Here is a 230686-nt window from a genome sequence, read left to right on the forward strand (position 1 = left end):
CGCCGCCCGCGGGTCTCGACCGCTCGACCGTAAGCCTCGCCGCCCGCGGGTCTCGACCGCTACCGACCGTAAGTTTCGCCACCGTCCTTAACATTCTCCACCTCGCTTTGCCCCGGCCGTCGGCAACATCTGTATTTTGTCGCATCAGGAACGGCTGATCGTCGGTTCTTCGCAAGCCCTGCCAAAGTTAAAGTTAACCTTGAAGAAAGCACTTACAGCGAGGCTTTCTCGGCACGCATCTCTCCTAAAGGTGGGCTCATACATGAAGATGAAAAAGAAATCCGCGACGCTCCTGACGACGGGCATGGCGCTGACGCTGGCTTTGGCCGGCTGCGGCAACGGCAACAACAACGGCGCAGCGTCATCTGCGCCCGCGAGCGGCAGCGCATCCGCGCCTGCATCCAGCCAGGCCGCAAGCGCCGGCAACGGAGGCAGCGCCGTCGAGATCACGTTCTGGAACATGTTCGGCGGCGGCGAGGGCGACTTTGTCGACCAGATCATCAAGGGCTTCAACGATTCGCAAAAGGAAGTCGTCGTCAAGCAGCTTCGCCTGGAATCCAACGAGTATTACGCCAAGCTCGGCACGGCCCTCTCCTCCGGCAAGGGACCGGACGTCGCGGTGGCGCACGTCGATCGCATCTCGCCGTTCGTGAAGGCCAAGCAGATTGTGCCGGTCGACGAGCTCGCCTCCAAGGTCGGCTTTGATCTGTCGCAGATTACCTCCTCCAACCTGCAGAGCGTCACCTACGAGGGCAAGCCCTACGCCGTACCGCTCGACACGCACTTCCATATGTTCTACTACAACAAGGACCTGTTGAAAAAGGCGGATCTGCTGAACGAAGACGGCACGCCGAAGCTGGGCGAGATGACGCCGGAAGGGTTCGAGAAGACGCTCGCGCAAATCCAGTCCAAGGTGCCGGACATTCAGGCGCTGGCGGTCAATACGCCTTATTTCCAGGAGCCGTTCCTGAACTTGTACTACGAGGCGGGCGGAGACATCCTGAACGCCGACATGACCAAGGCCGCGATCAACAACGACAAGGCGCTGTCGGTGCTGAAGTTCTACATGGACGTGTATAAAAACAAATATGCCGACCTTAACGACAAGAACCCTTGGGACAGCTTCAGCAACGGCAAGGCGGCCTTCTGGTTCGGCGGCGTCTGGGAAGCGGGCGTGCTGCTCGGCGATGCGTCCAAAAACATCGGCGCGATGCCGCTGCCGCCGATCTTCGGCAGCCAGACGCACTGGGCCAGCTCGCATCTTCTCATCGTACCTTCCTATGTGTCCGCGGAGAAGCAGGAAGCGTCCGCAAAGTTCATGAAGTACTTCTCTGAAGTCGGCGGCTCGACTTGGGGCAAAGCGGGCCACGTACCGGCCAACGCCAACGTCACCGCGAGCGACGAATACAAGAGCCTGCCGTATCGCGACCAGTTCATCGAAGCGCAGAAGACGGTCAAGTTCGCGCCGCAGACGGATAAATACACGACAATCGTCACGACAATCTCCGAGTCGCTCCAGAACATCATCTTCGGCAGCGAGTCGCCGGAGGACGGTTTGAAAGACCTGGAAAAGCAGATTAACGAAGTGCTGGACAACTAAAAAAGCGCACGGGGGAGGGAGCTGCAAGGCGCGAAGGCGCCGGCGGCCTCCTCTTCCGTTTCACAGACAGAAGTACCGCATAAGGAGAATGCGAATGGAGACGCAAATCACTGCGCGCAAAGCCGCGGCGGCGCCAAGACGCGAGCCGCTGCGCCTGCGAACCGAATTCAGGGCCATCATGTATTTGATGCCCTTCCTGATCCCGTTCGCCGTATTTTATCTGTGGCCCGTCTATCGCGGGATATGGATGAGCCTTCACGTCTGGGGCATTCGGGGAATGGAGAAATACGTCGGCGCCGCAAACTACGAGAAGATTTTCAACAATCCCGATTTTTACCTCTATCTGTGGCATTCCTTTTACTTCGTATTGTTGTGTACGCCTACCGTCATCGTGCTAGGTTTGATCCTCGCCTTGATCATCAATCAGCGTATTCTATTCAGGACGGCTATCCGTTCCGCCTTTTTCCTGCCGTACGTTCTCTCCGTATCGGTCATCAGCTTCATCTGGCTGCATCTTTTCGACGCGAAAAACGGCCCGGTGAACGCGCTGCTCGGCTTGCTGGGCGCCGGTCATCCCAACTGGCTCACCGACCGCGGGCTCGTCTGGTGGGCGATTACGATCGTGACGGACTGGTGGACCGTCGGATTTGTCATGGTCCTGTTCCTGGCCGGCCTCCAGGAGATTCCACCCGATCATTACGAGGCGGCCAAGATCGACGGAGCGGGCGCCTGGCAGCGGTTCCGCCATATCACGATGCCCGGTCTGTCGAGCGTCATGAAGATTCAGATCTTCTATCAGGTGATCGGCAGTCTCAAGCTGTTCGGCCAGGTACAGATCATGACGGGCGGCGGACCCGGCGATTCGACGAATACGATGATCCGCTACATCTATGTGACCGGCTTCAAGAAGGACATGTTCGGACTCGCGTCCGCGCAATCGATCGTCTTCTGCGTCATCATGCTGATGATCGCCGCGATCCAGTTTAAATTGACCGACCGGAAAGACGGATGAGGAGAGATTCGCATGAAGAGGTGGCTTTTAAATATCGCGGCCGCGCTGCTGGCGCTGCTGTTCGTTTTTCCGCTCGTATGGATGCTGCTCGTCTCTCTGAAGCCCGACGGCACGACCGTGTATTCGCTGTCCGATTGGGTAGACTGGTCGGGCCTGAACGCGGACAACTACGCGAAGGTCATTCGCGATTCGCAAATTTTGCGCTGGACCTGGAACAGTGTCGTCATCGGCGTCCTCACGACGGTCATCGCCGTCCTGTTCAGCTCGCTGGCGGCCTTCGCGTTTTCCAAGCTGCCCTTCAGGACGCGCGGCCTCTTCTTCGTCCTGATCGCATCCGGCTTGCTCATTCCGACGGAGGCCATCCTGATCCCGCTCTACGAGACGGCGCTTCATCTCAAGCTGATCGACAATATCTGGGCCATCATCCTGCCGGGACTGACCAATCCGATCGGCATCCTGCTGCTCAAGCAATTCATGGACGGCGTGCCCAGGGACTATCTGGAGGCCGCGCAGATCGACGGCAGCCGCAGCTTCGGTCTGTGGTGGCGCGTGTGCCTGCCTTTGACGCGGTCGGCGATGATATCCGTCGGCATTTTCTACTTCATCTTATCGTGGAACAACTTCCTGTGGCCGTACCTGTCGATCACTTCGGCGGAAAACATGATTCTCTCGGCAGGGCTTCCGACCTTCTTGTCGAATAATACGATGTCCCTGAACTTGATCATGGCGGCGAGCGCGATCGCGGCTATCCCGACCATCATCGTATTCGTGCTGCTTCAACGGCACATCGTGCAAGGAGTATCCATGTCCGGCGTGAAGGGATAATCGCAGAGAAGAGGCTGCACGCATGAACCATGAACCCGACGCGCCTCTGTGGAGACGCGTTTTGTCGCCGATATTCATATGGAAAAGCAGCATGCGCGCAAAGTGGATGCTGCTTTTATTTCTGTTTTCTTTGACGCCGCTCGTGGTCATGGGAATTATTTCGTTTTCGATCTCCAGGTCCACGATCAACGAGAAGGCGACCGAGTATTCGGAGCATCTGCTCGATCAGACGGCCGACAATCTGGACACGCGTCTTGGCATTTACAAGGAAATGATGATGCAGGTGCTCGGCAACGCGGAGATCGTCTCCATGCTGCGCAAGCTCGACGACGCCGATCCCGCGCAGTACGACCTCGACAGCCTGTCGCTGACTACGAAGCTCTCGACCATTGTGGCGATCAACCAGGACGTGCAATCCATATCGTTCGTATCCAGGCAGCACTATATCAAAGGCATCTACCGCTGGAGCGAGCGGACGGAGCAGGCGGCGCGGCCCTTTTTGCAGACGCTCGAGGATGGCAGCAGCTTCCGCTGGTTTCCGACGCGCTACGGCACCTACGTGGACAGTCTGAATTCGCAGAGCACGTACGTCTTTTCGCTGGCCAAACAGCTTTATAAAATATCGGACGACAGCCCGCTCGGCATCGCGGCCGTGCTCGACATTCGCGAAGACGTCATCAAGGAGCTCGTCTCGAAGGCCGCGAGCAATAACCGGGACCTGCAGAGCTTCATCATCGACGGGGGCGGCCGGCTGGTCTCCTATCCGGACAACGCGATGATCGGCCGGTCCGTGACCGAGGTGCTCGGCGAGCGCGGCTATGCGCAGATTGCAGAGGCCAGCGCCGAGGAACTGAAGTTTCCGCTGACGTATCGGGGCAGCAAGCTTATCGTCAACGTCAAGAAGCTCACGACGAACGACTGGATGGTCGTCAACGTCATATCCAAGTCGGCGCTGTACCAGGACTCCGACAGGCTGCTGCAGATTATTCTGCTTATCGCGCTGTTCTGCATAGCCTTCTCGATCATCGCGGCCATCGTGCTCGCGGGCTCGATTACGAAGCCCATCCTCAAGATGATCCGGCTTATGAAACGCGTGATGGACGGCGAATTGTCGACGCGTTATCAGACGAAACGCAGGTACGACGAGTTCGACGAGCTGGGCAGCAACTTCAACGCGATGGTCGCGCGCATCGACGAGCTGCTGCATGCGGTCTATGTCGAGCAGGACCAGAAGCGGGTGGCGGAGCTGAAGGCGCTGCAGGCGCAAATCAATCCGCATTTCCTGTATAATACGCTTGATATCATTAAGTGGACGGCCTTGATACAAAAGGCGAATCACGCGGCCGAGATGGTCAGTCTGCTCTCCCGCCTGCTCCGCATCAGTCTGGGCAAAGGAGAAGAGACGGTGACCGTCGAGGAAGAGATAGAGCATGTCCAATGCTACCTGGGCATCCAGCAGTTCCGCTTCAACTTCAACATCGAGACGTCGATCGAGATGGCCGAGGAGGTCAGGCTGCTCCGCACGCCCAAGCTCATTTTGCAGCCGCTCATCGAGAACGCGATCATGCACGCCTTCGAAGGCCGCGAGAGCGGCGGCCGGATCGAGATCGCATGCGCCCGCGAGCCTGGCGGCGGCATCCTGTTCGAGATCGCGGACAACGGCGTCGGCATGGACCCGAAGGCGGCGCAGAAAATGCTCGAGCAGCCGGGAGACGGCAAGGACAAGCCGGGCGGGATCGGGCTGGCCAACGTCGACGAGCGGATCAAGCTCATCTGCGGGCAGGGATACGGAATCCGGATACAGAGCGAGCTGGGCGCAGGCACGCGGATTCGGATCCGGCTGCCCTTGATGACCTAGGAAGGAGGAAGCGGCATGCATCGCGTTATGATCGTCGAGGATGAGCCGATCGTCAGATACGGCATCCGGTCCATGATCGATTGGGACAAGATCGGGCTGCGGCTCGCGGGAGAGGCGGCCAACGGCAGGGAAGCGCTGGCCCTGATCGGGAATGAGCCGCCCGATATTCTGATCACGGATATCAAGATGCCCGTCATGGGCGGAATCGAGCTGATCGCGGAGGTGCGCAAGACCGCGCCGGACATGAAGATCATCATTCTCAGCAATCTCGAGGATTTTCAATATGCGAAGGAAGCGATCAAGCACGGCGTTTCCGAGTACCTGATCAAGTCGGACATGATGCCGCGCGACTTCGAGCAGGCGCTGCTGAACGTCAAGGACAAGCTGCACGCCTCTGCGCGCGGCGCCGAAGCATCCGATCCGCAGGCGGAGCGGCTCCGCAAGGAGCGGCTGCTGGCGGAGCTGGCGGACGGCGCGGCCTACGATCCTGCCGAATGCGACGAGCGCGCCCGGCTTGCAGGGTTGGCTCCGCCTCGCTCGGCCTGCGTGCTGCTCATCAGTCTGAATTCGACCGGTCAGGGGCAGGGCTTCGAGGAGCGGCAAGCGGCGGTCAGAGAGGCGATCGGCCGGATCTGGATGCCGGACGACGGCGACCATGAAGTCTTTGTCGACAAGCAGGGAGACATTTGCATCTTGTGCGATAGGGAGACGGATGGGGTTGGGACGGGACATGAACGCGCCAAGCGGCGGGCGGAGACGCTTATCGCCTTGCTCTCCGACGAATGCGGCTTGAAGGCGGCGATCGGTATCGGGGGCCGCGTCGGCGCATGGTCGGAATTGAAGGCGTCTTACGACCAGGCGGCGGGAGCGGCCAAGCAGAAAATGTTCCTCGGAAGCGGCCGCGTCATCGTCCATGGCGACGGCGGCAAGCGCGCGCCGGCGGAGCATGCGGAGCCGCTCCGCATCGGCACCAGCCAGATTCAGTCGATGGTATACGCCTTCCAATCCGCCGAGCTCGCGGCGTACCTGGATGCGCTGTTCGACCGGCTGTCCGTTCGCCGAGACCCCGATCTGGCGCATATCATTACCTTCGAGCTGCTCATGATCCTGACGACGCTGTGGCCGGACGTGGCGAACGACGACCGGCAGGTGACGGAGCTGAAAAAGCAGTATTACGACCAGCTGTCCAGACTCGAGACGGTCGAGGAGAGCAGAGTTTGGTTCAAGCAGTCGTTCGAGGCGCTGGTGCGGCATATTGCCGGGATGTACAACAGCGACCGCAACAGCATCGTCAAAGCGACGAATTACATCCGGCAGTTTTACGACAGGGAGATCTCGCTCCAATTCATAAGCGGCTTCGTGCACCTGAGCAAAAATTACTTCGCGAATTTGTTTAAAAAGGAAGTCGGCGAGAGCTTCCTGGAATATCTGACGCGGATTCGCATCGACAATGCCAAAGAGCTGCTGAGGCAAGAAATGAAGACCGGGGATGTCGGGAGCCTGGTCGGCATTCCGGACCCCAAGTATTTTTCGAAGGTGTTCAAGAAAATTACGGGCCTGTCTCCTTCGGAATACCGCGCTTTGCACCGGGACGCTTCGAACGACATCGGGCCGTGAGAATATGTAACCGTTTGCCGAATGGGGAAAAACGAATGAAAGGGGCGTGAATCTGTGGTACGAACGCGCACGGCATTGCCGGCAATCTCGCTGTGCCTGCTGCTGTCGGGCTGCTTCGGACCGTCCGGCGGCGACGTTCTGCCCGGGGCGAGCGGAGATGGCCCGGCGCCTGTGGTGCTGTCCTTCTGGAATCCGTTCGGCGGAGGGGAGGGCGAATTCGTCGAGCGCATCATCGGGGACTTCAACGCCTCGCAGGACGCCGTGTTCGTGAAGCAGCTTCGGCTCGAGTCCAACGAGTATTACGCCAGACTCGGTACCGCGCTCTCTTTCGGCAGCGGTCCCGACGTGGCCGTCGTCCATGCGGACCGACTGGCGCCGCTCGTCAAGGCGGGGCGCATATCGGAGCTCGACGGGCTGGCGGAGCAGGCCGGCTTTCGTTTCGAGGAGATCGACGCGTCGAACGTGCAAAGCGTCGTCTTCGGCGGGAAGCATTATGCGATTCCGCTGGATACGCATTTTCATATGCTGTACTACAACAAAGACATTCTGGCCAAAGCCGGCGCGCTCGGCGGGGACGATACGCCCGATCTGGGGGAAGCCACGCCGGAAGGATTCGTGCGGTTTTTGCGGCAGATTCGCGAACGGGTGCCGGACGTGCAGCCCTTTGCCGTGAACACGCCGTATTTCCAGGAGCCGTTTCTGGACCTGTACTACGAGGCGGGCGGCGATCTGCTCAGTCCGGACGGCACGCGGGCGGCGATCGCCGGCGACGCGGCCGTCCGGGTGCTTGCTTTTTATCAGCGGCTGTTCGCCGAAGGCTTAAGCGATCTGAACGACAAGACGCCCTGGGACTCCTTCGATAAAGGACGGGCGGGGCTGTGGTTCGGCGGCGTATGGGAAGCGGGGCATTACCTGGCCAACCCCGCCCTGAACGTAGGCATTATGCCGCTGCCGCCGATCTTCGGGAGCGACGTCCATTGGGGCAGCTCGCATACGCTGGCCATTCCGGCTTACGCGACCGGCGCGAAGCGGGACGCCGCCATGGCTTTTATCAAGTACTTTTCGGAGGTCGGCAGCGTTTTGTGGGGGGAAGCGGGACATATTCCGGCCAATACGGCCGTCATGACGAGCGCGGAATATCAGGCGCTGCCTTATCGCAAGCTATTCGTCCGATCGCAGCGGACCGTGAAGCCGGCGCCGAAAACGGACAAGTACGCAGCGTTGTTGACCGCCTTGTCGGAGGAGCTGCAGAGCATCATTCAAAACCGCACGGAACCGGCAAGCGGACTGGCGGCGGCGGAGCGGCGTCTGAACGAGATTTTGTCGAACTAAAAAACGGCGCTCCCGAACCGCCAAGCGGTCAGGGGGCGCCGTCTTCGTCGCGCGCTGCGACGGGAGACGAACGAGAAGGTTGATGGGCCGGAGCCTGCTCGATGGCAGGACGGCTATGCGGGCTTGCTGTGTCTGGGGTTCGTCTACCCGCGGATCGTAATGCCGTGATCGAAGCGCAGTCGGCAGCGGCGCCCGGGTTCGACCCCGGGGAACGACGCGTCCAATGACTCATGGCTTAATCTGTAATTAAACGCGTGCGGGCGCCGTCAAACGACAAATTGCGATTTCGATCAAAAAAGGGACTTTTATCCACGACTCTCGACTCAGCGCGGCGTCTCGCTCATGGCGACCGAGATCAGACGATCTTCGGCGTCGCTGAACCGGACGGTCACGAATACGCCGAATTCCCGGTCGGCCTGGCGGAGCCAAAGCTTGAATTTCTCCTCGCTGAGGCCGCCTCCGAGCTGCGTTCTGCCGATGTGCGAATAATCGACGAGCGCCGCCTTCGGATATTTGTCTTTGGTCTCCTTGATCGCGATCAGGCTCCACTTATGGTAGGAGGTGTCCGCGGCATCGGCATGTCCGGCGCGCAACGCCAAACCTGTACAGGCGGCGACTGCCAGCGTAGCGAGCAGGAAGCTCAGGCGGATCGTGCCCGTTACCTTCTTGGAATAGCGCAGATTCATCGTAGCTGCGACCTCCTTGATCATCGGTTGCCGACCGTACCATTATGCCCCAATCGAAGCGGATAATGCCCAGCGAATGGCGTGAATCTTAATGGATTAAAGATTGACATGGTTTAGTTGGACAAGCATAATATTGGTAAATAAATGGCGCGGGGAAGCGCCCCGTCAGAGCCGCGCACGGGTCCGTGTCGCTTTGACGGGGCGCTTTTTTCCTTAAAGGGAGCAGTGTGATGACTGGGCTGAACAAGAAAGACAAGGATGACAAGGATGACAAGAAAGAAAAGAAAGACGAGGAAGACAAGAAAGACACTGAAGCCAAGGAAAACACGAAAGCCAAGGAAAACACGAAAGCCAAGGAGAACACGAAAGCCAAGGAGAACACGAAAGCCAAGGAAAACACGAAAGCCAAGGAAAACACGAAAGCCAAGGAAAACACGAAAGCCAAGGAGAACACGAAAGCCAAGGGTAGCGAGGTTCGCGAGCAGGTCGTGACCTACGAGATCTACGCGGACATGCCGGACGACGGCAATCGCTACGAGATCTTCGACGGCAAGCTCGAGTTGATGTCCGGACCGAATATTTATCATCAGGCCATCAGCGGCAAGCTGCATCTGCTCTTACAAAGCTGTACCTCGGACTATATTGTGCTTTATTCGCCGCTGGATGTCATCCTCAGCAATACCAATGTCATGCAGCCGGATCTCGTGCTCGTCAGCAAGGACCGCTGGGACATCGTCAGCAAGCGCGGCGTGGAAGGGGCGCCCGATCTGGCCGTCGAGATCCTGTCCCCGGGCTCGCGCAAGCGGGATCGGGTGCGCAAGCATGCGGTCTACGAGAAGCACGGCGTATCCGAATACTGGATCGTCGACCCGACCGCCCGGACGCTGGAGCAGTTTTTGCTCGTCGACGGTCGCTACCGCGTAGGCGAGCTTTTCGAGGAGCAGGACCGGGTCGTTTCGGAGCGGTTCCCGTGCCTCTCCTTCGCAGTAGACGAGCTGTTCAAGGGCGACGTGCTGGAGCGGCTGGCATCGTTGAACTGATCGAAGCTGGTCGAGGCTGATCAAAGTTGATCGAAGGCTGGCGTACCGCCATTTATTTCATGGACGCCGCTAGCCGGAGGCTTTTTTTGACAACTCGCCTACTTCGCAACCGCAAACCGCAGGACCGTCCGCAGCTTCTCCGGCGCCGTCCTGCGCGGATCGGACAGATAAATCTCGCGATGCAGCCTCGACGCGCGCCGATAGCCTGCCTCCGCGCAGAATGCCTCCATCCTCGCGAAGCTGGCAGGTTCCTCCTCGAAGCTGCCGGTATGCATCATTTGACAGCTCGGGCCGTCCGCCATCGTGATGAATTTCAGCCGATCGAGTGGCGCGTTTGGTTTATTTGCCGCCGTCTTTTCGACGAAATACCGGAATCCGTCCTCCGTCAAAAAGTCGGGCTGGCGAATCATAATCGTGTATTTCCAATTGTTTTTGTCCGTGGATGGCTTCGTCAAGTCGACGAGGCCCCATACGCCCTCGAGCGGATAGACCGTATAATCGTAGTACCCGGCAGGCGCATCGCTTCCTTTATACGACATTTTGACCGCGTAGCTCAGCGCGTACAGCGCCTCCGTCTCCAGTGCGAACGCGGGACGGTTCGGATCCCCCTCGCCTTCGATCGCGACGAAGGACATGGCGGGCACGTCGAGAATGACGGGCTCGCCCTTGGGCAGATAGAGCGCTTTGTCTTGCTTCTTATAGTCGATTTTGGCGGTCATGAGCGGGCCTCCCCGGTTTTAATAACCATATATTGCGGTATCTTCGGTGACAACAGGCTGTCAGTGGCAGTTTTGACATCGGCGGGACTGGACAATTCCGAGCTGCGATCGGTACACTTGGCTTAGAGCGGCTAAGCCGGGACCAGATTCGATAGAGCAGGGAGACCGCATCCAATGAGATTTTCGATACAATACCTGTCGTTCTTCGTCATTCAGTCGGAAAGCGACAAGGAGACGGACACGAACAAGCGATACAAGCATTATCAAACGCTGGATCACTACGACTATGAGGACAGCGAGGTCAAGTCGTTTCTCGACGAGGAGTTCGCGCGGATCGCCAAGCGCAAGGCCGACATCAACCCGGACACCGCCGCGGCGCCGACCAAGATCGGCCGCTTCATCATGGAGCCGGGGCAGGAGCCCGAGAGCAACCCGAATTACAACCTGTTCCAGCGGCTGCGCGTGGCCACGACCAAGGAACAATTCCACTATGCGTGCGACGACGTGCTGCGGAGCTACATGGACACGAGCGCGGTGCGCGGGGGCGCGTTTATCGTGGCGGCGGCCAAGGTGAACGAGCTGTTCGACGAGCCGTTCGTATTCGTGCTGAAGTGCGACTTCGAGTCCAAGATCGCCCGCATCTCCGACGAGCGCAGCCTGATCTCCAAGGTCGACATGGCCATCAGCGCGCGCAACATCAAGTCGATTCAGTATCCCCACATGCCGGAGGAGGGGATGCTCGAGCCGTACGAGCTGAAGATTCATCAGGCGTCGCATGCGCGTTATTTCGAGGATTTCTTGAAGTACGTTTCGTACGAAAAGTCGAAGCCTGAGATCGTGAACGATCAGGTCCTGGGACTTGTGCAGGAATATATGGAGCGCAAGTGGTCGGGAGACGGCACGGAAGGCGAGACGGGCTATGCGGCGGACGGGGAAGCGGGAGCGATGGGCGGCCCGGGCGCCTTGCAGGACGGCGGGATGGCCGGCGCTTACGGGACCGGCGCGGACGCTGCCAGCGGCTACGGCGAGTACGAGGCGATCCGCCAGCGAGATCCGGCCGCGGATATGGGCTATGGCGCGCCCGGCTATGGTGCGGGGGGGTACGATGAAGCCGGCCTGAGCGGCGGCGCATACGCCGGCCAAGGTGGCGACGGCTACGGCGGCGGCCAGGGCGGCGGCGGATATGGAGGCGGAGGCGGCGGCATATCACGGGCGGCCCGCGGCAGCGGCAGCTGGGCGCAGGAGGCGCGCGAGTTCGAGATGTGGGCGGCCGGCGACAAGCGGCAGCTGCAAGAAAAGTGGACGCACGAAGACGTCATGGGCGCGACCGCCCATATCGTGGAGTATCAGCCGGATCTGGAGCTGAAGTTCAAGGCCGACGATATTGCCGTCCGGGCCAAGATGAGCGACTACGGCGATTCGATCCATATCGCCCGCATGAACGGCAAGTACGTGCTGTTGATCGAAGCCGACGGCCTGCACTTCGAGAAAGGCATGTCCCCGATCGAGCTGCTGCATCCCGAGGACATCGAGCAAGTGCTGGCCCGCATGCGCGGTCGTCCGCGCCCGGGACATTAAGACGTTAACTTTAGGCAATGGTTTGGGCGTGCCGTCGGGGTTACGATGCAGGGCGAGCGTTGTGCTTGCGAGAGTGCGGGTGCGAGGCGGATAGCGGCAGTTTTTGCCACTATGGGGCCGCGAGAGTATGGGGCCGTGAGAGCGTGGGGTCGTGAGAGCGTGGGGTCGTAAGAGCGTGGGTGCGAAGTCGATAGCGGCAATTTTTGCCGCTATGGGTCGCGAGAGTATGGGTGTGAGTCGGATAGCGGCAATTTTTGCCGCTATGGGTCGCGAGAGTATGGGTGTGAGTCGGATAGCGGCAATTTTTGCCGCTATGAGGTCGCGAGAGCGTGGGTACGAGTCGGATAGCGGCAATTTTTGCCGCTATGGGGCCGTGAGAGTGTAGGTGCGAAGCGCATAGCGGCAATTTTTGCCGCTATGGGTCGCGAGAGTATGGGTGCGAGGCAGATAGCGGCAGTTTTTGCCGCTATGGGGCCGTGAGAGTATGGGTGCGAGCCGGATAGGCAATATACCAAAATCATTTAAGGCTAAGTCGAGGTATGTTTGTGAACATAGCGGATATCGCGCTGTTTAAAGGACTGTCCAACGTGGATCTGGCCAAGGTGCTCGGGCGGCTGGAACGGCGTACGCTGCGGGCGGACGAGACGCTGTTTAGTGCAGGCGACCCGGGGGACGGCATGTACGTCGTGCTGCGCGGGCAGATCGCGCTCTATATAGAGACGGATGAAGGCGCGCGGCGGGCGCTGACCGTATTGCAAGAGGGGGACATGCTCGGCGAGATGGCGCTCCTGACCGGCGAGCCGCGCAGCGCGACCGCCGTCGCCGCCGCCGAGACGGAGCTTTTCGAGATCGGCGAAGAGACGTTCCGGCAGCTGATCGAGGAGCATGCGGTGCTGTCGGCTTATTTTATACGTCTGCTGTCGGGCAGGCTGACGCAGACGAACGCGCGGCTGACGGAGACGCGCGAGGCGGAGACTGCACGCATCCGGCAGCAGGCGGCACGATGGCCGGCCGAGGTCGCGGACGCCATGCTCGCGGCGGCTGCGCTGCCGTTTGCGGACAAGCCGCTGTTGGAGCAATTGGCTGGGCTCCGTTCCTTCGACGCCGCGCTGGAAGCGGATGCGGACCTCCGCGCCATGATCCGTCAGGATCCGGACCGCGCCGCACGCGTCTCTGTCATGCCGGCAGTCCGAGCCGTGCTGACAGAGCTTTACGTCGAGCGACACGGGCACGGCGCTCGCACGCAATTAACGCATGAAGCCGCGCAGTATTATGCGTCGGCGGAGGATACGGTCGCAGCCGCCGCAGTACTGGCAGACGGCGGAGCTTGGGCGGAGCTGTTCGCGCTGCTGGACGCCGCTGCAGCCGGCACATCGCCAAGCGCAAAACAAGCGGCAGCGCCTTCAAGCGGCCGGGCCGCCGGCGTATCCGGCCATGGCGCGGTCGGCACATCGCCAATCGCAAAACAAGCGGCAGCGCCTTCAAGCGGCCGGGCCGCCGGCGTATCCGGCCATGGCGCGGCCGGCACATCGCCAAGTGCAAACGAAGCCGCAGCGTCGGCTCGCTCCCAGACCGCCGCAGCGCTGGAAGCTGCTGCCAAGCCGCCGTCAGACCGCGGCGATGCCGGCGGGGCCGCGCAACCTCCTTCCGCGTCGGCCGCCGCGCCCCGGCAGCGCTTTCCGCTCGCGGACCTGCTGGCACGCTGCCCCGACGAGCTGCTGTTCGGCCGTCCAGGCTTGTTTGCCGCCTATCTGGACGATTGTCTCGCGCGCGGACGCGAAGAGGGATATGTCCGGTTCGAGGCCGCGCTGGAGATGGCGTCCGCACGCTTTGAGCCTGCGCAGACCGCGGCCCTGTACGCTTGGGGAGCCGAGTGGTGCAGGCAGGCGGGCCGTCCGCACAAAGCGCTGGAATATATGCGGCTCGCCGAGTCCCTTCCGGGCACCGAGCCGGAGAGCGCGGAACAAGGCCTGCGCTTGGCCAGGGAGAAGCTGCGGGACGAGCAGAACAAAAGGCTCGTCGAGCAGGCGAGCGCGCTATTGGGCGGAGGCCGGCTCCCGTGGCTCGCCGGCATCCTGCTGGCGCTGAGCGGCTTGCTGTATTTCCACTTCGCCGATCCGTTTGCCGGACTGACCCGGCAGGGGATGGACTTTATCGGCATCGGCATCGCCGCAGTCGTCATGTGGATCGTGCGCGTCGTGCCGGACTACCTCGTCGCGCTATTCATGGCGATGCTGTGGGTGGCGGGCGGCGTCGCCGAGCCGTCGGTCGCGCTGTCCGGCTTTGCCTCGCCAAGCTGGCTCTACATGCTGTTCATTTTGGCGTTGGGCGCGGCGATTACGAAGTCCGGCCTGCTGTACCGCTTTTCCCTGCTTGCGCTGAAGCTGTTCCCCGCGAGCTACCGCGGGCAGTTCTGGGGGATTATCGCGAGCGGCGCGCTGCTGAATCCGCTGATTCCCTCCTCTTCGGCGAAGGTCGGACTCGGCGTGCCGATCGCCCGCACGCTGTCCGAAGCGATGGGTTTCGCTGACCGCTCGCGCGGAATGGCGGGCCTGTCGCTTACGGCGATGGTGTTCTACGGCTTCACGGCGCCGTTCGTGCTGACGGGCTCCTACACCAACGTGATGGCGCTGGGCATGGCCGGCGGAACGAACGGCGTAAGCTGGTTCCAATGGCTGATCTACGCCCTGCCGGCCTTTCTCGTCTTTGGCGGATCGATGGCGGGCTACATGGCCTGGACCTTTCGCCGGCGGGAGCCTGGACGCCCGATCCGCCGGGAGGTGCTCGACGATCAGCTGAAGCTGATCGGGCGGTGGACCCGGAGCGAGCGGGTAACGGCGGCGGCCGCGCTCGGGTCGATCGCGCTGCTCATTCTGCAGCCGCTGCACGGCTTGGACTATGCCTGGGTTATGCTGCTCGGCTTTGCGGCGCTGGTCGTATTCGGCGTACTCGACGGACAGACGCTGAAAACAGGCATCGACTGGCCGTTTCTGCTGTTTATCGGCGTCGCCTTCAGCTTCGCCGAGGTGGCCGAGCGCGTCGGCGTCGTGGAAGCGATGTCTGACGTGCTCGGCGCGCGGATGGCTGCTTTTTCCGGCTCGCCGACGCTGTTTCTCGTCTCGGTCGTGCTGCTGTCGTTTCTCGTGACGCTGATCGTCCGGGACGACGCGGCCGTCATTTTGCTCGTCGTGTCGACCGCGGGCCTGGCGGCGCAGGCAGGCATCCACCCTTGGGTGCTCGTGTTTGTGATTCTTCTGTCGACCGATCCGTTCTTTTTCGCCTATCAATCCCCGACCTATCTGACCGGCTACTATAGCGCGGAAGGCCGCTCGTTTACGCATCGCCAGGGCCAGCTGACCGCGCTCGGCTACGGCCTAGCGGTACTGCTGCTGACCGTCGCCTGCGTGCCCTATTGGAAATGGCTCGGGCTAATCGGTCACGGCGGGTGAGCGACGCCGTTCCTTCCCGGCTGTCGTTCCTGAACTTGGTCGTAGGACGGCGTCGCCTCCGGGCGTTATAATAGCTTTATAGAAATAGATGGACGATAAAAGGGGCTGACGGACATGGGCGACAAAGAGGCCGGTCCAGCGCCGGCGCGCCGCGCCTACAGCCTGCAGCCAGGCGAAGGACGGCTGGAACGCGCCTTCGCCGGAGACCAAGGGCCGTGGCGCGGCGCAATCGCGGGTCTATGGATCGCGGGGGGCGCCGCAGCGGGCGCGGGCATGCTGGGCGCGCCGACGGGCTTCGGAACGCCGGTCGATCTCCTGTCGGCGGTGTCCGCGCATACGGGGGCCTTTGCTTTATTTTCGCTTTTCGCCGCATGGGCCTTGACGTTCGTCCCCCGGCTGTCCGGTCCGTTCGCGACGGTTGGCGGTCTGCTTTATACGGGCGCGCTCGTCTTTTTTTTGCTGTTTTTCAGCGATATGGGCGTTATTCTATCGCTTCTATTGGCATGCGCATATACGCTCGCCGCCGCCGGAACGGGCTGGCTGCTTGCCGCAGCGTTCGCGCGGGAGACCGGCAAGCGCCGGCGATACGCCTCTATTTTGGCGCTGGTGCTATTGGCCGGCGCGGTTGCCTGGGCGGCGGATCCTTCCCTTCTGCGGCCGGATTGGCCGGTTCGCTTTTCGATGGACGATGCCGATTCCGCGGCCGACGCGGGCGAAGGGAGCGCAGGGGACGCCGATGGCGCCGAGAGCGTCTTTCTTCCACTAACGACGGGCGATCCGTCGCTGCCCGGCAGCTTCGCGTTCGACGCCTTCACATACGGAAGCGGAACCGACCGTCGCCCTGAGTTCGGCAAGGAAGCGCAGCTGATCTCGGAGCCGGTGGACGCGTCCGCCTATTTGAAGGACTGGCCGCTTCTTCGCAAATGGTACTGGGGGTTCGGTCCGAAGACGCTTCCGTTAAACGGGCGCGTGTGGATGCCGCGCGGAGAAGGCGCCTTTCCGCTCGTGTTGATCGTTCACGGCAATCATGCGATGGAGGATTATTCGGACGGGGGCTACGCCTATCTGGGCGAGCAGCTCGCCAGCCGCGGCTACATCGCCGTATCGGTCGACGAGAACTTCCTTAATTACTCCGTCTGGTCAGGCATCCCGGATGAGGATATGAAGCTGAGAGCCTGGATGCTGCTTCGGCATATCGGCCAACTGCGGGACTATAACGAAGATAGCGACACTCCGTTCTACGGCAAGGTGGATCTGCAAAAAATTTCTCTCGTCGGCCACTCGCGAGGCGGGCAAGCGGTCGCCATGGCGGCGGACCGGGACGAATGGTTCGATGGCGATGCTTCTTTGCTTTCGGCGTCGGACTATCGGATCGTATCGATCGCGGCGATCGCGCCGACCGATACCGTCGTGGACGGAAAGCAGCCGCGGCTGCGCAACATTTCTTATCTGACGCTGCAGGGTGCGTCCGATGCCGATATCAACGATTTTTTCGGCGATCGGCAATATTCGCGCACGACGTTTTCGGCGGGAGGGACAGGGCAAGCCGGTTCGGCGTTCAAAGCGTCCCTCTACATAGAGGGCGCGAACCACGGGCAATTTAACGAAAGCTGGGGCCAGCGCGACAGCTCGCTGCCGGCGGGGCTTTTTCTCCGCAAGCCCGCGCTTCCGGGAGAGGCGCAGCGGACGATCGCCAAGGGCTACCTGACCGCCTTTATGGAAGTGACGCTCGGCGGAGACGGCGCCTACATGCCGCTATTCGAAGATTATCGCTCGGCGAGCGCCTATCTTCCGGCTACGCGCTATGTCAGCCGTTACGAAAGCGATGCCTTTATGGCGTTGGCGCGGTTCGACGGCGAAGATGCCGTTCCCGCGCATCCCGGCGCAGGCATATCGGGAGCGTCCGAAGGCGTGACTGCAGAAGTCACCGAAGCGCTGGACAGGCAGCGGCACGGCAAGGGTACGCACGGGCTCGCGTTGCGGTGGGCAACCGACGGCTCATATACGATGACGTGGGGGAAAGTCTTTGCGACCGGCGCTTCCACAAACGGCAAAGCCGCGCTCGCCTTTGCGATGGCCGATCTGTCCCGCGACCTCAAGGGACAAAGCGGAACGATTCACGCAGCGGCGATACGGATCGGCCTGACGGACGCGAACGGAATCTATGTCGAGCTGCCGCTCTCGGATTTCGCCTCGCCGCAGCCGCTTTTTCGCGCCTCGATTACCCGTCTGGGTCCGCTGGAGTCTCTTGTTGACGACGGAAAGTACCGGGAGCCGTACGAGCCGGTATTCCAAACCTATCGATTGCCGCTTGGCGCCTGGACGGAGGCGAATCCGTCATTCGAGCCGGGTACCCTGAGCGGAATCTCGTTCGTGCTGAGCGGCGGTCCGGTAAAAGTCATGCTGGACGATATCGGTATCAGCCCCTTTTGACTCCCAATGCGAACTGTAATTCGCATGTTGACAGTTGGCGGGGGGCGGCCGTATACTGTGTTTGAAAGAGCACAGTTGAACGCTGTCCCGATACCGGTTAAGCCGGCTCGCGACGTTAACTGTGTCCAATACACACATAGATCATTAAGTGGAGGGAATATTTATGAGCGAAGCTACCGCAAGCGCAACCGAGTATGCAAGCGTCGTCCGCGAACGCCATTCCGTACGTCAATACGATCCGAACGCCACGATCTCCGAATCCGAGCTGAAGGAGATTCTGTCCGAGGCGTCCCTGGCGCCGTCGAGCAGCAATACGCAATCCTGGCGCTTCCTCGTTTTCCATGACAAGGAGCTGCAACAAAAGCTGCTGCCGATCGCGAACAACCAGCAGCAAATCGTTGATTCGTCCGCGGTCGTCGCAGTGCTTGCGGATCGCGAAGGCTTCAAGCGTCTCGGACAAATCAACGACATCGCGGTGGAGAAGGGCATCATGCCTCGCGAATTCGCCGACCAGTTCACAGAGCGCAGCATTGCGATGTACGGCAGCCTGAGCAAGGAAAAGCAAACGCAAATCGCGCTTGTCGACGGCGGCCTCGTCAGCATGCAAATCATGCTGTCGGCCAAGGCGCGCGGCTACGACACGGTACCGATGGGCGGCTTCGACGCCGCGCGTCTCGTGGAAGAGTTCGGGATCCCCGAGACCCTCGTACCGGTCATGCTTATCGCAGTGGGCAAGGGAGCGGCTCCAGGCAGAGCGACAGCGCGTCTGCCGCTCGAGGAGATCACGTTCTGGAACGGCCAGGGCCTGAAGTAAGACTCAAATTCACCTCAAAGGACGAAGCGGCGCGCATGCTGCTTCGTCTTTTGTGCGCTTGGCAGCGCAACCGACTAACGGGTGAAAGTCCCGCGTACGCCGCGAGGTGGCGGAAGTACATAGCAGAGGCGTAGTGCCGGGGCCCGCAAGGGACGGTGCGGAGGATGCCAAGGCAAAACCCGGAACAGGCGGCATACACCAAGTTGGCTGACGGAGCCGGATAACCCTGCAAAAGAAGGGTAGTCCTATACCATCCATAGGCTCCGTAAGTTAAGAGGACTGGATTCGGGGGAAAGCCGGTTGACGTGACCCAAGGAGAGCCCATCGTCTCCGCGCAGAAAGTTTTTTTTTTTGTAGCGGTATCAGAGTTCAAGATCGTGAGGATCAAGAAGGAAGGTACGGACGGTGGGCAGTCAGAAGAAGGGATAGTAGCGAGAAAGCCTGCCGGAAAGGCCGCAAAGGTAGGTGAATCGGCGTCAGGTCGCCGATGCGTGCCCCGACTCAAAAGGCGGGGACACGTGTGAAGCCCGGAACCGTGAAAGAAGCGTGAATGAGGGAAACCATGCGCCAGGCAGGAGCCGGGGAGCTAAGATGTGCGTAGATCCGGGGAATGAACAAAAGGAGAAGCCGTCTGGGGCGAGTACCGACCGGGACACGGAGATTGCCGCAAGGCTACGAGCCGAGGAACGGGAAGGGAAGGAGAACGAGCATGGAGGGACCAAGGCAAGACAAACACGCACACGTAGGAGCTGAAGTGCCAAGCAAACGCAAATGGTACAGCCTCATCGACAAGATTTGGGCGAAGCCAAACCTGGAGGAAGCGTTCCGGGAGGTCAAGCGAAACCGCGGAGCGGCAGGGATCGATCGCGTGACCGTAAAGGCATACGAATCGAAGCTGGAGCCTAATCTAGAGGGGCTTCAGCTGGCGCTGCGAAACAAGACTTACCGGTCTAAGCCGGTAAAACGCGTGTATATCCCGAAAGCTGACGGGACGCAAAGACCGCTGGGCATTCCTACCGTGGAAGACCGAGTCGTGCAAGCGGCGGCAAGGCGTATCATAGAACCCCTATTCGAAGCGCAGTTCAAGGACTGCAGCTATGGATTCCGGCCGGGAAGAAGCGCGCATATGGCGCTGGCCAACATCCGCAAGGATCTGGAAGCAGGCTACCGGTACGTGATCGACGCCGACCTGAAGTCATACTTTGACACCATCCCGCATGAGAAGCTCATTGAAAAGGTGAGAGAGACCATCGTGGACGGCAGTGTACTGCGGTTGCTGGAGAGCTTCCTGAAGGCCGGGATCATGGAAGGCGGCAGCTTCCACCTGAACGAGACGGGGACGCCGCAGGGCGGGGTGATTAGTCCGCTTTTAGCGAACATCTATCTGCATCCGCTGGACGAAGCGATGACGGCGCGCGGACACCGAATGACGCGATATGCAGACGACTTCGTCATCTGTTGCAAAACGGCAAAAGGCGCTGAGCGTGTACTGAATTCGGTCGTGGGACTGCTGGAACGCGAGATGGGACTTATCATACACCCGGAGAAAACGAAAATCGTAAACAGCTACAAGGAAACATTCGTATTCCTGGGTCATGCGTTCAAGCCGGGAAAACGGATGGTGCCGTCGGAAAAAGCGATGAAGCGATTCAAAGAACGGGTGAAGGAGATCACGCGAAGAAACCAGACGGTGAAGGTCGAGCAGATCGTGAAGAAGCGACTAAACCCATACTTGCGGGGATGGGGGAACTACTTTGGGACGGGAGATGTGTTGAGCCGATTCCGAGGACTGGATGCCTGGATTCGAAGACGAATACGGGCCGTGCAACTAAGGAGTTGGAAGAAAATTCGCAAACTCCACCGGGAAATGAGGAGACGGGGATGGGACAATAAAGATATGCCCGGACTCCGAATGACGGCCTGGCGGAGCTCGCATTCCACCTATGCCCAATACGCAATGCCAAACGAATGGTTTGCCGAAATCGGACTATGCAGTTTGCTTGAGCGAAGCCAAGAACTGCGTCCCCAACGGGGATAAGCACGGAGGAGCCGGATGCGTCGACCCGCATGTCCGGATCTGTGAGAGGCCCATGCAATTGCGCATGGGCCTACTCGATTTGAATTGTCGGTTCATCCGTCGGCAGGCGTTCGGCGCAAGACCGGTTTCGGATATCGTCAAACTTATACAACCGTCAGGGCGATCCGCGATCTTCTGCGACGGTTTTTGACATGCCGAAATAGCGGTTAAGCGGCTGTTAAGAGCTATGATGCATTATAGAGAAGGAAGATCACGTTGTCTTGGCGGGTAGCCGGCGCGCAGGGTAAGTATCGACAAAAGGCTACCTATAAAGGACAATCGGAATTACAATAGGGTATAAAAAGACAAAGTTGTTAAGTAACGTATTAAATTCGACGGCGGGCGCGGTGAAGAACTTGGGTATGCGGGGCATCAAGAACATAACTGGCAGACTCGACCGGTTTCTCATCGGCCTCGCGATCGCCGTCATTCTCCTTGGCGCCGCGATGTTCTGGATGAATCAGTCCGGTCGCGGAGGTCCTCAGGCGAAGCAGGGAACGCTCGATCTGTCCGGCTGGAATTTCCGGTCCGACGGAACGGTCAAGCTGAACGGGGAGTGGGCGTTTTATCCCGATCGGCTGCTGACGCCCGCCGACTTCGCGAACGGCAGGCAGCCTGCGGGCATGCGGTATATTCAAGTTCCCGGCGTATGGAACGGAGAGGACATGAAGGGCTACGGCTATGCGACCTATCGTTTGTCGATCCGCATTCAGCCGACCGATCTGACGCTGGCCATCCACAAGCACGTCATCCGGTTCGCGGACCGGATGTTCCTGGACGGCAAGGAGCTCGCGTCCTCCGGTTCGCCGGGCGCGTCCCGCGGAAGTTACGAACCGGGCAACTTTCCTTATACCGTCTCGTTCGTCGAGGAGGGCGACCGGATCGATCTGTTGATCCAGGTCGCGAACTTCGATTATCCGACCGGCGGGATCGCGCTGCCCCTGCGGCTCGGGCTGTCCGACGACATTCAGCTGTCCCGGGCGGCGCAGACGATGTTCGAATGGTCGGGCGCCATCATCCTGCTCCTTTTCGGCATCTTCTCGTTATTGCTGTATTTCTTTTTCCAGCGGCATCTTCCGTTCCTGTCGTTCGGTCTGTTCTTCCTGTGCTTCGCCGTGCTGATCGTGATGAACGGGCAGCGCATGCTGTTCCAGCTGCTGTCCGACATGCCCTTCGAGATTATGTGGAAAATCAAGGACTTGTCCATCTTGCTCGCGATTCCGTTTCTTAACGTTTATACCGCGTACGCATACGCCACCGGCTTGGCCCGGCGCATGCTGCTCTACCCTGCGGGCGCGATCGGACTGCTATGTCTCGTTATCGTAGGGATACCGTACCGCGTATATGCACCTGCGCTGGACTTTATCATGCTGATATTCATGCTGCTGCTGATGGCGCTGGTGCTGTTCGTGCTCGGATTGTATCTCAAGCCCGCTGCCACCAGCTCCTCCAAGCGCGAGATCAAGATGTACCTGCTGGCGCTGGTGTCGCTGCTGCTGCTGCTGATCAGTTCCGCCTTCTTGAATCAGGGCGACGGCACGTTTCTGCCGTCCATTCTGTCCGACGTGCTTGGCCTTTCCTTCGTTATCTTTGTCGTAGCGATGCTCGCGCAAAACTATTTCGCTACCTATCAGTCGATGGTCAAGCTTACGGCCGAGCTTCAGGCGGCCAATCAGTTGAAGGACGAGTTTCTGCTGCGGACGTCCTACGAGCTGAATACGCCGCTGCAAGGCATTATGAACCTGTCCCAGTCGCTTCTCGACAGCTCCGCGCATCTGCCGAAGGACAGGCGAGTCGGCAGCAGGGACAAGCTCCAGATTATCCGCAACACCGCCTATCGGATGTCCAACCTGGTCAACGACATTATCGATCTGACCCGGATCAAGGACGGTCATCTGGAGGTGTCGCTCAAGTCGGTGGATCTGGTCGCTTGCGTCGCGATCGCCTTCGAGGTGAACGGATTTCTCGCGCGGGAGAAGTCCGTGCGGCTCGAGCATCGCCTGGATCCCGAGAGCCGACATGCGACTGCGGACGAGAACCGGCTTATGCAGGTGCTGTCCAACCTGATCGACTATAGCATGAAGTTCGACGATCTGACGGCGATCCTGGTGAGCGGCCACAGACGAGACGACATGTCCGTGCTCCAGATCGAAGCGATCGTCTGGGGCGCGGGAATCACGGCCGACTCGAAGTCCCGTCAGCCGGGTTTCTACGGCGCCAATCTGGCGGCGGCGATCGAGCTCACGCGATTAATGGGAGGCGAGATGCGCATATTGCCGGGCGAACAGGCGCGCGGCAGCGTCATCTTCGAGCTTGTCCTGCCGATGGCCGAGGCGCCTAATCTTGACCGCGACGACATTATTTTGCGGGAAATCGGGGAGCGGACGCAGTCCGGGCCGACTTCGCAGGGGCCGACCGGCGGCGTCTATACGGTGCTTGTCGTCGAGGAGGAGCCGCTTCACCTGGAATTGATGGTCAACCTGCTCATCAGCGAGGGCTACCGCGTACTGACCGCCCGTTCGGGCGAGGAAGCGATCGAGCGGCTCGAAGGCGGCACGCGGCCCGATATTGTCCTGCTCGACGTGCTGCTGCACGGCGGCGGCAGCTATGAGATCAGTCGCAAGATCCGCCGGCAGTACACGCCGATCGAGCTCCCGCTGCTGTTTGTCGCGGCGCGGACGACGCCGGCGGACGTCGAGGCCGGACTGGCCGCCGGCGGCAACGATTTCATTTCCAAACCGCTCGACGCCTCGGAGGTCCGAGTACGCATCCGTACGCAACTGGCGATGAAGCGGCTCGCGAAGGAAGCGACCGCTAGCGAGATGGCGTTTCTCCAGTCGCAGATTAAGCCGCACTTCCTTTACAATGCGCTCGGCACGATCATGTCGCTCTGCTACACGGACGGCCCGCGCGCGGGCGAGCTGCTGGCAGTGCTCAGCAAATATCTGCGGATTATTTTTCACGAGGATCACAAGGAAGAGAGCGTTCTACTATATAAGGAAATCGAGCTGGTCCGCGCTTACGTGGACATCGAGAAGGAGCGGTTCGGCAACCGCCTTGCCGTGGAGATCGACGTGGACGAGCGTCTCATGTCCTTCAAGGTGATGCCGCTCACGATTCAGCCGCTCGTCGAAAACGCGATTCGCCATGGCGTCGCCAAGAAGCTGAACGGCGGGCGGGTGCTGCTGTCGGTGCAGCGGCGCGGCTCCGAGGTGGAGATCGTCGTCGAGGACAACGGGGTCGGCATGGCCGAGCGCCAGGTTCGCGACCTGATGGACACCGTTCACGACGCTTCGGACGGCGTAGGCTTTGCCAACATCGCCAAGCGCCTCGGACATCTCAACGGCAGCCGGCCGCACATCGAGAGCTCGCCGGGCGTCGGAACGCGAATTACGATCAGGCTGCCGATCAAGGACGACAGCGAGAGGAGGGAATAATCCATGATTACCGCATTGTTGGCGGACGATGAAGAGCATGCGCTTAGCCTGCTGGAGCTGCTGCTCCACCAGACGGGCGAGGTGAAGGTCATCGGGCGCTGCGGCAACGGCATCGACGCGATCGCGCAGATCGCGCATCTGAAGCCCGATGTCGCGTTCCTGGATATCGAGATGCCGGGGATGAACGGATTGGAGGTGGCGGAGCGGCTCGGCTCTGCGGCGTTGGACACGCAGGTCGTATTCGTGACCGCTTATGACCGGTATGCCGTGTCCGCATTCGAGAACGACGCGCTCGATTATCTGCTTAAGCCGCTCGAGGTGGACCGGTTGAACCGGACCGTGGGACGCGTGAAGCGAGCGGTCTCCCGCCGGAAGTCGGAATTACCGGAGCAAGCGGACGCAGGAAAGGCCGCGGAGGACAAGCCGCCTTGCGAGCTGCAGGTGCAGCTGCTCGGAGAGATTCAAGTGTCCGTAGAAGGCAGGGGAAGGCTCAAATGGCGGACCTCCAAGGAAAAGGAGCTGTTCGCCTACCTCGCCGTTCACTACGGCAGCCGGATTCACCGCGACGTGCTGCTTGACGAGCTCTGGCCCGACGAGCATTACCAGAAGGCCAAAGTTTACTTGCATACGTGCGTGAGTTATTTGCGCCGCGACTTCCGCCAGCTGGGCATGGAAGACGCCGTCATCTACGAGGACGAGAAGTACTCGCTGGCCCCGCAGCTCGAATGCTCGGACTACCGGGAATTCGTAGACGCGGCGGCAAGTCTTCTGCAGCCGGGAGGCGGCAGCGCGGAGCAGCTCGAACGCACGGTGAGCCTGTACAGCGGACGGCTGTTCCGCAGCGAGGATTACCAATGGGCCGACGACGAGGTCCGGCACACCGAAGCGGCGATCGAGGCGCAGCTGCTGAGGTTGACTCAGATCTACGAGACGCAGCGCGACTATGGACGGATGATCGCCGCGGGGCGCAGGCTGCTGCAGCATTCCCCTTATAATGAAGAAGCCTATCGCATTCTGATGAAGGCATACGCGGGCAGCGGCAAGCACGACGAGGTATACCGCGTATACGAGGAGATGGAGCGCAGGCTCGACGAGCTGCAAATCCAGGCGTCGGACATGACGTTGAGTCTGTACGAGGGATTGAGAGTACGTAAAAGGGGCTGATGAGGACGGCTGTCGATCGCGCCCGGTTCCTCGTAAGCTTGGGTTCGTGACAGCGGCGGATTTTAAGCGAAACTTCAGCTTGCGCTCATACGCATTTAAGCAGAGGGGGATAATATATAACTCAACCCCCCCTTTGATATAGCAAGAACCCTCGGACCCGCGGAGACGCGGGTCATTTTTTTGCCGAAACGTTTGCGGGTGGAGGATGGGGTCGGAAACGGGATCGGAGCTGCGGTTATTCTGCTGCGAGCGCGCAAATTCGGCTCCTTCACAATGCGCAGCTCCGATTCGGCCGGGAAGCCTAATCCAGGCTCCCGACTTCTTGCTCGTACAAACTCGCGCTCCAGCCCCCGCCGTCGAATCGTCCGCAATATTGGAGTCCTAAGCGCGTATAGTACGCGTTCAGCGAAGGATTTTGGGCCATGCAGTCCAGCCGCAGCCAGGATCTGCCTTTCTGCGCGATGATGCTTGCCGCGTGCGCCAGCAACAGCCGGCCGATTCCAAGCCCTTTGCAATTCCGGGCCACGGCAAGGCGGTGGACGTATCCCGCGTCCGCATGGAATAGCGATCCCCAGATCTCCTCTTCTTTCTCCCAATTGATCGAAAAAGCGCCGGCGAGGTTCCCGTGCAGATAGGCCACGTAGATGTCCTGCTCGCGGAACAGCTTTTCAATGTTCTCGGGCGAGAACATATCCGCATTCCACTGCCGGATTCCTTTGGCCTCCTGAATCCATTCGACGGCGCCAAGATACAACGCCCGCAGCGCTTCGGCGTCGCCCGGGGTCGCCGGTCGGATGTCCGGTTCGGGCGAGGCCGCGGCTCGGACATCCGTATCGGAATCCGCGTCGCGGATCGCCCCGGACGGCTGCGGCTGCCATGCGTATTCGAGCATCGAAGCCGATGCGAGCGCACGCTCCGTTCCGAACAGCCGCGAGACGATATGCAGCGCCGCGTCCATGCCCGTCGTGACGCCGCCGGACAGGACGAGCTTGCCGTTATCGACGTAGCGGACGTCCCGCACGATCGTCGCGCTCGCCGGCGCCGCCTCCTCCAATAGATCGAACGCTCTGCGGTTCGTCGTGATCCGCATGCCCTCCAGCAGGCCGGCCTTCGCGAGCAGCAGTGCGCCGGTACATACCGAGAGCACGATGTCGGCCGCCTGCGCAGCCTTCCCGATCCAGCTCATGAGTCTCTCGTTGTGCATTTCCTTTCGCGAGCCTATTCCCCCCGGAACGACCAGGATGTCCGGCGCCGGGCAATCGTCGAGTCCGAACCGCGGCTCGATGCGCACGCCGCTTACCGTTTTTACGGTGCCGGCACGCTCTGCGACCGTATAGACATGCAAATCCTTCCCCCAATCGCTGGAAACGGCAAAAACATCGAACGGCCCCGCCACATCCAGCGTATCGACGCCCTCGTAGATCAGTACCGCCACGTTCCTCGTCCGCTTCATCCTTCGCCCGCTCCCTTTTCGCACAATATAGGCCGACTCACCCTGCGATCAAGCTAATCTTCGTAAATAATCTCGCCCGTGCGCGACAGATCGTAGCCGGGAATCGCCGCCAGCTCCCGCCTGAACAGGTCGGAACGCAGCGCTGCGAGCAGCCCCTCGATCCAGGGAAGGTTGGCCGGCGTCTTCAGCGCGACCAGATCGTAGCTCTCCTGAATAAGGGGGATAAAGTCGATCCGTCCGACGATCGCAGCCGCCTTCTCGATACCGACGCCGAAGTCGGCTTCCCCGGCCGCGACCTTCGCGGCTACGGCCATGTGGCTCGTCAGTTCGTCGGCATATCCCGCGATGCCGCTCGCGCGTATGCCGCCTATGCGGAGCTGCTCCTCGAGCAGCACCCGCGCGCCTGCGCCCCGCTCGCGGTTGGCCAGCCGGAGACCGGGACGCGCTAGATCCGGCCAGTCCGCGAGCCCGAGCGGATTGCCCCGTTGAACGTACAAGCCTGCAGTGCGGCCGAGCAAACGCACGACCATATACGGCGCGCCGATCAAAATGCGGCGAATATAGGGAAGATTGTACTCGCCGGTATCACCGTCGTACAGATGGGTGCTGACAATGTCCGCCTCGCCGCGATACATCGCGATCAGACTGTCGAGGCTGCCCGCATAGGCGCGCAACGGTCGCACGCCGCCCGCGCCCGGATTCCCCTCGAGATGCTTGGCAAGCAGGTCGAGACTCATATCCTGGCCTGTAATGACCAGCGGGCGGACGGATGAAGCCGCCGGCTGCGGAAGAACCATGCCGCGCGCCGTCTCCGCTTCCGCAGGCGGGCGATGCTGCGCTTGCGAGGCCGGAGAACGCATGCGCAGCTTGTAGGCCTCCAGGTCGGCGGCGTCTACGCGCATCTGCTTGCCTACGCGATAGGAGGGCAGTTCGCCTTTTTTGATCAGATCATAGACGGTCAGCTTCGATATTTTGAGCATCTGGGCGATCTCTTCGGTCGTATACGAGATATTGACGGTCATATCGGGCAAGCTCCTTATGTGCATAAATCCAATATTTATCTATTGTAGCACAACGTTCAAACAGATCTCCGCAAGGCCGTTTACAGGCGGTGATCAGCTATATATAATGATATCTAATTATAAATAGATATAAATAATAGGAAAGTGTGGGGCCGATATGAACAAAATAATGAGATTTATTGCGATTTGGATCGTTTGCCTTGCTGTCCTATTGGGGTTGGCCGCATGCGGAGGATCGAACGATGCCAATGGCTCGCGGTCGTCTTCCGTATCGCCCTCGTCTTCGGCCTCCGAGCCTGCATCGCCTTCGGCTTCGGCGTCATCCGCGACGTCGGCAGCCCCGTCCGCGGAACAGACCGAGCTCACGGTGTCCGCTGCCGCCAGCCTGACGGACGCGCTGGGCGAGCTCAAGGCGCTGTACGAAAATGCTAATCCGGAGGTGACGCTGAGCTTCAACTTCGGCGCATCCGGCGCCCTGCAGCAGCAGATCGAGCAAGGTGCGCCGGCGGATCTCTTCCTTTCCGCAGCCTCCAAAAACATGCAGGCGCTCGTGGACAAAGGGTTTATCGAGGAGCGGCACGACCTGCTGAAAAACGAGCTCGTCGTCGTCGTGCCATCTACCGGGGGCGCTGCCGTAGCCAAGCTTGAAGATCTGTCCGACGCCGCGGTCAAGAAGGTCGCCGTCGGCATTCCCGAGAGCGTACCCGCGGGCGGCTACGCCAAGGACGCGCTGACGGCGGCGGGACTGTGGGACGGGCTGCAAGGCAAGCTCGTGCAGGGCAAGGACGTGCGTCAGGTGCTGCAGTTCGTGGAGACGGCCAACGCCGACGCCGGCTTCGTCTACAAGACGGACGCGCTGTCGTCCGACAAGGTCAAGATCGCATTCGCGGTCGACCCGTCGCAATACAAATCGATCGTATACCCGATCGGCGTCGTCAAGGCGACGAAGCACGCGGAGGCAGCCGAGCGCTTCTACGCCTATCTGCAAACGCCCGAGGCGATGTCCGTATTCGTCAAGTACGGCTTCTCGGCAGCGGCTGCCGAGTAAGCGCGGCCCAGGATGGAATGGCAGGCGTTCTGGCCGCCGATTCGCCTCTCGCTTCAGGTCGCGCTGATCGCGAGCGTCGTGGCGCTGGCGATCGGCACATTTGCCGCACGTCTCATGTCCAGGCGCCGGTTCAGCGGCCAAGCCCTGGCCGAGACCGCCTTCATGCTGCCGCTTGTGCTCCCGCCGACGGTCGTCGGCTTCGTCCTCCTCGTGCTGCTTGGAAGGCGCAGCGGGGCGGGCCGGTTCATCGAGTGGCTGACGGGCGCGCCGGTCATCTTCTCGTGGTGGGCGGCCGTGATCGCGTCCGTCGTCGTCGCTTTTCCGCTCGTCTATCAGACGATGAAAAACGGGTTTGCTTCCGTCGACCGGGAAGCGGAGGAGGCGGCGCGGGTCGCGGGAGCGAGCGAGCTCCAGGTGTTTTTGTATATTACGCTGCCGCTCGCGGGGCATGCGTTTCTGACGGCGTTCGTGCTGGCGTTCGCGCGCGGGCTCGGCGAGTTCGGGGCGACGCTGATGATCGCGGGCAACATTCCCGGTCGCACGCAGACCGTGCCGACCGCGATCTACGTGGCCGTGGATGCCGGTCATACGGGGATGGCGTGGGCCTGGACGGCGGCCGTCATCGGCATATCGTTTCTGCTGCTGCTGTTCACGGGACGCGCACGGAAGTGAGATATCGAAAGCAGCGCTGCGCGATTGATCGCGTAGCGCTGTTTTTTGCGCATAAACGTGTACAACCGCCGCATACCCGATCTCGCCTCGCGGTTCAGTGAAGCAGCCCGCTCTCCTTCGCCTTGCGCGTCGAACCGGCCAGGAGGCGGTTGATCGGGCGCTTGAGCGCGAGTCCGAGCACGAGCGCGGCCGCTGCATACGCGACCATGAATGCCAGGCTTCGACGCACGATGTCCCAGAGAATGCCGCCGACCGCCTCCCGCATCATGGAGATGGCGTAGGTGAACGGCAGGAACGGATGAATTTTCTGAAAAAAAGGCGGCGCCATCTGGATGGGAAACGTCCCGCCCGCTCCGCCCAGCTGAAGCACGAGCATGACGATAGCCAGCGCTTTGCCGACGTTGCCGAACACCGAGACGAGCGTGTAGACGATCAGCATGAACACTGCCGACAGCAGCATGCCGAACAGCACGAACCATCCGGGGCGCGCGACATATGTGCCGAGGATATAGACATCCCCCAAGGTGACGCAGAGCGACTGAAGCACGGCTAGCGTTCCCAGCGTCAGATACCTGCCGAAGTAAACGTGCCGGCTCCGGTAGGAGACGCCGGGCTCTTCGACGTCGACGGACATGACCGATACGAGCAGCACGGCGCCGACCCAGAGCGACAGCGTGGTGAAAAAAGGCGACATCGCGGACCCGTAGTTGGGAATCGGGTACAGCTTGTTCTCTTTTAAATCGACCGGTGCGGCGAAAAACGCGCTTTCCTTCTGCGCGTCGTGGCGCAGCAGCTTGATGATCTCCGCCAGGTCGTTTTCCTTCTCGAACGCGCGGATTTTGTCCGCGATCTCGACAATCTTGCGCTGCGCCGCCGGCAGCTCCGCCTTCGCCTTGGCGAGCTCGGCTCCGCCGACGGTCAGCGCCGACGCCGCGTCCGTCAGCACGCGCTTCGCGTCCGGCAGCGCGTCCGACGCATCCTTGAGCACGGCCTGCGCCGTGCTTGCCGCCTCGGCGGCCTTGCCGAGCGCCGCATCGATGCGCGGCGCGATCTCGCCGTCGTACGCGCCCAGCAGATCGTCCAGCCGCGTCTCTGCCTCGCCTGCCAGCGTATTCAGCCGGCCGACAAGTTCTTCCGCGGGCCGTTCTCCCCGCCCGGCCGCGTCCGCAACGCGCTCCAGCAGCTTCGCCTGCTCCAGCATGCCCGCTTGCGCCTGCTTCAGCGCCGCCGCCCGCGTGGACAAGTTGGACGCGCCCGACATGGCGTCCAGCTGCGATAGCAGGTCGGCGAGCCGGCCGGCGACGTCTGCGCCGGTCCGCAGCCGCTTAGCCACGCCGGTCGCCGCCGTCGCCGCCGCGTCCAGGTCCAGGTCCGGGTTCGCGGCCTGAAGCAGCGCCGTCACTGAGCGGGCCGCGCCCGCAAGCTGCTGCAGGCTCAGCAGATCCTGCTTGATCTGCGGCCCCATTTGGCCGAGTGCCGTGCGGCTTTGTTCCAGGAGGGCACCGGTTTTTGACGTCAACGCTTGACCTTCCTCCGCAAGCGCCGCTACGTCGGGCAGACGCTTCTGCGCCTTGGCCACGACGCCGCTCGCGAGCCCGACATCCCGCTGCGCTTTGTCCGCCGCGGCGTTGATTTCCGGGAACGCGGCTTCGAGCTTGAACAGTAGCGTCTTCACTTTTTCGATGGACGGCAGGCTCGCTTCCAGCTCGCTGCCGGCTTCGTTAAACAAGCCGAACAGAATGCCGCTCGCCGTTTCGACGAAGCGCTGGCTCACCTCCTGCACGATGCTGCTCGCGCCTTTGGAGGTGATTTTTGGCGCGATCGCGTTGATCTTCTCGTTGACGTAATAGTCCAGTGTCGCGGACGATGGCTCCGAGGCCAGAATAGTGGCCAGGCTCGCGGAGAAGTTGTCCGGAATGACGATCGCCGCGTAGTAGTCGCCGTGCTTCACGCCCCGCATCGCCTTGGCCCGGTCGACGAACGTCCACCCGACGCTAGGGTTGGCGGCGAGCTTGGCGGCGATCTCCTTGCCAACGTTGACGGGCGTGCCGCGGATCGTCGTGCCTTTGTCCTCGTTCGCGACCGCAATGGCGATCCCGCCGGTCTGCGCGTAAGGATCCCAGGACGCCTCGATGTTGAACCAGGCATAGAGGGAGGGCAGGCCGACGAGTCCGAGAATGATGACGGCGGCGGCCGGATTCGTGAACGCGCGGCGAAGATCGCGAAGATAGATGGAAAGAACGGTTTTCATGCGCACGGTCTCCTTTCCGGGAAACAGGTACTAATATTCCCTATCCGGGGCGCAAGTCATCCGGCAGCGAATCGATTGTGCCTCATGCCTGTGCAGAACGAAGCTTCGAGCGATCCATTTCCTAACTGGGCCAATTATGTTAGTATGGTTGCAAAGGAATGCCTTATATATGACAACATATGATATAATAATTAATTACATAGATACTTTTGGGCGAATTTAGGGAACCGGAGGAGCTTTCACATGAAATTAAACGTGTCCAATCAAAATCCGCTGTACTTGCAACTCAAGCAAATTATTAAGGAGGATATAGCGAGAGGCGTGTACAAGGCAGGACAGAAGCTGCCGCCCGAAGCGGAGATCGGGAAGACGTACGGCGTAAGCCGGATCACCGTGCGGCGGGCGATTACCGATCTGGTGGAGGAGGGCGTGCTGCACAGCCAGCAGGGCAAGGGCAGCTACGTGCGCGAGCTGAAGGAGAAGCGGGAGCTCATCTCGGTCGGCAGCTTTTCCGACATGACGACGGCTTCGGGCAAGACCCCGAGCAATCAGATCCTGTCCAACATGATCATCGGCGCGGACGAAAAGCTCGCAGAGACGTTCCGCATTGCGGTCGGAGATTCCGTGCTCAAGCTGAACCGACTGCTTTTCATCGACAATGAGCCGTTTATCATCGAGACTTCGTACTTCCCGCTCGCGCAAATGCCGGATTTGGAAAAGTATATAGCCGCTTCCTCGTCCACCTACCAGATTCTAAAAAGCAAGTACGGCATCGAGCCGGCGTATTCCGACAAGACGCTTGAGGTGGTGTTGGCTTCGGACTATGAGTCGGGGCTGTTCCAGTGCGATCGGGGGACCCCGCTTTATTTGATCGACAAGGTCACTTACGACAAGCATGATCGTCCGCTTCACTACTCGCAGTCCCAATACTTGACCAGTAAGGTGATCTTTACGATTCATACCGGCAAGCGCGGCCCGGAGTGACCGGCGGTTTCGAGCGCGCTTCGAATCCAGGCTTTCCGTCTCTTGTCCGGCAGTCGTCGGGCGGAGGAGGAAGGCTTTTTTTGTGCAAGGCGACAGCGGGGCTCGAGCGCGCGGATCGTCCGCGAGATACCGCTTGACGGATTGCGTTGTAATTGTATTTAATTATTATATTACAACTAATAACAAGTCGGGGGGTTTTTTCGATGAAACTGATCGCGATCGGCGATAACGTGGTGGACTACTATCAGGATCAGCGAATGATGTACCCTGGGGGCAACGCCCTGAACGTAGCCGTGGCGGCGAAGCGCAGCGGGGCGGAGAGCTGCGCATACCTCGGCATCACGGGCGACGACGCGGCTGCCTCCCATGTAATCGAGTGCATGCGCCTGGAAGGCATCGACGCTTCCCGCATTCGCCGGACCTACGGTCCCAACGGCGAAGCGGTCGTGACGCTTAACGAAGAGGGGGACCGCATATTCGTCGGTACGAATCGCGGCATCCGCATGCCGTCGCTGCTGCAGCTCAAATTGACGGAAGACGATCTTGCGTATGCCGAAGAATACGACCTTATTCATACGAGCGTCAACAGCGATATCGAGCATGAGCTGGCGCGGCTGTCCGCCCGGCGTCCGGTCGCGTTCGACTTCTCGACGCGCAAGAAATGGGACGAGGCGTACTTGCGGCAGGTATGTCCGCATTTGACCTATGCGTTCTTCTCGGGCAGCGACATGGGCGATTCAGAAATTGCAGAGCTGACCGCGTTTGTGCATGAACTGGGCGTAAAAGTAGTCGGCGTGACGCGCGGAGCCGATCCGGCCCGGTTCTCCGAGGCGGGAGTCTTGTACGCGCAAGAGCCGATGCCCGTGCGAATCGTCGATACGATGGGAGCCGGCGACTCGTTTATCGGCGGATTTCTCGCTTCGTATCATGGCAAGGGAGACATGCGCGAGGCGCTTGCCGCGGCCGCGCAGGCGGCGGCGACCACCTGCGGACATTTCGGCGCGTTCGGATATGGCACGAAAAAATAGACAAGATGGTGGCTTCACGGTTGGAGCGCGTGAGAATACCTCACGCGCTTTTCTTATTTTTTTCGTCTGGGAATTATGGAAGCGTTACATGTGACTTAAGCTTTCATTATGAAAACATTTTCATTCGGAAATACTGTTGACTGTCGTGTATAGAGATGCTATATATTATAATATAACAACATATACAAAGTTAAAGACGATTAGCGATCGCACAGCAGGCTTGGCAAAGGACCCGGGTAGGGTTCGCAGGTGGAGACGGGGAGGAACCTATGCGGATAGCGGGCGTTGGATTCAACTGTATCGACATTTACGATAATTTGAACAAGCATTACCCGACCGGCAACAGCGTCGACTTCATTGTCCATATGAGCCGGTTCGGCGCGGAGGCCGCCATGGTCAGCGTCGTGGGCAGCGATCCGTACGGCGAGATGATGCTCGATATGCTGCGGAAGGAGAACGTCGACGTCTCCCATATGCAGGTGCGCGAAGGACGGACGGCTGTGTTCAAGATGGACCTGAACGGCAACGACCGGGTCCATAAGGAGAAGATCGAGGGCGTGATGGCGGACTTCGCCCTGACCCCGCAGGACAGGGAGTTCATCGCGGGCTGCAGGGCGATGCATACGAATCTGTCGGGCAAGGTCGAGGGAGAGCTGGCCGGCTTCCGAAGCGGCGGCGTGGAGGTCGTGTTCGACTTCTCGACGCGGACGACCCGGGAGATCGCCGGGCCGGTGCTGCCCGACACGGACTATGCGTTCTTCTCCTATCCCCGGGAGGACGAATATATATTGGCGTTCATCCGGTGGGCGCAGGAGCGGGGGCCGAAGGTGGCGGTCGTCACCCTGGGCGAGCACGGCAGCCTCGCGTACGACGGCGATCGTCTGTACCGGGAAGGCATCGTACCCGCCGAGGTGGTCAATACGGTAGGAGCCGGCGACTCCTTCTGCGCGGGCTTCATGTATGCGGCGCTGTCGGGACGGACCGTGCAGGAATCGCTCCGGTCCGGCGCGGAGACGGCAGCGAAGGTCGTCGCCAAGTTCGAACCCTACTAATTTAGAAGCTTACTAATTTAATAGAAGCTTCACGATATCCGGACCGACCGGCGGAAAGGCGGAAATCAAGTGATCATCGATGTGCATACTCACCCGATTTTCTACAAGGCGATCAGCGAAGACAAGGATACGCTCGACTATCGCAAGCGGCAATTCGGCGTCTTCAAGCAGTCGCCGAGCCCGATCGAATCGACGCTGCAGGAGATGGATTACAACGGCGTGACGCGCTCCATCCTGCTGCCGATCGACCTGACGACGCAGAGCGGCGGCTGGATCGTCTCCAACGACGACGTCAAGACGATCGTCGATCTGGCGCCGGACCGGTTCATCGGCTTCGCCAGCGTCGATCCGTATCGCGAGGATGCGCTGGAGGAGCTGGATCGCGCGTTCGGCGAGCTCGGGCTGAAGGGCCTTAAGCTGCATCCGTCCAAGCAGAAGTTTTACCCGAACGACGAGCGGCTGAAGCCGATCTACGAGAAGTGTCTGGCATACGATAAGCCGATCATGTTCCACGCGGGCATGAGCTGGGAGCCGGACGCGCCCTCCAAGTACTCGCATCCGCTGCATTTTGAAGACGTGGCGGTAGACTATCCCGAGCTTCGCATGTGCCTCGCCCACTTCGGGTGGCCGTGGGTCAAGGAGACGGTTATGCTGCTGCTGAAGTACCCGAACGTGTTCACGGACACGTCGATCCTCTATATGGACAATGCGCTCGACTTCTACAAGCAGGTGTTCAAGGTAGACATGGGACCGCTGTGGATCGAGCGCAACCTGAACGACAAGGTGATGTTCGGCACGAACGGTCCGCGCTTCAAGGCGAAGCGGCTGCTGCCCGCTTTGCAGGCGATGGATTTCCGGCCCAAGACGCTGCAGAAAATACTCGGCGGCAACGCGGAAGTATTTCTGGGCGAAAGGAGGAACGAGCGGCCATGGTTAAACTAGAAACGATCGTCATCCGGTCGACCGCGGAATTCCAGATGATTAAAATTACCGAGCAGGTTCGGGACATCATCGCACGCAGCGGCGTGCAGAACGGGCTGGCCGCCGTCATCTCGGCCCATACGACGACCGGCATCATGATCAACGAAGGGCTCGAATGCGTGGAGACGGACATCGAGGAGCTGCTCGAACGTCTCGTACCCAAGGATATGCCCTATGCGCACGCCCACTTCCTGCCCTCCTACGGCGCGACGGGCAGCAATTCTCCTTCCCATCTCAAGTCCATGCTGGCCGGCAACAGCTGTATGTTCGTCATCCAGAACGGCGTCATGCTGTCCGGCGACGCGCAGGACGTCTACCTGACGGAGTTCGACGGACCGAAGGGCCGCAAGGTTTATATTCAAATCATCGGCGAGTAGCCGCCGGAGAGGAGTCCCGCATGACGCATCTGGCTATGTCGCAAATCGCGGGCATGAACGAGCATTACCGGCTGTATCCGCTCGATTTTTTCCTGGACGATATGGTGAGGCTGGAGCTAGAAGCGATCGAGCTGTGGGCTGGAGCGCCTCATCTGTATATCGAGGACGCGACCGCGGCCGACCTGCGCCGGATCCGTGCCGGCATCGAGAGCCGGGGACTCAAGCTGATCTGTTATACGCCCGAGCAATGCCAGTACCCGTTCAACATCGCGGCCAAGGAGCCGGAGCTTCGCGCCAGAAGTCTGGCCTACTTCTTCAGAAGCCTGCAGGCCGCATCGGAGCTGGGCGCCCCGATGTTCCAGACCGTGCCCGGCTGGGGCTACTTCGACGAACCGGCCGGCGAAGCCTGGGAGCGGACGCGCGACGCGCTGGCCGCCTTGGCCAAAGAGGCCGGCAAGCACGGCATCGTAATAACGCTGGAGCCGCTTGAGCGCAGAGGCACGAACATCGTTACCGACCTGCCTGCGCTGAAGCGGATGCTGGACGACATCCGCTCCCCCCACTTAAAGGTCATCATCGACACCTGTCCGATGGCGGCCGCGGGAGAGACATTCGACGATTACTTCAAAGCGTTCGGCGACGATGTCCGTCATATCCACTTCGTCGACAGTCTTCACAAAGCCTGGGGGGACGGCGACTTCCCGCTGGCGGACTGGCTCGAAGAGCTGAACAGGCATCGCTATCGGGGCTATCTGACGCTGGAGATTTGCGCCCGCGCCACGTTCATGGAGCCGACGGAGGCGGTGCTCCGCAGCCTGTCGCTGCTGCGGAGCGAGCTTGCCAAGCTAAAGGGGGTGACGGCGTGAAGGAGCGCGTGCTTGCGGTCGCGCCGAGCAATGTGCTTTACAAGTTTCACTCGCTGGGCAGCTTCCTGGCGGAGGCGGTCCGCTGCGGCTGCGAAACGATCGAGCTGTGGGGCGGCGCGCCCCACCTCGATATCGAAGCCGCGACGCCGGCGGATCTGAAGAAACTGCGGCGGCGGCTCGCCGAGCTGGAGCTTCGCGTATGCTGCCTGACGCCGGAGACCGGCCTGTACCCGGTCAATATCGCCTCCAACGATCCGGTGCTGCGGCAGCGGAGCGAAATATACGCGATGAAGTCGCTAGAGGCCGCTGCCGAGCTGCAGGTGCCGATCATGCAGGTGACGAGCGGCACGGGGTACTACGACCGGCCGGCAGAGGAGGCATGGCGGCGTTCGGCCGATTTCTTGAGCCGGCTCTCGCGTCGGGCCGCTGCGCTAGGAATCCGGCTGGCGCTCGAAGCGCTGCCCGTGCACGAATCGAATCTCGTTCGCGACGCCGCCTCGCTGCGCCGCATGCTGGATGAGGTCGGCCAGCCTGCGCTGGGCGCGCTGCTGGACACGTCGACCGCCGCCGCCTTGGGCGAATCGCCTGCCGATTATATCCGCCTGCTGGGCGCGGACCGGATCGCGCACATCCAGCTGGTCGACGGGCCGGGCGGCCATCTGGCCTGGGGCGACGGCACGCTGTCGCTCGCCGAATACCTCGCCTCGATCAGAGCCGCCGGGTATGCGGGATCGCTCGGACTCGAGCTGTTCGATCACAAGTATTATGTCGACCCGGCACCCGTTCTGCGGCGGGCGGCAGGCGCGCTCCGCGAAGCCCTGCAGCCTGCATAAACAAGCGAAAGCGTTACGATCACTCAACGGGAGGACCTGCCCTCATGCGCAACGTGTCGGTCATGAACTACAACTACCAACGCTACCCGCTGGAATACTTTCTCGAATCGATGAATCGCCTGGAGGTCGGCGCGATCGAGCTGTGGGCGGCCGAGCCGCACCTGTACGTCGAGGACCTGCCGGCAGCCCGGCTCTCCGCGCTGCGGCGCGAGATCGTCTCCAGAGAGCTGAGGGTCGCCTGCTTTACGCCAGAACAGTGCGTCTATCCGATCAATATCGCCGCCCGCGACGAACGGCTGCGTTCGCGAAGCGTCGATTACTTCAAGAAGAGCCTGGTCGTAGCCGCCGAGCTCGAGTCTCCGCTGCTGCTGGTCGTTCCGGGATCGGGCTTCTACAATGAGCCCAAGGAAGAGGGCTTCAAGCGCTCGGCCGAATCGCTGCGGACGCTCGGCGAGGAAGCGGCCAAGTACGGCATCCATATCGTGATGGAGACGCGGACGCCGTACGGCACGAATCTGGTCAACAACATCGGCGATCTCCGCCGGCTGATCGACGAGGTCGATTCCCCGTTCGTCGATCCGATGCTGGACACGGTGCCGATGAACGTCGCCGGAGAAGATGTGCGCGCCTGGCTGGACGCATTCGGAAGCCGCCTGCGCCACGTGCACTTCTGCGACGGCGACGGCAAGGGCGGGTCCAACATGGCGGTCGGGGACGGCGTGTTCCCGATGCGCGATTATTGGGAGCTGCTTAACAAGGAGTATGAAGGGTACCTGACGCTGGAGCTCGTCGTCAATCGCTACTATCTGGAGCCCGAGCGGGAAGTCCGCAAGTGTCTGGAACGGCTTCAAGCGATGTCGGAGCCCGAAGCGGGCAAGATGCGGCAAACCATCTAAGGAGGCGTGCAAGCATGGCCAAGATCGCCAATATGAACTTTCATTATCACCGTTATCCGTTCGAATACTTTCTCGATTCGACCGTCAGACTCGGTCTTCCGGCGGTCGAGCTGTGGGGCGGCGCGCCGCACCTGTACGTGGACGACGCGTCCCATGCCGACATCGTCTCCATGCGCCGCGAGATGGAGCGCCGCAATCTCGAGCTCGTCTGCTTTACGCCGGAGCAGTGCATCTACCCGATCAACCTGTCCTCGAAGGACGACACGCTGCGCAAGCGCAGCATCGAATACTTCAAGAAGTGCATCGGCGTCACGAATACGCTGGAGACGTCGCTGCTGCTCGTGACGGTAGGCTACGGCTTCTACAACGAGCCGTCCGAGGAAGCGTGGGCGAGAGGCAGAGAGTCGCTGCGCATCCTGGCGGAAGAGGCGGAGAAGCAAGGCGTCGTGCTCGCTCTCGAGCCGATGTCCAAGGCGGGCTCGAATCTCATCACCGATCTGGCGACGCTCAAGCGGATGTACGACGAGGTGAACTCGCCGGCGCTGAAGGCGCTGATGGACACGGTGCCGATGACGCTCGGCGGCGACAGCATCGAGGCCTACGGCGAAGCGTTCGGGCAGGATCTGGCCCATATCCACTTCCTGGACGGCGACGGCAAGACCTCCGCGCACCTTGGCTGGGGCATGGGCGTATTCCCGCTCGAGGCGTTCGCGGAGAGCTTGAAGAAGATCGACTACGAAGGATGGCTGACGCTCGAATTGATCGGTCCCCAATACAACTGGGAGCCCGAGGCGTTCACGCAGAGAAGTATCGACCGTTTGTCCGAAGTGTTAGGATCGATCGTCGCCCGCTAAGGCGGACCGGCGTTTGCTCATATTTCCTGACCCACATTAAAAAAAATTGGAAAGCGGGGAAAAGAAAATGAAAAAGGGAACGGGCAAGTTTACGATGGGCAGATGGGTGACGATTCTTTCGCTGGCGCTGATCGTGTTGATCGCGGGCTGCGGCAGCAACAACAACGGCAACAACGCGCAGGGCGCTTCCGGCAGCGCGTCGTCGAGTCCGGCCGCGAGCGGTTCGACCAGCGCCTCGCCGAGCGACGTGCCTGCGCTGCCGGCGGACGTAAAGAAGCGCGGCAAGCTCGTCGTCGGCGTCAAGGTCGACTATCCGCCGCTCGGCTACCTGGACGAGAAGGGCAAAAATGCCGGCTACGAGATCGGCGTCGTCAAGAAGATGGCGCAGTATGCCTTCGGCGACGAGAATGCCGTCGAGTTCGTGGCGGTTAACGCGACGAACCGCATTCCTTATCTGGAATCCAAAAAAATCGACTTCATCGCGGCCACGCTCGGCGTGACCGAGGAGCGCAAGAAGCAGCTCGACTTCTCCACCAACTTCTTCGACGGCGGCGCCGTCACGGTCGTCAAAAAGGGCAGCGACATCAAGCAAATCCCCGATCTGGCCGGCAAGAAGGTCATCGTCATCAAGGGTTCGACGGGCTCCACCTATCTCGAAGAGAATGTGCCTACCGCCGAGCAGATCAAGATCGAGAGCAATGCGGATGCGCTGCGCGCGCTGAAGGACGGACGCGCCGACGCCATGTTCCACGATGCCGTACTGATGTCCGAATTCGTCAAGACGTCGACCGATTATACGATCGTCGGCGAACAGGTCGCCTTCGCGCCGATGGCGATCGGCGTACGCAAGAACGAGCCGGAGATGCTCGCCTTCGTCAACGGCGCGCTGGAGCAAATGCGCAAGGAAGACTACTTTAAGACGCTGATCGAAGAGTACTTGCCGCAAGCGGGCGATCTCGATCCGATGAAGATGATTCCGCGCCCCTAACGGCATACCGATACGGGAGGTAACACCACGATGAGCGACAAACCGAAACTATCCATCCGCAACCTGCAAAAGCAGTATGGGGACAATGTCATCCTGCGCGGCGTCGACATCGACGTATTTGCCCGCGAGGTGATCGTCATCATCGGGCCGAGCGGCTCGGGCAAGAGCACGCTGCTGCGCTGCATCAACGGCCTGGAGAGCATCAACGGCGGCGAAGTCTATATCGACGACAGCCGGATTCAATATACGCCGGCGGCCCTGCAGCAGGTCCGCCAGCGGATCGGCATGGTATTCCAGAGCTACAATCTGTTCCCGCATCTGACCGTCATGGAAAACCTGCTGCTCGCGCCGACCAAGGTGCAGAAGCGGGACAAGAAAAGCGTCATCCCGCAGGCAAGGGAACTGCTCGACCAGGTCGGCCTGCTCGACAAGGCCGACAGCTACCCCTCCCAGCTGTCCGGCGGACAGCAGCAGCGCGTGGCCATCGCGCGTTCGCTCGTCATGAATCCCGAGGTGCTGCTATTCGACGAGGTGACCTCCGCGCTCGATCCGGAGCGCGTCCGCGATGTGCTCGACGTTATGAAGGATCTGGCCGCGCGCGGCACGACGATGCTGATCGTCACGCACGAGATGGGCTTCGGGCGCGATGTCGGCGACCGCATCGTCTTTATGGATCAAGGGGTCATCGTCGAGCAAGGGCCGCCCGAGCAGGTATTCGGCAATCCCCAGGAAGAGCGCACCCGGCAGTTCCTGCGGAACGCCATGTAGTTGACACCACGAGGAGGTGCTCGGGTTGAGCTTCGATTTTGCATACGTTATCCATACGCTGCCGCTGCTGCTCGCCGGTCTGAAGATGACCGTCATCATCAGCGCGATCAGCATCCTCATCTCGCTCGTCATCGGGATGGGCGGCGCCGTCGTGCGGACGCTGAAAATACCGGTATTGTCCCAGATCGTGGCGGTATACGTCGATCTGATCCGCAATACGCCGCTGCTGGTTCACGTCTTTTTCCTGTACTTCGGTCTGCCCGCCTTCGGCATCAAGCTGTCGGCGGTGGCCGTCGGGATCATCGCGCTCTCGCTGTGGGGCGGCGCGTTCGCCGCGGAGAACTTCCGCGGCGGTACCGACGCGGTGCCTCATGCGCTGATCGAATCCGGACAGTCGCTGGGCTTAAGCACGCCGCAGATCGTCCGCCACATCATCATCCCGCTCGGCTTTCGGATCAGCTTTCCCGCCTTTTCCAATACCGCGGTGTCCGTCATTAAAAATTCCGCCTATATGACCAGCATCGGCGTGGCGGAGATGACGTTCAACGCGATGGATCGCATCGCCTACGACTTCAAGACCTACGAGATGCTGCTGACGATCGCCTTCATTTATCTGCTCCTCGTCTGGGGCACCTCGTACGTGTTCGGCCGGATCCAGCGCAGGCTTGACTTCAACAACAAGACTCGGAAAGGCAGGGGCCTAAATGGAGGTATTATCAAGAAATTCAAGCTTTCTCCTCGACGGGCTGATTAATACGATCCTGCTAAGCCTCAGCTGCCTGGGCATCGCGCTCGTGCTCGGCGTCCTCGTCGGCGTGCTGCAGACGTCGCGGCATGCGATCGTCTCCATGCTGACGCGCGGCTATTCGGAGCTGTTCCGGGGCTTGCCGATCGTCATCACCCTGTTCCTCGTCTTCTTCCTGCTGCCTGAGGCGGGCATCAGCGTCAACAACTACGTGTCCGCGATGATCGCGCTCAGTCTGTGGAGCAGCGCCAATATCTCGGTGGCCGTGCGCGGGGCGATCGAATCGATCCCGCCCACCCAGACCGAGGCGAGCCTCGCGCTGGGCCTAAGCCCGATCCAGACGATGCGCTACGTCATCCTGCCGCAGGCGGTTCGGCGGATGCTGCCGTCGGTCATCGGCCTGATGTCGAACCTTATCCAATCCACCTCGCTGTCCGTGCTGGTCGGCAACCGCGACTTCCTGAAGTCGGCCCAGCTCGTGATCGAGCGGGTAGAGCTGATGCAGGGGCTGAGCATCGCGATGCAGATGTATACGCTCGTGCTCGCCGTCTACTTCATTCTCTGCTATCCGCTGTCCATATTGGCCAAAAGGATGGAGCGGTCGTACCGTTGACGCGCGCCGTCCGGTCTGAAGGAGATGCCGTCGTGAACAAGCTCGATCGCTCCCGAATCGCCGTCATGAACATTCATTACCAGTATCATCCGTTCGCGAAGTTTCTGGACGCTATGGAACGGCACGGCATTCGCCACGTCGACCTGTGGGCGGGCTACCCGCATTTCCTCGTCCCGGACGCCACTTACCGGGAAGCCGCCGAACTGCGCCGCGAGCTGGACCGCCGGTCCTTGAACCCGATCTGCTTCACGCCAAAACAGGGCGGCTATCCGCTCAACATCGCGGCGGAGGACCCGATCATTCGGCAGCGGTCGCTCGACTACCTATTGAAGTGCGTCGAGATCGCGGCCGAGCTCGGCACGCCGATGCTGCAGCTGCTGCCCGGATGGGGCTACTACGGCAAGTCGCCCGAGGAGGCGCGCGGGCGGGCCTGCGAAGGGCTGCGCCGCGTCGCCGAACGCGCTGGCTCGCTCGGCATTACCGCCATTCTGGAACATCTGCAGATCATCGAATCCAATCTGGCGCTGACCCGCAGCGATCTCGCGGCTATGCTGCGCGAGGCCGATACGCCGCATCTGAAGGCGGTGGTCGACACCTGTCATATGGCGGTCGCGGGCGAAACGCTGACCGAATACTTCGGAGAGCTCGGAGACAAGCTCGTCCACGTTCACCTCAACGACTCGGATCAGCTCCCGCTGGGCGAAGGCAAACTGCCCATCGGCGGCTATATACAGGAGCTCGAGCAGCTCGGCTACGACGGCTATGTGTCGCTGGAGATCTGCTCGCGCTTGCATTATATCGATCCGGACGCCGCGCTGGCCGTCAGTCTGGGCACCCTGGACCGCTTGCTATCATAGCCGACGCCGGACGGGTTACGGAGGCCCCTATGCCGAGTCCGATGCGCAAATACTCGATGCATGTGTACAACTATTTTTTTTACATCGCTTACGCCTCCTACCTGCCGTTCCTCAGCTACTGGTTTGCGCAAGAAGGGCTATCGACGCAGCAGATCGGCCTCATTTTCTCGATCGGACCGCTCGTCGGGTTTCTGATGCAGCCGGTATGGGGCATGCTGATCGACTATTACGGCATCGCCAAACCCGTGCTCGTATGCAGCATGGGCGTGACGCCCTGGGTGATGTTCCTCTATCGCTATGCCGGGCACAGCTTCGCGTTGTACGTGTTCATCTCGATCGTGCTGGCCGTCTTCGCTTCTGCGACGCTGCCCGTCGTCGACGCCGTCACCGTCCGCCATGCCAAGCGCAACGCGCTCAGCTACGGCGCCATACGCGTCGTCGGCTCGGTCAGCTTCGGCCTCTCGGTTACGCTGTTCGGCATGCTGTACGACCGGTACGGGCTGTCGCAATTGTTCATCGCTTATATCGTCGCCATGCTGGTCATGTGCCTGCTCAGCTTCACGCTCGATTCGGGCGGCCGCAAGCGGGGGGAAGATGGCGGGGAAAAGAAACACGGCGAGGCGAAGGAAAGCGCGCCGGCGCGGAGGCGAGGCATGATCGCCGAGATGCTCCCGCTGCTGAAGGAGCGCAAGCTGCTGTTTTTCCTCATTCCGGTCTTCATCTCCGCCATCGGTCCGCAGCTTAACAATGCTTTTTACTCGGTGTACATCAGCAGCTTCGGCGGCGAAGCCTCGAGCAAGATCGGATTGCTGTACACGGTGTCGTCAATCGCGGAGATTCCGGTCTTCTTGTTCTCCGGCTACATTATTCACAGGCTCGGTTATGTCCGGACGCTCACGCTCGTATCGCTGGCCGGCGCGCTCCGCTGGTTCGTGCTGTCGCTTGAGCCGCCGTTCGAAATATTGATGCTGAATCAAATTCTGTCCGGCGTCACCTATGCGCTGTTCCTGGCGACGGGCATCAACTACGCGTACGACAACAGTCCGCCGAATACGAAGACGACCGCGCACTCGCTGTTCATCGTCGTCTACACGAACATCGCGGGCATCGTGGCCAGCAATATCGGCGGCTGGGTCATCGCGGCCGGCGGCTATCCGCTGCTGTTCGGCGGCGCGGCGGCGCTCAGCGTGATCGGGGCTGCGGGGTTCGCGCTGCTCGGACGGGCGGGCGGCGACCGGCTTCGCAATTCTACGGTATGAAAAAGGTTAGTCTCTGGAAATGGGGAGAGGCGCTATGGGATTCGAAAGTGTAATGATTCGTCTTGAGCTGACGAACGGCAAGGTTTCGTTCGGAGACGTGGCCCAGGCGGTCGGCGGCTGCGGCGGCGATATCGTCGCGACCGACGTGATTCGCTCCGGCGCTTCCTCGTCGGTGCGGGACATCGCCGTACAGCTTGGCCGCGACGGCTACGAGGAGATGGTCGAGACGCTGCGGGCGCTGGAAGGCGTCGAGGTGGTCAACGTATCCGATCGCACGTTCCTCGCGCATCTGGGCGGCAAGATCTCGATCCGGCCGACGATGCAGATTCGCAACCGGGACGATCTGTCGCGGGTATACACGCCCGGCGTAGCCAGGGTATGCGCGGCGATCGCGAACGATCCGAAGAAGGCGTACAACCTGACGCTGAAGCGCAACACGGTCGCGGTCATCACCGACGGCACCGCCGTGCTGGGCCTCGGAGATATCGGACCGGCCGCCGCGGCGCCGGTGATGGAGGGCAAGGCGATGCTGTTCAAGCAGCTCGCGGACGTCGACGCTTTTCCCATCTGTCTCGATACGAAGGACACCGAGGAGATCATTCGCACGATCAAGGCGATCAGCCCGATCTTCGGCGGCATCAACCTGGAGGACATCAGCTCTCCGCGCTGCTTCGAGATCGAGCGGCGGCTGCAGGAGGAGCTGAGCATCCCGGTCTTCCACGACGATCAGCACGGTACGGCGGTCGTCGTCGTCGCCGGCCTGATCAACGCGCTTAAGGTGACGGGCAAGCGGATGGAGGACATCCGCGTCGTCGTGAACGGCATCGGCGCCGCCGGCGTCTCCATCTGCCGGATGCTGCTGGCCGCCGGCGTCGGCCGGCTGACTCCGGTCGACCGGGACGGCGCGATCGTGCGGGGCGGCGCCTATGACTATCCGATGTGGCAGTGGCTCGCCGAGCAGCCGCAGGTCGGCAATCGCGCCGGCGCTCTCTCCGAGGTCATCGAGGGAGCGGACGTGTTCATCGGCGTCTCCCGCGCTGGCGTCCTGTCTCCCGATGACGTCCGCCGGATGGCCGCCGATCCGATCGTGTTCGCGATGGCCAATCCCGAGCCCGAGATCGCGCCGGAGGCGGCGATTCCCCTCGTTCGCGTGTTCGCGACGGGGCGGAGCGATTATCCGAACCAGATCAACAATGTGCTGGTGTTCCCCGGCATCTTCAGGGGCGCGCTCGATTGCCGGGCCGGGGAGATCAACGAGGCGATGAAGCTGGCGGCGGCGGAGGCAATCGCAAACGTCGTGACCGCGCCCGAGCTGAACGAGCAGTATATCATCCCGAGCATATTCAACGAGCAGGTCGTCACCCGCGTACGGGAGGCGGTCGTCCGGGCGGCGATCGCGACCGGCGTCGCGAAGCGGATCCCGCCGGACTTCCGCGAGCCGGCGGGGGAGAAGGGGGGCGTGCTTCATGCCGCCGGCCTTGCATAGGATCGAATCGGACTTTCTCGGCGAAAAGTATGTGCCGCAGGATGTTTACTACGGCATTCAGACGCTGCGCGCGGTCGAGAACTTCCCGATCACCGGTTACCGGCTGCATGGCAGCCTGATCGAGGCGATGGCGATCGTCAAGATGGCGGCGGCGCGGGCCAATATGGCGACCGGCAGGCTGCAGCCGAAGATCGGCGCGGCGATCGAGCAGGCGGCCGGCGAGGTCGTCGCCGGAAGCTGGCACGACCAGTTCGTCGTCGATCCGATCCAGGGAGGCGCGGGCACGTCGATCAACATGAACGCGAACGAGGTGCTCGCGAACCGGGCGATCGAGCTGCTCGGCGGGGACAAGGGCGATTACTTTCAAGTCAGCCCGAACTCCCACGTCAACATGTCGCAGTCGACCAACGACTGCTTTCCGACGGCATCCCATATCGCCGCGCTGCGGCTGCTCGATGTTCTCCTTGAAGAGATGCGCCTGCTGCAAAATGCGTTCGTGCGCAAGGCTGCCGAGTTCGACGGCGTCATCAAGGTCGGACGCACCCATCTGCAGGACGCCGTTCCGATCCGTCTGGGCCAGGAATTCGAGGCGTATGCACGCGTGACAGCCCGCGATATCGGGAGGGTCTCGCGTACGCGGGAGCAGCTCTGCGAGATCAACATGGGCGCGACCGCAGTGGGCACGGGCCTTAACGCCGACCCCCGCTATATCGAGCGGGTCTCCATCGAGCTGGCGGACATCAGCGGACTGCCGCTGCGCCGGGCGGAACACCTGCCTGACGCGACCCAGAATACCGACGCGTTCACCGAGGTGTCGGCCGCGCTCAAGGTATGCATGATCAACATGTCCAAAATCGCCGGAGACATCCGGCTCATGGCATCCGGGCCGCGTGCCGGACTGGGCGAGCTGCGCCTGCCGCCGCGCCAGCCGGGCTCCTCGATCATGCCGGGCAAGGTGAATCCGGTCATGTGCGAGGTCGTCAACCAGGTCGCCTACCAGGTGATCGGCAACGATCATACGATCTGCCTGGCCTCGGAGGCGGGTCAGTTGGAGTTGAACGTGATGGAGCCCGTCCTCGTGTTCAATCTGCTCCAATCGCTCGACATGATGAAGCGGGTGTTCGGCGCGTTCCGCGCGTACTGCCTGGAGGGCATCGAAGCCGACGCGGAGCGGTGCCGTTCCTACGTCGACCGGAGCGTAGGCGTGATGACCGCGCTGAATCCGTATCTGGGCTACGAGGCGTCCGCCCGGATCGCGCACGAAGCCATCCGGACGGGGCGGCCCGTACGGGAGCTCGTGCTGCTGTACGATTTGCTGGACGAGGCGCAGCTCGACGAGATTCTCGAGCCTTACGGGATGACGAGTCCGGGAATCGCCGGACAGGGCGTGACTGGATAGGGCATAGCCGATTGCATGATTACAAGAAAATGGGTTGACATTTTAATCAAAAATGTATATGTTTAGATAAGACAACATATAACAACATAGAATAATGGAGGAGAAACCATGAGCGTAGCAAATGTGTTGACCACCGCGCAGGATCAAGTTAATCGCATCATCGAGGCATACAAGGAAAGAACGATTAACCGGGTATTCCTCGTCGCCTGCGGCGGCTCCGCAGCTCTGATGTATCCGAGCAAATACTTTATCGACCGCGAGTCCACCTCGATCACGGCCGAAGTTTACAACTCCAACGAATTTATTTACCGTAATCCGTCGACGCTGGGCGCCGAATCGCTCGTCATCCTGTGCTCGCACAAGGGCAAGACGCCGGAAACGACGAATGCCGCGAAGTTCGCCAAGGACAAGGGCGCGCTCGTCGTCTCGCTCATGTACGTCCCGACGGCGCCGCTCGCGGACGAGTCGGACTTCATCGTGAACTACAGCTGGGCGCCTCCGGGAGAGCTCGACTCGCATCCGGAGATCGCCAACTACGCGGTGCTGTACCGCCTGACGATGGGGCTGCTCGCGGTCAAGGAAGGCAACGACAAGTACGAGAAGCTGGTCCGCAGCCTGAACAGCATGACGACCGTTCTGCAAAAGGCGAAAGCGCAAGCGCTCGAAGGCGCGAAGGCTTACGCAAAGGCCAACAAGGACGAGAGCGTCATCTACACGATGGCCAGCGGCGTGAACTACGGCATCGCCTATTCGTTCGCCATCTGCATCCTGATGGAGATGCAGTGGAAGCACTCCCACGCGATCCACGCGGGCGAGTTTTTCCACGGTCCGTTCGAGATTCTCGACAAGGACGTGCCGTTTATCCTGCTATTGGGCCTCGACGAGACGCGTCCGATGGAAGAGCGCGCGCTGAAGTTCCTGAAGGAGCACGGCGAGAAGCTGCTCGTGCTGGACGCCAAGCAGTTCGATATGAGCGGCATCGACGAAGAGCTGAAGGGCTACCTCGCTCCGCTTCTGCTGAACTTCGTGCTCCGCGTCTACGCGGTCGAGCTCGCTGCCGCTACCGGCCATCCGCTGGAAACGCGCCGCTACATGTTCAAGGTTCCTTATTGATTTCCGTGTCTTCAACCTGTTAAACGGTCATCGTCGGATTGCCTGCCGCACCTTTGCGGCAGGCTTTTTGCATGCCTGGCGAACAAGCTGTGCTTGCGGGCGGTACTGCATGCGGTAAAATGGAGGCAAGAGACAGCGGAGGAGATGCACGTCATGACGGCAACGGCTCAGCAGGGGAAGGAAGCAAGGCGGCGCAACATCGGCATCTTTGCGCATGTCGACGCCGGCAAGACGACGACGACCGAGCAGATGCTGTTCGCGAGCGGCCGTATCCGCGCGGCAGGCAGCGTGGACGACGGGACTGCGCAGACGGATTCGCTCGAAGTCGAGCGGGCTCGCGGCATCTCGGTCCGCGCGGCGGTCACCCGCTTTGCGTGGCAGGGCATCGACGTCAACCTGGTGGACACGCCGGGCCACGTCGATTTTTTGGCGGAGGTCGAGCGCTCGCTGCGGGTCATGGACGGCGCGATCCTGATCGTATCCGCCGCCGAAGGCGTTCAGGCTCAGACGGAGGTCGTCTGGCAGGCGCTGCGCGAATTGCAGCTTCCGACGATTCTTTACGTCAACAAGATGGACCGCGTGGGCGCGGATCCGGAGGGCGTCCTCCGGCAGATCCGCAGGCTGCTCTCGCCGGCCGCCGTGCCGATTCAAGCGCCGGTCGGGAGCGAGGACGGCTTCCAAGGGACGATCGATCTTCTGGGGGGAGGAGACGGCGAAAAGTCCGAATGGGCGGCTGCGTTCGGTCAGATGCTGGCCGAGGCGGCGGCGGAGCGCGACGAGGCGCTGCTGATGCGTTACTTGGAGGAAGGGAGCTTACCCGCTGCGGACGTAAAGGCCTCGCTAAGCGATGGCGCGCGCCGGAGCGAGCTGTATCCGGTCCTGTTCGGCGCGTCGGCGCGGGGGCTAGGCGTGCGGGAGCTGATGGACGCGATGGTCGAGCTGCTGCCGCCGCCGGCCGGCGATCCTGCGGGCGACGTGTCGGGCGTCGTCTTCAAGCTTGAGCGAGATCCGACGATGGGGCGGATCGCTTACGTGCGGCTCTACGGCGGGACGATCGCGAACCGCGACGTGATAGCCGGCGGCGCGGAGGGGACGGGGGACAAGATCACGCAGATTCGCAAAGCGGACGGCAAACGGTGGGAAGACGTCGGCGTACTGGAGGCCGGGGACATTGCGGCCGTCTGCGGATGGAGCCGGGCGCGCATCGGGGATATCGTCGGCTCGCCGGGCGGCGTGCCCGGCGCCCGGCAGCTCGCGGTGCCGCTGCTGACGGTGCAGGCGTTCTGGCGGTCCGAGGCGGAGTACCCCGCCGTCGTGGCGGCCTGTCAGGAGCTGGCTGACGAGGATCCTGCGCTCGCGCTCCAGTGGATGCAGGACGAGCGCGAGCTGCATCTGAAGGTAATGGGGCCGATTCAGACGGAGGTGCTGGCCAGCGTGCTGCAAAGCCGGTTCGGCCTGGCGGTGACGTTCGGGCCGCCGTCCGTCATTTATAAGGAAACGCCCGCCGGCGCAGGCGAGGGCTATGTCGCGTATCTGGCGCCGAAGCCGTGCTGGGCGATCCTCCGCTTCCTCATCGAGCCGCTTCCTCGCGGCAGCGGGCTTGTCTATGTGTCCAAGGAGCGCGGCGAGCGTCTGCTCGACAGCTACCAGAACGAAGTGGCGCGGCGTGTGCCGGAGGCGCTGCGGCAAGGTTTGCTGGGTTGGGAGGTTACGGATCTCAAGGTCACGCTGATCGAAGGGGAGCATCATGTGTGGCATACGCACCCGCTCGACTTCGTCATCGCGACGCCGATGGGCATTATGGACGGATTGGCGCGTACGGGTACGCGGCTGCTCGAGCCCGTGCTCAAGTTCAAGCTGTCGGTCCCGGCGGAATTCGCGGGCAAGCTGATGAACGAGCTGCTGCTGATGCGTGCGGTTATCGGCGCGCCCGAGCCGTCGGGAGAGCGGATGGAGATCGAGGGCCGCTTGCCCGTGGCCGACTCGCTGGATTTCCCCGCGAGGCTGGGCTCGATGACCAAAGGGCGCGGCGTATTGTCCGCCTCGTTCGCGGGTTATCAGGAAGCGCCGGCGGACGTGGCGGTTCAGCGCAAGCGCTCGGGCGTGAATCCGCTGGACCAAGCCAAGTTCATCCTGGCGGCGCGCAGCGCGCTGACGGCGATGTAGCGCGCGTGCAGCTTTGGCCGGCAGGGTGGCTGCGGCAAGCGGGCTGCGCCGGCACGAATCGTAGGAGAAGAGGCAGGGTGAAAGCGACAGGCGCATGCCAGAATGCTAGAACCAGCCGCGTTTAGAGCGGTACGTACGCACGCGCGAGAGCGCCGGCTCGTCCTCGGCACGGGAGACATCGTTCGCAGGCGCCTTCGGAGCCGTAACGGCGCGGCCGGCATCGCCCGGCGGGCCACCGGCCGGAGGGGGCGCAGGGCGGGCGGTCTCCTCGCCAAGCTGCTGCTCCAGGCGGGCTACGCGGCTGCGCAGCTCGATCAGCTCCAGCTGCAAACTCGCGACGGTACGTTCCCAGTGATCCAGCACCATGCGCAGATCGTCGCCTCCGTCGGCTGCCGAAGAAGCCTCGGCGCGCAGAGCCGCCGGATCGCCGGCCGCCGGGGCCGAATCACGGCGCGAAGATTCAGGCTCGCTTGGCTTGGCGCCGGACGTGTCTGCACTAAGCGCGTGTACGTCGTTCGTATGCTTAAGACGCTGGCCGAGCAGACCGGCGAGCTCTTCCTTGGACAATGCTGACGGTTGATCAGGTAAGGTCATCGATCCTCCAGCCTCCCGACCCCGGGTTCCTAGATTTCCGAACGTTGTTAGGGTCAATTCCCATTTTACATGAAAAAAAGACTCGCTGCTCAGTACTCTTCCTAAACCGAGTGCGTATCGCCGATTCTCGCCGGATGAACCGGGCGTGCCGCGATTTGAAGCGGAGGCGCGCAACGGGTTATGATCAAAGGGGCATAAAAACAAGGATTCCATCCTATGGAACGCAAAGGAGCGCATCTGTTACATGGAGCTTTTAGAAGCGATTAAAGGGCGCCGCAGCATCGGCAAAGTTAAGGACGAGCCGGTCGCCCGCGAATTGATCGAGCAGGTCATCGAGGCGGCGACGTGGGCGCCAAGTCATCACAAGACCGAGCCTTGGCGGTTCGTCGTCCTGACCGGCGAAGGCAGAGGCCTACTGGGCCGTGCATACGCGGCAATGGCGGCGTCTGCGGTCGCCGGCATGAGCGAGCAGGACCGTGCGGACCGTCTCTCCCGCGAAGAAGCCAAGGCGCTGCGGTCGCCGGTCGTCATCGTTGCCGTAAGCTCGCCGGCGGTGGACCATCCGCGCGCAGTGCTGTGGGAAGAGCGCGCCGCCGCGCATGCCGCCGTGCAAAATCTGCTGCTGGCCGCGTATAACGCGGGCCTCGGCGCAGTCTGGCGTACCGGCGACGGCCTCGGGCATCCGGAGATGGTCAAGGCGTTTGAACTGACGGGGAACGAAGAGATCGTGGGCTTCATCTATATCGGTTATCCGGACATGAATGCGCCGGCCGCTGTCCGGGTCCCGGGCACGGACAAGACGCGCTGGATCGAGCAGTAATACGACATAAGGCTTCTGCGAGCGCGTGCGCATGCAGAAGCCTTATGTATGATTGCAGAGGCTGGTGCGTAACTTATAACTGCGGCTTTTCGCACGGACACAGTCTCGTCTCTCCCTGGTCAAAGGCTCACTGGGCGAGGCTCTCTTTATCTCATCCGCTCGACGCACAACCGGAAAGGAGGCAGGCGCCTGATGACTCAAGTCGTTCTGTGGTGCGTCGTGGCAGCTTGCGCTGTGCTTGCGCTCGCGCTCGCGCTTGTCTGCCTGTATCTGTACCGGGTGGCGATCGCGCGAAGCAGCAAAGGCTTTCTCGGCGCCGATCCCAGCCTGCCGGAAAACGAAGCGTCGAGCTGGCATTCCGCGGCAGCCTGGTACGCCGGCCAACCCTTCGAGCTGGTCGAGATCACTTCGTTCGACGGGCTCAAGCTGCGCGCGCATTATTTGCCGGCTGCCGACGCGTCGCACCGCGCCGTCGTGCTCGCGCACGGATATTCCGGGCAAGGCGAAGACATGGCCGCCTTCGCGCGCGAATATCATGCGGCGGGCTACCATGTCCTCATGCCGGACGCCCGCGGACACGGGCATAGCGAGGGACGGTACATCGGCTTTGGCTGGCACGAACGCAAAGACTATGCGCGCTGGATCGGCGAGCTGGTACGCAGGGTCGGCACGGAAGCCCAGATCGTGCTTCACGGCATTTCCATGGGCGGCGCGACCGTGCTCATGACGAGCGGCGAAACGCTGCCGCCTCAGGTCAAGTGCATCGTATCCGACTGCGCGTACAGCTCCGTCAAGGATATCCTCGCGTATCAGCTTAGGCGGATGTACAAGCTGCCGCCGTTTCCTCTTCTGCCGCTCACAAGCCTGGTATGCCGTCTCCGCGCCGGTTACTTCTTCGGCGAGGCGTCCGTCGTCCGACAGGTATCCAAGGCTCAGCGGCCGATCCTTTTTATTCACGGGGCCAGCGACACCTTCGTGCCGACGGAGATGGTCCACAAGCTGCACGATGCCGCGGCGCCCCCGGACAAGCCGCTGCTGATCGTGCCCGGCGCGCAGCATGGGTCCGCGTATACGACGGATCCGGAGGCATACAAGGAAGAGGTGCTGGCGTTCCTCTCCCGGCATCTGAGTCCCGAGACCGTGCGGATGACGTCCTCCGGGGAAGTCTAGACGTCGTACTCCAGCTGCTTGCGGGCCTGGGCGATGAACTCAAGCGGCGTGGCCGTCTCCTCCGGACTGAATTCGACGGCGCCGATCTTCAGGATCAGCTCTACTTTGAGACGGGTGCCGGCCGTCGTTTCGTTCATCTCCCGCGCGCGCTGCCGGAGTCTGTCGATCACGACGTTGGCGCCCTCGCGATCGGTGAACAGCAGCATGCCCCAGGTCGGATTGTCGGCGTTCAGCATATACAGCGAGTCGTTGGTCCGGATGCTGGTCTGGCTGAGCTGACTCACGTTGTAGATCGTCTGGGTCATCTGGTCTCGGCTGATCATGCGCTTGATCTCGTCCCAGTACTTCACGCTGACGATCAGCAGGGTAAGCGGCATCTTGTAGCGTTGGGATAGGGCCATGAACACCGTCGCGTCCTTCTGGAACGACAGGTTGTTTTTCAGATCGGTATGCTCGTCCATCGTCGCCAGCGATTGATTCAGCTTCTGGAGCCGCTCGTTGTCCTCCTGCAGGCGTCGGTTGGCCATCGTAATCATCCAGGTGATCAACGTCAGCAGCGGCGTCAGCACCAGCCAGACGTAGTTCTGGGCGCTAACCGTCGCCCCTTCGACGACCGTGCGGTACAACGTAAACGTGCCGTAGCCGAAGATGAACAGAATGTTCAGGATCAAGCCTGCGGTGACGTTCGTGAAATAGGTGATGATCGCGATCAGAAAAGCCGCGTTCAAGAAGATGATGTTGTACATATAACGGTCCGGATCGCCCGCCATATAGACGATGGCGACGAAGGAGAAGATAAAAAGAAGCAAATAGGCGCCATCCGACATGAGGCTGCTCTGGTCGCGTCTCATTTAAGATCTCTCCTTTTCCGGCGGTGCTTGCGAATCAGCAGAATCAGGGACAGCAGGACGAGCAGCAGGACGGAGACGGCCGCTGCGGTAAAGGCCAGCACGTCGCTGCGATCCAGAATTTCCGACACGGCGGACGGCTGATCCGGCGCGGCCACGACCTTGAAGCGGTAGGCGTGAACGACCCCATCTTTGTCCGTCACGGCGCCGTCGCCGTTGCCGTATAACTTCCACATCGTCTCCTCGCTCGACATGAGCTTGGACGCCAGAAACGCGTTTTGAGAGTCCGCTCCAGTGACCGCCAGCATGCTATGGCCTGCCTCGTAAGGGGACACGATCAGTTGCAGCGAGCCGATACGTTTTCCGTAGTCTTCCTCGATGCTAAGCTTTTCGTTCGACTCGAATCCGGTACCGGCGGCGTTGTACTTGAAGTACAGATGATCGTTGGCATCCCGGATCACCTTGTTGTCCGAATAAGAACCGATTGCAATCACGTTGAGTTCCTTCAGTTCGTCCACGGAAGCTCCTGCCCCGAAGAACCGGACTTCGCCGGTGTTGCTCTCTGCATATCGGCCGAGCAGGTTGAACAGATTGCCGATTGTGCGATACGTATTGGCGTCAGGTTTATCGGGTAGCACAACGCCAACCTGATTGTAAATGCCATCTCGCAAGAACGGATACGGATAATTACCGAACAGTAGCTCGGTACGATCCTTTGTATTCAGCTGCAGCACCGTGTCGGCGTCGATGAATGCCCACGGCATCTGATCCTGCGGCAGCGCACAGGAGGCACTGTTTTTCAATTCCAGATCGAACGCGGCCGTTATGGTGAAGTTGCCCGACAGATTCATGTTTTTCGGTATCGTCAGGTTCAGGCTGTCGCCGTCGGCGAGCGCCTCGGTCAACTTTTTGCTGCCGATCGGCTTGCCGTTGACGAGGACGGTGACCAGCGACCGGTCGAAGTCCAGGTTTTTGGCGTAGCGGAATTGCAGGCTCAGCTTGCTGGCCTCGGCGACCGACCGGTTGGCCGGCAGCGCTACAAAGTAATCTTTGGTCCGGTGGTTGACGCCCGTAATCTGGTCGCCGACGTCGGTCAGGCTTACGATCTTCGTAATGTTCGAGGCCGGCGAGGCGACCTCCGTGTTCTCGGTCACTTCCTTGACGGGACCGGAGAGCTGTTCAAGCAAGGAGGCGTTGCCGATGAGCCTGCCCGCCTTGACGAGCAGACCGGCATTGTCGGAGGTGACGACGAGCGTCGGCTGACCGCTCGCGTCTACCAGGCGAATGACGGCTTTGTCGCCGAGCGCGGCATTCGGGATCAGCGCCCGGAGAGCTGCCGGGAGCCGATCGCGCATGGCGACGGCCACGACCAGCTTTTTGCCCGCGATATCGTTGTCGTCGATACCATAGGCCAGCAGCGGAACGCCCTTCGTACCGGCGCCGCCGGACTTAGCCAGGCCCGATAGCGCATAGACGGCCGCTTCGAGCTCCGAGGCATTGGCATCCTTGGGGACGGCGATCGCGTTGTCCTGACGGGCAATCGTGTCTAGCCCCGTGAACCGGGCGGTGAAGTCCGCGATGGCGTTCGCGAGCGGCAGCGGCGTGTAGCCGACGATGATGCTGGAGCTTTTATAAATCTGGAACCATTTATCCGCATAATAGGTCGGCGTACAGATCTGCACCTGCTCCTCCCCGGACACGATATGGCCCTGGATCGTCAGCGTGTTGGTGCCCTCGATTAATGCCGAGGCGGGAACCTCGACGACCATTCGCTGTCTGGCGCTCTCGCTCGCGACCGGACGGAACGACGTGACGGCGGTCCCGTTGACGCTGATCGTGACGCTGGACAGCTTGTCCTGCGCCAGCGGCGAAGCCTTGTAGTCCAAGGCGACTTTGACCTGCCCGACCTTCCAATAGGCGGGTACCTGGAAAAATTGCTGTTTGTACGAAACGTTGCCGTCCAGCGTCGTGTCCGTATCGGAGATCGGCGTCGTGTAGGACGTGGCGCGCGGCGTGGCACCCGAGTTGACGCCCGGCTCCGCGGCAATGGCCGCATAGGGAGCCGTCGCGGCAGCGGCGAGGCACAGCAGCATGAACAATATGAGACCTTTTTTCACACAGCTTCCTCCTCGCTTAGAATCTTTCGGTTTTGTACCATTTAACCTCGCGCTTGAAAATCTGATCTTTAAAGTAGTTGTAAAGTCCGTACGCAGCGACGACCATCCACATCTGGCAATAGGTGACGTACATTAGCATGATCAGCCAGAGATTCGACAGCTTCATCTCGCCCTTTTCCGTAATCAGTGTAATGTAGGTGCCGACGACGAACAGCGTGATCGCCAGCATCCACAGAAACGAGCTGAACCCGGCAATGGTCGTCTTTACGTAGCCTAGTGTATGCAGGATAAGGAGCAGGTCGGATACGATCAGTGAACTGACCAGCAAGAAGTAGATGGCGACAAAGTAAAGGATATCGAAGCGAATGCGGGCCGCTTTTCGGTTGAAGAGCAGGGGGAAATTTTTGACGATAACATATACGTTGCCCTTCGCCCAGCGTGACCGCTGCTTGAACCATACTTTGACCGTCTGGGGCTCCTGCTCCCAGGTCACCGATTTAGGCTGGAACTTGATCCGGTAGCCCATCAAGTAGATCCGGAAGCTGATCTCCGTATCCTCGGCAATCGCCTTGACATCCCAACCCCCGATTTCCTCGACGATATGCCTGCGCATAATGAAGTTCGTACCCGGTATCGTGCAGAGCTTGAACAGCTTCCATCTCCCTGCCTGGGCCATCCATTGAAATGAGAGCGTCTCGATGTTGATGAAGCGCGTGAGCAGGCTCGCATTGCGGTTGCGGGTGCGAAACTTGCCGATGACCGCGCCAAGTTTGGCATCGGCCATAATCTCGGCGACGAGGTAGGTCAGCGCGGTTTTCTCCGGTGTATTATCCGCGTCGTAAATGGCGATGAGTTCGCCCTTGCTTTGCGCGAAACCGATGTTGAGCGCATTGGATTTCCCCTTGCCGCCGGTCACCTTGTCGGTGTTGATGACGATCAGATTTCTTTCCGTGTACCGGCGCTGAAGGCCGGAAAGCAGCTCGCTGCTGTTGTCCGATGAATTATCGTTGATGACGATGATCTCGTACCGGTCGTGCGGATAATTCAGGGCGAGCAGCGATTCTACCGTTTTTACGATGACCATGCCCTCATTGTGGGCGGGTACCATGATTGATACGAACGGCGGAATCTCGGGGAGCCCCGGCAAGGGCTCACGATCGGTCTGTAAATAAAAGAGATAGCCGGCTATGATTAAAACGACATTCACCAGGAGAAGCGACCAGATGCATATAACGGAGATAAGCATAAGAATGTCATAGGGAGTCATTTCGGCCTCCGGGATATAAAAATTTTCGTTTGTAGCGGCGGTAGCCGATAAAGAAAAACAGACCGAAAATTGCAAGAGATGTGCCGATGATGACCATCAGGATCTGGTTTTGAATGCTGAATAGTTTGGCAAAGCTGGTTTTCGCAGAAGCCGTATAGGCATAATCTTCTTCCACCTTCTGCACTCTCATGCTCAAATCGAGTGGCGTGCCGTTAACCAATAGGCTGCCGTTAGTTGATTGAATCGCCAGCCTGTCCGTGTGTACCGCGTGCGTCCCGCTTTTCAGATCCGCGAAGGGGATCCAGCTGCGGGAGATAGCGCCGACGATGTCCTCCATCGCTGCCGCGTCCTTCGACAGGTCGAAGGAAAGGGCCAGATTCACCGGCATCGGCATCTTCAGGACGGCTTCCGGATGCTCATAGGACGCGAACTGCGCGAACGGGATCGCGTACGTTGAGAACGCGAAGGCTTTCGACATGCCGGCAGGCGTGGTCTGCTGCCCCTCTTCGTTCGGCTCAAGGAAGACCGAATCGAAAAAGGACATGCCCTGCGAAGCATTCGCCTTATCGTACGTCCAGAACAGGCTGGCGCCCATGCCGAGCGGCGCGATGCCGTTCTCCGCGAGCAGCTCGATAAAGTTGTTCATTTTTTCGTGGAGGGGATCTCCGACATTCCTCGACGCGTTCGCGGCAGCGGGCGCGTCGATCACGATGCTGCCGTTTCGTGACTGAACGTACTGCAGCGCACGAAGGTAGCGCTGCATCGCCGGATAGTCCGTGTTGTAGAATACGGGACGCACGCTGGCTACGAAGGGAACGCCGGATTCATAAAGCTTGTCGGCGAGCGTCTTCAGCAGTTCCAGGTCGGAAAAGGGGTAGATCTCCTTGACAAACAGGTAAGTACCGTAGGGATCGGCGGCGTGCAGCCAGTCCTTTAGGACGTAGGCAAGCGCAATTTCCGTCAGGCTACCCCTCGCCAGATAGCTCGCGTAAGCGTACCCGTCCGCGTATGCGGCATACGGCGAGTGATTGCCGCCGCCGACGGAGGACAGACTGCCGTAGGTTTTGGCTTCGCTTGAGGTCCCAGCGATCCTGTCTAAATCCGGGACGACGGGCAACGTCTGTCCGTAATCTCCGACTTTGAGAGAGAACGCGTCGGGGGGCGCGACTTCGATCGAGATACCCAGCTTCGCACGCGCGCGGGCCGGGAGGTCGCTGCCGCCGATCTGCAGATAGTCTCCGCCGTAGGCCGACAGATCCCTTAAAAATATTTCGTTGGAGATCGCAAGATCTATCACGTTTCGCACGAACGCGACGCGGACGTAATTCTCCAGCATGCCGCTGGCATAGCTGTCGATGGACATCGCGACGACCGGTACGCCGTAGGCAGCGAACAGCCGCTCGAGCGTCTCGATATTGCCTTCGCGCGCGGTCGAGACGGCCAGGCTGTCGTAGAGGAGGAGCACGGGGCGTTCATCAGTTTCCATTGCCGCTACAGGCCGGACGCCGAGAGTCCAGCATGACGATGCGAATATCCAGAGAATCAGCGTCGCTGTGAAGGCCAAGACATTTTTTTTGCGCATGAATACTCGACCTCCTTGACTGATAGTTGGCTTAGGCAGCCGTTGTCGCGTGCTCGGCTTCGCCGCGAAACGGCACGTTGCGCCAGAGACTTCCGAGAATCGCGTCCGCGATTGTCATAAAAGTCACAAGGTCGAAGACGAAGGTGAACATGAATTCATGCTTGGCCAGATCGGCGTCCCCCGCGCCTAGGATCGAGACCGCCATGCCTGCAAGGCCCAGACAGATCATCATCAGCAGCAGAGGAAGCCTAAGCGACTGTCTTCGATTCTTGAACCGGACGGCAGAGACGAAGGACGGCATATATAAACCGACAATAACGATTGCCCACAAAAAGACGAAGCCGAATGTTTTTGGGGCTAGCGACTGCTTCAGCGTCGCGTACAGGGTAAAGAAGTGGGTTTGAGCGCCGAAAGCGCGGCCCTCCGACTTTTCGTAATTGCCCATCGCTTGGGGGCGCGCGTTAAACGCATTTTTGGCGGCGAGGTTCAGCATGCGGACGGCTTGGTCCGGGTGTGCGGCATAATAGGCAAGCACTTTACCGAAGCCGAATTTGCCGTAGAACTCCGTCAACATCATGTCAGAGTTGACGTCGATCGTCGTATAGGTTTCGTAATAGATAGTGCCGCTAAGCAGTGCGTATTGTTGGTCAATACCCATGCCCTTAAGCGACTGCTCCGGATCGCTTGAATCCGGCAGTACGCCTCTCGTCATGGCATGGTATTTGTTAATGTTGACGAACTCCTGCGGGATGAGTACGTAGGAGGCGATGCTGGCCGTAAGCAGCAGGATCAAGCCGGAAGCGGCGCCGATTCGGTAAGTGCGGCGTCTTCTTGCAAACAGTAAGAAAATGCCGAAAAGGGCGATCAGAACGCCAAACGGCGCGTTCTGCTGCTTGCTCGTCGTGAGCAGCAGAGCACTGACCACAAAGACGGCGAGCATCGCGTAATCGTTAAACCTTCTCCGGTAGATCAGGAGGCCTGAGGCGAGCACGTATAGTGCCGTAATCAACATCAACGATTCGCCGTAAAAAGAGTTGAAATAGGCCGTGTAAGCCGTATCTCCAAAGATGAAAACCGCGATGGCGGCGATGGCATATCCTCTCTTGCGAGGCGCTCCCCAGGTCAGGGCCTCGACAAGTAGATAGACGGCGGCGGCGTAAAGGAATAAATAAATGGCCGCTTGGATACGAATATCGAACGTCCTGTCATTCATGAACCAGACGTTCAGTTGGAGCGCCAAACGCACGAACAGCGATTGTGACGAGGACAACATGGTGCCGCTCTCGTTAAAATATTGAAAAATGCCGAAATTCTTGACGAAGTATCCGAAGTACTGGCTGTCGTAATCCGGCGCGTTGAAGTAAATGCCGTTGCTGTACAGAATGCGGAAGTAGTCTCCGTTATCGGCCATGCCGATATAAGGCTTGACGAACAAGGCGGCCGCCGTGATCGCGAGCACCGCGGCGGCCGCGAGCAAAGAGGGAGAAGCGTAGCGGGCCGCCGCTCTGAAAACGCGTTTCCAATAGGCGGCGATTGCCCGCGTGCCCGGCATTTCCGATCGGCGCATATTCTCCTCTCCTTCCCTGGCCAACAGGCTGTCTAATACGCGTAAGCCAGCAGAGCCGTCAGATTGTCGAACGAGTAGGCCTGGCCCGTCGCAGGGTCGCCGAAGCCGCCGTCTAGCGGCCCGCCGGTTCCCGTCGTTCGCAGCTCGTTCATTCGCGCCATCGCCTGTTCATACAGTTCCTTGTCGCCCGCGGCGGACCCGATCATGGCGGCAAGCGCATAGATCGCGGTCGAGCGGACGTCGTCCTTGGCCTCGCCGGACCGGTTGTATGTACCGAACAGCGTGCCCGCGCCGACTTGTTTCTTGATGTACGCGACGCTCTCGGGATGCGCGAGCCCGGCCTCGGACAAGTGCAGAATCGTCACCAGGGATTCGACGGTCCGGATGTCCTGGGGAGACGCGTATTCGCCCGTGCCGTAATCGTAGCGCGTCTCGTAAAAAGGAAAAGCGTCGCCGAGGTAGCCGTCTTCAGCCGTTTGGCGGGCGTTTTCGAGCAGCAGCTTCTTGTCGCCGTCCGGAATGTCCAGCATCCCGAGCGTCTTCAGATCGATATAACACAAGGTCACAAAATCGTTGGTCGTCTTGTACGTCTCGTCATAAAAGTCATAGAGCCGTCCGTCCTTGACGTTATAGGCGTAGAAGCGCTGCCCGTAACGGTCCGCTTCGGACTTATAGGCGTCGTCCTTAAACATGGCGCCCGCCTCGTAGAGCGCGCGAATGATGCGCAGGTCGTCGACAGCGGCATTGACGGGATAGCGCCGGTCCGCCAGCGGGCCATAGCGGTAACTGAACGACGCGTCCATGTCGAACAGGGCTTTGGCGCGGCTCCACGCCTCTGCAAACGACTGTCGTCGGCCATTCAGCGCGTCGTAGCGCATTAACAGTCCGGCCGACTCGCTCAAGATTTCGTGGCCGCTCGCCGCTTCGCCGTCCTGCGTGGTCTCGAGCAGATTCGTATAGATGCCGTCGGGACCCGTCAGACGGCTGTCGATGAACGCTTCGAGTGCGGCGCGTCCCTCGTCGTATGTCGCGGAGGCGCCGTACCTGTGAGGCGGCAACGGGCTCGCAGCTTCGTTGCCCGTCGGCGTCGCCCCCTTTTCGCATCCGGACAGTATCGCTACGCACAAGCCGAGTATGGCGAGGAGTCGAATAATCATTTTGTCGCAGCGCTCCTGTCCCGACACAATCGGTCGCATGGTTTTCTACAATAATTACCACAGGGAACTTGTCTTTACGACGGCATTCGGAATCATCTTTTCATGGTTTGACATATTTTAAGCCGAAAGGATTAAGGGATGATGAATAATGACGTTTGATAGACGAAAATGTCGAAATTTTAGTTACATAAGATTATATAACCAATATTTGGCTAGAAAAATAATCCAATATACCTATTTTAGGTCTATAGAAAGTATTTTAGATGATACCTTTGATTTCGTAACGATAAACAATTTGGTAATTCGGGTTTGAAGGCGGAGCGCGATAAAGGGAGATTGACGTTAAATGGAACGGATGATATAGTTCGATAGTCAAACAATTCAATTATCGAATTATTAGAGGGTGATACGATTGTTGACCGGACCGAAGCTTAACGGTCTCATCGAGCGCTACAAGGCTGCGATGTTTACCGTCAATCGGCGCATGACCGCGCTTCTGCGGGACGAGATGCCCGGCGATCTGACGCTGGATCAGTTCGCGATCATTCAGTACTTAGAGGCGCGCGACGACTGCACGTCGACCGAGCTGGCCGACGTATTCTGCGTGGGCAAGAGCTCGATTACGGCGATCGTGACGCGACTGGTGGACAAAGGCCTGATCGTGCGAAGCCCGGACGATAAGGACCGGCGGGTTTTGCACTTAAGGTTGACGGAGGCGGGCGGGCGGTTGGCCGCCGACCTGAACGAGCGGATCGGATCGCTGCTCGGCGCATACGTGTCGGTGTTCGACGAGGCCGAAGCCGATCAATTCATAGAGACCTACGAGAAGCTGGCGCGCGCCGTCATGGATAGCGGAAGCCAGGCTTCCGAGGAGAGGGGCGGTGGCCATTCATGAGAAGCATCGTGAAATTCAGATGGGCGGTGCTCGCGCTTTGGATCGTCGTCGTAGCCGGCCTGGTGCTGACGGCGCCGAATATGGCGGATCTGGTGCGGGAAAAGGGGCAAATCACCGTTCCGGACGGCTATACGTCGACGAATGCGAGCGAGCTGCTGCACGAGCGGGATGCGCAACGTGCGGGCGACGGCGAAGGCGGCAGCGGGAACTCGACCGTGCTCGTCTTTCACGGCGACGCCGCGCTGACCGATGCGCAGATGTCCGAGATCAAGGCGGGCATCGACAAGCTGGAGTTCGAGAAAGAGAAGCTTGGCATCGTCTCGGTTACGACGCACTTTGATACGGCCGAGCTCAAGGACCAGATGGTGTCCAAGGACGGCAAGACCGTGCTCGCCCTGCTCTCTGTCGATACGGGCGGACGCGAACTGTCGGACGTGCGGAAGGACCTATCGGATGCGCTAGCCGACGTTAAGGTCGACCACTACTATACCGGCAACTGGATCATCCAGGAGGACGTCGTCCAGAGCTCCCAGGAAGGGCTGCACAAGACGGAGTACATCACGGTCATCTTCATTCTGGCGATTTTGTTCCTCGTGTTCAGGTCCGCGATCGCGCCCTTCATTCCGCTGCTCACCGTCGGGATCAGCTACATCGCGGCGCAGTCGGTCGTTTCTTATTTGGTGAAATATCTCGATTTTCCGTTGTCGAACTTCACGCAGATCTTCATGGTCGCGGTCATGTTCGGCATCGGCACGGACTACTGCATTTTGCTCATCAGCAGGTTCAAGGAAGAGCTGGCGCACAACGGCGGCGACAAGATCGGGGCCATTCTGACGACGTACCGGACCGCGGGGAAAACCGTCATGTACGCCGGTCTGGCGGTGCTCGTCGGCTTCGCCTGCATCGGCTTCTCCACGTTCAGCCTGTACCAGTCGGCCGTCGCGGTTGCCGTCGGCGTCGCGGTGCTGCTGATCGCGCTTGTAACGCTCGTGCCGTTTTTTATGGCGGTGCTGGGCAAAGCCATCTTCTGGCCGACGCGGGGCTCGCTCGAGCACAAGCCGAGCGGCTTCTGGGGCGCCATGGGCAGCTTCTCGCTGAAGCGGCCGCTCTGGTCGCTGCTCGTGCTGGCCATCGTGCTGGCGCCGTTTCTTTCTATTTATAAAGGCTCGATTTCCTTTAACTCGCTTGACGAGATCGGCGACCGCTACGAATCGGTCAAGGGCTTTAATGTCATCGCGGACAGCTTCGGGCCCGGCGAGTCGTTGACGACGACGGTCGTGCTCAAGACCGACAAGGCGATAGACACGTCCGAAGGGCTCGCGATGATCGAACGCGTGAGCCGCGAGCTGGCGGGCGTCGACGGCGTCAAGGCGGTTCGGAGCGCGACGCGGCCTACGGGCGAGGCGCCCAAGGATTTTCAGGTGACGTCGCAGGTCGACACGCTCGGCAACGGGCTCGACCAAGGCGCCGAAGGCATCGGCCAGGTGTCCAAGGGACTCGCCGACGCGAGCAAGTCGCTGAGCGCGAATGCATCCAAGCTCAGCGGGGCGGCGGAGGGCGCCGACAAGCTCGTGGCGGGCACGCAGTCGCTGAAGAGCGGCATCGCTCAGCTGGAGAGCGGCCTGAAGACCGTACAGAAGGGGCTGAAGAGCGGCACGGCCGGTGCCGGCGAGCTCCGGCAAGGCGCCGCGCAGGCGAAGAAGAGCGCCGATCGGCTGCTGGCCGCGAGCCGCAAGCTGGAGGCGAGCTACGGGCAGCTGGCGAGCGGGCTCGCTCAGCTTGGCGCCGGCTACGGCGACATTGCCGCCAAGCAGAAGAAGTTGGCGGACGGTCTTGCCGATCTGGGCACGGGCATCGGCGGATTAGGCGATAAGTATCCGGAGCTGGCTTCGGATGCGGACTACCAGCGGGCGGTCGCTTCGCTCGGCCAGCTGCAATCCAGCGCCTCGCAGCTTGCGGGCGGGCTGTCGCAGCTGAACGCCAAGCTGGACGGCGCTGCGGCGGGGCTGAAGCAAGCGAACGCGGGCCTGTCGCAAGCGGCGGACGGCCAGGCGCAGCTGTCGGCAGGACTTGCGAAGCTGTCCACGGGCATCGCTTCCCTGCAGGGCGGGTTGCAGCAGGCTGCCGACGGGCAGGGCCAGATCGTCGGACAGCTGCCCGGCGTGACCGGCGGACTCGACAAGCTGGCGGACGGCCAGCAGCAGCTCGGCGCCGGCTTCGCGCAGCTGAACGATCAGCTGGGCGAGCTGACGAGCGGCCTGGATAAGAGCGTGAGCGGCCTCGACCAGGTGTCGGGCGGCCTGAAGTCGGCGCAGGACTACATCGGCGAGCTGTCCTCGGCATCGGACAGCGACCTGAGCGGCTGGTTCATCCCGGCGGATGCGATTCAGCGTACGGACTTCCAGCAGGCGCTGGACGTTTACGCCTCGAAGGATCGCAAGATCACGACGTTCGACGTCATTTTCTCGGGCAATCCGTACGAGCTCGAGACGATGAAGCTGATCGATCCGCTGCAGGAAGCGGTGGACCGCGGCTTGAAGGGCACGGCTTATGCCGCCGGCTCGAACCACGAGATCGGCGGCGTCACCAGCGCCAACAACGATCTGCACGAGATCTCCTCCGCCGACTACTCGCGGACGGTCGTACTCATGCTGATCGGTATTGGTCTGATCCTGATCTTCATGTTCAGGTCGATCGTCATTCCGATCTACCTGGTCATCTCGCTGCTCGGGACGTACTACACGTCGCTCGCGATTACGGAGCTCATCTTCGTGCGGATGCTCGGGCATTCGGGCACGAGCTGGACCGTTCCGTTCTTCGGCTTCGTGCTGCTGATCGCGCTTGGCGTCGACTACAGCATCTTCCTGATGGACCGGTTCCGCGAATACCGGGACCTGCCGCCGCAGGAAGCGATCCTGAAGGCGATGCGGAACATGGGCACCGTCATCCTGTCTGCCGCGCTCATCCTGGGCGGCACGTTCGCGGCGATGCTGCCGTCGGGCGTCATGTCGCTGCTGCAGATCGCGACGATGGTGCTGTGCGGGCTGTTCCTGTACGCGGTCATCGTGCTGCCGCTGTTCGTGCCGGTCATGGTGCGCACGTTCGGCGAGGCGAACTGGTGGCCGTTCATGGGCCGGAGGGCGCCGTCCGCTGGCGGCGACAGCGCAATCGGTCGGGTATCGCACGACGCTTGAGGTTTAGGACGATTAAATATAAGCTGCGCTAATGATCGAAGGAAGCTCCGGCGACGGGGCTTCTTTCTTTTTATACGGAGGGGAGTCTGCACTTGATCTGCCCATGCTGCTCACGAGTTTTTGGACAGGAAATCCGCTATTCTTGCCAAAGAAGGCGAATAGGCGTAGTTGCGGACCACAGTTCCGTTATCCCGCCTTGCTGCCTTATTAATCGCAGGTTTTGGAGTAAATAAGAGATCCTCGGTCCGCAAACCGCCTGCAGGCTGCCCAATAGGGAGAAATAACGGACGGTGTGTCCGCAACTGTCGGCGTATCGGCGATACGAGAGAGGGAGGCGATGGTGCACAGAAAATGTGCATGAAGGGCGAGCGGTGCTCCGGCTGCGTGCGGTCACGGTGCGATGGTGCACAGAAAATGTGCATGAAAGGCGAGCGGGGAGCGGCTGCGTGCGGTCACGATGCAATGGTGCACAGAAAATGTGCATGAAAGGCGAGCGGGGAGCGGCTGCGTGCGGTCACGATGCAATGGTGCACAGAAAATGTGCATGAAAGGCGAGCGGGGGGCGGTTGCGTGCGGTCACGGTGCAATGGTGCACAGAAAATGTGCATGACGGCGAGTGGGGAGCGGCCGTGTGCGGTCACGATGCGATGGTGCACAGAAAATGTGCATGAAGGGCGAGCGGGGAGCGGCCGTGTGCGGTCACGATGCGATGGTGCACAGAAAATGTGCATGAAGGGCGAGCGGGGAGCGGCCATGTGCGGTCACGATGCGATGGTGCACAGAAAATGTGCATGAAAGGCGAGCGGGGAGCGGCCGTGTGCGGTCACGGTGCGATGGTTCACAGAAAATGTGCATGAAAGGCGAGCGGGGAGCGGCCGTGTGCGGTCACGATGCGATGGTGCACAGAAAATGTACATGAAGGGCGAGCGGTGCTCCGGCTGCGTGCGGTCACGGTCCGATGGTGCAAAAACGCTCCCGGCGCGTCAAATGACAAGCCGAGAGCGGGGAGGCTATGCTATTCCTTCGGGTGAATCATGTCTTCCGGCTTCACGTATTCGGTGAACTGCTCGTCCGTCAGCAGGCCGGTCTTGAGGGCGGCTTCGCGGAGCGTGAGGCCTTCCTTGTGCGCCAGCTTGGCGATCTTGGCGGCGTTCTCGTAGCCGATATACGGGTTGAGTGCCGTGACGAGCATGAGCGATTGCTCCAGGTTGCGGCTCAGTACCTCGCGGTTTGGCTCGATGCCGACGGCGCAGTGCTCGTTGAAGGAGCGCATGCCGTCCGCGAGCAGGCGGACCGACTGGAGGAACGCGTTCAGGATGACCGGCTTGAACACGTTCAGCTCGAAGTTGCCTTGGGAAGCCGCGAAGCCGATCGTCGCGTCGTTGCCCATGACCTGGCAGGCGATCATCGTGATCGCTTCGGCCTGAGTCGGGTTGACCTTGCCCGGCATGATGGAGCTGCCCGGCTCGTTCTCAGGGATCGTAATCTCGCCGATGCCGCTGCGGGGACCGCTCGCGAGCCAGCGCACGTCGTTGGCGATCTTCATCAGATCGGCCGCGAGCGCCTTCAGCGCGCCGTGGGCGAACACGGATTGGTCGTGGCTCGTCAGCGCATGGAACTTGTTCGGCGCGCTGACGAAGCCTTTGCCGCCGGTCGCTTCGCTCAGCGCCTGGGCGACGCCGTCGCCGAACGCCGGGTGCGCGTTGATGCCGGTGCCGACCGCCGTGCCGCCGATCGCCAGCTCCTTCAGCGTCTGCGCGCTGCTGCGGATCATTTGCTCGGTCTTGTCCAGCATCGCGTGCCAGCCGCTGATCTCTTGGCCGAGCGTGATCGGCGTCGCGTCCTGCAGGTGGGTACGGCCGATTTTCACGATATCCATGAACGCTTCGGATTTCGCGCGCAGCGTTTCCTTCAGCTCGGCGAGCGCCGGGAGCAGCACTTCGTCGACCGCGACCACGCTCGCAACGTGCATGGCCGTAGGGAAAGTGTCGTTGGAGCTCTGCGACTTGTTCACGTCGTCGTTCGGGTGAACGCGCTTGTCCGAGCCCTTCGCTTCAAGCAGCTGATTGGCGCGCCGCGCGATGACTTCGTTGACGTTCATGTTGGACTGGGTGCCGCTGCCCGTCTGCCAGACGACGAGCGGGAACTCGGCATCCCATTCGCCGGTGACGATCTCGTCGGCGGCGGTTGCGATCGCGTCCTTCTTATCGGCGTCGAGCTTGCCCAGCTTATGGTTGACCTGCGCGGCCGCCTTCTTCAATTGGGCGAACGCCGTGATCAATTCCTTGGGCATCCGTTCCGTGCCGATCTTGAAGTGCTGGCGGCTGCGCTCGGTCTGCGCGCCCCACATGGCGGTCGAAGGCACCTGAATCTCGCCCATCGTATCGCGTTCAATCCGGAATTCCATTGCTGATTCTCCTCCTGCGCCCTTATGAGTTAGGGTCCGCCCTGGCGGGAATAACCTCCGCGTCTTGGGCTGAACCGTCTTCCGATAAAAGCGGCCGCGTTCGCCGGAGCGGACCGCGAGCCGTTTTTGACATCACGTCTTTCATTATAATAGTTCGTCCCCGCGGTTCCAAATGAAAAAACCGTTCGGGCGGAATGCCTAAACGGTTTTGGCTGTTTTATCGCCGCTCCGAATCAGAAACCTTGCACCGCATGCGGCGCATACGGCTCCTCAAGCGCGGCGATCTCTTCCGCCGTCAGTTGCAGCGACAGCGCTGCGACCGCATCGTCCAGGTGATGCGGCTTCGTGGCGCCGACGATCGGCGCGGTCACGACGGACTTTTGCGCGACCCAGGCCAGCGCGACTTGCGCGCGCGGCACGCCGCGGGTAGCCGCGATCTCCGCGACGCGCGCCACGACCGCCCGGTCCGCTTCGACCGCCGAGCGGTAGAGCGTCTTGCCGAAGGCGTCCGATTCGGACCGCTCGCTCGGCTCGTCCCAGTCGCGCGTCAGTCGTCCCCTGGCCAAGGGGCTCCACGGAATGACGCCTACGCCCAGCGCTTCGCACAACGGCAGCATCTCGCGCTCCTCCTCGCGGTATAACAGGTTCAGATGGTTTTGCATGCTGACGAACTTCGTCCAGCCCCCGCGCTCCGCCGCATGCTGCGCCTGCAGGAACTGCCATGCATACATGGACGAAGCGCCGATGTAGCGCGCTTTACCCGCCTTGACGACGTCGTGCAGCGCTTCCATCGTTTCCTCGATCGGCGTATGCGGGTCCCAGCGGTGGATCTGGTACAGGTCCACGTAGTCGGTGCCGAGCCTGCGCAGGCTGTTGTCGATTTCGCCCAGGATCGCCTTTCGCGACAGCCCCGCGCCGTTCGGTCCCGGCCGCATGCGCCCGTGCGCCTTGGTCGCGATCACGACCTCGTCGCGTCGCGCGAAGTCCTTGAGCGCCCTCCCCACGATCTCTTCGCTTGTGCCGTCGGAATACACGTTGGCGGTGTCGAAGAAGTTGATGCCCAGCTCCAGCGCCCTACTTATAAACGGGCGGCTGCGCGTCTCGTCCAGCGTCCACGGATGCGTCCCGCGATCCGAAACGCCGTAGCTCATGCATCCCAAGCATAGGCGCGATACTTGCAGGCCGGTGCGTCCGAGTCTCTTGTACTCCATCTTGCATTCCTCCTTCGGCTTGTCTTTCTCACCGCATCATAACGGATTCGCGCGGAAATTAAAACTCGAAATCATACTTAATAACTAGGAATATACAATCGCGAACGGCACTGCGAATTTTCTGTCGCTACTCTCTAAAAGCCCCATAACCCTCGTAAATATAAGCTTTTTTCTCATCTAAAAATGAATTGACAATCCCGAAGCGCGGTGATAAAGTACACTCAAGAATTTTAAGTTAAACCTACTGGATTACTTTGTTTAATGTCGAATTCGAAAAAAGCGACTCTTATAACAAGCATGCTGACCGTACAATCGGAGGCATCCCCAAGCATCGGGCGATCTTGCATCGTTCCTGTTCGGAGGTGTCTCTTTTTTCATCCATCGACGAATGACCGGGGCCGGTAGAAAGGAGTGGTTATCATCGGAGCTACGCTGCTTGCGATCAAAGATCTAAATAAGAGCTTCAGAACGGACAACAAATTCGTGCAGGCACTCCACCATATCGAGCTGGATGTCAGGGAGGGGGACTTCGTCACCGTTATCGGGCCGAGCGGCTGCGGCAAGAGCACGCTGTTGCGGATCGTTGCGGGGCTCGATACGGGATTTCAGGGCAGCGTCCTGCTGGAGGGGGAGCCGATCGCCGGTCCCGGCATCGACAAGGGCTTTATCTTTCAGGAGCCGCGTTTGTTCCCCTGGTTGACGGTGGAGAAGAACATCGCCGCGGACCTGTCGCTGCGGGATGCGGGCGTCCGGCGCAAGGTCGACGAGCTCATCGAGCTCGTGAGGCTTCAGGGGTTCGAAAAAGCGTATCCGAAGGAGCTGTCGGGCGGCATGGCTCAGCGTGTGTCGATCGCGAGAGCCCTGCTGCGCAATCCGAAAATTTTGCTGCTCGACGAACCCTTCGGCGCCCTGGACGCCTTCACGAGAGCGCATATGCAGGAGGTGCTGCTCGACATTTGGAAGCGCAACGGCACGACGATGATCTTCGTCACGCACGATATCGACGAGGCGGTATTCCTCGGCAGCCAGATCGTTATTTTGAAGCCGAGACCCGGCGAGATCCGCGGACGGATCAAGGTCGAACTGCCGTACCCGCGCAAAAAGTCCAGCACCGCCTTCCAGGAGCTGCGGTACAAGGTGCTGAGCGAGTTCGAGCGTATCGAGGAGCTGTCCTGGGGCGAGTCGGGGGCGGGCATATGAGGAAGGAGGCTGGCTATTCATGAGCGTCGATCAAGCCGATCTGCCCGCGGCAGCGTCCGCGAAGCGCAGACGATCGCCGGGAAAAACGGGAAGCTACCGGAAAAAATGGGCCGACTTCGCTTGGGGTGCGGCACTCCCCGTGGCCGTGCTCCTCGTCTGGCAGTGGCTGGGGGACAGGGAGCTGATTTCTCCGCTGCTTTTCCCGACGCCACGGGTCATTGCCGAATCGTTCGTATGGCTGTGGAACTCGGGCGTCCTGTTTGAAAATCTCGGCGTCAGCCTGTACCGGACATTCGCCGGCTTCGGCCTCGGCGCCGGGCTCGGGTTGCTGCTCGGCCTGTTCGTCGGACTGTCGCGGAGCGTCGAACGGCTGCTGGATTCGACGGTCCAGATGGTGCGGATGATCCCGCATATCTCGGTCACCTTCTTGTTCGTGCTCTGGTTCGGCATCGGCGACACGTCCAAGGTACTGCTGATCGCCAAAGGCTGCTTTTTCCCGTTGTACATCTATACGTTCCTCGGCATCCGCAATACGGACAACAAGCTGTTCGAAGTGGCGCGCGTGCTCGGCTACAGCCGCTTCAAGCAGATCGTCCGGCTGGTGCTGCCGGCGACCGTGCCGGGCATCATCCTCGGCATCCGGCTGTCGCTCGCGATCGCCTGGGTGAGCCTGGTCGTCGCGGAGATGATGGGCGCCAGCTCCGGACTCGGATTTCTGATGATGGACGCGAGGGCGATGAGCGATACGCCGACGGTCTTCGTGGGCATCGCGCTGTTCACTTTATTCGGCAAAATAACCGATTCCGTCGTGCTGTTCGCGGAGCGCCGACTGCTGGCCTGGCGCGAAGTTCATGACGGATGAAAGGAGGGGAAAGCAATTGAGCCAGCAAGCGCAAGCGGTGCGAGCCGGCGTGGCGGGTCCGAATAAGCGCGTCGCGAATGGCAGGAGCCGCGCGTGGATTCACTTTACGACGGCCGCGCTGCTGCCCGCCGTCATTCTGGTCGTGTGGCAATGGTTCGGAGCCGCAGGCCGCATCAACCCGCTGCTGCTGCCTTCGCCTGCAGCCATCGCGGAAGCGTTCGGCAGGCTGACCGTCTCCGGAGAACTGCCCAAGCAGCTGGGCTACAGCATCCTTCGCGCCTCGATCGGCGTGCTTTACGGCGCCGGCGCGGCGCTGCTGCTCGGCGCGCTGGTCGGCTTTTCCCGGACGGTACGCAAGATTCTCGATCCGTCGATGCAACTGCTGCGTCTCACGCCGAGCCTGGCGACGGCGCCGCTCATTATTCTGTGGTTCGGCTTCGGCGAGACGTCCAAGATCGTCATCATCGCCTTCGGCGCCTTTTTTCCGCTCTACATGAGCACGGTGGAAAGCATACGCAGCGTGGACAACAAGCTGGTCGAGGTCGCGCGCGTACTGTCCTTCGGGAGAGGCAAGCGGCTCACCCGACTGGTCCTGCCCGCCTCCGTGCCGGGCATCCTGTCCGGACTGCGGCTGTCGATCGCCTACGGCTGGCTGGCCCTGGTCGTCGCGGAGCTGCTTGGCTCGCAGACCGGCATCGGCTTCCTGATGAGCCACGCGCAGACGAACTCGCAGCCCGAGGTCATCTTCGTAGGCGTCATCGTCTTCGCCGTCATCGGCAAGCTGATCGACGCGCTCGTCGTGACGATCGAGCGCAGGCTGCTCCGCTGGCGGGACAGCTTCGGCGGCAATTGACCGCACCTGGCCGAATTTGGCCGCAAGTGGCCGCATCTGGCCGAACCTGGCCGCACTTAGCCATCGAACGATAGCGCTAAGTCATTATTCGCAAGACCACCATTCCGGCTTCAACCATTTGAGAGGGGTACTTCGCATGATTAACAATCGTCTTTCGTTCATCAAAAATCCGGCAGGCCGCCTGGGACTCGGCGCCCTGCTGCTGACGACGCTGCTGCTGCAGGCTTGCGGCGCCAAAAACGAAGGCAACGCCGCTTCCGACGCGGCTTCCAGCTCGGCAGCGCCTTCCGCAGCCGCTTCGGCTTCCGCAACGTCTTCCGCATCCGCCGCTCCGGCGACGGCCGACACGACCTCGCTGACCTATGGCTTCGTCGGCACGAAGGAGCCGGCCGGCGTCGAGGGCTGGGGCTTCCACACCGGCATCATCCAGGAGGAACTGAAGAAGTATGGAGTCACGGACGTCAAGCTCGTGCCGTTCCAGACCGGACCCGACTTGAACGAATCGGTCATCGGCGGCCGCGTCGACGTCGGCAACTCGGGCGATACGCCGGCGCTGCTCGCCCGTTCGTCCGGCGCGAAGACGCGTCTCGTCAACTTTACCAATACCGAAGTCAACACAATTCTGGTCGGCCGCAAGGACGGCGCACAAACCGTCGACGAGCTGAAGGGCAAGACCGTGGCGGTCGTCAAAGGCTCCCTGATGTATCGCTTCCTCGTCGGCTACCTGGCGGAAAAGAAGCTCGATAAAGACGTCAAGGTCATCAACATCAACAGCATCCCGGATACCGAGGCGGCGCTGCTCCGCGGCGAGATCGACGCCTATGCGATCACGAGCACCTACTACTCCGCCTACAAGCTGCTGAAGCAGGGCAACCCGCTGCTCGCGCAGTCGAAGGAAATCCCGAGTCTGCTCAGCGTCAGCGTCGTCTATGCGACCGAGGATTATCTCGGCAAATTCCCGGGCTTCCAGACGGTCTGGACGGCAGCGCTCAAGAAGTCCTATGACGACCTCAAGGCCAAGCCGGACGAATATTACCAATGGCTGTCCGATCAGACCGGCACCCCGGTCGACGTGCTGAAGGAGATCCAGCCGATCGAGTCGCTGCCCGCCGAGGCGCTGTCCGAAGACGGAATCGGCCGCATCAAGGCGTCCAAGGACTTCCTCGTCGCGGAAAAGCTGGCCAAGAAAGACTTTAACATCGACGAGTGGATCGTGCGTTAACCGAAGACGGCGCTTTTTTCGCGATACTTAAGCCACTTAAGGGTGCCATTAAATGTTCAGGCAATTAACGATTCATTCGAGGAGGAATACAGCCATGGCTAACGGCGGCAAAAGACAAATCCGGTTCGGCATTTTCCTGCAGGGCGGCGGCGGACACTGGCGGGAGCCGGACGTGCGCGCGGACGGCGCGGTCAGCATCGAGGCTTACCAGGAGTACGCGCGTATCGGCGAGGCCGGCAAGTTCGACTTCGGCTTTATAGCGGACTCCGCTTATATTACCAAGGACTCCACCATCCCGTTCCTCAGCCGGCTCGAGCCGATGACTGCGCTGGCCGCCGTATCGGCGGTCACCAAGCGTCTCGGACTCGTGGGCACCTTTACCACCTCATACAGCGAGCCGTTCACGACGGCCCGTCAGCTCGCCTCGCTCGATATCATCAGCGACGGCCGGGCGGGCTGGAACGCCGTCACCTCCGCGCTCGAGGGCGTCGCCCGGAATCACGGCCACGACAAGCTGCACGATCACGCGCTCCGGTACCGCATCGCGGCCGAGTATATCGAAGTGGTCAAAGGGCTGTGGAATTCCTGGGAGGACGACGCGTTCCCGCGCGACAAGGAGACGGGCGAATACGTCGACCTCGACAAGCTGCACACGCTGAATCACGTCGGCGAGTTCTTTAAGGTGCAGGGCCCGCTGAATCTGGAGCGTTCGAAGCAAGGGCATCCGGTCATCTTCCAGGCCGGCGCTTCCGAGACGGGCAGGGACCTGGCGGCGCGCTACGCCGACGCGGTGTTCTCGAGCTTCGAGGAGTCCGGCAATCTGGCCAAGGCGCAGGCGCAGTACAAGGATATCAAGGACCGGGCGGTCGCGTACGGCCGCAATCCCGACGAGCTCCTGCTGTTCCCGTCGATCCAGCCGATCGTCGCCGCGACGCACGAAGAAGCGAACCGCCTCTACGAGGAGGGCAACCGCTTCATCGATCCGGCATACGCCGTCAAGTATTTGAGCCGCTACTTCAGCTTCTTCGACTTCTCCCAGTTCCCGCTCGACGAACCGCTGCCCGAGCTCGGCGACATCGGCAAGGACAGCTTCCGCTCAACGGCGGAATATTATCTGCGCATCGCCAAGGAGGAGAATCTGACCCTCCGGCAACTCGCGCTGCGGGCGACCAACCCGCGCGGCGACTTCGTCGGCACGCCGGAATTCGTCGCCGACAAGATCGCCCGCTTCTTTGAGGAGCGCGCGGTCGACGGCTTTATCCTGGGGGGCTCGCACGCGAACCTGCGAAACTTCGTCGATCAGGTCGTGCCGCTGCTGCAGGCCCGCGGACTGTTCCGCACCGAATATGAGTCCGACACGCTCCGTGGCAACCTGGGCATCTCGTTCCCGGAGAACCGGTACGCGCTCGAGAGGCGTCAGGCGGTCGTTCAATAATCGATAAGACTTCATCGTAAGCAGAAAAGATAAAGGAAAAGGAGGAACCGCCATGGCAATCGATACGTTCATCGATCCGTTAACGATTAATCAGCAGCCGCAGTTCGCGAATCCCGAAGACGAAAGGCAGCATCGCAAGGAGCGGCTGGCCGCCGCCTTCCGCGTATTCGCCAAGCTGGGATTCGAAGAGGGCGTCATGGGCCATATCTCCGCCCGCGATCCCATCAAGACCGACCATTACTGGACCAATCCGTTCGGGCTCAGCTTCGGCCTCATCAAGGCGAGCGATCTCGTGCTCATGAACTTCGAGGGGAAAATCGTCGAGGGACGCGGCCTGGTCCATCCGGGCGGTATCCAGCTTCATCTGCCGATTTTGCGCGACAACCCGCATCTCGTATCGGCCGCGCATACGCATTCGATCTACGGGCGCACCTGGTCCACCTTCGGCCGACTGCTCGATCCGCTGACGGCTGAGGCCGCGGTCTTCTACAATAGCCATTCGATCTACGACAGCTTCGAGCGCGGCGAAGGGGACAACCTGGCGCAGGCGGTCGGCAACAACAAGGCGGTGCTGCTCAAAAATCACGGCATTCTGTCGCTGGGCAAGACGGTCGACGAAGCCGCATACTGGTTCGTATCCTTTGAAAAGGCGAGCCAGGCTCAACTGCTGGCCCAAGCCGCCGGCGAGCCGACGTTGATCGGCGACAAGCATGCCCAGGCGATCGCGGACCGCACGGGCGAGCAGTTCGGCTGGCTCAACTTCCAGCCTTATTACCAGGCGATCGTGAGAGAGCAGCCGGACCTGCTGGATTAAGTCATGCGAGCGCTGCTCCCGTATTTACGGCCGTATCGGCGGCCGATGAGCCTGGCCTTCGTCCTCATGCTGATCGAGGCGGCCGTCGAGCTGTGGCAGCCGCTGCTGCTTGCAAAGCTGATTCAAGAAGGGATCGGCGGGAAAGACGTCGGGGCCGTCTACGTTTGGGGAGGCTGGCTGATCGCTTCCGCGCTCGGGGGCTTCGTCTGCGGCATCGTCAATACGTTCTGGGCGTCCCACGTCAGCCAGTCCCTCGCGCACGATTTGCGTTCGGACCTGCTGCGCGGCGTGCAATCCGCGGGGCTGTCCGACCTGCGCGGGTTCAAGCCCGCCGCGCTGCTCGGGCGGATGACCGGCGACGTGACGCAGGTGCAGGCGGCGGTTTATTTTTGCCTCCGGCTGTTTTTCCGTTCGCCGCTGCTGATCGCGGGCTCGGTCGTGCTGGCGATGCTCGTCGACTGGCGGCTGGGCCTGCCGCTGGCCGTGACGGTGCCGATCTTGCTGGCCGTCGTCTATGTCGCGATCCGCAAGGGATTTCACGCGTTCGGAGAGGCGCAGGAGAACATGGATCGGACCAGCGGCATTTTGCGCGAAAACCTGGCGGGCATGCGCCTCATCCGGGCGATGGTGCGCAGGGCGGGCGAATACGAACGGTTCGGCGCCGCCAACGCGGCATGGCGGGACCGGACGACGTCGGCGCTGCGCTTGTCGGAGATGACGATTCCCGGCGCTTTGCTCGCGATGAACCTGATCGTCCTCGCGATTCTGACAGCGGGCAGCGGTCTGCTGGCCGACGGCGGCGCGGAAGCGGGCGAGCTGGTTGCGGTCGTCAATTATGCGCTGCGCGTGATCGGCGCGCTGTCGTTCGTCACGATGATTATCACCAGCTTGTCGCGTGCGGCGGCATCGTGGCGGCGCATTGCGGAGGTGCTGCGCCTGCCGGAAGAGAAGGATTGCGCAGCCGCAGCGTCGGCCGGGCATTCCGAGGGCCGAGGCGCGGGGGATGCGGATACGTATGCAGATGCGATACGTCCGCCCGCGGGCGATATCGTCTTCGCCGGCGTCGGCTTCCGATACCCCGACGCGCCTGACGTCGCCGTGCTGCGCGATCTTAGCTTCAGGGTGAGGCGGGGCGGCACCGCCGTCGTCATGGGCATGACTGGGGCCGGCAAGACGTCCCTGCTGCAGCTGCTGCCCCGGCTGTACGAATCGGCCGCGGGCCGAATCGAGATCGGCGGCGTCGACATTCGCGCGCTGTCCAAGGAGACGCTGCGCGCGGCGATCGGCTACGTGCCGCAGCAGTCCGTCCTCTTCGAGGGGACGGTGCGGGACAACCTGCGGATGGGCGCTTTGGAGGCGACGGACGCGGAGCTCGAAGCGGCGGCGCTCGCCGCCCAGATCCACGGAGAGATCGCCGCGCTGCCCGGCGGATACGATACGCGATTGTCCGCCGGCGGCAGTCTGTCCGGCGGGCAGCGCCAGCGGCTGGCGGTCGCGCGGGCGTTGGTGAGGCGGCCCGAGCTGCTGCTGCTGGACGACTGCACCAGCGCGCTCGACGCCGTTACGGAGGGGCGGCTGCTTCGCAGCCTGCGGGAGATCGGATGCACGGTGCTGATGTCCACGCAGAAGGTGGCGGCGGCCCGGCACGCCGACCTGATCCTCCTGCTGTCGGACGGCTCGCTCGCCGCGCAGGGCAAGCATGACGAGCTACTGGCGAGCAGCCCGCTGTACAGGGAGATCGTCCGGTCCCAGTCGAAGGAGGCGCAAGAGATTCATGCCTAGACGAGAAGCGCTGTCCGCGCGTTACGGCAGCATGCCGCTGCGCAAGCCGCCGCCTGCGGGCGCGGCGCAGAACCGGGGCCCGCGGGAGCTTCGCCGCACTATGATCCGGATCGGCGGATATATGCGTCCTTACAGGCGGCGCCTGACGCTCGCGCTGCTCCTGGTCGTCGCCGGCGCCGGCTGCGGATTGGCGGGGCCGTATCTGCTGGGCGAGGCCGTCGACGCCGCGCTCGGCGGCGGTGGACCGTCGTCGCTCGCGCCCTATCTGCTCGGACTCGGCGCCCTGTACCTGCTGCAGGCGGCGGCCTCGATGCTGCAGCAGTATCTCGTCATCGGGGCCGCGCAGCGTACGGTGGCGGATATGAGAAGCGACCTGTTCGGCCGTCTCCACCGCGTGCCGATGCCTTATTTGTCGAGCCGCCCGCACGGGGACCTGATCAGCCGCATGATCAACGATATCGACAACCTCAGCCAGTCGCTGGGCGGCGCCTTCGTACAGGTGCTTTCCAGCGCGGTCGTTTTTGGTGGCATGCTGGGGCTGATGCTCTGGCTGAGCTGGCCGCTCACTTTGGTCAGCCTCTCCGTAATTCCGTTCATGCTCCTTGGCACGCATTGGATCTCCGCGAGGACAGGCGCGCTGTTCAAGGCGCAGCAGCGGGAGCTCGGCGCGTTCAGCGCCTACGCGGAGGAAGCGGCGGCCGGCCAGCCGGTTATCCGCGCGCTGTCCCGGGAGCGCCGGACGCAGGAGACGTTCGACGCGCGGAGCCGCGAGCTGATGCGCGTTTCTTATTGGGCGCAAACCTTCTCCGGCTTCGTCCCGAAGCTCATGTTCCTGCTGAACAATCTCAGCTTCGCCGTTATCGCGGCGGCGGGCAGTTTGTTCGCGCTGCACGGCCTCGTTACCGTCGGGATCATCGTGACGTTCGCGGAGTACGCGAGGCAGTTCTCGCGTCCGCTGAACGAGCTGGCTTCGCAGGTCAACGCCATGCTGTCGGCTGTCGCCGGCGCGGAGCGGGCCTTCGAGGTGCTCGATCAGGAGGAGGAGACCGACGGGGAGGATGCGGAGGAGCTGTCCGGGGTACGGGGCGCGATCGCGTTCGAGGACGTCACGTTTTCCTACGGAAGCGGCGCGCCGGCCCTCGTCGATCTGTCTTTCTCCGCGGCGCCCGGCCAGTCGGTCGCGCTCGTCGGCCCGACGGGCGCGGGCAAATCGACGGTCGTACAGCTGATCACCCGATTCTACGAACCGCAGCGGGGAACGATCGCGATCGACGGCCGCGATATCAAACGTTTGACGAGGGACAGCCTGCGGCGCCATATGGGCTTCGTGCTGCAGGACTCCGTCCTTTTCCACGACTCGGTTCGCGTTAATATCCGTTACGGCAGACCGGAAGCGTCGGACGCGGAGGTCGAGGAAGCGGCCAAGCTGGCCAATGCGCACGATTTTATCATGAAACTGCCCGAAGGCTACGACACCGTGCTCCGCCAGGAAGGGGACGAGATTAGCCACGGTCAGAAGCAGCTGCTCGCGATCGCGCGCGCCATGCTGTCGGATCCGTCGATCCTCATCCTGGACGAGGCGACCAGCAGCATCGACACCGTCACCGAGCTTCATATCCAGGAGGCGCTCCGTCGGCTCATGCGGGGAAGGACCAGCATCGTCATCGCGCATCGACTGGCAACGATACGGGGCGCAGACCGGATCGTCGTCCTTGAGCGCGGGCGGACGGCCGAGCAGGGCACGCACGATGAATTGATGGCGATGAACGGGCTGTACAGTCGACTATACGATACGCCGCAAGTTCAATAGACCGGTCCGGACAAGCCGGACGGAATTCAGGAGGCACACCCATGGCATCGAAAAGAGTGAACAGCATCACGGACCTGATCGGCGAAACGCCGGCGGTTCGGTTGAACCGGCTCGTCAGCGAAGGCGACGCGGAAGTGTATATGAAGCTCGAATACTTCAATCCGAGCGGCAGCCTGAAGGACCGGGCGGCGTTCAACCTGATCGCGGACGCGGAAAAGTCGGGACGTCTCAAGCCGGGCGCCACGATCATCGAGCCGACCAGCGGCAACACCGGCATCGGGCTGGCCATGAACGCCGCGGCCAAGGGGTACAGGCTCGTCATCACGATGCCGAACAACGCGACCAAGGAACGCATCAACATCCTGAAGGCTTACGGCGCCGAAGTCGTGCTAACGCCCGCGAACGAACGAATGTCGGGCTCGATCCGCAAGGCGCTCGAGCTGCAGCGGCAGATCCCGGGCAGCTTCGTGCCGCAGCAGTTCGAGAATCCGGCCAATCCGGCGATTCACCGGACGACGACGGCCCTCGAGATCCTGGAGCAGATGGACGGGCAGCTCGATTCGTTCGTGGCGGCCGCCGGCACCGGCGGGACGATCACGGGAACCGGGGAAGTGCTGCGGGAGCGGCTGCCGGACATCCGCATCGTGGTCATCGAGCCGCAAGGCTCGCCCGTGCTGTCCGGCGGCAAGCCGGGGCCGCACAAGCTGATCGGCGCGGGTCCGGGCTTCGTTCCCGGCGTGATCAACCAGCAGATCTACGACGAGATCGTGCAGGTGTCGGACGCGGACGCGATCCGCACGGCGCGGCAGATCGCCACGTTCGAAGGCATCCTCGTCGGCCCTTCGTCCGGCGCCGCCGTCTGGACGGCGCTTAGGGAGGCGCGCCGGCTGGGCAAGGGCAAGCGCGTGCTGTGCATCGCGCCGGACAACGGCGAGCGGTATTTGAGCTCCGACCTGTTCGTGGATTAAGGAGGCGGGCGTTAACATGAATTTCGATCCGCTATATCATCCGCATCTTGCTTACCGCGTCCCAACCTATGCGCATCGCGGCATGGTAGCGACTTCGCAGCCGCTCGCCGCGCAGGCGGGACTGGACATATTGAAGCGCGGCGGCAACGCGATCGACGCCGCCATCGCGGCCGCGGCGGCGTTGACCGTCGTCGAGCCGTGCTCGAACGGCATCGGCGGGGACGCTTTCGCGTTAGTGTGGACGGGCGGCAAGCTGCACGCTCTGAACGCCAGCGGTCCGGCGCCGCGCTCGATCTCGATCGAGGCGGTAAAGGCGGCCGGGCATTCGGAGATGCCCGCCTACGGGCCGCTGCCGGTCACCGTGCCCGGCGCGCCGGCGGCATGGGCCGAGCTGTCGCGGCGCTTCGGCCGGCTGCCGCTCGGCGAAGCTTTGGAGCCCGCCATTCGTTATGCCGAGGAAGGATACCCGGTATCGCCGACGGCCGCGTTCAACTGGGACAAAGCGCATGCATCGTACCGGGTGGCGTTTAAGGGAGCGGCGTTCGAGCCGTGGTTCGAGACGTTCGCGCCGGGCGGAAGTCCGCCTGCGCCCGGCGAGCTCTGGCGGTCGCCGGACCACGGTCGCACGCTCCGGCGGATCGCCGAGAGCGGGGCGGAGGACTTTTACCGGGGAGAGCTGGCGGCTCGTATCGTCGCGTTCGTACAGGAGGCGGGCGGGTTTCTGAGCGGGGAGGACCTGGATGCCTTCCGCCCCGAATGGGTGGATCCGATCCGCGCGTCCTACCGGGGCTACGACGTCTGGGAGATTCCTCCTAACGGCCAGGGGCTCGTGGCGCTGCTTGCGCTTCGGCTGCTCGAAGGCTTCGACGGTTTGCAGGCAGGGGCCGTGGACACGTATCATAAGCAGATCGAGGCGATCAAGCTGGCGTTCGCGGACGGACAGCGACACATTACCGACCCCCGTCATATGAAGGCGAGCGTGGAGGCGCTGCTGTCGGATGCCTATACGGCGGAGCGGCGGGCGCTGATCGGGCAGCGGGCGGGATTGCCGGAGGCGGGCGACCCGAAGGGCGGCGGGACGGTCTATTTGGCCGCGGCCGACGGCGAGGGCAATATGGTCTCCTTTATCCAGAGCAACTATATGCAGTTCGGCTCCGGACTCGTCGTGCCGGGCGTCGGCATCGCGCTGCAGAACCGGGGGCGCGACTTCTCGCTGGACGAAGCGGCGGCCAACCGGCTGGAGCCGGGCAAGCGCACGTACCATACGATCATCCCCGGCTTCTTGACCCGCGGCGGCGAAGCGGTCGGACCGTTCGGCGTGATGGGCGGCCTGATGCAGCCGCAAGGCCATGTCCAGACGTTGATGAACGCGATCGATTTCGGCCTTCATCCGCAGGCCGCGCTGGATGCGCCGCGCTGGCAGTGGACGGGCGGGCGCACGGTGCTGGTCGAGCCGGGCTTCCCGGCGGCTGCCGCGCAGGCGTTGGCCAGGTTGGGCCACGACATCCGCTTCGCGCTGGACGGCGGCTCCTTCGGACGCGGCCAGATGATCTGGCGCGATCCGGCGACCGGCGTGCTCTGCGGCGGCACCGACTCACGGACGGACGGCACGGTCGCTGCGTGGTAGGATGGGGATATTGGATCTAGATATCGGATAAAGATAGGGATAGCTGCTGGTGCTCGTCCGGGAATCCGGGCGGGCGCTTTTTCGTTTGCGTTTGCCGAGACGATTCTTGCGCTTGCTTCTGTTCCCCGTCGCGAGGTGTATGATATGCTAGGAGAAATGTACGTACAAGTCACGCGACATGCCTGGGAGGATACGATGACAGCGAATACGCAAGCTTACGAGGGTCAATATGAGGGTTTGAAGGCAGTGTGGCTGAAAGCGGGTGCGTATGAGGCAGCAGTGCTGCCTGATATCGGCGCGAACCTGATCGCGTTCCGGGACACGGAGCGAGGATACGCATTCCTGCGGGAGCCGGCAGTGGACGAGCTGCAAGCGTTCATGGAGCGTCCGATGGTGCACGGCATTCCGGTGCTTTTCCCGCCGAATCGCTTCGAGGACGGCAAGTTCCCGTGGGAAGGCCGCGTGCTCGAGCTGCCCGTCAATGAGACGGACCGCAACAACCATTTGCACGGCTTCCTTTATAACATACCTTGGCAGGTCGACGGCTTCAGTGCCGACGCGCTGAGCGCCCGTGCGGTATTCAGCGTGAAGGTGGCAAAAGGGGATGCGGTGTACGCGCGGTTTCCGTTCGCGTTCACCGTCCGCCTGGAATATACGCTGAGCGGCGAAGGTCTGCATCAGCGCGTCAGCGTGCGCAACGACGGCGAAGGCACGATGCCTTGCCTGCTTGCCTTCCATACGGCGGTCAATGCGCCGTTCGTGCCGGGCAGCGCGCCAGCCGATTATACGTTCAAGCTGACGGTCGGCGAACGCTGGGAGATGGGCGCCGACGGCCGGATGCTGCCGACCAAGCGCAGGCTGCCGCTGACGGAAGCCGAGGCCCGCATGCGCGATGGCACGCAGTCCCCGTTTTTCGAGTCGCTCGACAACCACTACACTGCGGTGCCGCAAAACGGCCGCAACCGCATGGAGCTGACGGACACGCGCACCGGCGTCAAGCTCGTTTACGACGTCGGCACGGGCTACAAGCAGTGGATGATCTGGAACGACGGCGCCAAGGGCGGCTACTTCTGCCCGGAACCGCAGGTCAACCTCGTCAATGCGCCGAACATCGAGCTGTCGCCGGAGGAGAAGGAGCAGGTGGGACTCTTCGCGCTGTCGCCCGGCGAGATCTGGGAAGAAACGAGCCGGCTGTACACGATCGGCTGAACGAAAGCGGGACAGGCCGATGTGCGTTGATGCGGGGAGCTTTTTGCCCGGGGAGCGTGTCTGGCCGGAATAAGGATGTGCCGCATTGTTATTCGGTGCCGTGGAGCGGGCGGCGCCGCTACGTATCGAGCAGCTTTCGCAGCTTTTCCTCGGTGCGCGAGTCGGCGGCGGGCGTGTAGACGCTCAAGCGAAGATCGGCGCTGCCGTGCGCCTGAAGCGAGGTGAGATGGAACAGCATCTTGCCCGCTTTGGCATGCCTGAATTCGAGGGCGACCTCGGGCGCGCTGCTGACCCGGCTGTCGTTCCAGAGGCGCTCGAAGTCCGGGTGGGCGTCTTTCATTTCCGTCAAAAAGGCCTCGTACCACTCATCCTCCACATACTGCCCGTAATATGCACGGAAAATCGCGAGGAAGCCACTGGCGAACGACTCCCAGTTAACGGCCAGCCTGCGAAACTCCTTTCGCGTGAACACGAGTCTGATCATATTGCGGTCCTCGGGCGCGATCCGGCTGAAATCCGCGAAAACGCGGGCAGCCGCCTCGTTCCATCCGACAATCTGGCAGCGCCTGTCCGACACGATCGTCGGGCATTGCCGCAGCTCGTCCACGACTCGCGACAGCGAGGGCGTCATGACCGGCGGGGCTTCCCGCTCGTAGTCGACTGCGACGGACGAGCCTCCGCTCTCTGCCAGCGAATAAAAATACCTGCGCTCGTCGGGCGTCAGCCGCAGCGCTTCCGCTACGCACTCCAGTACGGCATGTGAAGCCTGGATGTCCCGGCCCTGCTCCAGCCAGGTATACCACGTGCTGCTCACGCCCGCCAGCTGCGCCACCTCCTCGCGCCGCAGTCCCGGCGTCCGCCGCCTTCCGATATCCGGCAGGCCGACTTCCCCTGGAGACAGCTTCGCCCGCCGCGCCTTCAAGAAGGCCGACAACGCCTGCAAACGCGCCTGATTATTCATTATGACCATCCTCCCTCGCGAACGTTCTAGTCGCCCGGCTCTTTTTTTGCGCCACCGCAGCCTCGTACACAGATCCGTTTTGCCGTCACCGATCGCAGCATCCGCGATACAACTTTATTCAGGTGCTCCTTATACCAGTATAACCTATAACTTGTACTAGGATATTGGCATGTGAAATGATAGGACTATCGCAACGCACTTAGGATGGAGGAGATCGGCATGGCAAGAGCAGTCATCACGGGAATGGGCGTCGTGTCGCCGCTGGGCGCGGACGTGGCTTCTTTTTGGGAAGGACTCGTCGAGGGGCGCTCGGGCGTCCGGACGATCGAACATATGGATGTTTCGGGGTATAAGACGCGGATCGCGGGAATCGTGCAGGGCTTCGATGCGGAGGCGATGTTCGGTCGCAAAGAGGCGAGGCGGATGGACCGCTTCACCCAGTTCGCGCTTGCGGCGGCAGATCAGGCGATCGCCCAGTCGGGACTGGATATGGAAAAAACGGACCGCGAACGGGTCGCGGTCTACGTAGGATCGGGCACGGGGGGACTTCGGACGCTGAGCGACAACGAGTCGCTGCTGCGCGAGCGCGGACCTGACAGGGTCAGTCCGCTGCTCGTGCCGATGATGATCGCCAACATGGCCGCCGCGCAGATCAGCATCCGGTACGGTACGTACGGGCCGACGATGTCCCCCGTGACGGCCTGCTCGATCGGCAACACGGCGATCGGCGAGGCGTTCCGCCTCATTCGCGACGGCGAGGCGGACGTCGTCATCGCCGGGGGCGCCGAAGCGGCCGTGACGGAGCTGTCGCTCGCAAGCTTCGGCAATGCGACGGCGCTGTCCCGCCGCAACGACGAGCCCGGACGGGCGAGCCGCCCGTTCGATGCGGACCGCGACGGGTTTGTGCTCGCCGAGGGCGCCGGCATCGTCGTGCTCGAGTCGTTCGAGCATGCGCTGGCGCGCGGCGCGCGTCCGCTCGCCGAGGTGATCGGCTACGGCGCAAGCTCCGATGCTTATCACCAGGTAGCCACCCACCCCGAAGGCAGGGGCGCGGTCCAGGCGATGCGCGCCGCGCTGCGCAGCGCGGGCATCACGCCGGAGGACGTGGACGTCGTGAGCGCGCATGCGACGAGCACCGAACTTGGCGACGCGACGGAGACGCTGGCGATCAAGCAGGTGTTCGGCGAACGTGCGGGCGACGTGCCCGTCACGGCCAACAAGTCGATGACCGGTCACATGCTGGGCGCCTCGGGCGGCGCACAGGCGATCGCGCTCGTACAGACGCTGCGCGAAGGCGTCATCCCGCCGACGATCAACCTCGAGCGCGCGGACCCGGCCTGCGATCTGGACTACGTGCCCAACGAGGCGCGCCGCGGGCAGCATCTGCGGGTCGGCTTGTCCAACTCCTTTGGCTTCGGCGGACACAACGCGGTCATCGTGCTGCGCAGATATGACGAGGTTTGATGCGCCAACGCGCCGCATTCGGTCTGTGCGCGACTAACGATCGCAGCGGTCCGCGCGCGAGCTTAAGCAGCTGACCTGCGCGTTCATCCTATCCTTCATTTTGTTGTATAATGGGCACATCTGAGGGTGCGAGGAGCTGGATGAAGAACATGTTCCATACGAAAAAGCTGCTGCTGCTCGGTTCGGGCGAACTGGGCAAAGAGGTCATTCTGGAGGCGCAGCGCCTCGGCGTCGAGACGATCGCCGTCGACCGGTACGAGGGCGCGCCGGCCATGCATGTGGCTGACCGCAGCTATGTCATCGACATGCTGGACAAGCAGGCGCTCCGGGAGTTGATTGTTCGCGAGAAGCCTGACCTGATCGTGCCGGAGATCGAAGCGATCGCCACGGCCGAGCTCGTGAAGCTGGAGGCGGAAGGCTTCACGGTCATCCCGACGGCGCGCGCAGCGCAGCTGACGATGGACCGCGAGGGCATCCGCCGGCTGGCCGCGGAGACGCTGGGCCTGCCGACGGCGAAGTACCGCTTCGCCGACACTTTCGACGAATTCGCCGAGGCTGCGCGTGCCATGGGCTTCCCTTGCGTGGTCAAGCCGTTGATGAGCTCCTCGGGCAAAGGCCAGAGCGTCTGCCGCTCAGAGGCGGAACTGGGGGAGAGCTGGCGGATCGCTATGGAGGGCGGCCGGGTTCAGCAGGCACGGGTTATCGTGGAAGCGTTCATCCGATTCGAGTCGGAGATCACGCTGCTGACCGTACGTACAGCTCAAGGGACGCAGTTCTGCCCGCCGATCGGCCACGTGCAGCAAGGCGGCGACTACATCGAGTCGTGGCAGCCGCATGAGATGACCGCCTCGCAGCTGGAGGAGTCGCGGCGCATCGCGCTCGCGATCACGGACGCGCTCGGGGGCGTCGGCCTGTTCGGCGTCGAGCTGTTCCTGGCTGAGGACAAGGTCTATTTCAGCGAAGTGTCTCCGCGCCCGCACGATACGGGCCTCGTCACGCTCGTCAGCCAGAACCTGTCCGAGTTCGCGCTGCACGTGCGGGCGCTCCTCGGCCTGCCGATCCCGGAGATCAAGCTGGCTTCGCCGGGCGCGAGCCGGCCGCTCAAGGCGCTGGAGGCCTGGGAGGGCTACCGTCTTACGGGCGCTGCGGAGGCGCTCGCCGTGCCGGACACGCAGCTTCGCGTCTTCGGCAAGCCGGTGACCAAGCCCGGACGCCGCATAGCCGTCGCGCTGGCCGCCGCGGATACCGTGCTCGAAGCGCGTTCGAGGGCTGCGGAGGCGCTCGGCAAGCTTGGTCTCGAGCGCGAATAATCGGCCTTTTCCTTCAAAAAGCCTCTGTTGTGCCGCAAGCTCGCGGCCCGGCAGGGGCTTTTCATCCGCCAGCTTCATCATTCGGCTGCCCTGCCTGCGTCTACTCTCTCTGCGCTTTGCTCACTTTGCGTCTCCTCACCCTGCTGCTGTTCACCCTGCTGCTGTTCACCCTGCTGCTGTTCACCCTGCTGCTGTTCGCCCTGCTGCTGTTCGCCCTGCTGCTGTTCGCCCTGCTGCTGTTCGCCCTGCTGCTGTTCGCCCTGCTGCTGTTCGCCCTGTAGCTGTTCGCCCTGCTGCTGTTCACCCTGCTGCTGTTCACCCTGCTGCTGTTCGCCCTGCTGCTGTTCGCCCTGCTGCTGTTCGCCCTGCTGCTGTTCGCCCTGTAGCTGTTCACCCTGTTGCTGTTCGCCCTGTAGCTGTTCGCCCTGTAGCTGTTCGCCCTGTAGCTGTTTGCCCTGCTGCTGTTCGCCTTGCTGCTGTTCGCCCTGCTGCTGCTCTCCCTTTTGCCGTTCGCCCTGTAGCCTCCCGCTCTCCTGCTGTTCGCTTAGAGCCCGCTCGCCCTGTTCCTGCGCGCCCTGGCTTTGCTCGTTCTCGTTCTGACTGTGCTCGCCTTGATCCTGCTCCCCACGACGCTGCCCGTCCTTTCTCCGGCTGCCGTCCCCCTTGGACTTCGCTTGTCCCGGGCCGGTCATCCCCCTAAGCTTGGCCACCGTCCAATAAATGACGGGCGTTAAAAATACGAGCCAGGTAAAGATCTCGAATGAAGGCTTCGTCGTCAACGCCTGGAACTCCGCCGGGAAGCAGGAGAACTGGTACGCGCAGGCGAAAACGAATGACGTCAAGGCGAACGTGAGCGGCCGATGGGACCGGATGCCGGCATAACGCATGACGATGCGGCTTGCCATAAACAGCAGGACGGCCGTCTTGATGAGAAGGGTGCCGGACCAGATGCCGATCAGGAGCGGATCGAGGTTTTCCAGGACCTCCCCGAAGGAAATGAAGCGGACGGCCTCCAGCAGCGGGTAATACATATTCCCCGCAAGCTTCGGGCCGAACAGCAGCAGGCACGATAGCCAATAGGCAACCAGGACGATCACAATAAGCGTCTGCATGGAGGCGAGCTTGCGAACCGGCTTCGGCGAGGCTTCGAAATATGGCGCCAGCAGGAAAATCAGCGACAGATCGTTCAGCCAGCCGACAGCAAAAAACGTAGACCCGGCCAGTTTGGACATGGACCAGTGTGTAAATAGCGCGATCGTCATGCCGTATCTCATTTTAAAGAGAAGAACGAACAGGACCGGAACCATCGTCGCGAATACGGAAAGGAAAAAGCCGTCGCTGAGCAGCGCGATCGACCGAATGCCGGATCGGGCCGCAAGCGCGGCGCACAGCAGGAAGCATCCCAGCATGACCGGCGTCGGCGTTCCTTCCAGGTAGACAGAGATGAACAGATCCGAATAAGCAGATGCGCACATTGAAGCAACCATCAGGCAATATAGGAGCACGATCGCGGTAAAAAAAAGGTGAGGCCAGCGGCCGACGATGCCGCCGCCGTACTCGGCCCACTCCCGTCCCTTGAAGGCGTAAGCGACGCGGAAGGAGAAGAAGGCGAATATCATGCTGAAGATGCCGGCGCAGGGGATGGCGATCCAGCCCAGGTACCCGCCCAGCTCATACAAGGGGCTCAGCATGAACACGATGGGCGCCGCGATCAGGTGCAGCGCGTATATTCGCCACAGATGAACGAATTTAAGGGGTTTCATGCTTCGTTCAACTCCCGACTCCTTGGCTTGGCTTCACTTCAACATTTTTTCGGCCCACCCGAACAGACCCTGAATAATCCAGATCGGCAGCGGGAGCCAGTCGGCAAACACCGCGGTTCCTGTATAGCCGATGCTCAGCAACCATGCGGCTATCGTCATATAGCGGACCCTTTTGTCGCCCGACGGAAGCCGGTACAGTTCGATCGCTGCGATTCCGGCCATGATTATCCACGCCGCCTTCATTCCGATTTCGCCTCCCGAATCGTCCACAGCGGTTCGTGTTCCCCATTCAGATGGGTGACGCGAATGTCGACCTCGGTTTTAAAGCGAACCTCCTCGGCATACACTTGCATCCATCTCTTTTTCAGACGCGACCACAAGCGAGGATAGCGCCACTCCAGCCTACGGCCCAGCTCCAAAATATCCGCGCCTGCGGATTGAGAGTTTTCCAGCGCGCGCTGCATATCGGAGTCGATCGCAGCATTCATTTGATTTTCCAGCTTGTGAAGCTCAGCCGGGGGGGTGACGTCTCTGGCGCTGACCGCCGACTCGAGCGTGGCCTCGGCGCTGAGCTGAACCCGGCATACAATGTCGCCTGCGGATGAGACTACGGGCGTTATTTTGGCTTTCAGCCGGCTCAGCTTATAGTCGAACTTCCCATCGCCCGACAGTACGTCGTACAACGGCTCGGAAAGATTGCCCTCCGCCCAGCTGACTACCTTGGCCTCGCTAATGTTCAGCCTGCCTTTCAAGCGCATGTCCTGGATCATCGCGCCGCCGGCGATGCCGGTCCATGGGCTGACCTTGTTGTTTTCGCTGATCAGCGGCTTTCGGCCGGTTCGCAGCAGCGGGACGGCCGTGCCGACGCCGGAGGCGGTGGCGACGGCCAGATCCTTGACCGTCGCCTGTCCGACGAATCTGCGATTGCCGTACTTACGCAGCACTTCTGCGGGCGCTCTCTCGTAGACGGGCGTCAGATTCATGACCTCGCGTGCGTTCCCCTCTGATACGAATACGTACGTTCGCAGCGGAAAGGAAGGGTTGCGGGCCGCCCATTCGAGCAGCTCCTGCAAGCCTATTTGGGTGGCATAGTCTGCGCTGAAGACGACGGCGCGGGTCTGTCCCCAAGTGAGCTTGCGGGTCAGATCATTCTGAATTTTGTCGAGCGCCTCCGGGATCGTGGGCGCTGAAGCAGATACGGAAGTGTAGGACTTGCCCTGCTGGGCGGCGGATTCGCCGTTGCCGATCGATCCGAGCCGGTTGGGCAGCGGCGATCCGACCGTCAGCATGATCTCGCCCGGACGTTCGCCCAGATCGATATATGCGCTGGTGATAAAGCTGCGATCGTTGAGCTCGATCTTGGACCAGCAGCCGGTGAGCGTCAGGGTCAGCAGGACGACGACAAGCGTCGTTCGGGCGACGCTATTCATGGCCAGGCTGCCTTTCCGCGGCGTCCGCCTTGCGATAAACTTCGGGCCGCGGGTTCATCCGCGTCCAATTGATACGGATGAACGTGTCCTTCCAGTCCCGCAGAGACAACGGCGAGACGGGGTGCATATAAGGCACGCCGAACGAGGACAGGGACACCAGATGCCAGAAGAGGATGAACAGCCCTGTCACGAGCCCGGCCATGCCGAGCAATCCGCCGAGCAGCAGCAGCGGGAACCGAAGCAGGCGGAACGCGAGGCCCAGCTCGAAGTGCGGGATGACGAAGGAAGCGATGCCCGTAATGGAGACAACGATGACAGTCGGCGCGGATACGATGCCCGCCTGCACGGTCGCCTGCCCGATGACGATGGCGCCGATGATCGATACGGTCTGCCCGAGCGGCCTCGGGATCCGGATGCCGGCCTCCCGCAATCCTTCGAAGATCAGCTCCATGATAAGCACTTCGGCCAGCGCGGGAAATGGAATATTTTCTCTGGCAGCCGTGATCGTCTGGAGCAGGTTGGCGGGAACGATCTCCGGGTGGAACGTCGTGACCGCGACGTACACCGACGGTACGAGAAAGGACATCGCTACGAAAAACAGACGGATCCACCGGATCCATGTCGATGCCATGAAATTCTGGTAATAGTCCTCTGCCGACTGCATGAGCGAAAAAAAGGTGACGGGGACGATCAGAGATTGCGGCGTGCCGTCGATCATCATGCCGATCCTTCCTTCCATCAGCGCGGCGGCAAGCGTGTCGGGGCGTTCGGAATACTGGACCGTTGGAAAGGGAGACAGTCGCATATCCTGCATACGCTCTGCAATGTAACTTGCGCCGAGCACGCTGCTCACGTCCGTGGCGGCGAGCTTCTTTTTTACCTCGTTCAGCACGTCCACATTGCAGAGTCCTTCAATATAGACAAGATAGGTTTCCGTCTTGGTAAAGCGTCCGAACGTGTACTTCTCGACCTTGAAGTCGGGATGCTTCAGCTTGTGCCGGACGAGCGCCAGATTGGTGCGGACATTTTCCACGAACGCTTCCTGGGGCCCGACGATGACCGTCTCGTGCTGGGATTCCGTAACGGCGCGGTCGTTGTATTGCGTAACGGGAAAAAGGCAGACGCCGTCCCGGCCGGCATTGATCAGCAGTGCGGCTTGCCCCTCCAGCATCGCCGAGACCGCTTGGTCGACGTCCTTGCAGCGGGTAGCCTGGATGGACGCTATGGCGCCGTTGAGCAGGCCGTCCAGCAGATCATTCGCCTGAAGCGACGTCTGCTCACGCAGCGGCCGGATCAGATGCGCGAACAGCGTGGTCTTGTCCACGATCGTCTCGAAGTACACGAGCGTGCAGGCGATTCCGCCCGCCGAGACCGGCTGGCAAACGAGGTCCTCAGAATGCTTGAAGGCCTGTAGGATAGCGGCGAGTTGGTCTCCCGAGGCGGGCCGGGCACCGCGTTGCGACATGGTCCGCGCGCCGAAGCTGCCGGCCGGGCGCTTCTGCACCGAATGCCGGAGCCAAGCCCGAATCAGACGTTTGAGCATGACGGTGTCGCCGCCTCCTTTTCTGTGAATGGTTGTCAATAGTATGCAACGAAGCCAATCTTCGCATCCGCCGGCTTTTTCAGAATTTGTTCAGTAACAAGTGATATAAAAGGAGTATATAAACCGGCCGAGCACCGAAAATAGGAGGCACCATCATGCTGCAAACCATTAAATTCGAAGCGAACGAAACGGCAACCAACCCCGTCGGCACGGCGATGAGCGTTATCGGAGGGAAGTGGAAGGGCGTCATTCTTTATCAGCTCATCCAGCAGGAGGCACGGTTCAATCAGCTTCGCAGGATGATCCCCGGCATTACGCAGCGAATGTTGGTGCTGCAGCTGCGCGATCTCGAGCGCGAAGGCCTCGTGCAGCGCATCGTCTACCAGGAGACGCCGCCGAAGATCGGCTACCGGCTTACCGACTACGGCCGCACGCTGGTACCCGTCATCCTGATGCTGAAGGAATGGGGCGAGAGCCACCAGACATCCATGCATTGACAGAAAAACGTGCATCTCCCGTCCCGTTGACGGGGCTGCCGTTCGCACGATTACTCGCACGATGATCCGAGAGCACCGCGAATGCGCCGACGCATCGCGGTTTTTTGTGTTTTGCGGCCAAACTTTTTGACCATACTAGGTTTGCTGCGTTCATAAACGTACCGTCGTTTTAATGCTCCGTTAATTCAGGCTTTACAACGTCCGGCTACAATAGAGCTGCGGCCCGAAAATATTTACGCAAAGCCTGACAATCGCCGATCGCAAAAGGAGAGCCCGCTATGGGAATTCATGCCTACTTCAGATCGCTGGACGTGCTCGACCGGATCATTCGCTGCCCCGGCAAATTCAAGTTCGAGGAACATAGCGTCGCCGCGCACTCTTGGAAGGTCGTTCAATATGCCAAGACCTTCGCGGATATCGAGGAGCAGCAGGGCGCGGTCATCGATTGGAAAAAGCTGTACCGGATTACGAGCAGCCACGATTACGGGGAGATTTTCATCGGAGACATCAAGACGCCCGTCAAGCATTCCTCCATGCAGCTGCGCACGCTGCTGCAGCGCGTCGAGGAGGGTATGATTCACAATTTTATCGAGGAGCATATTCCGCGCGAGTTCAAGGCGATCTTCCAGGAGCAGCTGCGGGAAGGCAAGGACCAGTCGATCGAGGGACTGATTCTCGAGGCGGCCGACAAGCTCGACCAAGTGTACGAGGCGTTCTCCGAGCTTCAGCGGGGGAATACGGAAAAGGAATTCGTCTCGATGTATCGCCATGCGCTCCTTAAAATTCGCAGCATACCGCTTAAGTGCGTGGATTATTTCTTCGACAGCATCCTGCCCGATCTCGTTAGCGAGGAGTCGATGTCTCCCGTCGACATCCGCAAGATCACCGAAGAGGCGTTGGCGTCTGCGCCTTCGCCGTCGCCGCAGCCTTATACGGCCTGATGGCGCCGAGAATCGCGTTTTCCGCACATTTGTCCAGTCATTTTCATGCGCATAAAAAGGCTGTTCACCGTCATCTAAAATGACCGGTGAACAGCCTTTCACTATTTTTATTGCTTTATTCCGTCGTTCCAACCCGAATGCTGCCGCTGTCTGTGCGCACCTTGACTGTGTCGGCCGTCTGACCGGGCGATTCCGGCGCATGGATCGAACCGGAGTCCGAGCGCAGGTCATAGTGACCGGCAAAAGCCGCGGGCAGTTCGACGCGAACGCTGCCGGAGTCCGTGGAGACATCTGCGGAGGCGGTGTCGGTCTTGGACAGCCGGACGCTGCCGGAATCGGTCTTGATGGCAGCCGGACCGGTCAAGGCGACGATCCGTACGGAGCCGGAGTCCGAAGAGACTGCCGCGTCCGCCTTCACGCTGTCGGCTTGTATGCTGCCCGAGTCCGTTTTCACCTTCAACTGTTCCGCCTGAACGGCACTGAGCTTCACGGAGCCGGAATCGGACTTGAGGTCGACCAAGCTCGCGGCGATATTGGAGATTCGAAGCGAGCCGGAGTCCGAACGAATGACAACCTGCTGCGCTTGAGGGCCGTCGACAACGACGGAACCGGCGTCCGACTTGATCGTGACGTCGTCCAATCGGCCGGTCCCGCTCAACGCGACGACGATCGTCTGCTTGTGGCTGCCGAAGTCGAAGTCCAGGTTAAACCATCTGTTCTTGGCATTCAAATCGAGCTTAAGCTTGCCGTCCTGCACGGTCACATCCGACAGCCGTTCGATGACTTCCTGCTCCTCGTCGCCTTGAAGCGTGACGGTATTTTTGCCGTCCGTGCTTGCGACGAAGCGTACATCCAGGCTCTTCGCTTCCCCGTCGATCTCGAGTGCCCGAAGCGCTCCCTCGTCGAACGTCCACGACTGCGAATGCGCCGTCAGCGGTTCCGCAAAGTGGAATTTGTAATAGGCTGCGCCCCCCAAACCGATGAGGATGAGGCCGATCGCTATCGTTACCCAGGATACTTTTTTCATTATAATGCCCTTCCTTTCCGAATGCGGGCCGACAAGGCGAGTCCGCCGGCCGTACAACGAATGCCGGCTTTGAATGCTGCGATCGTGCCGAGCGCGGCGAGCATGCCGAAGCCGGTCCCCGCCAAGCTGGCGAACAGGGCTGCCGGGTAGCGTTCTCCGCTCAGCGTCCAATCCAGCAGAACCGCGGCCGGAGCGGCGATCAGTACGATATTGGCTGCCGCCAGGGCGGATAATGCGGCCCACAGCGCGAGCCCCAGCGGGATGGCGAAGATTCCGAGCAGCCAGAGCAGCGCGACGGCCGCCGGACTGGCCGATCTGTTGTCGTTCACGTTTGTTCCCCATTTCTGTTCGTTAAGCGGCCCGCATAATTCCAAGCCTGCCGCTTCATTATAGAATGAACGCAAGCTTCCGGGGAACAGACGCCGGTTGGACTGCCGCTCCGCCTCAGGTCCAGGGAAGCGGCAGGCAACTGCGGGTTATGAAGGGGCATTTCGTTTGGAAGCCTTTTCGACCGGGTACAAAGGAAGACGAGCGCGATGCAGCTTGAAAGTTAAATCATGAACAACGGCCTGCGCAGGAGAATTTAAAATTAGGCGGTTTTAGACTATATTTTGTCACAATTCTGTGATAGAATGTTCACAGATAGCGTTTCCAGTGAAGGGAGCTGTTCGCAATGAGAAAAGACATGACGATTGCGTTGAAATGGACGGCGGCCGTTATTATTGCATTTGGCGTCATTTGCAGCGCTTTGAATATGAACGAATTTAACGACGGCAACCTCGGACTGATGATCGGCATCGGGTTCCTCGTAGGCGGCCTGCAGATTCTTCTGTTTGGCGTAGCCGCACCGCTGATGATGAAGAAGTCGGATCTTGAGCCCGAAGGACTGGACAAGGTCGAAGACCTCGCTTAATTTCGCAACGACTGCAGCAACGATTTCAACCAAAGACTGCCTGCGCAGAGAGACTTCTCCGCGCGAGGCAGTTTTTTTGTTGCATTTGTTTGAACAAAGGTCGAATTGGTGAACAATTTATTGCTAAATATCAAACAAACATTGACGCATTTGTTAACAGCAGCGCCGTGGCCTCCGGATTTTGATATGTTAATGACATAGCGCGGAGCTCTGACGAGAGCAGCCGCAGGCCCGGCGCCAAGCCGCAATCAAGGAGTGTGAGCAAATGAAGTACAAAGGGTGGTTTCTGCGGGCGGCGGCGTTCCTGCCGCTGGCGCTGATGACGTTCCTGCTGTCGGGATGTGCGGACGTAGTCGTCCTTAATCCCAAAGGGGAGATCGCCAAGCATCAGCTTGATCTCATCTATATCACGACGGGGCTATGTCTCATCATTATCGTTCCCGTCCTCATATTGACGTTCTGGATCGCCTGGAAATACCGGGTGAAAAGTAAAAAGAAAGAAGCATACCAGCCGGAGTGGGATCACAGCACGAAGCTGGAAGCCGTATGGTGGGGTGTTCCGATCCTGATCATTCTGCTGATCGCGATTGTCACCGTGCAGTACAGCTATAAGCTGGAGCCTTCCAAGGCGCTCGCTTCCGACAATAAGCCGATCACGATCCAGGTCGTCGCGCTGGACTGGAAGTGGCTGTTCCTCTATCCGGAGCAAGGCATCGCTACGGTTAACTACGTGCAGTTCCCGGAAAAGGTTCCGGTTCAGTTCCAGCTGACCGCGGACGCGCCGATGAACTCGTTCTGGATCCCGCAGCTCGGCGGCCAGATCTATACGATGTCCGGCATGGCGATGAAGCTGCATCTGATCGCGGATGAGCCGGGCGATTACTTCGGCACGGGCGCGAACTTCAGCGGCGAATACTTCGGCAAGATGACCTTCAACGCCAAGGCGACGTCGCAGGCCGACTTCGACAAGTGGGTGCAGGACGTCAAGCAGTCGTATCCGGCGATGAGCCAGGAAGGCTACAACGAGCTCGCGCAGCCGGCGACCTCGCTGGTGCGTTCGTTCTCCGCGTTCCCGAACGGCATGTTCGACAATATCGTCAACAAGTATGTCGTGGCCGGCGAAGGCCATCATCATGGCGGTGAAGCGGCTTCGTCCCAGAACGATGCGGCCGCCAAGGACGACCAAGATACGAGCAAGACGGACATGAGCGGAATCGATATGTCCGACGCGGGCCATAGCGACGCCGCGCATCAACATTAAGGAGGGGACCCGATTGAAGATTACCAAGCTATCCGATTTCTTCGTGACGGGGGACCCGCTCATCTACGGCGCCGACGTCGCGATCGGACTGACGATGGTCGCCATCGTCGTCGCGCTCACCGCGTTCAAGCGCTGGGGATGGCTGTGGCGCGAATGGCTGACGACCGTCGATCACAAGCGGATCGGCATCATGTACGTCATCGCTTCGCTGCTCATGCTCTTCCGCGGGGGCGTCGACGCTCTGCTCATGCGGACGCAGCTGGCGCTGCCAGACAGCATGGAGTTCCTGAAGCCCGATCACTATAACGATATTTTCACGACACACGGCGTCATTATGATCTTGTTTATGGCGATGCCACTGATGTTCGGTCTTTTTAACCTGACCGTGCCGCTGCAGATCGGCGCACGCGACGTCGCGTTTCCGCTGCTGAACTCCCTGAGCTTCTGGCTGTTCTTCATGGGCGCGATGCTGTTCAACGTTTCGTTCGTCATCGGCGGTTCGCCGGAGGCCGGATGGCTGGCCTATCCGCCGCTGTCCGAGAAAATGTTCAGTCCGGGCGTGGGGCAGGACTTCTATATCTGGGGCATTCAAATCTCGGGTATCGGCTCCTTGATGACCGGTATCAACTTTATCGTCACGATTCTGAAGATGCGCGCGCCGGGCATGAAGCTCATGAAGATGCCGATGTTCACCTGGTCGGTGCTCTCGAGCTGCTTGACGATCATCCTGGCGTTCCCGATTCTGACGGTAACATTGGCGCTGCTCTTCATCGACCGTTACTTCGGCGCCCACTTCTTCACGCTCGACATGGGCGGCAATCCAATGATGTACATCAACCTCATCTGGATGTGGGGTCACCCCGAAGTGTATATCGTCGTACTGCCGGCGTTCGGCATATTCTCGGAGATCGTGGCCACCTTCTCCAAGAAGCGGCTGTTCGGCTACGGCTCCATGGTGTTCGCGCTGATGAGCATTAGCATCTTCTCGTTCTTCACATGGGCCCACCACTTCTTCACGATGGGTTCGGGCGCGAACGTCAACGCGTTTTTCGCCGTCACGACGATGATCATTGCGATCCCGACAGGGGTCAAAATATTCAACTGGCTGTTTACGATGTACAAGGGGAAAATTACGTTCGAGCTGCCGATGCTCTGGACGATGGCATTTATTCCTTGTTTCATCGTCGGCGGCATGACCGGCGTCATGCTGTCCGTCGCGCCGGCCGACTTCCAGTTCCACAACAGCTACTTCCTGATCGCTCACTTCCACCAAGTGCTCATCGGGGGCGTCGTGTTCGGTTACTTCGCAGGTCTGTACTATTGGTGGCCGAAGGTGTTCGGCTTCAAGCTGAACGACAAGCTGGGGAAATGGGCGTTCTGGCTGTGGAACATCGGTTTCTATGTCTGCTTCATGCCGCAATACGTGCTCGGCCTCATGGGCATGACGCGCCGCGTCAGCTCGTACAGCTGGGACACGGGCTGGTGGAGCTGGAACTTCGTCTCCACGATCGGCGGCTTCCTGATGGGTATCGGCTTCCTGTTCCAGGTGTGGCAGATTCTGCACAGCATCAAGTTCATGGAACGCGTCAAGGGCGATCCGTGGGGCGGCCGCACGCTCGAGTGGTCGATTCCTTCGCCGGCGCCGTTCTACAACTTCGCGATCACGCCGAAGGTCGAAGGCAGAGACGACTGGTGGCGCCGCAAGGAGCTGGCCGCCAAGGGCGTTCAGGATCCGCCGCCGAAGTACGAGCCGATCCACATGCCGAAAAACTCGGGGACGCCGATCGTCATGTCGCTCTTCTGGTTCATCCTCGGCTTCGGCTTCGTCTTCGACTGGCTGTGGCTGATCGTACCGGGTGCAATTGGAATCGCGGCTACGATGCTGTATCACTCGTTTAACTACGACACGGATTATTACGTAACGGTCGACGAGATTAAAAAGACCGAAGCGAAAGCGGGGAGGGTTGTCTAATGGCGAATGTCGCGGCTAATCATTCATCGCACGACCACGATCACGGCCATGACGGCCATCACGACCTCGAAGCGCTTCGGACGATGGGCTTCTGGATTTTTATCATTACCGACTGTATTATCTTCGGCACGCTGTTCGCGACGTATGCCGTACTCATGAACAGCACGGCGGGCGGCCCGACCGGCGCCGAGCTGTTCGAGATGCCGGGCGTCATCGCCGAGACGTTTATCCTGCTGACCAGCAGCTTCACCAGCGGCCTGGCCGTGTTGTCCATGAACCGCGGCGACAAGAAGGGCCTGATCGGCTGGCTGATCGTCACCGCGCTGCTGGGCGCATCCTTTATTACGCTCGAAGTGACCGAGTTCCTCAAGATGATCGACGAGGGCGCCAAGATCTCGACCAGCGCCTTCCTGTCCGCCTTTTACACGCTCGTCGGCACGCACGGTATCCACGTCTCCATCGGCCTGATCTGGATGATCGCGCTGATGCTGCAGGTGGCGAAGCGCGGCATCACGCCGGTGACCAAGCGCAAGATCGGCAACATCAGCTTGTACTGGCACTTTCTCGACGTCGTCTGGATCTTCGTCTTCACGATCGTGTACATGATGGGGGTGAGGTAAGATGGCGCAGCATCATGACACGCACGCCTCGCACGGCGCCGACGCGCACGAGTCGCACGGCTCGCTCAAGTCGTACGTGCTCGGATTCGTTCTGTCGCTCATTCTGACGGCGATCCCACTGATTCTCGTGCTGAACGACATCGTCACCGGCAGCGCCGCCGACGTCGTCCTGCTCGTGACGGCCGTCCTGCAATTCGTCGTGCAGCTGTTCTTCTTCATGCACCTGAAGGAAGAGAAGAAGCCGCGCTACAACCTGATGACGTTGCTGCTCGGTCTCGTCATTGTTGTGACGATCGTGGCAGGCTCCATCTGGATCATGAAGTACAACATGGTGGCGCATTGATCAACTTTGCGGGAAATGAGACACACGTATAGCTAGTGAGAGAGCAGCCCGACGGGCTGCTCTTTTTTTGCATTTCGATCCGGGACCGGACATTCGATCCGGGCTGGACATTCGATTCGGGGCCGGACATTCGATCCCGGCCGGCGGCGATTTGCGGGAAGGAACCGATTGTTCGCAGGGCCGGAGCCTCTCGGAAGCTGTGTTGGTCGAAAAACCTGCATATTTGCATGTATTTTCTGCCGACCAGCGACACTCGGATGAAAAGCCTGCAAATATGCAGGTATATTCGAGTTATAAGCCGGAAATGGAGCCGAAGAAGGAAAATAAATGCGTTTACGCAGCTATTTTGTATATAAGGGCCGACATCAGCAGAAATAGATGTATATTTGCAGGCGTTACGGCGAAAGCGTTACGGCAAAAACGTTACGCGGGGGCGATAGGCGGGTCCATCGGAACGGCTGGCGAAAAAGCCGTCGGCAGGCAGTCTGCGCTAACTGAGAATCTAAGATCCGCCGATTTGAAGAGGACCGTCAGAGCGATCTGCGATCGCAAGGACGGTCTTCCTTAGGCGGGGAGTTGAGGGGGGGCGGCGGGAAAATGTGGCTGCTGGAGCAAGCCGGCGCTGCAAGCGATAAAAGCAACGTAGCTGAAGCGACGAGGGCGCCGGAGCGTGCTGCAAGCGAGCACGAGCGGTTGGCGGGAGCGAGCCGGTGCTGCAAGCGATAAAGCAACGTTACTGAAGCGACGAGGGTGCCGGAGCGTGCTGCAAGCGAGCACGAGCGGTTGGCGGGAGAAGCCGGCGCTGCAAGCGATAAGCAACGTTACTGAAGCGACGAGGGTGCCGGAGCGTGCTGCAAGCGATAGAAGCGGGGCTGCAGGTACCTGCGGGACGTGACGTTCATGATCTTGCGAGATCCGTCTCCGGCCCGCTCGGCAGCTCCACAATGACGGCCGACTTGTCGTCGGATTTCTTGTGGCGCGGATGGCGTTCGCAGTCGGGATCGAGCGCCTCCTCGCGTTCAAGTTCGTCCATGTAAGACTCGATGCCGCGTTCGTCGAGCGCGTCGGCGAGCTTTTCCCATTTGCGCGGATCGTCGTCGTTCTCGACGAAGTGGAACATGCCGTCGGTTACCGCGTAAATCCGGACGATGTTGGCGCAGGAGATGCGACCGTATTCCATCGTATATGCGAGCGCGGGGTCTCCGTTCATGACAGCGTAGCCGTCCGGCGCGTTGGCCTTGTCGCGATTGCACTTGAACACGGGCTTCAGCCGCTGCGATACCTTCTCCGCCGGCGTGCCGTTCTTGAGCAACTGCTGCTTGGCTTGCAGCGCCTTCAGGTCGAACGCCGCCACTTGATTGCGGGTCAGCGTCCGGACGCTCCCGTCGCGGTAACGCACGAGCAGCATGCAGTCTCCGGCCTGCACGTATTCGAGGTGCGTGTGCCGCCATCGGACAATCGCGAACACCGCGCCCCAGCGCTTCCACTTGGCGGCGACGTCGACGCCCGCGGCAAGCATGCGCTGCATCAGCGCCGCATTGGCGCGCAGGACGGCTTCGGCCAGATCGAAATCTACCCCGACAGCACCAGCGCTAGCACCGGCGCCAGCACCAGCACCAGCGCCAACGCCAGCACCAGCACCAGCACCAGAACCAGCGCCAGCACCAGAACCAGAACAAGAACCAGAACCAGCGTCAGCGCCGGTACCAGCGCCTAGCGCTTCGACGAGCAGCGAGGCTGCGATGCGGCCGCCCGTAAAGCCCGCCTCGTCCTTGTAGGGAAGCATTGCGGACACGCCGTCCACGACGCCGTACACATGGGCCTCCGGGTAGACGACCAGCGCGTCCTCGTTCGCGGCGGCGGCGCTGCCCGGTCGGGTGGCGGACGCCACTTTCACGCCGTAAGGCAAGCCCAGCTCCCGGTACACCTGCTTCCACCGGATCAGAAGCCTTTCGTCGGGGACGTCGGGGCGGAAGTCCAGCTTCAGGTACGTACGAACCGCCGGCAGGCGGAAGTCGTCCGTCTCAAGCACGGCACACGCCTTGCCGTCCTCCTTCATCCGGTGCAGCGCCGCCAGGCTGATTGCGTACCCGAGCCCCTGCCCGGCGAACGCGGGATCGACGCCGACCATGTGCAAGTATCCCCAGTCCTCGCCCCACTCCGGTTCCTGCCAGGCGCAGGCGGTGGCGATGGGGGTCCCTTCGCGGCACAGGAACAGCACCCTGTCCGGCCGATAATAAAAGTGCGATTGAATATATTCTCGGAAGCTCCGCTCCCAGCCGAATGCCAGCTTGACGATCCGCTCCCAGTGCGACTCGTCGCCAGGCTGGAAGCTGCGGCAGGCAAACCCTTCGTGCAGCCGCAAGGAGGGCAGATCGGCCAAGCCCGATCTGCGCATTACGAGCTGCGGCAGTTGTCTCTGTTGCGTCATCGTTACGGTCTCCTCGTCGGCTTCTTGTGCTTGCGAAACTTGCGAAAATCGGGCATCGCCACCGGCTCGCCGCCTCTGGCGCGGGACTGCACGGACAGCGGGAAGATGGCGCTCCATTCGACCGCGTCATACACGTCGATGAGGGGCGGCCTGCGGTCCCGGACGGCCAGCGCGAATTCTTCCAGCGCGAGATGGTTGGAGCCGCCGTGGCCAGCGCGGCCGCTCTCGGCGGCTTCGCGGTCGAGACGGACCCAGGCGGGCGGATCGAACTCGGCCGCATAGCTGCCAAGCGGCTCCCATACGCCCTCCGGCGCGCCGCCCCACGGGGGCGTCCGCATCGGGGAGCGTCCGTCGAGCCAGACGAGGTCCTCCTCGTCGTCATGGCGGCGGGACGCGTATGCGCCTCTCGTGCCTTGCAGGGAGTAGCTATGCATATTATGCGGCCGAGGCGACGTCCAGTCGACCCGCAGGGCGATGATCACGCCGGCCTCCGTCGTCAGGTGGGCGACGGCAGAATCGCCTTGTTTCCAGTAGCCGTCCTGCGCGGCCGGGTGACCGGCGCCGAACTTGTCGCGAAAATAGTGCTGCAGCGCGCGCGAATTAGAAGTGAAGGCGGACAAGCTCGCGAGCCTGTCCCCGCCTTCGCGTCCGAGCCACAGCCATTTGGCGAGCGGGCCGATCGAATGCGTCGGGTAATTCAGCCCGTCGTAATCGCGATGAAGCTCGCCCCGCCAGGTCAGCGATCCATCCTCGGTATGGACGGTATGGCGCAGGTCGTGAATGTATCCGCCCTCCAGATACGTGATTTCGCCGAAGGCGCCGGCCTCCGCCATTCGCTGCACCGTCATGCTCGCGCGCTCGAAACAATAATTTTCGGACATCATGTACGTCAATCCGGTCGACTCCACCGTCTCGACCAGCTCCCAGGCGTCTTCTATCGTATGGGCGGCGGTCACTTCGCTCAGCACGTGCTTGCCGGCCTGCAGGGCCCGGACCGCCTGGCGAGCGTGCAGCAGCATCGGGCTTGCGAGCAATACCGCGTCGACATCGGGATCCTCCAGCAGCCGGTCGTAATCCGTATACCCCGTCAGTCCGGGATATTCGGCCTGCCACAGGCGCACCGTGTCTTCCCGCAGATCGCAGATGGCGGACAGCCGGACGAGGTGCGACAGCGCCTCGATCGTCGTCTTGAATCTTCCGCCCCGGTTGCCGCCTACGATGCCCAGGCGCAATGGCTTCGCATCCATCGATACAGCCTCCATTCCTTATTTGACGGACCCGATGACGAGTCCTTTTTTGATATAGCTCTGCAGCGCGATATAGATGGCGATCGGCGGGATCGAGGTCATGAACAGCCCGGCGAGCAGCAGCGGATAGTCCGTGTCGAACCGCTTCAGAATCGTCGCCACCGCGACCGTCATCGTTTTCAGATCGTCGGATTGCAGGAAAATAAGCGGCGTGAACAGATCGTTCCACCAGCCCGTCGTATTGAAGATGGCGAGCGTGACGATTCCGGGAACCGACAGCGGCATTACGATCCGCGCGAGCGTTTGGACATAGGAGATGCCGTCGATTTTGCCCGCCTCCAGCACTTCGTTCGGAATGCCGCGCATGAGCGCGACAAGAAGGAAGATGTTCGAGGGTACGGCGGTCACGGCCCAGATGATGATGACCGATCCCGGATGGTCGACGAGGCCGAGCCGGGACATGAGCAGGAAGTTCGGGATGACGAACGTGATGCCGGGTATCGCCATCGTCGCGATGACGATCATGTACAGGCCGGACCTGCCGGGGAACCGCAGCTTCGCGAAGGCGAAGGAGGCGGGGACGGACAGCACGATCGTCACGGCGAACGCGAGTAGGGCATCCAGCAGCGTATTGCCGAACAGGCGAAGGACGTCGAACCGGTAGTACAGCGCTTTGAAGTTGTCGAGGTGCCACGCGTCGGGCAGACCGCCGGGATTTTGGAAAAAGTCGACCGAGGTCCGCGAGCTGTTCACGGCCATGTAGACGATTGGGTAAAAGTCGACGATCGCGATCGCGACAAGAATGGCGTATACGATCAAACGAACGGATAAAGCTCTTCGGCTGGCCATCGCTAACCGCTCCTATCTGGCTAGTCTTGAAAACGGTTCGACAACCGGATCTGCATCCACGACGCCAGCAGCGCGATGGCGAACAGCACGATGGACAGTGCGCTGGCATAGCCCAGTTGGTCGGGCGTCTGGAACGCCTTGATATAGATCATGTAATCGATCGGCGTCGTCTCGCGTCCGGGCCCCCCTTGGGTGACGGCATACACGAGCGAGAAGAGGCCGATGAAGCAGTAGATCGCGTTGGTCACGGTAAAATAAACGATGGTCGGCACGAGCGACGGGATCGTGATGTGGAACAGACGCTGCCACCAGCCGGCTCCGTCGAGATCGGCGGATTCGAAGATCTCGTGCGAGATGGAAGACAGGCCGGATAAAAAAATGAGCGCGCCTTGCCCGAGAGTCTGCCAATAGAAGCAGAAGATGAGCACCATGAAGGCGGTCGGCACCTGGGTCAGCCATTCCGTCTTGCCGTCGGTGAGCCCGAGCGCATGCAGGAGCTGATTGACGACGCCGGATTGGGCGAACATCATTTTCATCAGCATGCCGACGACGACGGACGACAGAATCGTCGGAATATAATAGAGCGAGCGGAAAAAGCGCCAGCCTCGGACTTCCTCGAACAGCAAGACGGAGACGACGAGCGACAAGAGCAGAATGCCGGGAATCGACAGCAGGAAAATGGCGTTGTTCCGCAGCAGCGTCCACAGCTCGCCGTTTGTGAAAATAAGCGTGTAATTGCGCAAGCCGATCCCGTGAGACTCGGCTCCGTTCCACTTCGTGAAGCTGTGGTAGAACGTATTGACCATCGGATAAAACACGATCGCGGCCAGCGCCGCAAAAGCCGGCAGCAGCGACAGGTAGCCGGTCATGGACTCTTTGGTGCGGAAGTGCATCGGCGGCAAGCCTCGCTTTATAAAAAAATGAGGCCTTCACGGAAAGGAATGAAGGCCTGGGCTGAGAAGGTGGCAAGCCTATCTTTGTTTGTTGATCTCGTCCCGCTTCTGGTCAAGCTTGGCCAGAAAATCGCGAACGTCCAGCTGCTGCTTGACGACAAGCTCGTTCATCGAGCTGATGTAATCGGACAGCTCCGACGGGTAGATGTTGTCCGGCCAGAAGATCGTCGCCGGTTCGCCGGCCCACTCCTGCTGCTTGACGACGTACGGGTCGTTCGTGAATTCGCCCGGGTCGACGTTCTTCAGGTTCAGCAGCTTGCCGTAGCCGTCTTTGAACCGTGCGATCTGCTCGTCCTTGCTCACGAGGAAAAGGATGAACTTCACCGCTTCCTCCGGATGCCTGGACGACTTCGAGACGACGAAGTCGGCGCCGGTGCCTCCGATGCCGCCGTTCTTCACGAGGGCATCGCTGCTGAAGTTCGGGATTTTCATCATGCCCAGATCGTCGCCGAGCGCGGCGCGGGCATCGTTGAGATAACCATAGCCGCCGAAAATCAGCGCCACTTTGCGGTTATAGAATTGCGTCTGCGGCTGGTCGTTGGTGACGAAGCCTTTCTTGTACAGCTGGACATAGCCTTGCATGACCTGGAGCAGCTTCGGGTTGTTGAAGTTCGTCTTGCCGTTGACGATATCGTTGATGCCGGACGTGCCGACCGTCTGGGCGAGCCAGTAGTCGAGGAAGTAGACGAAGTCGCCGTCCTGCTCGGAGCCGATCGGCGTGACGCCGCTGTCCTTCAGCTTCTGCAGCATCGCCACGAAGTCGTCGTAGGTGGCCGGAGGGTTCTGCTCCGGATCGAGGCCCGCGGCCGCGAACAGCTTCTTGTTGTACAAAATGCCGATCGTGCCGTCGCTGCCGTCGGGAACGCCGTAGATCGTGCCCGTATCCGCGAAGTTCTCGGTAACGGCGTTCCAGCCCGTCATCGCGTCGATATCGGACGGCTTCAGGTAGTCGTTCAGCGGCTGGATGAACGACTTCAAGTCCATCGTATAGTTGCCTGACCAAAGATTGGTCACGTCGGGACCGTTGTTCGCGATGCCCGCCGTCTGGAATTTCGTCATCGCGTTCGTGCCGTCGGGAATGTCCTGGATGACGATCTCGACGTTCGGATTGGCGGCCTCATAGCGCGCGATCGCTTTGTAAATGTAGAAGTCTTCCTTTTTCTTTGTCTTGTCGTTCTCGTCGATCGTCGGGTAGGAAGTGTTCCAGAAAACGAGCTTGGTCTTCTCTCCGGCGCTCGCGCCGGTCGAAGCGGACGGAGCCGAAGTGGTACCGCCGCTCGCGTTTGCGCCGCCAGTGCCGGCCGAGCTGTTCGAGCCGCTCGCGTCGTTGCTGCCGCAAGCGGCCAGCAGCGCGAGGCTTGCGGCCAGCAGCAGCGCCAGCGTCTTGCGTTGATTGCTGTGCATGGTTCTGTTTTCGCCCCTTATTTACTTATTGTTGTTGCTCCAGCATGCCGTAGTAGCGTCCCATCCAGTATGGGAGCAGGAACCACGTGCCGCTCAGCATCGAGCCGGAGGTATAGCTGACCGGATTGTATTGCGCTTTGGTATAGTCGACGTAATCGGTATTTAGGACGGTCGCGTTGGTGTAGTTGGAGAAAGCTGCGAACGGACTCGTATTGAACTTGTGGACATGCCGCTCGTCCGGCGGCAGCGGACGGTTCGTCGAGACGACGCCTTTGCGGTCTCCGCTGATCTTCGTATAGTCGCGATAGTTGAAGTACTGGACGAGAAGCGCATCGGCGCGCATGCTGTTGTTGACCGGGAAATTGACTTGCTGCTGCGGCATGCGGGAGAGGGCCCATGCGGCCGTATCCAGCTCCGCGTCCGTCCGCTCCGGATACGTCTTCTGGTACAGATAGATGTAGAAGGGATTGTCCTCGTCCTTCATGTTCGCCCACCATTGATCGAACACGCCGCGCAGCGTCGCCACCCGCTCGGAGTTCGGATCCTCGTTCATCTCGATGTCGATGAGCGGCAGGTACGCGATCGCGAACAGATTCTCGTCGGAGAAGTTGACGGCCAGTCTCCAGTTCCCGCTCGCATGGATGGCGCTGTTAATGTCCGGATAATCGTCGAAGTCGCTCGACAGCACGTTTTTCTTGCGTTCGATGTATTGCTTCATGATGTCCACGTAGCCGATGCCGCTTGTCGCGTCGGAGTAGCTCGCGTCGTTGTTGTCGTAGCTGCCGCCGTCGGTGCGCGGCTCCCACAGCTTGCGGTAGACTTCGCGGAACAGCGCGTTGTCTTCGCTATAGTTCGCCGGATCGAGTGAGGTCAGGTAGATCGCCGTCTTGACGAAGCTCACGATCTCGTCCGCATTGACGTCGCTCTCGTACCCGCCTTCGTACTCGCCGGGCGGTACGCCTTCGGTGTTGACGGTGTAGTCGATCTGCGGAGCGAAATAGGTGGCGTTCCACCGCGCCCAGGTCGTCGGATTGCGGGTCGCGTCGATCATCGCGAAGCCGTGCGTCACGATGCCCTTGACGATCCGGTCGGCGAACTTGATCGCCAGCGCCTTCAGATGGGCGTCCTCTGCGCCGGTGCCGTCGAACAGATAGTTCGCCGCGAAGTACAGCAGCGCCATCTGTCCGTTCACCTCGTCGGAGGACGTGTCCGCCTTGTAGATGACTTTGTAGTCGTTCTGGTTGCCGCCGTAGAGCTCGGCGAGCGCCGGGTCGACGGCCTCGACGATCGGCGACTTCAGCCGCCAGGCGACGCTGCCGTCGCTTTTGCTTTTGATGACCGGGAAAATGCCTTTATCGCCGTAGTCGGACTCGTAGGTGCGGCCCGTGGCGGCCAGATACGCCGCCTTGGCTTCGGCGACGAGGGCCGGATCGGTAATTTCCAGCGTGTCTTTTTTCTGGGCGTCCGACGTGTCGACGGCAATGCCGTACACGTCGCCGTTCACGGACGACTTTTTGAACCACAAGCCGTTCGGCTGCGCATCGCCCTCCATGATGTAGGAGCGGGCGATGAAGCCGTCGCCGCGTCCGGAGACTTGCGCGAGCAGCATGACGGCCTTCGCCGCGCGCGTCGCGTCCGCCTTGGCCGCAGCCGTCTCGGCCGCGTCGCCCAGCTGCTTGGCGGTCAAATAGCGATAGATCTCGCCGATCGCGTACTCGCTCGTCCACAAGCCGTCGTTGTCGTTGGTCGTCGGAGAACCGGCATACGTCTGGCCGCTGCGGGTGAACGCGACGTCCTCGCCGATCATGCCGTAGCGGTCGTTCACCGCTTTGGTCCACTGCTCGTACGTATCCGCCTTGTCCTTGAGCGAACGCATCGTCATCCGGATATGCACGATGCCCTTGCCGTTGCGTACCCAGACGCCGTGGTCGCCGTCCGCATACAAGCCGGAGACCTGATCGTCGCCGCCGTACAGGTAACGGGGGCCTGCCAGGTATTGCGCATAGTCCCGGCTGTCGCGTTCCTTGACGTTGATCCGCTGCAATCCTTTTTTCGTGCCGATCCACAGCGTATCGCCGTCCCGGGCGAACGCGGTCACGTTGTCCGTGCCGATCGCCTGGACGATCTCGAGTTGATCGGGAATCGCCAGGGATGCGTCCAGGCCGCTCAGCACGGCCGCTCGCTGCGTGTCGTTCAAGTCGGTCGTCGCATTGAATTCGTTCGAGCTGTAATAGTCCATCTGCTTCTGATACGTATCGCCGATGACTGCAGCCGTATAGGCTGCGGTCGGCGGCGGGCCGCCGCTGCCGGCGAGCGCCTGCAGCGGAGAGACCAGGGCGAACAGCAGAACTGCGGGAATGGCTTTTAAGCTTCCGGCGTACTTTTTCACGCGCAACGGATCCATCCTCCTGTCGGTTGAATGTTTATTGGTATCGAATGCTGGAGACGCCTTGGTCCGTCAGCACCCACAGCTCGCGATCGGAAGCCAGCAGCGCCCGGATCGTGCCCTTGAAGTACTTGCCTTCGGCATAGGTCTGCGCCGAGCCGGCGGCCGTCGTGTACACGTCGAACCGCTTGAGCGTCGTGCCCGAAGCTGTCCACATATACCCCGCCGCGTCGAAAAGGTTGACGCTGCCGCTCGTTCCGGCAAGAGCCAGCGCGGACGGCTGATAGCCGTACGTATAATCGACCGTCTTCGTGCCGGCCAGCACCTGCGCATACTCCCGCAGCGCTTGCGGCACCGTGGCGTCGGTCGTGTCGTAGAACTTGACGGTTCCGATCGGCAGCGTTTTTTGGAACGCCTGGTAGTGCTCGGCGATCTCGTCCGAGCCGAGTGCGCGCGAGTAAACCTTGACCTCGCCGATCGTGCCCTCGAAGTAGTGGATCACGTCGCCGTAAGCCTCGACATCGCCGCCTATGATCAGGTCGTTGTCTTCGTTGATCGGCAGCGGCCCGGAAGTCGCGTTGCTGCCTGCGGCCGTCCCGTTGACGTAGAGCTTGATCGTGCCGCCGGCATAGTCGTGCGCCGCGTCGCCTTCGTAGACGGCGGTGAGATAGACGAGCTTGCCTTTGACATCGGCCATCGCGCCCGATTCCGCCGGGTCCTTGGAATTTTGGGTATCGAACACGAATTTGCGGTCTTCGGCCGAATAATAGAGGGCGTAGCCGCCATCCTCGTACGTGCCCAGGATGTGGTATTCGTCGTTGGACAGATCGCTGTCCGGCGAGATCGAGACCGCGGCCTCGATGGTCAGAGCATCCTGCGTGAACAGGCTGCTGTTGTATCCGACCCGCGCCACCGAGCTCGGCTTGCCTCTCGATCCGGCGCCGTCCAGCACGAGCGCCTGCTTGCCGAACAGGGAGTCGCTTTGCACTTTGGCGTGGTTTTCCAGTATGGCATCGTTTTTGTTCAGCGTGCCGTCCTTGACGGTCGTGCCGGCTACGTTCGTAAAATCGATATTGAGCACATCCGGGGCGCTTGCGTCATATCCGGTTCCTGCGCTTGCCGTCTTGAACGTGGAGACGATCGGCGCGGATTCCTTCCCGTACGCGTCCCGCGCTTTAACGGATACCGTGTAGTCGGTATTCGGCTTCAGTCCCTTGGCCGCGAACGTATGGGTCGAGGTCTCGTCGTACGGCGAGATGACTGACGGCGCGCCGATGAGCTTGCCGTTGACCGTGACAATATACGAATCGACCTTGGTGTCGTCCGTCGCCTTGGGCCAGTTGAATGTCGCGGAGGAGGCGCCGACGGCAGAGACATTCAGTTTGGCGCCGGCGGCAAACGCGGGCGCTGCCGTATCCGTCGTATATTTCTTCGCGGATTGAATCGGGGAGGCCAGATCGATCGCGTACGGCGTGCCGATGACCGCGCCCTGCTTGTCCAATTCTCTTCGCTCGATGACGACCTTGTCGTCGTAAACTTTGACCAGCAATCCCTGGGATACGGTCTTATCCAGGTAAATGTCGCTGTCGTTGCTGTAGCCGCCGGCTTGAACGAAGGCGGTGGAGCCGTCGTTGACGCGAATGAACCCGTCGTCCGCATTGATCGTGTTCGGGTGATCCAGCGTATAATGCGTGTGGCCGGTAAAGAGCATGGCGTTCGGGTAGGCGGCCATGACGGCTTTGAACTTGGCGTACTCGGCCGGATTGTTCCATCCCGCGCCTTCGCTGCCGTAAGTGGTGTTTTTGTACGGATAATGCATCAGGACGAAGACCGGTTTTTTAGGGTCCGCCGAATTTCCCTTTTCGTCCGTCGCGATCTCCTTTTTGAGCCAGGCGTACTTGGCGTCCGACATTGCGCTCCGGTCGTGGTCGACGACGATGAAGTGGTAGCCCTTGACCCACGTATCGTAAAAGACGCCGGCGTTTTCCGTAGCCTTGTCGACGTTCTCCGCGGCATAGCCGTCCGCGTCCATGCCGGTCTCCTCGTAAAAGCGTTTGGCCGCGGCGTACTTGTCGCCGCCGAGCTCGTCGCCCGCCGCATAATACTCGTGATTGCCGGGGACGATGATCGGCTTGGCGCCTTTAAGCTTGTTCGCTTCCAGGATGCTCATCGCGCTGTCGTATTGGGCAATCGTGCCCGCGTCCGTCATGTCGCCGTCGACGACGAGCGCGTCGTAGCTGCCGAGCGACCGGTACACCTGGAGCGCCTGCTCGAACTTGGCGGCGGCGTCCACGGATACGTCCTCGATCCCGACATGCGTATCGCTCACGACGGGGAACGTCAGAAACGGCTCGCCGTCCGGGTTATTGCCGCCGTTCGATCCCCCGTTGTTGCCTGAGCCGCCGGACGTCGACCCGCCGTTCCCCGGCGTCGAACCGCCCGGATTCGAACCGTTGTTCGTTCCTTTCTCCATCCTGGCTTTTTCCAGCAGGACGACCGCTTCTGCTCGGGTGAGGGAGGCGAGGGGCTTGAACGAGCCGTCGGCATAGCCGCCGATGAGACGAAGGTTGACAAGGGCGCCTACGGCCCCGCGGCTCCAAGCGGCGATGGAGGCTTTGTCCGTGAACGGAAGCGCGACGCTCGCGCCCGAGACGGTGTCCAGTCCGAAAATGCGGGCGAGCATGACCGCCGCTTCCTGTCGGCTGACCGTTTTTTTGCTGCGAATCGTGCCGTCCTCGTAGCCCGAGATGTAGCCGGCCTTGACCGCGATTCGGACATCCTTGTATTCCCAATTGGCCGGAGACAAGTCGGTGAAGCTCGCTTCGCCCGCATCGGCGTAGCCGAGCGCCCGATTCGCCAGCGCCATCCATTCCGCCCGGCTGACCGGGCGGTTCGGCTCCAGCTTGCCGCTTGCGTCCCCTTTCAGCAGACCGCTCTGAACCCAGCTTTCCAGCGTGCTCTCCGCCCAGTTGCCCTTGATGTCGGAGGCTTGCGCAGGGCTTGCCAGCGCGGCGCCCAGCGGTCCCGCCCCGATCAGGGCGACCATCAGGGCCGCTGCCGCGAGACGGCGAACCGGCCGCGCGGCGGTATTGCCGACTGTCATATCCATTCCTCCCGCATTGATGATATTTTGCTATCTTCATCATAGGAGGCAGGGCGCCTTTCGAGGACTACAGCATATGACGATGTCGTTTATCTTCGGCGCGCGTCCGATCGCCGCGCATCAAGCGCCTGTAAGGCGAATGTTAACGGGGGATTAATGAGAAGCGGGCCGTTTATCCGGACATGCCTTTTCGTTTATCCTTTGAGGTAGCGGGAGGGAGAAGCGCCGCGCGCTTTTTTGAACATGCGGGTGAACGAGCTCAGGTTCAGATAACCGAGCTTGTCGGAGATTTCGGTCAGGCTTTTCCCGTTTCTCATCATGACGATGGCTTGCTCCGTTTTCTCGTGCACGACGAACTCGGTGAAGCTCATGCTGCTGACTTCCTTGAACAGTCTGCTTAAGTAACTGCTGTTGATGTAAAAGGCGTTCGCGATCTCCTGCAGCGTGATGTCCCGGTCCAGGTGGGTCTTGATATATTGCTTGATCAGCAAGACGATCTTGGCTTTGTCGCCGTCCGAGTTCGTCAGCGCGAGCGCTTGTTCCAGCCGTTCCAGCTCCGCGGCGAGCAGCTCCGTGGCATCTTCAAGCCGTTCGGACGCATAGATCCGGTCGACGAGCAGATGATCCGCCGCCTGTTGGCCGGCCAGCAGCTCGTCGCAGGCGGACCAGGAGCGGAACAGGAGCTCGGTCATCATGTTTTTGACGACATGGGGATGCGCCAACGGCGGCTCGCGAAGCGCCTGCCCGAGCTCCCGGAGCTGCCGCCTGGCGTCGGCGAAGCGCAGCGACTCCAGGCTGGTGGCAAGCGGCTTGCGCAACTTCAGCGCCGTCTCCGGCAGTACCTCAAGCGGCGCCGCCGCGCGCGCTCCCTCCGGCGCGCCGTAAAACCCGCGCTCCTCCGCTTCCCGCGCGGAGGCCGCATCCGGCGCAGGCGCTTCGATCGCGGTCCGTCCCGCAAGCGCGGCGGCGGCTTCCTTTTCACGCGCCAGGTCGAGCGCCAGGCTTTGCAGAATCCCGCATAGCTCGTCCATGTCCAGCGTGGACTTCAGGATGAAGTCGTGCACCTGAAGCTGGATCGCTTCCCGCAAATACTTCATGTCCTGATGGCACGTCAGCATGACGAACCGGGCGTCCGCCCGCTTTCCTTTGGCGTAGCGCACGAACTGAAGGCCGTCCATCTTCGGCATCTCGATGTCCACCAGCACGATATCGGGCAGATGGCGCTTGAACTGCTCGTAGGCTTCTTCTCCGTCCTGCGCCTCGCAGACGAGATCCATGCCGAGCTTGGCCCACGGGATCGTTTTGCGCAGGCCGAGCCTGACCAGGATTTCGTCTTCGGCGATCATGACTTTCATGACGGCATTCCCTCCATCTTTTGCTCGGCCGGCCGATAGGGCAGGGAGAGCTTCACTTTTGTGTATGCGCCGGGCGCGCTGTCGATCTCAAGGCCATATGGCGAACCGTATTCCAGCCGCAGCCGCTGCCGCAGGTTGGCGAGGCTCAGCCCACCCGGAGCCCCGCGCCCGCTGCGCCGTCCCGAGCCGGCGGGCCCTAAGAGAGCTGCGGGGGCGATGCCTTTGCCGTTGTCCGCGACGGTGAGCGCCAGGTCGCCTCCGCGGGCGCGCGCCTCGATCCGCAGCAGCGTCTCGCCTTCGAACGGTGCGGCAAACCCGTGCACGATCGCATTTTCTACGAGCGGTTGCACCGTAAACTTGGGGATCTCCGCGCGCAGCGCGGCCGCGTCGACGTCCAGCTCGACGCGATACGTCCGCATGGCGCGGATCTCCTGAAATTTAACGAAGCTCATCGCGTATTCGATCTCTTCCTCGAGCGTGCTGTACAGCACGTCGGTGTTGCGCAGCGTATAGTCGAGCATCCGCGTCAGGGAGAGGAGCGCTTCGGCCATCGTCGGGTCGCCGCGCAGCATCGCCATGAACCGCAGCGCGTTCAGCGAGTTGTGCCAGAAGTGGGGGCGCATCTGCTCCTGCAGCCGCTGCAGCTCCAGCATCCGTTTTTCCGTTTCGCCGCGCCGGATCGTCTCGACCTGCTCCTGGATTTTCCCGAGAAACCGGTGAATGCCGCTGTTCAGCGTCTCGATCTCCTTGAAGCCGCTGTAGCGATAATTGTCCGGCAGCATGCCTTTGCCGTTCGAGTCCTCTACGATTCGGGACAGCCGGCGGATGGGCATCGTCACCTTCCTGTGCAGGACGGCGAAGAAGACGGCGATGAACAGGATCGAGACGCCAGTCGTGAGTGCCGTGATGCGCCAGGTGCTGACGCTGCTCGCATGGAGCGCGCTCGGCGGGAGGAGCGAAGCCATCGTCCAGGGCGTCGAGGCGACCTGCATATACAGCAGGCGATAGGGTCTTCCCGAAAGGCGGATGTCGAGGGCTCCTTCGTCCGCGCGGGCGTCCTTGATCGTTCGATAGATGGCGAGAAGATGAGCGGACCAGTCCGAGATATCGCCCGTCAGCCGCTCGCTGTGGAAGAGCATCGTCTCCTCGTCGCCGGAGAACAGGAAGATCGGATTGTCCGCATTGATCTGCGCCCGATCCAGCATTCGTTCGATGAGCGTGCCGTTCAGCTCGATCACGAGCAGGCCGAGCGAACGATTGTTTTGAATCATGTTTTTGCTGACGTACAGGGCGGCTTCGGCATGCGAGGCGATATGGTAGTCGGAAGAGACGTTCCAGTGTAAAAAGTTGTTGTCGATGGCAACGCGGTTTTCGAACCAGGGGAAGTCCGATACGGTGCGAAGGAGCCGTTGTTCCTCTTCCGTGTTCACCGCGGGATAGGCGTAGACGCGCTGCCGGCTGTCGAACACTTGAATGTTGACGGGCAGCCGGAGATGATAATATTCCGCGAACGCGCTTAGCTGCCGCTCCGTTTGCGGCTTCGCGCCGGACTGCAGCGATTCGATCAGCGCCGGATGGTTCGACAGCGTCCGGGCGAAGTCGTCGATATAATTCAGGTAGTTGGACAAGTTGACCGATACCGAATCCATATTCTCGGCGATCAGCCGGGCGTACTGATCTTCGATCGTCCTGGTCGACTGCCTGCTGACGATATAGCCTTGCAATGAAGTCAGGCACAGCAGGAGCAGCGAGATCAGGATGAAGAGCAGCAGCTTCCAGCTGGCGAAGAGGGAGCGAATTCCGTGTCTCCAGTTCATGGCGCGTTCTCCCCGTGTCCGTATTTAAAGCTGGCGGCTAGCGGCTTCATTATAGGAGACGAATATTATCGCAATGTTTTCGGGCGTTTTTGGCGAGCGGGCAGTCCAGTCATTGGCGCAGTGAATGATTTGTAAAAGAGAGCCGGCGGTGGCGCCGGGCTTGGGGGCTGTAAGCGCAAAAAGTGAGCTTGGAGCGGCGCATAAAAAAGGTACAACCCCTAAGCTCTCTGCGGGGTTGTACCTTTCGCTTTCAGTGGCGTAATGCCGGCTCGCCGACGTTTATTCGCCTTCGTTCCAAGGGTTCATATGCACGAGCACCTCGACGACGTCGGGATCGCTGTCCATGATGCAGCGCTTGAGCGCCCGGCCGATGTCGTGGCCTTGCTGGATCGTATAGTGGCTCGGTATGCCGACGCGCACGTCGACGATGATGTAATGTCCGTGCTCGCGGGCGCGGACGCGATCGATCCGCTTGATCTCGGGCTCGCCGGCGATCAGCTTTTCGTACTGTGCGAGCTTGGCGGGCGATACGTTGCGCTCCATCAGAATGTCGATGGCGTCGGTGCCCATCTCGTAGGCGAGCTTGAGCACGAGCAGCGATACGACGATGCCCGCCACGGGATCGCCGTAGGCGGCCCAGGACCAGTCGAGGCGCTCGCCGATATAAGCCAAGCCGATCCCGATTACCGCAGCTAACGAGGCGTACACGTCGGCCAAATGATCGTAGGCGGTGGCAAGCACGCTCTTGCTGTTGACGGCCCGGCCCACCCGGATCGTGTATACGTACAGGACCTGCTTCCAGACAAGAGAGACGACTGCGGCGGCCAGCGGCAGCAGACTCTGGCTCTCCGGCGGCTCCCGGAGCGTCAGGATGGCGTGGTAGCCGATCCACAGCGCGGCGATCGCCAGGATGATGGCGACCAGCGCGGACGCGACGACCTCGGCTTTGCCGTGGCCGTAGGGGTGATCGTCATCCGCCGGTTTTTTGGATACCATGGACGACGTCAGCGCGGCTATGGTGGCGATGATGTCGCCGGCGTTGTGAATGCCGTCGGCCACGAGCACCGGACTCGCGAACAGCAGGCCGACGACGATCTTGAGAATGGTGAGCGCGATGTTGCTGACAAGGCTGATCCAGATGGACAGCAGCCCTGCGTTTGCTTTAAAGGTCAACGGCGGTGGCTCCTTTTGCCAATCTTTGTTCCGATATTCTATCATAGCGCCGAACGGGATACCTAATTCGGAAAATGAAGCTGAGATCGGAGGGGGGGCGAGCGAATCCGATGAAAAAAATAAAGAGCCGCAGCTGCGCGTAATGGGTGAGATTCGCCGATTGAAGGACCGAAGAAGCAAGATGTCCCGTCATTTAAGATAAGACCGTGTTAGTTTTATGTTATTTAAATTGAATGATCGCAATTAAAGTTCGGTTTCTGACGTGTGCAATTGCGATTGGAGTTCCTTTTGTTGTATAAAATCCACTCATTTATGACGTTTTGAGATACATATGCGTCAGATTATTCGTTAAAATTGTTTATTTTATGTAAAAAATATTGACATGTCATACGCGCGGGCATATGATTCTTGTAACAACGGTTGCCGACAGGCAGCACGCCTATCGCCGGACCCCGCCCGAAGGGAGGAATGGCTCTTCTCCTCCGCGTTCTGCGCGGAGAGGAGCCGCAGTCATGGAATTATGGAACGCGATCACCTCGCTGTCGCCTCCGGCCTCCAAGTTTTACGACGAGATGTTCGAAGGAACGCAGGTCAGGGCCCATTACGAAAAAGTTCAAGCCATTCTCTCGCGGCTCAGCATCGACGAGCGCGCAGCCAGACAGCGGCAGATGAACCGCCGGCTGCTGGAGGAGGGCATCACCTTCACCTTGTCCCAGCCCGGCCAGTCCGAGGCGCTGGAGCGCACGATTCCGTTCGATCTCGTACCCCGCATCATTCCGGGCGCCGAATGGGAGACGATCGAGCGCGGCGTCTCGCAGCGCGTGCGCGCGCTGAACGCGTTCGTCAAGGATGTCTACCACGAGCAGCAAATTTTCCAGGACGGACTGATTCCCAGGCGCATGGTGCTCGGCAACCGCTACTTCAGAGGCGAGATGATGCGTCTGTCCGTGCCGGGCGGCGCCTACGTGACGGCCTCGGGCATCGACCTGATCCGCGACGAGAAGGGCGATTACTTCGTGCTGGAGGACAATTTGCGCTCGCCTTCGGGGTTCTCTTACATTTTCAAGGGCCGATCGATCATGACCCACGACTTCCCGGAGCTGTACTTCTCGCACGCCGTTCGGGGCATCGACCGTACGCTCGACGCCTTCCGGTCCTCCCTGCGGGCCATGGCCCAGACCGACAAGAGCGATCCCGTCATCGCGCTGCTGACGCCAGGCAGCTTCAACTCGGCGTATTTCGAGCATGCGTTTCTGGCGCAGCAGATGGGCATCGAACTGGTAGAGGGGCGCGACCTCGTGTGCGAGGACCACAAGATTTATATCCGCAGCTCGCGCCGCAAGAGACGGGTGGACGTCCTGTACCGGCGGATCGACGACGACTTTCTCGACCCGCTCGCCTTCCGGCCGGATTCAATGCTCGGCGTCGCCGGCTTGATGAACGCTTACCGCTTCGGCAACATCGCGATCGCGAACGCGCCTGGCACGGGCGTCGCCGACGACAAGGCGATCTATACCTTCGTGCCGGACATGATTCGCTATTATCTGAACGAGACGCCGATCCTTTCCAACGTGCCTACTTACCTCATGAGCCGTCCGGAGGAAAGGGAATACGTGCTGCAGCGGCTGGACGAGATGGTCGTCAAGGAGACGTCGCTGTCGGGCGGCTACGGCATGCTGATCGGTCCTTCGTCGACCGAGGGGGAGCGCGCGGCATTCGCGCAGAAGATTATAGCCGATCCGGACAACTATATCGCGCAGCCGACGATCAAGCTGTCCACCGCGCCGGTCTGCGTGGATGGACGACTCGTATCGCGGCATATCGATCTTCGCGTATTCGCGCTCATGAACGGCCAGCGCGTGCATGTGCTGCCCGGCGGGCTTACCCGCGTCGCCATGAAAGAAGGCTCGCTGGTCGTCAATTCGTCCCAGGGGGGCGGCTGCAAGGATACTTGGGTATTAGCTTGATCGTTGACGAGGAGGGAACGCTATGCTGGACCGCATCGCGGAATCGTTGTTCTGGATCGGACGCTATACGGAGAGGGCGGAAAACCACGCGCGGCTCATCGACGTGTACTACCATCTCAGGGAGGATGAGCAGGGGCCGGATGAGCAGGTGTGGCGCCGAATCGTAGGCGCGATCGGAGATATCTCGGCTTACGAGGAAAAGCATGCCGCCTACGGCGAACGCGACGTGATCCACTTCCTGACGCTGGACGCGACGCAAGCCAACTCGCTTGTCGTCTGTGTCGCCCAGGCGCGGGACAACCTGAGGAAAATTCGTGACCGGCTCCCGTCCGAGCTGTGGAATCTGTTGAACGGCTTCTACCTGTGGCTAAAAAGCTGCGATACGACCGAGGTGCTGGGCGATTCGCCTCACCGGTTCTACCAGCGTATCAAGGAGGGCTTGGCGGCGTTCCAGGGGACGGCGGTGTCGATCGCGCTGCGCGACGACGCGTACAGCATGATGGAGAGCGGCAGGCATCTGGAGCGCTCCGAAAATATTGTACGGCTGCTTCAATCCGTCCTGAGGTATACCGCGGAGACGGGAAGCTCTTCCTACGCCTATCTGATGGCCGTGCTCAAGTCGGTCGGCGGATACGAAGCCTTCCGCAGGCTGGGCATCGAGGAGTTGAGCATGGAGGAGGTGGCGGCGTTTCTGCTTGCGCAAGAGCAGTTCCCGCGCTCGGTCCACTATGCGCTCGCGAGCTTCTCGGACCACATCAAGACGCTTCGGGCCGGCGCGAGCCGTTCGGGTTCGGGCCTGGACAGGATCGTCCGGACCGCCGACAAGGCGCGCTCCGATCTGGGTTGGCTTGAACGTCCGGACATTAACGCCGATACGCTGGACGCCGTTCTGCAGCAGCTGCTCGTCACGAACAGGCAGCTCGGCGAATCGATGGCGAAGGCGTTTTTTTCCCCCGGACGGGAGGTTACGGCATGAAGCTGGACATTACCCACGTCACGACTTACCAGTACGGCGCGCCGGTGACGGACAGTGTCAATGAGCTGCGCCTCGCCCCGCGCACCGACGAGCGACAGGCTTGCTATCAGCACCGGCTGATCATCGAGCCCAACGTTTCCTTGATGTCGTACGAAGATTACTTCGGCAATCGCGTGCACGCCTTCACGGCCAACTATCCGCACCGGGAGCTCGTCATCACCTCCCAGTCGACGGTCGTCACGCGCGATTCGGAGATGAAGCGCAAGTCAGAGAGCGAGCCGTCCGAGTCGTGGGCGCGGCTGCGCACCGATGCGTTCCGCGACGCCAACGCGGAGTACCTGCTGCCGACGCCGTTCGCGACCTTCCATCCGACAGTGGCCGGGTACGCGAACGACGCGGTATGCGGCGCCGGGCAGGTCGGCGTGTTCGACTTCGTCCAATGCGCGTCCGGCCGCATCTTCGGCGACTTCGAGTACAAGCCGTTGTCGACGGCGGTTCACACGACAGCCGACGAGATGATCGCCATCGGCTCGGGCGTCTGCCAGGACTTCGCGCATCTGCTGCTTGCGATCTGCCGCATGCGCGGCGTGCCCGCGCGGTACGTGAGCGGGTATCACTTCGTCGGCGATCTGCAGGGGCGGAATGCCGACTTCGAGCAGGCGTCCCACGCATGGGTCGAGGTATATGTGCCCGGCATGGGCTGGCAGGGCTTCGATCCGACCAACAACGGACTCGTCGATTGGCGGTATGTGAAGCTGGCGCACGGCCGGGACTACCTGGACATCGTGCCGGTCAAGGGTGTCTATCGGGGAACCGGCGAGCAAACGCTGACGGTGAGCGTGGACGTGCAGTTGGCGGGATAGCGCGGAGCGAGACTGCGGAGGGCAAGCGGCGGGAATTAGGAGATTGGCGTTTGGCATGCGTAAACGGGGCGAAGGGTTGTCCGAAAGTCGCGGGATCGTGGCGGCGGACAGCTCTTTTTTTGCTGCGAGCGGCGGATCGCTGCTGTAGGGAAGGCGTTAGGGCCGGAAGCGGGCTGGCAATCGAATCGCTTGCTTTAGCGGAGGCGTTGGAGCCGGAAAAGGGCCGGGGAGTCGGATCGACTTTTGCAGAGAAAGCGACATTGCAGGACACCTCGTTATCGACGATTAATGTTCGGATTTAGAGGGAATAACGATATGAAATTAATTAATGATGTGAGATATTAATGCATTTTAACGTACGATATGCAAATGTTTCATTGACACGTACGGCTAACGCGCGTAAACTAACTGTCGGGATACGGTGACTCTCATCAGCGCTAACGGCCAGCTCCGTTTCTCCGAACCAAGGCAACAAACGTACCTAGCCGCCAACAGGCATTCACAATACGCGCATTCGTATATCTCCGGCGATAAGGGCCGGTGGTCTCTACCGGGAACCGTGAATTCCCGACTACGAAGGAGCGGAGGGCATCTCCGTATCTTTTGGCGGTCGGGAATTTTTCATTTTCGGGAGGCGGAAAAAATGACGAACACCTATGACGTCATCGTCGTCGGCGCAGGACCGGCGGGTATATTCGCGTGCTACGAGCTCTATCGCAAGTCCCCGCACCTCAAGGTGCTGCTGCTGGACAAAGGCCACGAGATTCATCGCCGCCGCTGCCCCATTCTCGAGGAGAAGATCCAGCTTTGCCCTCCGGCCGCCGGGAAAAAGGAATTCGCCGGCTGCCTGCCGGCCTGCTCGATCACGGCGGGCTTCGGCGGCGCGGGCGCGTACAGCGACGGCAAGTTCAACATTACGACCGAGTTCGGCGGGTGGCTGACCGATTATTTGCCGGCGTCCCAGGTGCTCGGCCTCATCAAGTACGTAGACGAAGTCAACCTTGCGCACGGCGCGACGCATACGATCACCGATCCGACGACGGACGTCGTCAAGAGCATCGAACAGCGCGCCTATGCCGCCGGACTGAAGCTGCTGCGCGCGCAGGTTCGGCATCTCGGCACCGAGCAGAATCTGGAGATTCTCAAGTCGATCGCCGCTTACCTGTCGGACAAGATCGAGATGCGTTTCAAGACGGAGGTTGCGGACCTGCTGACCGTGAAGGAAGGTGCGGGTCACCGGGTTTCTGGCATTGTGCTGAAGGGCGGCGAAGAGCTCGCGGCGGACACGGTCGTGATCGCTCCGGGCCGGGACGGCTCCGCCTGGCTGACGGAGGTGCTGAAAAAGCGTCGCATCAAAATGCACAGCAACCAGGTCGACGTCGGCGTGCGCGTCGAGACGTCGGACGTGGTCATGCGCGAGATCAACGAGCATCTGTACGAGGGGAAATTCGTATACAACACGTCGGTGGGCACGCGCGTCCGCACGTTCTGCAGCAATCCGTCGGGCCACGTCGTCGTCGAGAACCACAGCGGCGTCATGGCCGCCAACGGCCACGCCTACAAGGATCCCGCCCTGGGTTCGTCCAATACGAACTTCGCGCTGCTCGTCTCGCACAAGTTCACAGAGCCGTTCGACAAGCCGAACGAATACGCGCGCGAGATCTGCGAGCGGGCGAACGATCTGTCCGGCGGAGGCGTCATCGTGCAGAAGTACGGCGACATTTTGCGCGGGCGCCGCTCGACGGCCGCGCGGATCAAGGAGGGCTTCCTGGAGCCGACGCTGAAGGAGGCCGTGCCGGGAGATTTGGGCCTGGTGCTGCCTTACAACACGATGAAGAGCCTGATTGAGATGGTGGAGGCGCTGGATAAGGTCACGCCGGGTCTCGCGTCCGAGCACACCTTGTTCTACGGCGTCGAGGCGAAGTTCTACTCCGCGCGTCCGCAGCTGACCGACCGGCTCGAGACCGAGATATCCGGCTTGTACTGCGGCGGCGACGGCGCCGGCATCACGCGGGGGCTGGCGCAAGCCGGCGCGGCGGGCGTGTGGATCGCGCGCGCCGTTGCCGATCGTCTTAAGAAAGACGGCGGGAAAGAAGAGAATGCGGCGGCGGTTCTGTAAATGATACGGGAGCCTTCGCAGGTTCGGCTAGCCGGTCAGAGCAGCGTCACGAGCGTCAAGCCCGACAGAAGCGCGGATACGATCAGCAGGACGACAATCGGGCGCACGGCGTGCCGGAGTGCGCGAACATTCACGTTAAGACCCATGCCGGCCATTGCGACCGTCAGCAGAACGGTTGTCAGCGTCGAAGCGCCGGCGGTCGCGCGGGGAGGGAGCGGCCATCCGGCGGCGGTTAGGCCCGAACCGAGCAGGCTCATGACCAGGAAGCCGATTAAAAACCAGGGGAACGAAGCTGCGGCGCCCGCCGCGGCTTCTTTTTCGCTCGCCGGCAGACGCCGGACGAGGCGGCTGTTGCGCCAGTGAAGCGCCAGGCAGACCGGCACCAGCAGAAACACGCGGGCGAGCTTTGCCAGCATGCCGCTCTCGAGCGCATCTGACCCGCCTGCCGATGCGGCCATGGCGACATGCGCGATCTCGTGCAGCGTCAAGCCGGTCCACAGGCCGTAGGCGGTCCCGCTCAGCGGCAGGACGTCCGCCAGCAGCATTGAGGCGATCGCGGCTGCCGTGCCAACGATCGCGATCAATCCCGCCGCGGTTGCGGTGCGATCTTCCCTGGCCGCGACCAGCGGTGACACGGCGGCGATCGCGGCCGCGCCGCAAATACCCGTGCCTACCGCCAGGAGCAGCGTAAGTTGCCTGTCGGCCTTCAGCAAGCGGCCCAGCGCGAGCCCGGCTGCCATCGAGAAGGCCAGCGTACCGACGCTTCTCGCCAGGAGCGGCAAGCCCTGGTGAAGCACGGCGTCCAGCGGCAGCTTTAAGCCGAACAAAACAATCGCAGCGCGAAGCAGCTTGGTCGTGCCGAAGCGCACGCCGGGTGCCCATGCCTGCGAATAGCCGAACAGCTGGCGGAAAGCGACCGCTGCCAGCAGCGTACAGGCCATCGGTCCGAACAGGCCAAAGCCGGGGATGCGCGCGAGCTGCCAGCCGAGCAGGGCCAACGCGGCAGCGAGCGCCAGACCCGGCGCGTATCCGGCGAGACGCGTCATGCGCGTGCGCAGGGGGTACCCGGACCGCTGTAATGGTCGTATTGGAGCGATGTTCATGCGGGCCATCTCCTCGTCGTCTCTCGTCTCTTGCTCGAGCTATTTTTGTTAGTGCAAGCATAGCTCGCTTTATTCTATAAGTGAAATGAATTATTCTTATGATAATAATAAGCGGTGACTTATAGAAGAGGGGGGGGGTGAATCGCATGGACATTGCGCTGCAGGTATTCGTCGTCGCTGCCGAGATGAGGAATTTTTCCCGCGCGGCCGAGCGTCTCCACATGACCCAGCCCGCCGTCAGCCAGCACATCCGCGCGCTCGAGACCGCGCTAGGCGCCCGCCTGCTGGATCGAAGCAGCAAATCGGTCGCGCTTACGCGCGCGGGCGAGATCGTGCTCGGGCATGCCAGGGAGATCGGCATGCTGTACGAGCGGATGCAGGAAATGGTCGACGAGCTCTCGGGCAGCGTACGCGGCCCGCTGGCGATCGGCGCCAGCTATACGTTCGGTGAGTATGTGCTGCCCCGTATATTGGGCGATTTGATGCGAGTCTACCCCGACGTCAAGCCATCCATCGCGATCGCGAATACGGCGGAGATCGCGGAGCGTCTGCGCAGGCGGGAGCTCGACGTCTGCGTCGTCGAAGGCGAAGAGATCGGACCCGGGCTCGAGAGCAGGCGGATTGCGGGAGACGAGATGGTGCTCGTCGCGGGAGCTGAACATGCGCTGGCAGGGCGGGCCGAAGCAGAGGCGGCAAGGCTGCAAGAGGAGGTCTGGCTGGTAAGAGAGCGGGGCTCGGGCACGCGTGCGGCGACCGACCGGATGTTCGAGGTGTGGGGCATTCGCCCGAATCGACTGATGGAGCTGGGCAGCACGCAATTGGTCAAGGAAATGGCGGAGGCCGGACTTGGCATTACGCTGCAGTCCCGCTGGTCGCTGCGCAGGGAGCTGGCGATCGGCGCGCTGAAGACGGTTGCGGCGCCGGGCTTGCCTTTTAAAAGAAGCTTCTATGTCCTGCTGCGGAAGGGAGAAGTGCGGACGCGAACGCTGGAGGCTTTTCTGGCGCAGCTGGAGGAGACGACGGCGCGGCTGATGGAGCGGAACGGGATCGACGCGCGAGACCTCGGCTGATCGGCGGATCGGATGGGCGTGAAGGGGCCCTTGTGCCGCCGCTCGCTTCGGCCTCGCGCGAACGGCGCGACTTATTGCCCGCTCTGCTCCGCTATTTTCCCGAATGCCTTGACGAATTCGGCGGCCGGGTAGGCGCCGGACAAGCCGTACTTACCGTTCAGCACGAAGAAGGGAACGCCCGAGATGCCCATGGCCGAAGCGCGTTCCAGATCCGCCTGAACCTCTTCGGCTCCGCGGCCTTCGTCCAGCGCCGTCTCGAGCGGGAAGGTCTCAAGGCCGAGGTCCGCCGCGATCTCGAGCAGCACTTCGCGCTTCGCGATATCTCTGCCGTATTCGAAATAAGCCATCATGACGGCGTCGATCCACGCTTCCTGCCGGTCTGCGGGCAAGATCGCGGTCAGGCGATGCGCCAGCACCGTATTCGGCATCCGGGTCACCCGGTCGAAGCGGAACGGCACGCCGACGGCCGCGCCTGCATCGGTCACGCGCTGCAGCATCTCTTCGATGCGGTGCTCGCCGCCCATCTTGTGCGCCATCGAAGCGCGGAAGGGCAATCCCTCGGGCGGCAGCGAATGATCCAGCAGAAAGGCGTGATAGCTTACGGTGACGTCCTCTCCGGATTCCGTAACCCACTGTTCGATCGCGTCGATCACGTTCTTTTTGCCGATTCTGCACCACGGGCAGACCATGTCGGAGTAAATGTCGATATGCATGAGCGTAAGCTCCTCGTCTCTATGAAGTTGGGGCGGGCGCAAGGCTTCGCCGACACTTTGAGTATGCCAGATCGAACGGTTGCGATCAATGTGCGCGCCTCGTGTATCCGTGGTAACATGGCCTAAGATCAACGCAAAAAAGGAGTGGGCGGGATGGGGTGGACGAAGGCATCGGCCGTGGAGCTGCTGAACGGCGAACGAATGCCAAGGCTGGGGCTCGGCGTATGGCGGGCCAAGTCCGGCGCGGAAACGGAGAACGCGGTGAGGGCCGCGCTGTCGGCGGGTTACCGCGCGATCGATACCGCATCGCTGTACGGCAACGAAGCGGACGTAGGCCGGGCGATCCGCGATTCGGGCATCGCGAGGGACAAGCTGTTCGTCACGTCCAAGGTGTGGAACGACGAGCAGGGCTACGACGAGACGCTGCGCGCCTTTTACAGAAGCAAGGAACGGCTCGGCATCGGCGCGGTCGATCTTTATCTGGTGCATTGGCCCGTGCCCGGCAAGTACAAGGATACGTACAGAGCGCTGGAGCATCTGTACGACGAAGGCGAAGTGCGCGCCATCGGCGTCAGCAACTTCAAGATTCATCACCTGGAGGAACTGATGGGCGCGTGCCGGATCAAGCCGATGGTCAATCAGGTGGAGCTGCATCCGCTGCTGACGCAGAAGCCGTTGCTTGAATTTCTGCGGCGCGAAGGCATTCAGCCGGAGGCGTGGCGGCCGCTTATGCAGGGACGGCTGGACCTTCCTTTGCTGGCCGAGCTGGGAGGCAAGTACGGGAAATCGCCAGCGCAGGTCGTGCTTCGTTGGCATCTGCAGCAGGAGATCGTCGTCATTCCCAAATCCGTGCAGGCGCGGCGCATCGAGGAGAACGCGGACCTGTTCGACTTCGCGCTCTCCGCAGAGGACATGGCCCGGATCGACGGCTTGAACGAGGATCGTCGCTTCGGGATGGATCCGGATCTGGTCGGGGGCGCTTGAAGGCGCGTACGGCGGAATAGGGCGGGAAAGCGGGCGGCATGCTAAGTGTTGACCATGACTGGCCGGCCCCTTGACAGACTCAACTGTAACTGTTAATATTACAGTAACCCGCCGGGAAAGGGGGCGCCGCATGAATAGCGAATTTATTATTGCCGTACACAGTCTGGTCCTGCTCGCGCACAAGCCGGACGGCATGGCGTCTAGCGAAGAGATCGCAGCCAATGTCTGCACGCATCCGGCGCGGGTGCGGAAGGTGCTCGGTTTCTTGCGAAAAAACGGCTACGTGACGACGCGAGAAGGCTCGGGCGGCGGCTACAGGCTCTGCATCGATCCTTCCGACATGACGTTGGCTGATATTTACCGGACGATGGCGGCCGGCGCGATCACGCCGAACTGGTGCAGCGGCAATCCGGACATGGACTGCATGGTCGGCTCCAATATGCAGGAAGTGATGAATTCCGTTTTCTGCGGCGCCGAGAAGCAGCTTGAGAGCTACTTCCAGGGGATTACGATCGGCCAGATGCTGTCGCGCATCAAGGCGTGTCAGAAGACGTAGGCAAGGGTAAAGTTCGTTGTGCGCTCCGCGCATGGCGAGGGCGGCTGTCGCAGGATGGAGCGGACCGGAGCATAGCGCTTCGTCGTCCGATCATCATATAGGAACGATATGCACAATTCATTTAACCTCTGAAGGAGTGGATTACGATGGCCGTAGTCGTAACGAAGGACAACTTTAACGAGACCGTTAGCGAAGGCGTGTCTCTGCTTGATTTCTGGGCGCCATGGTGCGGACCTTGCAAGATGCAGCTCCCGATCGTCGAGGAGCTGTCGTCCGAGCTGCAAGGCACGGCGACGATCGCCAAGGTCAACGTCGACGAGCAGCCCGAGCTGGCTTCCCAATTCGGCGTCATGAGCATCCCGACCCTGATCCTGTTCAAGGACGGCCAACCGGTCGACAAGCTGGTCGGTCTGCAAAGCAAGGATTCCCTGAAGGCAAAGATTCAAAACCAGCTCTAATAAAGCCTGCAACGCGAACAAGCACCGCGTCCTCGGACGCGGTGCTTGTTTTTTGTGACCAGGTCAGGAAGTGTGAAATACGAGCCGGCTTGCTCTTCTTTTTAACCATGCGGCGGCGATTCGTGACTGGTTAGCGTTCAATCGGCGTGTCGGAGCGGTTCAATGGTCTTTGGCGTCGAAAATAACTGCATTTTTACATTTATTATCTGTCGACCAACGTCGCTTGATAAAATACCTGCAAATGTGCAGGTAAATTCAATGCAAAAGCCGGAAATGGAGCCGATGAAGGAAAATAGATGCGTTTTTGCATCTATCCTTTTTAAACGGGCGAACATCGGCGAAAATAGATGTATTTTTGCAGGCGTTACGAGGAAAGAACAACGCGGGCGGACGATAGCCCAGCCGGAAAGGGCGTCAGTGCGAGCTCCGGACTACCTTGGCGACTTTTCTTGCCGCTCGTACCCGCGCGTCCCTTCTTGTCGTGCTAGATCGTCCACTGTGCATGCGTGAGGGCGACCAGCCGCCAGTCGCTGCCGTCCTGGACGAACGTGAGGATAAGGCTCTCCCAATCCATGCCGTCGGCAGAGGCGTCGAAGCCGGGGAAGTGAAATTCCACGAAGGACGAGCCCGCGTACGTATCCTGTCCGTTGTATACCGTATTGCCTTTGCCTACCAGCTTGTTCGCCGACACCGAGGGAGCGGTATCGAAGTCCTTGTCGTAAACGAACTTGTCGAAGTAATCGCGGAAGGACAGCTCGATCGGATCGCCGCTGCCGTCCGCCGTACCCCATTTGATCTTGTCCGGGCTCTTGAAGGAAGGCAAAGCCTCGGGCTTGAATATTTGATCCGCTTCCGTCATCGCTGCATAGGGCGAGAAGCGAAGCCCGAGCTTCGGATCGATCCACGAGGCGAGGCGCTTCAAGTCGCGGTCGCGGAGCGCCTCGACGACGTCCTTGGCCGCGACGGACAGCGCTCTTTGGGAATCGGACGGAGCGGCAGGGGCCGACGAGGCCGAAGATGCCGTCGCCGGGGCGCCCTCGGACGGTGTCGATTCGGACTGCGATGCGACGGCAGTGCCCGAAGCCGCCGAAGGAGCGGCGGCATTGCGATCGTCCTTGCCTCCGCCGCATCCGGCCAGCAGCGCCACTGCGAGCAGCGCAGCTAAGTATGGGAGCATCCTGGATTTCATGATGTAATAACCTCCTAGAAGAGATACGGAATTTAGCTCTTTTTTAAATTCGTATATCTTAGACGCAAAATGTCGCCGGATGTTCCGGTGCGCTAGAAGGAAATTGCGTGAGTGAACGCTAGGAAATCACAGGGAATCGACAGCTTGGCCGGTCGTAATGCTTCTGTAAGAATCTTTTAATCTTTTATTTGAAAATCGGTTAGCGGTTCGTTAGCCCCGGGCGGTACCTTGAGACTATAACGTGTCAAGGAGGCGATTCATCATGAAAGAATCAGGGCTACGAAAAACGGGCAAGGCGCTCTGCCTGCTGCTCTCGGTTGTCGGGCTGGCGGCTGCGGTGGCGGGATGCGGGACGGACAACGCGAACGACAATCCGCCGATGCCGACGGCGAGCATGAAGGACGGCGGCATGATGTCGCCGGAGGCGAGCATGAAGGACGATGGCATGATGTCGCCGGAGGCAAGCATGAAGGACGATGGCATGATGTCGCCGGAGGTGAGCATGAAGGACAGCGGCATGATGTCGCCAGAGGCAAGCATGAAGGACGGCGGCATGATGTCGCCGGAGGCAAGCATGAAGGACGATAGCATGATGTCGCCGGAGGTGAGCATGAAGGACAGCGGCATGGGCGAGAAGTAAGTGCAAATATTTCGCCGCTCGGCTGTGCTATAATCTGGGTATTCGGATGAAGGAGAGATAGGGATGGCGGCAACGGTGCTGGTCGCGGACGACGAGCGGGATATTACCGACGTCTGCCGAAGATACCTGGAGCGCGAAGGGTTCGAAGTGCTGGTCGCGGACGACGGCGATCAGGCGTTGCGGCTCTGGCGGTCGAGACGCCCGGATCTGCTCGTGCTGGATCTCATGATGCCGGGCATGTCGGGTTGGGACGTCTGCACCGCCGTTCGTGACGAAGAGGACGTGCCGATCATCATGCTGACCGCCAGGGGAGAGGAGAGCGATCGCCTGCTCGGCTTGACGATCGGAGCGGACGATTACTTGACCAAGCCGTTCAGTCCCCGCGAGCTTGTCCTTCGCGTGCGCAACATTTTGCGCCGCGCGGCGCCTCCCGCGGAATCCGCCGACAAGCCTGCGTTAAGGGAGGAGGGCCTTCACTTCGAAGGCCTTTCCCTGTATCCTGCCTCGCGGAGGGTGAAGGCAGGCGGACGGGACGTGGAGCTTACGGCCACCGAGTTCGACCTCCTCGAATGGTTCGCGCGCCATCCGGGCCAGGTCTTTTCAAGAAGCCAGCTGCTGAGCCGGGTGTGGGACATCGCGTTCGAAGGCGATTCGACTACGGTCACCGTGCACATGCGCAGGCTAAGGGAGAAGATCGAGCCGAACCCCTCCAAGCCGTCATGGCTCAAAACGGTATGGGGCATCGGCTACCGGTTCGAAGGGCAGCCCGTCGAATGAAGGGCCGGACGGTAAGGCTTCGCACCTATCTCCTAATTTCCAACGCAGTCAGTCTGTTCGCTATTTTAGCCGTCTTGTTCTATTGCTACAGCCGCATGCTGCTTAGCGCGCCGACGTTCGTCTGGCTGGGCGGGGCCACGCTGCTGGCCGGCGGCGTATCGTTCGTCCTTCACTTGGCGCTGATCGTGCCGCTTGCTCGCGCGGCGAATCAGATCGGGGAAGCATCCGGCAAGATCGCTTCGGGCGTGCTCGGCACGGAGGTGCCCATCGTGGGGCCGGCCGAGTTCCGCCTCCTGGCGGAGCGGTTCAACGCAATGAGCCGTCGGCTAAAAACCAGCTTCGAGGACGTGACAAGGTCCGAGACTTCGCGCAGGGAGCTCGTGGCGAACGTCGCGCACGACCTGCGAACGCCGCTCGCGCTGCTTCAGTCTCACTCCGAGGCGCTGCTCGACGGAGTCGTCGAAGACGAGGCCGCGCGCGGCGATTACCTGCAGGTGATCCGGAAGGAATCGATAAGGCTCGGGCGCTTGGTCCAGGATCTGTTCGATCTGTCGAAGCTGGACGCCGGTGCGGACCCCTTCGAGCCTCGGCCTGTTGCCCTTGAGGATGTGCTGATCGATACGCTGAACGTCTACAGACCCAAGCTGGAGGAGAAAAACCTGGAGGTGGTCGTGCGCCTTCCCGAGCCGTCACCGGTCGTGTGGGGCGTCGAGCACGAGCTGCGACGGATCGCGGCCAATTTGCTCGACAACGCGATCCGTCACTCCCCGAACGGGGGGAGCATCGAATGGTGCGCGGCGATCGAAGACGGGGGCATGGTCTCGATCGCGCTCAGGGACGACGGAGACGGCGTGCCGGAGGAAGAGCGGGACCGGATTTTCGAGCGGTTTTATCGGTCGGATCGGAGCAGGCGGCGCGAGAGCGGAGGCGCCGGTCTCGGCCTCGCGATCGCCAAGTCGCTGGCGGAGCGTCACGGCGGCGAGATCGGCGTAGCGCCTGCGGGGGACAGAGGAAGCGAATTTCGATTTACGCTGAAGCTGGCCGACGCCGGAAGCGGTGCGGCCCTCGACGGAGGAGGGACGTAGAAGATGAAGAATCGTAAACGGGCGGGCTTCGGCAAACAGCTTGCGGAGCTTCACCGCTGGAATGCATGGCTCGTCGTCGTGCTGGCGGCCAGCGGGTTGATTCTGTCCTGGGGCGCGGCGAGAGGGTGGCTCGGCGAGGGGCGCGTGTGGATCAAGCAGCTTCACATCTATATCGGTCTGATCACGGGCATCGTGCTCGTCTTGTATGCACCGCTGCTCAAGCGGCATTTGAAGCAGCTGAGGGGCAGGTCCGGGCAGCGCGGCAACCTGGCGTTCGTCGTCTTCCTGCTGCTCGGCTGGCTGGCGTCGGGGGTCGTGCTCTGGCAGCTCCGCCATCTGCCTCCGCGCTGGGCGACGAATGCGCTCGTCGTTCACGATCTGCTGACGTGGGTCGGTCTGCCGTATGCGGCTTATCACTCGATCACCCGGATGCGCTGGGCCAAAAAACCGGCACGTCGAGCCGTTCGCACGGACGACGGCGCTGAGGCAGCCGGAGAGTCGGACACGAAGCGTCCGTATGCCGGCGGACTGCATCCGGCTGCTAGCCCGCAGCCCTGGATGACGCGTCGCCAGTTCATCCGGAGCGCAGTCGGCGTAGCGCTGGCCGCAGCGGTGCTGCCGTCCTTTTTCCGCTGGATGGGCGGCAGCCTGAGTCTGACCTCCGGCACGGGCAATATCGCCGCGGACGAGACGGACGCGAACCGCATGCTTCCGGCGCCGCAGCCGCTGCCGGACTCGGCGAACGTCATCGGCGGGGGCGCCAAGGGCAGCTTCCGCCTCTATACGGTTACGCCGCTCCCGCATTTCGACTCCGACACTTGGCGCTTTACGATCGACGGTCTGGTCGACAAGCCTGCGACGTGGACATGGGAACAGTTTCTCGCGATCAAGCGCAAGGTGCAGGTCAGCGACTTTCACTGCGTCACCGGCTGGTCGGTGTACGGCAACACGTGGGAAGGTATCCCGCTGGCGAAGCTGCTTGAAGCCGCGGGCGTGCAAGCGAGCGCGCAGTACGTGAAGTTCTACTCCGGGGACGGCGAATATACGGACGCGCTGTCTCTCGAGCAAGCGCGGATGAAGGACGTTCTGGTCGCCGTTCTCCATGACGGCAAACCGATTCATCGCGATTACGGCGGTCCCGTCCGCCTGATCGTGCCGGGCATGTATGCGTACAAATCGGTGAAGTGGCTGGACCGCATCGAGCTGATCGATCGCCCCCATATCGGCTATTGGGAGGAGCGGGGCTACGACAACGACGCATGGGTGAAGGCCTGATCGCCCTCACCCTGCGTATTTCTCGCGTTTTATTCGGATCCTCCGTCTTTGTTTGCGCTGTCGGATTGCGCCTCCGACAGCGCCTTTTTCATGAGCGCTTCGGCTGCGGGCTGGATTGCGTCGAACGCTTCGTCCTCCGTCTTCTTGTTTTCCAACACGCTCCGGATCTGTCCGTTCACCAGCTCGGCGAACGCTTCGTCGAAGGTGCCGGGTCCCTGCGGTTCGCCGAAATAGTAGCGGTCGATCGTATTGGTCGGCCGCAAAGCATAGAAGGGCTTGAAGTTCGCATTCTGCTTCCACGCGGGATACTCCGCCTGGACGGACAGGTCCATCCCGCCAATCGTGCCGCCCAGCGCGGCTTTGGCTTGTCCGACATGCGCCGACATAAAATAGGAGAGCACCTCCCAGGCTTCCTCGGCGTGAGCGGCGGCGGCAGGAATAGCGAACATCTCATACATCTGAAGCTCTCCGCCGAAGGTCGGGTCGGAGCTGCGTGCCGGCGTCGTGACGACGCCCCATCCAAACTTGGGCTTCGCCTGCGCATTAAGGTTCAGCAGCAGGTTGTCGTCGTCGATCGTAATCGCCGCTTTGCCCTGCTTGAACAGATCGACCGCTTCCATGGCTGCCTGGTCGTAGTAAGTCTGGCCGTCCGACTCCCGCGCTTCGGGCCAAGTGGCGACAAACGTGCCGCGCTTGTAGGCGGCGGCGACCTGCTTGAACAGCCGCTCCCAGCCGGGGGAATCGAAGGTGACCGCGCCTGTCTTCGCATTCGCATAGGTCAGCCCTTCGGTGCCCGCGATCCGCTGCAGCAAGTCGAAGGGGCCGCGCAGCCAAGGGATATGCAGTCCGACCTCGCCTTTTTCCAGCCGCTTGTCCTGCATAACGCGGTCGGCCAGCGCGATCGTCTGCTCCCAGTTCATGCCGTCCGTCGGATAGGGAATGCCGAGGCGATCGAATATATTCTTGTTGTAATACATCGCGCTGGCGTGGAAGCCCGGGCCGATCCCGTAGAGGGGACCGCCGTCCTCGCCGCGGAGGAAATCCAGCACGCCCGGCGTCAAGCTGTCGGTCAGCTTGACCTTTTTCCGTGAGGCCCATTCCTCTAAATTTTGAAGCTTGTCGGCTTTATGCAGCAGTCGGTAGTCCGGAACGTTCAAAATGAGCAGGTCCGGCTTTTCTTTGTCTATAAAAGCGGCGAGCGTCTTTTCGTCGTAAGCTTTATAGTCGTTGTCGGGCTGCAGGGGGACGAATCGGACATCCCAGTCGGGAAAACCGGCTTCGACGAAGTCTCTGAACTGTATGTCGTACGTATAAGTCTGGCAGCAGGCGACGGTAAGCGTCTTGGGTCCGGCTAAAGTTTGCTCGCTCTTCGTGCACCCTGCGACAACCGCGAGCAGTATAGCTAGCGCCATCAGCGCCGCGGTCCGCTTCATGGGTTCGCCTCCGTCTTCGCTTGGCCGTCCGCGGCGACGGCGCGAATCGCCTGCTCGGCCTCGGCCTGCAGCGTCTTGAGGAGCGCGGGCACGTCGAGCCCGCGATCGTCGCCTAAATCCTTCGTCTTGTCGTTCGCTGCCGTCCAGACGGCGTTGACGACTTTTTGGTAAGCCGGATCCGAATTGCGCGCGGCCGCATCCAGCACGCGCGAAGAATCGACGGCTGCGCGGTAGAAGACGGAGGACCGGGAATCGTCTGCCGCCGCGTCCGCCGCGACGGTCGGCAAGACGTCGCCGTGCGGGAGCCGGACCGACCGGTTCGCCTGCGAAGGGCTCATGATATATTTCAGTAGCTCCCAGGCGGCGTCCGCGTTGGCGGCCTGTTCCGGAATAGCGAACACGAACGGAATCTCGAACGCGCCGTCCGTGCCCCGAGATCCCTCGTCGGTCGGCGGAGCCAAGACGCCCCAGTCTTCGTCACCCAGTCCCATTCCGGTTCCGGCCTGGGAGATGTTATTCAGGTAAGCGCTGGAGGAGTAAGTGAGCGCCGACCGGCCGTTCAGGAAAGGGTCGCGGGCATACAGCTGCTTCATCTCGACGCTGCCTTTCCATTTGAGCGCCGGTTCGTTGCTGATCCAGCCTTCCCGATGGCCTGCGGCCAGCTTGGTCCATAGCGTCGTCCACGCGGGGGTGTCGACCGTCGCTTCTTGGAGCTTGGCGTCTGCGAGACGGAGCCCCTGGCTGCTCGCGATTGAATGGGCCTCGAACCAGATCGTCGAGTTATAGCCGAAGCTGAGGCCGTAGACAGGCTTGCCGTTTTTTTGCATGCCTTGGAATCTGGCCGCCAAGTTCATGATCTCGTCCCAGGTCATGCCATCCGTCGGTTCGGCAACGCCGTTCTCCCTGAACAGCTTGCGGTTGTAATACAGCGCGTAACCCGTGAATTCAGGCGCAAATCCGTACAGCTCGCCGCCTCCCGCGTCGCGCACCGTCTGCTTGACGGCGGTCTGCCAGCTGTCGTCGGACACTTTATCCCGCTTCATCCATGTATCCAGCGGCTTCAGCAGTCCGGCGGCCGACAGCTCGGACAAGTAGGCAAGCGGGACCTGCACCAGATCGGCTTGGCTTTTTTGCAGCTGCGCCTTAAACGCGTCGATGCCTGGCGTCAGGTTGTACAAATTGGCGCTCTTGCCCGGGTATTCCGAATATTCGAATCGTACGGACGGATGCCGGATAATAAAGGGCTGGCCGTACATCGACATGAAGCCGGCGTTGTCCCAATACATAATGTTCAGCGTCGTCGTCTCCGTCTCGCTGATGACCGGCTTCGCCGTCTCTTCGCGCGTCAGCAGCTCCGAGAGCTCGCCCCTGAAGACTGCCGCTCCCGCGATCAACAGCGCGACGACGGAGGCCGCCGCCGCGCGTCTTCTGCGCCTGGCGCGTCGTTCCAGCATTTTGATGCGCTCCTTCACTTTTTTTATCGTCGGGGTGCCGAAGCCGCCGGAGCCGAGCGGCAGGTCCGACAGCGTGCGTTCCCAGCGGTCGCGATCGTCCTTCATGCTCGCCCGCCCCCTTCCTCGTCGTCTTCGCGCCCAAGCTCGAACTTTTTGTTCATGGCGGCCCGGGCCCGGTGAATGCGCGACTTGACCGTACCTTCCGACACCTGGAGCAGCTCGGCGATCTCGGCCATGCTCAGCCCATGATGCGCCTGAAGCAGCAGGCTCTCCCGCAGCTTGCGCGGCAGCTCCATGACCGTTCGCCAGATCTCCCGCTGCCGGTAGGAGCCGAGCCATTCGTTTTCCGCGGACATCTGCGACTCTCGCGTCGGCAGGACCGCAGGCAGCCGGATGCGCCTGAACCAGGCCGATTTGAAGTAATCCAGCGCCGTATTGCGCGTGATCTTCAGCAGCCAGGCGCGCGCCCCCGATTCGCCGCGGAGCGTATGCAGGCTCTGGTAGGCCTTGACGAACACGTCCTGCGCGATATCCTCGGCAGTCTCCCGTTTGCCTGTCATAAAAAAGGCGTAATTCCACACATCGCGGCCGTAAGTGAGCATAAGCTCCTCCAGCACGGCGTCGCGGTCGATGCCTTCGGTCATATGCTTCAAATAATCGTGATCCAACGCTGTCACCTCTCCTCCGCAGACGGCCGCAGCCGTTACGGAGCCCCCATGCTTCTTTTTTCATAGTAGCCTTCCGGCGCCGTCCGGGGAAGACCGCTTCGCATTCTCCTTTGCCCGATGATCGTGCGGCCGGCACATCTAAGGAACGACGGGCGATGCTAAAAGTTCCCTATTTCAATCGGTGAATTTTTTGTCGGCTTGATCGTTGTGGAGGAAGCGGGGGGTATGGTAGGGTAGAGAGGCTTTTGGCGGGTACGGCAAACAGAGCGGCATGGGCGCCGCTCTGCGGAGATTCCTATCGGATGGATGGCGCCGCGTCAGTCGGTCTTTTTCTTTTTTTGCGGCGTCGGGGCGACGGACTTCGTATTCTCGAGCGTGTCGTTTACGAACGCCATATCCTGGTTTTTGGCGGCCATCGCCGTCGTGCCTTTGTAATTGCCTTTGCGGCTGTCGTTTTCCATGCGAATCCTCCTTAAGCTCGTGCGAGTATGGGCGAAAGGGCGACTGCCGGCAGCGGCCGCAGCGCCTCGCGCTGCATAGGTTAACCGAATTGAAGGGGCTGTTATCCATCATGACACGCGCATCCAATCGACGTTCGTTATTCATTTTAGTCTACGTGTTCGCGGCGGCGCTCGCGCTTGCAGCGTGCAGCGGCGGCGATTCGCCTGCCGAGAAGAGTGCTGCTGCGTCTCCGGCCGCGGAGCAGCGGGAGACTGCGGTCGCGTCGTCTTCCGACCCGGAGGCCGGCAGCGACGCGGCAGCGCTGATCGGACAAGCCCGCGCGGCCATGGCGGACGTCGGACGTTACGCATTCACGCTTCATCTCGTCCAGAAGCTGAGCGGGGGCGCCGCGGCCGACTCGGTCTTCGAAGTGACCAACGCCGGGAAGGCCGAGCGTTCGCCGCTCAAGCTCGACCAGACGATCGACAGCGTCCAGGACGGGGAGAGGTCCTCGCTGCGCGCGATCCTCGTGCCGGACGCCTATTACGTGTACGACCCTTCTTTTGAAGAATGGGGCAAATTGTCCAGCGAACAGGCGGCGGATATCGCGCGGACGCTGTCCGATTATCAGATCGACCCGGCTGCGGCGTTGGCCTCGGCCGCGTCGCTCGGTACCGGGCTCTCATCCGCGAGGGAAGGCGGGCACGACGTCGTCCGTTATGAAGGCAAAGGGCCTGAGGCGCTGGCGTTTCTCAAGCACATCCTGGAGGGGACACTCGATCTGGGCAGCATGGACGAGGCGGTGCAGCGCAGCATCGCGTTGAAGTCGCTGTCCGTCAGCTTTAAGCTGGATGCCGTTACGCATTTGCCGCTTGCCTACCGCGTCGATTCAGTGATGACGATCGAATACGAGCCGGGGGCGCCGTCCGAGCTCAGCCAGATATTCGAAGGCACCTATGCGAAGCACGGGGCGACCGAGGCGATCGCGGTGCCGAAGGCGGCGCTCGAAGCGCCGGAGCTCGATCCGCCGATCGACGATCCGGAGGCGACCGAAGGAGATTTGGGGACGCTGGATGGGGTGGACGGACTAGACGGGCTAGACGGGCTGGAGGGGCTGGATTCCTATTGAGGATGGCTCGGACCATCAGCTTGGAAGGCTGAGGTTGCCGGTTAGGTGGACGCAGGTCCCGGCCTTCCGTTATAATATCTGAAGTATAATTGAACCGTGAACGGCCGTCCGGCGCTACTCCGCGAGGGCCGCGCGAAGTCAGGAGTGTTTAGCGAATGCCACTGTCCTGTGGTATCGTCGGCCTGCCCAACGTCGGCAAGTCGACTTTATTCAATGCCATCACCCAAGCGGGTGCCGAGATGGCCAACTATCCGTTCTGCACGATCGACCCGAATGTCGGCGTCGTCGAGGTGCCGGACGAGCGCCTGCAGAAGCTTGCAGACATCGTCACGCCTAACCGGATCGTGCCGACCGCCTTCGAATTCGTCGACATCGCCGGCCTGGTCAAGGGCGCGAGCCGCGGCGAAGGCCTCGGCAACAAGTTTCTGGCCAACATCCGCGAAGTCGACGCCATCGTGCACGTCGTGCGCTGCTTCGTCGACGAGAACATCACCCACGTATCGGGCAAGATCGATCCGATCAACGATATCGAGGTCATCAACCTGGAGCTCATCCTGGCGGATATCGACTCCGTCGAGAAGCGCATGGACCGCTCCCGCAAGAACATGAAGGGCGGAGACAAGAAGTACGCCCAAGAGGTCGAAGTGCTCGAGCGCATTCATGCCGCGCTGCTGGAAGAGAAGCCCGTCCGCAGCGTCGAGCTGTCGGACGAAGAGCGCCTGCTCGTGCGCGACCTGCACCTGCTGACGATCAAGCCGGTGCTGTACGCGGCCAACGTGAGCGAGGGCGAGGCTGCGAACGCCGACGCCAACGAATACGTGCAGCGCGTCCGCGAATTCGCGGCGGCCGAAGGCTCCGAGGTCGTGCCGATCAGCGCGCGCGTCGAGTCCGAGATCGCCGAGCTCGAGGGCGAGGATCGCGAGATGTTTCTCGAGGAGCTCGGCTTGACCGAGTCCGGCCTCGACCGGCTCATCCGGGCGGCCTACAAGCTGCTCGGCTTGTACACGTACTTCACGGCCGGCGTACAGGAAGTTCGCGCCTGGACGATCCGCAAGGGCACCAAGGCGCCGCAGGCGGCCGCGGTCATCCACACCGACTTCGAACGCGGCTTCATCCGTGCCGAGGTCGTTTCGTACGAGGACCTGGTAGGCGCCGGTTCCATGAACGCCGCCAAGGAAAAAGGCCAGCTCCGCCTCGAAGGCAAGGAATACGTCGTCGCGGACGGCGATGTTATGCATTTCCGGTTTAACGTATAAGCGGTTGGCGTCAAAAAGCGATGCAGAAGAGCCCCGGGCGGATGCCCGGGGCTCTTCTGCATGCGTATGGAGCGGGATGCGGCAGGTACAGCGGGGGGCACGGTTTTACTGTACAACTCTGTTTTGAAGCCCGGACTATGGCTGCGAGTTACAGGGTTTTACCGTACAACTCAGTCACTGACTCCGACAACTTGCTTCTCGCTATCTCACCTGCCCAGCCGTCCCTTGCGCGCGAAACCCCGCGTTGGTACGCGCCGCCCAATAACTTCTGAAGCTTTTGAATACAATAAGAGCGGCGCTAATCGTCCAGATAGGTCCGATTAAACTTGGCGAGCAGCTCGCCGAAACGGGTACGCTCTTCCCCGGACCAATCCTTGAGCAGCTCGTCGATTCGTTCCGTGCGCTGCGCCCGCGTCTCCAACAGCATGCGGCGCCCTTCGTCGGTGAGTTGGTAAAAGTAGGCCCTGCCGTCCTCCGGATCGGGCATTTTGTAGACGTAACCTTTCTGCTCGAGCGCGGACGTCTGCCTGCTGACGGTGGAGATGTCGAGGCGAAACTCCTCCGCGAGCGCCTTGACGCCGGCCGAGCCGTGCGACTCGATTTGGCCGAGCAGCAAATAAGCGGAGCGATCGAGCGTTCCGAACTTGCGGCTGGTTGAGATCGAAGTGAGGCGGCGAATCAGAAGGGCGATCTCGAGCTCGATGCTTGTATTCGTTTCGTGACTCACGGATCTCACCACCTTGCTGCTTTTCTGTTCCCCATCGTACCACATGCCGCGCGCATTTCAAGCGCAAGCCCGGGCCAAAGCATTGACATTTCGCAAAGTAGTTGTATAATACACTTAAATGTTTAGTTTTGCAATACAACTAAATGGAGGGGCTAGCGATGATAGCTCAAGAAATTATGATTCGGCAAGTATACAAGGTCAAAGAGAGCGATACGGTGCGCCGCGTGATCGAGAAGTTCATTGAACACGGGATCAGCGGACTGCCCGTCGTCAACGACCGCAACGAGATCGTCGGGTACGTCAGCGACGGCGACGTCATGCGCTACATCGGCAAGCACGAGGACCGGTACGTCGACTTTTTTTACGCATCCATCCTGATTCAAGGGGATAACGAGCAGTTCGAGGAACGAGCCCGCAGGCTGCTGGACCTGAACGTCATGTCCATTGCCAAGACGAAGGTCGTCAAGGCGATGTGGGATGACGAGGTCGAGAATATCGCGGCGATGCTGGGCAAGAAGCAGATCAAGAAGGTGCCGGTAGAGCGGGACGGCGTGCTCGTCGGCATCATCAGTCGGGGCAACGTCGTTCGCCATGCGTTCGAGAATCTGTTGTAGGACAGCATGGGGCAGCATTCACACTTCATATCTAAAAGGAGCTAATCTTCTTATGTCATCCACATCCAAGGCTTCTGCTCCCGCGTCACCGCTGGCGCCGGAAGGAAGCTTGCTCAAGCAGCCGCGCGCCGTATGGGCGGTCGGCTTCGCTTGCGTCATCGCGTTCATGGGCATCGGTCTCGTCGACCCGATCCTGCCCGCCATCGCCAAGCAGCTGGAAGCTTCGCCAAGCGAGGTATCGTTGCTCTTCACCAGCTACAATGCCGTCATGGCCGTCATGATGCTTATTACAGGGGTCATCCAGTCTAAGCTCGGCATGAAAGGAACGCTGCTGGCCGGCATCGTCATCATCGCGGCATTCGCCGCGCTGGGCGGCGCCTCCGACGGAATCTGGGCGCTGATCGGTCTGCGCGGCGGCTGGGGCCTCGGCAATTCGTTGTTCGTCGCAACCTCGCTGACCGCCATCGTCACGCTGTCGACGGGCAGCGTCGCGCGGGCGATCATTCTTTACGAGGCCGCGATCGGCCTCGGCATCTCGGTCGGGCCGCTCATCGGCGGGGAGCTCGGATCGATCTCCTGGCGGGGTCCGTTCTTCGGAGTCGCCGTGCTCATGGTCATCGCTTTTATCTCGCTCGCGCTCACGATGCCCAAAGCCAACAAGCCCGCCGCGTCCGCCGGGCGCCGCAAGGCTTCGCTGGCCGATCCGTTCCGCGCGCTGAAGCACCGCTCGCTGCTCGTATTCGGGCTCGGCGCATGCTTGTACAACTTCGGCTTCTTTACCTTGCTGGCGTACGCGCCGCTCGTGCTGGACCACTACTTCGGCTATGACGCCCACGGTCTCGGCTACATCTTCCTCGGCTGGGGCGTCCTGCTCGCCATTACGTCGGTATTCATGGCGCCGGTGCTCCAGCGCAAGTTCGGCACGCTCAAGTCGATGTACGCCATGCTGACTTTGTTTGGCCTCGTGCTATTCGCGATGGGCATCTGGACGACGACCGAGTGGGTCGTCGTTGGCGCGATCGTGTTCGCCGGCGCGCTGCTGGGCAACAACAACACGCTCATCACCACGGCGGTCATGAACGCGGCGCCCGTCGAACGCTCGACGGCCTCCGCAGCCTACAGCTTCCTTCGCTTCATCGGCGGCGCGATCGCCCCTTACTTCGCCGGCAAGCTTGCCGAGTGGTACAACCCGCATGTGCCGTTCGTCGTCGGAGGCGCCTTTGTCCTGGCGGCTGTCGTCGTCATTATGCTGAACCAACGCCACCTGCTGCACGTCGACAAAGCCGGCGCGCACTGATCCGCCTTGCATTCCGGCCGTTTCCCCACTTTTCGGGAGACGGCCATTTTGCTTTCGTGCAACCTTTCGTATCGAATGCTCGTCTGGGGGAATGTGCAAGACTTGCCTGACCTGCCTGTTTCCCAACCGCCAATCGGGCGGCTTCGGAACAAGACAACGCAACCTAGAGAGGAGCATCACACATGAATCTTAAAAAGAAATCCGTTATTTTGCTGACTGCCGCCGGTATTGTCGGCGCTTCCGCGGTGGCCGGCGCCGCCGGCCTCACCCAGAAGGTCAGCGGCCTCTTGCGTGCCGACATTCATGTATCCGTCAACGGAGCCGCCTACGGCTCGATTCAGCCGGTCTATATCGACGGCAAAGCCTACGTGCCGCTGCGCGACACCGCAGGCGCCCTTGGCTACGAGCTGACCTGGAATCAGCAGGCCAAGCAGTTCGACTTGACGCCGAAGAAAGAGGAGCAGGCGCCCGTGGACGCTTATATCGTGAATACCGGCGTCGTGACGGACGCGCAGACCGCGAACGGCCTGACGAGCTTGAACGTCATGGGCAAGGGTTCCGCGGGAACTTTTGACTGGATCATCGCCAAGGTGGACAAGGACACGGTCATCGTGGACGAGTCCGGCGCCGTCAAGACGGCTGCCGACCTCAAGGCGGGCTCGCGCGTCGCCGTCGAATACGGCCCGATCGTGGCGCTCAGCTTCCCGGCACAATCGCACGCTGCCAAGGTCACGCTGCTCGGCGAGCGGTCGATCAAGGAAGATAAAGTCGGCGCCGTCAACAAGACGGACAGCGGCTGGCAGATCCAACTCGGCTCGGGTACGGGCGATGCCGCCGTCTCCAACCTGGTGCTGAACGTCGGCGCCGACACGCTGATCGTGACGTCGATGGGAGAGTCGGTTAAGGCCGAGGATATCAAGGTCGGCGACAAGGTGAGGGCGTATTACGGCCCGGCGACTACGCGCAGCATCCCGCCGCAGAGCGCGGCGGACACGATCGTCGTGCTGCCGGCGAACGCGCAATAATTTCAGCAAGAAGCTTGCGTACCATAGTTTGAGTTGGGACGGTCCCGAGGGGGGCCGTTCTTTTTTATGCAGACCAAGGTCTATGGCGCCGGGGCAGGCGGATGTGAGGCCGTGCCGATCTTGTTATAATCTAGCTAACGGACTTTTATCATGGATCATCAGAAAGAAGCTATGCGAACATGCGAAGACTAAGCGAAAATCACCAGGCAGGCGCAAAGCTGTCGGACGTCAAGCTGTCCAGGGTGCTGCTGTTATTCAGGCCTTACGCCGGCCAATTGGCGTTTATCCTGCTGTTGTCGCTTGCAGCTACGTTGGCTGGATTGGCGGCTCCGCTCGCGACCAAAGAGCTCGTGGACCAGGCGATTCCGCAGAAGGATGCCGGTCTTTTGCTGCTGTTCGCAGGCCTCATGGCTGCGAGTCCGCTCGCCAAAGGCGTCCTGAACGTCTGGCAGGCCCACCTGAACAACAAGGTCGGACAGAGCGTCATGCGGGATCTGAACGACCGGCTTTTCCGCAATTTGCAGCGGCAATCGATGTCGTTTTTCACGAGATCGCGAACGGGCGAGATCGTTCAGCGCATCTCCGGTGATGTGCAGGCCGTACAGGGCGCCATTACGGGCACGATCGTCAATGCAATCACGCAGGCAGTCACCTTGATTGCGACGGTCGTCATCCTGCTTCGGCTCGACTGGCGGCTGGCGCTCGTGTCGATGGTCGTCATCCCGGTGCTGCTGCTGCCCGCCAGACGAATCGGGGCATTGCGCAAGTCGCTTCGGCTGCGCGTGCAAACGCTGCGAGGCGAGATGTCCTCCCATCTCTCGGAGACATTCGGCGTATCGGGGGCGCTGCTGACCCGCATTTACGGGCGGGAGGAAGCCCAGGTCCGCAAGTTCGGCGAGATGAACGATACGGTGAAAAGCATGGAGCTGCGGCTCGGCCTCATCGGCAGATGGTACGGGATGGCGGCTGGCGTGTCCAATCCGGTGGCGACGGCGATCGTCTATTTGTACGGCGGCTGGCTCGTGATTCATGGCGGCTTGTCCATAGGTTCGGTCATCGCGTTCGCTGCGTTGACCGGTCGTATGTACGAGCCGGTGTCCGGCTTGCTCGGCATGCATCTCGACTTGTCTGCCGCGATGGGGATTTTCCAGCGCATCTTCGAGTACCTCGATCTGAAGCCCGAGGTCGAGGACGCGCCGGATGCCGAGCCGCTTCAGCGTGGAGGCGGTCTGGTCGAGTTCGACGGCTTGTCATTCGCGTATGCGACTGGCGGAGCGGCCGTGCTGAAGGAGATCAAGCTGACTGCGCGTCCGGGTCAGTTGCTCGCGCTGGTCGGGCCGAGCGGCGCGGGCAAAACGACGCTTGCCGGCCTGGTCGGCCGACTGTACGATCCGACGCAAGGCGCCGTGCGAATCGACGGGCAGGACATCCGCGGCGTGACGCTGGCTTCGCTGCGCGAGCAGATCGGCTACGTGACGCAAGAACCCTTTTTGTTCTACGGTACGATCGCCGACAATCTCCGGTTTGCCAAAGAGGACGCTACGAAGGAAGAAATGGAATCGGCCTGCCGTCAGGCCTATATCCACGACGTGATCGCGGGACTGCCACAGGGCTATGATACTAAAGTGGGGGAGCGGGGGCATCGGCTCTCGGGCGGCGAACGCCAGCGAATCGCCATCGCGAGGGCGATTTTGAAAAATCCGCGCATTCTCGTGCTCGACGAAGCGACCTCGCATCTGGACTCGCGTTCCGAGGCATACGTGCAGGAAGCGCTCGACAGCCTTATGGCCGGCCGTACGACGATCGCCATCGCGCATCGCCTCTCCACCGTACGCGCCGCCGACGCAATCGCGGTGATGGATCATGGCCGCATCGTCGAGCTGGGCACGCACGAGGAATTACTGGCGCGGGACGGCCTTTACGCCAAGCTGTACCGCACGCAGTTTGCGGAAGTGTCGGCTGGTGATTTGGAGTAGTTTGTATGTGGGAATCGAGGAACGGCAATGAAGTGAGGACAGGAAAGGGAGAGCATAGAATCGGTTGACGCGGGTGGCGCTCGGGCGGGAATCTTTTTTTGTGAAAAGCGTGACATTACGGGCGCCGTTAGTGCCCACTTGCGCTTATCAGCACCATTCAGCGCGCATTTAGGGCGGGGTTAGCGCCCATTTGCGCTTATCGGCACCATTCCGAGCACATTTAAGGCGGAGTTAGTGCCCATTTGCGCTTATCAGCACCATTCCGAGCACATTTAAGGCGGAGTTAGTGCCCTTTTGCGCTTATCGGCACCATTCCGAGCACATTTAAGGCGGAGTTAGTGCCCATTTGCGCTTATCAGCACCATTCCGAGCACAATTAAGGCGAGGTTAGTGCCCATTTGCGCTTATCGGCAATTTCCGAGCACCTCTAAAGTGGCAATGGTGCGTGTTTGACCTCATCGGTACAGTGTCAAATCGCCCGGAAGCGCGGTTCTTGGGAGGAGTAGCCGGAAAAACCGGCTAACGGGTCCGGATTACTGGTGGTCGGAGGCGAGATAGCCGGAAAAACCGGCTAATGGGTCCGGATAATGGTGGTCGGAGGTGAGATGGCGGGAAAAACCGGCTAACGGGTCCGGATTACTGGTGGTCGGAGGAGAGATAGCCGGAATAACCGGCTATCTCGTTCCGACTTTCTCTTTCCCTGCCTGTCAGACAACCGGAGGCTCCATGCCGATGGCGGTCCATTCCTCGCGCGACGGTCCGTACAAACCTGGCACGCGCAGGCCGGCCTGCCGCATCAGCACGGTCATCTGCCCGCGGTGATGCACCTCGTGCTGGATCACGGCGCGCAGCGTCAGGCCGTTCGGCCATTGCTCGCCGTACATGTCGCTCGACGCCGCCAGATCCGCGTCCGTCCACTGCCCGCTTACCGCCTCGGCGACCTCGCGCGCGGTCCGCGCGTAGGCCGCCGCGATCTCCGCTGCGGACGACGGCACGACATGCTCGTCGCCAGGCGCCGGCAGCGTGAGTCCCGTACGCACCAGCATCTCCTGCGGGCTGCAGGTCAAATGCCAGGCGAGCCGGCCAAGCGTACGGAAGCCATCGCCTACGCTTTGGGAAAGCGACGCATCGGTCATCTCCTCCAGCAGTTGACGCGTGCCCGCGGACAGTCTTTCCCATTCCTGAACGAAGCTCTCAATACTCGTAAACATCATCATCAGCCTCCATGGATCAACGGCTGCCGCCTATCGGTGAAGACGGCCGCTCTGTACGTTGCCCGTCCAGCGTATCACCTTGCCGCTGACAACTGCGTGTCAGCGGCCGGATAGAGCTGCAGCACTTCGGCGGCGCATTCGCGAACGGCCGCGGCCAGTTCCGGCGGCGATACGACGTAAGCGCTCGGTCCGAATCCGAGCAGCCACAGGTGCAGCCAAGCTTCGTCCGGCTGCGTCGCGCGCACAAGCAGCGAGCCGTCGGGCAAGTCCTCCATGCCCTGCGTGCTGTCGAGCGAGCCGAAATAATCCTCCGCCCGCGTCCGCGCGACCGGCGCGAACCGCACGACGATGTCCTTGACGTGCGCGCACGCTTCGTTGGACATGCTGCTCCATGCAAGCGGCCGCGCCTCCGGTTCCTCCCGCCGCTCGAAGGTCTCGTTCGTCATTGCCAAATCCCTCACGCGCGACAATCTAAACAATCGGAAATCCTCCCGGATCAGGCAGTACCCGTACACGTACCAGACCAGCCCTTTGAGCACCAGGCGTACAGGCTCGCAGCGGCGCGCCGAGCGCTCGCCGGCCATATCCGTGTAGGCGAACCGTACGATATGCCGGTCTCTGATCGCATCCCGAAGCAGGGAGACCTTGGCCTTGTCCTGCGTGCCGCCGCCCCAAGGGTTGATGTCGATGACCATCTGCTCCGAAGCGTCGGCCAGGCGGTCTTGCTCTGTCCCGGACAGCATCGCGCCGACTTTGTCGAGCAGCCTGCCGATCTCCCGCTCCTCCAGCGTCGGCCTGATGCCCTTCAATGCGATAACCATCGCCTGCAGCTCTTCCAGCGTCAGAAACTGGCGTTCGAGCCGGTAACGTTCCATGATCTCGTAGCCGCCGCCCTCGCCTGCGTAGGAGACGATCGGGATGCCTGCCTGACAAAGCGTCTCCATGTCGCGATAGACGGTCCGAAGCGACACTTCGAACCGGTCGGCGAGCTCCTTGGCTCCAATCCGCCGCCTGCCCAGCATGAGCATCGTAATTGCCAGCAACCGGTCCAGCTTCATGCGGTAATCTCTCCTTTGCGCTTGTCTCGGCGCGCTCCTTTGGCTTGCCCGCTTTCTTGTGTCTGCCCGAGCTCTTGCATCCGGGCGCGATTCGAATCCCCGTCCAGTGCGCCTACAGGTGCACCGGCTGCGCGCGATCCCGCGCCGACTTCCTGCGCCGGTCCGCTTTCGCCTTGGCCCGCACCGACTTCCGTCGCCGGTGCGCCTTCGCCTTGGCCCGCGCCGACTTCCTGCGCCGGTCCGCCTTCGGCTTCGCCTTGGCCCGCCGGGCTGCCTTCGCCCTCGCTCGCCGAACCGTCCGCAGCTTCCCGCGCACCCGCCAGCTCCTCCAGAAACAACGCCAACGGCCGGCTTACGAACGCATCTCTGCGCATGACGAAGTACGTGCGAATCCGGTTGTACGGCTCTGGCAGCGGATGCACGCGCAGCGCGCCTTCCGCGGCGGCCTTGGCGACGACGCTAAGCGGTAGCAGAGAGATGCCGAGCCCGGCGGATACGCCGCCGACAATGGCCTCCAGCGTGCCGAATTCCATGATCCGGGGCTGCGACCAGGCGCGCTCCTTGGTCCATCGCTCCAGCACGGACCGGTAATAGCAGCCGTCCGTAAAAACGAGCATCGGGGCGCCTGCAAGGCCGTCCGGCTCCATATATTCCGCAGCGGACACCAACACGATCTCCTCGTCGAACGCGGGAACGGCATGAATCTCGTCCTCCGGCCACGGTCCCGCCAGAAATCCGCCGTCCGCCTCGTAGCGCAGCACTTTTTCCAGCACGGCAGCCGAATGTCCCGTCGAGAGCGACAGCTCGACATCTGGATACATGCGATGATAGCCGGCGAGCAGCGCCGGCAGCCGCACGGCCGCGCAGCTCTGCGTGGAGGCGACCGCAAGCGGCCCGAGCGGTCCTTCGAGCGACGACACGGCCTTGGCCGCCTCGTCCAGCAGGCCGACGATCCGTCCCGCGTAGTCCAGCAGCAGCTTGCCGTCCGCAGTGAGCGTCATGCCCCGATTGTGGCGATGGAACAAAGGCTTGCCCAGATCGGTCTCCAACTGGCGAATGCGCGCAGTTACGTTCGATTGCACATATCCGAGCTTAGCCGCGGCGGCCGTCACCGTCCCTTCAAGCGCTACCGCCCGAAACACCCGCAAGTCCCCGCTCTCCATCCCGCATATCCTCCTTTTGCTATCACTTCATGTGATGGCGACCATGATTTATTTCTATTTTATTTGAACGCGAACGAGGAATACAATCATTTTTATCAAACGAATCCGCGAAGGGGAGAATACCCGATGAATCCCAAAGTTTACGCTTCACTGATTTTCGTCACTATGCTGTCCATGGGGCTCGCGTTTCCGGTCGGCCGGATCGGGCTCGATTATGCGCCGCCTTTCCTGCTCATGTGCATACGATTCGTCGCTGCCGGCCTGCTTATGGCCGCGTTCACGGCGCGTCGGGCCAAGCCGAAGGACGTCTCGTCCTGGCTGCGCATCGCGCTGATCGGCACGCTGAACTCCGCGGGCATCATGGGATGCAGCTATTACAGCATGCGGTGGATCTCGTCCGGCGAGTCGGCGATCCTTATTTTCGTGAACCCGCTGCTCGTCATCTTGTTCGGCGCCTTGTTCTTGAAGGCCAGGTACAGGGTCGTCCAATGGGCTGGCGTAGCGCTCGGCTTCGCCGGCGTCTTCAGCACGATGGGCGCGCATTTGTCGATGAACCCGGGGACGCTAATCTCGCTGCTCGGCGCCTGCTGCTTCGCGGCCTCGACGCTGCTCATCAAACGATGGGGACAGGAGCTCGATACCTGGGTGCTGACCGGCTACCAGATGCTGTTCGGCGGCATCGTGCTGGGCCTGTTGAGCGTACTGTTCGAACATCCGCGCATCGAACTCGGAAGCGGATTTTATTTCTCCCTCGCCTGGCTCGTGCTCGTCAATTCGATCCTGCAGTTTTCCGGCTGGTCCTATCTGCTGAAGCGGGGCGACCCGGCAAAAACCAACGCGTTCCTGTTCCTGGCGCCGTTCTTCGGCGTCATCGGAGGGGCGGTGCTGCTCGGCGAACCGCTCCATGCTTACGTGGCTGCGGGCGGCGCGATGATCTGCGCGGGCATCTTCCTCGTCAACTGGCGGGGCACGGCGCCGCGAAGCGCCGCTACGACGGCTCGGCAGGCTTAAGGTCCGTCACGCGCCGACACTTGCAACGGTATGATATAATGGGAAGACTACGATTACGATTACCGGAGGTTGGTTGAAGTGCTGGATCGACTGCAGGCACTGGCGGACCGATACGAAAAGCTGAGCGAGTTATTGTGCGACCCGGACGTGATGAACGATTCGGCCCGTCTGCGCGCGTATGCGAAGGAACAATCGGACCTGCAAGAGCCGTATCAGGCTTACGTGGAATATAAGCAAGTGTCGGAGCAGCTGACCGACGCCAAGGCGATGCTCGAAGACAAGCTGGACGACGAGATGAAGGCCATGGTCAAAATGGAGATCGAGGAGCTCGCCGCCCGTAAAGAGGAACTGGAGGAACTGGTGCGCGTCCTGCTGCTGCCGAAGGATCCCAACGACGACAAGAACGTCATCGTCGAGATCCGGGGCGCGGCCGGCGGCGAAGAGGCGAACTTGTTCGCCGCGGAGCTGTACCGGATGTACGCCAAGTACGCCGACAGCCAGGGCTGGCGCACGGAGCTGCTCGAAGCGAGCGTGAGCGACCTCGGCGGCTTCAAGGAAGTCATTTTCACCATCAACGGACAAGGCGCCTACAGCAAGATGAAGTTCGAGAGCGGCGCCCATCGCGTGCAGCGGGTGCCCGAGACCGAGTCCGGCGGACGGATCCATACGTCGACCTCGACCGTCGTCGTCATGCCGGAGGCTGAAGAGCTGGACATCGAGATTCTGGACAAAGACATTCGCGTGGACACATTCTGCTCGAGCGGCGCGGGCGGCCAGTCGGTCAATACGACCAAGTCCGCCGTGCGCGTGACGCACATCCCGACCGGTATTATCGCCACCTGTCAGGACGGCAAGTCCCAGAATGACAACAAGGCAAAGGCGCTTCAGGTGCTTCGCACCCGGATCATGGACATCAAGATCCAGGAGGAGACCGCCAAGTACGCGGGCGAGCGCCGCGAGAAGGTCGGCACCGGCGACCGCAGCGAGCGCATCCGCACGTACAACTTCCCGCAGAGCCGGGTTACCGATCACCGCATCGGCCTGACGCTGCACAAGCTCGATTCCGTGCTGAACGGCGAGATGAACGAGATCGTGCAGGCGCTGTCGATCGCGGAGCAGGCGGAGCTGCTCGAGAAGGAAGGCATGGCGTCGAGTCATTAAAATGAAGTCGAGTCATTAAAGTGAATTTGAAGACATCTCACCTTTAACGGGTCGGATGTCTTCTTTTTTTGGATTTATGTTCCGGCGAATGCCGTTTCCCGAAATGAAATTTTGGGTAAAAATTGGAAATGCCTCTCCCTTGAATGTCTTTGAAGAGAGGCGAGAGATAGGTTAAATTCCGAAGGATGTTAGGAGTGAGAGGATGATCATTCGTGTAGCCCGCGGGGCGGCCGTACTGCTGCTGGGGAGCGTACTTCTCGGCGCATGCGCAGACAAGGAACCGTCCGCGGTGAACGCGGTGAATGCGCCGACCGGCGGCAGCGTGGCCGAGGCTGGGGTACAGTCGGATTCCGCCGAGCGTCCATCGTACTTGCCTGCGGGATTTCCGCTGCCCGACGATGCCGATATTCGCACGTCCCACCAGGAAACGACGGACGGCAAACGCTCCGTGCTGCTTATTTTCGCAACCAAGAAGAGCATGGATGAGGTTTCGGCCCTATACAAGGATTACTTCGATGCCGAGCTGGGCGAGAATGCCGTCCAGACAGTCGACGACAAGAACCTGATCATACAGGGGAACAGTAAAACCGAAAAAGAAACGTGGTCGATGATCGGGGGCCCGCTGGCCGCGGAAGATGGCGTCGTGGAGCTCACGTTGACCTGGACGGAAGTGTAGCTTGCTGCAGTGGCTGAAATAAACAAGAAAGAGCTCTTGCGTTTAACGGCGCAGGAGCTCTTTCTTGTTTGCGGAAATTTGGGGGAGAAACGCAGCTTGATCAAAGAACTCGGCTTTAGAGGGATTCGTTGATTAAACGGTCGAGTCTGGCCGTCGTGTCGTTCTCCGACGAAGGCATATTGACGATTACCGTCAAATGAGGCGCGTTCGACACGGTGAAGGCCGCTTGTTCGAATACGAGCAGCCCCGCTGACGGATGATAGTTGCGCTTCGTGCCCTCCGGCCCGTTTAGCACGTCGTGCGTCGGCCACCACTCGCGGAATTCGGCGCTCTCGCGGGTCAGCTCTTCGATCATCGCCAGCCACCAGGGATCTCCGGCGAATCTGGCGTATCCCGCGCGAAACTGAGCCAGCCGATGGCGTGCATGCGGCTCCCAGCCTTCGCGGAGCAGCCCGCGTACGTACGGCGAGGTGAATGTCCGCCATACGGTATTGCGCTCCCGCGGGGACATCGCCCCGTAATCGCCGTAGATCAGACAGGCCGGCCGATTCCAGGCCACGACATCCATCCGCTGATCGGTTGCGATCGCCGGGCTGGGCGTCTGCAGCTCGAGAAACCGCCACAGCGTTCGCGGCACGGCTCCGTCGTCGGGCTGCGGGTCGGCCGGCAGCTGCCGCAGCGCGAGCAAGTACAGATGCCTTCGCTCGGTTGCGTCGAGCCGCAGGGCTGCGGCGATGCTGTCCAGCACCTGCGCGGATGCCTGGATATCGCGCGCTTGCTCCAGCCACGTGTACCAATCCGCGCTGACGCCGGCCAGCAGCGCCACTTCCTCTCGCCGCAGTCCGGGCGTGCGCCGTCTGCCTCCGCCGGGCAGTCCGACCTGCTCCGGGGACAGTCTGGCTCGCCTTGTCTTCAGGAACAGCGCGAGCTCACGCTGCCGCTGGTCGTTTGCAGGTTCCATGGCTGGCTTCACTTCCTTTTCGGCGAAGCGACATTATCCGGGGAGTGGCGCTCCCGGGATAAACCCTCCGCTTACGCATGCGTCAGCATCATTATAAACTGACCGGGATGCGGATGGCGACAGACGCCGTTCGGAAAACGGAGGGAAACAGGAATGGAAACAGAAATGGAAACAGTCGATCGAACGAGCGTGGGGCGCGAAACCGGACGTGGCCGCGCCATGCTGCTGCTAGGCCTGTCGCTCGGCTACTTTATGGTGCTGATGGACACGACAGCGCTCGGCGTGGCGCTGCCCGCGATCCGCGCCGATCTGGACGGAGGTCTGTCGGGCTTGCAATGGGTGGTCAACGCGTACACGATCGTTTTCGCCGGCTTGCTGATGTCTATGGGCGCGCTGGCCGATCGGCTGGGCGCCAAGCGTGTCTATGGGGCGGGTCTGGGCGTTTTTCTCGTTGCATCCGCGCTTTGCGCCGCTTCGCCATCGCTGGGCGCGCTCGTCGGATTTCGTGCCTTGCTGGGCGTCGGCGGGGCAGCCTTGCTGCCCGCTTCGCTTGCGCTGCTGGCCAAGTCATACCCGCAGCCGGCCGCGAGGGCGAGGGCGCTCGGCATCTGGGCGGCGACGACGGGAGCGGCTATGGCGATCGGCCCCGTCGCGGGAGGCTTGCTCGCCGACAGCTGGGGCTGGAGGAGCATTTTCCTGATTAATGTACCGCTCGCCGCCGTCAGTCTGGCCGTCGTCGGGCGACTGGCAGGCGCCGACATCGGACGCGGGCGGCGCGGCCTCGATCCGGCCGGACAAGCGACCTGCATCGCGGCGATCGCTTCGCTCGCCTATGCGCTGACCGAGGGACAAACGCGCGGATGGACGTCGCCGTTCGTGCTGGGCGCATTCGGCCTGTTTGCGCTCGCGTCCGCGGGCTTTGCGGCAGCGGAATGGAGAGGCAAGGCGCCGCTGCTGCCGCTTCGTATGCTCGCTGTGCCGACCGTGTCGGCCGGCATGCTGTCCGGGCTGCTCGTTAACATCGGCCTGTCCGGCGTGCTGTTCGCGCTGCCGCTCTATTTTCAGCAGGCCCGGGGTTACGAGGCGCACGCCGCGGGTCTGGCGCTGCTGCCGATGACGATCCCGCTGGCGTTCAACCCGATACTGACGGGAAGGATTGTCGGCCGTATCGGCGCGAAACTGCCTATGGCCACCGGCTTCGCCTTCTGCGCGGCGGGCGTTATGACCCTGGCTGCCGCGACGAGGGATCACGGCTACGCGTATGATTTAATCGGACTGCTGCTCGTCGGCTTCGGTACCTCCCTCGCCATTCCGTCCCTGATGGCCGCCGTTATGGCCGCTTCGCCGCCCGAGTGGACCGGATCTGCCTCCGGCGCGCTCAATGCGTCGCGTCAGCTCGGAGCGACGCTCGGCGTCGTGCTGATGGGCGCCTTCCTCGGACATGCCGGGTCGACGGAGGCGGGCGTCCGGCAGGGGTTCGTCACACTTGGAATCGTCCTGGCGGCAGGCGCGCTCCTGGCTTGGTCGAAGATTGGGCGGGAGCGGTGACTCTAGATATCCTAGTTGTGAGGGCAGCTTGGCGCCGGTGCAAGAATAAGGGCCATGAGTGCCTCAATCACACTCAAAAAGGCTACTCCTGAGTAAATAGCGGTCAAAAATGCCGCTATCGCGCCCCATTATGCAGTCTCCTCGTATAAAAGAAGCGGCATGTGGTACCATGGCGGTATATCATAAGTCCGGAATAAATGGATTATTCGGCAAAGGGAGGACGGCATGGAGCAAGGACGAACGTACGGCGAAGTGTGGAAGGCCGGTGCACGACGGTTGGCGCAGGCTGGAATAGACGAAACGGAGGCCGAGGCGGGGGCGGAGTTGCTGATCTTGCACGTACTCGGGATCGGCAAAGCCGAGCTGCTGCGGGATTTGAGAGAGCCGTTTCCGGAGGCGAAGCGACGGGCGTGGGAGACGATGCTGGCGCGGAGGGCGGCAGGGGAGCCGGCACAATACGTGACCGGCGAGCAGTATTTCTACGGCAGGCGTTTTGCCGTGACCCCGGCGGTGCTGATTCCGAGGCCGGAGACGGAGCTGCTGGCCGAGGCGGTGCTTGAAGGGGCGGACAGGATCGAAGCGGCGCGTAAGGCGGCGCAGGCGGGGACCGCGCGAAGCGGCGCACGGGAAATGGAGCTGCGCGTGCTGGATGTCGGCACCGGTAGCGGCGCGCTGGCGGTCACGTTGAAGCTGGAGCGGCCCGGCTGGCAGGTGACCGCCAGCGATCTGTCGCCGGAAGCGCTCGACGTGGCTGCGGGCAACGCGTCCGCGCTCGGGGCAAGCGTCCGCTTCGTGCAGGGCGATTTGCTGGCGCCGTTTCTGGCGGGGGGCGCGCTCGCTGGAGAGCGGATTGATATCCTCGTATCCAATCCGCCGTATATTCCTTCGTCGGACCTGCCCGGTCTGCAGGCGGAAGTGCGCGAGCACGAGCCGCATCTTGCGCTGGACGGAGGGCCGGACGGGCTTGCGCCGTACCGTCGGATGGCGGAGCAGTTGAGCGGGCTGGCGGAGCTGCCTGCGATGGTCGCGTGGGAGGTCGGCATTCATCAGGCGGAGCAGGCGGCTTCGCTTCTCCGCGAGGCGGCCGCTTGGGACGAGATCCGCATCGTACGCGATTACGCCGGCATCGACCGCCACGTGCTCGCGCTTCGTTTCTAAAAAACAAAATATAGATTGCTAGGTTTACAGATTCGAGAGAAGGACATAATGAGGACTAAGCCGTTCCGGAACGCATCGGCCGCACCGACGGGTGCGCACAAGGAGCGAGAACGATGCGTGGTCTTCGTCATTATGGTCCTTTTCTTTTTCTTCTTCTTATCGGTCTGTCGGGCTTTTCCACATTGGCAGTGAACCGCGCCTCGGCGGACGCCGAAGGCGACGATACGATACCGAACCAGGCGATCCGCATCCGGATCATCGCCAATTCGGACAGCGATCGCGATCAGGAGATCAAGCGTAAAGTGCGCGACGACGTCGCCGCGTTGATCGAATCCTGGGGCGAGATGCCGGGCACGATCGAGGAGGCGCGCGCGTTCATCCGTTCGCGGCTCGCGGACGTCGAGGCGGCGGCGAACAAGTCGCTGAAGGGCTCCAAAGCCGGCTACGGCGAAAAGACGGAGCTTGCGGTCGTGGATTTTCCGGCGAAAACGTTCGAGGGAAAAACGTATCCGGCGGGGCAGTACGAGGCGCTCCGGATCACGCTCGGCAAGGGCGGCGGCGCCAACTGGTGGTGCGTGCTGTTCCCGCCGTTGTGCCTGGCTGCGTCGGCCAAGACGGACGATCAGGTTGAGACCGACGCGAAGGAGCCTGCCAAGCAGACGGCAGCTGCGCAAAAGGGAGATCAAGCCGACGCTGCTAAGATCAAAAAGGCGTCCGCGAACGCAGCGCAAGAGGACGGCGTCATCGCCGCGGCGGTGCCTGCGGAGAAGCCGAAGGCCGAGTTCTTCCTGATCGTGCTGCTTGAGAAGCTGTTCAGCTTCATCGCATCTTTGTTCGCTTGAACGGATCGTTGATCGCCTGAACGCTGTGATATAATCGTCCTAACTTGAAGGAACGCGAGGGACGGACATGCATACGAATACGAGATATTGGACGCCGGCGGACGGGGATGCCGGCTTGAACGAAGCCGCCGCGGCGCTTGCCGCAGGCGGCGTTGTGGCGTTTCCGACCGAGACGGTGTACGGGCTCGGGGCGGACGCGCGCAGCGATGCGGCCGCGGAGCGGATCTTCGCGGCCAAGGGAAGGCCTTCGGACAATCCGCTGATCGTGCATCTGGCGGATGCGGCGGACGTGGAAGCGCTGGCCGCCGAGGTGTCGCCGCTGGAGCGGACGCTCATGGCCGCCTTCTGGCCGGGGCCGCTCACGCTCGTGCTGCCGGTGCGTCAGGACGCCGTTGCGGCCCGCGTCACTGCGGGCCTCGATACGGTCGCCGTGCGCGTGCCGGCGCACGAGACCGCGCGCCGGCTGATCGCGGCCGCCGGCTGCCCGGTCGCGGCGCCCAGCGCGAACCGCTCGGGCCGGCCGAGCCCGACGCTCGCGAGCCATGTGCGCGACGATCTTGACGGGCGCATCGACGGCGTGCTCGACGGCGGCCCGACCGGCGTCGGCGTGGAGTCGACCGTCGTCCGCGTGCTCGGCGGCGACGTGCATATCCTGCGGCCGGGCGGCGTGACGGCCGAGCAGCTGCGCGCGGCGGCGGGCGAAGCGGCCCGCGTTGTAGTCGCGGGCGCGGAGGCTGCCGCAGGCGACGGCGATGCCGCAGGCGCGGCTGACTCCCCTGGCGCCGCAAGCGCAATCGATGCCGCCGGTGCCGATGCGGCGGCAGTGGGAGCCCCGGGCGCGCCGCGCTCGCCCGGCGTGAAGTACGCCCATTACGCCCCGCAGGGCGTAATGGCGATCGCTTCCGGCGCGCCGGAGGCCGTGCGCGCCGCGGTGCAGGCCGCCGTCGACGACGCGCGGCGGCGGGGCGAGCCTGCGGGCGTGCTGTGCTGCGACGAGCACGCCGGGTTTTACAGCGCGGACGCCGTCATCGCGCTGGGCCCGCGCGCGGCGCCGGCGGCCGCCGCGCAGGCGCTGTACGCGGCGCTGCGCGAATGCGACGCGCGCGGCCTGCGGTTCATCGCGGCCGAAGCCTTCCCGGAGGAAGGCATCGGGGCCGCGCTCATGAACCGCATGCGCAAGGCGGCCGGCGGGCGGACGCTGCCGGTCTGATCGGGCGCCGTCAAAGGGCGTCGCAACACCATTTTGTCTCGCCGTTAGACGCGAGCATGAATGATCCACGCGCAATTCCGCCCTCCGGCACCGAATCGTACCAAGCTCGCAGCCTCGATATTCGCCCGGCTCTTCTTCAGCCACAATCGTTGCGCCTGCCTTTCGTCGGGTCATGTTCGCCGTCTTGTCCGCATATGCTCCCTATATCGGGCTAGCTGGACAAGGGGGCTAAAGCATGGAATGGTCTGCGGCGGCAGGGCATTTGATTACGATCGGCATTATGGCGGTCGCGCTCGGGATGGATGCCTTCTCGCTCGGCATCGGAATCGGGCTTAAGGGCATCCGGAAGCTGGACGTGCTCAAGCTGAGCGCCCTGATCGCTTTGTTCCACGTATTGATGCCGCTTGGCGGGATGCTGACCGGGCACTACGTGAGCGGACTGTTGGGCGGCGTCGCGACGTCGGCTGCGGGTGCGCTCCTGATCCTGCTCGGCGGGCATATGGTATACAGCGCGATCCGGGGGGAGGCGGTAACGTCGTTCAACCACCGGACGTTTTGGGGCATGCTCGTTTTCGCCCTCAGCGTGAGCATCGACGCCTTTTCGGTCGGCGTCTCGCTGGGCATGTTCTCCGCGCATATGATGTTTACGGTGCTGATGTTCGGATTCGTGGGTGGAGCCATGAGCGTGCTGGGTCTGCTGCTCGGGACGCGCGTGAGCCAGTCGCTCGGCGGTTACGGGGAAGCGTTCGGCGGGGTCATATTGTTTGCATTCGGCCTGCTGTTTCTGATATAACTAGTTCACTATAAAGTGACGGGGCGACGGTCCGTCCGAATGAGGAGGCTAGGATAATGCGGCGTATATTGATGGTGTGCACCGGGAATACATGCCGGAGTCCGATGGCCGAAGCTCTGCTGCGGGATTGGGCGAGACGGACGGGCGCGGAGATGGAAGTGCGGTCCGCCGGGGTGGCTGCCCAATCGGGCATGCCGATCTCCGCGAACGCGGCGGAGACGCTGAGGCGCAGCAATGTCGCGCTGCCGGGTTCTTCGACGAGGCTTGACCGGGGAGACGTGGAGTGGGCGGAGCTCATCCTGACGATGACCGCCTCCCATAAGCGGGCAATCGCGGAGCGGTATCCGCATGCGGCTTCCAAGACCTATACGCTCAAGGAATACGCAAGCCAGAGCGAGGCGCTGCTGCCGGACCTGCAGGAGATGGATCGCCTTCATGCGGAATTTCAGGTGGCGCTGGCGCTCGGCAAGCCGTTCCCCGAACAGGACAAGCGGCGCCTGAGCGAGCTGTCGCGGCGCGCGCCAGATCTTGATATCGCGGACCCTTACGGCGGGCCGCTCGCGGTATACGAAGCTTGCGCGCGGGAGATTCGCGAGGCGATCGATCGGGCTTTTGGCGGGCGGCAAGCTGCAGATTGATTGAATGCTTTAAGTGTTCTTACTTAACTACGTCGGCAAAGCGCCGCTTGCTCCGGCTGTGGAGCGGGCGGCGCTATTTTAATGCGAATCCCGCAGCTTGGCGACCTCTTCCTGAGGCAGATCGAGCAGGTCGGCGATCTGTCCGGGCGTAAAGCCTTTGGCCAGCAGCTTGCGCACGCTCTCGGCGCGGCCGCTCTCTCTGCCCTTTTCCAGACCTTCCTCCAAGCCTTCCTCGTAGCCCCAGCGCTTCCATGCAGGCATCAATTCCATTACGCGTTCGGCCTCCTCCGGATCGCGGGCATGCAGCTCGCGTAAAATGGACCGGTCCTCTTCGAATTCGGGCCGGTAGTAGAGATCCGCAATCGACATGACGAGCGCCAGCTTGGCGTCGTCCAGCGTCGGATGCAGCCTCGCCAGCATTTTGAGGTAAGCCAGGCGAAGCTCGCGTCTGTCCTTTTCATTATAACCCATCCGCGACAACAGCGCAGCGGCGACCGGGTTGTCCGACTTGGCGAAACGCCGCCAATCCAGACGGGCTAGTTCCAGCTTGCGGAAGCGGAATTCCACGATGCTCTCCTCCTCGAAGCGCATCGAATATCCGTCAGGCTCGTCTCTTGCGCGGTTTCCGGTGAACACGGCCACGGGGACGATCACTTTATAGGTTTTGCGGTGGCGCTCCAGCAGCCTTGCAAAATACAGGAACATCCGCTCCGCAAAATCCGCTTGCGCATAAGATTGCGGCTCCAGATGAATAAGGATGAATACGTTCTTGCCTCGCAGGCGAACCTCGACCAGCAAATCTACCGTGCGTTTTTCGCCTCCGACGACATCCACCAACAGCTCTTGCATGAGAAAGCGAGTATGGGAGAAGTCGATCGAACGGTAAAGCTCGGGAAAAAACAAGGCCATGAATTCGGCGAAAAAGGTTTGCAGCAGCTTCTTGAACGCTTCGTCGTGCGGCGCCATCTCGGATCGTCACGCTCCTCGGGAAAACAAAAAGCGCCGCCAGCTCTCGTGGGAGAGCGTGCGACGCATGCTTTGCGACCGTATTCGTGACATCAGTTTAACAGGCGATCGGCTACGACGCAACTCCCGGCTTCCATTAAATCTCTTCATTCCAGTCGGGACTTCTGTCTTCGTAATTGTCCGCTCCTGCCATTCCGTCCGCCATCTCGTATTGCTCTTCGTTCGCGGCGCTCTGAATGTCCTCCGAGCTGACGGCGAGGTAGAGGTAGCCGTCCTCGCGGTTTTTGCGCAGCGCCTTTTCTTTCATAAACTTCGGGCTGGCATCCCCGGCTTCTTCGTCGTAGACAAGGATGATGCCTTCCGTTTTGCGTAGGAGCAAGTCGTCGCGTGCGGTGAACTGCCAAGGGCCGCTGTAGGGCTGCTTGCTCACTGCCGCATAGTAATCGACGTTTTTCAGGATGTCGCGGTAGTATTCTTGTTTATCCTCGCTCCACTTTTCCTCCTGGCCCTCGAATGCCGTCAGGATCGACAGCCGCAGCTGCGGATAATTCTTTTTCAGCGCGATGACGGATTCGCAAGCCCATAGATCGACGCCGTATTGGCCGGGCGTGATGACCCATTCGAGACCTTCCTCGACCAAAGGGATGAGCTTGGACTCGATCGCTTTCCGTATAAAAGGGATGCCCTTGTGTTTTTGTCCGAAAATGCCGAGCTCGTGCGCACGGTATCCGGTAATCAGCAGATTGTTCATGCTCGCTCCTTACTGAACCGTCATAAATCTTCGTAAGGATGATTATAGTCTATTTTCGATTGACTTCGGCATTTTCCTTCGCTATTATGTAGCTACAAGTTGCAGTTCCGGTGTAACTGGCGACACAAGTGGGATTAACCACAGTGGAGCACCGGAATGTCGGCCGGTCGCCTGGGCAGAGAGCAGCGTGCTTTGAGCACGTGTGCTCTTTTTCGTCTTTTTTCGGCAAATTCGGTATAATACAACTGACAATCAAGGGAGGTAGGTACAGTCATGATCATCGCTATCGGCGCCGACCACGCGGGCTATCGTCTCAAGGACGTCATCGTCCCGTTTCTGGAAGCGCAGGGTCACCAGATTATCGATCTCGGATGCCATTGCGGGGATTCGGTGGATTATCCGGATTATGCCGTGCCCGTCTGCGGAAAGGTCGTCAGCGGGGAGGCGGACAGGGGCATCCTGATCTGCGGGACGGGGATCGGCATGTCGATCGCGGCGAACAAGACGCCGGGCATCCGCTGCGCGCTCGTGCACGATTTGTTCTCGGCCAAGGCCACGCGCGAGCACAACGATACCAACGTGCTGGCGATGGGCGAGCGCGTCGTCGGACCGGGCGTCGCCGAGGAGATCGTTCGCGTCTGGCTGGACACGCCTTTCTCCGAAGGACCTCGCCATGTCGGACGTCTGAACAAGGTCAAGGCGATCGAAGAGCAGCAGGCACTTCATCCTTGAACGGACCGGGAGGCGCGATGCGACGATGACTGACCAAGACCAAGCGTTGCCCGTCGCGGGCCAAGTCGAAAAAGCGCTGTCCGAGCTGGCCGAAGTCGCGGCCTTGGGTGCGGGACAGATCGTCGTGCTGGGCGTCAGCACGAGCGAAGTGCAAGGGCGCCGCATCGGCACGTCCGGAGCGCCTGCCGTCGCCCGCGAGATCTATGAAGGCGTGCGGCGCGTCCGCGAGCGACGGGGGTTCGAGACCGTATGGCAATGCTGCGAGCACCTGAACCGCGCGCTTGTGACCGAGCGGAGCTTAGCTGTCTCCCGCGGCTGGACGATCGTATCGGCCGTGCCCGTGCCCAAGGCAGGCGGCTCCATGGCTGCCTATGCATTCAGCCAGTTGACGGATCCCTGCCTCGTCGAGGCTGTGGCCGTCGATGCGGGACTGGATATCGGCGAAACGATGATCGGCATGCACTTGCGTCCGGTCGCCGTGCCGGTAAGGCCGTCGGGCCGCTGGATCGGCGAGGCGCGGGTGACGATGGCATACGCGCGCCCGAAGCTGATCGGCGGCGAACGCGCGGTCTACGCGCTGCCAAGCCGGGAGCGGGAGGCGCCGCCTTCCGGAACGTGCGACTGAGCCGCAGCTGTCCGGCTAACGGCGCGCCGAGCGGCCGAGTCCCGGCCGAGATAGCCGGAAAAACCGGCTAACGGCACTTCACGCGAATGCCTTTTCCGCTAACCATCCCTTACAATAAATCAACTTTCCATAACCCTAAGGAGGACCAACCATGACCGCCAATCTGCGCAAGCAAGACCCCGAGATCGTCAAAGCCCTTAACCTCGAGCTCGGCCGCCAACGCGACAACCTCGAGCTGATCGCGTCCGAGAACATTGTGAGCGAAGCCGTCCTCGAAGCGATGGGTACCGTGCTCACGAATAAATATGCGGAAGGCTACCCGGGCAAGCGGTTCTACGGCGGCTGCGAGTACGTCGACATTCCCGAAGAGATCGCCCGCAACCGCGCCAAGGAACTGTTCGGCGCCGACCATGCCAACGTGCAGCCGCACTCCGGCGCGCAGGCGAACCTCGCCGTCTACCTGGCGACGTTGCAACCGGGCGACACCGTGCTCGGCATGAACCTCGCGCACGGCGGCCACCTGACGCACGGTAGCCCGGTTAACGCTTCCGGCCTGCTGTATAACTTCGTCGCTTACGGCGTCGACGAGCAGACCTTCACGATCAACTACGACGAAGTCCGCAAAGCCGCGTTCAAGCACCGTCCGCGTATGATCGTCGCCGGCGCGAGCGCGTATCCGCGCATCATCGACTTTGAAGTGCTCGGCCAGATCGCTCGCGACGTGGGCGCGCTGTTCATGGTCGACATGGCGCATATCGCCGGCCTCGTGGCAGGCGGCCAGCACCCGAGCCCGGTGCCGCACGCGCACTTCGTCACGACGACGACGCACAAGACGCTGCGCGGCCCGCGCGGCGGCCTGATCCTGTGCACCAAGCCTTGGGCGGCGGCGATCGACAAGGCGGTATTCCCCGGCACGCAAGGCGGTCCGCTTATGCACACGATCGCGGCCAAAGCCGTTGCGCTCGGAGAAGCGCTGCAGCCGTCCTTCAAGGACTACGCGGCTAACGTCGTGACCAACGCCAAGGCGCTTGCGGAGTCGCTGACTGCAGAAGGCATCAACCTGGTCTCCGGCGGCACGGACAACCACCTGATGCTCGTGGACACCCGCAGCCTGAACATCACGGGCAAGGATGCCGAGCACTTGCTCGACTCCGTGGGCATCACCGTCAACAAGAACGCGATTCCGTTCGATCCGACGAGCCCGTTCATCACGAGCGGCATCCGCATCGGAACGCCGGCCGTAACTTCGCGCGGCATGGACGCCGCGGCGATGAAAAAGATCGGCCAGGCGATCGCGATCACGCTTAAGAACGCCAAGGACGAGACCAAGCTGGATGAGGCGCGCAAGCTGGTTCGCGAGCTCGCCTCGCAATATCCGCTGTATCAAGGTCTTGAATACTAAGACCAGTCTCGTCAGCGTATCCTAAAAACAGGTACAGGCGCCCATTTTTGACCTTTCGAGGCCGAAATGGGCGCCGTTTGTTTGACGATTCGGAGCATTCAGTATAAACTAAGTGTACGCTTAATTCCCGGTATCGGCCGGGAAACGGGGGAACCAAGTCTTTATGGGGCGAATTGAAGCCATTGCAGGCTTCATAGGGTACCATCTTATCCGAGTCCGTCAGCTAACCTCGTAGGCAGTGGATGGGTCACATCTAATTTATTGAAGCTTGAATGACCCTCGCCGGGTCTTTTGGCGTCTCTACAAGACCCCTCTGTCTGGCTAAGCGTATTGCGCGCGCCTGCTGCAGAAGGGTCTTTTCTGTCCTTCGAGGCGTGTCGACTTTAGACCGGGAGAAGGAGGAATTTACGTTGGCCATGCCTGAATTCGCTAGAAACATGGACCAAGACGCTGCCGCTCCTTTCTGCACGACCACGAATACGTCGTATTATCATAGCCTCATCGACTGGGGCGATGCCAACGATCCGCTTCGCAAGCTGCTGTCTCCGTCTCTGCCGGCGGCCGGCGGCAAAGGGATCTGGGGTGCCTCGGACGAAGAAGCCGAATATTTGGCTCAGGGTTACCGTCACAAGTTTCGGACGTCCGCGTTTCTGATGCTTCCCGAGACGGAGGCGGAGGAGGGCGTGTCGCCTGCGCTCGAATATGTAGCTGCCCATCCGGAGATCCGGCAGGTGATCCTGGCGGGCGGCGATTGCTTCAGTCTGCCCACGCCTAAGCTGCGCAAGCTCATCCAAAGCCTGCGGGCCATCCCGCATGTCGGAATTATCAGGCTCAGCACGCGTATGCCGGTCATGGAGCCGATGCGCATAACGGACGACTTAGGCTTGCTGCGCCTTATCCGCGAATTTTCAACGCCTTCCAAGCCGCTCTATTTGATGGCGCATATTCATCATCCGCGTGAGATGACGGAACAAGCGATCCGTGCGTTTCGCTCGCTCGGCGACGCCGGAGCCGTCATCGTAAACCGGACGCCGATCCTGGGCGGGATCAACGACGCGCCGGAGCTGCTGGGCGAGCTGCTGGAGCGCCTCGAGCTGGCCGGCGTGACCCCGTATTACTTTTTCGTCGACCGTCCGAGGGAGGAGAGCGGCGAGTTCGCCGTGTCGCTGTCCAGAGCCTACCGTCTCGTCGAGGAAGCCAAGCTGACGACTGCGGGACTCGGGCGGCGGGCGCGCCTTGCGGTCAACCACGATGCAGGCTTCATCGAAGTGCTGGCCGTCGAGGGCGGCAAGGCCTATCTCAAGTTCCACGCTTCTCCAGACGACGACGCGGGCAAGTTCATCACGGCGGACTGCCCTGACGACGCGCTGTGGCTAACCGATCTGCCGGGCAGCGAATCCAGGATCGGGTCGCTGACGATCGATTGGACGGACTCCGAGGATTACGGGCTCCGCACTTCTTATGTGAAGCGGCCTTATCAGATCGGAGATTGATCCTTCGCGCTTTTCGTGCCATACATCCGGCTTTGCCTTCCGAGGCGGACCGGATGTATATTTATTTTGGCGGATACTTGGGCGTCTTCGGGGAAATGTTGAAACGGTCGGCCTGTATCCCGCGTACTACAATACATAGCCGCGAACGAGCGGACAAGAGGAGGATTCGTGTAAATGTCTATTTTTAAACGATTGCGCGATCTCACGCTGTCTAACGTATATGCCCTGATCGAAAAGGCGGAAGACCCGGTCAAAATGACCGATCAATATTTGCGCGACATGGCGGAGGATCTCGAGGACGCGGAAAAGGCGGTCGCCGCCCAGATCGCGATCGAGAAACGATTCAAGCAGCTCTACGAGGAACAGGCTGCGCTCGTCGCCAAGCGCGAGGAGCAGGCGAACATCGCGGCGCAGGCGAAAAATATCGACCTCGCGCGCCGCGCGCTCGAGGAAAAGAAGGCTGCGGAGACCAAGGTTGCCGAGTACAAGGCGAGCTATGAGCAGAACAAGCAGGCGGCAGACAATCTGCGTCTGAAGCTCGACGAGATGCGCAAGCAGTTCACCGACCTCAAAAACCGGCGCGAGACGCTTGTCGCCCGTGCGAACGCAGCCAAGGCGCAAGCCGGCATCAACAAGGCGATGGCAGGCTTCGGGACCGACACGGCGATGTCCGGCCTCAGCCGGATGGAAGAGAAGGTCCGGCAGATGGAAGCGCACGCCGAGGCGACCGAGGAGCTCAGCCAGTCCAAGGGCAAGTCGCTGGACGACGAGTTCGCGGCGCTCGGCAAGGACAAAGCCGTCGAGGACGAACTGGCGGCCCTGATGAAAAAGTACGAGAGCTAAGGCGATCCAAGAGGACTCCCCCGCGGGGTCCTTTTTTCAAACGCCCATCTAAGCTAAAATAAGGAAAGTATGTTATGGCGCGTCCGAAACGGAGCGCTTCGGGCGGCTCGTTCCCGCAAGTCGATGCGGAACCGCCCGGTTTTTAACCGCGGGAGGAGAGGCGTTAACATTGACGATTGAAAACGTGGTCGGCACGCTGCTGTGGACGGCGGCGGGCGCGGTGCTCCTGTTCATTCTTATGGGCATCGACGCTTATTTTACCAAGTACAAGGATATGGCCGAGATGAAGCGGGGCAATACGGCAGTCACCGTTCGGTTTGTGTTGAAGCTCGTCGCACAGGGTTACATCCTGTCCCGCTCGATCGTGACGTCCGACGATTTGGGCGAAGCGCTGCTCGTCTCCTTCATATCGTTCGTCATCCTCTTCGTGCTGGAGTGGATCGTCGAATTCGCGTTCAGACGGATTGGCGATTTGCGCTTGGACGAGGGCGTGCGGGACGGCATCGTAGGGCATGGTCTGATCGCGGGCTCCCTGCATCTGGTCGGTGCGATGATCATCGGCTCGTGCCTGTAGGGCTGCGGGAGAGGAGGACAAGAGATGAGCTTGTTCAAGCGGGTTAAAAATATTTTAAAAAAAGCCGAGCCGCTACCTCAGGAGCGCAGCGTGCTGACGATGGGGCCCGGAGATGTATGCGAGGTGTCGCTGGTCACCTACCAGGTGACCGGGCGCATCAAGCCGACGGCTCGCAACGAGGTGTGGCTGACGCTTCGGGACGGCGCGGACGTTCGCTATTTGAACATCGAACAGCGGCTCGATACGGCGTATTCCTTGTTCAGCACGATTGACGGGCGTCTCGATTCGATGGACGAGGTCCCGGCGCATATCGAGCTGGACGGTGTCGATTATCATCTGGAAGATCAATATAGCACGCGGATCGTCGAGGCGGGCAGCACGCCTTTTACCTCGGCTGGAGGCGAGCTTTACGTATGGCGTTTTCAATCCGACGGGCGCAAGCTGCTGCGGATCGAATGGCAGGACGGGCGCTTCATGCTGTATGAAGGCGAGAGCGTGCTGCCGGGAGACGTGGAGTGGCTGAGAGGAAGCGGACGATGAGCCGGCCGGCGCGCCGGCGATCCGGTCGCGGATGGCTGCGTTCCTCCATTCACCTGACCGTCATGCTGGCTCTCGTCGTAACGCTGCTGTCCGCGTGCGGGTCGAGCCTTAACGTTAAGGAAACGTATCCGCTTGAATCGGTCAGCGGCAGCGGCAGCCAGACCTCGTATGTCTACAGGGCGGCGGGCGAGACGGTTCAGGAGGTCGCGACCGCGCTGGAGGCCAAGAAGAAGCCCGAGCAGGTGTCCAAGGACGATCCCGAGCATATGTTTCTCGTCTATTCGGATCAGATCATTCACGTGCAAAAAGATCCGAACAAGCCGGAGGACAGCCTCATCGAGGTCGACTCCAAGGAATATGTGCGGCAGAACTACAGCCCCTCTTTCCTGGAAGGCTACCTGCTCGCGAGCTTGATCGGCAATCTGTTCGATTCGTCGCGGGGCGGTTATTACGGCGACTACCGCGGCTACGGCAACCAGAAGTCGTATCCGCCGACCACCGGCTCTTACCGGACGCCGACGGTGAGCGATCAGAAGGTCGCGCCGCCGCTCACGGTGGACAAGAAGGGCTCGATCTTCAAGCGGGGCAGCAAGTCCGACTCCGGCAGCAGCGTAGGGTCTGACGGACTGTTCGGCAAAAAGAAGCCGACGACGGGCAGCATCACACGCGACGGCACGAGCGGCTCCAAGGGCAAATCCGGCTCAAGCTTCAAGCCTCGCAAGACGACGAAGCCGCGAACGAGCTTCGGCGGCTCGGGGAGGATCAGGCGACGATGACGGCCTTGACCGGAAATTAACAAAAACCATATCGGCGTGAAGCACGCGCCGCTTGTTCCCTCATTTCGGATGATGGGAGCGGGCGGCGTTTTTGTTTTTATTCGGCGTGATGGGGAGATGAGAAAAGATGAATTTCGGCAGTGAAGAGATAGCTTTTAGCTTGGAGCGCTTCAAGTCCGATCCTTCCTACGTGCAAGGCGATCCGGAGGTCAACCGTCAGTTCGAAAAAGCATTCGCTACTTGGTGGGCAGCGACAATCAGGGCAGCCAAAGGTGCCAGGCTTCAGCGGCTGAGGTCCGGCTTGACGTATGCTTCCATGTACTTTTTGCGCTTCACTTGGTTTCCCGCTTTCGGCAGCCTAAAGGGATTGATTCCTGAATACGAGGTGAAGGACTACAAGGATGGATTCCGTTACATCGACTTCGTTTTCTTCACCAACGCATATCGCTTGGCCATCGAAATAGACGGCCGCGCGTCGCATCGCCTGAATGCCTCGCCTGCAGAGTACGAAGACGAACTCATGCGCCAAAATCACCTCGTCATCGACGGATGGTCCGTGATCCGACTCGCCTTTCTGTCCATTCGCGACAAACCTAGGCAGTGTCAGCAGGTTCTGCAGCAGATGTTGGGGAAAACGAGGGTTGATTCTGAAGATAACGTAGCGCTTACAATTCTCGAAAGGCGAATACTTGATTATGCGCACCGTTCTTCGGCGCCATTAGAGCCGTACGAATTAAGGACAGAATTGGGCTTGCACCGCAATACGATATCGAGACACATTGCATCGTTAATGAGAAAAGGATTGATCGTGCCCATGAATATGGATCACAAACGCAAGTATCGTTACTTGCTGAACGCAAAGGTGGTAAAGTGAATTTCCGTCTTGGTGCACCAGAATGGTGCATGGTGGCCGTGTGAGGCGGAGCGTCGGGGGGGCGTCGGAGGCGGAGATGCATCAGAATGGTGCATGGTGGACGTGTGAGGCGGAGAATCGCGGACGGCGGAGGCGGAGATGCACCAGAATGGTGCATGGTGGCCGTGCGAGGTTGAGAATCGCGGGCGGCGGAGGCGGAGATGCACCAGAATGGTGCATGGTGGCCGTGCGAGGCGGAGAATCGCGGGCGGCGGAGGCGGAGATGCACCAGAATGGTGCATGGTGGCCGTGCGAGGCGGAGAATCGCGGGCGGCGGAGGCGGAGATGCACCAGAATGGTGCATGGTGGCCGTGCGAGGCGGAGAATCGCGGGCGGCGGAGGCGGAGATGCACCAGAATGGTGCATGGTGGCCGTGCGAGGCGGAGAATCGCGGGCGGCGGAGGCGGAGATGCACCAGAATGGTGCATGGTGGCCGTGCGAGGCGGAGAATCGCGGGCGGCGGAGGCGGAGATGCACCAGAATGGTGCATGGTGGCCGTGCGAGAAGATGTTAGAGTGGCGACAGGAGTGAAGATGCACAGAAATTGTGCATGGTGGTTGCGTGAGGCGACGAGTGAGGGGCGGCGGGGATGAAGATGCACAATAAATGTGCATGGTGACCGCGTGAGAAGATGTGAGAGTGGCGACAGGAGTGAAGATGCACAGAAATTGTGCATGGTGGTTGCGTGAGGTGACGATTGAGGGGCGGTGGGGATGAAGATGCACAATAAATGTGCATGGTGGCGATATGATACGATGAGCGGTAGGCGGTGGGCGGACAACATAAAAAGCCGACGCGGCGCCAGGTCCGCGTCGGCTCCATAGCATCGCGATATCAGCGATGCCCGGGGTAGCCTCGTTCGTACGCCGTTGCGACGAGATCGGTTTTGCCGTCGAGACGTCGCAGTGCGTCGATCGCCCAGTACGGATTGCGCAGCATGGCGCGGCCGATCACGGCGAGATCCGCGTCGCCGGATGCGACGACGTGCTCGGCGAGCTCGGCATCGTCCAGCATGCCGACGGCGCTGACGGGTACGCCGAGCGCATCTTTTAGCGCTCGCGCGAAAGGTACCTGGTAGCCCGGATAGTTGCCGGGCTTACCCTTCACTGCCGGACCGCCTTCACCGCCGGTGGAGACGTCGAACATGTCGACGCCGGCGTCGACATAGGCGCGCGCAATCTCCAGCATATGGTCGAGTCCGTAGGCATACTCGGCGTACTCGACCGCGGATACCCGCATGAGGAGCGGCATATCGGGAGGCAGCACGGCTTTGACCGCCTTGATCACCTCGACGCCGAATTTGGCTTTGTCGCGGCCGAACTCGTCGTCGCGCTTGTTGATGCCCGGCGAGTGGAATTGATGAATCAGGTAGCCGTGCGCGCCGTGCAGCTGGATCGTGTCGAAGCCGGCTTTGACCGCGCGGGCCGCGGCATCGGCGAATTTGCCGACCATTGCCCAAGCTTCTTCGGTCGTCAGCGCGCGCGGCTGCTTCGCTTTGTCGTCGAAAGGCTCGTTCCACGGGCCGACCGGCGGTTCAGCGTCCAGCGCTTTGCGTCCCGCGTGCGCGATCTGAATACCGATCTTGGCGCCATGCTTGTGGACCTCGTCCACGATGCGCCGGTAAGCGGGAATCTGCTCATCCGACCACAGGCCGAGATCCCGGTTCGAGATGCGTCCGTCCGGCTCGACGTCGGTCATCTCGACGAGGATAAGTCCGGCGCCGCCGACGGCGCGGGAGACGTAGTGAACGAAGTGCCATTCGTTAGGCGCCCCGTCCTCGGCTTCGACGGAGTATTGGCACATCGGGCTCATGGCGATGCGATTGCGGAGCGTTAATCCCTTTAACGTAAAAGGGGATCCAAGCTGGCTCATCCATTTCACTCGCTTCCCTCTGAACTGTATACAATAAAGTATCAGTTAATATTGTACCCGCATAAAAATAGTTGTGCAACCTGGTAACTCGGATAAACGAAATCCGCCTTATGACTCCGCCTTCGACTCCGCGTTCGCCGCTCGCCGAAGACGTTTGCGCAGCAGCGCCCATGCCAGCAGCGGCGAGCTGCCGAACACGAGCAGGAGCACGCGGATAAGCGCGGGATTGGCGCTGACGGAGACGCAAACGATAAAGGTCAGGGCGCCCGCGAAGCGACCGGCATTCAGCGCCAGCTCGCGAAGGATGACGCGTTCCTCCCGCCGCTTGACGTCGGCCTCGTTGCCTCCGATCTGGTCGAATACGACCGACACGGAAGGGATGGAGAAGAGCGGAACGAAAATAGCGGTGCCTAAGCCGAAAATAAGCAGCTCGGAATAGCCTGTCCCCCATAAGAGCGGCACAATAAAAAGGGTCATCATCACAGCGCCCGTGAGCATGCCCCAGAATCGCCTGCCCGGCTTCAGCAGCCTGCCGGCGATCCAGAAGCTGAGGAAGGCGGCGGCGGACGTGTAAAGCGAGAAGCTCCCGAGCTTCATCTCGCTGCCGGTCGACGTATAGACAAGCAGGGCGATGACGAATCCGAAGATGCCCTCCCGCAGTCCCTGCGCGACCATCGCGCCGGTGATGGCGCGCCACGGGTTGCCTTTTCGAAGAAGCTCGCCAAGCCCGATGCGCCAATCGTATCGACCGGACGGCTCCCGCTTACGGAGTCCGAAAGTGAGCGCGGCGCCCGCGACGAAGATGGCCAGGGAGATGCCGAAGATGAGGCGATAGCCCGCATTGCCGCCGCTGCTCGAGATGAGCAGGCCGGAAAGCCAGGGCGCCAGCATGCCGGACAGCGAACCTAGCAGTCCGGCCCAGCCGTTGAAGCGGTCGCGGTTGCCCGGGCCGGTGATCTCGAAGTAGACGACGTTAAAAGACAGCCAGAAAAGCCCGGAGGATACGCCCTGAACGAGCCCCAGGACGGGCACTGCGTCCGCGGCGCGCGTTCCGAAGGCGAGCACCAGGCCGTAAAAAGCGGCTGCCGCGATGACACCTCCGCGCAGCGTGTTCATCTTATTACCTTCCTTGACCCATTTTCCGGCCAGCCAGAAGGTGAGGGACATCGAGAGTTGGTGCACGACGGCAAACCAGCCTAGCAGCGCGTAGTCGTGTTTGATCTTCCAAATGTAAATGTTGACGAAAGTGGCGGACAACGCATTTCCGCAGGTGAACAACGCGTTCACGGCGAGCAGCAGCACGGCTTGGCGGTCGAGCTTGGCTTTTTTTGTCGCTCGCGGCTCGTCCTCCGCTCGTCCCGCAACCGCGAAGTCGCGCTCCCGCTCGCGACCCGTCAGCGGGTAACGAGAGGATTTAGAAGAAGTACCCGGCATGCCGACCTCCTGATGTCCCGCTGGAATTCAATGCCCGGATCGGGCGCAGTCTGATTAGGATGGTCGCGGCGCGGGAAAATCATGAATGAAAAAAATCCCGCCTCCTTTCGGGGAGGCGGGATCGAAACGTCGATCAAATGAGCAGCGTAATGACGAGCAGTTCGTACAGCACGAGCGTCAAGATCGAATTCGCGGCGAAAGGGCCGAAGAAGCGTGCGTCCATGGCGCTCGGCGAGACGGCCAGATGAAGGTGGCAGCCGTCGAGTCCAACGACCGTTCCTTCGTACGTATGCCCGTCGATCGTTTTAACCCGCACATTGCGGTTATGATGGGCGCCGCATACATCCGACAGCTTTTGCCGGAGCTGCTTCGCGCCCGCCACCCAATCCTGATCGGCCTCGTAAATATGCGCGCTGTTGTCCACGGCTTTGTTTTTCGAAGTCATGGTCCATCCTCCCTGGGCTTTGTGTCATCAGCCTATGCGGAGGAAGGCCTAAGGGTGACGAATGCCTGGATGGAGGGACGACGCCGCCTCAGTCCGCGCAGCCGACGGACATCACGGCGCGGTGCCGTTCTCTTTTTTGTTGTAGACGCCGCTGCCGACGCCTTCCTTCAGCTTCTCGTAAACCGTCTTGCCGTCCTCGTCTTTGACTGCCCCGAATGCGGTATTCGCGTACGTGAACACGGTCTCGCGAGTGGCGGCCTTGGTTTTGCTGATCCCTTTGGCGGAAGTAGCGTCCAGGATCCCCTTTTCCAACGCGGCTTTGACGTAAGCGGACGCCCAATCCGTCGTAGACGAATCCGGCTTGATGCCCAGGAACTTGCAAAGAAGGGCCACGGCTTCGGCCGACGTGATATTCCCGTTCGGATTGAACTTGCCGTTGCCGGTGCCGAGCGTGTAGCCGTTGTCTTCGATCAGAGTTTTGGCCGACAAGATATAGCCGCTGTACCAGGAGCCCGGGGCTACGTCGGTGAAGGTAGCTGTCTGAACGGGCGGTTTGGCTTCGCTTTCTAGGCCGAATGCGCGAACCACGATGATGGCTAGCTGTGCCCGAGTAATGTTGTCGCCCAGGTTGAGGTTGCCGTTCTGATCGCCCGAGACGATGCCGGCATCGATCAGCGCCTTGAGCTTGTTCTCTGCCGCCGTCTTGTCAGTCGTAGCCGCGGCTGCGCCGCCGCCGAGCGCGGCCAGCAAGAGTGCGCCTGCCGTTAACGCGGATAAAGCTTGCTTTGTCTTTTTCAAATCAACGCGCCTCCCTTATCGTTTCTGATATGATTATCGGCGCGCGACGCCGAACGTTGCAGGGGGTTTTGAGCGGACAGGAGCGGTCTGGAAGCGAAGGCGACGCATGGATGCGCCGTGGAGGAGACAATGTTATAATGAACGGGCATCTGAACGGATAAAGGAGAGGAACACCATGGGGCGATTGCAAGTCTGCGACCACCCGCTGATTCAGCATAAAGTCACTTTTTTGCGCGATAAAAAGACGGAGACCAAGCAGTTCCGGGAGCTGGTGGACGAGATCTCCACGCTGATGGCGTACGAGGCCACGCGCGACTTTCCGCTCACGACGACGAAGGTGCAGACGCCGGTCGTCGAAGCCGAGGGCAAGATCATCGCGGGCAGGATGGTCGGCCTGATCCCGATCTTGCGCGCCGGCCTGGGCATGGTCGACGGCGTGCTCAAGCTGCTGCCGTCCGCTCGCGTAGGCCATATCGGGCTGTATCGGGACGAGGAGACGCTGCAGCCGGTCGAATACTACGTCAGCTTGCCGACCGACGTCGCGGAACGTGAACTTATCGTACTCGATCCGATGCTCGCGACGGGCGGCTCGGCCAACGCCGCGATCTCGATCCTCAAGCAGCGCGGCTGCAAGCCGACCAAGCTAATGTGCCTTATCGCGGCGCCCGAGGGCGTCAAGGCCGTTCAGGAGGCGCATCCCGAGATCGACATTTTCGTAGCCGCCCTGGATTCGCACCTCAACGAACACGGATACATAGTGCCGGGCCTCGGCGATGCCGGCGACCGGCTGTACGGAACCAAATAAAGCAGAGCTGGGCCTGCGGGAGGTACGGAATAGTGAAACCGATTAAAATCATGTCGATATTCGGCGTGCGCCCCGAAGCGATCAAGATGGCGCCGCTCGTGCTGGAACTGCAAAAATACCCCGGACTGATCGAATCCACCGTCTGCGTAACCGCGCAGCACCGGCAGATGCTCGACCAGGTGCTGGATATTTTCGATATCCGGCCGGACTACGATATGAACGTCATGCAGGTCGGGCAGACGCTGAACGAGATCACGATCCGCGTTTTGCAAGGACTGGAGCCTATTCTGGCCGAAGCCAAGCCCGATATGGTGCTCGTGCACGGCGATACGCTGACGAGCTTCCTGGCGAGCTATGCCGCTTTCCTGCAGCAGATCCAGATCGGCCACGTCGAAGCGGGCCTTCGTACGTGGAACAAGCTTTCCCCTTATCCGGAGGAGATGAACCGGCAGTTGACCGGCGTGCTGGCGGACGCGCACTTTGCGCCGACCCAGTGGTCGGCGGGCAACCTGCGCAAGGAAAGCAAGCCCGAGGACCGAATCTATGTGACCGGCAACACGGTAACGGACGTTTTCCAATATACGGTGAACCCGGATTTCTCGCATCCGGTACTCGACTGGGCAAAGGGCAAACGTCTCGTCCTGATGACGGCACACCGCCGCGAGAACCAGGGGGAGCCGCACCGGCAAATTTTCCGCGCGGTCCGCAAGCTTGCCGAGGCGTACGAAGATATCGCCGTTGTCTACCCTGTGCATCCGAATCCGGCCGTCAAGGGTCCGGCCGAGGAGATTCTGGGCGATCACCCGCGCATCCGGCTGATCGATCCGCTCGACGTCGTCGAACTGCACAATTTTTACAATCACACGCATCTGATCCTGACCGATTCGGGCGGCATTCAGGAGGAGGCGCCTTCGTACGGCGTGCCCGTGCTCGTGCTGCGGGATACGACGGAGCGCCCGGAAGGCGTCGGAGCCGGTACGCTGGAGCTTGTCGGTACGGACGAGCACCTGATTTTCGACAGAGCGAGCGCTCTGCTCACCGATCCGGAATTGTACGAACGGATGAGCCGCGCCGCGAACCCGTACGGGGACGGGCAGGCTTCGCGACGGATCGCGCAAGCGATCCTGCATCATTTTGGCAGGGGAGAACGGCCGTCGGCTTTCGAGGGTTGACGAGCCCGGCGACGGTTAAGCGCAGGGGAGAGAGATCCTTTGGGCGGGCCGTCGCCTTTTGTGCATACGCGAGGTGCCAAATTATGACGGCGAATTTTTCGCCGGATGACGAATCGGCTCGCACGGCTCAAAGAAGGCCGCGTGAATTGTCTACAGCATACAGCGCAACTGTATGGTTTGGACATCGGAAGAATCCAGATTTATCAAGGGTTTGGCGGGCTTGCGTTCACATAATGTTTGAATTTATGCGAATTGACAAATCCCATCGGCCAAGGATACAATATTACCTGAACCATTAGGAAGAAAGGGCTTACTTTAAGTCGAATTTCTTGTTGATGGGATCGAAGGAGCGGATGTCCATGCCCGAATCCGAACGAAAACCGCCTCTGCCGCCGGACGAGAATCCGTGGCGCGCAGCCGGGCTCGTAACCGCTATCGGTGTCGAACTGGCCGTGTGCGTAGGCCTGGGCTGGTGGGTCGGATCCGTCGTTGACGGCAACCGCGGCACCTCAACTTGGTATCTGGTCGGGCTTATCGTCGGCCTCGTCGCCGGCATCGGTTCGGCTGTGGGCCTCATTCGGAAGTTCGCCGTCAAGGGAAGGGGCAAATGATGGACGATTTGCCTGCTCTGATGAAGAAGGTTTCCCGCATTACGTTCTTTTTTTTGTCCATGGGATGTCTGGGGTGGGTGGTATTGCCCGCTTACAAGACTGTCTTCGGAGGGTTCCTGATCGGTGCGATCGGCAGCTTGCTCGTCGCGTGGCATTTGGCTTGGAAGACCGTTCGGATCGGCGAAGCCGCGTCCGGCGGAAGAAGACCCCGCTCGGGGTTCGGCTTCCTTTCCCGCGCTGCGTTGGCCCTGCTCGCCGCATTTGTGTCGGTTCGCCTGCTCGAGTTCAATCTCCCGGCTACCGTAGCGGGATTAATTGCGGCGCCGTTGGCAACACTCCTACTGGGTATCTTGTCCAGACGCCGCCAAGGCGGCCACGCCACCGATGAAAGGGGTGAAAAGCACTAACATGGATCACTTAGCGCCAATCGTCATTCTCGGCGGTGTGAAGTTCGACCTTGCGGCTATCATAATGGTCATCGTGACCAGCGTCGTCGCATTTGTACTCGCGCGCCTGTCCGTACGCAACCTGTCCGTGGACAATCCCGGCAAGCTGCAGAACTTCATGGAATGGGTCGTCGAGTTCGTCAGCAACATCATCGGGATGGCGACAGACTTCAAGCGGGGTCGCGTCTACCTGAGCCTCGGTCTTACGCTGATCATCTACATTTTCATCGGCAACATGCTCGGCCTTCCGTTCAACTTCATTACCGAAGCGCACGGTCACGCGACGTTCCTCGGAATGGATCTGTTCATGAACGGCGAGGAGGAAGCCCACTTCGCATGGTGGAAGTCTCCTACGGCAGACGCCGCTATGACAATGGGTCTCGCCCTCACTGTGATCGTAATCTCGCACATTCAGGGATTCCGCCACAACCGCAAGCATTATCTCAAGCATTACTTCGAGCCGTGGCCGTTCTTCTTTCCGATCAACCTGATCGAGACGGTGGCCAAGCCGCTGACGCTGGGTCTCCGGCTGTTCGGCAACATCTACGCCGGCGAAGTCATGATCGGCGTTATCCTTGGCATGGGCTGGGTCGGGATTCCGGCGCTGCTCGTCTGGCAGGGCTTCAGTATATTCGTAGGCGCCATCCAAGCGTTCGTATTTACGATGCTGACCATGGTTTACATCGGTCAGGCTAGCATTCACGAAGAAGATCATTAATCTCAAAGTACCCAATTCGAGGAGGATATTCACAAATGGAAATTTATGCTCTGTTAGCAGCTGCAATCGTGTTCGGCCTTGGCGCGCTCGGCGCCGGTATCGGTAACGGTCTGATCTTCTCCAAGACGGTCGAGGGCATCTCCCGCCAGCCTGAGCTGCGCGGCGCCCTGCAAACGACGGCTTTCATCGGCGTAGGTCTGGTAGAAGCACTGCCGATCATCTCCCTCGTCCTCGCGTTCATCTTCATGGCGAAGTAAGCAATTTCATCTATAACGTTAGGCGCGGAGAGCCATCTGCCTCCACGCCTTCCTTATGCAAGAGGACGCAATTCGGATTTGATCGACAGTTTTTGGGTGAAAGGAGTGGCTATCGTTGACCATCACATGGACCAACTTTTTTGTTCAAGTCATCGCATTCGGCATCCTGTATCTGCTGTTGTCGAAGTACGCCTTCGGTCCGCTGTTCGGCATTATGGAAAAGCGCCGTCAGCTTGTCAAAGAGCAGATCGACACGGCCGAGCGCAACCGCTCCGAGAGCGAACGTTTCCTCGAAGAGCAGAAGCAATCGCTGCAGCAAGCACGCAAGGAAGCCTATGATATTATCGAGCAAGCGAAGTCGACCGGCTCCAAGCAAGCCGACGACATCATCTCCGCGGCGCGCGGCGAATCGAGCCGCCTGAAGGAAGAAGCGGTACGCGACATCGAAGCCGAGAAGAACAAGGCGATCGCTTCGCTCAAATCCGAAGTCGGCGGCCTGTCCGTTCAGATCGCCAGCAAGATCCTCGAGAAGCAAGTCGATGCGGGCGCCCAAGGCGAACTGGTCGATCAATATCTCAAAGACGTAGGTAAGAAGTCATGAGCCGCGGCACGGTCGTAGCCAAACGATACGCCAGAGCGCTCTTCGATCTGGCGAGCGAGCAAGACGCGGTAGCCGGCACGGAGAACGAACTGAAGCTGGTCGCGGACGCGATCGAAGCGAACGCGGACTTGCGCGTTTTTCTGTCGGCCCCGAACATCACGCTGGACAAGAAAATCGCGCTGCTGCGCAGCACGTTCGGCGACAACGTCTCCCAGATCGTGCTGAACACGGTCAGCCTGCTGGTCGAACGCGGTCGCGAGACCGAGATTCCGTCCGTGCTGGACGCGTACATGTCGGTCGCCGGAGGCGTCCTCGGACGCGCCGACGCCGTGGTCACCTCGGCCAAGCCGCTCACGCCCGAACAATCCGAAGAGATCGCGACTAGCTTCGCCGCGGTCATCGGCAAAAAGGTTCGCGTTATCGGCGAGGTCGACGAGTCGCTGATCGGCGGCATTACGGTCCGCATCGGCGACACGCTCTACGACGGCAGCCTGCGCGGCAAGCTGAACCGTCTGTCCAAAGAACTTCAAACGAGTCTGTAATATACGCATGTATCTTGTAAGTAGGAGACAGGGGTGAACGAATTGAGTATCCGTCCTGAAGAAATCAGCACGCTGATCAAGCAGCAGATTCAGAACTATCAATCCGATATCCAAGTCGTTGACGTCGGTACCGTCATCACGGTCGGCGACGGCGTCGCTCGCGTCCACGGATTGGAAAAAGCGATGGCCGGCGAGCTGCTTGAATTCTCGAACGGCGTCGTGGGCATGGCCCTCAACCTCGAAGAAGACAACGTCGGTGTCGTCATCTTGGGCCCGTACACCGGCATTCGCGAAGGCGACCAAGTCAAGCGTACCGGCCGCATCATGGAAGTGCCGGTCGGCGAAGCGATGCTCGGCCGCGTAGTCAACGCACTGGGTCAGCCGGTCGACGGCAACGGTCCGATCGCAACGACGAAGTTCCGCCCGATCGAATCCCCGGCTCCGGGCGTTATGGCCCGTAAGTCCGTATTCGAGCCGATGCAAACCGGCATCAAGGCAATCGACGCGATGATCCCGATCGGCCGCGGCCAACGGGAACTCATCATCGGCGACCGCCAGACCGGCAAGACGACGATCGCGATCGATACGATCGTCAACCAAAAGGGCAATGGCGTTATTTGTATCTACGTCGCCATCGGCCAGAAGCAATCGACCGTCCGTACAGTCGTTGAGTCCCTCCGCCGTCAAGGCGCGCTGGACTACACGATCGTCGTTACGGCGAGCGCATCCGAGCCGTCCCCGCTGCTCTACATCGCGCCTTACACCGGCTGCGCCATGGGCGAAGAATTCATGTACAACGGCAAGCACGTCCTGATCATCTATGATGACTTGACCAAGCAAGCCGCAGCATATCGCGAGCTGTCCCTGTTGCTCCGCCGTCCTCCGGGCCGCGAAGCTTATCCGGGCGACGTATTCTACCTGCACTCCCGTCTGCTGGAGCGCGCAGCCAAGCTGAACGACGAGCTCGGCGGCGGATCGCTCACCGCGCTGCCGTTCATCGAGACCCAAGCCGGCGACATCTCGGCTTACATCCCGACGAACGTCATCTCGATCACCGACGGTCAGATCTTCCTCGAGTCCGACCTGTTCTACTCCGGTCAGCGTCCGGCCGTCAACGTCGGTAACTCGGTATCCCGCGTAGGTTCGTCCGCGCAGACGAAGGCGATGAAGAAGGTCGCGGGCACGCTCAAGACCGACCTCGCCCAATACCGCGAGCTGGCTGCGTTCGCAGCGTTCGGTTCCGACCTTGACAAGGTCACGCAATCCCGTCTCGACCGCGGTATCCGCACCCTCGAGATTCTGAAGCAAGGCATCAACGTACCGATGCCGCTGGAGCGCCAAGTCGTCTCCCTGTACCTGGTCACCAAAGGCCACGCCGACAGCGTGCCGGTACAAGACGTTCGCCGCTTCGAATCCGAGTTCCTGAGCTATCTGGATGCGCAGCGCCCCGAGATCCTGGCGTCCATCCGCGATACGAAGGATATTTTGCCCGATAACGACAAGGCGCTCGTCGAAGCGATCGGCGCCTTCAAGAAGAGCTTCGCTACGACCGCTTAAGCTTGGATAGCGAAGGCTTCGGCCATAGAAGCTTCCGCGCCGCCGCGCGACCGCGAGGTCGCCCGGCGCGGACAATAAGGTGGTGACATGAATGGCTAAAGGGATGCGCGAGATTAAGCGTCAGATCAAGAGCACGCAGAACATGAAGCAGATCACCAAGGCGATGGAGCTCGTCGCGGCGGCGAACCTCAAGCGCGCGCAGAATGCGGCGCTCGCGGGCCGGCCTTATGCCGACAAGCTCAAGGAAGTCGTCTCGAGCATTGCAGGCGGCGGCGGCAGCGTCAAGCACCCGATGCTCCAAACCCGAGAGGTGAAGAAGACTGCATATGTGATCTTTACGTCCGACCGCGGTCTGGCCGGCGGTCTCAACAGCGGTCTGCTCAAGAAGTTCGTGGACACGCTCAAGAGCAAGCACAAGTCCAAGGCGGAGTACGATCTGTTCGTCATCGGACGCAAAGGCCGCGACTACCTGAAACGCCGCGATTACGCGATCGTCCAGGACGTCATCGGCGTGCCCGACTCGCCGAAGTTCGCCGACGTGAAGGCAATCGCGGCGGCGGCCGTAGGCGGGTTCGAGCAAGGGACGTACGACGAGGTCCATCTCGTCTACAACCGGTTCATCAACGCGCTTACGCAACTGCCGACGGTCAAGCAATTGCTGCCGCTGGACGCTTCTGCGCTCGGCGCGACGAAGCAAGCCGGACCGAGCGCAGGCTACGAATACGAGCCGTCTCCGGAAGCGGTGCTGGACGTCCTGCTGCCGAAGTACGCGGAAACCCTGGTCTACAGCGCGCTGCTGGAGAACAAGGCGAGCGAGTTCGGTTCGCGGATGACGGCAATGAGCAACGCGACCAAGAACGCCACCAAACGGATCAACGAGCTGACCCTGACGTACAACCGCGCACGTCAAGCGGCCATTACGCAGGAAATCGCTGAGATCGTCGGCGGCGCAAACGCATTGAGCTAAACTTTCGCTCGTGGCGGCCAGGCCGCCCGCGAAGCGAAGGATACGGATATAGACTGAAGTTACAGGAGGGACACGAATGAGCAAGGGGCGCATTGTCCAGGTCACGGGCCCGGTCGTCGACATCGAGTTCGACAACGGCCATCTGCCGGACATCCTCAACGCAATCCAAATTCATCAGACCGGCGAACGCGAAGTCAAGCTGACGGTCGAAGTCGCGCAGCATCTGGGCGACAACATGGTCCGCACGGTCGCCATGTCTTCGACGGACGGTCTCATCCGCGGTACGGAAGCCGTCGATACAGGCGCGCCGATCACGGTACCGGTCGGACCGGCGACGCTCGGCCGCGTATTTAACGTGCTGGGCGACCCGATCGACAACGCCGGTACGGTCGACCGCACGATCGCGAATCCGATTCACCGCCAGGCGCCTCCTTTCGAAGAGCTCTCCACCTCGCAAGAGATCCTGGAGACGGGCATTAAGGTCATCGACCTGATGGCGCCTTACGCCAAGGGCGGTAAGGTCGGCCTCTTCGGCGGCGCAGGCGTCGGCAAGACGGTTACGATGCAAGAGCTCATCCACAACATCGCTCAGGAGCACGGCGGTATCTCCGTATTCGCAGGCGTAGGCGAGCGTACGCGCGAAGGTAACGACTTGTACCACGAAATGAGCGACTCCGGCGTTATCGCGAAGACCGCAATGGTGTTCGGCCAAATGAACGAGCCTCCGGGCGCGCGTCTGCGCGTCGCGCTGACGGGTCTGACGATGGCCGAGTACTTCCGCGACGAAGAAGGACGCGACGTACTGCTGTTCGTCGACAACATCTTCCGCTTCACGCAAGCCGGCTCCGAAGTATCCGCCCTCCTTGGCCGGATGCCGTCCGCGGTAGGTTACCAGCCGACGCTGGCTACCGAAATGGGTCAACTGCAAGAACGGATCACCTCGACGAAGAAGGGTTCCGTTACCTCGATCCAAGCGATCTACGTACCGGCGGACGATTATACCGACCCGGCTCCGGCTACGGCGTTCGCTCACTTGGACTCGACGACGAACCTCGAGCGGAACATCGCGGCGATGGGTATCTTCCCGGCCGTCGACCCGCTGGCATCGTCCTCCCGCGTTCTGGCGCCGGAAGTCGTCGGCGAAGAGCACTATGCCGTCGCGCAAGGCGTCAAGAAGCTGCTTCAACGCTATAAGGAACTGCTCGATATCATCGCTATCCTCGGTATGGACGAACTGTCCGAGGACGACAAGCTCGTCGTTCTGCGCGCGCGTCGCGTCCAACTGTTCCTGTCCCAGCCGCTGCACGTTGCCGAAGCCTTCAACGGCATGCCTGGCGTATACGTGCCGGTTAAAGATACCGTTCGCAGCTTCAAAGAGATCCTTGAAGGGAAGCATGACGATCTTCCGGAACCGGCGTTCCATAATGTCGGCTCGATTGAAGGCGCAGTCGAGAAGGCGAAGAAGCTCGCTCAAGGGCTCTAATCCGCTTTTGATGGAGGTATCGATATGAGCACCTTACGTTTGGAGATCGTCACCCCCGAGCGGACTGTCTATGACAAGGACGTCAACATGGTTGTCGCCCGCGGCGTGGACGGGGATCTGGGCATCATGCCGCATCACATCCCGCTGGTGACGCCGCTCAAGATCGCGCCTGTCAAGGCGAAGATCGGGAACACCGATGAGTTTATCGCGGTTCACGGCGGCTTCATGGAAGTCCGCAAGGATAAGGTCGTCATCCTGGCCGAATCCGCGGAGCTCGGCGGCGACATCGACGTCCACCGTGCGCAGCAAGCCAAGGAGCGCGCGCAGGACCGTTTGAACCACAAGCAAACCGAGGTCGACCACAAACGGGCCGAGGCTGCGCTGCAGCGCGCGCTCACCCGGATTCGGGTCGGCGGCGGAGAATAGCCTTACCTAATCGCCGGGAGGCGGCACCTGTTCGCAGGGAGCCGCCTCCCGGCGATTTCTGCGTTTTTTACACTGGCGGTCGTTGGACGTATACTTAAAAGAAGCCATCAAGAGGAAAGGCGGACAACTGCGTCATGGAAGATATCGTCATCGTAGGAGCCGGGCCTTGCGGTCTGTCTGCCGCGGCCGAACTGCAGGACAAGGGCTACAACCCGTTAATATTCGAAAAGGAAAATGTCGGGTATTCGATCTCCCGTTACCCGGTCAATATGCAGTTTTTCAGCACGGCGCCGATGCTTGAGATCGCGGGCGTGCCGTTTATCACGCCGAACGACAAGCCATCCCGCCTGGAGGCGCTGAATTATTATCGCATCGTATCCGAGAGACGGGAGCTGCGGATTCGCCGCTATGAAGCCGTCACCGCCGTCGAACGGGACGGCGACGCGTTCCGCGTCATGTCGGTGGGCAGATCCGGGCAGCCTGCCATTACGCATGCCCGCAAGGTCGTCATCGCGACCGGGTACTTCGACCATCCGAACCGGATCGGCATTCCGGGCGAGGATCACGCGCATGTGAGCCATTTTTTCACCGAAGCGCATCCGTACGCGGGGACGCGTGTCGTCGTTATCGGCGGCAGCAACTCCGCCGTCGACGCGGCGCTGGAGATGGAGCGCGTAGGCGCGAAGGTGACGGTGGTGTACCGGGGAGAATCGGTATCCGCCAACATTAAGCCTTGGGTGCGCCCGATTTTCGACAGCTATGCGGCAAAAGGGCGAATCGATCTGCGGCTTCAGAGCCGAGTCGTGGAGATCGGCTACGACCAGGTCACGATAGAAAGCGTGCGCGCTGCGGATTCGGCTGACGGCCGGCCAGAGGCCGTCAAGGAAACGCTGCCTGCAGACTTCGTGCTGGCGCTGACGGGTTTTCGTCCGGATCGGGCTTTCCTGCGGTCGATGGGCGTCGAGGCGCCGGATGGGATCATCCCGCCGACGCACGATCCGGAGACGATGGAGACCAACGTACCCGGACTCTACCTCGCAGGCGTCGTCTCGACGGGCCGCGATGCCAACGAAATCTTTATCGAAAGCGGACGTTATCACGGTCGTAAAATCGCGGAGCACCTGGCCTCTTTGCGGACGGTTTAGAGCGGTTTTGAGGCACGCCTGCTTGAAGAACGCCCTTCCCGGGTAAATTAGGAGAGCAAGCTTATCCAATCGGGAGGGATTCACATGCCTAAGATCCAGAACAATCTCAATCAAAATCTGGCGGACTGGAGCGTCATTTACTTTAAGCTGCATCACTTCCACTGGTACGTGAAGGGGCCGCACTTCCAGACGCTTCACTTAAAGTTCGAAGAGCTGTACGACTTCGCGGCGCTCTCGCTGGACGAGGTGGCTGAGCGTATCCTCTCGATCGGCGGCAAGCCGGCTTCCACGATGAAGGAATACCTGTCGCTCACGAAGGTGAAGGAAGGCGGCGACGAGACGAAGGACGTCGACATGGTCAAGGCCGTCATCGACGACTTTATCCTGCTGACCAACGGATTGAACGAAACGCTGGAGCTGGCCGACGAAGCCGGCGACGCGCCGACGGCGGACTTGCTCACGAAGCAAGTCGAAGCGCTGCAGAAGCACATCTGGATGCTGAGCGCGACAGCCGGAATCAACGTGCCGACCAAAGTGAAGGCTTAAAAGCATAGGATATTTATAGAAGAATCCCGTTCGCAGGATTAATTTCCGGTGGACGGGATTTTTTTGTTTAGGCGCGCGATTATGTGGCGGTCATTACAGATTCAGTGGCCGCTTATGGCGATAATTGTGAATGTAGTCGCATATATTCGCCATTTTTCCAATTTTATAATAGTAATTGCGGCATCTTAACATAGCAAATGACCGTGCAAAGGCACTTATTTTAGGTAGGGATTGGGAGTGCGAGTATGATTCGAAAATTTGGATTTACGCTGTTGGCGGCGCTATTGCTGCTGCTGCCGGTATCGGCTGCGTTCGGCGGGGAGGCGCACGCGGCCTCTTCGTCGCGGATCGCGGTGATCAAGCAGCTGAGCGGAGACGTGCAGGTGCAAAAAGCGGGCGGCTCGAAGCTGTTCAAGGCGTTCGCGAAGCTGAGCCTGAACCAGGGGGACAAGCTGATCACGGGGAGCAAAGGATCGGCGGTGCTGCAGTTCTCGAACGGGACGTCGGAGGACGACAAGTTCACGGTCGGGGAGAACGCGACGCTGACGTTTTCGAAGCTGTCGGACAAAAAGGGCACGGTGACGAAGGTCAGCATGCTCAAGGGAACGGCCTGGGTGGACGTAAAGTCGATCAAGAGCCAGGACGACGACTTCAAGCTGGAGACGCCGACGGCGATCATGGGCGTGCGCGGCACGGCGTTCCTGGTGCGAGTCAATCCGGAGACAGGCGGTACGAATACGTCGGTCATGTCGGGCATCGTGCGGTTTACGTCCGAGAATGCGGAGAAGACGGGGAGCGAGAGCGGAGAGAGCCCCGGCAAGACCGGCACATCGGGCGGGTCCAAGACGATCGATCTGTATCCGACGCAGCAGCTCTCGCTCGATTCGACGAGCGGTACCGATCTGGGCGAGCTGACGACGCTTGTGGACATCGAGGAAATCGTCAAAAACGCTTCTCCGGCACTCATCGAAGCGATTCTGCGCAGCAAGGAGAAGATCGACGAGGAGAATCGGCAGACCGTCGAGAAATTCAAACAAAGCGGCGTGCCTGCGGGGCTGCAGCAGCAGCTGGAGCAGTTTATCCAGAACACGCAGGAGCTGCTGGGGGTCATCGCCAAGCAGGCGATCGACCAGAAGAAGATGGACGAGCAGCAGATCAAGAAGATCGAAGAGCAGGAAAAAACGTCGTTCGGGCTGGACAAAGATCAGCTGAGCCAGCTTAGCGATAAGGAAAAGTCAAAGCAAGAAAAGGCAAAGCAGCTGGCCGAGGAAGCCGCGAAGAAAAAAGCGGCCGAGGAAGCGGCCAAGCTAAAGGAGCTTGAGCAGCGGCTGGCGGGGCAAATGCAGACGATCGAAGCGTCCAAGCTGGCGCAAGCGGAAGCGAACCGCAAGTCTGCGGCCGAGGCGGCGGCGAAGGCCGAAGCGGCGCTGCTCGCCGCAATGACCCCCGTTCAGCAGCAGCAATACAGCAAGGACAAGGCGGGCAACTACGGGACGTCTCTCCCGACGCCGACGCCACCAAGGGAGACGGGACCGACGCCGACGCCGGGTTCGGACAATGCGCGCCTGAACGGATTGGGGCTGCCGACGGGCATTTCGCTAAGCCCGACGTTTAATCCGGATATTCTAGCCTATACCGTCAGCGTCGGAGGCGCCGTCTCCTTCCTGGACGTTACGCCTTCCTTGAATGAGCCGGGCGCGAAGCTGACCGTCAACGGTATGGATTGGACGGGCGGAGCCGCTCACATTCCGCTTGCTTATGGAGATAACGAGATTCAGCTTCACGTAACGGCAGCTAATGGCACGTCGAGCCGGATTTACAAGATTAAGGCGACGCGCCAATTGCTTGACAGTGCCGACATCGAGATCGCGGGCGGCCTGCCGCTTCATATTGACTTTACGGCCGCGAATCCCGCTACGACATTCGACGTGCCTGCGAATACGGCATCGCTGACGCTGAAGCTGCCGGTCGCCCAAGCGCCGTCAGTGACCGTCAACGGGCAGTCCGTGCCCCCGACCGGCGCAGGGCTGGCTTCGCTCGTCTATGTCGCGGCCGATTCGGCCTGGACCTACAGCATCCCGCTGCAGCCGGGCTCCAATACGATCGTTATTCAAGCGCAGATCGGTAACGCGACAAAGACCTACCAGCTGATCGCTAACAGGGCGGCGACGCTAACGGCAGAGAGCTTTTCGATAGAGACGAATGCCAACACGCCGGTCAACGGCATTTTGCGAAGCCATGGCAGCCGTGGAGCCGTGAGTTACGAGATCGTCGCCGCAAGCGAACACGGCGAAGCGACGTTAAATGCGGCCGACTCCAGTTCCTTCAGCTATACGCCGGACGATGACTTCTCGGGCATGGACAGCTTCCAGTTCAAGGCCATGTCGAACGGGGAAGAATCGGCGCCCGCGACCGTATTTATATGGGTCAAACCTCTTGATATCGAACTGAAAGGTTTGGTGTCTTTGGGCATTGCTTGGGGAGAAGCGCCCATCGAGCCGATGCTTCTTTACAGCTTTAAGGACGGATCGTACGTAAGCAAGTCCTATGGCCTCTTCGTGCCGGAGGAAGAGGACAGACAACTGAGTATGCAATTTCAGTTCGATCCGGCCGTCGTCTCTGACGCAAGGCTGACGGTCAGCGAGGAGACGATCCAACAAGAGGAAGACGGCTCGTTATTCGGAAGCATGCCGATGGACGATCCTGTCGTCAGCGTCAGACTCTCCTATTCCGTAACCGAAGGCGGTACGACAACGGATTATGAAGTCTACTACATCGCGGTCAAGCAGCAGCAATGGGCTGCGAATCTGATGACGGACGGCAGGGCTGCAGTTCATCTGGTGCCTGCCGGGGGCGGCAATTATACGGTGTCGGTTCGGGGAAAGGACCAGAATCTGATGCTTCGCAGCAATAGCTTCGATATGTTGGTCGAATCCGACGTTTGGGTTTACGAGGCGGATCCGCTCAATCCCGGCGGCGCCGGAAATCGAGTGAAGGCCGTACGGAATGCCGAAGGCTACTATATCGTGCCGTTGTCGCCTGGATGGAACGTTGCGGAGATTCGGACGTATTACCCCGGCCACGAAGGAACGGCAAAAGAAGGCGTCGTTCACATCTGGAGAGGAGACGGCTTGCCGGACGGTTACGATATGGCGAGCATCATAGGGACGCCTGTGCAGTACCCTGCGGAGGCCTCCGCGGCGCCGGTCGAATTCATCCGCGACGCGTCGCAGCAGACCGTATATCGGGCAGCGATGCCAGTCGATTCAGTAGCCGTGAACGTCAAGCCCATACCGGGTTCGGGCATGAAAATCGATGCCGTCTATCAAGGGGGATATACATCCTTTGATCGCGTGAGCCAAACCCCCGAAGGCTCAGGGCGTTACCCATTACAGTTGTACGGCGATTGGGCGAACTATGGCTTCGTCGTCGTACGCCCGATCTCCGGTGACGGCCCGCCCTTGGCGTACACGCTGGCGTTTGAACCGGACATGACGACGGACGTTCAGGCCAGCATCGCATACAAGCAGGACGGCGAGCAGCGCGAGGCCGAGCTCGACAGTTTTGCCGGCAGTCTTCACGCCATGCTGAACGACGCCCCGGGACAAAGCGACTTCAAACTTTATGTAAACGGCGCTGATCCGGATTCGTCCGTTCGGATCAACGATGTCGAAGTCCCCTATGACGAGACGGAATCCAGCTTCACGTACCCGTTTGCGCCTGCTGACGGAGACAACGCCTTTTTGATCGAAATGACGGACTCGTACGGAAGGCATGCGAGCATCGACCTTCATCTTTATTACGGTTCGCTAGCGTTGAATCCTGTGGGACTGGCCTCTTGGAGCGCGCAAAGTTCGCACGGCGAAGAGCCTGCCACAGAATCCTCCTTGGTTTACGAAGGGCAGAAGCGATTCCGTCTGATCGTGCCGGAGGCGCATGATCTGCTTGATCTGCGTTGGGTAACGGACGAAGGTACGACGGAAGCGGTCGTCCTGGGGCCTTATGGCGCAGGGGGGACGGGCCGTTATGTCGGGGCGCTTCCTATGGGACGAAGCGAATACACGGTCATAGTCAGGGATGAGCAAGGGAGCCGGCTCGATTACGATCTCGTTGTATATCGTGGGGCGCCTGTCTATCCTAGGTTGATCTATACCGGATGGGGCTCCAGCATGGTGTTCGCCTACAATGAAGCGACTGGCCGTTATGAAGCGAACCTGGACGATTTTCCGGAAAGGATGTGGATCGGTCTGGGCATGCCTGCAGGCGGGGAAGCCGTCGTAAAGGTAGGAGACGTCCCCTACGCTCCGAACAGCGACGGGCTTTATACACTGACGCCGGAGCCCGGGACGAGCGAGATCGTCATGCAGGCGACCGGATTGTTCGAGGGTGCAGCCTGGTCTTGCAATCTCGTGATCAAGCGAGCCTCCGAGTAAAAAGATAGATGCGACCCGCCAGAAAATCTCCCGCCTTCCTCCTATGGAGAGCGGGAGATTTTTTTACAAGAAACGTGCTTAATTTTTACGAAGATCTCGCTTGATAAATCGACAAAAAATGCTAATTTTACGATATAATCAAATAGCTTGTTTCATTGATTTCTTGCATTGACAGCTACATAGATAGCGTTCAAGTACTTAGAAAAGTAGGAGTGAAGTTCATGTATCGAAAGTTGAGCATGTACCTGTTGGCGGCGCTATTGCTGCTGCTGCCGGTATCGGCTGCGTTCGGCGGGGAGGCGCACGCGGCTTCTTCGTCGCGGATCGCGGTGATCAAGCAGCTGAGCGGAGACGTGCAGGTGCAAAAAGCGGGCGGCTCGAAGCTGTTCAAGGCGTTCGCGAAGCTGAGCCTGAACCAGGGGGACAAGCTGATCACCGGGAGCAAAGGATCGGCGGTGCTGCAGTTCTCGAACGGGACGTCGGAGGACGACAAGTTCACGGTCGGGGAGAACGCGACGCTGACGTTTTCGAAGCTGTCGGACAAAAAGGGCACGGTGACGAAGGTCAGCATGCTCAAGGGAACGGCCTGGGTGGACGTAAAGTCGATCAAGAGCCAGGACGACGACTTCAAGCTGGAGACGCCGACGGCGATCATGGGCGTGCGCGGCACGGCGTTCCTGGCGCGAGTCAATCCGGAGACGGGCGGTACGAATACGTCGGTCATGTCGGGCGTCGTGCGGTTTACGTCCGAGAATGCGGAGAAGACGGGAAGCGAGAGCGGAGAGAGCTCCGGCAAGACCGGCTCGTCGGGCGGGTCCAAGACGATCGATCTGTATCCGACGCAGCAGCTCTCGCTCGATCCGACGAGCGGTACCGATCTGGGCGAGCTGACGACGCTTGTGGACATCGAGGAGATCGTCAAAAACGCTTCTCCGGCACTCATCGAAGCGATTCTGCGCAGCAAGGAGAAGATCGACGAGGAGAATCGGCAGACCGTCGAGAAATTCAAACAAAGCGGCGTGCCTGCGGGGCTGCAGCAGCAGCTGGAGCAGTTTATCCAGAATACGCAGGAGCTGCTGGGCGTCATCGCCAAGCAGGCGATCGACCAGAAGAAGATGGACGAGCAGCAGATCAAGAAGATCGAAGAGCAGGAAAAAACGTCGTTCGGGCTGGACAAGGACCAGCTGAGCCAGCTTAGCGATAAGGAAAAGGCAAAGCAAGAAAAGGCAAAGCAGCTGGCCGAGGAAGCCGCGAAGAAAAAAGCGGCCGAGGAAGCGGCCAAGCTGAAGGAGCTTGCGGACAAGATTAACGCCGCGGCGCTCAAGGCCATCGAGGCGGCCAAGCAGGCGCAGATCGAGGCGAACAGATTGGCGGCGGAAGCGGCCAAGCGAAAAGCCGAGGAAGAGCTGCTGAAAAAGCTGAACGAGCAGCAGAAGCAGCAGTATGAGACGGACAAGGCGAATAACAACGGCACCGGTCCAGCCGCCACGCCGACGCCGATTAGCAACGATCCTGCCAATGCGAATCTCGGTTCGCTCAGCCTGTCGGGCGCGACGATCAGTCCTTCCTTCGACGCGGGCGTTATGTCGTACACGGCCAGCGTCGAGAGCAGCCGGACAAGCATCGTCGTCGGGGCGAGCGTACAGAGCGGTACTGCTTCGCTCACGATCAACGGGCAGACGCCGAACGGCGGGCAGCGTACCGTTAACCTTGCCTACGGCGCAAACGAGATTACGATCCTCGTCACCGCGCAGAACGGCGCCAGCAAGTCCTACAAGGTCACCGTCACGCGGCAGATGCTGAACAACGTTAGCGTCGTGTTCCCTGGCGCCGAAGGGATTAACATCGACTTCAACTCGACAACCGCACCGGCCCCGCTGAGCATTCCGAGCGGCACGAGCAACCTGACGCTGGTCGTTCCCGTGACCGGCCCGGAGCTGGACATCGCGGTCAACGGCCAGAACGTCGAGCCGGAGCCGATGTTCACGGCGGCGCGTACGGTGCTGCCGGACCAGATCGCCTGGCGGTACAACATTCCGCTGGCGCAACAAACCAATGAGATCGTCATTCAAGCGACGATCGACGGCGTCGTCATGTCGTACAAGCTGACCGCGGTCCGGTCGATGACGAACGAGACGGCCGTGCAGAGCGTTACGGCGACCGGAACGGACGGAACGACCGCTTACGAAGTCGTTTCCGGCAGCGGCGGCTGGACGGTCAAGGTACCGTCCGATACGTCGGCGATCAAGCTGAAGATCAATACGATCAACGCGACTGCGAAGGTGTTGCTAGGAACCAACGAGTACGCCTCGGGCGCGGAAATTCCTTATACGATCGTAAATACGAGCGTGCCGTTTACGGTGCGCGCCGCCGACGGCGCCACGCAGAAGATGTACGCCATTACGATTCAGCGCCTGCCTTCGTCCAACGCTACGCTGAGCGGACTGACGCTGTCCGCGGGGACGTTGAGCCCGACGTTCGCCAGCGGGACGACGAACTATACGGCGAGCGTAGGCAACGCGGTAACGAGCATCGCGGTGACCCCGACGGCGGCAAACGGCGCGGCGACGATCAAGGTCAACGACGCGGCCGTAACGAGCGGCAGCGCGAGTGCCGGGATCCCGCTGAGCGCGGGCTCCAATCAGATCACGGTCGAAGTTACTGCGCAGAACGGCGATAAACAGAAATATACGATCATGGTCACGCGCGAAAACTCGGCTTTGGCCACGCCGACGTTTAACCCGCCGTCAGGCGCGGTCGCTTTCGGCACGCCAGTAACGATCTCTTCGGATGGCGCCGAGCATATTTATTACACGACGGACGGAAGCACGCCCGCGACCGGCGTCACGGGCGCGACCAAGGAGTATTCGGCCAGCAGCAAGCCGACCATCGACGCCGCGGGCACGATCAAGGCCATCGCGACGCGTGCGGGCTATCCGAACAGTCCGGTCGGCAGCGCGAGCTATACGCAGGCGGCGAGCGCGGATCTGACGGAGCTTGCGCTGAGCGGATCGGTTAGCGGGTTCTCGTTTGTTAAAACCACGTATAACTACGCTGATGTGTTGGCTTCCAGCGATACATCCAGTCTGACCGTAAATGCGCAAGGCGGCGGCACTGTGACCGTAAATGGAACAGTGGTCGTAAGCGGCCAAAACTCGCAGGCTATCGATCTCGTGGCGGGAGTACCAAAGACCATAACGATCGTCACAACGGAAAGCGGCAAGTCGCCCAAGACCTATGTCATCGTCGTGACGCGTTCGGCTGACAGCAACGCAATGCTGAGCGGATTATCCGTATCTGCGGGCACGTTGTCTCCGGGCTTCAAGAGCAGCGTCAACGAGTATACAGTAAGTGTGCCGTACACGACGACGACGATAAAAGTGACGCCGACCGTTGCGGCGGGAACCTCTACGATCAAAGTCAACAATCAAAGTGCGGCTAGCGGAAGCGAGACCGGAGAACTTTCATTAAGCGTGGGTCAAAATACGGTTGCTGTGGAGGTAACGTCCCAAAGCGGGTTTAAGCAAAGTTACGTCATTCTGGTAACGCGACAGCCCGCTTCGCAAGACTCGACGCTGAGCAGCTTAACCATTTCGGACGGGACGCTTACGCCGCCGTTTAGCGCTTATACCAAGGACTATACGCTTTCGGTTCCCTACTCTAGAAGCGAATTGGTGATTAACGCGACAGCCAGTTCTCCGTTCGCTACACTGACAGGCGACGGGCTTCATGCGTTGGCGGTAGGCGAAAATAACTTAAAAGTCGTCGTAACGGCGCAAAACGGCACGACTGTGTCCGAATACAAGATTGTCGTTACGCGGGAAGGGAATTCTGCGGTATCGACGATTGAAGGCGTAACATCCTGGACGGATGCGCGAAGCGACAATCAAGCAGTCGCTTGGCACGAAGGTCGGGATTACATGTTTGAGAAAGTATTCTACGCCGAGCTGCCGGATACATCCGTCTCCCTGAGTTCGAACCTGATCTTCGACGAGACGGTAACTTATGCCTCGCTAAGAAAAGAATACAGCGATGATTTAATCGCTGGCTATGACGGCGATGCTTCCCGCTCGATGGCGGTTGATTTCGGTACGCTTGAAGAAGGGGACAACGTCTTTATTCTCGAGATTACAAGGGAATACGACGAAGAATCCAATGAGACGGACGAGTACACGATCGATATTAAGGTTGGCGAGTCTCGCCAAGCATTGGCTATGGTGTATGCATACCTGGATTCGGGCCAAGAGTCAGCGACCTTGCCTGTCAGTCATAACGGCACGTACGATTACACCATGATCTTGCCGGCTCCGAATGCGAGTTTCCGGGTGTACCTCACACCTGAAAACGTCACTTCGGAACTCGAGGCCGAGGGATACGGCATTGAAATGGGGATGTTTTTTGCCGGAGCGAATTCCCTACAATATGGCTGGAACGAGATCGTTGTCAAGATGAAGGACATTGCCGGGAATCCGGCTGCCCAAGACACGATCATTAACGTATGGCGGCCTTCTGAGGAAAGTGAGTCCGGTCCCGATTCTCTGAAGCTGTCGCTTAGCGAGATGGCGTTCGAAAACGACGGCCAATCTTTCTATGCCGAAAGCCAAGGCGGCTTCGGATTTTACAGTGTGACAGCTCATGGCACGAACGCAGATATTTCGTTCACTCCGCTCCTTGTCGATCCTCAATCGGAACTCCTTGGCATCTATGTCGTGAACAACGAGGATGGGCAAACGGAGCTTCCGTCTAACGGAGAAGGCCAGTACAGCTTTGGTTTGGAGTTGGGCGACAACGTCGAGATCGTGGTCAAGGACTCGGAAGGGCACAGGTTCAGGCATCGCATTCATATTTCTCATACGCTAACGGAACCGGAGTCATTGCTGCCTACAGGCATCGAGGCTTGGAGCGTCCAAGGTTTCGAAGTTAAAAAAGATCAATACATCCGCGATGACTACTATAACTTTTCATTGTCGGAAACGTATGAAAGTCCCCAAATGAACTTGGTATTTGATCCGGAGATCTATAGCGGCGCTGCTCTTTATAGCGGCACAGGGTTCGGAGCGACATCTCAAGATCCGGTCGCCTCATGGGGCGAATCGGAGGAGACGGCTCAAACCATTAACGGAATCGTCTCCGGCTATAATGATTACACGCTAGAGTTATATCCTGCGGGAGAAGAAGAGGGGAGCGTCTCCTACACGGTGACGATCGGTAACGGTTCCGCTTCCATTTACGGGATGTCGTTATTGAAGACGTATAACGGTGGAGACTTCCCCGTCGAGGCAGGCTGGACGAATACCGGCAGCGAAGCGGTGCCCGTCTATCAAGCCTATCTCTACAGCTCATTTAGTTATTTAAGGCTGGATATGCAATTCGATTCGAGTCTCGTATCCGATGCGACCCTCGAAGAAATCGACGCAGATTCGCCAATCGAATTGAGGAAGTATAAAGAGGGCGGTTATTATTTGTTCGACGCGTATCAAGTACCCGACGGACTCCGCCACCTGAAACTGTCCGTTACCGAAACGGATGGCGTGACCAAGCACGAATACGATCTATACGTGCACTTCGATCCACAGGATAACGGCGTTGCCAGCGTAATTTCCAACGTTGCCGGCTGGCCTGTCTCTTGGACAAGAGTCGAAGGAACTGAAGAAGAGACCAGCGAAGGTTATGTTCAGCGCCAATATGCGGTATTGCCTGCCGGCGACATTAATCCGACCCTGGATTGGAGTATGACGCTGGTCAGTAACTATTGGCTGGAAGAGTATTATGAAGTTGAGGAAGCTTCCATCGATGGCCAATCAAGCGCCGTTCAAGTAAATGAATCAGGTATGCAAGCACAAGGTCAGCTGGCGCTGACGCCGGGTTATCACGATATCAGGATCAAATATAAGAAGCTTTCCCCGATGTCCGAAGAGAGCGCTACGCATTACATCAGGGAATGGATCGTCTTTGTGGGCGCCCCGTCGCAAATGAGTTACGCGCCGGAAGCTGGACTAGACGGGGAGCGCGTGACGTTAACGCAGGATGAGTCTCATGGATTAGAGCCCATTCCGTTGGATGGAGAAGGACTCAGTTACTGGGCGGACGTGGATTACAACGTAGAAGGCGTTATACTGCAAGTTGCCGCGTATTCTCCATACAGCCGTGTTGATGTCGAATTCATGCAAGAGCGTCCGAATGAACTGAGCGAAGGTCGATATTATTTATCGAGCTTAAGCGAGGGCGACAACGAAGTCAGCATTAAAGTCACCGATCCTACGGGTACGGTTGAGCAGACCTACACGCTGATCATATATAAGGCTGAGTTTGGAGGCGGCGAAGAACCGTCTGCGCCTCCCGCCCAGCTCAGCGGCCTGCGAATCGGCAGCGAAATGGTGTCTGTAGATCAAGGACAATACGATTATACCGTCTATCTTCCGTACGGAGCGCCCGAGTCGATGGTGGTGCATGCCGTCGCCGCCGACCAGGATCATATGAGTTTGACCGTTAACGGCGAGCCTTGGTTATGGGATGACGACAACGAAGCGCATGCGCTCGCACCGAACGAAGCCGGGGAATACGAGCTCGAAGTCAGTTCCGGTGATGGGTCCTACACAACCAGCGTCTATCATATTCATGTGGAGCGGTTGTTGACGGAAGCCGCCAAGATCAATGGAGACGTACCGGTCTCATGGACATCCGCAGGAAGCGATGTTTGGAATTCGGGTGCACTCGAGATGGAGGATGGCGACTGGTTAAGCATGAATTTCGGCAAGCCCGACGGATACCATCTGTTCTTTGAGACGGACGGATCCGAATTCGATGCAGAGCAGCAGCGCTGGTATCCGGATAGCGGTGTTAACAAGCTTACGGTGGAAGTCAAATGGGATGGGAAAGATACCGCTGCCGCTACGTACCAGTTCGTAGTTTATAATTGGAACTCTGTCGTTGTAACGAATATGACGGCGGGCACAAACCCGGACCGTATGAGAGCGATTAAGTGGAAAAATACTTATTATGCAACACTGCCGTCCAATTGGTTTGCGTCCTCCGAGTCGCCTCAAGTGAAAATCAGCACGCTGGAAGGGCAGGAAGTTTCTAATCTTGTCGGTTGGGACTTCACGAATTCCATCTACGAAGGCACTCTTACGCATAATGATTCGGCGAATCATTCGGTCACGCGGGCAGTCGGCGTGTTCGCGCCTGTCGGTATGCCATTGTTCCAGGCCAGATTTCAGGGCGGGAGCTTTGAATGGACGACTGAGTCAATTGCCCGCTTCTTTTACGGAAATGACGAGAGGCCAGGTGCCTATTTCTGGTCGAACGACAATACGATGATACCGACCGGCGTCGAGCTGCGAGTCTCTCAATTGTCGGGTAACATCCAGATTTATGCGATGGATGACGACGATCAGCCGCTGGCGCGTACGGGAGTCAACGAAGATTGGCATTGGAGCCTCCCCCTGAGCTGGCTGGAGTCGGACGGGGATGTTCAAACCTACAAGGTTGTCGTTCAGCAGAGCGGTCGGACTGCTGTTTATCTATTGAGTTTTGGTGCAGGTTCTAGCCCAACGGCTTAAATAAAATTTAAACAATCCGGCTTAGAGGGATGTTTCCTCTAAACGGGTTGTTTTTTTAGAAGGTACTCCGCGTCTATAACCATGACCTAAGTACTTTTTTTATCCCGAAAGAAGGGAAATGATGTCGAAAAATAGAATAGCTATTAAATATGAAAGCGACACGGTCTAGCATTGGGGGGGACAGTGCCGGGAATGGAGTGGTAACCGGAATCGACGGCGGTCGCGATTATGAGAAAAAGATGAGACAGCGCGCGTCGAGCATTAAATATTATTAACTTGATAGGGCATGCAAATGCATGAATAATGAATGAGCGATATATATTAGGCTGGATTCGCGATGACAGGATGCTGCTCGGCCTTATGTCCCGCCCACGGATTCGAATTACATATGTCGTATGACGGATACGTGTTGGTTAAACGCCAAAATGTGGGTATATACTCATAGCTTCACTTACTGACAGGCAAGGGCGTGGCAAGAATGGCAGCAGAATTAAAAGGGAAACGGCGTACGGTTCGTACGGCGGCTGCGGCCGTGCTTCTGGGCACGGCCTTGGCGGCGACCGGCTCCCTGGATTCGCGATTGACCGCAGTAGTCGGACCGATGAAGGCAGCCGAGGCGGCGAAGCTCGGCGCGACCGCCTTCCCCGCGACGACAAAGCAGGCGGACCGCTTAGGCAAGGCGGCCAAGACATCCGCTTCCCGTTCGCGGGTTGCGATCTCGGCGTTATCGAATGCTTCTTTTCTAAAGGAGACGGGCTTCCCGGAAGCCTGGAAGCTGCTGCGACGCGATGTGGTCGGCACGATCGCCATCGTGGATACGGGCATCGATCTGAAGAATGCGGCGCTTCAGCCTTATCTGACCGAGGGCGTCAATCTGCTGGACGACAAAAAGCCGCCGCAGGACGACAACGGACACGGCACGGCAGTGGCTGGCGTCATCGTCGCCGCGGCCGAGGCCGCGAAGGGAGCGAATGCGGAGGCTGCCTGGAAAATGAAGCTGATGCCGGTTAAGGCGTTGGACGACAAGGGCGAGGGCGACGAAGCGCGCTTGTCGGGCGGGATCCGCTACGCCATCGAGCATGGCGCGGACATCGTCGTGCTGTCGCTCGGCCTCCGCAGGGACGCGCCCGGCATGCGCAGCGTCATCGACCTGGCCGAGTCCAAGGGCGTGCTGCTCGTCGCGGCGACCGGCAATGACGCGGCCGATTTTGGCGAGCGAGCGGCGGTGCAATATCCGGCCGCCTACCCGACCGTACTGGCTGTCGCAGGCGCCGAGGCGGGCAAGGGCCAGATCAACTCGACGGGCGGCCCGGAGGTGGACCTGGCCGCGTCGTGGCAGGTCGATACGCTCGCGCTGGGCGGCGGCCGTCTCACTATGGAAGGCACGTCCATGGCGGCGCCGCAAGTGGCGGCAGCGGTCGCGCTGCTGCGGGCTGCGCATCCGGAATGGAAGCCTGCGTTCCTTCGCGAGACGCTGCGCCGCACGGCCGAGGACATCGGCGCCAAAGGCCGCGACGACGCGACGGGCTATGGGCTCTTACGCGCGGACCAGGCCTTGTCCGCCGCGTTTGCGGCCGATTGGCGCGAGCCTAACGGTGCGCAGCGGTCGGCTTCGCCTTTTCCTCCGGGCACGGAGGTCTATTCGGCATGGAGCGGCTTGCTCGATACCGACTGGTATGCGGTCGAAGCGCAATCGGACGGGATGCTGTCCGTACGGATGCAGACGAACCTGTTTGATATCGGACCTGCTGCGGTTAAATTGTCGCTATACCTTCCGGGAGGCGTTAATCCGATCGCTGGGAGCGTGAGCGGTACAAGCGGAGGAACGACGACTTGGAAGGTATCGAAGGGCAAATACTACCTGAGGGTAGACGGATCCTCAAGAACGTCAACGCTGCCTTACAGGCTTACCTCCGGCTTCCGGATGCTGCCCGACCGGACGGAGCCCGGATCTACCCGGGCTTCGGCTTATGCGATCGAACCCCGGACGCAGACCTGGAGCGGGACGTTCGATCGCGAAGACGACAACGATTGGACGACGGTCAAGCTGCCCCAGTCCGGCACGCTGAAGGTCACCGTGGAGACGGACACGACGCGAATCGATCCCGCGATAACGCTGCAGCGAGTCGGGCAGGCCGAAGTCCTGACGGACACGAACGGCGACGGGTTGCCGGAAACGGCCACGATCAAGAACGCGCCGGCAGGCAGGTACTACATAGGGGTCAGCAACGCAGCCGCCGACGGAGCTCCGCCCGTGATAGGGACCTATACGGTCCGACTGGAATACATTACTACGTACGCGGATTTGGGCGAGCCGAACGACGGTCCGCTGACGGCCGCCTCGCTCGTTCCCGGCGAGGCCGGCATCCTCAAAGGGCTGATTTCGTCCAAGGAGGACGCGGATTGGTTCCGGTTCAAGACGACGGGCGGCCGCTTCGCATGGAAGCTCGAAGGCATACCGGAAGACTCGACGTTCAAGCTGGCGGTATACGACAAACAGCTGAAGCTGCTCGGCCAATGGTCAGGCAAGGCGCAGAGCGCTTCCCTGAACGTCCCGCAGAAGCTGGCTGCCGGGACTTATTATGCCCGGATCACGGCCGATCGCGCGGATCGTTCCGCGTATTATCGGTTCGGCGTGACGAGCGCCGACTGAAACGTTTTGGAATTGCGGCGATAAGGAGCGTTTTCGGCGGATGGAATCCATTTATTACACAATGGGCTGGGACAGCTTGTTCTCCATTTTCATTACGCTCGGATTCATCGCTGTCGCATGGGTCGTGCTGCAGGAGGTCAAGTGGGAGCAATTTTTCCGACATCCCAAAAGCCCCAGGGCGCGGCTCGCGCAGCTCATCCTGGCGATCATCGCAGGACGCCTGCTGGCCGGGTTCGTACTGGATTACTGGAATTGGGCTTCGTCGCTGAGGCACCTGTTCAATTCGTCGTAGCAGAAGTTTTTCGCATAACGTCGAATCAAAATGATCACAATGGGTAATAAAGCAGAAGCAAGTCGCCTGAAGGCGAATCTTGTCGGACCAAATGTTTAAGTTTTGTCAAAACATGCCGCTTGTACCGAACCGACGGACGGTGGTATGATGGAATTTGGGTTTTCTGGAGCCGGCATCGGTGAAAGCACGGTCTTCGGAATTGATTCTACACCCGCGGAGGGAACCACCCATGAGCAAAATCATCGTCCGCGGCGGCCGTCCCCTAAATGGGACTGTCCGCGTGCACGGCGCCAAAAATTCCGTCCTGCCGATCCTCGCCGCCACACTGTTGGCGGAAGAAGGATCTTGCGTCATCGATGACGTACCCGCCTTGGACGATGTGTATAACATTCTGGAAGTGCTCTCGGCGCTTGGCGTTCAGGCGCTTCGACACGAATCCCGCGTGACGCTGCGCGCGCACCGGCTGATCTCGCACGAGGCGCCTTACGAGCTCGTTCGCAAGATGAGGGCGTCTTTCCTCGTCATGGGTCCGCTCCTCGCCCGCGAGGGCAAGGTTAAGATCTCGCTGCCGGGCGGCTGCGCGATCGGGACCCGCCCGATCGACCAGCACCTCAAGGGCTTCGAGGCGATGGGCGCCGAGATCGGCTTCGGCCAAGGCTCTGTCGAGGCGAAGGTAGACGGACGGCTGCGCGGGGCGCGCATCTATCTGGACGTAGCCAGCGTAGGCGCGACCGAGAACATCATGATGGCAGCCGCGACCGCGGACGGCGTCACGACGATCGAGAATGCCGCCAAGGAACCGGAGATCGTCGATCTCGCCAACTTCCTGAATGCCATGGGCGCGAAGGTGCGCGGCGCGGGCACCGGCATCATCCGCATCGAGGGCGTAGAACGTCTTAAGGGCATTCGCCACACCGTTATTCCGGATCGGGTAGAGGCGGGCACTTACATGATCGCCGCCGCGATCTCGGGCGGAGACGTGTACATCGAAGGCGCGATCCGCGACCATCTGGGTCCGGTCGTCGCCAAACTCGAGGAGATGGGCGTCGGCATCGAAGCGGACGACAGCGGCATTCGCGTCTTCGCGAATCGCCCGCTCAAGGCCGTCGACGTCAAGACGCTGCCTTATCCGGGCTTCCCGACCGACATGCAGGCGCAGTTCATGGCGCTGCTGCTCGCCAGCCCCGGTACGAGCATCGTCACGGAGACGGTGTTCGAGAACCGTTTCATGCACGTCGAGGAGATGGCGAAGATGGGGGCCGACATCAAGATCGAAGGTCGCACCGCCGTCATCTCGGGCGGCAAGCGGTTGTCAGGCGCACCGGTCTGCGCGACGGATCTGCGCGCGGGAGCTGCGCTGATCTGCGTCGGTCTCGCTGCTGAAGGCGTGACCGAGGTGACGGGCACGCATCACATCGACCGCGGCTATATGGACATCGTCGGCAAGCTGGCCGCGTTGGGTGCGGATATTAGCCGCCTGGGCGACGGCGAAGAAATCCCGGCGCCAGCTGCCGCAGCTGTCGTTCAAACACCGCCCGTGCCTGCCGTAAGGCGAACGCTTCAGGTCGCTTCCGAAGAGCGTGTCGCCTCGGACAGCGTGGCGATGCTGCGCGTGCAGCCGACGCTGGCCTGATATTTCCTTTAACCGCACTTATCATCCTGCGCCTTCGCGCCTTGGACCGAACCGGTCCCGGGCGCGAAGGCTTTTTTGCGTTCTCTTGACTTGTTCTAGCGACTCCGCGACGTTCATAGATTGGTAGCGTGCGAGGAAAAGGACAACGGAGAGAGGAAGTCGAAGGCATGCAAAAGCAAAATGGACAAGCGGATCGCAACAAAAGGCCGTATTATTCGGTGCGCCGCCATCGAAGCGGGGGCAGGTTAAAAGGTCGGTTTCTGCTTGCCGGCGAAAGCGGCATGCGCTCGATCGGCCTCTTGCTTATCTTGGCTTTTGGCACGGGTGCACTTCTGGCCAGCTGGTCCTGGGCAGAACGCCATGCGAGAGAATCGAATCAGGCGCGAATCGTCGAAGAGAGCGCGGATGCGGCGTGGGACAGCGTACGAGAGGAAAAGGAGGAGCCGGATAAGGCGGATATGCCTGCAAATCCATCCGGGGAGAAAGGCATCGAGACCCAAGAGGATGAAGGGGAAAAGACGTCGGAAAAGCCAAGCAAGGGCGCGGGCGCCCTGTCCGCCGCAGACGCCGCGCGGGGGCTGCAGGCGGATCGGGCGGACAGCGCGCTCGTCGTTCGAATCTACTTAAGCGATGACAAGCGGGTCGAGCGCGCGGGTCTGGAGACGTATGTCAAAGGCGTCGTTGCGGCAGAGATGCCGACGGACTTCGAGCCGGCCGCGCTGGAGGCGCAGGCGATCGCGGCGCGCACTTATTTGATCCGCCGCCTGTGGAACGAGGACCGTTCCGGCGTGCCTGTTCGCGGCGCGGACGTGACCGACACGGTGGCGCATCAAGTCTATCGCTCCCGGGCGGAGATGAACAAGCTGAAGGAGGAAAACCCGCAGGCTTGGGCCGCCGTAGACGAAGCGGTGCGAAGGACGCGGGGAATCGTCATGGTATACGGCGGCGCGCCTATCGAATCTCTTTACTTTTCCAGCAGCAACGGATATACGGAAAACGCTAAGGACGTTTTCTCTGCAGATTTGCCTTATCTGGTGTCGGTGAGCAGCCCATGGGATCGCAAAGACTCGCCCCGTGCCGAGGAAACCGTAGAGATGAAGCTAAGCGAATTTTATCGCAAGCTGGGCGTCAAGTCGCTGGCGACGCTGACGGGTCTTGGCAAACGGCCTTCGGCTGTCATAAACGGCTGGACCGAGGGGAAGAGGGTGAGCACAGCGACCGTGGGCGGCAAGACGTTGTCGGGAATCGAGGTTCGCAGATTGCTAGGGCTGCGATCCGCCGCGTTCGATTGGAAGATCGAGAAGGGGAAAATCGCGATTACGACCTACGGCAGCGGGCATGGCGTCGGCATGAGCCAGTGGGGCGCGGAGGGGATGGCAAAGACCGGCGCGACCGCCGCGGAGATCGTACGCCACTACTATACGGGCATACAACTGAAGACGGTGACCGCGCTTCAAACGGCGAGCGGCGACACTGCTAAGCTATAAATCCCTTAATCTTGCAAAAGGCATGTTTAAAAAACTATCATCTGGCAACACTCTGTTGTGAGGTGATAAAAAATGAATGATTCAAACAAACCAAACGGCAAGATCGATCCAAGCAGCACCAGAAGTGTCGTCAGCTCGTCGTCCAGGCCTTCGGCATGGAAAAGGTTTTTTGCCAAGCGGTGGGTATTCCCCGCCATGTACATGGCCGCAGCGGCAATCATCGTAACGATCCTCTGGCTGAACGCCAGCTCGGGAACGAGCGGCAAGCCGAAGGACGAAGCGAGCACCGCAGGCGTGCAGCAGGAGGTCGGCGCTGACGGTCAGACCGCCGAGGATCCGGATGCGCTCCCCGTCGCGGCAAGCGGCGAGACGCTCGCTTGGCCGGTGACCAACCGGGATGCGATGTCGGTCGCGGTGCCGTACTACAACCAGAACGGCACGGAGGAAGAGCAGGCTGCGGCGATGGTGCAGTACGACAACAAGTTCGTGCCGCATACGGCGATCGACCTCGCGAGCAAGGACGGCAAGGCGTTCGACGTCAAGGCTGCGATGAGCGGCGAAGTGACGGTAGCGGAGCAGACGCCTCAAAACGGTTACGAGATTAACATCAAGCATCCGAACGGTCTCGTAACGGTCTACCAAAGCCTTGCGGAGTTGAAAGTCAAAGTAGGAGATTCGGTCAAGCAAGGTGATGTGCTCGGCACGGCCGGCGTCAGCGAATTGGAGAAGAACGAAGGCGTTCACGTCCACTTCGCGGTCAAGAGCAACAGCCAGACCGTCGATCCGGCTTCGCTGATCGAAGATCAACAGTAATCTGGTACCAAGGGCAGGGTTGTCCCGAGCGCGGCGGCGCGCAAGGGCAACTCTGTCTATTTTTTGCATTTTAATAGCTGACCAAATGATGGTATTTGTGTTACGATAGTACCATAAATGATACTTCCGAGGATCTATCGACTTCAGAGAGGACGCGTGATAGATGAAGCTCGTGACGGTAGACGAACTTCACCCCGGCGATGTGCTGGACAGGCCGGTGTACGGCAAGAACGGATTGGTCATGCTAGAAGCCGGCACGGAGCTTACGACGCAATACATACATAGATTGCAGAATCTCGGATTTCAATCGGTCGCCCTCGGCAAGCGCGGTGCGGCGGCCGAAGCGCTGCTGGCTTCCCGCATGAAGCTGCGGCCCGACGAGAAGGTCAGGAGCCTCGAGGAGATCGAGCTGTTGCGCGCGGATCCGGTCCAGCTGCAGGAGACGCATCACAGTCTGATCCGTTTTTTGGAGACGGAAGACAACTACAGCAGGGTTGCGCTGCCGCTCGCCGAGCTGGCGAGTTTCAAACGGGGCTACCGTGAGCGCCTTCTCTCGGCTGTCAGCCACCGGGCGGTGGCCGAGGAGCTGAGCGTGCTGAGACAGACCGATGAATCGCTCTTCGACCACACGCTGCAGGTGTCGCTTATGTCGGGCGTGATCGGTGCGTCGGGAGGGATGGATTCGAACGCCCAGTACGAGCTGGCCGTGGGATCGCTGCTGTTCGATGTCGGCATGACGCGGATATCGCCCGGGCTGCTCCGCGCGAGACGCAAGCTTACGGACGCGGAGATGGAGGCGGTCAGGCAGCATACGACGCTCGGTTATCACGCGCTCGGGCGCATGCGCGAGGTCCCGGACGCCGCGGCCAAGTGCGCGCTGCTTCATCACGAGCGTTACAGAGGGGAGGGTTATCCGTACGGAGTCGCGCAGGACAAGATTCCGGACATGGCGCAGATCGTGGGACTGGCCGACGTGTTCGACGCGCTGCTCTCGCCCCGCCATCACCGCGATCCTTATCCGCCCTGCGAAGCGATGGAATATATGTTCGCTGCCGGCAATTACGAGTTCGGCATCGGCGTCGTGCGTTCGTTTCTCAAGAACCTCACGATCTTCCCGACGGGAATGGCCGTGATCCTCAGCAGCGGAGAGACTGCGATCGTCAAGGATACGGCGAATCGGCCTGCGCACAAGCCGGTCGTGCTGGTCGTGCGGGAGGCCGACGGCCGCGTGCCGTCCCCGTACGAGATCGATCTTAACGAGAATGCTCGCATTTACGTGTCCCGCGCCGTGTCCATCAAGGGATGAGCGGTTGAGACCGACGGTATAGATAACGCCAGACGGGCCTTTGGGCTCGTCTTTTTTTGCGTTTATTAGGACGCGTTAGAAGTCCATTTGACCCATAAGCCCCGCCGTTTGCGGACTTTATAGGCTTGTCAGGCTTGGTTACAAAGAATAAGTGAACGTCCCCCTCATATACTGTACCAATCAATCAGAGCAGGGAGGCGGGAGCGTGCACGATTACATCAAAGAACGGACCATCAAGATCGGCCGCAGCATCGTGGAGACGCGCAATACGGTTCGGACCATCGCCAAAGAATTCGGCGTCTCCAAGAGCACGGTGCACAAAGATCTGACCGAGCGTCTGCCGGAGATCAATCCGGATCTGGCCGATCAGGTCAAGCATATCCTCGAGTATCACAAGTCGATCCGGCACCTGCGCGGCGGCGAGGCGACCAAGATCAAGTACAAGAAAACGACGATCAAGAAGCGGGAAGTATTCGCGGTCGCAAAGGCGTAATTTTTGTCATATCATTAGATTTGTTAGAGGAATTTTAGAAATCATGGCGAATACTACAAGGAATATCTATGCGTTGGAGGCTTGTTTTAAATATGTTCAGCAAAGACATCGGAATCGACTTGGGCACGGCGAACGTTTCCATCCACATCAAAGGCAAGGGCGTCGTGCTCGATGAGCCTTCCGTTGTCGCGATAGAGAACGACACCCGCAGGGTGCTGGCCGTCGGGGAGGATGCGCGCCGCATGGTCGGCCGCACCCCCGGCAATATCATCGCGATCCGCCCGCTGAAGGACGGCGTCATCGCCGACTTCGAAGTCACGGACATGATGCTGAAGGCATTCATTCAGCGGGTCGGGGGACGCAACTGGTACGGACGTCCGCGCATCCTGATCTGCGCGCCGACGAATATCACTTCGGTCGAGCAAAAGGCGATTCGCGAAGCCGCGGAGCGTAGCGGCGCGAAGGAGGTTTTCCTGGAGGAAGAGCCCAAGGCGGCCGCGATCGGAGCCGGCATGGACATTTTCCAGCCCAGCGGCAATATGGTCGTGGATATCGGCGGCGGCACGACCGATGTCGCGGTGCTGTCCATGGGAGCGATTGTGACCGCATCGTCGCTCAAGGTGGCCGGGGACAAGTTCGACGCCGCGATCATGAGATATATTAAGAATAAATACAAGCTGCTGATCGGAGAGCGGACAAGCGAAGACATCAAGATCAAGATCGGCACCGTATATACAGGGGGAAGGCAAGAAGAGATGGATATCCGGGGGCGGGATATGGTCTCTGGACTGCCGCTCACCGTGACGATTCACGCGGACGAGGTCCGGGAAGCGTTGTGGGAACCGGTATCGTCCATCGTCGTCGCCGCCAAAGCCGTGCTCGAGCGGACGCCGCCCGAGCTGTCGGCCGATATCATCGACCGTGGCGTCATTCTGACCGGGGGCGGGGCGCTTCTGGACGGACTCGACTCGCTGCTGGCGGACGAGCTCAAGGTGCCCGTGCTGATCGCCGAAGACCCGATGCACTGCGTCGTCAAGGGGACGGGCATTATGCTCGACCACCTCGACAAGATGGCGCGCCGCAAGTAGCTTTCTCACAACGGGAGGGAACTGCAACATGATCAGAGGATTGTATACTGCGGCTGCGGGAATGATCGCCGAGCAGCGTAGGCACGACACGGTGACGAACAACGTCGCCAACTTGAATACGCCGGGATACAAAGGCGTCAACTCGGTGAATCGGGCGTTCCCCGAGATGCTGATCTCGCTGATGGGCAGCCCGGACGATACGAAGGGCACGATCGGCAAGCTCAACACCGGCGTCTTCGCCGAGGAGAGCCTGATCAACCTGGGCCAGGGCGACCTCAACGAGACGGGACGAAGCCAGGACCTGGCGCTCGTGTCGGACATTCTTGTCGACGGACAAGCGTTCGACGACTCCGGCAAGTTCGTGGACGCTAACGGCACCGTCACTTACCAGCCGCAGGCGCTGTTCACCGTACAGAACCCGGACGGCGAGCGTCGTTATACGCGGGACGGTGGGTTCCGCACGACGGCTGACGGCACGCTGGTAACGCCAGACGGGATGCAAGTGCTCGGCGTGGACGGACAAGCCATTCGCGTGGACGGCACGTGGGACAACGTGCAGGTCACGGCCGACGGCCGACTGATCGACAAGGAGACCCAACAGCCGCTGGCCGGCAACCCCGCGCTCTTGCTTACCGAGGTTAACGACCCGAATCAGCTCATCCGCCAGGGCGACGGCAAATACGTCTACCAGGGCGACGCCAACGGGCTGCGTCAGGTTCAAGCCGGCGAGCGCGTTGAGATCAAGCAGGGTTACCTGGAGCGCTCCAACGTGGACGCCTCGCAGTCGATGGTCGACCTGATGAGCGCGCTGCGCGCCTACGAGGCGAACCAGAAGATCGTCCAGTATTACGATCGCAGCCTGGACAAGGCAGTCAACGATGTCGGCAGAGTCTAATAGAAGCGAAGGGGAATCGAGATGAATAACTCCGTCGTCAGCGCAGCCGCGTCCATGGGCGCTCTCCAACAGAAGCTGGACGTACTCGCCGACAATATCGCCAACGTGAACACCAAGGGCTACAAGCGCAAAAGCACGGTGTTCGAGGATATCCTTACCAACATCCAGCCGCACGAGAAATCGTTCGAGCTTCCTGGCCGCCGCACGCCGCTCGGCTTCACGCAGGGCTGGGGCGCGCGCGTCGTCGGTCAGCAGATCGACATGACCCAGGGCCCCATGCAGCAGACCGACAGCATGACCGACCTTGCCATCGCGGGCAACGCCTTGTTCGAGGTGCGGTCCGGCGGCACGCTCGACAGTGCGCGCGCCTTCACGCGGCAAGGCGCCTTCCAGCTGTCTCCGACGGCGGGGGGCGATCGTATCCTGACGACGGCCGAAGGCTACCCGGTCGTCGCCGTCTCTCCGCAAGGCCAGGATAGCTTTGTGCGCGTGCCGAACAACTATGATCTGGTCGTCGGTGCGGACGGCAGTCTGAGCGCCCGTTCCGCCGACGGCAACGAATCGATCGAGCTGGGCACGCTGCGGCTCGTCGAAGTCAATAAGCCCGAGCTCCTGCAGGCCGTCGCCGACAATCTGTACGGCGTGCCTTCGGACGTGAACGTGGCGGACGTCGTGGCCAATGTCGTCGCGAGTCCCGACGAGGCCGGCGGCATCGCGATCCGCCAGGGCTTCCTTGAGGAATCCAACGTCAGTCTGGGCGACGAGATGGCCGATCTGGTCAACGTCCAGCGCGCTTATCAACTGAGTGCGAGAGCGCTCAGCTCCGGCGACCAGATGTCACAGATGGCGGCCAATCTTCGCGTCTGACGCGGCATGACGACCGTCGGCGGGCAGGCGCTTTAGCCTGCCCGCTTGCGCAATCCCGACCCAAAGCTTAGAATAAATTGACTCGAACGCAAGGATTTATTCGGGCTTCTTTATTCTGAAGGAGGATCTACCGTGTCAGCGACGAAGCGTCCGACGGACAAGAAGCAGCGATCCGCAGGACGGCTCATGATGCTGATCGTTTGGACTAGCGTCAAGATTTTACTCATTCCGGTGTTATGCATCGTCGCGCTTATCGCGGGACTTGGTATCGGGTACGCGGTGCTGGGCAAGCAGGACTGGTCGGACGTGTTCGACTGGAATACCTGGAAGCATATGTACGATCTCATTTTCGAGGGCAGCCGTTAGCCGCCGTTCGGGATGGATGGACATGCGCAGCTCGGATGCGCGGGCGCCGAGAATTGGAAGGACGACAAGGAGGCTCCCCGCTTATGGCAAGGGGAGTTTTTTTATGCGCAATTGCGATACATATGGTATCATTGACCCGTGAGGAACGAACGGGATTTTACCGGAGGCAGGACTGGCGGTATAATAAAAGCTGACAGCGTCTCGCGATCGTGTTCGCGAAGACGATGGCGGAAAGGGTGGCTCGGCGGTGAATGTGCCGAATCTGTTGACGATGTCCCGCTTTCTCCTGATTCCCGTCTTCCTGGCGCTATATCTGGACGGACATCCGATATGGGCGTTGATCGCGGTGTTCGCGGCCGGGGCGACCGACCTGCTCGACGGATATATCGCGAGGCGAAGCGGCCTCGTGACGCAGCTCGGCATCATGCTCGATCCGCTGGCGGACAAGCTCATGATGCTTGCCGTCGTCGGTGCGCTGCTCGCGGACGGAGCTATTCCGTGGGCTGCCGCAGGCGCCATGGCGTTTCGCGAACTGGGGATGATCGGGGCCGGCACCTTCTTTCATTTTCGGGGCAAGCGAACGGTTCCCGCGAATTCCTATGGCAAGCTGACGACCGTCATTTATTATTTGGCCATCGTCCTGCTGATCTTGGACCAGCCGGGAGGCATCGTCGCGCTCTGGATTGCCGTCGTATTGTCGTTTGTGACGTCCTTCGTTTACTTCGCTTCATTTAAAGAACTGAATAATGAGACAAAGTCCGCCTGAACGGCGGCGTGCGGCAGTCCTGCAAGGCGACAAAAGGACTTGCCGCGAGGCCGCGCGGGAAGCGATCGGCACGGGAGGCAAGCCCTCTTATATTCAACCTTCGCGGCTGCAGTACGCGGAAGGATTATACATAGTATGGGCGCCGGACCGCGCAGTTATTCCTAGGTCGCCGTACATTCGGAGGGAGTATTGTTCATGCTCGACATCAATCAGATTCAGGAAATCATTCCGCACCGCCAGCCGTTTCTGCTCATCGACCGGATTCTCGAGCTCGAACCGGGCAAGCGCGCAGTCGGACTCAAGAACGTGACGATGAACGAGCCTTATTTTGCCGGGCACTTCCCGGGCTTTCCGGTTATGCCGGGCGTATTGATTCTGGAGGCGCTCGCGCAGGTCGGCGCGACGGCGATTCTCGGACTCGAGGAGAACAAAGGGAAGATCGGCCTGTTCGCCGGCGTGGACGAGTTCCGTTGGCGGGGGCAGGTGACCCCGGGAGATACGCTTACGCTGGAGGTCGAAATTATTCGGCTGAAGGGGCCTGTCGGCAAGGGGCAGGCCTCCGCCAAGGTGGACGGCAAGGTCGTAGCCGAAGGCGTGCTGATGTTTGCGCTGACGGATCCGGCGAAGGAGAGATGAGTACGGCTTCGGCGCGCCGCGCGGCCTGTGACGGGAAGCGCGGTGCCTGGGTATAGATAAAGAGACCAATGACGGAAGGATGAGAAATTGATGACCACTGCTGCAAACGAAGTTTACGAATCCTGGCTGAACAATCCAAAAGTTGACGCTTCGACCAAGGAGGAGCTGCGCGCGATCGCGGACAAGCCCGCGGAGATCGAAGACCGCTTCTACAGGGAGCTTGAATTCGGAACCGGCGGCTTGCGCGGCGTGATGGGCGCGGGCACGAATCGGATGAACCGTTATATGATCGGCCGCGCCACTCAGGGCTTCGCCAATTATTTGCTGCGCAACTTCGAGTCCCCTTCCGTCGTCATCGCGCACGACTCCCGCAATAATTCCGATATTTTCTCGCTCGAGACGGCGCAGGTGCTGGCGGCAAACGGCATCAAGACTTATTTGTTCCGTTCGCTGCGTCCGACGCCTCAGCTTTCCTATGCCGTGCGCGACCTCAAGGCCGCCGGCGGCGTCGTCGTGACGGCGAGCCACAACCCGCCCGAGTACAACGGGTACAAGGTGTACGGCCAGGACGGCTGCCAGCTGGTGCCGCATCAGGCAGAGCAAGTCATCGCCGGGATTCGCGAGGTCGACGCGTTCGAGGACGTCAAGCGGATCAGCCAAGGCGAAGCCGAGTCCCAAGGGCTCATCGTCTGGCTCGGCGAGAACGAGGACAACCGCTTCGTACATACGGTAGCCGCCCAGTCCGTCCATCCCGAGGTGCTGAAAAGCGGCGCGGGATCGGCGCTCTCCGTCGTTTATACGCCGCTGCACGGCGCGGGCAACATGCCCGTACGCTGGGTGCTCGCCGCCGCGGGCTTTACGAACGTTCACGTCGTGCCGGAGCAAGAGCAGCCGAACGGCATGTTCTCGACCGTGAAGTCCCCGAATCCCGAGGAGCACGAAGCGTTTACGCTCGCGATCAAGCTTGCGGACGAAGTCGGCGCCGACATCATCATCGGCACCGATCCGGACTGCGACCGCATGGGCGCGGTCGTCAAGAACGACAAAGGCGAATACGTCGTGCTGTCCGGCAATCAGTCCGGCGCGCTGATGGTGCACTATTTGCTCTCCAATCTCCAGGCCAAGGGGCGGCTGCCGGCCAACGGCGCCGTCATCAAGACGATCGTCACGAGCGAGATGGGCGCCGACATCGCGCGTTCCTACGGCAGCGCAGTCATTAATACGCTGACCGGCTTCAAGTACATCGGCGAAAAGATGACCGAGTTCGAAGCGACCGGGGAGCACACGTTCCTCTTCGGCTACGAGGAGAGCTACGGTTACCTGGCGGGCACGTACGCGCGCGACAAGGACGCGGTCGTCGCATCGCTGCTCATCTGCGAAGCGGCAGCGTTCTATAAGACGCAAGGCAAGACGCTGTACGACGTATTGCTCGAGCTGTACGCGAAGTACGGCACGTACCTCGAGAAGCTGGAGTCCCGTACGCTTAAGGGCAAGGACGGCGTCGCCCAGATCGCTGCGATCATGGCGGACTGGCGCACGAACCCGCCGGCCGAGGTGGGCGGCATCAAGGTGGACCAAGTGCTCGATTACGAGCTGGGACTGGACGGACTGCCAAAGGAAAACGTGCTGAAGTTCCTTCGTGCGGACGGCTCCTGGTTCTGCCTCCGCCCTTCGGGAACCGAGCCGAAGATCAAAGTATACTTCGCCGTTCGCGGCGACGACCTGGATGGCGCGAACGCTGCGCTGGATGCGCTCGTCGCCGCGGTGATGGCACGCGTGGACGCGCTTAGCTAAGCGAAGTCAGCGCGCTCTCCGGCCACATTTTGCCCGCAGCCGTGCGCGATGCACGGCTTGCGGGCGCTTGTGCGCTTGGGCGGCGAGGCGGATGAGCGTGTCGGGAGCTGAGCGAGACATTCGCGGCTTGGCGGGACGACGGCGAAGGGCATGCCTGCGTCTGCGCGGTGTCGCATTCTGTCGCGGTATTGCGCGGGAAATGAAGCTTCATGCCGATAATCGGAAACGCTGCTCGAAACTTGTTTGACGGAAACGCCGTCTATAAAACGAGAAAACGAGCCGCGCAAAGCTGAATCTCCGGCGGATTCCCGCGATGGTGCAGGAAATTGTTGCGTTTTCGGCATTCAATCCCCGGATAACTGCAATACTACATTTAATTCGCGGCTATCGAGAACTACCGGCGCCCGTTCACAGCGTTGACATGCGGCGTGCGCCGTCGTTTATGAGGATAAAAGGGAGTGGAAGCGGTGCCTGTATGGCTGGAACAATGGAATCGCAGACTGGCGAAGTGGCTCTGGTGGGTCGTGCTCATTGGCGTGCTGGGGTCGCTGCCTGTCGCCTATGCGCGCGTGCAGACAGAGAACTCGGCCGACAAAGTGGAAATCATCGTGGATTACAAGGACATTCTGACGATCGCGGCTACCCAGGCGGATCCGAAGGCGTTTGCCGCAGAACAGCTTAAAAAATTGAAGGACGCCGGCGTCAACGGAATGGCGGTGTTCGAAAGCAATCTGGACGAGCTGAGCCTGACGGGCGACGTGGCCGTGTATTCCGCGCAGCAGGCGGCACAATTGGTAGGCGAACTGAGCCAGCCCGGCGACAATCGTACATACGTGCTGTTCAACAAGCCGGATACCGAGCCGGCGATTAAGCCGATCGTGGAGGATGCGTTCAATCAGGCCGGGATCAGCATCGAGTCCTGGTCCGCGAAGGGCCGCGACGGCATGATTATCGGGGTCGGACCGGACGACGCCAGACTGCGTCCGATGGAACCGAATCCGCTGGCCATGCAGGCGATTCACGATGCGGGGCTGATGGTCGTGCCGCGCATTTCCGACCGCACCCAACCCTACGACGCCGCGCGCGTCAGCGATTGGCTAGCCAAGTTCAAGGCGGTGGGCGCGACCCGGATTATTTTCGACGGAGAAGCCGTGACGGGCTACAACAATCAGGCAGAAGACAAAAGCCTGGACGACTTCGCCAAGCAGCTTAAGGACGGCGGATTCGGCATCGCAGTCATCGAGAACCTGAGGGCGCCGCAGCTCGGCATGGGCGCGCTCGCCCAGAAGCTCGATTATAACGCGATCCGTCTGCACTCGGTGTCCGAATCCGAGATGATGGTGATCAGCCCGGAGACGTTGAAGGACCGTCTCGTGCTCGCGGTAAAGGACCGCAACATTCGGATGATCTATCTGAACGCCGCACCCGCGCGCGACGACAAGCGGGCCCGGGTCACCCATCCGATCGACAAGACGATCATCACCGCGCTTGCAGGCGACGACGGCGCGATTGAGCGCATGCGCGACTTCGGCTTCGAGACGGGCGAGGCGCACGCCTTCAAGATTCATAAGGCCCCGGCGGAAATGGTGTGGCGCGGCCTCGCGATCGCGGGCGCGGTATCGCTTGTCGCGCTCATGATCGGTTTGTTCCTGCCGCCGCTGCTCTTGCCGGTGACGATTCTCGGCTTTATCGGCGGCGCTGGCGTGCTCGCGACGAATTCGTCGCTGCTCACGCAGGCACTGGCGCTCTTCGCGGCGATCGCGGCGCCGACGGTATCCGTCGTGACGCTGGTCAGACTGCTGCGGGCCAGAAGGAATCGCCCGGAAAACTTCCGCATGTCCGCCGGACGCCGTCTGGGCTCGGCGATCATGCTCTATGTTCGTACGGCGATTCTGTCCGTCATCGCGATTCCGTTCGTTATCGCGCTGCTGAACGACATTACGTACGAGCTCGTGCTGCAGCAGTTCCGCGGCGTCAGCCTGCTCCATCTCGCGCCGATCGCGCTGGTGGCGTTGTACGTATTTTTCTACGGTTCGGCGAACGGATTCTGGGGCAACATTCGTCAGCTGCTCGTCATGCCGATCAAGGTGTTCTGGGTCATCATCGGCGTCTTCTTGCTGGCTGCGGGCTACTATTACCTGACGCGCACGGGCAACGGCGGTTCGGCGTCGGGCCTCGAGATGAAGCTGCGCACGTTCCTGGAGACGACCTTCCATGTCCGTCCGCGATTCAAGGAATTCGCCATGGGCCACCCGCTCATGCTGCTGGGCCTGTTCCTGTCGCTTCGCTATCCGAAGTGGCCGCTCGTGATCATCGTCGCAGCCACGATCGGTCAGCTGTCGATGGTCGATACGTTCGCGCATATTCATACGCCTGCCGTATTATCCGCGACCCGGGATCTGCTGGGGCTCGGCATCGGCTTCTTGATCGGCCTCGTGCTGATCGTCGTCTGGCAGGTGCTCGAGCGGCTGTGGGCGGCGTGGAGAAAGCAGCTGGCGACGAAATAAGATCGTTCCGCATGGGGCGGAAATCGGGTAAAGAGTAACGCGGCCGGTAAGGGATCGATTCTGCCGCAGGCAGGCCGGCGCGGGCCTCTTTCATCTGAATTTAAGGCAAACATAGGCGGTGCATGGCATAATGGGTATGGCAAAAACGGACCGGAAGCTGCGGCTGGTGCTGTCCGGCTACTACGGCTTCCGCAACAGCGGAGATGAAGCGGTGCTGCTCAGCATCCTGAACGCGCTCGAGCAGGCCGGCGAAGACCACGGCGTATTCGTAGAGCCGATCGTGCTGTCGGGAGATCCAACCTGGACGGCCCGGCAGTACGGCGTCTGGTCGGTGCCGCGCATGAAGCTGCGCGAGGTGCGCGAAGCGATCGGCGCCAGCGACGGCGTGATCAGCGGCGGCGGCAGTCTGCTCCAGGATGCAACCGGGCTCGGGTCGATCCCGTATTATCTGGGTATCCTGGAGATGGCGCGCTGGGCGCGCAAGCCTTCGTTCATCTATGCGCAGGGCATCGGGCCTGTGAAACGCAGGATGTTCGGTCCGTTCATCGCGCGGGCGATGCGCAAGGCATCGTACGTGTCGGTGCGGGATGCCGAGTCGGCCGCGCTGCTGGCCGGCTTCGGCGTCCCGGAGGACCGGGTCGCGGTCGTGCCGGACCCGGTCATGGGGCTGCCGCTGCCGTCGGTGGGCGGCGGGGCGGAACTGCGGGGCGCCGCCGGTGCTGGCGGCGCCGCGGCGGTTGCTCCGCGCGCGGACGCAGGCGCGGCGGGGGCGGACGGCGCCGCGGATGCGGGCGCCGGAAGGCGCGAAGGCGCGGCTGCCGCAGGCGAGGCCGAGGCGCGCGGGGGCGGCACGGACAGGCCGCCGCTGGTCGGCGTGTCCGTGCGGTTCTGGCGCGGCGACCGGTCCGACCTGGACCGGATTGCCGCGGCGCTGGCGGCACTGGCGCGGGAGCGGCCGGTGCGGCTGCGCTTTTTGCCCTTTCACGAGGGCGCGGACGAGGATGCGTCGCGCTACGTGATCGAGCGGCTGGGCGCTGCCGCCGCCATGGCGGAGATCGCGCCTGCGCACGACGCGCCGCAGGAGATGCTGCGCGAGATCGACCGCTGCGACCTGCTGGTCGGCATGCGGCTTCACTCGCTCATCTATGCCGCGAACCGCGAGGTGCCGCTGCTTGGCTTGTCCTACGATCCGAAGATCGACCAATTTCTGCATCGCCTCGGCGATCGGGCGATCGGGACGGTAGACGCGATCGATTTGCAACATTTTGCGGCCAAGGCCGTCCAATTCATAGAAGATCCGGCACAGTGGCGCATCGACCATTACAGCGCCATCCGGCGACTGAAGGAAGAAGCGGCCGTACCGGCGCAGCGGATCGTCGAAGCCTGCCTGGAACTTAGAGGGAGATAACCATGTCTCAGACCGCGGATGCACGAAGCTTTCCGACCGTATCGATTTACGGCATCCCTTTTTCCAAAATGAATATGTCCCAAACCGTCGATTATCTCATTGGGGCGGTCGCGTCCGGCAAGAGCCACCGCGTCGTCACCGGGAACCCGGAGATGATCATGAAGTCGCTGCAGAATCCGGCGTTCCGCGGGGCGCTAGCGACTGCTGAGCTCGTTGTCCCCGACGGGACTGGCGTCGTATGGGCGGCGCGCCGCGTCCGCCAACCGGTGGCCGAACGTGTGGCCGGATACGATCTGCTGCACGAGCTGATGCGCGAGGGAGATCGCCGCCATTGGAGCGTCTATCTGCTCGGCGCTTCGCAGGAAGTCGTGGACGCGGCCCATGCCAAGCTGGCTGCGCTCTATCCCGGCGTTCGATTCGCAGGCGTTCGCAACGGGTATTTTACCGACAGAGACGATGAAGCCGTCGTAGCCGCCATTCGCGAAGCGAAACCCGATCTATTGTTCGTCGCCCGATCGATGGATAACCAGGAGCCTTGGCTGGCAAAGCATCAGGATGCGCTCGGCGTACCTGTCATGATGGGCGTCGGCGGCAGCTTCGACGTACTTGCCGGCAAGACGAAGCGCGCGCCTTCGCTGTTTATCAAGCTGAGGCTGGAGTGGTTCTACCGACTGCTCCGGGAGCCGACGCGGATCAGGCGAATGATGGTACTTCCCCAATTCGCGATCAAAGTGGCCAGAGACGGCGATAACCTTTTGCAAACGAAATGAAAACACGTGAAAACGAGCTTGAGTGAAGGAAAACGGCCTTTTTTGCCGGAATTCGGCGAAATTATTGGCTTGTTCATTCCCGTGCCGGAGCGTATAATTCATTCCGGTACATAAGCTAAAGGAGATGTAAAAATGCCGACAGGCTGGATGGTTGGAATCGGGATCACCGGATTTGTGCTATCGCTCGCGCTTGCGCTGGTGTTGACGCCGCTTGTTAAGAAGTTCGCGTTTCTCGTCGGCGCGATCGACAAACCGAATCATCGCAAAGTGCACACGCGGATCATGCCACGGCTCGGAGGTCTGTCCTTCTACGCTTCGTTTACGGTCATTATTCTTCTCTTGCTGCCGCTCATTCCCGAGCACTGGTTCAGCGCTCACGACAAGCGTCTCATCGGCGCGCTTCTGACGGGCGGTTCGCTCATCGTGCTGCTCGGCGCGCTGGACGACAGATTTCAGTTGTCTGCGAAGCTCAAGCTGCTCGTGCAGATCGCTGCGGCGTGCGTCGTCGTTTTCGGCTTCGATATTCGGATGGACTTCGTTAATATACCGTTCGGTGCAGCCAGCCAGTCCCTGACGGATTGGATCAGCATTCCGCTTACGATCTTCTGGATAGTCGGCGTCACCAACGCGATTAATCTGATCGACGGGCTCGACGGCCTGGCGGCAGGCGTGTCGGGCATCGCCATCAGCTCGATCATGGTCATGTCCGCCCTGATGGGCCAAGGTACCGTCGTCATCTTGTGCGCGGTGCTTCTCGGCGGCATTATCGGATTTTTGTTCTTCAACTTCCACCCCGCCAAGATCTTTATGGGTGATTCCGGCGCGTTGTTCCTCGGATTCGCGCTTGCGATGCTTTCGATGCTCGGATTCAAGCAGATCACCGTCGTCTCGTTCGTGACGCCGCTTCTGTTGATCGGCGTGCCGCTGTCGGATACGTTCTTCGCGATCATCCGCCGCCGCGTGCAGAAGAAGCCGATTTTCGAACCGGACAAAGGTCATCTGCACCACTGCTTGCAACAGCTCGGCTTCAGCCACCGCAAGACCGTGTTGATTATCTACGGCGTCGCTGCATTTTTCGGCGCCTGCGCGGTACTTCAATCGGTGTTCTCGAACTCGGGCGTCGGCAACTGGATGACCTTCGTCGTCATCTGTGTGCTGCTCGTACTGCTGCAGATCGGCGCCGAGCTCATCGGCATCGTGGACAAGTCGAAGCGCCCGATCTTGAACTTCCTCGCGCGCATGCGCGTGAAGGAGACGGCGGGTACGCGCTCCAAATAACGCTTGAAACGATCGGCCCTGTTCCGCGCTTGCGGGCAGGGCTTTTCTTATGCATGGACAAGGTGAGTGGGGACGGAGACTTATTATGGGGAAAATGGCTAAACAATTGGACCCGCCCGGCCGATAACAAAGGTACGATAACTGTCCGCTGTGGCAGGCAGGGTGGTGTGCGTTCCTTTTTACGTTTTGTCGAACCTATAACTATCGATCCCGCACAAGGAGGATTTTTCCTTTGAAACTTACGAACAAACGGTTTGTCGCTTGGATGCTGACACTGGCGCTCGTCGCGACGCTGCTGCCTTGGGCGCCGGCCAAGTCTGCGAATGCGGCATCGGCGTATTTTCAGTTCGATGATTTCAGTACCGTCATTACCTCTCCTACCGACGTGAACGGCAACCTCATCGATATTGCAGGTACGTTCAACAGCGTTTCGCAGTCGAGTCTCGGCTACAAGATCGAGAAGCTGATCAAAAACGGAACAGGCGCTTCCGACTATGGCGTAGCCGAATCTTCCGTGGGTTCCAACATTCCGATCATTACGGGCACCAGCGGGTTTCGCTTCACGGCCGTCCAGATTTATGACGGTCTGAACCGGATCACCGTGACGGGTACCAACACGCAGGGCAATGTCGTCTCGGGAGAGGCGTACGTATACTTTACCAACGTGCCTGTCATCTCCGAGGTCAAGCTGATCGACGGTACGACGCTGCCGGAAGGCGTCTCGATCGTAACGACGAACCCGACCGCTACGATCTCGCTCAAAGCACCTAATGCGACCAAAGTAACGATCAACGGTACGGAAATGTTCGGCGGCTCCGGGTCCAGCTTCGTGCTGTCCGGAATTGCACTGACACATGGACTGAACAAGCTAACGATTATTGCCAGCAACGGCAGCAAGACGTACCAACTGACGCGTCAGTTGATCTATTATAACGCTTCTTTGACTGCTTATAATGTAACGCTTGGCAGCATCCAGTTGGACGGCAAGCCGACCATCAGTGCGACCGTAAGCGGCGATAAACTGGCGGGACGCCTGATTCTCCCTACGACGGATCCTGTAAACGCGAGCTCCCCGCTGCCGACCTTTACGGTCCAATTGTTCAAGACCGCCGATCTGACTGCCGGATTGCCGGTTGCCTCCACGACGGCGACGGGCGTGTTCATCGAATCGACTACCGACTATGCGGTATACAGCTTCGAAACGAGCGGCGCGTTTTCGTTGAGCGCCAACGGGGACTATTCGTTTAAGATTGTCGGGCCGAACGCTTCGGCCGTTGATCTTGTTCCCTTTACCTACCTTCAGGGCGGATCGCCTATTATTACCGGCGTTAAGCAGGCGTATGGCGTCACCGAGAACAGCGGCAATAACACGGTAACTTCTCAATCGAGCGCGAACTTCTCCAACAATGCCTCCATTTCGCAGCTTCCCTTGTGGATCGTGCTCGAGGCGAGCAACTTCAATAGCAACGGCGGCACCGCAGATCTAAAGGTGGAGCAGAACGGCGTCAATGTCACGGCATCCGCTTCGTACGATAAAGATCAGCGCACTACTGTTGGAGGCTATCCTGTAATTAAACTAAAGTCTCTGCCCGCTGGCGACTTGAAGCTGACGTTCACGATAACGAGCGGCGGCTTGTCCAATTCAATCGTTCGCAACGTGACTTATTATCCGGCGCCTGCGATTCAGATTGACAACCTGTTTACCGGCCAGACCTTCGGCAGCGATACGGAATTTAAGGCGCGCGATATCGTCGGTCGTCTACTGAACTTCAATCTCGGCAGCAACGCAGAGCTGAACACGATTAAGGCAACGTTAAATGGCGCTGTTGTTTCGCGGGGCACGGATCCGGCGGAAATCATTGTCGATGCATCCAACGGCAGTTTCAAACTGACGCCGAGCGCGCTCACCTTGGTCGCCGGCGCTAATACGCTGACGTTCACAGGGACGGCGAATGGGATTCCGGTCTCGACTTCCGTCACGATTTACTTGTTCTCCAAAGAAGCGCCGGTCATTACCAACGTGCATCCCGTGCCTTATGTACTGCCGCCTTCGAACGACAGCACGACACTGCCCCAACGGAAGTTTTCCGATACCGCGGTAAAGTTCCCGGTCACGGACGACAATGAATACACGACGACGGAAAAGTCGTTGGATCTGCTGTTTAAGGTAGTCGAGTTCGATTCTCTCGAAGTCCAGATCGATGGAAACAAGGTTGCATCCGGCACCGCGGCGGGCACGACGCTGACGATAAAGGATGAGATTTCAACGGATTCCATCGTTCCTTACATTGATATGAACGCGACGACGCTCCCAAGAAAAGATGCGTACATGCTCGATTCGTCCGCCGGCGAGAAGGAATTCCAGATCCGTCTGTCCGAGATCAAGCTTCCGACGTCCGGAGCGACGAACATTACGATAATTTTGCGCAAGGGTACCAACACGGTCTCCCAGACGATTACGATCATTCGGGATCTGTCCCCGTACCTGATCTTGTCGCCCAAGCTGCCGAACGAGGCTGTAATCAACGCCAACTTCCTCAAGATCAGCATCAAGGCCGAAGGTGCGGACCAAGTGCTGATCGGCAAGGTCGCAATGATTAAGGGCGAAGGCGATATCTTCCGCTATGAAATGCAAAATCTCAAGGCCGGCAAAAACTCGGTGAAGTTTACGGTCGTATCGGGCACGCAAAAAGTGAACGGCTCCTTTGACGTTACTTATGCGGCGGACGACTCGATCACGGCTCAATACAAGACGTCGGTTGCCGCATCCGGCAAGCTCTCGATCTTCACGGGGGATCTGCAGCTTTCTTTCCCGAAGAACACGTTCCTGCGTCAGGCGAATTCGAGCCCGGGCCAAGACGTGAAGACGGTGGATCTGTTCAATTCGCAGATGATTTACTTCGGCATCGCGGATCGCACGGACGGCCGGACGGTCAAGAAATATAATGCGGTCGGCGAGACGGACAACGCGGGCAATGCACAGGACGGCATGATGAAAACGGTCGCCACCGATTCCTACGCGACGGATCGCCTGCGTCCCAAGACGAACTTCAGCATGGCGTCCAACCTGTTCTGGATCGATGCAGGGTACTTCGACGGTACGACGACACCTACCGGCGACTTCAACCTGATCGATCCGATGCAGCCCTACCAGGCCGGCAATATGTTCTACGGTCGCGTATACGATCCGTCCAAGTGGCTCGAGCCGTCGCAGCGCGGTACGATTACAATCAAGTATGATGCGGATATCGCCAATGCCTACGGTCAGAACCTGAGCATGTGGCGTTATACGAGCAACGGATGGGAAAATATCGGCGGCGTAGTCAATACGTCGAGCAAAACGGTCACGGCGCCGTTCGACGGCTTCGGTTATTACACGGTCATGGGACTGCGGTACAGCTTCAGCGACATCATCGGTCACAAATACGCGCGTCTCGCGTTGGAGTCGATTTTCTCGCACGGCGTCATGAACAATAAAGATTCGAATTCCTTCGGCGTATACGAGAACATCACCCGCGGCGAATTCGCGCAGATGCTGGTCAAGATTATGGGCATTCCGCTCCAATACGACCCGAACAACATGACCTTCGACGACGTGCAGCCTTTCGATTATCCCGATCAGCCTTATTGGAACTATCGTTATGTAGAGACGGCGGTCAAAAAGGGATATATCCGAGGCAAGTCGCCTCGACTCTTCATGCCGAACGACAACTTGACCCGGGGCGAAGCGGCGGTCATGATCGCTCGTGCGATGAACCTGGTCAAGAGCAATGCGGATGCCGAGAAGGACCTGGCATCTTTACAGAAGATTTTCACCGATGCCTCCACGACGGACACCTATGCGGTCAGCTCCATTCTGGCCGTGAACAAGGCGGGCTTCATTTCGGGCATCGCCAACACGGTGCCGGCCGGTGGCAAGGCTACGTTCCGCTACGAACCGGATTCGAATCTGTCGCGTGCGGATGCTGCGGTCATTGCGCAGCGCGTTATGAAAAAGCTGAAGAAACTCTAATGATAGGCTTGGGAGTTGCCGCTGGCGCGGCAGCTCCCTTTCTCATTTTTCATAGAATTGTGCGCTGGAGGAAAACTTTTGGCAATGACGGGGCCATCGACCGTAAGCTATACTATGGAAGTCTTAAGTAATACATAGAAGGCTGCGGAAAGAAGACAAGCATGATTGGAAGCCCCTGATTCCGTGTAAAAAGTAGTCAGGACAAATCCGGAAAAAAATTGCTCAAAAAAATTGAGTGACGACGCAACTTTTCGTGACGAACTGCGTCTAACATCATGTGACTCGCAAGAGGGACTTAAGACATACGAGCGGCTAGCTTTTCCAAGAATTCTCTTTACGCTAGGTTTGCCCGCATGTATAATGATCAAAGTGGCATTATTTACCCTGGCCATTTTCTGCGTGTTTACGAGTTTCTGCGACATGCTTCTACTACCATAGACATGTGCAGACATCAATTATAGACAACGCTCAACTCCGGAGAGGGGGTGACACACCGATGAGAGAATCGAGCTACAAATCTTCTACACAAACATTACAGAGTCCTTTCCGAGGAGGAGAAAAAAAGGTTATGAAGAAAAGTTTGTCTCTTCTCATAGCACTCGCTATGGTATTCGGCATGTTTGCCTCTATGGCATCTGCCGCTACAACTGAACTGACCACTGCGCAAAAGTATCAGTGGTTCGTTGATCAAGGTGTTTTGAAGGGTGATCCAAGCGGCAATCCGCGTCTGGACTCCACGCTGACTCGCGCTGAGTTCGCAACGATCGTTGCAAGCGTTGGCGGTCTGAAGCTGGTCAACACGACGTCTTCTTTCTCTGACGTCAAGGCTAAAGACTGGTACTTCACGGCTATCCAATCCGCTTCCGACGCTGGTCTGGTTAACGGTATCGGCGCTGGCAAGTTTGGTCCTAAGCTGAACGTAACTGTTGAGCAAGTGATCAAGGTTGCTGTTACCCTCGCTGGCATCAAGCCGGTTGACGGCGCTGTTGTTGCTGGTTCGTCCGCATGGGCTGGCCCGTACATCCAAGCTGCTACCAACGCTGGCCTGGCTGTTCCTTCGAACTACAAGGCTAACGCTACGCGTGGCCAAACGATCGACGTTGCTTACATCGTAACGCAACTCAAGGCCCGTCCGGTTCTTGATGGCGTAACGGTTACGGTTAACGCTGACGACACGATCACTGTAGCTGGTAAGGTTGTCGGCACGGCTGACAGCGTTAAGGTTGCTCAAGGTACGGCTACTGCAGTAGCTGCTACGCTGAAGGACGACAAGACCTTCACGTACACGACTGCTAAGCAAGTTGCTGGTACTTACAAGTTCACTGTCGTTGCATACGACGGCGACAAGGCTTCCGCTGCAGTTGAGAAGGAAGTTACGATCGGCGGTTTCGCAGTTTCTTCCGTTGCAGTACTGAACGGCAAGCAAATCGCAGTTACCTTCAACAAGGCTGTTCAAGAAGGTACGTCCGTTGGTGGCGTTTCTTATTCGCTCAACACTGCTAACTCGTACTTTGTTCTGAGCGGTGCTGGCAACCCTAAATCTGTTTCCCTTAACTCTGACAAGACGGTTGCTACGCTGACATTCGCTAACTTCGTTAACCTGCTTGGTTCTTACCAACAGTTTGAAGTGAAGTCTGGTCTTAAGTCCGCTTCCGGTCAAGCCGTAACTGCATACAAGCAAGCTGTTCAACTGACGGATTCCGCTGCTCCGACTGTAACTGAAGTTACATGGCTGGGTACGGTTCCTACCATCAAGTTCAGCGAGCCGGTTAAGGCTGCTAGCTTGGTTAACACAGTTTCCATCAATGGCTCTGTTATCAATCTGAACGGTTCCGGTATTGGCTACAAAAACAATGCCGACGCTGATGGCGATGTTACTTCGATCGACATCACGGGTCTGAGCAAGAACACGAGCTATACGCTGAACATCGTTGGCGCTCAAGATCTTGCCGGCACGAAGTTCGAGTACAGCACCACGCTGCAAGTTCCTAACGACACGACTCCTCCTACTGTAGTTTCCGCTACGATTAACGGTACGATTTTGACCGTTAAGTACAGCGAGCCGCTTGGCAAGACTACGGCAGGCGTTGTATACGGTGGTGTTGCTAGCGCTTCTGGCAAGGCTGATGTTGTTGGTGGTAACTACGATTCCAGCGCATCCACAGTTACGTTCGATCTGAACGGCTGGCTGAACGGCGCTAACTTCCTGAACTCTTCCGTAACGATCAGCGGCTATAAGGATGCCGTAGGCAACACTGGCGCTGACTACACGACGAGCGTTACGATTACAAAGGATACGACTGCTCCTGTACTGCAAACGACGTTTGTCGATGGCAATAAAGTTGTTTTCAAATTCGACGAAGAAGTTAAAGTAGCAGGCACTCCTGTCCTCAATGCGAGCTTCACGGACACGAATGGCGTTAAGTATGCCGCTGGTCCTTTGGCGGGCGCATGGTCTGTTGGTTATGATGCCAACAACAACAACAACGGTATTCCGAGTGCTAGCGAAGGCGAAAATAACTATCTCGTCTTCAACAAGAGTGGCTCGTCGTTCGTTGCTGGTACTTATACCTTTACGGTCAAGTACGCGTCTTCTGCCTACATCTATGATGCTTCCGCAAATGCTAACAAAATCGCGAGTGACCTGTCGAGCGCTACTGTAACGGTTTCCTCTGGATCCACTGCAAGCGGCAAACTTCGTGTAGCAATTTCTGCTCCGAAGGCTGGTCAACTGAGGTTTGAATTTGGTTACAATGATGGTACTGCAGGCAATCCTACGCTCGCATTAGGTACTCCGGATATTTCGAAGTTCCTGATCAACGGCGTTGCACTGCCGACTGGCACGAGCATCAGCTTTGTTGAAAATCGTTATACGATCGTTGCCGATCTGCCTGCCAACTCTATCACGAGCAGCGGTTACCGTACGGTTTCCGTAAGCAACATCACTGATGAAGCTGGCAACACACTGTCGACTGCTTCTGGCGACATCTCTAACGGCAATGTTTATATTGCTGAGAATGTTAAGCCTACTGCTTCTAATATCGCTGTAGTTAGCGATAAGGTTTTGACTGTTTCGCTGAGCGAGTCTGTCAATACTGCTACTGCTAATGCTGCTAACATCACTGGCGTTGAAGTTTATATCAACGGCAGCACGACTAAGGTGGCGAATCTGACTGTAACTGCTTCGGGTACGACCCTGAGAATTGAAGCATTGAGTGACAACAATGTCTTTGCTGCTTCGCAAACGATCGCTGTTAAGTTTGCAAATGCGCAAATCTATGATGTTAACGGCAACCAAATCGCTGACGTAACGCTCAACAAGTAATCTCTCTTCACCTAAAGAAGAGCAAGCCTTCGGGCTTGCTCTTTTTTTCTTTTGTCACAACTTTTTGCCCAGATCCGTCGTCTATAGTAGTAGGGTAAGATGCGGTTCACGTAATATTCATGTGTGCAAGCTATAATAAAAGCAATAGAGTTTAGGGAGGATCGCCGGATGAACAGATCTAGTAAAAAGTTTAAAGTGCTAATTGGACTAACCGCAGCCATGTGGGCTATAGCGCCAGTTTCGGCTTATGCTGCAACTACGACAGCAGCGGCTGCGCCTAAAATAACGGCCGTATCGCAAGTCGTTAAACCTATTTACTTAAGTAGTACCAGCTATATTAATTTGGTTGATGTTGGCCTGACCCCAGTGGATGGTGGACAGATTGCTGCATTTACTTTGAGTATTTATAACGGCAGTTCCACTTCTCTGGATCTCTCGAACTATTGGTTCAGGTTAGCCAACTTGTCGGGCAGTACTTATTCCATTAAGACGTCGGCAGCAGATGCAAAGCTCACCAGAGTGGCTCCAAACTCTAAAAGCATGATTACGTTGTATGCTACCGTAGGTGAGTCGACGAAGTTATCGGACCTGGTTTTTAGAGTCGTTAAGTTTAACTTCAGTGTGGCCGGTTATGAGCAAGGCGTTGGTAAGTTCACGTTCCCTAAAAATTTTAATAACGTCGTAGCTGCTGGTTCGTACAAGTCTTTGTATTTTTCTACGACGACATTGAACTCGAAGGTAACTTCTTCTACGATCGCAGCATCAGGCGACGATGAGCAGCTCATTACGGTCAAATATGTATATAACAATATCGGGAAGAAAGCCGTTACGCTTAGTAAGTACAAGTATTATCTTGTGACTGCCAGCGGCATTATGTACGAAGCTACACCTTCGATTACAGACGATCTCTCGATACAACCGCTAACGCGCAAAGAACTCAGTATCACGGCGACTGTTCCTAATGCATTGGCTAAGACGGGCTGGAAACTCATGATTTTAAAAGATAGTGGTGGAGAAACGGCTGTTACGCTTCCAGTCGGTACTTATAATCTTTATTTCAGCAAGGGCACGCCGACTACTTCTACATCAACCGATAACTTCACTTATACAAATACGGAGGGCACGTATCAATATAAGCTGACATCGTTGATTAGGGAGCCTTGGAACAGTCAAGATGTACTGTCAGCTAGAATTCGACTTACCAACAAGTCTAAAACAGCTGTATCCATTCCGGCACTTTCCGGCTATTTTTACTTGGATGAAAAGACGAAGCTTGAATTTAAAACCATTGCAGTGAACAATCAATTTGGTTTAAATGCAGGCAGCTATGTAGACCTGGACGTATACGCAAAGCTCCCATCTAATTTTAACTTTACTAAGGCTCAGTTAGTCCTGAACAATAAGGTCGATGATAAGACGACGACCAAGCTTGGAGAATTGACGGGCACGTCTTACTTGGCCCAAATTCCATCGTATGCCGTTGATAAGATTATGAACATTGATCGTGAAGGCAGCAAGATGACAGCTCAATTAAACAATGTAAATGTGTACAATACGGTTACAAGTAAAGTTTTCTCGGTGCAAATGACACTGACAAGTTCGGAAAAGCGCACCATCGATCCGGTAAGGTTGGTAGGTTTATTCAGGAGCGATAACGGGGATATCTTCCCGGCTACTGCAACGATGGCTGAAGGTCAAGTTAATGCTTCGAACAAAGCCCTGCTTACGTTTACTGCCACTGTGCCGCAAAACTACGACACAAACAACTTAAAGTTGATCGTAGGCGAAGGCGTTTCAGATACCAAGTATACAGATGCTAAAACGGCTGCTGAAGGCTTCATTAACGCAGTCTCCTACGGCCTTCCGCAGGAGCAGAGACTATACAGTACGTTTAAGGACATCAGCTTGCTGCCATACAAGTTCACGATTAATAAGTTCTTCCCGACGCTGCTTGGGGATGATATTCAATTGACGCTAGATTATAATCTGGACAAGGATACCTCTTACGATATTTACTCGACGGATCGTAAGCTTGTCTTAGAGGTAGTAGGCGTTAACTCGGATGGAAAAGAAACGAATTATCTGTCGCAAGACGTAACGATCGAAGGCGACGCAGCGGCTACGACGCTTAAAGCAGGTACGAATCAAGAGCTCATTATTAAAAAAGCGAATCCGAATAATGGATATGATGCTACACTCAAGTATAAGCTCCGTCTCTACGAAATGGTTCAAGGTGCTAAAAAGCTGGTTGCGGAACGCGCAATCGAATTTTGGTTCTATACGAACGATTGGACAGCCGATACGAATTCAAATGGATAATAGCTTTGTGCCAATGAACTGCCGGTATTTATCCTATACCGGCAGTTTTTTATTCACAGAACTGGAAAATACATTCGTCCCGCGTGTCGGAAATTGTGTTAAAATAGAGGTATCTATACCCGAATGATGGTGAAAAGGATGGAAGCAAAGCGGATAGCAACCACCAAGAGCATCACACAGAGTCGTATCAAGGCGGTAGGGAATGCTTCCAGTAAGCGAATTAAGCTTGATAAACTCAAGAGATGGATACAGATTTCCTTCCTAACTGGCGAATACGGCATATATATTTTAACGTTCTACTTACTCATGTATGTAAAAGTAATTCCAGACTATCCGGCAGTCCATACGATGAATCCCATCCATTGGATCCGCGAAGTCTATGTGTTCGACAAGTATTTGCTATTTTTAGGCATGATTCTGCTTATTCATGGATTTATTCGAGCGCAAGGCGTCCTCTTTTCTGGAAAAAGAGAGCGTGGGCTTACCGAAGAATTACTGTTCTCTGCTAAGGCAACAAGTTATGCGTTTCTCATGTCGATCGGTATCACATTTCTATTGAAAACGACGTTTATCTACTCCCGAGTGACGCTAGTAACGTTCGCGATTCTGATGCTTGTGGAAGCTATCATTTGGCGAGCTACACATAAATATATGAATCAAGCTTTAAACGCAAAGGGGTATCTGCAAGATCGCGTTCTGATCATAGGCGCAGGCAAAGTCGGAAATGAACTGCAGAGAATGCTGGAGCAGGAAAGAAGCCAAAAATTCCAGATCGTCGGCTACTTGGACGATTATAAAATTGGTTCTGAAGTAATCGGCAAGACGGCAGAGTTGGAAGCGGTATTGCAAAATCAACATATCGATATTGTGTATATAACGATACCTTCCGAACGCACCGTTATCGATTCGATCTTGCACACCATTTACAAGTACAATGTCGATATCCGGATTATACCGGAAATGTTCGATCGAATGTCAACCGTTTTCGCCTTTCATACGGAGGCCAGTCAACCGTACATGGAAGTCGTGAAAACACCATTGAGGGGTATGAATATTGTATTAAAGCGACTATTCGATATGATGATCAGCGCCATTCTACTTATTCTATTATCCCCCGTGTTCTTCATATTGGGTTTGTGGATCAAACTGGACTCAAACGGTCCCATATTCTTCAAGCAGGTAAGAGTCGGTAAAAACGGCGTACCGTTCTCCATGATGAAATTTAGATCCATGTGCATAAATGCTGAGCTTCAAAGAGAGAACCTGGCCAAATCAAATGAAGTTAGCGGAGGTCCAGCCTTTAAAGTGAAAGAGGATCCGCGAGTTACGCGCTCCGGTCGATGGCTGCGCAAATACTCATTGGATGAGCTCCCGCAGCTTTGGAACGTGCTGAGAGGGGACATGAGCCTGATCGGACCTAGACCACCACTGCCCGACGAGGTTGCCCAGTATACCAATTACCATTGGCGGCGGATGGATGTACTTCCTGGAATGACGGGACTCTGGCAGGTTAGCGGTAGAAGCGATCTTCGTTTTGAAGAATGGATCGATCTGGACATTCAGTATATCGAGCGTTGGAGCATTGCGCTGGAGATGAAGATATTGTTAAAAACGATTCCTGTGGTTATTAAGGGCACAGGCGCGTATTGATGAGGAGTGGCAATGTTGAAGCGTCAAGAGAAGTCGGGTTTTAGAGAGTGGTTTGCCTGGGGATGGATCGCATTCATCTTGTTTATCGCGATGTTTAACAACGGTATCTTCCTCGGTTACGGACTTCATAGTCCAAACCAGTATCAGTTCGAGAGCCCGGCCTTATTGGCTTTGATTGTTTCGGCTTTCATAACAATGTGGCTTATCCTACAGATAAGTAACCGAAACTTTGAATGGACGAGAGCTAATATAGTAATAAGTGCTTTAGCAATTTTAATCCCTCTTGTATATGTATTGAGCTCTTTTCAAGCTTTTTCCCCGTATATGGCCAAGATCGGAATCCTTATTCATTTGGCACTGTTTTTGTTTTATGTAGCCGGTACGTTCTGGTCGAGATCCGACCAACTTACAGATCGTTTTCCTCTTGTGTTCCTGATCTTTGGATACTTTCTTGTCGCCTTCGGGTTTCTAACTATGTTTGGTAACGCATATCTACTAGATTCCTTAACCCCGCAGGACGGCATTCGAATTACCTCCGTGTTTCAATATGCCAACGCGTATGCCGTATTGTTGCTTATTATGTGGATCGTCATGCTGCTCGAGATCAACCGTACGCAACGCAAAGGGATTCAAATTCTCCACGGGATAATGCTCGTGCCGGTGCTGGTTTCCTTTTTGCTGACATTGTCCCGAGGCGCGCTTGTCGTGCTCCCTATAATCGCAATTATTACATTGGCAATGCTCCGCTTAAAAATTCAAATCAAGTTAATTCTATACTCGGTTATCGGTATGGGAATATCGCTAATGATCTACTCTAAGTTAGCTGATAGAGGAATCAAAGTCGTCAACGACATTCTGGCTGCAAAAGCTGCCGAGCAAAGTTACAAAACGGTTTCCATTTTCTCAGGCGATGCGGTCGGATACTGGGCGATTTTAATCGTTGCATCGTTAGTCATGGGGGCCATAACCTACGCGATAGAGAGGTACATAGAGCCAAAGCTCCAAGCGAAGATCGGTGCACGAGCGTCGAATCGTTCGGGTATTTGGCTGCCGATTGGACTTCTAGTTCTGTTTATTTTAGGTGCTCTTGCTATACTGTCAGATACGATGGTAAGGTTGTTGCCGCCGGTGCTTCGCAATCGGATTGAAGGCGTAAACTTTGAAACGCATAGCGTTTACGAGCGTCTAAGAATGTATAAGAACGCAATCCAGCTGTGGAAGGACTATCCGATTCTTGGAGGCGGCAGCGGGGCATGGGAGGCATCGTACGAGAAGTATCAATCCTATCCATACTTAAGCGCACAAACGCATAGTTTCATTACAAAATTACTCGTCGAAGTCGGTATAGTCGGTACAATTGCCATTATCGGTCTTATCCTGTTTTCGTTAATTACCTTTGTCGTGAAGTACAGGAGAATGTCCGAAGCGTATCGCAACAAATACATCTTTTACTTCGTCGTACCTATTACGATTCTATTGCATGCGTCAATCGATTTTGAAATGAGTTACTTGCTCTATAATATCCTAGTATTCCTCTGTCTTGGCGTGCTCAGCGGGGCACTGTCACCAGTAAAACAATGGCCGGTGAAACAAGCGAGATGGATCAAACAAGCCAGTTCAGGCGTATTGGCTGTCCTGGGGGTGGCGCTCATCGTCATCGCTAGCTTAAGATTATACAGCTCTAGTCAAATTGAAAATGCAAACGATGCCTACGCGCAGCAGAAACCTTTCTCGGAGATTGTCGACCCGCTAAAGAAAGGGCTGAAGATTACGTCGGGGCATCCCGTATTGCTCCAACAATTAACCGTCTGGAACTACCAAGCATACGATCAATCCAAAGACGAGACTTACCTGCAGGAAGCGGAGAAGTATCTTGCAAAGCTAGTGAAAACTGAACCGTATTATCGCCCAGGCGTGGACTTGAATTTCACGATCCAGATGATTCGCGGCAAACAAGATGATGCAATTGACATTATGCAGAAGGCCGTCGTTCAATATCCGTTTGAACAAACCTTCTACGATCAGCTCGAGTCCGCGCTGCTGACCAAGTGGGAGCAACAGCGCCAAGCGAGCGATACCGAGGGGGCTAAGGCAACGGCCGAGGCGGTTAAGCGATATTTTCAAAAGATCATTGAACAAGAAAACGTCGTACAACAATTACCCAAGACAGTCGAGCTTAATCGTGCCTTCGTTATCTCTAACACTGCAAGACTGGCATTTGGCGAAATAGCTTATGATAATGGGGATTATGCACAGGCCGCCGAAACTTTAAAACCAGCCGTACAGGAGGATTTGAGTGCGGAGGGCGTCAATCGTAAGGTAGCCAGATACTACTTGGCTGCATTACGAAAGCTAGGCCAAGACGATCAAGCTTTATATGATAAATTAATCACAGCTGATGAAAACGAAGCAAACCAACTAGAGCAGCTCAAATAGAAAGGAGGGATAACAGTGAAAGTATCGGTTATCCTGCCGACGCTGAACGCGGAGAAGTACCTGTTCAAGTTAATTGGCATGCTGCAGGAACAAACAGTGAAACCGCACGAGATTATCGTTGTAGACTCTCGTTCGGATGATGGGACTCTTCTACTTGCTAAAAGGCTGGGTGCTAGAGTCATGTCGGTAGAGCGCAAGGAGTTCGATCACGGCGGTACGAGAAACCTTGCTGCGCAGAAAGCTACAGGCGACGTGCTCGTATATATGACCCAAGATGCGGTACCTCAGCATGAAAGATTCATTGAAGAAATCATTGCGCCCTTCGCGGACACGAAGGTTGCGGCAGTGTGCGGAAGGCAGATCGCGCGACCCGAGTCAAACGTGCTAGAACGGATGACCCGTGATATTAACTACCCGGAACTGTATATTCATAAAACGCTGGCCGATTTGGACCGTTTCGGCATCAAACTCTTTTTCTTCACCAATGTGTGTTCGGCGATTCG

Annotated in this window: 185 protein-coding genes, 2 pseudogenes and 3 riboswitches (1 of these 190 cut by a window edge); of the genes and pseudogenes, 138 read left to right on the forward strand and 49 right to left on the reverse strand. The window is 60.0% G+C overall.

Annotation, left to right across the window (positions count from 1 at the left end):
• Positions 1–262 precede the first annotated feature (262 nt).
• The 6 genes from KB449_RS34575 to KB449_RS34600 all read left to right on the forward strand — a co-directional run bounded on the left by KB449_RS34575 (position 263) and on the right by KB449_RS34600 (position 8244).
• The gene (locus tag KB449_RS34575) at positions 263–1600 is read left to right on the forward strand and encodes an ABC transporter substrate-binding protein (protein WP_282912977.1); all 1338 of its coding nucleotides are present in this window, start codon (positions 263–265) and stop codon (positions 1598–1600) included.
• Positions 1601–1694: 94 nt separating this feature from the next.
• Positions 1695–2612, forward strand: coding sequence for a carbohydrate ABC transporter permease (locus tag KB449_RS34580; RefSeq protein ID WP_282912978.1), 918 nt, complete (start codon positions 1695–1697; stop codon positions 2610–2612).
• 12 nt (positions 2613–2624) lie between these two features.
• Entirely contained in the window at positions 2625–3437 is an 813-nt protein-coding gene (locus tag KB449_RS34585; RefSeq protein ID WP_282912979.1) for a carbohydrate ABC transporter permease, read from the forward strand.
• A 22-nt stretch (positions 3438–3459) separates the two neighbouring features.
• Positions 3460–5295: a sensor histidine kinase gene (locus KB449_RS34590; protein WP_282912980.1), complete on the forward strand. Its 1836-nt coding sequence runs from the start codon at positions 3460–3462 to the stop codon at positions 5293–5295.
• A gap of 15 nt (positions 5296–5310) precedes the next feature.
• The gene (locus KB449_RS34595; RefSeq protein WP_282912981.1) at positions 5311–6912 is read left to right on the forward strand and encodes a response regulator; all 1602 of its coding nucleotides are present in this window, start codon (positions 5311–5313) and stop codon (positions 6910–6912) included.
• Between the two features lie 54 nt (positions 6913–6966).
• Entirely contained in the window at positions 6967–8244 is a 1278-nt protein-coding gene (locus tag KB449_RS34600) for an ABC transporter substrate-binding protein (protein WP_282912982.1), read from the forward strand.
• Positions 8245–8567: 323 nt separating this feature from the next.
• Here the strand turns inward: KB449_RS34600 and KB449_RS34605 are convergent, their stop codons facing one another.
• Positions 8568–8930, reverse strand: a complete 363-nt coding sequence (locus tag KB449_RS34605) for a DUF3889 domain-containing protein (RefSeq protein WP_282912983.1) — start codon at positions 8928–8930, stop codon at positions 8568–8570.
• Positions 8931–9160: 230 nt separating this feature from the next.
• On the opposite strand from KB449_RS34605, the gene KB449_RS34610 reads away from it, so the two are divergent.
• Positions 9161–9970, forward strand: a complete 810-nt coding sequence (locus KB449_RS34610; RefSeq protein ID WP_282912984.1) for a Uma2 family endonuclease — start codon at positions 9161–9163, stop codon at positions 9968–9970.
• Between the two features lie 98 nt (positions 9971–10068).
• Here KB449_RS34610 and KB449_RS34615 read toward each other — a convergent pair whose 3' ends face one another.
• Entirely contained in the window at positions 10069–10689 is a 621-nt protein-coding gene (locus tag KB449_RS34615) for a GyrI-like domain-containing protein (RefSeq protein WP_282912985.1), read from the reverse strand.
• A 174-nt stretch (positions 10690–10863) separates the two neighbouring features.
• Between KB449_RS34615 and KB449_RS34620 the strand changes: the two are divergent.
• The 8 genes and pseudogenes from KB449_RS34620 to KB449_RS34655 all read left to right on the forward strand — a co-directional run.
• Positions 10864–11595, forward strand: a pseudogene (locus KB449_RS34620) (DUF3900 domain-containing protein); the annotation flags it as partial.
• A gap of 159 nt (positions 11596–11754) precedes the next feature.
• The gene (locus tag KB449_RS36765) at positions 11755–12267 is read left to right on the forward strand and encodes a DUF3900 domain-containing protein (RefSeq protein ID WP_488192484.1); all 513 of its coding nucleotides are present in this window, start codon (positions 11755–11757) and stop codon (positions 12265–12267) included.
• 545 nt (positions 12268–12812) lie between these two features.
• A complete protein-coding gene (locus KB449_RS34630) occupies positions 12813–15716 on the forward strand; it encodes an SLC13 family permease (RefSeq protein ID WP_282912986.1) in 2904 nt (967 codons plus the stop codon).
• A 114-nt stretch (positions 15717–15830) separates the two neighbouring features.
• The gene (locus tag KB449_RS34635; protein ID WP_282912987.1) at positions 15831–18149 is read left to right on the forward strand and encodes an alpha/beta hydrolase family protein; all 2319 of its coding nucleotides are present in this window, start codon (positions 15831–15833) and stop codon (positions 18147–18149) included.
• 163 nt (positions 18150–18312) lie between these two features.
• Positions 18313–18963: a nitroreductase family protein gene (locus KB449_RS34640; RefSeq protein ID WP_282912988.1), complete on the forward strand. Its 651-nt coding sequence runs from the start codon at positions 18313–18315 to the stop codon at positions 18961–18963.
• A gap of 754 nt (positions 18964–19717) precedes the next feature.
• Complete coding sequence (gene ltrA, locus KB449_RS34645) at positions 19718–21001, forward strand: group II intron reverse transcriptase/maturase (RefSeq protein ID WP_282907093.1); 1284 nt, start codon at positions 19718–19720, stop codon at positions 20999–21001.
• Between the two features lie 386 nt (positions 21002–21387).
• Entirely contained in the window at positions 21388–24477 is a 3090-nt protein-coding gene (locus KB449_RS34650; protein WP_282912989.1) for a histidine kinase, read from the forward strand.
• Between the two features lie 3 nt (positions 24478–24480).
• Positions 24481–25641 (forward strand): response regulator, encoded by a 1161-nt coding sequence (locus tag KB449_RS34655; protein WP_282912990.1) that lies wholly within the window; start codon positions 24481–24483, stop codon positions 25639–25641.
• A 301-nt stretch (positions 25642–25942) separates the two neighbouring features.
• On the opposite strand, the gene KB449_RS34660 is transcribed toward KB449_RS34655, so the two are convergent.
• Entirely contained in the window at positions 25943–27094 is a 1152-nt protein-coding gene (locus tag KB449_RS34660) for a GNAT family N-acetyltransferase (protein WP_282912991.1), read from the reverse strand.
• 53 nt (positions 27095–27147) lie between these two features.
• Entirely contained in the window at positions 27148–28116 is a 969-nt protein-coding gene (locus KB449_RS34665; RefSeq protein ID WP_282912992.1) for a substrate-binding domain-containing protein, read from the reverse strand.
• A 157-nt stretch (positions 28117–28273) separates the two neighbouring features.
• Between KB449_RS34665 and modA the strand changes: the two genes are divergently transcribed.
• A complete protein-coding gene (gene modA, locus KB449_RS34670; RefSeq protein WP_282912993.1) occupies positions 28274–29164 on the forward strand; it encodes a molybdate ABC transporter substrate-binding protein in 891 nt (296 codons plus the stop codon).
• Positions 29165–29176: 12 nt separating this feature from the next.
• On the forward strand, positions 29177–29836 hold the full coding sequence (gene modB / locus KB449_RS34675) for a molybdate ABC transporter permease subunit (protein WP_282912994.1): 660 nt from the start codon (positions 29177–29179) through the stop codon (positions 29834–29836).
• 94 nt (positions 29837–29930) lie between these two features.
• Here the strand turns inward: modB and KB449_RS34680 are convergent, their stop codons facing one another.
• On the reverse strand, positions 29931–32087 hold the full coding sequence (locus KB449_RS34680) for a YhgE/Pip domain-containing protein (RefSeq protein WP_282912995.1): 2157 nt from the start codon (positions 32085–32087) through the stop codon (positions 29931–29933).
• Between the two features lie 243 nt (positions 32088–32330).
• Between KB449_RS34680 and KB449_RS34685 the strand changes: the two genes are divergently transcribed.
• The 19 genes from KB449_RS34685 (at position 32331) to KB449_RS34775 (ending at position 51352) form a co-directional block, all read left to right on the forward strand.
• Positions 32331–33071: a UTRA domain-containing protein gene (locus tag KB449_RS34685; protein WP_282912996.1), complete on the forward strand. Its 741-nt coding sequence runs from the start codon at positions 32331–32333 to the stop codon at positions 33069–33071.
• Positions 33072–33274: 203 nt separating this feature from the next.
• Positions 33275–34099, forward strand: coding sequence for a PfkB family carbohydrate kinase (locus KB449_RS34690; protein WP_282912997.1), 825 nt, complete (start codon positions 33275–33277; stop codon positions 34097–34099).
• A 269-nt stretch (positions 34100–34368) separates the two neighbouring features.
• On the forward strand, positions 34369–35151 hold the full coding sequence (frlD, locus tag KB449_RS34695; RefSeq protein WP_282912998.1) for a fructoselysine 6-kinase: 783 nt from the start codon (positions 34369–34371) through the stop codon (positions 35149–35151).
• Positions 35152–35220: 69 nt separating this feature from the next.
• Positions 35221–36093 carry an amidohydrolase family protein gene (locus KB449_RS34700; protein WP_282912999.1) on the forward strand — a complete coding sequence of 291 codons (873 nt, stop codon included), beginning with the start codon at positions 35221–35223 and terminating at the stop codon, positions 36091–36093.
• Positions 36081–36509 (forward strand): secondary thiamine-phosphate synthase enzyme YjbQ, encoded by a 429-nt coding sequence (locus KB449_RS34705; protein WP_217595075.1) that lies wholly within the window; start codon positions 36081–36083, stop codon positions 36507–36509. The genes KB449_RS34700 and KB449_RS34705 overlap by 13 nt, the downstream gene beginning before the upstream one ends.
• A 20-nt stretch (positions 36510–36529) precedes the next feature.
• Positions 36530–37375, forward strand: coding sequence for a sugar phosphate isomerase/epimerase family protein (locus KB449_RS34710; RefSeq protein ID WP_282913000.1), 846 nt, complete (start codon positions 36530–36532; stop codon positions 37373–37375).
• Positions 37372–38208 (forward strand): sugar phosphate isomerase/epimerase family protein, encoded by an 837-nt coding sequence (locus KB449_RS34715; RefSeq protein WP_282913001.1) that lies wholly within the window; start codon positions 37372–37374, stop codon positions 38206–38208. Before KB449_RS34710 ends, KB449_RS34715 begins: the two co-directional genes overlap by 4 nt.
• Before the next feature lie 44 nt (positions 38209–38252).
• A complete protein-coding gene (locus tag KB449_RS34720) occupies positions 38253–39104 on the forward strand; it encodes a TIM barrel protein (protein WP_282913002.1) in 852 nt (283 codons plus the stop codon).
• A 14-nt stretch (positions 39105–39118) separates the two neighbouring features.
• Positions 39119–39958 carry a TIM barrel protein gene (locus KB449_RS34725; RefSeq protein ID WP_282913003.1) on the forward strand — a complete coding sequence of 280 codons (840 nt, stop codon included), beginning with the start codon at positions 39119–39121 and terminating at the stop codon, positions 39956–39958.
• 67 nt (positions 39959–40025) lie between these two features.
• Positions 40026–40946, forward strand: coding sequence for a transporter substrate-binding domain-containing protein (locus KB449_RS34730; RefSeq protein ID WP_282913004.1), 921 nt, complete (start codon positions 40026–40028; stop codon positions 40944–40946).
• Between the two features lie 30 nt (positions 40947–40976).
• Complete coding sequence (locus KB449_RS34735; protein ID WP_282913005.1) at positions 40977–41714, forward strand: amino acid ABC transporter ATP-binding protein; 738 nt, start codon at positions 40977–40979, stop codon at positions 41712–41714.
• Positions 41715–41739: 25 nt separating this feature from the next.
• Entirely contained in the window at positions 41740–42468 is a 729-nt protein-coding gene (locus KB449_RS34740; protein ID WP_282913006.1) for an amino acid ABC transporter permease, read from the forward strand.
• Positions 42419–43072: an amino acid ABC transporter permease gene (locus tag KB449_RS34745; RefSeq protein WP_282913007.1), complete on the forward strand. Its 654-nt coding sequence runs from the start codon at positions 42419–42421 to the stop codon at positions 43070–43072. Before KB449_RS34740 ends, KB449_RS34745 begins: the two co-directional genes overlap by 50 nt.
• A gap of 32 nt (positions 43073–43104) precedes the next feature.
• Positions 43105–43929 carry a sugar phosphate isomerase/epimerase family protein gene (locus tag KB449_RS34750; protein WP_282913008.1) on the forward strand — a complete coding sequence of 275 codons (825 nt, stop codon included), beginning with the start codon at positions 43105–43107 and terminating at the stop codon, positions 43927–43929.
• Between the two features lie 29 nt (positions 43930–43958).
• Entirely contained in the window at positions 43959–45188 is a 1230-nt protein-coding gene (locus tag KB449_RS34755) for an MFS transporter (protein WP_282913009.1), read from the forward strand.
• A gap of 34 nt (positions 45189–45222) precedes the next feature.
• The gene (locus tag KB449_RS34760) at positions 45223–46674 is read left to right on the forward strand and encodes an NAD-dependent malic enzyme (protein ID WP_282913010.1); all 1452 of its coding nucleotides are present in this window, start codon (positions 45223–45225) and stop codon (positions 46672–46674) included.
• Positions 46655–48073 carry an aspartate ammonia-lyase gene (gene aspA, locus KB449_RS34765; protein ID WP_282913011.1) on the forward strand — a complete coding sequence of 473 codons (1419 nt, stop codon included), beginning with the start codon at positions 46655–46657 and terminating at the stop codon, positions 48071–48073. Before KB449_RS34760 ends, aspA begins: the two co-directional genes overlap by 20 nt.
• 126 nt (positions 48074–48199) lie before the next feature.
• Positions 48200–49186, forward strand: coding sequence for an SIS domain-containing protein (locus KB449_RS34770; RefSeq protein ID WP_282913276.1), 987 nt, complete (start codon positions 48200–48202; stop codon positions 49184–49186).
• A 153-nt stretch (positions 49187–49339) separates the two neighbouring features.
• A complete protein-coding gene (locus tag KB449_RS34775) occupies positions 49340–51352 on the forward strand; it encodes an elongation factor G (RefSeq protein WP_282913012.1) in 2013 nt (670 codons plus the stop codon).
• 105 nt (positions 51353–51457) lie between these two features.
• Here the strand turns inward: KB449_RS34775 and KB449_RS34780 are convergent, their stop codons facing one another.
• Positions 51458–51946, reverse strand: coding sequence for a hypothetical protein (locus KB449_RS34780; protein ID WP_282913013.1), 489 nt, complete (start codon positions 51944–51946; stop codon positions 51458–51460).
• Between the two features lie 244 nt (positions 51947–52190).
• Between KB449_RS34780 and KB449_RS34785 the strand changes: the two genes are divergently transcribed.
• Complete coding sequence (locus tag KB449_RS34785; protein WP_282913014.1) at positions 52191–52766, forward strand: nitroreductase family protein; 576 nt, start codon at positions 52191–52193, stop codon at positions 52764–52766.
• A 192-nt stretch (positions 52767–52958) separates the two neighbouring features.
• Positions 52959–53936 (forward strand): alpha/beta hydrolase, encoded by a 978-nt coding sequence (locus KB449_RS34790; protein ID WP_282913015.1) that lies wholly within the window; start codon positions 52959–52961, stop codon positions 53934–53936.
• On the opposite strand, the gene KB449_RS34795 is transcribed toward KB449_RS34790, so the two are convergent.
• From KB449_RS34795 to KB449_RS34820, 6 genes are read right to left on the reverse strand one after another with little or no spacing between them, the layout of a single operon-like run.
• The gene (locus KB449_RS34795; protein WP_282913016.1) at positions 53933–54787 is read right to left on the reverse strand and encodes a diguanylate cyclase domain-containing protein; all 855 of its coding nucleotides are present in this window, start codon (positions 54785–54787) and stop codon (positions 53933–53935) included. The two genes, KB449_RS34790 and KB449_RS34795, sit on opposite strands and share 4 nt — an antisense overlap.
• A complete protein-coding gene (locus KB449_RS34800; protein ID WP_282913017.1) occupies positions 54784–56901 on the reverse strand; it encodes a cellulose biosynthesis cyclic di-GMP-binding regulatory protein BcsB in 2118 nt (705 codons plus the stop codon). Before KB449_RS34800 ends, KB449_RS34795 begins: the two co-directional genes overlap by 4 nt.
• Positions 56902–56917: 16 nt before the next feature.
• A complete protein-coding gene (locus KB449_RS34805) occupies positions 56918–58168 on the reverse strand; it encodes a glycosyltransferase family 2 protein (RefSeq protein WP_282913018.1) in 1251 nt (416 codons plus the stop codon).
• Positions 58155–59750, reverse strand: coding sequence for a hypothetical protein (locus KB449_RS34810; RefSeq protein ID WP_282913019.1), 1596 nt, complete (start codon positions 59748–59750; stop codon positions 58155–58157). Before KB449_RS34810 ends, KB449_RS34805 begins: the two co-directional genes overlap by 14 nt.
• Before the next feature lie 31 nt (positions 59751–59781).
• On the reverse strand, positions 59782–61317 hold the full coding sequence (wsfD, locus tag KB449_RS34815) for a glycan biosynthesis hexose transferase WsfD (RefSeq protein WP_282913020.1): 1536 nt from the start codon (positions 61315–61317) through the stop codon (positions 59782–59784).
• Positions 61318–61349: 32 nt separating this feature from the next.
• Positions 61350–62474: a hypothetical protein gene (locus KB449_RS34820; RefSeq protein WP_282913021.1), complete on the reverse strand. Its 1125-nt coding sequence runs from the start codon at positions 62472–62474 to the stop codon at positions 61350–61352.
• A gap of 412 nt (positions 62475–62886) precedes the next feature.
• Here KB449_RS34820 and KB449_RS34825 point away from each other — a divergent pair, with 412 nt between their 5' ends.
• Positions 62887–63369, forward strand: a complete 483-nt coding sequence (locus KB449_RS34825; RefSeq protein WP_282913022.1) for a MarR family winged helix-turn-helix transcriptional regulator — start codon at positions 62887–62889, stop codon at positions 63367–63369.
• A complete protein-coding gene (locus KB449_RS34830; protein WP_282913023.1) occupies positions 63366–66563 on the forward strand; it encodes an MMPL family transporter in 3198 nt (1065 codons plus the stop codon). The genes KB449_RS34825 and KB449_RS34830 overlap by 4 nt, the downstream gene beginning before the upstream one ends.
• A gap of 1015 nt (positions 66564–67578) precedes the next feature.
• Here KB449_RS34830 and fumC read toward each other — a convergent pair.
• Together fumC and KB449_RS34840 are read right to left on the reverse strand one after the other, a co-directional pair.
• A complete protein-coding gene (gene fumC, locus KB449_RS34835) occupies positions 67579–68970 on the reverse strand; it encodes a class II fumarate hydratase (RefSeq protein WP_282913024.1) in 1392 nt (463 codons plus the stop codon).
• 233 nt (positions 68971–69203) lie between these two features.
• Positions 69204–70181, reverse strand: coding sequence for an aldo/keto reductase (locus KB449_RS34840; RefSeq protein WP_282913025.1), 978 nt, complete (start codon positions 70179–70181; stop codon positions 69204–69206).
• A 420-nt stretch (positions 70182–70601) separates the two neighbouring features.
• Here KB449_RS34840 and KB449_RS34845 point away from each other — a divergent pair, with 420 nt between their 5' ends.
• The 11 genes from KB449_RS34845 (at position 70602) to KB449_RS34895 (ending at position 83963) form a co-directional block, all read left to right on the forward strand.
• Positions 70602–71381 (forward strand): ABC transporter ATP-binding protein, encoded by a 780-nt coding sequence (locus KB449_RS34845; protein ID WP_282913277.1) that lies wholly within the window; start codon positions 70602–70604, stop codon positions 71379–71381.
• A gap of 19 nt (positions 71382–71400) precedes the next feature.
• The gene (locus KB449_RS34850; protein WP_282913026.1) at positions 71401–72243 is read left to right on the forward strand and encodes an ABC transporter permease; all 843 of its coding nucleotides are present in this window, start codon (positions 71401–71403) and stop codon (positions 72241–72243) included.
• A gap of 16 nt (positions 72244–72259) precedes the next feature.
• Positions 72260–73096 carry an ABC transporter permease gene (locus tag KB449_RS34855; protein ID WP_282913027.1) on the forward strand — a complete coding sequence of 279 codons (837 nt, stop codon included), beginning with the start codon at positions 72260–72262 and terminating at the stop codon, positions 73094–73096.
• 136 nt (positions 73097–73232) lie between these two features.
• Complete coding sequence (locus tag KB449_RS34860) at positions 73233–74318, forward strand: ABC transporter substrate-binding protein (RefSeq protein ID WP_282913028.1); 1086 nt, start codon at positions 73233–73235, stop codon at positions 74316–74318.
• A gap of 94 nt (positions 74319–74412) precedes the next feature.
• Positions 74413–75753: an LLM class flavin-dependent oxidoreductase gene (locus tag KB449_RS34865; protein WP_282913029.1), complete on the forward strand. Its 1341-nt coding sequence runs from the start codon at positions 74413–74415 to the stop codon at positions 75751–75753.
• A gap of 52 nt (positions 75754–75805) precedes the next feature.
• A complete protein-coding gene (locus KB449_RS34870; protein WP_282913030.1) occupies positions 75806–76567 on the forward strand; it encodes a class II aldolase/adducin family protein in 762 nt (253 codons plus the stop codon).
• Positions 76568–76570: 3 nt separating this feature from the next.
• On the forward strand, positions 76571–78349 hold the full coding sequence (locus KB449_RS34875) for an ABC transporter ATP-binding protein (RefSeq protein WP_282913031.1): 1779 nt from the start codon (positions 76571–76573) through the stop codon (positions 78347–78349).
• Positions 78342–80159 carry an ABC transporter ATP-binding protein gene (locus KB449_RS34880; RefSeq protein WP_282913032.1) on the forward strand — a complete coding sequence of 606 codons (1818 nt, stop codon included), beginning with the start codon at positions 78342–78344 and terminating at the stop codon, positions 80157–80159. Before KB449_RS34875 ends, KB449_RS34880 begins: the two co-directional genes overlap by 8 nt.
• A 41-nt stretch (positions 80160–80200) precedes the next feature.
• Entirely contained in the window at positions 80201–81127 is a 927-nt protein-coding gene (gene cysK / locus KB449_RS34885; protein WP_282913033.1) for a cysteine synthase A, read from the forward strand.
• Between the two features lie 16 nt (positions 81128–81143).
• On the forward strand, positions 81144–82754 hold the full coding sequence (locus KB449_RS34890; protein ID WP_282913034.1) for a gamma-glutamyltransferase family protein: 1611 nt from the start codon (positions 81144–81146) through the stop codon (positions 82752–82754).
• A gap of 195 nt (positions 82755–82949) precedes the next feature.
• Complete coding sequence (locus KB449_RS34895; RefSeq protein ID WP_282913035.1) at positions 82950–83963, forward strand: aldose 1-epimerase; 1014 nt, start codon at positions 82950–82952, stop codon at positions 83961–83963.
• Between the two features lie 118 nt (positions 83964–84081).
• Here the strand turns inward: KB449_RS34895 and KB449_RS34900 are convergent, their stop codons facing one another.
• Positions 84082–84924, reverse strand: a complete 843-nt coding sequence (locus KB449_RS34900) for a helix-turn-helix transcriptional regulator (protein WP_282913036.1) — start codon at positions 84922–84924, stop codon at positions 84082–84084.
• 219 nt (positions 84925–85143) lie between these two features.
• On the opposite strand from KB449_RS34900, the gene fabF reads away from it, so the two are divergent.
• Together fabF and purT are read left to right on the forward strand one after the other, a co-directional pair.
• Positions 85144–86388, forward strand: coding sequence for a beta-ketoacyl-ACP synthase II (fabF, locus tag KB449_RS34905; protein WP_282913037.1), 1245 nt, complete (start codon positions 85144–85146; stop codon positions 86386–86388).
• A 149-nt stretch (positions 86389–86537) separates the two neighbouring features.
• On the forward strand, positions 86538–87698 hold the full coding sequence (gene purT, locus KB449_RS34910; protein WP_282913038.1) for a formate-dependent phosphoribosylglycinamide formyltransferase: 1161 nt from the start codon (positions 86538–86540) through the stop codon (positions 87696–87698).
• 77 nt (positions 87699–87775) lie between these two features.
• Here purT and KB449_RS34915 read toward each other — a convergent pair whose 3' ends face one another.
• From KB449_RS34915 to KB449_RS34930, 4 genes are read right to left on the reverse strand one after another with little or no spacing between them, the layout of a single operon-like run.
• Positions 87776–89461, reverse strand: a complete 1686-nt coding sequence (locus KB449_RS34915; protein WP_282913039.1) for a GerAB/ArcD/ProY family transporter — start codon at positions 89459–89461, stop codon at positions 87776–87778.
• Positions 89462–89494: 33 nt separating this feature from the next.
• On the reverse strand, positions 89495–89683 hold the full coding sequence (locus KB449_RS34920) for a hypothetical protein (protein ID WP_282913040.1): 189 nt from the start codon (positions 89681–89683) through the stop codon (positions 89495–89497).
• A gap of 17 nt (positions 89684–89700) precedes the next feature.
• On the reverse strand, positions 89701–90891 hold the full coding sequence (locus KB449_RS34925) for a Ger(x)C family spore germination protein (protein WP_282913041.1): 1191 nt from the start codon (positions 90889–90891) through the stop codon (positions 89701–89703).
• Positions 90884–92434, reverse strand: coding sequence for a spore germination protein (locus KB449_RS34930; protein ID WP_282913042.1), 1551 nt, complete (start codon positions 92432–92434; stop codon positions 90884–90886). Before KB449_RS34930 ends, KB449_RS34925 begins: the two co-directional genes overlap by 8 nt.
• A gap of 155 nt (positions 92435–92589) precedes the next feature.
• Between KB449_RS34930 and KB449_RS34935 the strand changes: the two genes are divergently transcribed.
• The gene (locus tag KB449_RS34935; protein WP_282913043.1) at positions 92590–92931 is read left to right on the forward strand and encodes a winged helix-turn-helix transcriptional regulator; all 342 of its coding nucleotides are present in this window, start codon (positions 92590–92592) and stop codon (positions 92929–92931) included.
• A gap of 278 nt (positions 92932–93209) precedes the next feature.
• Positions 93210–93872, forward strand: a complete 663-nt coding sequence (locus tag KB449_RS34940; RefSeq protein WP_282913044.1) for a YfbR-like 5'-deoxynucleotidase — start codon at positions 93210–93212, stop codon at positions 93870–93872.
• A gap of 115 nt (positions 93873–93987) precedes the next feature.
• Here KB449_RS34940 and KB449_RS34945 read toward each other — a convergent pair whose 3' ends face one another.
• On the reverse strand, positions 93988–94899 hold the full coding sequence (locus KB449_RS34945) for a DUF4097 family beta strand repeat-containing protein (protein ID WP_282913045.1): 912 nt from the start codon (positions 94897–94899) through the stop codon (positions 93988–93990).
• Positions 94899–95228 carry a hypothetical protein gene (locus tag KB449_RS34950; protein WP_282913046.1) on the reverse strand — a complete coding sequence of 110 codons (330 nt, stop codon included), beginning with the start codon at positions 95226–95228 and terminating at the stop codon, positions 94899–94901. The genes KB449_RS34945 and KB449_RS34950 overlap by 1 nt, the downstream gene beginning before the upstream one ends.
• 344 nt (positions 95229–95572) lie before the next feature.
• Between KB449_RS34950 and KB449_RS34955 the strand changes: the two genes are divergently transcribed.
• From KB449_RS34955 to KB449_RS34985, 7 genes are all read left to right on the forward strand, one after another.
• Positions 95573–95812, forward strand: coding sequence for a hypothetical protein (locus tag KB449_RS34955; RefSeq protein WP_090116116.1), 240 nt, complete (start codon positions 95573–95575; stop codon positions 95810–95812).
• 265 nt (positions 95813–96077) lie between these two features.
• Positions 96078–97073 carry a ubiquinol oxidase subunit II gene (cyoA, locus tag KB449_RS34960; RefSeq protein WP_282913047.1) on the forward strand — a complete coding sequence of 332 codons (996 nt, stop codon included), beginning with the start codon at positions 96078–96080 and terminating at the stop codon, positions 97071–97073.
• A gap of 13 nt (positions 97074–97086) precedes the next feature.
• Positions 97087–99045 (forward strand): cbb3-type cytochrome c oxidase subunit I, encoded by a 1959-nt coding sequence (locus KB449_RS34965; RefSeq protein ID WP_282913048.1) that lies wholly within the window; start codon positions 97087–97089, stop codon positions 99043–99045.
• Positions 99045–99665, forward strand: a complete 621-nt coding sequence (cyoC, locus tag KB449_RS34970) for a cytochrome o ubiquinol oxidase subunit III (protein WP_282913049.1) — start codon at positions 99045–99047, stop codon at positions 99663–99665. The genes KB449_RS34965 and cyoC overlap by 1 nt, the downstream gene beginning before the upstream one ends.
• Before the next feature lies 1 nt (position 99666).
• A complete protein-coding gene (cyoD, locus tag KB449_RS34975) occupies positions 99667–100008 on the forward strand; it encodes a cytochrome o ubiquinol oxidase subunit IV (protein ID WP_282913050.1) in 342 nt (113 codons plus the stop codon).
• A 597-nt stretch (positions 100009–100605) separates the two neighbouring features.
• On the forward strand, positions 100606–100734 hold the full coding sequence (locus tag KB449_RS34980; RefSeq protein WP_282913051.1) for a hypothetical protein: 129 nt from the start codon (positions 100606–100608) through the stop codon (positions 100732–100734).
• A gap of 34 nt (positions 100735–100768) precedes the next feature.
• Positions 100769–100903 (forward strand): hypothetical protein, encoded by a 135-nt coding sequence (locus KB449_RS34985; RefSeq protein WP_282913052.1) that lies wholly within the window; start codon positions 100769–100771, stop codon positions 100901–100903.
• Positions 100904–100906: 3 nt separating this feature from the next.
• Here the strand turns inward: KB449_RS34985 and KB449_RS34990 are convergent, their stop codons facing one another.
• The 10 genes from KB449_RS34990 to KB449_RS35035 form a co-directional block, all read right to left on the reverse strand.
• Positions 100907–102439, reverse strand: a complete 1533-nt coding sequence (locus tag KB449_RS34990) for a GNAT family N-acetyltransferase (protein ID WP_282913053.1) — start codon at positions 102437–102439, stop codon at positions 100907–100909.
• 2 nt (positions 102440–102441) lie between these two features.
• Positions 102442–103686, reverse strand: coding sequence for a Gfo/Idh/MocA family protein (locus KB449_RS34995; RefSeq protein ID WP_282913054.1), 1245 nt, complete (start codon positions 103684–103686; stop codon positions 102442–102444).
• Between the two features lie 18 nt (positions 103687–103704).
• Positions 103705–104535 carry a carbohydrate ABC transporter permease gene (locus tag KB449_RS35000; protein WP_282913055.1) on the reverse strand — a complete coding sequence of 277 codons (831 nt, stop codon included), beginning with the start codon at positions 104533–104535 and terminating at the stop codon, positions 103705–103707.
• 20 nt (positions 104536–104555) lie between these two features.
• Positions 104556–105428: a carbohydrate ABC transporter permease gene (locus KB449_RS35005; protein WP_282913056.1), complete on the reverse strand. Its 873-nt coding sequence runs from the start codon at positions 105426–105428 to the stop codon at positions 104556–104558.
• Between the two features lie 78 nt (positions 105429–105506).
• Positions 105507–106892 carry an ABC transporter substrate-binding protein gene (locus KB449_RS35010; RefSeq protein WP_282913057.1) on the reverse strand — a complete coding sequence of 462 codons (1386 nt, stop codon included), beginning with the start codon at positions 106890–106892 and terminating at the stop codon, positions 105507–105509.
• 25 nt (positions 106893–106917) lie between these two features.
• Complete coding sequence (locus KB449_RS35015; RefSeq protein WP_282913058.1) at positions 106918–109287, reverse strand: hypothetical protein; 2370 nt, start codon at positions 109285–109287, stop codon at positions 106918–106920.
• A 28-nt stretch (positions 109288–109315) separates the two neighbouring features.
• Complete coding sequence (locus tag KB449_RS35020; RefSeq protein ID WP_282913059.1) at positions 109316–112381, reverse strand: S-layer homology domain-containing protein; 3066 nt, start codon at positions 112379–112381, stop codon at positions 109316–109318.
• Positions 112382–112575: 194 nt separating this feature from the next.
• Positions 112576–113736, reverse strand: coding sequence for a response regulator transcription factor (locus tag KB449_RS35025; protein WP_282913060.1), 1161 nt, complete (start codon positions 113734–113736; stop codon positions 112576–112578).
• The gene (locus tag KB449_RS35030; RefSeq protein WP_282913061.1) at positions 113733–115553 is read right to left on the reverse strand and encodes a sensor histidine kinase; all 1821 of its coding nucleotides are present in this window, start codon (positions 115551–115553) and stop codon (positions 113733–113735) included. The genes KB449_RS35025 and KB449_RS35030 overlap by 4 nt, the downstream gene beginning before the upstream one ends.
• Positions 115554–115832: 279 nt before the next feature.
• Positions 115833–116726, reverse strand: coding sequence for a cation diffusion facilitator family transporter (locus tag KB449_RS35035; protein WP_282913062.1), 894 nt, complete (start codon positions 116724–116726; stop codon positions 115833–115835).
• A gap of 512 nt (positions 116727–117238) precedes the next feature.
• Here KB449_RS35035 and KB449_RS35040 point away from each other — a divergent pair.
• The 4 genes from KB449_RS35040 to KB449_RS35055 all read left to right on the forward strand — a co-directional run bounded on the left by KB449_RS35040 (position 117239) and on the right by KB449_RS35055 (position 122651).
• Complete coding sequence (locus tag KB449_RS35040) at positions 117239–118693, forward strand: circularly permuted type 2 ATP-grasp protein (protein ID WP_282913063.1); 1455 nt, start codon at positions 117239–117241, stop codon at positions 118691–118693.
• A 22-nt stretch (positions 118694–118715) separates the two neighbouring features.
• Positions 118716–119669: an alpha-E domain-containing protein gene (locus KB449_RS35045; RefSeq protein WP_282913064.1), complete on the forward strand. Its 954-nt coding sequence runs from the start codon at positions 118716–118718 to the stop codon at positions 119667–119669.
• Positions 119666–120532, forward strand: coding sequence for a transglutaminase family protein (locus KB449_RS35050; RefSeq protein ID WP_282913065.1), 867 nt, complete (start codon positions 119666–119668; stop codon positions 120530–120532). The genes KB449_RS35045 and KB449_RS35050 overlap by 4 nt, the downstream gene beginning before the upstream one ends.
• 494 nt (positions 120533–121026) lie before the next feature.
• Positions 121027–121126: riboswitch (purine riboswitch) on the forward strand.
• Positions 121127–121175: 49 nt separating this feature from the next.
• Complete coding sequence (locus KB449_RS35055; RefSeq protein ID WP_282913066.1) at positions 121176–122651, forward strand: NAD(P)/FAD-dependent oxidoreductase; 1476 nt, start codon at positions 121176–121178, stop codon at positions 122649–122651.
• 35 nt (positions 122652–122686) lie between these two features.
• Here KB449_RS35055 and KB449_RS35060 read toward each other — a convergent pair whose 3' ends face one another.
• Positions 122687–123754: a YeiH family protein gene (locus KB449_RS35060; protein ID WP_282913067.1), complete on the reverse strand. Its 1068-nt coding sequence runs from the start codon at positions 123752–123754 to the stop codon at positions 122687–122689.
• Positions 123755–123900: 146 nt separating this feature from the next.
• Between KB449_RS35060 and KB449_RS35065 the strand changes: the two genes are divergently transcribed.
• On the forward strand, positions 123901–124824 hold the full coding sequence (locus KB449_RS35065; RefSeq protein WP_282913068.1) for a LysR family transcriptional regulator: 924 nt from the start codon (positions 123901–123903) through the stop codon (positions 124822–124824).
• Between the two features lie 71 nt (positions 124825–124895).
• Here the strand turns inward: KB449_RS35065 and KB449_RS35070 are convergent, their stop codons facing one another.
• Complete coding sequence (locus KB449_RS35070; protein ID WP_282913069.1) at positions 124896–125537, reverse strand: DsbA family oxidoreductase; 642 nt, start codon at positions 125535–125537, stop codon at positions 124896–124898.
• 153 nt (positions 125538–125690) lie between these two features.
• Here KB449_RS35070 and KB449_RS35075 point away from each other — a divergent pair, with 153 nt between their 5' ends.
• The 3 genes from KB449_RS35075 to trxA all read left to right on the forward strand — a co-directional run bounded on the left by KB449_RS35075 (position 125691) and on the right by trxA (position 127535).
• Complete coding sequence (locus KB449_RS35075) at positions 125691–126521, forward strand: aldo/keto reductase (RefSeq protein ID WP_282913070.1); 831 nt, start codon at positions 125691–125693, stop codon at positions 126519–126521.
• A gap of 130 nt (positions 126522–126651) precedes the next feature.
• Entirely contained in the window at positions 126652–127077 is a 426-nt protein-coding gene (locus tag KB449_RS35080) for an RrF2 family transcriptional regulator (protein WP_090116127.1), read from the forward strand.
• Positions 127078–127223: 146 nt separating this feature from the next.
• Complete coding sequence (gene trxA / locus KB449_RS35085) at positions 127224–127535, forward strand: thioredoxin (protein ID WP_090116128.1); 312 nt, start codon at positions 127224–127226, stop codon at positions 127533–127535.
• 484 nt (positions 127536–128019) lie between these two features.
• Here trxA and KB449_RS35090 read toward each other — a convergent pair whose 3' ends face one another.
• Positions 128020–128724 carry a hypothetical protein gene (locus KB449_RS35090; protein ID WP_282913071.1) on the reverse strand — a complete coding sequence of 235 codons (705 nt, stop codon included), beginning with the start codon at positions 128722–128724 and terminating at the stop codon, positions 128020–128022.
• 262 nt (positions 128725–128986) lie between these two features.
• Between KB449_RS35090 and KB449_RS35095 the strand changes: the two genes are divergently transcribed.
• The 4 genes from KB449_RS35095 to KB449_RS35110 all read left to right on the forward strand — a co-directional run bounded on the left by KB449_RS35095 (position 128987) and on the right by KB449_RS35110 (position 132501).
• The gene (locus KB449_RS35095; RefSeq protein WP_282913072.1) at positions 128987–129364 is read left to right on the forward strand and encodes a hypothetical protein; all 378 of its coding nucleotides are present in this window, start codon (positions 128987–128989) and stop codon (positions 129362–129364) included.
• Positions 129365–129427: 63 nt separating this feature from the next.
• Positions 129428–130141 carry a response regulator transcription factor gene (locus KB449_RS35100; protein WP_282913073.1) on the forward strand — a complete coding sequence of 238 codons (714 nt, stop codon included), beginning with the start codon at positions 129428–129430 and terminating at the stop codon, positions 130139–130141.
• On the forward strand, positions 130138–131226 hold the full coding sequence (locus KB449_RS35105) for a sensor histidine kinase (protein ID WP_282913074.1): 1089 nt from the start codon (positions 130138–130140) through the stop codon (positions 131224–131226). The genes KB449_RS35100 and KB449_RS35105 overlap by 4 nt, the downstream gene beginning before the upstream one ends.
• Positions 131227–131229: 3 nt before the next feature.
• Positions 131230–132501: a molybdopterin-dependent oxidoreductase gene (locus tag KB449_RS35110; protein WP_282913075.1), complete on the forward strand. Its 1272-nt coding sequence runs from the start codon at positions 131230–131232 to the stop codon at positions 132499–132501.
• Positions 132502–132530: 29 nt separating this feature from the next.
• Here the strand turns inward: KB449_RS35110 and KB449_RS35115 are convergent, their stop codons facing one another.
• The 4 genes from KB449_RS35115 to KB449_RS35130 all read right to left on the reverse strand — a co-directional run bounded on the left by KB449_RS35115 (position 132531) and on the right by KB449_RS35130 (position 136517).
• Positions 132531–133934, reverse strand: coding sequence for an ABC transporter substrate-binding protein (locus KB449_RS35115; protein WP_282913076.1), 1404 nt, complete (start codon positions 133932–133934; stop codon positions 132531–132533).
• On the reverse strand, positions 133931–135493 hold the full coding sequence (locus KB449_RS35120; protein ID WP_282913077.1) for an ABC transporter substrate-binding protein: 1563 nt from the start codon (positions 135491–135493) through the stop codon (positions 133931–133933). Before KB449_RS35120 ends, KB449_RS35115 begins: the two co-directional genes overlap by 4 nt.
• The gene (locus tag KB449_RS35125) at positions 135490–136065 is read right to left on the reverse strand and encodes an RNA polymerase sigma factor (protein ID WP_282913078.1); all 576 of its coding nucleotides are present in this window, start codon (positions 136063–136065) and stop codon (positions 135490–135492) included. The genes KB449_RS35120 and KB449_RS35125 overlap by 4 nt, the downstream gene beginning before the upstream one ends.
• A gap of 308 nt (positions 136066–136373) precedes the next feature.
• Positions 136374–136517 (reverse strand): hypothetical protein, encoded by a 144-nt coding sequence (locus KB449_RS35130; RefSeq protein ID WP_282913079.1) that lies wholly within the window; start codon positions 136515–136517, stop codon positions 136374–136376.
• Between the two features lie 110 nt (positions 136518–136627).
• Between KB449_RS35130 and KB449_RS35135 the strand changes: the two genes are divergently transcribed.
• Both KB449_RS35135 and ychF read left to right on the forward strand, forming a co-directional pair.
• Positions 136628–137626 (forward strand): DUF6612 family protein, encoded by a 999-nt coding sequence (locus KB449_RS35135; RefSeq protein ID WP_282913080.1) that lies wholly within the window; start codon positions 136628–136630, stop codon positions 137624–137626.
• A 155-nt stretch (positions 137627–137781) separates the two neighbouring features.
• Complete coding sequence (gene ychF / locus KB449_RS35140; protein ID WP_282913081.1) at positions 137782–138882, forward strand: redox-regulated ATPase YchF; 1101 nt, start codon at positions 137782–137784, stop codon at positions 138880–138882.
• Positions 138883–139180: 298 nt separating this feature from the next.
• Here the strand turns inward: ychF and KB449_RS35145 are convergent, their stop codons facing one another.
• On the reverse strand, positions 139181–139609 hold the full coding sequence (locus KB449_RS35145; protein ID WP_282913082.1) for a MarR family winged helix-turn-helix transcriptional regulator: 429 nt from the start codon (positions 139607–139609) through the stop codon (positions 139181–139183).
• Between the two features lie 158 nt (positions 139610–139767).
• On the opposite strand from KB449_RS35145, the gene KB449_RS35150 reads away from it, so the two are divergent.
• The 4 genes from KB449_RS35150 to KB449_RS35165 all read left to right on the forward strand — a co-directional run bounded on the left by KB449_RS35150 (position 139768) and on the right by KB449_RS35165 (position 144521).
• Positions 139768–140223, forward strand: a complete 456-nt coding sequence (locus KB449_RS35150; protein WP_282913083.1) for a CBS domain-containing protein — start codon at positions 139768–139770, stop codon at positions 140221–140223.
• Between the two features lie 52 nt (positions 140224–140275).
• Entirely contained in the window at positions 140276–141520 is a 1245-nt protein-coding gene (locus KB449_RS35155; RefSeq protein WP_282913084.1) for an MFS transporter, read from the forward strand.
• 182 nt (positions 141521–141702) lie between these two features.
• Positions 141703–142545 (forward strand): stalk domain-containing protein, encoded by an 843-nt coding sequence (locus KB449_RS35160; RefSeq protein WP_282913085.1) that lies wholly within the window; start codon positions 141703–141705, stop codon positions 142543–142545.
• Between the two features lie 179 nt (positions 142546–142724).
• Entirely contained in the window at positions 142725–144521 is a 1797-nt protein-coding gene (locus tag KB449_RS35165) for an ABC transporter ATP-binding protein (RefSeq protein ID WP_282913086.1), read from the forward strand.
• Positions 144522–145228: 707 nt separating this feature from the next.
• On the opposite strand, the gene KB449_RS35170 is transcribed toward KB449_RS35165, so the two are convergent.
• From KB449_RS35170 to KB449_RS35180, 3 genes and pseudogenes are all read right to left on the reverse strand, one after another.
• Entirely contained in the window at positions 145229–145732 is a 504-nt protein-coding gene (locus tag KB449_RS35170) for a DinB family protein (RefSeq protein ID WP_282913087.1), read from the reverse strand.
• 77 nt (positions 145733–145809) lie between these two features.
• Positions 145810–146793, reverse strand: coding sequence for a helix-turn-helix transcriptional regulator (locus KB449_RS35175; RefSeq protein WP_282913088.1), 984 nt, complete (start codon positions 146791–146793; stop codon positions 145810–145812).
• Positions 146794–147077: 284 nt separating this feature from the next.
• Positions 147078–147956: pseudogene (locus KB449_RS35180) on the reverse strand (LysR family transcriptional regulator); the annotation flags it as partial.
• 126 nt (positions 147957–148082) lie between these two features.
• On the opposite strand from KB449_RS35180, the gene KB449_RS35185 reads away from it, so the two are divergent.
• The 3 genes from KB449_RS35185 (at position 148083) to KB449_RS35195 (ending at position 150804) form a co-directional block, all read left to right on the forward strand.
• The gene (locus KB449_RS35185; protein WP_282913089.1) at positions 148083–148967 is read left to right on the forward strand and encodes a DMT family transporter; all 885 of its coding nucleotides are present in this window, start codon (positions 148083–148085) and stop codon (positions 148965–148967) included.
• Between the two features lie 78 nt (positions 148968–149045).
• The gene (gene prfA, locus KB449_RS35190) at positions 149046–150128 is read left to right on the forward strand and encodes a peptide chain release factor 1 (protein WP_277568196.1); all 1083 of its coding nucleotides are present in this window, start codon (positions 149046–149048) and stop codon (positions 150126–150128) included.
• A 202-nt stretch (positions 150129–150330) separates the two neighbouring features.
• Positions 150331–150804 (forward strand): hypothetical protein, encoded by a 474-nt coding sequence (locus KB449_RS35195; RefSeq protein WP_282913090.1) that lies wholly within the window; start codon positions 150331–150333, stop codon positions 150802–150804.
• A 115-nt stretch (positions 150805–150919) separates the two neighbouring features.
• Here the strand turns inward: KB449_RS35195 and KB449_RS35200 are convergent, their stop codons facing one another.
• Entirely contained in the window at positions 150920–151765 is an 846-nt protein-coding gene (locus KB449_RS35200) for a helix-turn-helix transcriptional regulator (RefSeq protein WP_282913091.1), read from the reverse strand.
• A 153-nt stretch (positions 151766–151918) separates the two neighbouring features.
• Between KB449_RS35200 and KB449_RS35205 the strand changes: the two genes are divergently transcribed.
• The 6 genes from KB449_RS35205 to KB449_RS35230 all read left to right on the forward strand — a co-directional run bounded on the left by KB449_RS35205 (position 151919) and on the right by KB449_RS35230 (position 157954).
• Positions 151919–153313: an MFS transporter gene (locus KB449_RS35205; RefSeq protein WP_282913092.1), complete on the forward strand. Its 1395-nt coding sequence runs from the start codon at positions 151919–151921 to the stop codon at positions 153311–153313.
• 225 nt (positions 153314–153538) lie between these two features.
• Complete coding sequence (gene prmC, locus KB449_RS35210; protein WP_282913093.1) at positions 153539–154471, forward strand: peptide chain release factor N(5)-glutamine methyltransferase; 933 nt, start codon at positions 153539–153541, stop codon at positions 154469–154471.
• A 113-nt stretch (positions 154472–154584) separates the two neighbouring features.
• Positions 154585–155313: a stage II sporulation protein R gene (spoIIR, locus tag KB449_RS35215; RefSeq protein ID WP_282913094.1), complete on the forward strand. Its 729-nt coding sequence runs from the start codon at positions 154585–154587 to the stop codon at positions 155311–155313.
• 115 nt (positions 155314–155428) lie between these two features.
• Positions 155429–156523 (forward strand): L-threonylcarbamoyladenylate synthase, encoded by a 1095-nt coding sequence (locus KB449_RS35220; protein WP_434082575.1) that lies wholly within the window; start codon positions 155429–155431, stop codon positions 156521–156523.
• Positions 156524–156758: 235 nt separating this feature from the next.
• On the forward strand, positions 156759–157316 hold the full coding sequence (locus KB449_RS35225) for a manganese efflux pump MntP (RefSeq protein ID WP_282913096.1): 558 nt from the start codon (positions 156759–156761) through the stop codon (positions 157314–157316).
• A 56-nt stretch (positions 157317–157372) separates the two neighbouring features.
• Positions 157373–157954 carry a low molecular weight protein arginine phosphatase gene (locus KB449_RS35230; RefSeq protein ID WP_282913097.1) on the forward strand — a complete coding sequence of 194 codons (582 nt, stop codon included), beginning with the start codon at positions 157373–157375 and terminating at the stop codon, positions 157952–157954.
• A 78-nt stretch (positions 157955–158032) separates the two neighbouring features.
• On the opposite strand, the gene KB449_RS35235 is transcribed toward KB449_RS35230, so the two are convergent.
• Both KB449_RS35235 and KB449_RS35240 read right to left on the reverse strand, forming a co-directional pair.
• A complete protein-coding gene (locus KB449_RS35235; protein ID WP_282913098.1) occupies positions 158033–158920 on the reverse strand; it encodes an Rpn family recombination-promoting nuclease/putative transposase in 888 nt (295 codons plus the stop codon).
• Positions 158921–159056: 136 nt separating this feature from the next.
• On the reverse strand, positions 159057–159671 hold the full coding sequence (locus KB449_RS35240) for an SLOG family protein (protein ID WP_282913099.1): 615 nt from the start codon (positions 159669–159671) through the stop codon (positions 159057–159059).
• Positions 159672–159773: 102 nt separating this feature from the next.
• A riboswitch (ZMP/ZTP riboswitch) is annotated at positions 159774–159855 on the forward strand.
• Between the two features lie 89 nt (positions 159856–159944).
• On the opposite strand from KB449_RS35240, the gene rpiB reads away from it, so the two are divergent.
• The 9 genes from rpiB to KB449_RS35285 all read left to right on the forward strand — a co-directional run bounded on the left by rpiB (position 159945) and on the right by KB449_RS35285 (position 167530).
• On the forward strand, positions 159945–160403 hold the full coding sequence (rpiB, locus tag KB449_RS35245; RefSeq protein ID WP_282913100.1) for a ribose 5-phosphate isomerase B: 459 nt from the start codon (positions 159945–159947) through the stop codon (positions 160401–160403).
• Positions 160404–160428: 25 nt separating this feature from the next.
• On the forward strand, positions 160429–161028 hold the full coding sequence (locus tag KB449_RS35250; protein ID WP_282913101.1) for a TIGR01440 family protein: 600 nt from the start codon (positions 160429–160431) through the stop codon (positions 161026–161028).
• A 151-nt stretch (positions 161029–161179) separates the two neighbouring features.
• The gene (locus KB449_RS35255; protein WP_282913102.1) at positions 161180–162430 is read left to right on the forward strand and encodes a serine hydroxymethyltransferase; all 1251 of its coding nucleotides are present in this window, start codon (positions 161180–161182) and stop codon (positions 162428–162430) included.
• Positions 162431–162537: 107 nt separating this feature from the next.
• A riboswitch (cyclic di-AMP (ydaO/yuaA leader) is annotated at positions 162538–162683 on the forward strand.
• A 163-nt stretch (positions 162684–162846) separates the two neighbouring features.
• On the forward strand, positions 162847–163923 hold the full coding sequence (locus KB449_RS35260) for a KamA family radical SAM protein (RefSeq protein ID WP_434082577.1): 1077 nt from the start codon (positions 162847–162849) through the stop codon (positions 163921–163923).
• Positions 163924–164097: 174 nt separating this feature from the next.
• The gene (locus KB449_RS35265) at positions 164098–164766 is read left to right on the forward strand and encodes a PspA/IM30 family protein (protein ID WP_282913104.1); all 669 of its coding nucleotides are present in this window, start codon (positions 164098–164100) and stop codon (positions 164764–164766) included.
• A gap of 169 nt (positions 164767–164935) precedes the next feature.
• Complete coding sequence (locus KB449_RS35270; RefSeq protein ID WP_282913105.1) at positions 164936–165340, forward strand: DUF350 domain-containing protein; 405 nt, start codon at positions 164936–164938, stop codon at positions 165338–165340.
• A gap of 24 nt (positions 165341–165364) precedes the next feature.
• Positions 165365–165880 (forward strand): DUF4178 domain-containing protein, encoded by a 516-nt coding sequence (locus KB449_RS35275; RefSeq protein ID WP_282913106.1) that lies wholly within the window; start codon positions 165365–165367, stop codon positions 165878–165880.
• The gene (locus KB449_RS35280) at positions 165877–166656 is read left to right on the forward strand and encodes a DUF4247 domain-containing protein (RefSeq protein WP_282913278.1); all 780 of its coding nucleotides are present in this window, start codon (positions 165877–165879) and stop codon (positions 166654–166656) included. The genes KB449_RS35275 and KB449_RS35280 overlap by 4 nt, the downstream gene beginning before the upstream one ends.
• A gap of 127 nt (positions 166657–166783) precedes the next feature.
• Entirely contained in the window at positions 166784–167530 is a 747-nt protein-coding gene (locus tag KB449_RS35285) for a hypothetical protein (protein WP_282913107.1), read from the forward strand.
• Positions 167531–168403: 873 nt separating this feature from the next.
• Here KB449_RS35285 and KB449_RS35290 read toward each other — a convergent pair.
• The 4 genes from KB449_RS35290 to KB449_RS35305 all read right to left on the reverse strand — a co-directional run bounded on the left by KB449_RS35290 (position 168404) and on the right by KB449_RS35305 (position 172118).
• Positions 168404–169441: an NADH:flavin oxidoreductase/NADH oxidase gene (locus KB449_RS35290; protein ID WP_282913279.1), complete on the reverse strand. Its 1038-nt coding sequence runs from the start codon at positions 169439–169441 to the stop codon at positions 168404–168406.
• A gap of 108 nt (positions 169442–169549) precedes the next feature.
• Positions 169550–170875, reverse strand: coding sequence for an MFS transporter (locus tag KB449_RS35295; protein ID WP_282913108.1), 1326 nt, complete (start codon positions 170873–170875; stop codon positions 169550–169552).
• 133 nt (positions 170876–171008) lie between these two features.
• Positions 171009–171320, reverse strand: a complete 312-nt coding sequence (locus KB449_RS35300) for an acetyl-CoA acetyltransferase (protein ID WP_282913109.1) — start codon at positions 171318–171320, stop codon at positions 171009–171011.
• A 111-nt stretch (positions 171321–171431) separates the two neighbouring features.
• The gene (locus KB449_RS35305) at positions 171432–172118 is read right to left on the reverse strand and encodes an S-layer homology domain-containing protein (protein WP_282913110.1); all 687 of its coding nucleotides are present in this window, start codon (positions 172116–172118) and stop codon (positions 171432–171434) included.
• A 175-nt stretch (positions 172119–172293) separates the two neighbouring features.
• On the opposite strand from KB449_RS35305, the gene upp reads away from it, so the two are divergent.
• The 40 genes from upp to KB449_RS35505 form a co-directional block, all read left to right on the forward strand.
• Positions 172294–172923, forward strand: coding sequence for a uracil phosphoribosyltransferase (gene upp / locus KB449_RS35310; RefSeq protein ID WP_282913111.1), 630 nt, complete (start codon positions 172294–172296; stop codon positions 172921–172923).
• Positions 172924–172955: 32 nt separating this feature from the next.
• On the forward strand, positions 172956–174095 hold the full coding sequence (gene wecB, locus KB449_RS35315) for a non-hydrolyzing UDP-N-acetylglucosamine 2-epimerase (protein ID WP_282913112.1): 1140 nt from the start codon (positions 172956–172958) through the stop codon (positions 174093–174095).
• Between the two features lie 359 nt (positions 174096–174454).
• Positions 174455–174706, forward strand: a complete 252-nt coding sequence (locus KB449_RS35320) for an AtpZ/AtpI family protein (RefSeq protein WP_282913113.1) — start codon at positions 174455–174457, stop codon at positions 174704–174706.
• Positions 174703–175113, forward strand: a complete 411-nt coding sequence (locus KB449_RS35325; protein ID WP_282913114.1) for an ATP synthase subunit I — start codon at positions 174703–174705, stop codon at positions 175111–175113. Before KB449_RS35320 ends, KB449_RS35325 begins: the two co-directional genes overlap by 4 nt.
• Before the next feature lies 1 nt (position 175114).
• Positions 175115–175870, forward strand: coding sequence for a F0F1 ATP synthase subunit A (gene atpB, locus KB449_RS35330; RefSeq protein ID WP_277568219.1), 756 nt, complete (start codon positions 175115–175117; stop codon positions 175868–175870).
• A gap of 35 nt (positions 175871–175905) precedes the next feature.
• The gene (gene atpE, locus KB449_RS35335; protein ID WP_090116173.1) at positions 175906–176127 is read left to right on the forward strand and encodes a F0F1 ATP synthase subunit C; all 222 of its coding nucleotides are present in this window, start codon (positions 175906–175908) and stop codon (positions 176125–176127) included.
• A gap of 115 nt (positions 176128–176242) precedes the next feature.
• Positions 176243–176728, forward strand: coding sequence for a F0F1 ATP synthase subunit B (gene atpF, locus KB449_RS35340; protein ID WP_282913115.1), 486 nt, complete (start codon positions 176243–176245; stop codon positions 176726–176728).
• Positions 176725–177270, forward strand: a complete 546-nt coding sequence (locus tag KB449_RS35345) for a F0F1 ATP synthase subunit delta (RefSeq protein ID WP_282913116.1) — start codon at positions 176725–176727, stop codon at positions 177268–177270. Before atpF ends, KB449_RS35345 begins: the two co-directional genes overlap by 4 nt.
• A gap of 42 nt (positions 177271–177312) precedes the next feature.
• Positions 177313–178827 carry a F0F1 ATP synthase subunit alpha gene (atpA, locus tag KB449_RS35350; protein ID WP_277534577.1) on the forward strand — a complete coding sequence of 505 codons (1515 nt, stop codon included), beginning with the start codon at positions 177313–177315 and terminating at the stop codon, positions 178825–178827.
• 91 nt (positions 178828–178918) lie between these two features.
• Entirely contained in the window at positions 178919–179794 is an 876-nt protein-coding gene (gene atpG, locus KB449_RS35355; protein WP_282913117.1) for an ATP synthase F1 subunit gamma, read from the forward strand.
• A 76-nt stretch (positions 179795–179870) separates the two neighbouring features.
• Complete coding sequence (gene atpD, locus KB449_RS35360; RefSeq protein ID WP_282913118.1) at positions 179871–181277, forward strand: F0F1 ATP synthase subunit beta; 1407 nt, start codon at positions 179871–179873, stop codon at positions 181275–181277.
• Positions 181278–181301: 24 nt separating this feature from the next.
• Positions 181302–181703: a F0F1 ATP synthase subunit epsilon gene (locus tag KB449_RS35365; protein WP_282913119.1), complete on the forward strand. Its 402-nt coding sequence runs from the start codon at positions 181302–181304 to the stop codon at positions 181701–181703.
• 134 nt (positions 181704–181837) lie between these two features.
• The gene (locus KB449_RS35370) at positions 181838–182848 is read left to right on the forward strand and encodes a YpdA family putative bacillithiol disulfide reductase (protein WP_282913120.1); all 1011 of its coding nucleotides are present in this window, start codon (positions 181838–181840) and stop codon (positions 182846–182848) included.
• A gap of 84 nt (positions 182849–182932) precedes the next feature.
• Positions 182933–183394: a Dps family protein gene (locus tag KB449_RS35375; RefSeq protein ID WP_282913121.1), complete on the forward strand. Its 462-nt coding sequence runs from the start codon at positions 182933–182935 to the stop codon at positions 183392–183394.
• A gap of 245 nt (positions 183395–183639) precedes the next feature.
• Entirely contained in the window at positions 183640–187827 is a 4188-nt protein-coding gene (locus KB449_RS35380; RefSeq protein ID WP_282913122.1) for a cadherin-like beta sandwich domain-containing protein, read from the forward strand.
• A gap of 221 nt (positions 187828–188048) precedes the next feature.
• The gene (locus KB449_RS35385) at positions 188049–195389 is read left to right on the forward strand and encodes a cadherin-like beta sandwich domain-containing protein (protein WP_282913123.1); all 7341 of its coding nucleotides are present in this window, start codon (positions 188049–188051) and stop codon (positions 195387–195389) included.
• Between the two features lie 478 nt (positions 195390–195867).
• On the forward strand, positions 195868–198042 hold the full coding sequence (locus KB449_RS35390; RefSeq protein WP_282913124.1) for a S8 family serine peptidase: 2175 nt from the start codon (positions 195868–195870) through the stop codon (positions 198040–198042).
• 40 nt (positions 198043–198082) lie between these two features.
• Positions 198083–198334, forward strand: a complete 252-nt coding sequence (locus KB449_RS35395) for a DUF1146 domain-containing protein (protein WP_282913125.1) — start codon at positions 198083–198085, stop codon at positions 198332–198334.
• A 229-nt stretch (positions 198335–198563) separates the two neighbouring features.
• Positions 198564–199967, forward strand: a complete 1404-nt coding sequence (murA, locus tag KB449_RS35400) for a UDP-N-acetylglucosamine 1-carboxyvinyltransferase (RefSeq protein ID WP_282913126.1) — start codon at positions 198564–198566, stop codon at positions 199965–199967.
• 167 nt (positions 199968–200134) lie between these two features.
• Complete coding sequence (spoIID, locus tag KB449_RS35405; RefSeq protein WP_282913127.1) at positions 200135–201454, forward strand: stage II sporulation protein D; 1320 nt, start codon at positions 200135–200137, stop codon at positions 201452–201454.
• Positions 201455–201526: 72 nt separating this feature from the next.
• Positions 201527–202267 carry a M23 family metallopeptidase gene (locus KB449_RS35410; protein WP_282913128.1) on the forward strand — a complete coding sequence of 247 codons (741 nt, stop codon included), beginning with the start codon at positions 201527–201529 and terminating at the stop codon, positions 202265–202267.
• Between the two features lie 163 nt (positions 202268–202430).
• Entirely contained in the window at positions 202431–203573 is a 1143-nt protein-coding gene (locus KB449_RS35415; protein WP_282913129.1) for an HD-GYP domain-containing protein, read from the forward strand.
• A 205-nt stretch (positions 203574–203778) separates the two neighbouring features.
• Positions 203779–204066 (forward strand): sporulation transcriptional regulator SpoIIID, encoded by a 288-nt coding sequence (gene spoIIID, locus KB449_RS35420; RefSeq protein WP_090116189.1) that lies wholly within the window; start codon positions 203779–203781, stop codon positions 204064–204066.
• Positions 204067–204158: 92 nt separating this feature from the next.
• Positions 204159–205154: a rod shape-determining protein gene (gene mreB / locus KB449_RS35425; protein WP_282913130.1), complete on the forward strand. Its 996-nt coding sequence runs from the start codon at positions 204159–204161 to the stop codon at positions 205152–205154.
• 28 nt (positions 205155–205182) lie between these two features.
• A complete protein-coding gene (locus tag KB449_RS35430) occupies positions 205183–206049 on the forward strand; it encodes a flagellar hook-basal body protein (RefSeq protein WP_282913131.1) in 867 nt (288 codons plus the stop codon).
• Positions 206050–206070: 21 nt separating this feature from the next.
• Positions 206071–206916 carry a flagellar hook-basal body protein gene (locus KB449_RS35435; RefSeq protein ID WP_282913132.1) on the forward strand — a complete coding sequence of 282 codons (846 nt, stop codon included), beginning with the start codon at positions 206071–206073 and terminating at the stop codon, positions 206914–206916.
• Between the two features lie 132 nt (positions 206917–207048).
• Positions 207049–207282 carry a DNA-directed RNA polymerase subunit beta gene (locus KB449_RS35440; protein WP_282913133.1) on the forward strand — a complete coding sequence of 78 codons (234 nt, stop codon included), beginning with the start codon at positions 207049–207051 and terminating at the stop codon, positions 207280–207282.
• Positions 207283–207529: 247 nt separating this feature from the next.
• On the forward strand, positions 207530–208048 hold the full coding sequence (locus KB449_RS35445) for a CDP-alcohol phosphatidyltransferase family protein (RefSeq protein ID WP_282913134.1): 519 nt from the start codon (positions 207530–207532) through the stop codon (positions 208046–208048).
• A 195-nt stretch (positions 208049–208243) separates the two neighbouring features.
• Complete coding sequence (gene fabZ, locus KB449_RS35450) at positions 208244–208684, forward strand: 3-hydroxyacyl-ACP dehydratase FabZ (protein ID WP_090116193.1); 441 nt, start codon at positions 208244–208246, stop codon at positions 208682–208684.
• Between the two features lie 90 nt (positions 208685–208774).
• On the forward strand, positions 208775–210478 hold the full coding sequence (locus tag KB449_RS35455; RefSeq protein WP_282913135.1) for a phospho-sugar mutase: 1704 nt from the start codon (positions 208775–208777) through the stop codon (positions 210476–210478).
• Positions 210479–210945: 467 nt separating this feature from the next.
• A complete protein-coding gene (locus KB449_RS35460; protein ID WP_282913136.1) occupies positions 210946–212985 on the forward strand; it encodes a DUF5693 family protein in 2040 nt (679 codons plus the stop codon).
• A 130-nt stretch (positions 212986–213115) separates the two neighbouring features.
• Entirely contained in the window at positions 213116–214393 is a 1278-nt protein-coding gene (locus KB449_RS35465; protein ID WP_434082576.1) for a polysaccharide pyruvyl transferase family protein, read from the forward strand.
• Between the two features lie 2 nt (positions 214394–214395).
• Positions 214396–215163 (forward strand): WecB/TagA/CpsF family glycosyltransferase, encoded by a 768-nt coding sequence (locus KB449_RS35470; RefSeq protein ID WP_282913137.1) that lies wholly within the window; start codon positions 214396–214398, stop codon positions 215161–215163.
• A gap of 147 nt (positions 215164–215310) precedes the next feature.
• Positions 215311–216441, forward strand: a complete 1131-nt coding sequence (locus KB449_RS35475; protein ID WP_282913281.1) for a glycosyltransferase family 4 protein — start codon at positions 215311–215313, stop codon at positions 216439–216441.
• A 232-nt stretch (positions 216442–216673) separates the two neighbouring features.
• Complete coding sequence (locus KB449_RS35480) at positions 216674–220453, forward strand: S-layer homology domain-containing protein (RefSeq protein WP_282913138.1); 3780 nt, start codon at positions 216674–216676, stop codon at positions 220451–220453.
• A gap of 568 nt (positions 220454–221021) precedes the next feature.
• Positions 221022–223778 (forward strand): S-layer homology domain-containing protein, encoded by a 2757-nt coding sequence (locus tag KB449_RS35485; RefSeq protein WP_282913139.1) that lies wholly within the window; start codon positions 221022–221024, stop codon positions 223776–223778.
• 168 nt (positions 223779–223946) lie between these two features.
• Complete coding sequence (locus KB449_RS35490; RefSeq protein ID WP_282913140.1) at positions 223947–226097, forward strand: hypothetical protein; 2151 nt, start codon at positions 223947–223949, stop codon at positions 226095–226097.
• Between the two features lie 138 nt (positions 226098–226235).
• Positions 226236–227747 (forward strand): sugar transferase, encoded by a 1512-nt coding sequence (locus tag KB449_RS35495; RefSeq protein ID WP_282913141.1) that lies wholly within the window; start codon positions 226236–226238, stop codon positions 227745–227747.
• A 15-nt stretch (positions 227748–227762) separates the two neighbouring features.
• Positions 227763–230183 carry an O-antigen ligase family protein gene (locus tag KB449_RS35500; protein WP_282913142.1) on the forward strand — a complete coding sequence of 807 codons (2421 nt, stop codon included), beginning with the start codon at positions 227763–227765 and terminating at the stop codon, positions 230181–230183.
• Between the two features lie 15 nt (positions 230184–230198).
• Positions 230199–230686, forward strand: the 5' end (the start) of a protein-coding gene (locus KB449_RS35505; protein ID WP_282913143.1) for a glycosyltransferase family 2 protein. The gene runs 490 nt beyond the window's last position; the window shows 488 of its 978 coding nt (coding positions 1–488); the start codon lies at positions 230199–230201; the stop codon falls past the right edge of the window.

Source organism: Cohnella hashimotonis (genome assembly GCF_030014955.1).
Classification (GTDB): domain Bacteria; phylum Bacillota; class Bacilli; order Paenibacillales; family Paenibacillaceae; genus Cohnella; species Cohnella hashimotonis.

Coding starts and splice junctions, on each gene's coding strand:
- KB449_RS35115 (WP_282913076.1), bottom strand. CDS start 133,934: ATGAAGCGGACCGCGGCGCTGATGGCGCTAGCTATACTGCTCGCGGTT.
- KB449_RS34635 (WP_282912987.1), top strand. CDS start 15,831: ATGGGCGACAAAGAGGCCGGTCCAGCGCCGGCGCGCCGCGCCTACAGC.
- KB449_RS35155 (WP_282913084.1), top strand. CDS start 140,276: ATGTCATCCACATCCAAGGCTTCTGCTCCCGCGTCACCGCTGGCGCCG.
- KB449_RS35395 (WP_282913125.1), top strand. CDS start 198,083: ATGGAATCCATTTATTACACAATGGGCTGGGACAGCTTGTTCTCCATT.
- purT (WP_282913038.1), top strand. CDS start 86,538: ATGTTCCATACGAAAAAGCTGCTGCTGCTCGGTTCGGGCGAACTGGGC.
- trxA (WP_090116128.1), top strand. CDS start 127,224: ATGGCCGTAGTCGTAACGAAGGACAACTTTAACGAGACCGTTAGCGAA.
- KB449_RS34785 (WP_282913014.1), top strand. CDS start 52,191: ATGGAGCTTTTAGAAGCGATTAAAGGGCGCCGCAGCATCGGCAAAGTT.
- KB449_RS35325 (WP_282913114.1), top strand. CDS start 174,703: ATGATGGACGATTTGCCTGCTCTGATGAAGAAGGTTTCCCGCATTACG.
- KB449_RS35240 (WP_282913099.1), bottom strand. CDS start 159,671: ATGAACAATCTGCTGATTACCGGATACCGTGCGCACGAGCTCGGCATT.
- KB449_RS34690 (WP_282912997.1), top strand. CDS start 33,275: ATGAAACTGATCGCGATCGGCGATAACGTGGTGGACTACTATCAGGAT.
- KB449_RS35410 (WP_282913128.1), top strand. CDS start 201,527: ATGAATGATTCAAACAAACCAAACGGCAAGATCGATCCAAGCAGCACC.
- KB449_RS35365 (WP_282913119.1), top strand. CDS start 181,302: ATGAGCACCTTACGTTTGGAGATCGTCACCCCCGAGCGGACTGTCTAT.
- KB449_RS35165 (WP_282913086.1), top strand. CDS start 142,725: ATGCGAAGACTAAGCGAAAATCACCAGGCAGGCGCAAAGCTGTCGGAC.
- KB449_RS35025 (WP_282913060.1), bottom strand. CDS start 113,736: ATGAAAGTCATGATCGCCGAAGACGAAATCCTGGTCAGGCTCGGCCTG.
- KB449_RS36765 (WP_488192484.1), top strand. CDS start 11,755: ATGGGCTATGGCGCGCCCGGCTATGGTGCGGGGGGGTACGATGAAGCC.
- KB449_RS34760 (WP_282913010.1), top strand. CDS start 45,223: ATGGGATTCGAAAGTGTAATGATTCGTCTTGAGCTGACGAACGGCAAG.
- KB449_RS35030 (WP_282913061.1), bottom strand. CDS start 115,553: ATGAACTGGAGACACGGAATTCGCTCCCTCTTCGCCAGCTGGAAGCTG.
- KB449_RS35055 (WP_282913066.1), top strand. CDS start 121,176: ATGACGAACACCTATGACGTCATCGTCGTCGGCGCAGGACCGGCGGGT.
- KB449_RS34930 (WP_282913042.1), bottom strand. CDS start 92,434: ATGCTCAAACGTCTGATTCGGGCTTGGCTCCGGCATTCGGTGCAGAAG.
- KB449_RS34585 (WP_282912979.1), top strand. CDS start 2,625: ATGAAGAGGTGGCTTTTAAATATCGCGGCCGCGCTGCTGGCGCTGCTG.
- KB449_RS35235 (WP_282913098.1), bottom strand. CDS start 158,920: ATGGCGCCGCACGACGAAGCGTTCAAGAAGCTGCTGCAAACCTTTTTC.
- KB449_RS34980 (WP_282913051.1), top strand. CDS start 100,606: ATGTGGCTGCTGGAGCAAGCCGGCGCTGCAAGCGATAAAAGCAACGTA.
- KB449_RS35200 (WP_282913091.1), bottom strand. CDS start 151,765: ATGGAACCTGCAAACGACCAGCGGCAGCGTGAGCTCGCGCTGTTCCTG.
- KB449_RS35175 (WP_282913088.1), bottom strand. CDS start 146,793: ATGAAGCTGGACCGGTTGCTGGCAATTACGATGCTCATGCTGGGCAGG.
- KB449_RS34850 (WP_282913026.1), top strand. CDS start 71,401: ATGAGCGTCGATCAAGCCGATCTGCCCGCGGCAGCGTCCGCGAAGCGC.
- KB449_RS34685 (WP_282912996.1), top strand. CDS start 32,331: ATGAAATTAAACGTGTCCAATCAAAATCCGCTGTACTTGCAACTCAAG.
- KB449_RS34870 (WP_282913030.1), top strand. CDS start 75,806: ATGGCAATCGATACGTTCATCGATCCGTTAACGATTAATCAGCAGCCG.
- KB449_RS35100 (WP_282913073.1), top strand. CDS start 129,428: ATGGCGGCAACGGTGCTGGTCGCGGACGACGAGCGGGATATTACCGAC.
- ychF (WP_282913081.1), top strand. CDS start 137,782: ATGCCACTGTCCTGTGGTATCGTCGGCCTGCCCAACGTCGGCAAGTCG.
- KB449_RS35230 (WP_282913097.1), top strand. CDS start 157,373: ATGCGGCGTATATTGATGGTGTGCACCGGGAATACATGCCGGAGTCCG.
- cyoD (WP_282913050.1), top strand. CDS start 99,667: ATGGCGCAGCATCATGACACGCACGCCTCGCACGGCGCCGACGCGCAC.
- KB449_RS35375 (WP_282913121.1), top strand. CDS start 182,933: ATGCCTAAGATCCAGAACAATCTCAATCAAAATCTGGCGGACTGGAGC.
- KB449_RS35070 (WP_282913069.1), bottom strand. CDS start 125,537: ATGCATATCGACATTTACTCCGACATGGTCTGCCCGTGGTGCAGAATC.
- atpE (WP_090116173.1), top strand. CDS start 175,906: ATGGAAATTTATGCTCTGTTAGCAGCTGCAATCGTGTTCGGCCTTGGC.
- KB449_RS34860 (WP_282913028.1), top strand. CDS start 73,233: ATGATTAACAATCGTCTTTCGTTCATCAAAAATCCGGCAGGCCGCCTG.
- KB449_RS35265 (WP_282913104.1), top strand. CDS start 164,098: ATGTCTATTTTTAAACGATTGCGCGATCTCACGCTGTCTAACGTATAT.
- KB449_RS35380 (WP_282913122.1), top strand. CDS start 183,640: ATGATTCGAAAATTTGGATTTACGCTGTTGGCGGCGCTATTGCTGCTG.
- fumC (WP_282913024.1), bottom strand. CDS start 68,970: ATGGAATTCCGGATTGAACGCGATACGATGGGCGAGATTCAGGTGCCT.
- KB449_RS35430 (WP_282913131.1), top strand. CDS start 205,183: ATGATCAGAGGATTGTATACTGCGGCTGCGGGAATGATCGCCGAGCAG.
- KB449_RS35300 (WP_282913109.1), bottom strand. CDS start 171,320: ATGACTTCGAAAAACAAAGCCGTGGACAACAGCGCGCATATTTACGAG.
- KB449_RS34945 (WP_282913045.1), bottom strand. CDS start 94,899: ATGAAAAAAGTATCCTGGGTAACGATAGCGATCGGCCTCATCCTCATC.
- KB449_RS34755 (WP_282913009.1), top strand. CDS start 43,959: ATGCCGAGTCCGATGCGCAAATACTCGATGCATGTGTACAACTATTTT.
- KB449_RS34680 (WP_282912995.1), bottom strand. CDS start 32,087: ATGAAAACCGTTCTTTCCATCTATCTTCGCGATCTTCGCCGCGCGTTC.
- KB449_RS34880 (WP_282913032.1), top strand. CDS start 78,342: ATGCCTAGACGAGAAGCGCTGTCCGCGCGTTACGGCAGCATGCCGCTG.
- KB449_RS35465 (WP_434082576.1), top strand. CDS start 213,116: ATGGGTATGGCAAAAACGGACCGGAAGCTGCGGCTGGTGCTGTCCGGC.
- KB449_RS34780 (WP_282913013.1), bottom strand. CDS start 51,946: ATGACCTTACCTGATCAACCGTCAGCATTGTCCAAGGAAGAGCTCGCC.
- KB449_RS35105 (WP_282913074.1), top strand. CDS start 130,138: ATGAAGGGCCGGACGGTAAGGCTTCGCACCTATCTCCTAATTTCCAAC.
- fabZ (WP_090116193.1), top strand. CDS start 208,244: ATGCTCGACATCAATCAGATTCAGGAAATCATTCCGCACCGCCAGCCG.
- KB449_RS34575 (WP_282912977.1), top strand. CDS start 263: ATGAAGATGAAAAAGAAATCCGCGACGCTCCTGACGACGGGCATGGCG.
- KB449_RS34820 (WP_282913021.1), bottom strand. CDS start 62,474: ATGATTATTCGACTCCTCGCCATACTCGGCTTGTGCGTAGCGATACTG.
- KB449_RS34730 (WP_282913004.1), top strand. CDS start 40,026: ATGAAAAAGGGAACGGGCAAGTTTACGATGGGCAGATGGGTGACGATT.
- mreB (WP_282913130.1), top strand. CDS start 204,159: ATGTTCAGCAAAGACATCGGAATCGACTTGGGCACGGCGAACGTTTCC.
- KB449_RS35385 (WP_282913123.1), top strand. CDS start 188,049: ATGTATCGAAAGTTGAGCATGTACCTGTTGGCGGCGCTATTGCTGCTG.
- KB449_RS34895 (WP_282913035.1), top strand. CDS start 82,950: ATGACAGCGAATACGCAAGCTTACGAGGGTCAATATGAGGGTTTGAAG.
- KB449_RS35060 (WP_282913067.1), bottom strand. CDS start 123,754: ATGAACATCGCTCCAATACGACCATTACAGCGGTCCGGGTACCCCCTG.
- KB449_RS35010 (WP_282913057.1), bottom strand. CDS start 106,892: ATGCACAGCAATCAACGCAAGACGCTGGCGCTGCTGCTGGCCGCAAGC.
- KB449_RS35470 (WP_282913137.1), top strand. CDS start 214,396: ATGTCTCAGACCGCGGATGCACGAAGCTTTCCGACCGTATCGATTTAC.
- KB449_RS35295 (WP_282913108.1), bottom strand. CDS start 170,875: ATGCCGGGTACTTCTTCTAAATCCTCTCGTTACCCGCTGACGGGTCGC.
- KB449_RS35075 (WP_282913070.1), top strand. CDS start 125,691: ATGGGGTGGACGAAGGCATCGGCCGTGGAGCTGCTGAACGGCGAACGA.
- KB449_RS35135 (WP_282913080.1), top strand. CDS start 136,628: ATGACACGCGCATCCAATCGACGTTCGTTATTCATTTTAGTCTACGTG.
- wsfD (WP_282913020.1), bottom strand. CDS start 61,317: ATGCGCCGATCGGAAATGCCGGGCACGCGGGCAATCGCCGCCTATTGG.
- modA (WP_282912993.1), top strand. CDS start 28,274: ATGAACAAAATAATGAGATTTATTGCGATTTGGATCGTTTGCCTTGCT.
- KB449_RS34580 (WP_282912978.1), top strand. CDS start 1,695: ATGGAGACGCAAATCACTGCGCGCAAAGCCGCGGCGGCGCCAAGACGC.
- modB (WP_282912994.1), top strand. CDS start 29,177: ATGGAATGGCAGGCGTTCTGGCCGCCGATTCGCCTCTCGCTTCAGGTC.
- KB449_RS34935 (WP_282913043.1), top strand. CDS start 92,590: ATGCTGCAAACCATTAAATTCGAAGCGAACGAAACGGCAACCAACCCC.
- KB449_RS35285 (WP_282913107.1), top strand. CDS start 166,784: ATGAATTTCGGCAGTGAAGAGATAGCTTTTAGCTTGGAGCGCTTCAAG.
- KB449_RS34595 (WP_282912981.1), top strand. CDS start 5,311: ATGCATCGCGTTATGATCGTCGAGGATGAGCCGATCGTCAGATACGGC.
- KB449_RS35495 (WP_282913141.1), top strand. CDS start 226,236: ATGGAAGCAAAGCGGATAGCAACCACCAAGAGCATCACACAGAGTCGT.
- KB449_RS35160 (WP_282913085.1), top strand. CDS start 141,703: ATGAATCTTAAAAAGAAATCCGTTATTTTGCTGACTGCCGCCGGTATT.
- KB449_RS34615 (WP_282912985.1), bottom strand. CDS start 10,689: ATGACCGCCAAAATCGACTATAAGAAGCAAGACAAAGCGCTCTATCTG.
- cyoC (WP_282913049.1), top strand. CDS start 99,045: ATGGCGAATGTCGCGGCTAATCATTCATCGCACGACCACGATCACGGC.
- KB449_RS35005 (WP_282913056.1), bottom strand. CDS start 105,428: ATGCACTTCCGCACCAAAGAGTCCATGACCGGCTACCTGTCGCTGCTG.
- KB449_RS34605 (WP_282912983.1), bottom strand. CDS start 8,930: ATGAATCTGCGCTATTCCAAGAAGGTAACGGGCACGATCCGCCTGAGC.
- fabF (WP_282913037.1), top strand. CDS start 85,144: ATGGCAAGAGCAGTCATCACGGGAATGGGCGTCGTGTCGCCGCTGGGC.
- KB449_RS35050 (WP_282913065.1), top strand. CDS start 119,666: ATGAAGCTGGACATTACCCACGTCACGACTTACCAGTACGGCGCGCCG.
- KB449_RS34590 (WP_282912980.1), top strand. CDS start 3,460: ATGAACCATGAACCCGACGCGCCTCTGTGGAGACGCGTTTTGTCGCCG.
- KB449_RS34665 (WP_282912992.1), bottom strand. CDS start 28,116: ATGACCGTCAATATCTCGTATACGACCGAAGAGATCGCCCAGATGCTC.
- KB449_RS35130 (WP_282913079.1), bottom strand. CDS start 136,517: ATGGAAAACGACAGCCGCAAAGGCAATTACAAAGGCACGACGGCGATG.
- KB449_RS34875 (WP_282913031.1), top strand. CDS start 76,571: ATGCGAGCGCTGCTCCCGTATTTACGGCCGTATCGGCGGCCGATGAGC.
- KB449_RS35045 (WP_282913064.1), top strand. CDS start 118,716: ATGCTGGACCGCATCGCGGAATCGTTGTTCTGGATCGGACGCTATACG.
- KB449_RS34900 (WP_282913036.1), bottom strand. CDS start 84,924: ATGAATAATCAGGCGCGTTTGCAGGCGTTGTCGGCCTTCTTGAAGGCG.
- KB449_RS35290 (WP_282913279.1), bottom strand. CDS start 169,441: ATGAGCCAGCTTGGATCCCCTTTTACGTTAAAGGGATTAACGCTCCGC.
- KB449_RS34890 (WP_282913034.1), top strand. CDS start 81,144: ATGAATTTCGATCCGCTATATCATCCGCATCTTGCTTACCGCGTCCCA.
- KB449_RS35110 (WP_282913075.1), top strand. CDS start 131,230: ATGAAGAATCGTAAACGGGCGGGCTTCGGCAAACAGCTTGCGGAGCTT.
- spoIIR (WP_282913094.1), top strand. CDS start 154,585: ATGCGTGGTCTTCGTCATTATGGTCCTTTTCTTTTTCTTCTTCTTATC.
- spoIID (WP_282913127.1), top strand. CDS start 200,135: ATGCAAAAGCAAAATGGACAAGCGGATCGCAACAAAAGGCCGTATTAT.
- KB449_RS35390 (WP_282913124.1), top strand. CDS start 195,868: ATGGCAGCAGAATTAAAAGGGAAACGGCGTACGGTTCGTACGGCGGCT.
- KB449_RS35065 (WP_282913068.1), top strand. CDS start 123,901: ATGGACATTGCGCTGCAGGTATTCGTCGTCGCTGCCGAGATGAGGAAT.
- prmC (WP_282913093.1), top strand. CDS start 153,539: ATGGAGCAAGGACGAACGTACGGCGAAGTGTGGAAGGCCGGTGCACGA.
- KB449_RS34865 (WP_282913029.1), top strand. CDS start 74,413: ATGGCTAACGGCGGCAAAAGACAAATCCGGTTCGGCATTTTCCTGCAG.
- KB449_RS34915 (WP_282913039.1), bottom strand. CDS start 89,461: ATGAAACCCCTTAAATTCGTTCATCTGTGGCGAATATACGCGCTGCAC.
- KB449_RS35040 (WP_282913063.1), top strand. CDS start 117,239: ATGGAATTATGGAACGCGATCACCTCGCTGTCGCCTCCGGCCTCCAAG.
- KB449_RS34775 (WP_282913012.1), top strand. CDS start 49,340: ATGACGGCAACGGCTCAGCAGGGGAAGGAAGCAAGGCGGCGCAACATC.
- KB449_RS35205 (WP_282913092.1), top strand. CDS start 151,919: ATGGAAACAGAAATGGAAACAGTCGATCGAACGAGCGTGGGGCGCGAA.
- rpiB (WP_282913100.1), top strand. CDS start 159,945: ATGATCATCGCTATCGGCGCCGACCACGCGGGCTATCGTCTCAAGGAC.
- KB449_RS34725 (WP_282913003.1), top strand. CDS start 39,119: ATGGCCAAGATCGCCAATATGAACTTTCATTATCACCGTTATCCGTTC.
- KB449_RS35320 (WP_282913113.1), top strand. CDS start 174,455: ATGCCCGAATCCGAACGAAAACCGCCTCTGCCGCCGGACGAGAATCCG.
- KB449_RS34705 (WP_217595075.1), top strand. CDS start 36,081: ATGGTTAAACTAGAAACGATCGTCATCCGGTCGACCGCGGAATTCCAG.
- KB449_RS35370 (WP_282913120.1), top strand. CDS start 181,838: ATGGAAGATATCGTCATCGTAGGAGCCGGGCCTTGCGGTCTGTCTGCC.
- KB449_RS35455 (WP_282913135.1), top strand. CDS start 208,775: ATGACCACTGCTGCAAACGAAGTTTACGAATCCTGGCTGAACAATCCA.
- murA (WP_282913126.1), top strand. CDS start 198,564: ATGAGCAAAATCATCGTCCGCGGCGGCCGTCCCCTAAATGGGACTGTC.
- KB449_RS35090 (WP_282913071.1), bottom strand. CDS start 128,724: ATGAAATCCAGGATGCTCCCATACTTAGCTGCGCTGCTCGCAGTGGCG.
- KB449_RS34745 (WP_282913007.1), top strand. CDS start 42,419: ATGGAGGTATTATCAAGAAATTCAAGCTTTCTCCTCGACGGGCTGATT.
- KB449_RS34660 (WP_282912991.1), bottom strand. CDS start 27,094: ATGAAGCGGACGAGGAACGTGGCGGTACTGATCTACGAGGGCGTCGAT.
- KB449_RS34920 (WP_282913040.1), bottom strand. CDS start 89,683: ATGGCCGGAATCGCAGCGATCGAACTGTACCGGCTTCCGTCGGGCGAC.
- upp (WP_282913111.1), top strand. CDS start 172,294: ATGGGGCGATTGCAAGTCTGCGACCACCCGCTGATTCAGCATAAAGTC.
- KB449_RS34655 (WP_282912990.1), top strand. CDS start 24,481: ATGATTACCGCATTGTTGGCGGACGATGAAGAGCATGCGCTTAGCCTG.
- KB449_RS34990 (WP_282913053.1), bottom strand. CDS start 102,439: ATGACGCAACAGAGACAACTGCCGCAGCTCGTAATGCGCAGATCGGGC.
- atpB (WP_277568219.1), top strand. CDS start 175,115: ATGGATCACTTAGCGCCAATCGTCATTCTCGGCGGTGTGAAGTTCGAC.
- KB449_RS35475 (WP_282913281.1), top strand. CDS start 215,311: ATGGTTGGAATCGGGATCACCGGATTTGTGCTATCGCTCGCGCTTGCG.
- KB449_RS35170 (WP_282913087.1), bottom strand. CDS start 145,732: ATGTTTACGAGTATTGAGAGCTTCGTTCAGGAATGGGAAAGACTGTCC.
- KB449_RS34790 (WP_282913015.1), top strand. CDS start 52,959: ATGACTCAAGTCGTTCTGTGGTGCGTCGTGGCAGCTTGCGCTGTGCTT.
- KB449_RS35250 (WP_282913101.1), top strand. CDS start 160,429: ATGACTGACCAAGACCAAGCGTTGCCCGTCGCGGGCCAAGTCGAAAAA.
- aspA (WP_282913011.1), top strand. CDS start 46,655: ATGCCGCCGGCCTTGCATAGGATCGAATCGGACTTTCTCGGCGAAAAG.
- KB449_RS34735 (WP_282913005.1), top strand. CDS start 40,977: ATGAGCGACAAACCGAAACTATCCATCCGCAACCTGCAAAAGCAGTAT.
- KB449_RS34795 (WP_282913016.1), bottom strand. CDS start 54,787: ATGAGACGCGACCAGAGCAGCCTCATGTCGGATGGCGCCTATTTGCTT.
- KB449_RS34940 (WP_282913044.1), top strand. CDS start 93,210: ATGGGAATTCATGCCTACTTCAGATCGCTGGACGTGCTCGACCGGATC.
- KB449_RS35260 (WP_434082577.1), top strand. CDS start 162,847: ATGCCTGAATTCGCTAGAAACATGGACCAAGACGCTGCCGCTCCTTTC.
- KB449_RS35195 (WP_282913090.1), top strand. CDS start 150,331: ATGATCATTCGTGTAGCCCGCGGGGCGGCCGTACTGCTGCTGGGGAGC.
- atpG (WP_282913117.1), top strand. CDS start 178,919: ATGGCTAAAGGGATGCGCGAGATTAAGCGTCAGATCAAGAGCACGCAG.
- KB449_RS34955 (WP_090116116.1), top strand. CDS start 95,573: ATGAGAAAAGACATGACGATTGCGTTGAAATGGACGGCGGCCGTTATT.
- KB449_RS35280 (WP_282913278.1), top strand. CDS start 165,877: ATGAGCCGGCCGGCGCGCCGGCGATCCGGTCGCGGATGGCTGCGTTCC.
- KB449_RS35345 (WP_282913116.1), top strand. CDS start 176,725: ATGAGCCGCGGCACGGTCGTAGCCAAACGATACGCCAGAGCGCTCTTC.
- frlD (WP_282912998.1), top strand. CDS start 34,369: ATGCGGATAGCGGGCGTTGGATTCAACTGTATCGACATTTACGATAAT.
- KB449_RS35275 (WP_282913106.1), top strand. CDS start 165,365: ATGAGCTTGTTCAAGCGGGTTAAAAATATTTTAAAAAAAGCCGAGCCG.
- KB449_RS35415 (WP_282913129.1), top strand. CDS start 202,431: ATGAAGCTCGTGACGGTAGACGAACTTCACCCCGGCGATGTGCTGGAC.
- KB449_RS35255 (WP_282913102.1), top strand. CDS start 161,180: ATGACCGCCAATCTGCGCAAGCAAGACCCCGAGATCGTCAAAGCCCTT.
- KB449_RS34610 (WP_282912984.1), top strand. CDS start 9,161: ATGACTGGGCTGAACAAGAAAGACAAGGATGACAAGGATGACAAGAAA.
- KB449_RS34640 (WP_282912988.1), top strand. CDS start 18,313: ATGAGCGAAGCTACCGCAAGCGCAACCGAGTATGCAAGCGTCGTCCGC.
- KB449_RS34925 (WP_282913041.1), bottom strand. CDS start 90,891: ATGAATAGCGTCGCCCGAACGACGCTTGTCGTCGTCCTGCTGACCCTG.
- cyoA (WP_282913047.1), top strand. CDS start 96,078: ATGAAGTACAAAGGGTGGTTTCTGCGGGCGGCGGCGTTCCTGCCGCTG.
- atpD (WP_282913118.1), top strand. CDS start 179,871: ATGAGCAAGGGGCGCATTGTCCAGGTCACGGGCCCGGTCGTCGACATC.
- KB449_RS35435 (WP_282913132.1), top strand. CDS start 206,071: ATGAATAACTCCGTCGTCAGCGCAGCCGCGTCCATGGGCGCTCTCCAA.
- KB449_RS35150 (WP_282913083.1), top strand. CDS start 139,768: ATGATAGCTCAAGAAATTATGATTCGGCAAGTATACAAGGTCAAAGAG.
- KB449_RS35490 (WP_282913140.1), top strand. CDS start 223,947: ATGAACAGATCTAGTAAAAAGTTTAAAGTGCTAATTGGACTAACCGCA.
- KB449_RS34830 (WP_282913023.1), top strand. CDS start 63,366: ATGAGAAGCATCGTGAAATTCAGATGGGCGGTGCTCGCGCTTTGGATC.
- KB449_RS34840 (WP_282913025.1), bottom strand. CDS start 70,181: ATGGAGTACAAGAGACTCGGACGCACCGGCCTGCAAGTATCGCGCCTA.
- KB449_RS34710 (WP_282913000.1), top strand. CDS start 36,530: ATGACGCATCTGGCTATGTCGCAAATCGCGGGCATGAACGAGCATTAC.
- KB449_RS35080 (WP_090116127.1), top strand. CDS start 126,652: ATGAATAGCGAATTTATTATTGCCGTACACAGTCTGGTCCTGCTCGCG.
- KB449_RS35225 (WP_282913096.1), top strand. CDS start 156,759: ATGGAATGGTCTGCGGCGGCAGGGCATTTGATTACGATCGGCATTATG.
- KB449_RS35185 (WP_282913089.1), top strand. CDS start 148,083: ATGAATCCCAAAGTTTACGCTTCACTGATTTTCGTCACTATGCTGTCC.
- KB449_RS35095 (WP_282913072.1), top strand. CDS start 128,987: ATGAAAGAATCAGGGCTACGAAAAACGGGCAAGGCGCTCTGCCTGCTG.
- KB449_RS35485 (WP_282913139.1), top strand. CDS start 221,022: ATGAAGAAAAGTTTGTCTCTTCTCATAGCACTCGCTATGGTATTCGGC.
- KB449_RS34720 (WP_282913002.1), top strand. CDS start 38,253: ATGCGCAACGTGTCGGTCATGAACTACAACTACCAACGCTACCCGCTG.
- KB449_RS34995 (WP_282913054.1), bottom strand. CDS start 103,686: ATGGATGCGAAGCCATTGCGCCTGGGCATCGTAGGCGGCAACCGGGGC.
- KB449_RS34805 (WP_282913018.1), bottom strand. CDS start 58,168: ATGACTCCCTATGACATTCTTATGCTTATCTCCGTTATATGCATCTGG.
- KB449_RS35120 (WP_282913077.1), bottom strand. CDS start 135,493: ATGAAGGACGATCGCGACCGCTGGGAACGCACGCTGTCGGACCTGCCG.
- KB449_RS35020 (WP_282913059.1), bottom strand. CDS start 112,381: ATGACAGTCGGCAATACCGCCGCGCGGCCGGTTCGCCGTCTCGCGGCA.
- cysK (WP_282913033.1), top strand. CDS start 80,201: ATGGCATCGAAAAGAGTGAACAGCATCACGGACCTGATCGGCGAAACG.
- KB449_RS35000 (WP_282913055.1), bottom strand. CDS start 104,535: ATGGCCAGCCGAAGAGCTTTATCCGTTCGTTTGATCGTATACGCCATT.
- KB449_RS34810 (WP_282913019.1), bottom strand. CDS start 59,750: ATGCGCAAAAAAAATGTCTTGGCCTTCACAGCGACGCTGATTCTCTGG.